The organism is Nostoc sp. 'Peltigera membranacea cyanobiont' 210A, from assembly GCF_002246015.1.
In the GTDB taxonomy this organism is placed as follows: Bacteria; Cyanobacteriota; Cyanobacteriia; order Cyanobacteriales; family Nostocaceae; genus Nostoc.
In genome coordinates this window covers 115344-346029 of record NZ_NOLJ01000005.1, presented here as the reverse complement: position 1 = coordinate 346029, position 230686 = coordinate 115344, and the positions used below count along the sequence as shown (strand labels likewise).

Here is a 230686-nt window from a genome sequence, read left to right as displayed (position 1 = left end):
CAGCGTTGGTGTCAATAATTATTTGATAGCTACCACTGGAACTGGCATTGAAGCTAAAATTGCCTCCCACCCCCACAGAAGTTTGATTCCCACTACCTCCATTACCCCCAGTAAATTTGAACGAAGTCGGTACTATCGGAATATTCGCTGCAATAGGAATACTCAAAGCATTGAGAGTTGCGGTGTCTGGCCGATTGAAGAAAACTAAGTGGGTAATGTCTGTTATAGTATCAGTAACATTCGGACTTTGTACTTTTACATTGCCATAAAAGTTAAGTGTGCTGTTTGCATCTGGCGGGGAATTGATAGAGTGATAAAGTGTAGAACCGTTACTGTCAATATATCCCCGGCTATTAGCAAAAAAGATAAACCCAAAAGGATCGACTCCATTCATATCAGTTTCGTAACGATACCCATCTTTAGTTTGAATATAAAGCTTAGAGCTGAGTCCTAAACCAGCAGGAGCGCCATTTTGCCCAGCATTTCCTCCCATATTCATAGCGATATAGTTGGTAAATACTCGTCCTTTTTTAACACCGTTACTATCTCGAACTGTAATATCCCAAGCAGCTACCCCTGAACGTTGAGTATTACCTGTAGGAAATGCTGCCGTTGCAGCTGTTGGCGGCGGATTGCTTGCACCAGATGTATCTGGAGAATGAAATTCAACTTCGTAAATACCTGTTTCTGTAGCGACGAAATCACAAGGGGTATAGCCACCACTATTAGGTAAAGGGCCAGCCGTTTCTTTGGCAACGCTGTTAATCCAACCATAACCAGTATTCAGAACATCACAAGAGCCATTTTGGGTACCAAAAGGACTGCGGTAAACAATATCTTGTGGGTTCGAGAAACTAGTATGCACGCTAGAGCCAAGATTAACTGTTTCTCCTTGTTGAACATAAACTTTGAGTATGGTTTTCCGAACAATACCTGCCAGTGCTAAATCTGACCACTCAACGTAGGGTCTATATCCACCATCAGAAACTAGCTCTCTGCTGCCTTCAGCCCAGCTAGGTTGGATACTAGTTCCGAAAATACATAAAAAAAAGCCCAGGCTACTTAGCCATAGTTTTTGACGACTAATTGTTAATGGCTTTTCCATAGTTTTTTTTACTGGGTTGTCCGCAGTCAGAGAAAATTTATCATTTTCATCAATATTTACTGTGGCGATCGCTCTGAATTTCTTAAATAAATATTTCATCATTTAGTTCCAATAAAAATACATAATATGTAAGTAATGATATTGAGTTTATAAATATACAAATACCAGAACGAAAATTGAAACGTTTTTGCACTAGATTACAAAGCGAATAATAAAATCGTTACGACAATAGTATTCCCATGAGGAAAGGTTAAATTCGTATATAGAGGTTGCAATGAACATCTCTACATCAAATAACCCTTTTATATTTCACGCCTTTGCATCCCCCTCATTGCAGCCTTGAGTTTACCCACCAAAGTTTTCATCGCCGATTCCTGTGGCTGGCGCGCTACAGGTTTTTGTTGTCCAAAGCCGTCAAACAATTCGTTGAGCTTAACCGTAAAGCCCAAATACGCGCCTCCCGCAGAACGTGTTCCTGAGAAATCTCGGTCATCAACTTTACCAAAGACATAACCAGCCGAAACGCGGAGGTTAGGTGTGAGGTAGTAGCCTGTTTCAACAACAAAGCCTGTCTCACTGTAGCTAGACTGACTAATTACACGAGCCTCACCCACCAAATCCCAGCTATATCCCAAACGATAGGTAGCGCGTACTTGGGCCAGATTTACTGTGCTAGTACCAGCTAAATCGTTAGCTAAATAAGAGGTGCTGTTACGCAAAGCATACTTACCGTAGAATTCCCATTGCCAATTAGGAGCGTAAATCGCTTCTAAAGCAAAGGTATGGTCTTGGGAACCCGTACCACTTCCTAACAGGATAGTCTCAGGAATCGTTGACGGATTTTGACGATATTCATAACGCAATAAAGCATTAAATTTATCGCTATTGGGGTCGCGGTAGGCTAAACCCAACTTGAGGTTAGCAGTATCTCCCAATCCTGAAAGCTTTTGATTGGAAGAACCAGCTTGTTGATAACGTACTAAAGCTGTGAGAGCCGGAGAAATTTTACCCGCAGCACCTGCGGTAATTACTGTATTACTACCACCAGAAGAAGAACGATGTTCATAACGGGCGCTAGCTTGAAACTGCGGATTATCACTGTATTCCAGCCCTATACTGTAGCTATCGCCACCATCAAACCCGATCGCAGATGCTGCTTGACCAAACGCGTAGGGTTGGGCATATTGTTGACCTGCCGCCGTGCGTCCAAAGAAGTTGCCAAATACGTGTTCGTAAGCAACGTTCAGCCGCAATCCCGAAGCAATAGTCCAACGGTTATTTATACCAATTGCACCTTGGGTAGTCATTTCGTTAGCACCACCCAAAATTGAGTAGCGACCGGTCAAGGTAGTATCCGAACCGAGTTTGTGTTCGCCGTTGACACTCAAGCTAGTGATGGAATTACCCGAATATTGACCACTACTGTAATACTGTTGGGCCAAACTAACGCTGACACCAGGAATTACCGCCCAATTCAACCCCAAAATGGTACGGTCTGGGTAAACAGTATCTTTTTGGGAAGATAAGCTGAGTTCATTTTGGGCTTGGAAGGTCAGGTTTTTAGCTAGAGGAACTGAAAAACGCGATCGCAATTGATCGGAATTACTACTCAAGCTACTGTCGGGGATACGGTCTTCCCGACGACGATGAATCCAATCCACATCCAGAGTAGCTTTACCCAAACGTTGTTGAATCCCAGCGGAAATCGTCGTCAGTGAATTATCAACTTTGCTCCCAGGTATCGCCTCATAACGCGGTGCAAATAGTTCTTCAAAGGTGTCTAGGGGTTGGGGAGCAATCCCAAAATTGTCTTCGTGGTCGTATTGCGCTCTGACGTTGGTAGTTGAGGTGAGTTTAGCTGTAACCTGCGCTCCATAACGGGTTTGTCCTGGGACAAAGCTGATAGTAGCATTATTGGCAAAACCCGTATCAGCAAAGCGATAATAGGCACGACCTTGAATCCCATTAGCAATCTTTCCTTCAGCTTCTAAACGGTAGGCATCACCTCTAACTTTTCCCACAACATCAGAATCATTAGCGGAATGGGCATATTCTGCGATTAACTTACCGTTGTCACCCAAAGCAATCAGCGCATCTGCGCCGTAGAGTTGAAAGTCGCGCACCCCGTGATTTTCTTGAACATAAGTTGCTCCTATCCAACTTTCTTGGTTGAGTTTGCGGGAAAGATTATATTGCAAACGACCAGCATAGATGCTCCCGTCAGAGTCTTCGCTGTCATATTGATAGCTAACAACAATCCGACGTACCAATACTTGTCCGGTTCGATCGATATCGGTGCGAAGAATCGGTTCGCGGAATAATAAAGTACCGCGATCGTAGTCGATTTCGTAGTCTGGGCCTCGGTTAAGTTGTTTGCGTTCTAATACAGTTCCAGGACGATTGAGTTCTTCTAACTCGATAAAGACATTTTCACTACCTGCTTGTAATAGTCTGCGAGAGAGGAAGTAATAACCACTAGTACCATCGGGAGCAATAGTATCCCGTTGAAATCCTTCTAAGTGGTCGCCATAGAAACCTGTAATTTGTAGGTTTCCTAAGTTGTAGTTAGCCTTAAAACCGTGGAGTTGACGGGTGATAGAAGTAAATTGCTGCGATCGCCGCGCAAATTCTTCTGTGTTATAGTCACCCCACATCGCATAATCAGGATCGGAGCCAGGGGTACGGGCTGAACGCTCAAAACGCAGAAATACACTGTCAATGGAAGGAGCAACTACATCAACTTTCGAGCTATCGCCGTAGACAGGATAGTTTTGCTCGCTGAATTGGTAAGTTCTAAACAGGCGATTATCGCAGTTGCAATCTTCATTGAGACTACGAGAACTGTTATATGCCCCTGTAAATAACCATTCCCCGATCGCACCAGTGGCAAATATCGCTGAATGGAAATCTAATTGGGTTCCGTTGTTTTTGTCAGGAGGGAGGAAATCACGGAAACTGCCGTAATAATTTGTACCTCTAGCGCCCAAACGTAAATCTATTACTCCAGTAACTAAACTCGGACGCAGTGCGGTTTCAAATTGTAGTTGGGTGAAGGCTTCTAAATCATTTGCGATCGCGCGAATTGTGACAGTTTCAGCCTTCAGTTGCGATCGCAATGTAGCTGTAAATTGCCCCGCTTTCGCCTCCACTTGAAATCCTGGTTCATCAGGTTTGAAGTCTTTCCCGACCAATTCCCCAGCAGTGGGTATGAGGGTGACAACAGCATCACGATTCGAGCGATTGCCACTTGCATCGATGAGTTGACCCAGGATTGTCGCGGTAGAACGTCCATCCGCCGGGATACGAGACTCAACTGTTTCTACAGTTAATTGCTGCGGCGCTCCCCGGACTGCAACTTGCACTGTTACAGGGGGTTCTGTTCCTCCAAGAACCTGTGCAGAGATGGTGTTTGCACCTTCTTTTAACGAGACACCATACCATGTCTGCGTTACCAAGTTGGTGGTAGCATCAGTTTCTGTCCGTCCCACTAAAGAAGGGTCTACCAACGCGCCATTTACCCGCAATTCCACTTGACTACCAGCGGGAAACTGCACAATCACCGTGCTAGCTTGTACATCTACAACACTGTCAGCCGTTGGAGTCAGGATTTTAATTGCTGTAGAGATAGGGACAGTGGGGGACACGGGAAGATTTTCATTTACCCCTTGTCCCTTTGTCCCCGCGTCGTCTACTCCTGCAATTTTGCGTAATCCTCTAGGCAAACCGACAGAAGTGGCTGGCTGAAATGGTTGTATTTCTGTTGGAGAAGCATGAAACAGGGTTTCAGTATCTTTGCGTTCGTCGTTCTTATCCTTTATTCCTGCTATTTTGTGTGAACCTCTGGGCAAATCAACAGAAGTTTCTGGTTGAAGCGGTTGTATTTCCGTTTCACTTAGCTGGACATCTGGAATTTCAGGAGCCGATGCTGAAGAAGTTGAGGCAAATTCGAGAGGTGGAGAATTCAAACCCTCTCCCATTCTAGGGGAGAGGTTTTCCAGATTCGGTGAAAAGTCAGGATCTTCGGCACTCTTTTCTGCTTGCGAATGGGAATCAGGGAAAAGGAGGTTTTCACTAGTGATTTCTGCTTTGACAATTGCAGGGTACAAAACAAGGCTGAGAGCTACTACTGGCATCGCCCCCATCAATCTCAGGTTAAATGTAGTTATACAGTGCAGTCTGGTTTTCATTTCTTGACTGGCTCCTGAAATGTGGGGGTGACAGCGAAGTTCATACGTACTAAGCCACCAGGCTCTAAATGCACCAAGCGAGATTGGCTATTTCGTTCGCGGAATTTTTCGTTATGAGCTAGGGCATAACCAGCTACACTGCTAAGGTCTAGTACACCTGTGTGGTATCCAGGTAAGGCATTAGCTAGAGAGAACAAACCATTAGGATCTGTAGTGATGCGGTTTCCATCCTCCAGAAAAATCACCGCATTGGGTACTCCAGGCTCACCACGCTGTTGTTCGCCGTCAAAGTTTTTATCAACAAACACCCGACCGATAATCGTGCCACAGTCAGAAACGATTCCTGGACGAATTTTCAATTGGTGCGTTGCTGGGCCATCCTTAGTACTAAAACGGTTATCAGTTCGTTGAGCATTAACGATCGCAGTGTTACGACCAGTACCACGCAGTGCATCAGCTGTTAGTTGAGCAGCGTAGGCAATATTCAAGACTTTCTCTGGGGAAATTGTTACGTCTGTGCGGAATGTGACTGTGTTACCATTTCGTTCTGAAGCGATCGCGACTAGTTGACCGTCCAACTCTCCCTGCACAGATTTCGGTAAAAACTGGAATCCTAAAGGTAGGTTGTCGGTGACAAATATATTACTCAAACCAGCATCAGCGAGATTTTTTACCGACAGGCGGTAGATTACCGTATCCCCAGGTTCAGCAGTAGCGCGATCGCCTGTTTTGATAATCTGTAACTGATTGGCTTGACACAAATTTGTGGTGAATTCAAAGGCTAATAAATCCAGTCCCACTGTTTCTGCATTGGGAACTAAAACAACTGTTTGCTCTAGTCTGGTTTCACCTGTAAGACTGATTGGTTGACCATCTAGAGAACTAGCGACATATCGCACAACACCATTACCTTGTGTGCCATTGTTAGCAAGGATTTCAATCTTGACCCGCCGCTGTTTATAGATAGAATTTGGTGGTGGATTAACTACAAAAATGTAGGTTCTACCTGGATCGGTTTGACCCTTATTCGGATCGAGTAGGAAATTGTAGACACCCGCAGGGTTATTCGTAACGAAGTAGGGATTACTATTCTCAGTATTCGGCGATTTACCACCAGGAACGTTGTTATTAGGGATATCTGGTAACTCTGTTCGAGTCAAAGCAACCAAGCTGCCCAATTCTATCCCCGTTGGATCGCTAGAGTTCGGTTCGTATACCCCAACTGAAAAACCTGTATAGTCAGGTAAGATTGTCCCAGCGCAACCTAAAATCCGTCCTAATGGATCGAGTAAGGGGATAGGACTAACATTGATTTGCTCAGAACTTCCTTGATATTGATAATTGCTAGCAGAATCTGTATAAGTATAAGTAGCTTGATTTATTAATGGCAAAGACGCAACCAGATTGTTAGTCTGTTGCGCGATCGCTGGCATAGATATACTAGTATGCAAAAAACTTCCCAGAAGAACAGTCGCTGTTAACCGTCGCCACCAGCTACCGCTAGAAGTAATTTGTTTTTGGTTTTGAGGATGGCTCATGTACCATACCTCCTCTGAAATGTCAAGCTTATTGTTAATAAAAGCACTTCTTTATTTGGGGAAATCCAGTTAAGCCAAAACTCTTTTAAAATCTCGTTTCCAGTGGAATCTGAAAATATTCTTGATTGCGGCTCTTTTTCGAGTTAGCAAGGCGGCGTGTCTTTGCGTCTTAATCAGCGGACTTGGGTTTGATAAGTTGCCTTGACTGTTGTCTTCGCTGCAAGTGATGGAATCTGCAAACGGATATGAGTGTAAGCCGTGGCTGGGGCTGCTTTTGTTTCCACTTTGCCGCCAGGAAGAGTAACTTTAACAGTGGGATTTTCGACGAAGCTACGCCCACCATCAATGCTGTAAATAACTTTGGCATTTTTGGCGACATTGGTAGAATTCAGCACGTAGACCATTCCTTTGGGAATAGGTTGATTAAAAGTCAAATTCTTCACTGGGCGATCGCTCTGATTTTCGCCACTCAAGGTATATCGCAATACATCTCCTGGTCGCACCACAACTTGACCTTTTAAAGGTTCCCATTTCTGGCTTTGCTTACCCTGTTGATCCTTTGCCACCACTTGCTTTTCTGCTTCTAAACGCAATTGAATTTGCCCTTGAGTTTTGATATTCTGAGCAACAGCACTTTCTAAATGCCATACATTTGCGATTCCCGGAATTTGACCGACAAATGGAACTGTAGCAATGAGAGCGAATGCTCCTAAACCTGCAAGAGAAACACGCTTCATATAAATAACCTCAAAAAACTTCCAGAATGTGAATTGTTGACTTATCTTTCCCAGCTTTTGCTAAGAAAAAGTCACTCTCCTATTTGCTTGCTGTTTGGGGTTGGGGATAAAATCAAATGCTTCGCAGACTCTTCTGTACTAGAGTCTGCAAACTTCAAAGTCCCCAATCCCAACGAATTAGTTCACCTTGCGCTGGAAGGTAAATGTTCTTTGGATGCCCGGTGCGATCATGCCAGTGACAGTATCCACATACTTAGCAACATCAGTGTTTGCCGTAGTTCCAGTCTGGTCGATGCCAGAGTTAGTAGCTGGATTACCACTAAAGAATTGAATGGTTGCAGTCCCGGAATCCTTAGCTGAACCAACAATGTTGCTAGTATCAATTTGACCGCTGGCATCGTTGTCTAATGCCCAGTTATTGGGGCTTTGCGTACCATCTTCAGTAATCACAACTTTGTTAGCATTCAAAATCACATTACCGGTTCCAGATTGAGGATCGGAAATATTTGTGTATTGAATTTGGTACTCAATAATGTTTCCTGGTGCAGGCTTCTTCGGATCAATACTGAATGTGCCATCATTCCCCTGGACTACAGGCCCAGTTCCTTGTAAAACTCGCGACACTTTCAGCAGTTTCAGGAAGCCAGTGTAAACGCGATCGATAGTAATGTTGGATGAATCAAAGGTATTATCGTTGCCAGTATCCTTAATTCCATCACCGTTAGTATCTGTCGTGTAATTGTCAATCGAAGCAGTGATCGGTACTGGGAAGCCTCTATTAATATCAGTAGATAACTGCGTACCTGGAGGTAAATCAACTTCTACACCATAGTTGACACTTGCACCAGGAGCAACGTTGGGAATTGTAATTGCTGTACCAGCTATTGCAAACGCCCCATTATTGTAGGTATAAACAGCAGACTGACTGCCGTAGGTAATAGTCACCTTCGTACCATTTGGTAAATCTCCTGGAATTGCTGGTGGCGTTGGCCCTATCTTCAAAACACCTGAGTCAGTACCACTATTTTTAATAGTATTGGTGAAGCCAACGGATTGGGGGTCAAGTGTACTACCAGGTGCAGTACCAGGAGGTACGAGAGAAGATTTGTTAGTGAAATCATCGTTGGTCAGACCTGATGGGCCAGTAGCATCTGGGGCATTTTGCGGCCCGTTGAGTAACGCTGAAGCAACAGGCGCTTGCACCGTGAAGACGTTCGCCTCACCACCTGTACCAGTACCACTGTTGTTATTACCTGTGTCAGTTCCAGTTTCTGGAGTTGCTGGAGTGCTAATATAGCCATCATCAACGTTACCGGGCGGTAGAGTATCGGGAATACCATCACCATTGGTATCTGTACCCGTAGGAGGTGTCATACTACCTGGGGAACCGTCATAGTTGCTGGGATTTTGGTCGCCAGATTCGTCGTATACTGGGAGATTGCTGCTGGGTGTTTGACCAAACAATTGAGCGATATTAGCGACGGTTAAGGGTGAAGATGCAGTTGATTCAACGGCTAGCTGAATCGAGAAGCCATTTACCGTTGTACCAGGAGCGATGGAAGTAATAGTCGCTGGATTATTGATAAAACCAACGCGAGTAACTGAGGCCAAGGCTGGTGCTGTCGTAGTCCAACTAGCTGTATTAGCATTAGTTGTAACTGGATTAGTGGTGTAGACAGTTTGCCAACCAGGAGGTGCAGTTGGTGCTACTGCTAAATCTGTACCCGCAGGAATTGCATCAGAAACCAAGATATAAGTGCCAGCAACACCATTAACATTGATGCTTGTACCCGTCAAAGCTGATGGTGTAATTCCCTGTCCTGTGGGATCGTTGGACTCAACTCGCAAACTCAAATCGTAGGTCAATTTATCATCTGTAATCGCAGTTGTGCCAGCATTGTTATAGCCACTGCGAATCTTCAAAATGGTGGCTAAAGCATAGGTCTTCACCGTTAAACCAACCTTAATTTGCTCGGTGGCGCTAGCTTCCCGTGTACCATTAACTGGTGTGCCAGATACCTCACCAGCACTACCATCGGGGTTATCTACGGTGAATACGTCACCACCATCAGGACTCCGCAGTTGGTTTTGAGCATCACCAGGAGTATTACCAAGAGTAACGGTAATGACATCATTGGTTTGAGCGCCAGCTTGTACAGTTACTGGCACACGTACTAACACAGTACCGTTAACCGGAACAGAGGGTGTGTCTACGCCACCTTGGGGGACGTTTATCCAAGTTTGACCACCATCAGTGCTATATTGCAGGTTATTAACTGTACCACCATTTGGTAATGTACCAGAAACTGTACCCGGCCCAGTTGTTGTCGCTTGGTTGGGAATGTGGAATTTGGTGGGGTCATTACCTACGTTGGTCAAGCTGTAGGTGTAGATTAGTAAGTCGCCAACTGCAACATTACCGCCATTGTTATCTGTGACTCCAGACCCTGTGACGGTGATTCCAGCAACCTCTGCTACGGTGACAACGACAGTGTTAGAAGTGGCATTTATAGTTGTCCCTGGACTGTTAGGATCTTCGTAGGTTGCTGTTGCAGTGTTACTGATAGATGTACCCGCAGTCGTTCCGTCAGCTAATACGGGTGCGAGAAATTGGAAAAAGCTACCAGTTAATAATGATGTTGCTACTAGAAATTGGTAAAGCTTACGTTGCTTATTTACAGATTGATTTCGATTTCCCATAGAAGTATTTTGTTTGCTGAACTTGTATCTCAGATTTTGAGACAGGATAAAGTTCGGCAATTCCTTTTAAGGAATTACCGATTTATGGCTGCCCAAAACGTTGAAGTTTTGGGAATGCATATTTAAGGAGTTAAGTTATTGACACTCCTTGGAAATTATATTGAGACTGAGACAATAACCAGAAATAACTTGTCTAGTTGTTTTACGCTTACCCTTGAGAATCAAAGCTGGCAATCGCAAATATGTGTAATTTATTACTGTATTTTGCTTAGTTATAGATGTAAATAGTAATGTAGCTTTTAAAGCAAAAAAAATCTTCCGTATAAATAAGTAACTTCTATAGCTGTGAATGAGTGCATCAAAGCTGGAAAATTAACTTTATTTTGGCAACACATATAGCAATTTTAGTGATTTAATAAGATGCTCAAAAGACTAAAACTTATATAATTAAATGTTTTTGAGTCTTTGTTGTCAGAAATATATACTGCTCTATAGAGTCATTTAGATCAAAAAAATTGAAAGTTAACTAAGCGATCTAGATCGCTTAAATAGGATAGCAATTTAAATAAATGCAATTTTATCATAAAAAAATGTGATTTAATCATAATTGTTTTCAGTGTTAATGCTGAATAATGGAAGCTATTTTATTTTTTCATAACATTAAATATATGCGTGTAAATACTAAAAACAGAGATTACTAGTATTAAACTTTTACAAGAATCATTCCTCTCAATACCAAACATACCCGACATTTTTAGTCGGGTATGTTTGACTGGTATTTTTGCTCGTGTTAGTATCAGGCGACAAGTGACAGACAAACAGGGAAAGCTAGTTTATGACTCAGGCAATCAAAACCCAAACCCAAACCCAAACCAGCACTGCCTACTTTCAAGCCTTGAAGTGTAAGGAATGTGGTGCGGAATATGAACTCAAAGCCAGTAATGTTTGTGAGTTATGTTTTGGCCCGTTAGAAGTTAAATATGACTACAACGCCCTACGTTTGACTGTCACTCGTGAAACAATTCAAGCTGGGCCCAATTCAATTTGGCGCTACCGCCCCTTTTTGCCTGTCGCAACTGACAATGTAATAGATGTGGGAACTGGTATGACTCCCCTAGTTCGTTCCCACCGTCTTGCTCGTCGCTTGGGTCTAAATAAGCTTTATATAAAAAATGATGCTGTGAATATGCCCACCCTGAGCTTTAAGGATCGGGTGGTGTCAGTCGCTCTATCCAGGGCGCGGGAGTTAGGTTTCACTACTGTTTCTTGCGCTAGCACTGGTAATTTGGCAAATTCTACAGCTGCGATCGCAGCTCATGCCGGTTTAGACTGCTGTGTGTTCATCCCCGCAGATTTAGAAGCCGGTAAAATTCTCGGTAGCTTGATTTACAGTCCCACCCTCATGGCCGTCAAGGGCAACTACGATCAAGTGAATCGTCTCTGTTCGGAAGTTGCTAATACACACGGCTGGGGTTTTGTCAATATTAATCTGCGTCCTTATTACTCTGAAGGTTCTAAGACGCTAGGTTTTGAAGTCGCAGAACAACTAGGCTGGGAACTACCCGATCATGTTGTTGCTCCTTTAGCATCTGGTTCGCTCTTTACAAAAATTTATAAAGGGTTCCAAGAATTTATCGAAGTTGGTTTAGTAGAAAACAAGAGCGTCCGTTTCAGTGGCGCTCAAGCTGAAGGTTGTTCGCCCATTGCCCAAGCTTTCAAAGAAGGACGCGACTTTATTAAGCCAGTGAAACCGAATACAATTGCGAAATCGCTAGCGATCGGCAATCCAGCAGACGGTATTTATGCTGTAGAGCTAGCTCAGAAGACTGGTGGTAACATTGAATCAGTCAATGATGCCGAAATTATTGATGGCATCAAGTTGCTGGCAGAAACCGAAGGCATCTTCACAGAAACGGCTGGTGGTACAACCGTGGCCGTGCTGAAAAAACTGGTAGAAGCTGGCAAAATCGATCCAGATGAAACTACCGTGATTTACATCACAGGCAATGGTTTGAAAACCCAAGAAGCAATCCAAGGCTACGTTGGTGAACCCTTGACTATTGATGCGAAACTCGATAGTTTTGAACGTGCGCTAGAGCGATCGCGTACTCTGGATCGCTTGGAATGGCAACAAGTCCTCGTTTAGTTAGGAGTTATGAGTTATGAGTTTTTTATTCATGACTCCTAACTCTTAAATTGTACTCCTCACTTTTAACTCTTCACTTTGTACTTCTATGGCTGTAACAGTTTTAGTTCCTACAACTCTTCAGAATTTGACTAATAATCAAGCTAGTCTAGAATCCAACGGTAGCACCATTGCTGAATTGTTGGACTCCTTAGAACAAAGCTTTCCTGGTATTAAATCTCGGTTGTGCGATGAAGAAGGCAAGCTACGTCGATTTGTAAATTTTTACGTCGATAGTGAAGATATCCGTTATTTAGATGGTATTAACACAGCCTTAAAAGATGGCGATGAAGTCAGTATTGTTCCTGCTGTTGCTGGTGGTTAATCTTGAAAATATCTACCTAGATTTAGCAAATGAATACATTTAGGCTTGCCGCGAATGGCAGGCTTATTTTTATTGGTTTCAAATTCAGTATTGGTATGCCCTCACCTTCAAAATCATTACCAAGGAGATATGTGTTGGTAAGCTAATCAGCATTAAAGTTGCATAATCAGGGCGGGCAAGATGCCCACCCCACAAGACATTGAGAAAATTTTAATCAAATCCAAGAGTTGAACCACATTCGCAACTTGTAACCATCAGGAGAGAGGGGTAAACCCAAATAAATGGGCATCCAGAAAATAAAAGCAGCCAGAATAATAAAAGTAATGGTGACACCTAGCGCCCGGAGTTGTTGATAATAACTGCAAAGACACCGATCGACAAACCAAGCGATCGCTAAAAATACAAACACCACTGCACACATATAGTGGTAGATAAAAACGCACCTTGTCACCTTCACCCAAGGTAACAAATTAGCAGCATAGTTTATAACTAAATACAAAGCAATCCAAGTATCAACACTAAGAGTTGCAGGTATAGAAAAACGCTTTTCTTTCAGCAAAGGAATTACCGCTTGTGATACCAGCATCCCTACTAAAAACAACATAGCAGCGACACCAAACCACCACAAAAATGGATTGCCCATTGCATGAACATCATAAATAACTTGTCCAGCACCAGCAGGTAAAGGCGGGCCCATCACAGGTAACGGTTCAGTGATACTTTCAGCCGTTTGATAATAATATGCCATTGGTCGAGTCATCAAAGGCCATTTATACCAAGCAGCACAGTAAGGATGTACGTTAGGACTATTACCACCTAGATGTAAATGAAACTTCAAAATTTGCTGATGTACTGCAATAAATCCATAAGTTTTATCTAGTTGAAGGTGAGGAATCCAGATGATGCTATAGATAAAAGCTGGGATAATTCCTAGATAAAACAGCATCTGAAAAATATTTAGCTGAGTTAAATTTTGTAGTGGTGTCTGAGATGAGGGGGATAAGGGAGATGATGGAGAATAAGTAGAAACTCCTGCCTCCTGACTCCTGCCTCCTACCTCCTGCCTCCTGACTCCTGCCTCCTGACTCCTGCCTCCTGCCTCCTGCTCTAATGAGGGGGATCTAAAAAAGAGTTTGGAGTTAGGAAAAGAATGTATCAAATGAATTACCCAAGCTGCTATCCAAATGAGATAAGCACCTGATAGGAACCATAAACCATTCCACTTAGTACCGACTGAGGCACCAAAACCAATGCCAGCAAAAACTAACCAAAAAGAACGTCGCTGATTTTGGTTATCTAATGCCAATAATAAAAACCAGTGCCCTAATAAACCAAAAATGACGATATAAATATTACTTAGAGCATATCGAGACTCAACTAAAAAAATACCATCACAAGCTGTAAATAATCCTGCAAGTATTGCAAAGGTACGACGATAACTTAACTGATAAGCGATCGCAGCCACAACTACAGGAATAAATGAGCCGATGAGGGCATTGAACCAACGATAAGTCCAAGGCGATCGCAATGAACCTGTTAGCCCATTCACCGTATCGTGCCAAAAAGGAATGTGACTGCCAATCCAAATGCCGATGCCAATCATATATTGACTTAGCGGCGGATGAGCATTAAAAAATGGCGTATGCGTAAGATAATTATTACCAAATTTGGCAAAGTAAACTTCATCAAATACCAGAGTGTTGAATCGCTCCAATCCCCAAAACCGTAAGGCAAGTGAGAGAATAAATACGCTCACCATCCCAATTCGGAACCACTTTTTATTCATTAGTCATTTGTCATTGGTCATTATGCGATCGCAAATTCTGAATTTTCTCTCACTTCCTCAGACCAAAATCCCAATACAATCCGATCCTTCAGCACACCAGCCCTAACTAGTTCCATTGCAATCCCCTCTTCAGTACCATCACGTTGAATCCAAATTTTGTTATCAATGATATCAATGTGAATCAGACAGCCATGAACGCGGCGTGTTGCAGTCACAGAAAGTTCAGGCACTGGTTCTCGGCCAAGAATCATCACCAAATATCGATCCTGTTCTTTATCAAAAATAGTTTCATGCTGAATATTACCGTAAGAGTAAGGAATTTTTGTGTGTTCAGTAAGAATGTTGCAAATTATCTGTCTGTATTGTTCCAGAGTATCCACCGGACTATAACCTCCCGCTTTGGATTGAAAACGATGAGAGGAATTTTGTAATCTTCCAATATTAAGTTTACCAAGCGGTTCTTCCTCAAAAATGTCAGTAAAAATATCCTCATGAACAGCAATATACAAAACCCTATCTGGATAATTGCGGGACATTATAGCAAGGTAAGTAAAGTACTGACCAATTGCCTGTTCGAGGTCTGCCACTTCTGAGTCACCACCGAAGGTCTTGATTTCAACAGCAATTTTCTGCGTTCCTTTTTCTGCTATGAGTAACTTTTCAGCTGCCAAATCCACATAAAGATCCTTTTTTCCCCACTTTAAATGAAAGGGATCATCAGTAACAGTCCAGCCATCTTTAATTAGGGCATTCTTCAAGTTCTCGTGGTAACGGTCTTTAGCTGGCATAAATTACTCGAATTACGTTAGCGTAGCGGTAGCGAGTCCGCGAGCGTCATTACGAATTACTACCCTCGACTTTTGCCACTTCTAGCATTGTCTTTAAAACCGAATCTGGATTTAGACTAATCGAGTCAATTCCTTGTTCCACCAAAAACTGGGCAAATTCTGGATAGTCGCTGGGTGCTTGCCCACAAATGCCGATTTTGCGATCGCATTTTTTCGCTGTTTCTATGACCATTTTTACCATTCGCTTAACAGCTGGACTGCGTTCATCAAATAATCGCGCTACTAATGCTGAATCTCTGTCTATCCCTAGTGTCAATTGAGTTAAATCATTAGAACCAATAGAGAAGCCATCAAATACCTCAGCAAATTCCTCAGCCAGAATCACATTACTGGGCAACTCACACATCACATAAACCTGCAAGCCGTTAACACCTTGCTTTAAACCATTTTTTGCCATCTCTGCTAAAACCAAACGCCCCTCGTCAGGAGTGCGACAAAAAGGAATCATTGGGATCACATTTGTCAAACCCATTTCTTCCCGTACCCGTTTGATGGCATGACATTCTAAGGCAAAAGCTTCTCTGTAGCCTTCATCGTAGTAACGCGCCGCCCCTCGCCAACCCAGCATTGGGTTTTCTTCATGGGGTTCAAACTGTCGTCCACCTAATAAATTGGCATATTCATTACTTTTGAAATCAGATGTTCGGACAATCACTGGTTTGGGATAAAATGCTGCTGCAATTCTACCAATGCCTTGAGCTAATTTATCGACAAAATATTGGGGTTTATCTTCATACAGTGAAGTAATTTCAGCAATTTTAGCTTTGACAAATTCATCTTTTAACGAGTCATAGTGAATCAACGCCATTGGATGAATTTGAATTTGGTTAGCAATGATAAATTCTGTCCGTGCTAAACCTACGCCATCGTTGGGAATTGCTGATAAACTCAATGCTTCTTGGGGATTACCCACATTCATTAAAATTTTAGTGCGGGTGCGGGGTAAGTTTTCTAAAGGGACTTCTTTAACTTCAAAAGGTAATAAGCCTGGATAAACTTTTCCTTCTTCCCCTTCAGCGCAAGAAATTGTTACCTCTTGACCAGGTTTCAAGATTTCCGTAGCATTGCCGCATCCCACGATCGCAGGTACACCCAATTCTCGCGCAATAATTGCTGCATGGCAATTACATACAATCACTGGTGTATATTTACTGGTGAATACAACATAGTTATGATGTTCGGCAACTGTAATATTGAACACATCATCATGAGTTTTTTCACCAACTGCAACCACCCGATGCATCCGAATATCGCCTGCAAGTAGGCGATTGAATTTGCCAATTTTATGTAGTTGTTTGTCAGAAATCAGGAAATTATTATCTCTTCTGAGTTTTATCTGTCCTGTGGCATTTTGATCAAATAGTTGTTTGGTAGCAAAGAAGCGTGTTTGTATTACTCTATCGCTAACTTTCCCTTTAACCCTGTTGGTAAATTGCAATATTTCTGCTAATTTTTCAACCAACTGGACATTATGTATTCCTCGATTTTTGGTCACTTGAGGAACAGTCCCTATTTTTAAACAAGCCACAATTATAGCTTGTAATAGCAGTTCTTCTGACGCATATATATGAATGCGATTATTAAAGTAACAACCATCTCCATCAATCACACCTGCCAGAAAATTATAAGCAAATTCCACAGAGTTATTGAGCAACATACTCACAATATTTTGCTCTTTCTCATGCAAATCGTAGGCTATTTTTTTCGAGTAGAGTCTATAAGCTGTTGCTTGACCTACTACTAATTGACCTCTTATTGAGCCAGAAGATGCTTTTTTGAGATGAGCAACAAATGGTTTATCGTAAACTGTATTCATGCATTCCTGCATAGCTATTATAAATTGCTGCTTCGGCAAAGTATCCTTTTGGATAAACTGTACCTCTCCATGAGTACGGCTTCTATAAATAGAACCATCTGTGAGTATACCCCCTAATAAATAAGCCATCTTGATATTCTCTTTTTCGGGTACACCCAACTGCGGAATATTCTCTGCTACTATCACCATTTCTTGGGCTGCAAGCATATCTTGAATTTCAGTTTTTAGATATTCGCCACCTCTGATATTAATCATTTTGTGATCTGGTGTTAAGCGTAAGTAGTTGTCAGTAACTCTACCTGTTTGAGAGACACTTACGTTAATCATTTTTGATTGTCTTTTCATGGAATCAAGAATTGGTTGCCACTCTATTTTGTTTGTCTGGGTATTTAATGATAGAGTTAGCAAACCTTCATAACCTTGCTCATAAATCTGATGCAAGGTCATAAACCCTTTATTGGTTAATATTTTGGTTTCACCATCAAAGCATGTTCTACCCCCAGAATTGGTGACGATTGCACTGGCGCGTTTCATAATTGGTTCCCAATCGGGATCGGTTCTCTCTGTCACCAAGACTTCCCCGACTTGGAACTGTTCTAGTTTCTGAACATCTAAAATTAGGCGTGCTTTTCCCTGACTAATTGCTTCTCCAATTGCACTTCCCGTAACCAGGGGGATTGGGGATTGGGAATCAGGGAGTGAGGAGTGGGAATTTTCCCCATTCCCGATTCCCCATTCCCGATTCCCCAATACCAACCGATAACTCCGCAACACATTTCCCGTCTTCTGCGACTGGACGGTTTCGGGGCGCGCTTGCACAATAAAAAGTTGGTTAGTAATCCCATCTTTTGCCCACTCGATATCCATTGGAGTGAAAATGCCGTGGACTTGGGAATAATGGTCTTCAATTAAACACGCCCAACTTGCTAGTTGTAAAATCTCTTCATCACTCAGAGCGAATTTACCTCTTTCACTGGGCGAAACCAAAACATTTTTCGTAAATTTTGAGCCGTCATCATAAATCATTTTCAGTTCTTTGCTGCCCAATTTTTTATCGATAATTGGGCGGAAACCAGTTTTTAATGTTGGTTTAAAAACATAATATTCATCAGGATTTACAGACCCTTGGACAACGTTTTCACCTAAACCGTAGGCGGCTGTAATTAGTGCCGCATCCTTAAAACCTGTTTCTGTATCAATAGAGAACATCACCCCAGAGGTTGCTAAGTCAGAACGCACCATTTTTTGCACACCTACAGCCAAAGCAATGCTAAAGTGGTCAAATCCCTTGGCGTGGCGATAAGAAATAGCACGATCGGTAAATAGAGACGCAAAGCATTTATGACAAGCTGCTAAAACTCCTTCGACACCGACAACGTTGAGGTAAGTTTCCTGCTGTCCAGCAAAACTAGCATCGGGAAGGTCTTCAGCAGTGGCGCTGGAACGGACTGCCACATCTGTGTCTGCATGGTACTGTTCACAGAGACTATGGTATGCTGTGGCGATCGCCTCGCGCAATTCTACAGGAAATGGTGTGTGGATTAATAGCGATCGCGCTTTTTTGCCGCGTTCTCGTAAATTTTTGACATCTTCAACATCCAAGTCAGCAAAGAGTTTGCGTAGCTTTGCTTCTAACCCCGCTGATTGAATGAAATGACGATAAGCGTAAGCAGTAGTGGCGAATCCTGTGGGAACGTTAATACCTTTGGGTGTTAGCTGTTGAATCATTTCCCCCAGCGAGGCATTTTTACCACCAACTACTGGGATATCAGCAATCCCAATTTCATCAAACCAGAGAATGAGCGATCGCTCTTGGGCAGCTAGAGACAAAGTGCTTTTTGATACTGTATTCATAGATATTACCTTTTTAGTTTATACTCAACTTGTAAGTGGATAACTGCTACTATATTTATTTTTCCCATATTAAACTTGAGATTTTTGGTTCTGTCGCGTAGTTTGATATTTGGCGATGAAATACAAAACTATAAGCAATAAAAATTAACAATTATTCAGTTTAATAACTCGATCAAAATACTGGATGTAATACATTATGGCGCAGCTAGAACGACTCCTGAAAATGGCAGAAGATGAACTAACTGAATACAGCACTGATGCCCGCAAAATAGAAAAACTACGCCGTAAAATAGGTTTAACAGTATCGGTAACAGAACAGCAGCAAGTGAAAGAGGCATTACTTGCTAAGATGAAATCTAATATAATTACCCAAGTTGTGGAAGAACAAAGACAAGCATTAGCCTTACCATTTTGGGGAATTGCTGGATTGGGTTTGCTACTAGGAATTTCTTTAAATCAACCCATAGGCTTGTTAGCGTCTGTAGTTGGAACTGTATTAGCTTATAGAGTTCAAAAATGGGGTTGGAAATTGCAGGCAAATCGTTTATTGTTACAAACATTAGAAGATATTGAAACGCGTATTAATCAACCCACTAAGTAACAATAAAGATATATTTTATAAATAAATTATTTATGTATAGGACTCCTATTTGATTTTTGAAAAAACTCCGTACATCTGGAGAGTAGCGAAATCAAAGGTAGTGTGTCGGATAAACCACTCAAACATCCACTTTAAATGAGAGAATGAAGGAACCAAAGCACAAAAACGTCGAACCCATGTTTTAGCCTGCAACCAAATATCCTCAATAGGATTTTGTACTGGGCAATTGGGAGCTTTAGCGTTCGCAATGTATTTTCCATTGTTCAGATGACAACCCAAGATTTACCTCGTCCAAAAAACCTCGAACTTCTTTAGAACGGTGGTAACTAGCGCCATCCCAAAAAATTAGTAATTGCTGATCGGGAGAGTCAGCTAGCAGATATTGTAGGTAATCAATAGTATTTTTTGAATTTCCCGCATCATAAGCTTTGAGAACTAATTTTCCTTGCAGATAGTCAATTGCCCCATAGTATGTCTGCTTATCTCGTTCATTAACAACTGGGACTGATATTTCTTGGTCACTTTTTCCCCATACGTAACCATCTTATTTCTCCCCACATTAAATGGCATTCATCAATTAGCAGTACTCTCAACTTTCCTGTTTCGATTTCCACGCTTGTGATGTGCCAGCAATGTCTCAATCTCTTTTTTTTTGCTGCAACAGCATTCTCGTCGGCTTTGGGATTCAGCTTTGTGGTTTTCTTCCAACTGATGTCAGCGGCATCAAATAAGTCGTAGTAACTTTGTTTTGAATCATAAACTACGTCGTACTCAAAAGCTAATTTGTACTCCAGTTCACCCAGTTCCCAGCAGTTCTTGGTTTGCAGCCAACTCAACACTTCTTCTCGCTGTTCAGCACTCAGGTAGCTTTTTCTCACGAGTGTAGTTCAAGCACAGTCCATTAATTCCATCCTGCTCATAGGCTTGTTTCCAGCCTGTTATCGAGCCTAAAGACACATCTAGAATAGCTTGGATTTCTTCGTACAAGTAATCTTGGTAAATCAATTTAACTGCCAAAGCTTTTCTTGCTTCACGGGCATCACGACAAGCTGCTATGAAATCTTGTAACTCAGCGATGGCTACGCCCGCCGCAGGCATCGCAGTTGCCACTCCTCCAGGTAGTATTGCCGATTGTAGATGCTGGTTTATCATTGTCTGCTCTTACACTTGTCAACTCATCCGTATTATCTCGTAGTCTTTTTCAAAAATCAAATAGGATTCCTATATACGTTATATAATACTGTACTCAGTAAGTAATTAATCACTTAATTTACATCTCGTAAGCACTTAACAATTCCTTTGGGATCACCATAGCAAAAAAATGTGCAAGATGTTGGGGAAAGGTTAAAGGGGAAGGGGAAAAGGTTTTTTCTTTGCCTTTTCCCCCGCCCCTTATCTCCAGAGGGGCCCCACCTTCCCCTTTTCCCCTTAACCGACAAGTATTGGTGGTGTTCCGCCACCTTGCAGAAGCTGGTAATTCGGCGAGTCAAAGTTATTGGCTCTCGAATTATTTAGTAAATCCTCTAGTTTTAGTATCTTGTGCAGCTAGAATAGCGAATTTGCCCAAAACTTTTTTGAACACTCTCCCTCAAAAGAGAAGAAGCTAGTTCTTCAACAGATACTTATTTTAAAGCAGCAGCTTTAATTCAAGAATCTTGAATTTCTTGACTGATGTAAATATTAGTACCAATAATTGTTAACTCTTTCTATTTTTTTACACGATCTCAAAGATCGTCAGCAAAAATTTTAGTTATCTAAATATTGGTTTTCTTCTCTCTAATCAACTAACAAGATCGGCGATCGCTTCTGAAGCAGGGACTACAGCTTCAGGTTGATAGCGGATGCCAGCTTGCTTGAAGCGATGTAAAGCTTCACCCAAGCGATCGCAGTCTGCAATCAAACTGATCCTGACATAACCCTCACCTGCAACCCCAAAGGCATTACCTGGAGTAACCACAACACCTGTTTGTTGCAACACGTTCAGGGCAAAATCTGTGGAACCAACACCCACGGGACACTTCACCCAAAGATACATCGTCGCCTTGGTTTTGGGGATATCCCAACCCAACTCTCCTAACCCATGAATGAGGAAATCGCGGCGGGTACGGTAGCGTTGTTGTACCTCGTGCAAATACACATCTGGCAGTTGTAAAGCTGTTTCGGCTGCTGTTTGTAATGCTGCAAAAATGCCGTAGTCCAAGTTAGTTTTCAGCGTCCGCAAACCTTGAATTACATGGCGGTTCCCCACGACAAAGCCGACGCGCCAACCAGCCATATTGTAGGTTTTAGATAAGGTGTGAAATTCCACACCAATATCCTTCGCACCGGGAATTTCTAACAAGCTAGTGGGTTGATAACCATCAAAAGCTAACTCGGCGTAACACAAATCATGCACCAGCAAAATTTCATATTTGCGGGCGAAGGCGACGATTTCTTCAAAAAATTCGCGGGGGGCGGTGGCGGCGGTAGGATTGCTGGGATAGTTGAAATAGAGCATTTTAGCTTGTCTAGCAACCTCGTCAGGAATGGCAGCTAAATCAATTAACCAGTCATTTTCGGGTTTAAGAATCAAACTGTGGATTTTCCCACCAGCGATCGCCGGGCCGCGGAAATGTGCCGGATAAGCCGGGGAAGGAACCAGAACTAAATCGCCAGGGTTAACGTAGGCGAGTGCTAAATGGGTTAATCCTTCTTTAGAACCCAGCAGTGGTAAGGCTTCGCTATCAGGATCGAGAACCACATCATAACGGCGACGATACCAGTTAGTGATAGCGCGGCGGAAACTAGCTGTGCCCTCAAAAGGAGGATAACCGTGATTGGCGGGATCTTTTAAAGCTGCGATCGCCGCTTCTACCACTGGTGCTGGCGTTGCACCATCGGGGTTTCCCATACCCAAGTCAATTAAATCTAACCCTTGTTCCCGTGCTTTAGCTTTCAGTTCATCTAAACGGGCAAATACATAAGGTGGTAGTTTTTGTATGCGTTCTGCTGGGACAATCCAATTTAAACTCATAAAACCTCGTCACTCATTCCCTTGGGCGAAACTCGATTTGCAGTATCTCTACTATCTATAGGTGCAGTGGTAGAAACCATTGCCGCCATCAACTGTTCTGGCGCGACTTTAAACGGTAGTCGATGGATATCAGAATTAGGAACTAGAGCCATTTCGGCAGCTGTTTGCAATTCGCCTAATGTAATATTGCCCAATCCCAAATCACTTAATTTTTGGGGTAGTCCAATTTCTGTGTAGAACTTTAACAACTGTTGCCGTGCCGATGCTGCTAGTTGATTGCCTTGTAGCATTTCTTCTAAACGCAGTTGCACCAAAATCCCAAAAGCAACTTTTTCGCCATGAATACTGCCATGTCCTGAAATATGAGTTAAGCCGTTATGCACGGCATGGGCAGCAACTGTGCGACACTGCGCTCCTCCAAGTCCCCCAACTACCCCAGCGAGTAAAACAGCGGCATCTACCACTTCTCGCCAAACCTCACTACCTGGTTCTTCGAGGGCGGCGGCTGACTTTTGCAACAAGATATCTCGCAAAACTCGTGCTTGTTGCACCGCAGCAATAATTAAAGTATCTTGCAAGTGTCCACTGCTAACTGAGGCTTCGTACCACTTAGCGATCGCATCACCAATTCCAGCTACTAAGGTACGTTGTGGTGCAGTTTTAATCAAGTCATAATCGAGTATCAATAAATCGGGACAACGAGATAGCCCCACATCATACAGAAAAGCCCCATCTTCCGAATAAACATTTGATAAGGCACTCCAAGCTGCACAAGTAGCGCCGGAAGTAGGAATTGTCACCACTGGTAAATGTAACTGCTGCGCGACTAATTTCGCTGTATCTAGGGCTTTGCCACCACCAACACCGATAATGACATCAGCTTTATGTTCTTTTGCCTTCTTCTGTAAAGATTTCAGGCTAGCTTCGCAGCAATCTGCACCATAAGAAGCTTGGACAGTATGTAACTGCTGCGCTTCTAAAACTGGTTGTAAATTTTGTTGGCTGATAGCGAGAGTAGACTTACCTGCCACAATTAAGGGACGACTTCCCAAACAGGCAATCTCTGCTGCGGCTGTTTGCAACACCCCAGAACCACGGATTACTTTTGCGGGGGAAACTGTGAGCGTAAATAATGAACTAGAAGTTTGAGTAGACAAAGAAGGTTGAGTAGAAAAATTATTGGGCATATAATCTCGTTTACCAAAACCTTGATATTTCTTAATAATATAGACTAGTGATCGAGGATACTTGTTGCCAAGCTGGTTTTTGGATGTCTCCAACCTTCCACCCAGCTCATCTGGATTTGAGCCAAGCAATTCAATAGACAAGTCCTGTTGCCGACTGATTGAGTAGTTTGACGACATTGCTTGAATCTATAAATACCCATTGACCTGAAATTCCGAACTATCAAAGTTTTGAATAACCGTATAATTAATTAACATTACCATTGTCAGATTCTCAAGAAAAGCAATCGAGAATTGATAATGTGTAGGCGATCGTGCTATTTCATGCAATCCTTAGCTACAGATATATATGTAAAGGTACGCAAATATATGCCCTTACAACCTCTTGATTTGCTGCAAAGAATTTTGAAAATGGCAACAGGGGCAATTTAGGACAACAACTGACAAATTACAACTGTCAGTACCCACTACCCCACGCTGATTAACTTTTTCCCACAGTATAACCACTAAAGTGTAAATATCTTAATCTAAAAATAACCATTAATGTATCAGTAAATACAAAATAAATTTTGTCATCCTGATAACAGGTAAATTATTTTTGGGCATTGGGCATTGGGCATTGGGCATTGAGCATTGAGCATTGAGCATTGAGCATTGGGCATTGAAAAGAGGCAGAAGTGCGGGGGGACAGAGGGGAAAACTCTTTTCCCTTGCTCCCTGCTCCCTGCTCCCTGCTCCCTGCTCCCTGCTCCCTGCCTCTTAAGCAGTAGGTTTAGGCAATTTTGCGAAATTGTCTGTGTAAATTTTGACTGCTACCGGGGAATTTTGATGAGAAACGAGCGATCGCTTGACCTCACCCAAGTAAACTGGGACAGAAATCCCTGTTTCCGGGTGAATAATAGTACGGGCGCGAACTGTCAAATTTCCGTCTTCCCGTGTACCTGAACGACCATAAGAAAAGAGATTGCTAGCTGCTTGACGTAAAGTTGCTTCTAATTGTGTGGGTGTAATTTTGGGTGATGTGGCAATCACTGCTTGTGTTGAACCATTGTCATAAACTAGAGTGTACCGAGCTGCTCCGGGAATCACAGTCCGACTCAAGGGGACTATTGAGAGTCCAAATAAACCAGCAGTCACCACCAGCATAAAGCCAGTCGTACCCACCAACCGAAAGCGGATGCCCCATTTGAGAATAAAAGCCAAAAATGTCAAGGCAGCAAATACCAATGTAGCTATACCTGACCATTGGGTGTACTGAAAAAAGTTAGCTGTTGTGAGCATAAGGTTGGTTATGGAGGCGTCTTTTTTTCGTTACCGACACACCCATTTTACCGAGAGCTTACACCATAAGAGTTATCGTAGTCTTTAATGCTCAATCAGAATATTGGGCGCGATCTGATCTTAGTCATATAAAGATTTTCCGCCTTCAACCCTCTGATTTACCATAGCTAAAACTGGTATTACTTTGCCAAATTCCTCAGTTATTCAGAACAGTATTGCCTCAGCATAAACGATATGGAAATTTTGAGATATCTGCAACTTAGTTTGAACACTATCAATAATTGCCGTCCAATCAGCATATTTGTTCCATTCAGAGCGAATCCTGATTTTAGTCGCTGCGTCGTAAATTCGATAAAAAAACACATTTTCTTTGCCAGGAATTGCAGCGATAATCATGGGCTTGGAAAAGTCCTGAACTAGTGGTGCAGCCAAAATAAAAATTTTAGCAAAGTTCGTTTCTATCCCAGTCCTAATAATATAAATTTAATCGGTTCTAACAACAATATCTAATTTAATATTATCCCTTTCTCTAAATTCTTTTGTATTTAACTTCAGTTAAGGCAAGAGACGCGATCAATTGCCGTCTCTATAATAATCAGTCTTTTGTCTTGACGGCGATTTATCGCGTCTTTAGTTATCTAAAATTTTCATCAACAAACCTTAACCAAACCGTATTGCAGTCAATCCTGTCTTTGAATCGTTTTTAACTGAATAAAAATAATAAATATACAAAAGGGCATCTACAAGAGATGCCCGTCATGCAGGAAAACCCCAAATGGGTGTCCCTACACCTTCCCAACAATCAGCAACAGTGACCAATTAGGTATTAGTCACACTCACAGACGTGAATATAACAATATTATTAACTTGAAACTCTCAATGTCCCCAGTGCATACACTGAAAAAACTAATAGCTAACTTTGATGAGATGCAAGCCTGTCTTTTTCGTGATAGCGATGTACTACTCCAGAAATGGCAGCCAAAATTAGCCATGAAACCGTATTCAAACGAAAATCAAAGAGGGTTACATCTACTGTATTCAATAAAATCCAGCCAACAAAGGATAGAAGATAACTGAAAAATATCAATTTGTCTCCTGTATTTATATATTTTGACTTTTGGAGTAGTTGGACACTTATAATCAAAATCCAAGCTAGTAAGCCACAAAATAAAAAAGTACTGGGAAAACCAGTTTCAGCAGATAACATTAAAAACAAGTTATGGGGATGACCCAAGGGAATCTGCATCTTTGCTTTGTAAAGGTTACTAAAACTGCGTAACCCCCAACCAGTCCAAGGATGTTGTTGAGCTAAAGACCAGGCAAACTCCCACTGAGTTTTTCGCATTAAAGCGACTGGTCTATCTGGATACATATCGTCATTTAACCTTGCCCAAAAGAAGGCGGGAACTACCCAGCGAAAAATGTGACCGACTGGTGAGGGAGCAAAAGCCGCTAAAAGAATACTAGAAACGATCGCAGCAACGCTACCTACAAGAATGCGCCAACCTTGGTAGAGTGCATAAGCTAAACAGGCAAAAATAGCGATCGCCCACCCATTACGCGAGTTGGTGAAAATCAAGGTAATAAAATTCGTAATCACTGCCACGGTTAGGAAGAGAAAGGGAACTGGAGAGTGGGGCGCAGTAAGTCTTTCCCCTGTGCTCCTCTGCCCCTCGGTAACAGAGCGTAGCCGTTGGCGCAGCCTCTCGTAGAGAAGTGCTGCCCCTCTGTCACTGAGCGTAGCTGTTGGCGCAGCCTCTCGTAGAGAAGTGCTGCCTCTTATGCTCAATCTCCAATACCCAATCCCTAATCGCCATTGTTCGATCCACAACCCTAGACTAAGGATGAAAACTATTACTAGATAAGCTGCGAAGGTGTTAGCGTGCAAGAAAAGTGAAGCAATACGACCTGGTGGGTTTCCGCCTGGTCTGATTGTCCAACTAAACACAACCCACACAAACTCGAACTTGAAACTCCAGTCTAAAAATAATTGTCCCAAGCCCATAATTGCTACTGGCATGGAACCAATTACTAAAGCCCAAGCCATTTGCCGCAATTGGGTAAATGTTTGAATCAGAGCGCTATGGGCAGCGAAAAGTAAAAAGAATGGTAATAAATTAAATAAGCCGAGGAAAGCTGCTGTTTTGTCTTGGGCAAAGCCAGCACTCACGATCAGTAATACACTCAACAGGGCAAATCCCCAGTTGAGGGGGCGGCGATTAATTTTGCGGGATTGTTTCAGCCAAGTTATTAATGAGACAAAACCTACAGTCACAGCCCCCACTAAAGGACTCAATGGGAAGATTAACAGTGCCCATAGAGAGTAGTTCCAAGAAGATTGCCAACGAGACTTGAAATAGTCAAAAACCTTGTTCAAGCTGGCTCCCAACATTCCTCACGGGTGAGGCGAATTTGAGCTAAGGCAAAGATAGTAGGGATGATTCGACCATAGTTAGTAGCGATCGCTCTCCAGCCTAAATCCGCAATAAACCAAGTCCACATCATCGGGCCAATCACAGCAAACATCGTGCGGGCTGCCCCATAACGAGCTGCACTCACTGTCATACCCCGTTGCGCCATTTGCATCGTTACATAACTTTGAAATTGCGTTGCAGCTGCTTCTGTGCCTGTAATCGCGGCTTGTTTGGCTACTTCATAAGTAGCAAAGTGGATGGCAAATTGACGGGCAATTTGCTGAAGCACAAGTGGCTGGAGAAGAGAAGTAACCGCTAGGGCACTACCGCCTTTGAAAAGTAACCCCAAGGGGTCACGTTGCAATAAAAGTGGTAAGGGTTGTTTTAATTCTGATTTGAGCAGTTGACGCTGCACCTGTACAGTCAATTTTTGCTTTTCTTGTTCAGGCAATTTTTTCCACACCTGTCCTAGCAGATGCAAAAATACTTCTGCTTCTAAATCAATAGTTGCCAGCTGATGAGAATAGGGAATTTTTAGATACTTACATACTTGAACTAACGCTTGTCGGTAAGTTACCTGCCCTGTACGTCCCCGTAATACTGTCATCCCATCTGCCGCCAAAAAACGAAAGCGTCCCTCTAGTGCATCTAACCAAGCTTTGCGGTCTTGGCTTTGAACTTCGATGGGTTCGGGTGTGTGTACATAGTCTAAGGGATTGAACTTACGACTAAATAGAATTGCCGTTAAATCTTGCAATTCTTCTTCGGTCGCTAACTCTAGCGCCGCCCTCATTTCATCCAATTTCCCTTCCTCCCTTCCGTGCAGCTTTATGTACCTTATTCTACTATTAGCTTTCAGCAGTCATTAGTAGTAATTTTGTCCTTTGATAATAACCAATAACTAATGACCAATAATTAAATAGGGACTATTGACTCATGACTGATATTGCAGTGATTGGTGCCGGAATTGCCGGTTTAGTCTGTGCCCAGCAGTTAAGTCAAGCTGGATATTCGGTGGTAGTGGTGGAAAAGTCGCGTGGTTTGGGAGGAAGACTAGCTACACGCCGCTTGTACGGAACTTTGGCGGATCATGGGGCTTGTTACCTGAAGCCAAAGGGTGAATTATTAGAACGTTTTGTGGAGATATTGCGCGATCGCCATATCCTAGAAGTTTGGACAGATGAGGTTTCCGAACTTACAACAGGTGTTCCTTTATCTGAACCAAAAAACCGCAGTCCGCGTTATGTTGCACCTGCGGGAATGAGTGCGATCGCTAAATCCCTCGCCCCAGGTTTAGAAATATTACTGAATCACCGTGTTATAGCTATTGCCCCAACTCCTGAAAATAGCTGGCGTTTGACTCTCGAATCTAGTAACGAAGAATTAACTGCAAAAGCTATAGTCGTCGCTATTCCTGCACCCCAAGCGGTGATGCTGTTAGAACCTTTGGGTGAGAGTGTATTGGATGCAGCCTTTCTTGATAACTTGCGTTCTGTAGAATTTTATCCTTCGATTAGTGCGATCGCTGGATATCCTTCTACATCTCAACCCCTCCCTCAGTGGAAAGCCCTAACTTTTGTGGATGATGCTGATTTAGCATGGATTGGTTTGGACAGTAGCAAGCGTCCTAACCCTAAACAACCACATTTTGTGGTGCAAAGTAGCGCTAATTTTGCCCAACGTCATTTAGAATCCCAGGATTTACAACCTGCTGGACAGTATATGTTGCAACGAGCAGCTGAATCTCTGTCCCTTCCTTGGCTAAATACTCCCGAATGGATGCAAGTACATCGTTGGCGTTATGCCTTTCCTAGCCGTTCTTGGCACGAAGCTTTTTTGTCTGCCGGAACTCCCTTACCTTTAGTTTGCTGTGGTGATTGGTGTGGAGGCAATCTTGTCGAAGGTGCGATCCTTTCTGGATTAGCTGCGGCTGATGAAATTAATAATCAGTTGCGTCATCTCCCTTTCGATAATGTGAACTTTTTAAACGTTTTTGCCTGATCATTTCATCTGTCGCTAGACTGATTCTGCACTATAGTGAGTCGCTATTTTTCTGACTGACTAAATCAAAGTGCAACAAATAAGTTTTTTAGATGAAATAGCAAATTTTGCTGCGAACCTAAAAAGTGATGCCAATTACCCAAAAAGATTAACTTTATGAAAAACTTGTTCCTAATTCAGGTTGTTCTATTGCTGTTAATCTTGATCCCCTAGCCTTGATGCTGCGTTTTACGTAGATTTCTGGCTTTTTAGCAGAAATTTGAAATAATTAGGATTATAAATATAAAATGTCGGTAAATTACCAGCTTATTGGACGCTGTTTTAATAAGTCATGCTGTAAGACAGTATAAACTTTAACAAAAATAAGCAAAGCCAAATGTCTGAGATTGTACCAAGATAAGAGGCTAGTTTTGGGGTTGATTGCATCTGTAAGTTGAATTGTTTTTAACTGATTGTCATCACGACATTGCCATCTAAAAAAGTTATTCTCTCCAACAAGCATTGAATTGATTAAAAAAGGAGTTTAAAAACCATGAAAATGGTAGTCAATTTAACACAACAATCAATAGTGGGAGAAATTGAAAGTGTTTTGAATACATATCCATCCCATCCATATCAACAAGCCTTTGCGATTCCTGATTTACGCCAAGAGCTAATTACTTTCGTCCTCAATCGCATTCCCTCCTTTTACAGCATCATGTCTGATGAACAGATTCCAGCGGAGGCTAAACAAGGAAGCTTGGCTTATTACAAATTGCCTCGTAAACCCTTAGAGCAGCAACTAAATTTACAAAATTTGATTCATCAAGGCATTTGTCTAATCGTTCAAGAAAAGTCAGATTGGATTAGCCATCGTGTTTGTGAAACAGTTCAACCAGCTTGTGAACCCTCTCACTGGTTTGGTTAATAGTTCTAACTAGATTTGGCTCTCTGCTGAGATATCATAACGCCCGCAGTGAATTTTGAATTTTTGAGCTAATCTCACAGCCTTTAGTCGTGGGATTAGCTCAATATTTTTTTAAGTAGATTCCTCTTGAGGTGTAAAATTTGACAATTACTAAGTTCAAAGGATATTCCCAGGATATGAGAAAAATAACTGCTCTAATGCTAAGTATTTCCGTGATCGGGGTAGGGGCATTAACACCCAAAGTCACTAATGCCCAATTGTTTTACCCACCAGCAAGCGATCGCCATTCATTAATGGTAATCGGTCAAGGGGTTGTGAGAGTGCCAGCAGATACAGCGGATATTGAGTTGGTATTCAGTAGTGGAAGTAGCAATAATGAGTTACAAACGCAACCATCATCTCTACCAGAAACCCGCCGCCTATCCTCACCCTCCGGGTTCGGCAGTCCCTCTTTGTTGGAACAACAAGACCGGGCTGCCTCACCAACTCTACTTTTTAATTACAAAACAGCAGCAGAACCTTTACCAAACAAAAAATCCCTAACTAAAGCAACTCTTCAGCCTGTAGTGGATAGCTTAGTTGCTAAAGGCATTAGGGCTGATAAAATTCAAGTGCAAATTAACCCTAATTCCAGTGAAAATAACGCCAAGATATTGGTGAGACTAGAAAAACCAACACGCGATCGCGTCCAGGAAATTGTTGCTACAGCGAACAAGTCCACGAGCCAGATTGAAAACCTTTCTGTCAAGAGTGTGGGTGTTGAGTACGCAGTAAATGACTGTCAGGCTTTGCAGAGTTCAGTTTATCAATCAGCGATGAAAGATGCTCAAAGCCGCGCCCAGGCTTTAGCAACTGCGATGGAAGTTAAACTGAGTACTCCTTCTGTCGCCGAGCCATTTTACACATTATTTTATCCCTCATGTAGTTCTAAAACTGGAGTTCCTTTACCGTCGTTTGCTAGTTTTTTATTATCACCAGCTTATAATCCAGATGCCCCAGCAGAAGTTGAAATGAAAAAGGATATTTTTGTGACGTATACAACGAAATAAACATTTATATTTACTGCGATCGCACTTTGATTTAGTCCAAATTGGGAGTGCGATCACTTAACTATTTTCTTCTAAGTCTAATCAATAAGGATAGGTGCGATCGCGATTCTTATTTACTTCATATTTTGCAAATTTATTTATATAAATTATCAGATTTATTTCTTGAGAACACTCAGTATTTACTTAGATAAAATTCTAGTATTTCAAACTTTCTACTTAAAGATTTGGTTTTAACTTTATCGAAAAAATTTACGGTTTTTACTACTGACAAATAAATAATACATTTAATAAAATGTGCCTAAAGATTTAAAACTATATAGTTATATCTGGAGATCAATCATGGCACAAGGAGATCACATATACTGTAGTATTTATAATAATAGTAAATCTCCCTATCATCATGGAATTGATTGTGGTAATGACACTGTTATTCATTATAAAAATAATTATAAACACGGGAAGGATGGAATAATTCTCTGGGTTCCCATGAATGAGTTTGCTAAAAATAGAAAAATTTATATTAAGAAATATGATAAATCCGATCCTCCACTAGTTGTCTTCATGAGAGCAAAACGAAGATTAGGAGAGAAAAACTACAATATTTTTTATAATAACTGTGAGCATTTTGCACATTATTGTAAGACAGGTAAACCAATTAGTCCTCAAGTGGATAAGGCTAAAGAAATCATAGGAGATAATGGTGTTGCTGTCGTTGATGGTTTGTCTAAGAACCTAATAAATGTGATTAAATCGGCGGAATCAAGTAAAAATTATATACATAAAAGTATAGAGTATACATTAAATTTTTGGAGAGATAAAGACGATGATGACAATGATAATAGTTTTTTAAACTTGCTTTAAAAACAGGGCATACTTTTGTTATTTATGCTCTCACTCGGATCAAAATCAGCAAGCCAGATAACCCTATTTATAACTAAAAGAGCTAATAATCAATCAAGTCTCCTGTCTATAACTCCTGCCATTCTCTATCTTGCTCGTAATGTAATAACATTAACTCAGACTGTGCTGCCAATATGCATCGCCGTTCTTCTAATGACAATTTCATAAACTCCCAACGGCTGATACTCTTAGTTTGTAGAAGTGTTTCTGAAGCTTGTAGCTGTGGTATGTCTCTCTGAGGAGTAGAATTTGAGATTTCCATACTTTCTCAGTAATTTTTATAAAAATTCCTAATTTATATTTATTTTACTGCACAGCTATAATATACGTGTTCATAATCAAAATCAAATATTCACTTGAATCTAGACTAGAATCTAGACTAGATTGCTGATTTCAAACTTCAGTAATGAAAAAACTCCAGAAATGTTTGTGGCAAATCTGGAGTCAGGAAAGATACGCATTTACCTATACCAAATTTTCACCCTGAGAGAATACTACGTCATCAGGGTATACACTCAAATGTAGATAAAAGTGTTTGAAGATTCTTGTTTACATTCCTTCTCTGTGAAAAGTAACGCAAAACAGCCCCAGATAATCTGAGGCTGTTTTGCGAGAGTTGTTTGGTAGGAAGGGTACATCAATAAGTGATGCCCGTGTTAAATATAGATAATTCAGTATGCATCCTTATTCAGCCATGTTTTGCCATATCAGGATGATTGGAAAAATTTTTATGGCTTTATTCCAAAAAGAAACTCCAGATGCACTTAAGGCATTCTGGAGCAGTAACAGGTTTCTAACATCAATCAATTGTTACATGTGCGATCGCCCGATGTCGTTAGGGTATATACTCAAATGTGTTTTATGTCTACTCATCCGCAAATAGACCAGCAAATTACCTTCCTTTCTACCTATAACCTCAATGTATCTACAGAATTCTACGAACAAAAGCTAGGCTTGGAGTTATGGCTTGACCAAGTAACCTGTCGAATTTATACTGTTAGTGGTTCTGGATACTTAGGATTGTGTCAAGCAAGCGAAAAATCAACTCCTCCAATCGGCAAATACTCAAGTGTCATTTTTACCCTCGTAACACAGCAGGTAGATGAATGGTTTGAATATCTCAAAGAACGTGGCGTCGAATTTGAAAAGCCACCTACACTAAATCAAAAGTACAACATTTACCATTGCTTTTTCCGCGATCCTGATGGTTATTTGATTGAAATTCAACGTTTTGAGACTAACGACAATAAAAAAGACATAACCAAATAAGTTATGTCTAGACATTTAATTTACAGGGCAGGATTTTTACAAGCTAGAACTTTTTGATTTACTGGGGTACATGATACCGATTAATGCTGTATGAACATTATCGATAGGAATATACCTTTTCTTTCATAGATTTATCAGGATAAAATTCGGAATTTATGCTGCCACTGGAAAATATTTACATCTCTTTACAATTGTCGTTTAGTTGTAGCCAGCCCTAGCATTGCTTTTGACTTTTATATAATATTTGCTTCAGTTCTAATAATAAGTATTTAACACGGACTTTAAATTGTATAACAGAAACTAGAATAAAATACATAGTCGCAAGTATATTATGTTCTTAACAAGAATAGTTTTTCAAGTATCTCTTTGCTAATTATGCTACTTTTATAATGCTTATTGTTAAGCTAAAAAATACTGAATATATCGGTTCAATAAATATTTTATTAGGGTGAATACATCATGAACGAAAAAATCAAATGGTTCCGCACAGCATTACAACCTAAAGGTTCAGTAATAAAAGCAATTTTCAAACATGTTTTATGGTGTGGAGCTTTTGGATTTTTAATTTCTCTGCTTCACCATTTTGAAAAACCTGTATCCCAGCCAATTTTAGTAAATGTGATTCCTAGTATTGTTTTAGGTTTGTTACTTGTTTTTCGTACAAATACTGCTTATGAGCGATTTTGGGAAGGGAGAAAATGCTGGGGTTCTATAGTAAATAACGTCCGAAATTTAGCAAGGCAAATTTGGGTATCAGTTGATGAAATTTCACCAGATGATAAAGACAATAAAATTACAGCATTAAACTTATTGGTAGCGTTTGCTGTAACAACTAAACTACATTTGCGAGGAGAAGCTGTCAATAGCGAGTTAAAAGACTTAATGCCATCTACTAAGTACATAAAACTGAAGATTATGAATAATCCTCCTATAGAGGTTGCCTTTTGGATAGGAGATTATTTACAGCAACAGTACGATCGTAATTGTCTGAATAGCTACCAGCTAACATCTCTGCAAGAATTATTGAATAGTCTTGTGGATAATTTAGGTGCTTGCGAACGTATTTTAAAAACGCCTATGCCGCTTGCTTATGCTATTCATTTGAAGCAATTACTGATACTATATTGCTTTTTGCTACCATTTCAAATAGTAGACAGTCTCGGTTGGTGGACAGGTTTAGTTTCTGCTTTGGTTGGGTTCACTTTGTTTGGCATTGAAGCGATTGGCTTAGAGATAGAAAACCCCTTTGGTTATGATGTTAATGATTTACCATTAGATGCAATTTGTGAAACAATGAAGCGTAATATTGACGATTTAATTACTTTGACTCCCAATGCGCGATCGCATCAGCAAGATAGTATAACCAATTGAAAAAAGCTGAGAATAATAAAAATAAACCCCAGTGGCGATCGACTCGGTTTATGCATGATATAGATTTCACAAAAATGCTGTATATGTACCCATGATTGCTGATAAACCACATCTAAAAAAGAGGTGCGATCGCTAAGTCTGGTTTGGCGAACGATGAACCTATCCTAATATCTTTTCACAACCGCCGAATCGCAATTTCCAAACCTTCACATACACGAGTCAGAAAATCTAAATCCAAAGTAGCGATCGCATCACTAGCTTTGTGATAATGTGGATTTCGCAAGAATGCCGTATCTGTCACCATCATTGCCGGATAACCCAAATCCCAAAATGGAGCATGATCGCTAAGTCTGGTTTGGGGAACTATTAAACCTCGATTCGGCACGGGTAGCCATTGACTAGATACGCCAGCTTTGCGAATATTACGGCTCATCCCAATTAAGTCAGGCAATGTCCGCAAGTTGCCAATTAAAGCAATAAAATCACCTGTATCTGGGTAGAAGCGTTCCAGAGGAGGGGGGTAACTTTGGGAACCAGGCGTAGAATCCTTATAGCCCAGCATCTCTAAGGAGATCATTAAGCGTAGCTGTTGCTTTTGTTGATGTAACAGGGCTGCATAATCAGCACTACCCAGTAAGCCGTATTCTTCCATATCGAAAGCAACCAGCCTTAAGGGATATCTGACAGCTTGGGCAGCAAACTTTCTCGCCAATTCCAGCAAGACTGCCACACCTGTAGCATTATCATCAGCCGCAACTGTTCCCGGAACGCCATCATAATGAGCGCCAATTAAAATCGGCAGTAAATCCTTTTTTTGCCCTCTAGCTTGGGATGGTAAATTTAATATCAGGTTATTGCAAGTTTTACCTCTGACTTCAAAGGTGTGGATTTCCACACTCCCCCATTGGGAAAATTCCTGGCGGATGTATTCTTGGACAAAAAAGTGCCCAGCCGTTGCCATGTAAGGATCGCGTTCTCGCGCGATCGCACTCAGGGAAGTCTGTAATCGCTCTGTTAAATTCAAATCTTTTAAGTACTAGCAATAATATGAGAATTTTCAGGCACTCAAAAAAGCAGAGCAAGCGTTATTAAGGTTAACTTACCAATTTGCAGATAACTTAAACAGAAGTAGGCGGATATCAAGAATTGAGGCTGCTTGGGCACACCAACCGTCTCAATGCTATCCTAGTCTTGCAACTATCTCCTCTAGCTGCACTTCTTAGCTTACTGCCTTAATGATGAGTATTATACATTGAGGTGTTTTTATCTTGTAGCACAAAGCTAGAGGTAGTTCCGCCCAATCATAATAAATATATAAGACACTTTAGGAGAAAAGTAACGCATGGGCAAGGTAGTCGGCATCGACTTGGGTACAACCAACTCAGTAGTCGCCGTTATGGAGGGTGGCAAGCCGGTGGTGATTGCCAATGCAGAAGGAATGCGAACAACCCCCTCCGTAGTTGGCTTCAGCAAAGAAGGTGAAAGGGTGGTTGGGCAAATGGCACGGCGACAAACCGTCCTCAATCCCCAAAATACCTTTTTTGCAGTTAAACGTTTCATTGGGCGGAAGTATGGCGAACTTAATGCAGATTCTAAGCGTGTGCCCTACACCATCCGCAAAGACGAAGTAGGCAATATTAAAATTGCCTGTCCTCGTATGAATAAAGATTTCGCCCCAGAAGAAATTTCGGCAATGGTGCTGAAGAAATTGGCAGACGATGCTAGTCGCTATTTGGGTGAACCAGTCACCGGGGCAGTGATTACAGTACCCGCCTATTTTAACGATTCTCAACGGCAGGCAACCCGTGATGCCGGCAGAATTGCTGGTTTAGAGGTGTTGCGGATTCTTAATGAACCGACGGCGGCATCTTTGGCTTATGGATTAGATCGAGGTGACACGGAAACTATCTTAGTCTTTGACTTGGGTGGTGGTACTTTTGACGTATCGATTTTAGAAGTAGGCGATGGGATATTTGAAGTCAAAGCTACCAGTGGAGATACGCAACTTGGTGGGAATGACTTTGACAAAATAATAGTAGATTGGTTAGCAGAGCAATTTCTGGAAACAGAAGAGGTAGACTTAAGACGCGATCGCCAAGCTTTGCAACGTCTCATGGAAGCCGCGGAAAAAGCCAAAATTGAGCTTTCTGCTGTCAGTGTCACCGACATTAACTTACCCTTCATCACCGCCACTGAAGATGGCCCCAAACATCTAGAAACTCGTTTAACTCGTTCCCAATTTGAAGGTTTGTGTGGTGATTTGGTGGGGCGCTTGCGGACACCAGTGAAACGCGCCCTCAAAGATGCCGGACTTTCACCTAGAGACATTGAAGAAGTTGTGTTAGTTGGCGGTTCTACACGAATGCCAATGGTAAAGCAGCTTGTGCGGGACTTAATTGGCACAGAACCAAACGAGAACGTTAATCCCGATGAAGTCGTGGGCGTGGGCGCAGCAATTCAAGCAGGTATTCTCGCCGGCGAACTCAAAGATGTGCTGCTTTTGGATGTTACACCCCTTTCTATGGGATTGGAAACCATCGGTGGTGTGATGAAAAAACTCATTCCTCGCAACACGACAATTCCAGTACGCCGTTCTGACATTTTTTCCACGTCTGAAAATAACCAAAATACTGTGGAAATTCACGTAGTTCAGGGCGAACGGGAAATGGCAGCAAACAACAAGTCTTTAGGACGGTTCAAGCTCTATGGCATCCCACCAGCGCCACGAGGAATTCCTCAAGTTCAGGTGTCATTTGATATCGATGCTAATGGTATTTTACAAGTAACAGCCCTAGATAGAACCACTGGGCGAGAGCAGAGTATCACCATTCAAGGCGCTTCCACCTTGAACGAGTCGGAAGTGAATCGGATGATTCAAGACGCTCAAAAATACGCTGATGTCGATCGCGAACGTAAAGAAAGAATAGAAAAGCGGACTCGTTCTGAGGCGTTGATTTTCCAAGCAGAACGACAACTGAGAGAAGTCGCGCTGGAATTTGGTATGCAGTTTGCCCGCAGCCGCCGCCAAAGAATTGATAATATTTGCCGACAACTAAAAGAAAGTCTTCAGGAAAATAGCGATCGCGGTATCGATCAAGCCTACGCCGACTTGCAAGATGCTCTCTATGAGCTAAATCGGGAAGTCCGCCAGACTTATGCTGAAGATGAAGATGACGACTTGTTTGGGACTATCCGTGACATCTTTACTGGCGGTGATAAAGAACGAGAACGCGAATCTCCCAGAGATACATATCGAGAACGCGACTCATACAGTAAAGACTATGGCAAAGATTACGGTAGAGACTATGACAGAGATTATAGCCGCGATAATCGTTCTTCCTCTTATGAAAGCCGTCCTCCACGCAAATCCCGCCCCAGCTACCAAGATAACTGGGATGATGAAGAAGACAATGATTGGTTGTAAGTAGAAGGCAGGAGGCAGGAGGCAGGAGGCAGAAGGTAAAAGCTGCTCAGGGAAATGATTTCACTGGTTGGCATTTTATGTTTAATTTATGTCTACCTGATTAGTACTTCTGATAAGAGTTAAGAGTAGAAAAAATTAAATCTTTCAACTTTTAACTCCTAACTCTTAATTAATCCAAAATCTAAAATCTAAATTTAAATAACTGAACTATGCAAAATTTGCCGAACTTTCGCGATTACTACGAGATTTTAGGAGTATCTAAAGATGCCTCTGGTGAGGAAATTAAAAAGGTTTATCGGCGGTTAGCAAGGCAATATCATCCCGATCTTAATCCGGGTAACAAAGAATCTGAGGAAAAATTTAAGGATATTGGCGAGGCTTATGAAGTTCTTTCCGATCCAGCCAAGCGAGCGCAGTACGACCAGTTTAGCCGCTACTGGAAGCAAAAAGGTTTTGCAGGTAACAAACAGACGCCAAAGGCTAAAACTTGGCAGAGTAGCGCAAGCGATCGCAACGGGAATCAGGATGTAGATCCCAGCCAATTCTCCGACTTTGAAAGCTTTATTAATCAAGTTATTGGTGTCAAAAATAAGAGTGCGGCAAATAACTCTAGTAATGGCAATGATAGCGATCCGTTTCGTTCCCCCAGAACAAAAGTTGCCTACACAGTTAACACTCCACCTCGCACAACCCGTCGAGATATAGAAGCCAGATTAACGCTTCCACTAGAAAAAGCTTATCAAGGTGGTAATGAACGGATTCGTTTGGAAGATGGGCGATCGCTAGAAGTTAATATGCCCCCAGGTATGGTAACAGGTCAAACCATCCGTTTGCGGAACCAAGGTGTTGGTGGTGGCGATCTATACTTAAAAATTACCGTTGAACCTCATCGATTATTTAAGCTAGAAGGTTTAAATATCGTCTGCCAAGTACCTGTTACTCCCAGCGAGGCAGTTTTAGGAGGACAGGTAGAAGCACCTACTCTTGATGGCCCTGTGAAAATGACTACCCCTCCCGGCGTTAGGTCTGGTCAAAAATTTCGACTAGGTAATAAAGGTTATCCTAACGATGACGGTAAACGTGGCGATCAATTAGTAGAAATTCAAATAGTTACACCGAAAAATATTAGTCAAGAAGAACGGGAACTTTATGAAAAGTTACGGCAAATTGAAACCTTTAAACCCCGCGCTGATTTAATACGTTAGGAAGGAGGTTGTGTATCTATATTTAATACCTTTATTTCCCCTGCATTCATTTAAACTTTGGAAATTTAAACTTCACTGATACCAATTCTGTATGAAGATGCACATAATCAGTCCCCCCTTCACAAGGGGGGACGCGTAGCCGGGGGGTAAATATATGCAGCTTCACAAAGAAACGCTATGAGGTACTCTGATCAGATACTAATATGTCGCCATCTCTCCGCACTTCTGTAAAATCAACGTAAGCAGGATCTCCTGCGGGTAAGGGGCGAAATTGGTCAAAAGCATTGTATATCCGCTTTAAAAAGGCAAAATCCTGGGTCATAAATCTAAATTTCTCAGGTTAGCGCCATATTATCGCAAACTTACAGAGATAGGGAGAAAATTAAATTGTCAGGTATGTTATTGCTCAGAGTAGGGCACAGAGAATAGCAACTTAATTCTTTTGCCCCATACCCTATGCCCAATTACTGATATCCCTTCCAAGGAGTGACTTCGAGCTTGCCGTTAGGCTTGAATATCACTTGGAAGTGAGCTAGAGGTTCTTTGTCATTGGGAGCAGCTACATTAGAACCATAGATGGCGTTAAACATCTTAGGAAGAGGTGTTTCTCGGAAATAATCAAAGGCGACTTGATTAAGTGGTTCATAGTCAGCAATTACACCATCTTTGTTGACTGCTACCCGATATTTCAAATCTCGCGTAAAGGTGGGAGTGCCACTCCAGGTTTCACGAACTGTATTATAAAGCTTTTTATTTAAACCTTTAGTGATATTAGAGTCAGTAATTTTTGCACCGACTACTTGTGGTGTCTTAGCATATCCTCGCCAAGGGCTAACTTGCAGCACACCATTTGTAGTAAACACTATTCGGAATTGGGCTATCGGTTCATTAGAAATGGGGGCGCGATTAGCAGGATTGTAAAGTAGGTTAGGTAGAGGAGTTTGCCCGACTCCTTGATTGGCCTCTTTATTCACCGCTTTATAACCAACGATCGCTCCATCCGCAGCTATACCCAAACGATAGATCAAATCCTGTTGCAATCCTGAACGCTTAGTCCAAGCTGGATGAACTTGATTATACACTTGACGATTCAATGCACGCAGCTGGGATGGATCGGTAATTTCTGGAACTGTATTTAAAAGTGCTTCTAAATCTTTAACAACTGGCTTTTCATTAGCTGTGGGTGGTGTCATCGGTGTTGCAGCCTCGATGGGTGTTGCAGCCGCTGATGCTGGAGGGTTAAGGCTCTTTGTTGTAGAGTTAGTTTGCTCATCTGGCTTAGGCTGCGGTGGACGAATTTGGGGAGGTGGAATCAGGTTAAATGCGATCGCTGCTACTGCTAAACTTGATACTCCTACAGCCGCAGGAACAGCTTGCCTAATTACAGCCTGACTAGCACCGCCATAGCGTCTAGTAACTGGTTGTAGTTCTAGGGATAATTCCGGTAAAGTCTGGGTATCAGCAAAAAACTGATCCACTGCTTCTACTAAATCAAACAACTGTACCGTATTCAAATCTATTTCAATAGGCGGACGTTTAGAATTATTAGAGTGATCGAACCCCTCTGGAGCATTCTCTGAATGTATGATTAACCTGTGGCGGTTGCCGTCAATTTTTTGAAACTCTACTAGCTCCGATTCCTGGTTGTGTGCTTGCGGATTGGGTACAGTACTCAGAAATTCTTGGGCGTAACCACTAACAGCCCTTACCAAACTTTCAAAAAATTCTCGCCCTCCGGTTAGGGGTTGATTGTAACCAGATAAATAGCATTCTGCATTTACCAATATTGATAATTCTGGGCGCATTTCTTGGAACTGTGCAGCCCTAGTGACATCACTTAACCCTTCTAAAAGAAGAGTACAATTAGGTAGACTGTACTTACGTTGAATATTCATTCCACTTCACCGTCAAAAAGACTAATCCAGAACCGCTGCATTCCAGCAGTACCAGTACAAAATAGTAATTGTCCTAACAAATTTATTGCTAGCGCATCTAATTTTTCATCAGAAGTTAATGCTAGTACACCAGAACGTCGAGCATTCATCCGGCTTTTAAAATGCGCTCTAAACCGCTCTAGGTAATTAGATAGCCGCAAATTCTGTTCTAATGGAATCTGTTTTTCTTCCATTTGTTGGCATATCATTAATAACTGGCGGATGACAACAGTTAAACGCCGTGCTATATAGCAAGCAATGACCACCAAAGCTTTTGCTTCCATAATAGTTAAGGGACGGCGCATGTGCGCTCTTCGTAGCGGGTTAGAGCTACGCATCCGCCATAAATTCACCCTGTCTTTAACAATTCCTTTCAGATCCAACTCTTGAGCAAAAGCCAGGATTGCTTCCGAACCACCAAGTTCTAAAGCTTCAATTGCCAGTAAAATCAGGTCAATTTGCAGCCTGGTTCTGCGAGGACAGGTTTTGGAAGCGATCGCAGGATCTGGTAAAGTGTCCAGAATCATCGGCAGCGAGTCTTGGGTTGGACTGTTGAACGGCGTTAAACTTGCTGAAACATTCATTCTATAAATACCTTGTGCGGTTCCAACAGACTAGATAAAACAAATTTAAGATCGGTAGCCAAGACTTGAGCCTTAAACTTGTGACAGTAGCATGACTACCTGATATATACATTACTTAACTCTTTCTACTCAAAGTTTTCCCTATATTGAAATCAAAATTTTAAAACATCACTAAATTCACCTCATTTATTAGTGAAATACCTTTTCTAGCTTGGTTTAGATTCTAATTATCGTCAATGAAGAGCGAAGCTTTAGCCTTTATCCCCACTTGACCCCCAGCGTATGACATTATAGTGTACGATTTTTCAGGTATCTGAAATTGGGCATTGAGCATTAGGCATTGGGCATTGCTTATTAATTTTTCTACCTCATTCCCCATGCCCCATTCCCCATTCCCTACTCCTTTATTCCCCATTTTATGGATTTAAAGTCTCTCGTTCGTGACATTCCAGATTTCCCGAAACCCGGAATTTTATTTCGGGATATTACTACGTTACTGCGCGATCCAGAGGGACTGCGCTATACTATTGACTTTTTAACACAAAAATGCCATGAAGCTGAAATAACAGCTGATTATGTCATTGGTATGGAGTCGAGGGGATTTATTTTTGGTGCACCTCTGGCTTATAAATTAGGAGCTGGTTTTATTCCCATCCGCAAAAAAGGAAAGTTACCAGCAGCCGTTCACTCAATTGAATATGAATTAGAGTATGGTACAGATTGCCTAGAAGTGCATCAAGACGCTTTACACCAAGGTAGCCGAGTTTTGATTGTGGACGATTTGATTGCCACAGGTGGAACTGCGAGTGCCACAGCAAAGTTGGTGCAGAAGATTGGCTGCGAACTAGTAGGGTTTGGGTTTATTATCGAGCTACGGGATTTACAAGGGCGTACACATTTACCGGACGTGCCGATTATCTCTTTAATTGAATATTAGTCATAGGTCATTAGTCATTAGTCATTAATCATTGGTCAATAGAAAAACAACTGGCAAATGACGAAAGACAAAGGACAAATGACATAGACGCGCCAGCGGCTACTCTTCGAGAACGCCAAAGGCGAACCCGCAGGGTAGGACAAATGACAAAGGACAAAATATAAATGACATCTACGAAAATTTCCTTGGAGACAGGTCGGGATTGGCTAATCGGGCTAGTCACGAGCGAAACTTTTGTTTATGTGGCAAAGCGGCTATTGCAGGCACTGCTAACTTTGTTGTTGGCGTCAGCGTTGTCGTTTTTCATCATTCAACTCGCTCCCGGTGATTATGTAGATACGCTACGGCAAAATCCGAAGATATCCCCAGAAAGAATTGAGGAAATCAAACGGCAGTTTGGTCTAGATAAGTCTTGGCCAGAGCAGTTTGGTCGGTGGCTATGGCGAATCTTGACCAAAGGGGATTTTGGCACGAGTTTTATTTATCAACGTTCAGTAGCATCGCTATTGTGGGAACGAGTCCCAGCGACTCTGTTATTAGCGATCGCATCTTTAATTGTCACATGGGCGATCGCCATCCCTTTAGGGATCTTTGCCGCTGTTAAACAAAATAAGCCAGCAGACCGGATTTTACAAGTGATTAGTTACGCAGGACAAGGCTTTCCCAGTTTCATCACTGCCTTAGCGCTGCTGGTTTTAGCCCAAATCACCTCGCCGGTGTTCCCAGTGGGTAGCATGACTAGCATCAATCACTCAGAACTGTCGTGGTTTGGCAGAATCTTAGATATCGGCTGGCACATGATTTTACCAACGATCGCACTCTCAATTACTAGTTTTGCTGGTTTGCAACGCATCACTCGCGGCGAATTATTAGATGTCCTGCGTCAAGACTACATCCAAACCGCTCGTGCCAAAGGTTTACCAGAAAACCGCGTCATCTACGTTCATGCACTCCGCAACGCTATAAATCCCTTAATTACCTTATTGGGTTTTGAATTAGCTGGTTTATTAAATGGTGCCTTCATCGCCGAATTTTTCTTCAACTGGCCCGGTTTAGGAAGGTTGGCTTTACAAGCTTTACAAGCTCAAGATTTATATTTATTAATGGCAAGCTTGATAATGGGCGCAGTACTGCTGATTGTTGGCAATTTAATCGCCGACTTGATGCTTAAAGCAGCCGATCCACGCATTCGCCTAGAAAATCTCAATTAGCAGCAATTTTAAATTCAAAAAATCAAAACTGATTGGGCGTTTTCCAGAGTCCTGCCAACTATCAAACAACAAGTAGGTAAATATCTAGGATGTGGATGTCGTTGAAGTAAAGTCTTCCCGATTCCTCATACCGTCTTGAATTTGGCTACTCTCACTGTCAAGCTATTTCTGCACACTGCAAAATTGTGAATTGCTCTTCAGCTGGCTATTTTACCAAGATTCAGACTTAGTTTTTGCACTAGTTATCTTTGAGAGTTTTTCTAAGCGGGCGGCGGGAATCGAACCCGCATTAATAGCTTGGAAGGCTATAGTTTTACCACTAAACTACGCCCGCAAATTTCCAACCCTATAAACTTAACACGGTTTCTGTAAAAATTCAAGCATTCAGTTGGAATTTGCGGGTTGCATTTTGATCCTGACATACAAATTGCTCAAGTCTGGTTTTGTGCCATCGTTATTGTGGGCAGCAAGAAAGTTTTCTGTTTTGAAAACTTCGCTTAGGGCTTGCTCGTATGTACTTTTTTCACTTTGCAGTTTTGCTGGTTCTATTTCTAGAACTACAGCCTGTTGAAAGTTGCCATTCTGGTCAATTATCAAGCTAGCCAAGAGTTGTGCTGGCTCAAGTTCCGAATTCTGGACAAGAAAGCTTGGGTCTAGTTGTTTTGTGTTGCTTCCCCTGTATAAAGCGATAACATCGGGTAAAGCATCTTGTCGGAATCCTTTTGATTGTATCAAGCTAATCACTTCATCTCTAGATAAGGGAGCTACTATTGCTACCGATGCTCCTCGAGTAGAAGTTGCTGGAGTTTCCCTAGTGGAAGTTGCTGGAGTTTCCCTAGTGGAAGTTGCTGGAGTTTCCCTAGTGGAAGTTGCTGGAGTTTCCCTAGTGGAAGTTGCTGGAGTTTCCCTAGTGGAAGTCGCTGGAGTTTCTCCAGTCGAAGTTGCTGGAGTTTCTCTATTTTCAGGTTCTGAAACTGGTCGATTTGATGGAATACCTGTTGGTAGTTGCGTTCCCTTTCCCAGTTTAATTTCTTGACGACGCTTCCAAGGTAAATTACCGACTGGAACTGTAGGTGTCGGTGTGACTTTAGGTGTCGGTGTGGCTTTAGCTATAGGCTTCGGTGTGACTTTAGGTGTAGGTGTAGGTGTCGGTGTGGCTTTAGCTATAGGTTTCGGTATTGGCGTGGGGACTATCTGCTGTCTAAAAGGTTCGCTATTAGGTTGAGAGGCGTAAATTCGGCTCTTTTTCTGGAGATTCTCAGGAGAATTTATTGCGCCAAAATCTTCATTTCTAGGCGTAGTTCGTGCTGTCTGTGATGAACGTGCTGGTACAGACTTTTGAGTAGACGATAGTGGCTTTGACGAAACTATTTTGGCTGTTGATTTTGTTTTAGGAGCAATTTCTATCAATTCGATAGGAACAGCAGATTGATTTTGCTGGGGGAACCACAGACTAAATGCATTAGATGAGCGCATCAGCCAGAACACCAGGAAGTGCAGAGAGACTGAACTGACAACGACAAAAATCCACAAACCTGGTGGATCGGTGTGTCGTCTCCAGACCTTGGCTGGAATTGGAGTTTTGTCTGCAACCGATGGTGTCATATTATATAAACTGGATATGATTATGCACTTTTACTCATTGGTAATGCTTTAAAATACCAGTCTAAATTTTAGCGATTAACCATTACCTCTGGTGAAACAGCGAAAGTCAAAACTGTTTCATCTACCCCTTTAAGTTCTAGTGGACTACCTTTAGTAATTTCTCCTTCCTGCAAATAATCTGCTACGGCAGCAGAAACCAGGATCGTACCGGGAAGAGCGGCAGCTTGCAACCTTGCAGCAATATTTACACTTGGGCCAATAGCAGTATAATCGGCACGTTCAGCGCTACCAAACATCCCCACAACAGCAGTACCTTGGTGAATACCGCACCGAAACTGTACGCTAGTAAGTCTGTCGCCATCAAATACGCCTTGATCTCGCCAGCGCTGGTTCAAGTCAGCCAATGAGCGGTGCATTGCTCTTGCTGTATTAATGGCACGACGCACTTGTTCATTGGGTGTTAGTTCTTCCGGCGCTCCATATAAAGCTAAGATAGCATCTCCCATAAATTTATCTACAGTGCCGCCATTGCCAAATACAACCTTGGTCATGGCTTCTAAATATTCATTTAGCAACTCTGCGACTCGTCGGGATCTGAGAGTATTTGATAGTTGTGTAAAACCCACAATGTCACTAAATAAAACTGTAATTAAGCGTGGTTCTGGGCGCAAATCTAACGTTAAATCTCCGGTTGCGGCTTTTTGCACCAATACAGCCGGTAAAAAGCGCTTTAGCACCGATTCTGTTAGATAAGTGTTTAATTCGACAATTCGCCGTTCATTTTCTTTCAATGCTAAAAGATTCCGAACTTCTGCCAAAAGTTCCCGATCGTTGAATGGTTTTGCTAAATAAGCGTCTGCGCCATGTTCTGTACCTTCAATGCGGGTTTCTTCATCTACTTTCGCTGTCAGCAGAATGATTGGTGTTCCTTTCAATTTTTCTTCATTGCGGATCATCTGAATCATCTCAAGTCCGCTCACTAACGGCATCATTAAGTCAGTCACAATCAAGCTGGGTAGAATTTCCTTCGCTTTACTGTGCCCTTCATGACCGTTACGAGCTGTCTGTACATGATAGCCATTACGGCGGAAAATTTCAGATACATAGGTTCGCAAATCGGGGTTGTCATCTACAACTAAAATTGAGTGCTGAGTCTTATGTGCTGAGTCTTGAGTATCAACACTGGGGGAGAGGTTTATTGTAATATCTTCAATATTGTCTGTTGTTGACTCTACTAGTTCTAAATCAGCTAATTCTACGCTAGCGCGGCTTGTATTTAATTCGGTAGGTGTTTCTAGTACTTGCTGTGCAGGTAAATGAGCATTTCCAGTCACCAGCCATAAACTAAAAGTAGTACCTTCACCATAAACTGATTCCACGGTAACTTGACCACCATGTAATTCTACTAATTCTTTAACTAAAGCTAAACCCAAACCACTGCCTTCATAGGAGCGGTTTGCTGAACCTTCAGCTTGGCGAAAGCGCTCAAATAGGTGGGGAATTTGTTCTTTAACAATACCAATGCCAGTATCTTGCACTTGTAATATGCAGCGATCGCGCTCAGATTTTAGTCTGACACCGATCGTGCCACCTTCAGGAGTAAACTTCATGGCATTTGACAAGAGGTTATAAACCACCTTGTCAAATTTTTCCATGTCTAAGTACACCGTCGAACACTCATCTAGCTGGGTGACGAGATGCAGTCTCTTTTTCTCGCAGTAGGGACGAAAAGATTCCACTATTTGGCTGACAAATTCGACTAAATCGCAGGGATGGAAGCTAGGCTGCATTCTCCCCGCATTCAGGCGTTGTAAATCCAGGAGTTGATTTACCAGTCGCAGCAGGCGGCGGGAGTTACGCAGGGCGATCGCACATTGGGAGTAAGATAATCCCTCACCAGCCGCCACCGCCGACTCTAAAGGCCCTTGAATCAAGGTAATCGGTGTGCGAAACTCATGGGAAATATTTTGGAAAAATTCAGTTTTTTGTTTGTCTAATTCCAGTAAACGTTCAGCTTGTTGGCGAGTTTTTTGATACAAGTGTGACTGCTGGACAGCGATCGCGGCTTGCGCTGCTACTGCTTTCGCCAAATCGATATCAGATGGCAACCACTGACGTACTTTTTTACCTTCATGCAAAGTAATACTACCAATACATTTCCCATCGGCTAATAATGGCACAAACATTAGCGATCGCGCTGGCATTTTTAAAGGCAAATCAAAACCCCGCACATCCGAGGGAGAATGGCTCACATTACCAATAACCACAGGTTCATGTGTCCGTAGCATTTGTTGGAGGATGGGATTTTCCTGAATCGATGCTTGAGAATAGGGTAATCTCTGGTTTGGTAGGTGATGCTTGCTACTTGAATTATTGTCTGGGGCTGGCGCTCTTAAATTTTCTAGATGTTGAAAACTGTCATACAAGGCCACACACTCAACAAACTCATCTTCCTCAGTCCACAAAGACAAGACGCAGCCATCAACTTGTAAAGCTTGTCCCAATTGTTGGGTAATTGCCGCAAAAATATCTTGAGGATCTAAGCTAGAGCGAATTGCGCTAGTAATCGTATTAATCAAGCTCTCCCGCTTGGCAAGAGCACGTACTTGTTCGTAAGCATAAGCTTGAGACAAAGCTAAAGCTGCCTGATCCGCTACCATCAAAACTAACTGCACCTCATCATCGCCCCAGAAGCGAGGAACAGAACACTGGTGCAGCGCTAGCACCGCCATCAGTTCTTGTTGGCAGATCAATGGCACAACTAAACTAGAACAAATGTTAGCAGCAGCAAAAGCTTGCCCACGCTCACGCAGTTCGGGAGTGTTACCGTGAATGCGCTCATCATCGATCGCATCGTGAATTACCTGAACTTCGCGGGTTTCCCACACTGTCTGAGCCAAAAGAGGCAGAGGAGTTGCAGAGGATATAGCGGGCAGAGAGGAAAGACTTACTGCTACTTCCGCTCCGATCTCCTGCACCTCTGCTTCTTCAGAAAGAGGCTTCTGATAGATAAACCCTTTATCCGCCAACTGCTCATCTTGGAAGGGACGTAGCAGACAAACATCCACCTCCAACATGTGACCCACTGTGTCTACAATTGCTTGCAAAATTTGTCTGTAGTCTAAAGCACTGCGAATCGTATTGGTAACGGTATTCAGCAGCGATTCTTGACGGAGTGTGCGGGTAAGTTCGCGGGTTCTAGCTTTGAGGACATTGTGGGTATCCAAAGCTTGGCGTACCACCGCTTTTAGTTCCTCCGCTTCCCACGGTTTAGTGACATATTTAAATACCTTACCAGCGTTAATTGCTTCCACCAAGTCTTCGACATCGGTGTAGCCAGTTAAAATAATCCGGATAATATCTGGATATTGAGTTGCTGTTAGGCTCAAAAATTCTGTACCGCTCATCATCGGCATCCGCTGATCAGAGATGATCACCGCGATCTCTCCCTCTTGAGCCAGCAGATCGAGGGCCGCAGGGCCAGAGGTTGCCCTTAGCACCTTATAATCACGATAGAAAGTGCGGTAAAGCAAGTCAAGGTTGTCTGGTTCATCATCGACAACCAAAATTTTAGGCTTACTGTTTGCTTGGGATTTCATGCACCGCTTTCCTGCTGCAACGGCAGTCGGATAAAGAATAATCTGATCAGGTAAGTATTTTTCTGAGTCAGGTAAGAGCAGAGCATTTCGACCAATAGGGCTGTTTGGCTACATGACTGCTGAGTGTAGGAGCGTTTGCTCACAGAAATTCGTCTCAATTGCTTGTGCCGATTACCGTTTGCGTTGGTGCAGTGTAATTGCTTTCATTGTCAGTTTTAGTGTTACAGAGTCGACGCTTACTTGCCAAATCTTTTTTCACCTCCTGTGAGCAATGTCTGATAATACATACAGCGCTCATAGCCAGCTGAAAAATCCAGATAAAGCTGCATACTAAGTTTTCCCTCCACAGCTGTTGTAATAACACTTGCAGGTAAATTTTATTTATGGTAGTCATGGTAGAGTCAGTGAAATTAAAACAATAAGATTTAAAGCCAAAGTATACTATTAGACAAATACCTCTTTCTAATTTAGCAATCAGAACTATCATTAAGACAAGTGGTAGTGGTTGAGGAGTTAGAGATTAGGGATTAGGGAACCTTACAGATTCTTGTCGCAGTACCTGTACAGCCTATTTAGATGACTTAGTAGCAAAGTAGTATCAGTGTAGCGGTAACTGCAAAAAACAAGTTCAGTAGTGTAACCAAGGGTGGTTTAAAACCAGAGTTTGCCAATAGTGTACTTACTTAACAATTTTGGAGATGCTGCTTACAGACAAGTTATGCTATTCCTCTGCCCACTCGCTCAAAGCTCTATCACTTTACAGATGTTTTTGTGGCAATCAGTTTCATATTCTGCCTACCCAAAACAAGGGATGCAATGAATATACTGAATTTAAGGTTATAGATTTATGAAGTTGTAACTCCTAATACTCTTTCAAAAATACAGGTTATAAAACTCCAAATTAAAGTGTAAAAATTTGTTTAATCTACAAGCAAAAGCGAATTAGCAATATTGGTTCAGTTAAATCTCCTGGGCAACTCTATAAAGTTCTGATTTAGTTTTAATCTTGTTTTAGGATATTTGAGAAAATTTTTGTTGAATAAAATCAATACTAAACTAGCCTTGAAATATCGGTTTTTTCATCCATACCACCAACAGCCAATCGATCCAGCTTCCTGCCAATTCCAAATTCGTACAGCTACACCTGCTGATTTGATTGGTGTTGCCCAAATTATTACTGAAAGCTTTCACTCCCACAAGGGTATATGGGGATGGGCTTTTCCGTTGCTACGTCTGGGTATTTACGAAGACTTAAGGCATCGAATGGCATCACCTGCGCCCCGTCATCTTTGCTTAGTTGCCCTTGAAGCTACTACTGGTGAGGCTAATAACTTAGTAGGAAGTGTGGAAATGGGTGTACGCTACAGTAGTGATTCATGGAGCCAAGTTGGTGTAGGTTTTCCTTACTTATCTAATTTAGCGGTTCACCCAAAATACCGTAGACATGGTGTGGCTTCAGGATTACTTACTAGCTGTGAAAAAGTCTCTCGCGAGTGGGGATTTCAAGACTTATATCTTCATGTTTTAGAAAATAACCATCAAGCACGACAGCTTTATTTCAAGCTGGGATATCGAGTGCATAAGGTCGAATCTAATTGGAATACATTTCTTCTAAGACGCTCAAGCCAGATGTTATTGCACAAGCACCTGAGTGCTGATTCCATTATCTGAGTTTTGTTTTGGCAATTGTCAAGTTTTGTATTCTGTTCCAATTAATTCGATAAAATCTGTAATTCATAGCGGCAATCAAACACAAACTAAGCTAAACCACCTCTACCTTGAGAACCATAGTTATTTTGACTTAGAGAAAGCTCAAAACTCAAGCCAGGATTAAATAATATACTCTTATTAAGAACTCTAGGTTTTCAAATGAACGGGGTTTAATTAGAAATTTAGCCAATATTAGCTAAATATCCATATAAATCCGCTTTGATTTCGATGACTGACTTGGTTTAGCAGGCAAGAGCTAACGATAAAGAAGGCTCTTTGAGTTATACCGAGTTTTTTCACGCAATCAAATAAGAGTCCTAGAAATTAAAACTAAAACATATTTGTTAATTTACTCGCTTCGTAAATAGTTTTTGATAATTTTTTCTCAAAAGAATATTTGATTTAAACTTTTTACAAAAAATCTCCTCGTCCCTATAAACAAATTATCTTTTTAGTAAATATTTTTAATATTAAAAAATGTTAAATTTAGCTTTTGGGATTTATGGTTAGCAAATTTTTGAAAGCATTCAATATAGATGAAAATGGACTATAATGGGAAGATAGGTTAAATCGCGTTCAAAAAAATCATTACTTCCTCATAAGAACTTTGTAATTAATATATTCATCTTTATAAAAACTTTAAGAAAACACTCGTATAGTTTACAGACAAATCTAGTTATATCTCATAAAATATAATCACTCAATTACTAAAACAACGCCTATATATTGCTATTTTTAGTTGGATTGACCAGAAAGGTCTTGATAATAAAAGAATTCAAAAACTTGATTTGACATAACAGCTAGTTCCGTTTTGAAGTGCATACTACAACAACATTCATTAAAAGTTTAAAAAACATGGATAGCGAACAGCATCGACGCTATCAGACCTCTATGGTATCAACTTATTACCCTGAAACTACTTTCCTTGACTCTGTTGTCATGTCAGACGGAACTGAGCAATCACAAAGCTCGGATATCCTTACACGTTTGCACAGTGGAGAAGTTTTCATCGTCAATAGTCGTAGGCGAAATGGATTAATACTCTTTAAACGCTACCATGCAGAGTTTGCTGGGCCTGGGGCTGCTGTGGGTGGGGATTACGATTGTGATTGCCAAAAGGCACTGCCCATAGGTAATCTTTCTTTATTAACTCCTGAATCTAATGAAGAACGCCAGAAAGCCTACTTGATTAGGCGACAGTGGATTCGATTGATCAAACAAATTACAGAAAATCCACTGCCTGGGCAGCGAGTCCAGAAGATTCTCGATCAATTTGAACAATACTTTCCACCAGAAATAGTGGCTCTTTTACCGGATGTTGCCTTTGCTCTTTTAGTAGGTGTGCTGCCACAAACAGTAGGAGTAGTACGCCGTTTGGGCAGTGAGGTAAATAGCAGGTTTAATTATTGAGTAAATTGCTAAGATGACAAATTTGCCAAAGCAGCTTTTACTCGATTAACGGTGCGGGCGTTTTCTTCTATCGTTCCGACAGTAATTCGTAATCCTCCACTAATGTGCCGTACAAGAGTGCCGAGTGTTCTAAGTTTCTGGTGGAAAGTTTTTAAAGCAGCTTCTTGTGAATTAAAAGCATTTGGTTTAAGACGTAGGTAAATAAAGTTGGCAGCACTTGGAGTAATTTGTAGTTCTGGTTGCTGGGATAAAAATTCGATGAGTTTGGCTCGTTCACTCAGGGTTTGGGGAATTGATTTCAGCAAGAGTGTACGATTTTGTAAACCAACTAAGGCAGCTGCTAGGGAAAAGCTGGGGAGATTGTAGGGTAAGCGAACTTTTTCTAAAATGGCGATCGCTTCGGGATGAGCAATGCAATAACCAATACGGAGAGATGCCAATCGGAAAGCTTTAGAAAAAGTGCGTAATATCACCCAATTAGGATGCTGTGCTAATTCACCTACTAGGGTAGTTTGGCTGAATTCAAAGTAAGCTTCATCAATTACTACCAAGATATGCTGTGGCAAACTTCTTAACCATGTCAACTCTGCCGCAGTTAAGCTGTTAGCAGTCGGTGAATTGGGATGTACTACGAAAACTACTCGAATGGGGGGATTTTGAGTTTGTTCGATCGCAGACTGTGCAGCGCTAATGTCAATTTCAAAATTTGTTTCATTTCTCCCCACCGCCACTACAGGAATGCCCAAAGTTTGCGCCAAAATCCCGTACATCGAGAAAGTAGGATTGGAAACCAGAATTGAGCCTTCTCCTCCTAGACAGGTGGCGATTAATAAAGAGCGGATTAGTTCATCTGAACCATTACCAACAGAAATATTGGCAGCAGTAAATAAGGATGATGAGAGGGCGGCTGACTGATTAACGTACTGTGCGATCGCATCCTTAAGTGTTTCATGTCCGCCATCAGGATAACGATTTGTTTCAATTACTTGCTGATAAGTCCACGCCAGCTTCTCTTTTAACTCAGGTGGTAAATCGTAAGGGCTTTCATTTGTATCTAGCCGATCGAACTGTGTGGCGACAGAATCGGCTGTATCGCTGCTAGGATGAGGTTTATAGGCGGTGAATTGGGCTAAATCTGACCGGATGAAGGGAAGCATAGTTTTAGTCATTAGTCATTAGTCATTGGTCATTAGTCATTGGTCATTAGTAACTAACAAAGGACAAATGACTCAGAATATTCGTTATGTGTGAGTTTAATATTTTACAGCTTTAAGGTAATTGGCAAAAGAGGTGAATTGCCTGCCAAATTTCTTCCATAACATTACCCAAGGCGTGATCGCTGTCGAGCTCGATTACCTGCACCCAAGGACGAAAACGCGCAAAGTCACGACTAGCTTCGATAGGAATGACTTCATCCTTTTTGCCGTGCAAAATTAGCGTGGATATAGGACGTTGCAAAAGTTTTTCTTGGTATTGGGCAGCATCTATGACGAAATCGTAACTTAAAGGAATTAATCGCTCTTCCCCGTAGTGGTAGACCATGATAGATTTTTCTTGCTGCCAACGCTGTACTTCTTCATCTCCTAGCTTAGGCAACCAATGGGATAAAAATCCAAAAGCTGGTGCTAGCAAAACTAAGCGTTGCACTTGTAAATTTTGCTGTCCCAAGTGGGCGGCAGTTAAACCACCCAAACTTGAGCCAATCAGCGTTACTGGTGTAGAATCATTGTTTAATTCTGCGGCAACTTGAGCGATCTGACGAGTGATTGTCAACTGGGAAAAATCGCCTGCATTGAGATCGGGAATTTTCAGCTTTGTGTGAATTTGGGTAAAGCGATCGCTTATATCCTGCGCTTTGGCAGATTTAGGGCTAGAAGCAAATCCGTGAAGATATATGTAGTCCAAAGTTGTCAATAGTTAGGAGTTAAAAATTATTGAGTGTTGATAAATAAAGATTTATCAATTATTGTGGCTCACTTATAATTCATAACTCACAACTGCTCACTCCTAAGTTTTATTAGCGCATTGTGACAAATTCCTCTGCGGCTGAGGGATGGACACCCACAGTAGCATCAAAGTCTTTTTTGGTTGCGCCCATCTTGACTGCGATCGCTACACCTTGGATAATCTCAGCGGCACTTTCACCTACCATGTGAGCGCCTAGAACTTTGTCGGTGTTGCCATCAACCACCAACTTCATCATTGTCTTCTCTTGCTTACCAGTCAAACTGTGGTACATGGGGCGGAAGCGAGTGCGAAAAATTTTGACGGCATCACCAAGTTTTTCCCGTGCTTCGGCTTCTGTCCAGCCGACTGTTGCGGCTTCTGGGCTAGAAAATATGGCTGTGGGCACAGTTTCGTGACTGAATTCGCGGCGATTATTCCCAAATTCGCTATCGGCAAAGGCGCGACCTTCGCCAATGGCCACGGGAGTTAAATTGATTCGGTCGGTGACATCGCCAACAGCAAAAATATTCGGTTGACTAGTTTGACTATATTCATTGACTGCGATCGCACTTGTGGTAGGGTATCCAGGCCCTTCGATAGAACTAGCCACAATATCAACCCCAGCGTTTTCTAAACCTAATCCATCTACATTGGGGGTTCGACCGGTCGCTACTAAAAACGCGTCGGCAATTAGTGGTTCTTGGTCATCCCCTGATAAAGTCAGTTTCAACCCTTCTGGGACACGTTCAATTGCTTTCACCACATTATTCTTAATCAAGCGAATTCCGTGGTTCGTCATACCCTCTTCAATTTCTATACGGACATCTTCATCAAAACCATTTAAAATCTTTTCACCTCTGGTAATTTGTGTCACTTTAGAACCCAAACCGCGCATAATACAAGCAAATTCCGTGCCGATATAACCAGCGCCAATAATGACGATGTGTTTTGGTTGTTCTTTTAGATGAAAGATTTCGTTAGAGGTAATGCCATGTTCCATCCCTGGTAAATCTGGCTTTACAGGACGCCCACCAACAGCAATTAAAATTTTGTCTGCTGTAATTTTACGTCCATCAACTTCTACAGTGTGGGGATCTACCAATGTGGCGCGACCAGAAATTAGTGCCACTCCAGCTTTTTCTAAGAAGTTGATATGTAGCTGCGACAGCCGCCGAACTTCCTTATCTATAGATGTAATGAAATATTCCCAGTCAAATTCAGCATTACCTATTTTCCAGCCATAGCCTGAAGCGTCACTGAACAGTTCGGGAAAGTGAGAGCCATAGACCATGAGTTTTTTGGGAACGCAACCGCGAATCACACAAGTGCCACCAACTAAATCATATTCAGCGATCGCCACTTTTGCGCCGTAGCTAGCCGCTCGTTTGGAAGCCGCCAAACCTCCAGAACCCGCACCAATTACAAACAGGTCGTAATCAAAAGTCATAAGTTTATGTTCTCTTTAGCAACAAGTGAGTTCCTGGGAACTTACACACAGAAAGTGATTGAACTATATAAGGATATCCGGTGAACGCTGTGTAAGTCCTGTCCTTGATTTAATCTAGCGTTAGCAGATGCTATCTGGTCGTAGGGAATATCACTTTTTGCTTTGGCGGCTTGTAAAGGCAGTAGTTAACAGTTGTATAGTTCTGCCCCTAGTCGAGCATAAGTCTGTGCTATCGCATTGGAGCAGCTAAATTCCACAGGACTTACGTAAAATTATGATAAAACGTACTGCCTTCGACGTTCGCAGAGCATTTTTTACCCCCATTAGCAATTTTTATGTACTTGGAGAGTCAGTTGGGGTTACAGGTGTTGGATCTGTTGGGGTTACGGGTGTTGGGTCAGTTGGGGTTACGGGTGTTGGATCTGTTGAGGTTACAGGTGTGACAGATCCAACACCCGTAACGCCGATAGATCCAACGCCCGTAACACCAACACCTGTAACCTCGACAGATCCAACACCCGTAACGCCGATAGATCCAACGCCCGTAACACCAACACCTGTAACCTCGACAGATCCAACACCCGTAACGCCGATAGATCCAACGCCCGTAACACCAACACCTGTAACCTCAACAGATCCAGACGGGTTTTGGATCTGTTGAGGTTACGGGTTTTGGATCTGTTGAGGTTACGGGTTTTGGATCTGTTGAGGTTACGGGTTTTGGATCTGTTGAGGTTACGGGTTTTGGATCTGTTGAGGTTACGGGTGTTGGATCTGTTGAGGTTACGGGTGTTGGATCTGTTGGGCTATTAGGACGAGTTAGCTGCATTTCCTCGCCTTTTATTGGTGGCTGTGCTTCCAAAGCCGCAGCAGTTTCAGCTTGAACACTGGTGATTGCAGGATCGTTTGTAGGCACAGGACTCTGCCTGTTCAAATCAAGTTCCCGAACCATCTGGCTCGTTTCATAAAAATTTCTGAGATCAAAATCATATAACCTCTGAAATTCGCCTTTAACTATAATCACCATTTGCCCTGCTTCCAACACCTGAGTTTGAGAAGCTTTCTTGTTAGAAACTTCAATACCGCTATTTGTCAGCGCACCTACAATCGTAGTGTCTGTTTGTTGGTCGTAGCGTACAAATAATGCTGAACCACGAATTGCTGCTGCTGCATTTGGTGTTTGTATACGTGTTTGCCCCTTTCCTGGTGGGATGAGCAACAACACAGTCCCGTTTGTCAGTTTAAAGTCACGAGTCTTCGGCAAAAATTGAAATAACGCCTGTTCTCCAACTCGTGCCAAAGAGCCATCATTAAAACGCAAATCTGCTAGAGAAGCTCGGCCAGTTGACAGCCCGTCCCCAGGAGTCATTGCATCTAATTTGCGTGCAGCACGTTTCTTCAATTTATCTTTGGGTATTAGTTGTACGATGTTGCGGAGGTTCTGAATCTCTGCTCGCGTTAGAGGAGTTATAGCACTTACCCGATTTGGCAAAGGCAGTACTATCAGTCCCCATAAACCAATCACCAATAATGGAAACGATTTATAAAACATAGTTTGAGAAATTTTGAGCTTCAACTAATATCATAAAAATTAAATTTTAAGCTAATGCTAATTGTTGTAAGGGGTTTTTTAGGTAAATTAGTTTAAATTTTAATTTAGATTTAATGCATAAAATAATAATAAATAAAACAAATGGCTAATATTTGATTGTTTGAAAAAACTCAGCATACATCTATTACTTTTTTTCGTGTCCACATATTCCTTATCTATGCAAGCAAGTTCATCAATAAAATTGGATTCCTATATGTATTTAATTGATTTAAGTTTTCCTTCAGAAAATGAAATTGTATGCAATAAAGTCTGTGGGAGATTGAAAAGTTAGTATTTGATAGAAAAAATTAAACGAGAAGTACCTTACATATAATCCTTTATAATCACTTCAGGCAGAGGATCATTAATTATGGGGGACAATAACTTGCTAAGATTTGTTGTGAAATTACCCACTGGCTGTATTTCACTAAAATTTAAGCAGGAATTTTATCGGAGCATCTCAGTTTTACAAAAAAAATCTGGGCAAAATCCGAAAAGAAGCAATTTTAGTTTGTAGTTTCAGTATATACCTACAAAGCTAAAATAGATGCAATCAACTGTATCTTTGTAGTCGGAACTTCCGATACAGCTTGTGGGTCTACATTTGCCAAACGCAATCAATGCGATCTAACCAGATGCGACTCAAGAACTGGAAAAATTTGTTTTTTTGTATTTTGTTAACGTCCAGTGGTGGAAACTGGTGTTGCATTAGAGTAGATGCGGCAGAATCTACAATTACAGATGTTTTGCATACTAGTAATTTAGCAACTACACAGCTAACTCATGAGCAGTTATGTCATAAGTTGCAGCAAAAAGCAATTAATTCTTTGTGCAAGCTGTCGAGTGAGTCACATACTTTAGACTCTCGAATGCCGTTAAATCTGGCACAGCAAACACCAGAAACGACTCAAATCCCAGATCAAACCGAAGAACCTATAGATACTCAAAAGCAAAATGACCCGCCACAGCTAGAATCGCAGCCAAATAATTTGCCCATATCTCCTTCAGACTCAAAGGAGCAACTATTAAATTTACCTGAGACAGAGTATTCTCAAAGGCGAGAGAGGTTGATAGAGCTGCTACGATCGCCAAAACAACCGTTTGAATCTGATAGCGATCGCGAATTGGGGTTGCGGGTGCGGTTACGACCCCTAGAACAACAGCTACCACCACCCACAGAACAACCCGTACCTCAGTTTAAACCTATTGGCTATCTACAAGGACGTGTCGGCTACTTCCAGACGAGTAACATATTTTCCTCAAATGATAGTCCCATAGAAGATGGTTTAATTATTTCTGGACTGACACTAGCCTCTACATATTTCCCTTTGGGATCTAAGACTTTTGTAAATGGCTCAATTGATGGCAATCTGATTCGTTATATAAATCAGTCAGAATATCATTACAATCAGGTGAGATTCAATCTCGGTATTTACCAGCAGCTATCCCAACGAATGTTTGGAGAAATCAGTTGGAGCAATCAACATTTATTTTATGCCAACAACAGTGATCGCTTCGATAGCTTCAAAGCAGGCGATCGCTTTTTAAATGAAAATTCCCTACAACTGTCTTTGGGACGCCGAGATCCCTTAACTTCAAGATTAACCCTAAATAGCTACTACGAATTAAGTGTAAATTTTGCCGATCCCCAAAGTCGTAATCGGATAATCAATTCCTTTTGGGTGTCTCTGAACTACTACTTACAAAAGCCTCTCCAAGTTGGTATTGACTACCAAATGAATTTATCAGACTTTACACAGCGCGATCGAGAAGACGAATTTTATCGGATATTCGGACACTTAAATTACCGAATATCCGATACCATTTATATGAATGTCCAGGCTGGAGTAAGTTTAGGTAGTTCAACCGCCGAAAACATTGATTTTGATGGTTGGTTCTTCAGTATTAATTATGGTTTGCAATTAGGTAAGTTTTGAAATTTGTCCTTTGTCATTAGTCATTTGTCCTTTGTGATTTATCCTTTATTAAAAACTAATGACCAATACTTCTCTACGAGAGGCTGCGCCAACGGCTTCTCTTCGAGACGCTACGCGTAGCTTGCTTCCCCAGAGGGGTATGCTCAGTACAAGTGACCAATGACTAATGACTATAAATAGGAAATCCAATCACTCCAGCTACCAGCATAAAGTTTACCCTTGCTAATACCAGCTAATTCTAAAGAAAGTAAATTTACACAAGCAGTAACCCCAGAACCGCAATATACGAATATTTCTTCAGGTGTTTCTAGCTTTTCCCACCGACGGCGTTGTTCTTCTGGAGGGAGTAAGTAGCCGGAAGAGTCTGTAACTTCTTGCCAGGGATAGTTGACTGCACCGGGAATATGTCCGGCAATTCGATCGATTGGCTCTCGTTCGCCTCGGTAGCGATCGCTCTCTCTTGAATCTACCAATACTACCTCGTGGCTATCTTTCCGGCTTTTCACCGCTGTAATATCTACCACCTTTTCTGTTTGTACTTGAGAGACAAACGTACCCATTCGGGGGGAAGGAATAACATCTGTAACAGAATACCCAGCTTTTTGCCATCCAGCCAAGCCGCCATCCAATACTGCTATTTGCTCATGTCCTAGATAGCGCAACAGCCACCATAAACGAGCTGCAAAGGCAAAGCGCGAATCATCATAAGCTACAACTAAACTTTTTTGATAATTTACCCCAATCGCTGCCAATTTGTTAGCTATATCATTAGGGTTAGGTAAAGGATGTCTCCCGCCATGCTTACCCACTGGACTGGAAAGATCCTGATTCAAATCTAAGTAATACGACCCATCTATATGACTTTTTTGATACTGTTGTTGTCCTAGTTGTGGATCGGCTAAAGAAAAGCGACAATCCACAATAACGACTTGCGGATCTTCTAGATGTTCAAACAGCCAAGCTGGCGAAACAACAAATTGGGGACTTGTACTGAGCGAAGCCGAAGTATTGGGCATTAGTCATTATTTAGTTTTTTTATAAGATGTCAGACTTAGAGAATTTTACACCTAAGTTAACAGCAGATGGTTCTTTCACCTTTGTCTCTCAAGAGTTTGGTGAATCCTTTCACAGCCATTATGGAGCTACGCAGGAAAGTTTTTGCAAGTTTGTTGAACCTACTCAACTGGCTACAGCAGCGCAAAAACCGGTCTTGCGACTATTGGATGTTTGTTATGGTCTAGGATATAACACAGCTGCTGCTTTGCAAACAATTTGGGCAGTGAATCCTAGTTGTTGTGTTGAAGTAATCGGTTTAGAACTGAATCCAGCAGTGCCACAAGCGGCGATCGCTCATCAATTATTCGACAATTGGAACTGTAACTATATTGAAATTTTGAAAAAGCTAGCTTTTGAGCATCAAGTACAAACACCTTGCCTGAAAGCGAAGCTACTAATTGGCGATGCTAGAACTACGATCGCGCTAGTACGTCAGTCGGGTTTCTGGGCAGATGCAATTTTCCTCGATCCCTTTTCACCACCACAGTGTCCTCAATTATGGACTGTTGAATTTATTAAACATCTGTCATTGTGTTTACATCCAGATGGTTTATTAGCCACCTATTCTTGTGCTGCTGCTGTACGTATAGCACTTTTGTCTGCTGGCTTGGTTATATATTCTACCCCACCCGTAGGAAGGCGATCGCCTGGTACCGTGGCAACACATTCTCAAAATGCTGAGTCTAAAGACCATTTCCCAATCACTACCCTCTCAGAAGTTGAAAAAGAACACTTGCTAACTCGTGCTGCTATTCCCTATCGCGATCCTCAATTGAGCGATCCAACTGAAGTCATAGTCAGGCGGCGACAACAAGAGCAACAAACCTCTTGTCTAGAACCTGCCTCTCATTGGCGAAAAAGGTGGCTATTGGAAACACAAGGCAGGGATTCTATGGGAACTACTTTGTAGTTTGATTACAATATCATACAATATGCTACGCCTATGGACTGCAAGCCTAATTCAACGAGTTTTTACAAGCCAAATAGCTTATCTATATGTTAGTATTCAATATTACATTCTCTTTAACAGTACTGGAGTATTCCTATAACTGAGTAAAAACATTTATATCTAAATGATTACTATAAAGACTTTAAACTCAAAATCCGATATCTCGATATAAAGCACACAATCATAACGCTTTCTGACGCCACAAGGCGAAAAAATCTCCGTAAAAAACCTGATTTAACATTTGTGAGAATTTATCATACTGGAATTAGAAGCAAAAAATTTGACAACAAGATACACCTTGTTCGTAACATAAAAGATACATGCTGCGAAAAATACCGATCGGCAGCCTGACATCATGCATAATCCATATCGAAACTCTGACTCAGATACAGTCGAATCTTAAATTTTTTTTTAAATCTGACACTGTTAACTAACTTGTGCAAAAACTTGGAGTGCCTTTGTGATTCAATGGAAATCCAACTATACAGGCTTTACAGAAAAAATTGTTAATGGGTCAAACCCCATTAGCACAGTGAAGAGTATGGGTTCAAATCATGCCGTGGAATCGCAAAATGCGGAAGGTTATTCTTTAGGCTTATCTCAAGAAGACCTTATGCTTGAAGATAGGCAAGCAATGTCTTCTTGGATAAAAACTGATGTTAATTGTGATGATGATTCATTGGTCTCTAGAACACTACAAGCCAAAGGTTCTAAAGTGAATGGGTTTGATTTAGATCCGCCGAAGGTTTTAGTTGTTGACGATCATGCCGCCAGTCGGATGACTGCTGTTGCCCTCTTGGGGATGGAAGGATACGAAGTGATTGAGGCGGACAGTGGTTCTATTGTTGTGGGATTGGTAACTCAAAAACAACCAGATTTGATTTTGCTGGATGTCATGATGCCAGGAATGGATGGATTTGAAGTGTGCCAATTGCTTAAACAGGATGAGCAGACTAGGCTAATCCCAGTAATTTTTATTACAGCATTAAATGACAGGCGATCGCGCATTCGGGGAATTGAAGTTGGGGCAGATGATTTTCTCACTAAACCCTTCGATCGGGTGGAACTAGCGGCGCGTGTAAAGTCCTTGGTGCGGCAGAAGCGTCTAAACGAAGATTTAGACCATGCCGAACAAGTACTGTTTTCCATTGCCATGTCTATTGAAAGTCGCGATCCCAATACGGGCAACCATTGCGAACGTCTAGTAAAACGGGGACAAGTTTTTGGTGAATACCTCAACCTCTCCCGCTATCAAATTCGAGATTTGATGTGGGGTGGTTATCTCCACGATATCGGTAAGGTGGGTATTCCCGATGCAGTCCTGCTAAAAAAAGGCAAACTCACCCCCGAAGATTGGCAAATTATGCAGCAGCACGTTTTGATTGGAGAAAAAATCTGCCAACCACTACGGAGTATGCGCGGTGTAATTCCGATTATTCGTCATCACCACGAACGTTGGGATGGCTCAGGCTACCCCGATGGACTCAAGGGGGATGATATTCCTTACCTAGCGCAAGTATTTCAGTTAATTGATATTTACGATGCCCTAACCAGTGAACGACCTTACAAAAGAGCTTTCACTTCAGCAGAAGCACTTTTAGTGATGCAAGAAGAAACTGATTCCGGTTGGCGTAACCCCAAATTAATGCAGCAGTTTGCAGAGTTTATTCGCTCTTGTCAGGAACAAGGGAGGAGTAGGGAATAGGGAGTAATGATTTGTAGCTGCTATGAAGAGTGCTGAGTTCCGAGTTCCTCGGCTTAGAGTTAAAAGACCGCCCACGAACGCGAGTGCGTCTCGCAGAGAGGGGCGGGGCTTTTACCATAGTGCGAAAGTACTGAGTACTCAACTTCAAAACTCAGCACGGGCTAAACCCTAGCTATCTGCTAACAGCACTCAGTACTGAGTATGGTAAAGAACGCTAATTAGTATGATGATAATCTTTGCTTTTTAGGAGTGAAATTATACCGACTCCTGAATTATGACTCCTTTAATATTTTCAGTCTTCTATAATTAGCTGGTATGATTTGAGCCGAGATTTTAAAGTACCAACAGCATTAATCACAATTTCACTGATAGCTGATAGCTAATTATGGTAGTTGTAGCAATTCTAGCGGCGGGACGCGGCACACGGATGAAATCACGCTTACCCAAGGTTTTACATTCTTTGGGTGGGCGATCGCTAGTAGAGAGAGTTCTCGAAAGTGTAGAACCACTTTCGCCCTCACGGCGAATCGTGATTGTGGGATATCAATCCGAGGAAGTGCAAGCCGCCATGCATTCAATTCCCAGTTTGGAGTTTGTCGAACAGACTGTGCAATTGGGGACAGGTCATGCTATCCAGCAATTACTTCCTCACTTGGAAAATTATACTGGAGATTTGCTGGTACTTAACGGTGATTTACCGTTAATACGCAGCGAAACTCTTAAGCAGATGTTACAAACTCACGTCCGAAATCAAAATTCTGCCACTATTCTCACCTCGCACCTACCTGACCCTACAGGCTACGGGCGCGTTTTTTGTAACGATGAAAATATTGTGCAGCAAATGGTCGAACACAAGGATTGTACGGCTGTTCAAAGACAAAATCAGCGGATTAACGCTGGAGTTTACTGCTTTCGCTGGCCAGATTTGGCAAAGGTGCTTCCCCACCTCCAGGCAAACAACGCCCAAAAAGAATACTATCTTACCGATGCCGTGACTCAGGTAGGACAAGTAATGGCAGTGGATGTGGAAGATTACCAAGAAATTCTCGGCATCAATGATCGCCTGCAACTGGCAACAGCATCCGAAATTTTGCAAAAACGAGTCAAGGAAAAATGGATGCTGGCGGGTGTCACCCTCATCGACCCCACAAGCATCACCATTGATGAAACAGTGGAATTGCAGCCGGATGTAATTATTGAACCCCAAACTCACCTACGAGGAAATACGGTAATCCAAACAGGAAGTCGCATTGGACCAGGGAGTTTAATTGAAAATAGTCAGTTAAGTGAAAATGTCACAGTGCAATATTCAGTAGTCATAAATAGCACCGTGCAGGCGGGAAGCCGAATTGGCCCTTATACTCATTTGCGCGGTCAGGTACAGGTGGGTGCTGGTTGCCGTGTGGGGAATTTTGTGGAATTGAAAAATACGCAATTAGGCGATCGCACCAATGCAGCACATTTGTCATATATAGGTGATACTGTTGTCGGCAATCAGGTGAATATTGGTGCTGGTACAATTACTGCCAACTATGACGGCGTGAAGAAACATCGCATCAAAATAGGCAATCGGACAAAAACTGGTGCCAATAGCGTTTTAGTGGCTCCACTCACCTTGGGAGATGATGTCTATATAGCAGCTGGTTCTACAGTCACAGAAGATGTGCCGGATGATTCTCTGGTGATTGCTCGTAGTCGTCAGGTGGTGAAACCAGCTTGGCGGAGGAAAAATGTTGAAAATGAAACCACAGATCAACATAAATAATTCATCGGTGTTAATCGCGGTTGATCTGTGGTTTTAGACTATAAACCACGATTTTTGCTAGATGTCTAATCTAGCTAGATTAGTAGTATAGCCAAAATCTCAACATATAACATACATGGAAGAACTGCTAGAACTTAGGCAATTTCTAGAACAAGGCAAAATCCATGAGGCGCTGCTGTTGGTGGATGAGTTAGAAGAAATGAGCCTCAGTGACAAAATCAATAAAATTGATAGTTATGGTGTGATTCTGCTCATCCATTTAATTAAACAAAAGGCCGAAAAACGTTCTACTCGCTCTTGGGATGTTTCGATAGAAAATACAGTACGGGAAATCAACAAAATAAACAAGCGCCGCAAATCCGGTGGTTTTTACTTGAATCAAGCAGAATTAATCGATATTCTGGAACAAGGATATCAAGTGGCACTGAAAAGAGCGGCGCTAGAAGCTTTTGAAGGGCGTTATGAAGCCCAAGAATTGGCCGCAATAGTTGACCAGCAAGAAACTTTAGCCGAAGCCCTGAAACTGATTCAACAATAGCCGATCAGTTCGTTGCCAGTCCATTCCAAAGTATCACCAATTTTTTCGCCATCGTGGTAGGCGGCGAGTAAGATTTCGCTAGTTTTTCCCCAAGCGATCGCTCCACTAGCATCTAAGGCGATCGCTCCCAAATCGCGTTTGTTCTCGTGGGCTTCCCCAAAGGAACGCTGCATCGCCTCCTTCAGTGACATCCCATCAGTGACACGCACTACAATCCGTGCAGCTAAACACTCATCGATGATATCTTCACCAATGCCAGTACAGCTAACACCAGCATTACTAGTCGCATAATTACCTGCTGGCATCGCCGAATCACTTACCCTGCCAATCCGCTCAAATCCCTTACCACCAGTAGAAGTGCCAGCAGCTAGCTTACCAGATGCATCTAAAGCTACTACACCGATGGTACCGCGTCCGGCATTGCTAGTTTCTAGCAGTTCGGGTTCTGCTACCACGCCAGCCATTGTGCTTTTAAAATTATCCTGGCGCTCTTGTATCCACTCTTGTAACCGCAAATCAGTTAAAGCGTTATAGCTGGGAATTTGCATTTCCCGCGCCAACTCAGCCGAACCGAAATCTGATAGCACTCGGTCTGGCGAGCTTTGTAAAAATTGCGCTAAATCAATCGGATTTTTCACCCGCGAGATATTAATCACACCACTAAACCGCCCTGACGCACCATCCATCAGGGAAGCACTCATACGAATTTGTCCATCAGATTGCAATACTGAACCAGTACCAGCATTAAAACGGGGGTTGTCTTCGAGCATTAGGCAACCCTGCACCACTGCCTCAGAGGCAGTTGCTCCTGACAATAGCAGAGAATAAACTTCTTCTATTACTGTATGGAGCGATCGGCGCACCGCCTCTAATCCGCCTTTACCGTGGAGAGAACTACCAGCCCCGCCATGAATAATTAATTTAGGTTGCACCTGTAACTCCATTAATCTCTTGCGCTATTTGCGTCTGTATTGCGGTTGGTTTCATTTTGAGCTTCAGAACGGCGACGACGACAACGTTCTGAGCAATATTTCACATCGTCCCAACAATCTTGCCACTTTTTACGCCATGTGAAAGGACGTTGACATACCGGACAGATTTTTGTAGGTAGGTCAGATTTAGAACGAACACGTCCCATATAAATACTGTGTATATGAGAATTTGATTTCTGAGGGAGATGGAAGATAATTATAACCAGTTTGCTAAGAAGGCAGGATAAATTCGACGAACAAATATATTGTCAATCTATCCTTAGACCTATTTGCAATATTTTTCTAAAAAGAGAGAAGCTTTGAATCTTACTATCCTTCTCTTTTAGGGACTTGCAAAAAATAAATTATCCCAAATTATTTCTAGATTTATAGGGGCGCAAGGACTTGCATTGGTTTCAAATTAAGGTTAAAGCCAGTCTAGAAAAAGCTTTTAGGAGATTATCTCGCTCTCTGTCGGAGGCTGGGAATGCCTAATGGGAGGCATTCCCAGCCTCTGGCTAGAAACAAGATTTTAAAGGAGTTTTAGCTTAAGTTGACTGATACCAATGAAGGCTATGAAACACCTCTAACCCGTCAGGGGTGTTTCATTTCCTAAAAGGTGCTGATTTACAAGCGTTTCAAGCAAAAAGATCGGGTGAATAAAAAATCTGATTGCACAAGAAAATGGTGATGCCTCCGGCAAGGCTTCTCTACGTTCGCGTAGCGTGTCGCAGACAGAGGCTACGCCAACGCCAACGCACTGAATTTGACTCTTTAAGATAGTAATTTTTCGATTACTATCTTCACCAAATTTATTGCCTATGCTGTTGGCAATATTCCTAATAGATCAAATTAAATAGCCCTGGAAGTTAGGGAATGTATAAGTGCCTAAAGCCATAGTGAAACACTTTTCAAACAATCTCTAAATATTAGAAAGTGTCAGTAACCTGATAATACACATCAAGATACTTTTCAAACAATCTTTAAATATTAAAAAGTGTCAATAACTTGATAGTAAACAGCAAGACACTTTTCAAGCAATATCTAAATATCAGAAAGTGTCAGTAACTTGATAATAGAATGTTTTTTCCTTTTGGAAAGAAAATTTACGTAAAACTACTATTCATCGAATTCTAATAGTGCTATTCTTTGTATGCTGCTAAAAAACAAGTTGTAGTGGCACGACAAGAAACAAGTTTACCTTACTAACTCTTAGGAAAGAAAATCATGATTATCAACGATCTTTCTCATGTAGAAACCGTTCTTGAAACCGAAAATGTTCAAGGTGGAACAGCTTTTGCAGATGCTGAAGCAATTGCAAAATCTCGTGGTAAAAACATCGCTATCACCAGCATTTTTACTAAGACTGTTGCTGTCTCCGGCAAATACAGCTTCTCTCTTAGTGCCGGTGCGTCTAGTTCTACTGCCGCCTAAATATGCCTTAGTCCTACAGTGGACTACAGTGCATTTTAGATAGAAAAATTGCTGAAAGTTCTCAAAAACTTTCAGCAATACATTTGTTTTTCAAAGAGAGCTTTTTTATGGAACGATTAAGAATTTCCGATCTCAGTTTTTGTGAAGATGAAGTTTCCGATCTTAGTCAAGTACAAGGGGGAGTCGCATCTGCTTACGCACGTGGTTATACTATTGCTAAAAGTAGCAGTTATAAAGTAGACAAAGACAAGGGCACTATTACAGCTAATTTTGATGCTGCTATTGCTGTCGCTGTTGCTGCCGCTATTACTGATGGTGATAAGGTTATTGCATCTGTCAATACATCGGCAACAGTTTCATAAAGCTGGCATAACCAAATTGTAGGAAGCTTTTATGGACATAGCTCATAAAAGTTTGTTAGGAATATTTCTATACCTCTATCTTGTACCACATATAGTAGTATAAGACAGTAGGTAAAAGTGACACTTCGGCGTTGCTGAATGACTATGCTTGTTTTTGAGTTCAAAGCTTATGAAAAGTCAGCCCAGATAACAGCAGTAGATAATGCAATTCTGACTGTAAAATTAATTCAAAATAGCTGTATTTGGCTATGGATGAATATTAAAAATACAGCTAAAAAAGATTTGCATGAATTATGGAATTGATTGTGCTATATTTGCAGCTAACTTTCCTTTTGCTAATGAATTTAACTCAATGGCAACACTTACCAGTTGAGAACAAGCATAGTCTTCTATCTCTTGGTTTTATGACAACTGTAAAAGGGGTACTTCGAGTTTAAAACGAGATCCACAGTTCCAAAAAGATTCTCGCCCTGTTGATTACAAAAAATTAGGGCAGAAACTTGTGGATGATCGAAAATCTATAACTTTTAACAACAAAAAAGCATTGGGCGATTAAATTAAGAAAGCGTCAATGACCTATACTATCGGCTAGAACACACGTTTGTAAGTGTGGCCGTGTAATGGGTAGGGACGAAAACGCAGAAATAAAATGCGATTCATTTAGTCGAAACCAAATAATCGGGGGATTACTCGCCTTTACAGGGTAATCCATGAGGATTGAGTTCGCATTTTAATCCCTTCTAGATGACAACTTCATTTTTATCGCTATTTATTTGCATTTCTTTAATGCTTGTCTATCAGGGTGCAAAATCACAAAATTATCTGCATACCTAATGACTTGGGGTTTCTATAAATGCCATTTCCCAGACCTGAATTTCTCTTAGTGCAAACATACTAAACAGACCTTAAATCTTATTAACCAATAACGCAGCCGAAGAAGCTCTTTTACGTTTGCGTATCGAGACAGCACCAAACATAGTGCAACTAAACAGCGAACCTAGAATTGTTGAGGGTTCTGGGATAGTATAGACACTCACCTGATTACTTTTAGATTCTATTAAGGTTAAACGAGTTAACTTATCGAAAGTACGGGAATATTTACCCTTAAAGCTAGTCAAAGCATATTCTTGTGTTCCGCCAAAATATTGATTAGAAGTCTTTGAATCAAAAGTTATGCTACTACTCGGTTCAAATACAAAAGCATCATTGTTGCCTATAGTTGATAAATTTCCAGAAATCTTGAAAGAGTCCAAAACCTCACCACTATCACTGTCCAATAACTTATATAAGAACTCTCCACGAGCATTTGCACGTTCAGTCAGTGCATCATCAATGGATGTTTTAAGGTTAAATAAACCACTGAAATCAAAAGAAAACTCTTTGTCTACTATAAAATCATAACCGATAATCGCAGCGAAGCTTTCCGCCGACCCTGTATAGCCATCACCCTGACCTTGAGCTTGGCTGAAGGACAAATTGGAGGCAGAGTTGTTTGCATAGATATTAAACTCAGCCTCAGCCTTAGCATCAGCAGTTACTTGACCACCTGTGCTAATTGCTGTGGTCTTATTATCAGTGAAAGTCCTAACAACATCTACAGGGCTGCTACTAAAGTTGTTGATGTTGAATTGTGACTCAGAAGATGCAAAGGTAGCAGCTTGGCTCGGTAAGGTTGTCAATATTGAAGTAGCGATCGCTGGAGTAACCAATGCCAAAAAACGCTTTACAACTTTAGTGTATTTTTTCATACAATTTTTTATTTTTCTTTTACGATGTCAAGATTGCAAATTTGTCATGCTTGTTTACTGCCTTACTAATGAGTAAGAACAAAGTATAGGCAAGCAGGATGGTCACCTTGGGAACTTTTCAAGCCAGGTTTGTCTTATGTAGAAGAAATCTTCTATTTAAGGACGAATTTTTATTTACCAGTTTTACACCTTTGCATAAGTAATAACCGTATAAGTAATTTAGTTATTAAATCTGGGGTGCAGTCAATTGGTTACATATTCATACTAGTCGTGCATCCACTAGTTTCTTGTAAAGCTAGAGTAAAAAAGAGCGTTTTTTAATTGGAATTTACGTAAGGATTCCGTAGGGAGAAGTTCACAAATTCAGTAGGGAGGAGTTCACATAAGTGATGTTGGTGCCAGAGCATCCTTTGATGAGTAAGCAATTCACTGTAAAATCAAGCAACGATCGCCTGTACCAATTATCGAAGTCAGGATTGGTATCAATGCGGTTTGCTTAAGGTGCATAATCTAAAGATTCTCCTTAGTCCCCCTTAAAAAGCTACGGTGTACACGCACTTGATAAGACTTTCCTCATTGCAAGTCCGAAACTGGGAATGCATTTATTGAGTCTCTGACTCAATATCTGACTGGAGTCACAAGACCTTCATTGGTGTCAACTTAAGCCCCAGCGAATGGAATTCGCGGCTACACAAACATAGACGCTTTGCGGCTTCCCGCAGGGTAGTCCGCCTGCGCGGACTAAAAAAATTGAGTGTTTGAAACCCACGGAGGTGGGTAAAGCCTCGTGTAGATCGGTTTCTAACCGCCCATTTAACGTTAAGTTGACACCTAAGACCTTGCGCCCCTACGTACCCTGCGGGACGCTTACGCGAACGCGGAGTATCCCGCAGGGATGGAATATTTTTTTAACTGGAAGTTCTTTAGGATCTGGGGTTAGGTCTATATTCAATTTCCAGAGAAGTAAAAAAGGTGATTGAATGCCTAATTCAGAGGGTTATAGTCTGAGAGCAGATGATCTAAAAGCTTACGTTCGTAAGGATTTAAAGATGAGGCTGTTCCGAATTCCTGTAATTTATGGTAAATAAAATCACCTTCAAATGTTTCGATACGTTCTTCTAACTCTCCATAGAGTTCCTGAAGGGTAAACTCAGTTGCTAAAGCTAAGGCAATTTGTTCTCTATCTTTACCAATTGACCGACTCTTAAATTGATAATCGCCTTGAGAATGCTGTGATAGTAGCCCAAGAGCGATCGCTAAAATCACCGTCTGATAAGCTAGTTTTAATTCTCTACCAGAACCAATTTCTTCTGGGATTAAATCAGGAATGTTTTCGTCTTCATCGATTTGTTCGCTCTGAGTTCGTTCATAGCAGTCTCGATAATACTCAATTTGACTGAGAAAATAAGCCGGAAAGCCCAACGAACGAGTCAAAATACACAACCGTTGCTCATCTTCAGCTACTAAGGCGGTTAAACTACGACTAAATCGGCTGTAAAACGCAAAAATTTGTTCTTTATCTTTTGCTCCCAGCCAGAGGGTAATCTCCCGTTGAGAAGTTGGGTTTAAGTTAGTGTCAATATCTTGAATTCGCAGCAACAAATTAGCGCTATCATAAAGTTGATTCAAACGCAAATTAGCTATATTGGCGGCAATTAAATCTGATTGCTTTAATACTTCGCCAATAGACAAATTACCCAATTGCTCGAACTGGTGACGAGCAAAGGGCATAAGTTGATTCTGAAATTCTTCAGCAGAGATTTTCCACGACTGAGAACGGCTCACCTGTTCCTGAGTAAACTTTTCAGTTGGTAATGTCGAAAGAAAACTTTGGTAATAAGCATCAATATCCGCATCAGTTAGAACTGTGAGGCGAATTTCGGAGAACTTCGTGGTAGCTCGATCGCGTTGAACAACCAAATTATTGTATATCTCAGAGAAATCAGACAGAGTTTGACGTAAGGTTTCAGTTCTTTGTTTAGCTGTTTTAATCAAATAATTTAACGCCTCGACACGGAGATTTTGGGCGTATAAATCGTACTCTAACTTTAATTGTTCGTTATAGCTGCGACGCAATTCTACGGCGGTTGCTTTAATAGTGCTTTCTAGGCGTTTAATTTGTTTCTGAACCTTCTGAATGCGATCGCGAATATTAGTGCTGTACTTGAGCCAAACTATACCTAAGTAAGTTAAAATTGTTACCGCAGTCCAAAGCAGATAACTAACTAAGTTAGCCCAAAACTTCTGCAATAATAGCCATAGTGTTGATTGACTGAAAATTCCGGTCAGAACCAGCAAGGCGAATAAAGCACCAGTAACCAAGATTGGATACACAATTAGATACTGTGAGCGAAAACGATTTTCTTCTGTTAGTAGTTCATCTAAGTTATCTGTAGCTGTTTCAAGTTGATTTTCAATGGACGTTAAGTGGTTCTGAGCGACAACGATCGCAGCTTCAGCTTGTTCACGAGCGCGAGCGATCGCCATAAAACGGATTTGTCGAGCTTGTTCGATTTCGGCATTTAATGCTTGACGATAGTCAGAAACTGCTGTTTCTAGCTCTTTCTGAGTTGTTTGTAGTTCTTGCTGTTGTTCTTCAGATTTTCTTTCAGTTAAAGCATCTTGTAATTGTTGCTGCCGCAATTTTAAAGATAGAACTTGATTGAGCAGCTTTTGAGTGTCTTCTCGATCGATTGTTACCTGCAATCTTGAGTCGAGAAATGCTTCAGCCGTTCGCAGTTCTGTAACCAGATTCTGGGATTGATCGCCAATGGCATCCGTTTGCAGTTCCAAATACAAAAAGGTCAATATGTTTAATAGCCTAACTCCTTCATTTAAGCCTCTAGGTGTAGCATCAACATAGCGATTGATACTGCGATCTAGGAAGCTGGTTAGGTTTACTTGTAATTGTTTACAACACTTTTCTAACGTGCGCTTATAAGAAAGTAGCTCTTTATTTTCAAATTGCCGATAAGCACGTTGCAATTCCATCCCATATTCCCGCGCCATTCCTGCCTGAATATCAATACGCGGATTAAAATCTTGCCAAACTGGTTTGCCGTTGTCTCGTTCTAATTGCAGAAAAGCATTACTGAAATCTTCGCTGAGGACAAATCCTTTGGCATCTAACAGGCATTTGCGGCTTGCTTCGGGAGTGAATTCTGCCTTCGGTAAAAACTGCTCCATGATAATATCGGCAGCAAAGGCAGCACTCAAACGGTTAATAGTTGTTTCTCCTGCGAAAAACAATTCTCCATAACCAAATGAACTATAGGCGGGTATTTTCCCCCGCACTTTTTGTGCGCCAAGCAATAAGCCGTTGGTTTCCGGTTCCACGGTGAGAAAACCTGCCAAAGCATCAGCATAGCTAGGCAAATTATCGCTCAGTCCCCCAATTCGCTCATCCATCAGCCAGCAGTTATCAAAAGGCGGTACTTTTTGGGCACCTGTAATTACAACGCCATTGATCATTTTGTAATCTAACTCTTTCAGGAAGGCGTAAGCAGCACCGTAATCAGCAGTTGTGGCTTGGGTAAATAACCCTGGCAATAACAATAAAGCTTCTAAGCTGTAAGGAATATCTGTAAAGTATTTAGAAAATAGCCAACGAATCAAGCGTACTATGTCAAAAACTACTCCCCTAGCAAATTGATTGCTGGCTGATAGCATGAGATATACTCGATGGCTGCTGCTGATTTCTACTCCTTGACGTTTCGCTGCGATCGCTTCTTTTGATTGACTAGCTGTTTTCAATAATTCAATCAGTGCAGTTTGCAGTTCGCCTGTCGCGTCGCTGAACTGGGTACGAATTTTGGAGACATAAGCTTGTTTACTATGAGTTTGAGCCAGATCAAAACTCGTGTCAGCAAACTGATCTAACTCGCCATTAAAGCCAAACGTTTGACCATCCCAAGTTAAGTTATAAGTTTGGATTAAACAGGTTTGATCGGCTGGAAATTTTTGCAGTTGCCGTTTAATGGCTGTACAAAAAGCGGCACTGTGAGGATCGAGTGCAAGTAAAATAGTTGGTTTTGGCATGGGGACACTCTGAGAGTGCAAACTATAGGGCTAAATAATCACATCTAAATCTTCCAGGTAAGCTTCAATTTCCTGGATTTCCATTTCTACCTGTTCTTGAATCTGGGCATCAACCTTGCCTCCCTTTAAAACCTGATTGAGGTGATTGATGTAGTTTTGCAAAGTAGATTTGGCTTTGTCTTGGTCTTCGTGGGTAATTCGCTCAACTTTGTCAGAAATTTCCTTAACTAGAGGCAAGTTACTTTTGAAAGCTTTAAATGCTGATTTGCGATCGCCTCCCAATGGCAAAACTCCGCCCTCTAATCTTTTCGCTTGTTCTGTAGAAACAAAATATTTTTTACTCTGATTGACAACCAATTTATAAGGATCGGGTGCTAGCGCTAATGCAAACCAACGCAACGCCCCACCGTCATCTTCTGGAGGAATTAAATTAGCTAAGTTTGTCCAATTGCGATGTAAGTGTTTGAAGACTTTATTCGGATCTAGGTAAGCTGACTCCAGTTCCCTCATTCCGTTGAATGCAAATAAGGGAACACCGACTTCCACCCGAAACAGCATCACTTTATGGGGTTCGCCTGTCGGTACGAAAGAAGGATTATTATTTCCTTTAGGCAAGCGATTAGAAAGAGGTGGATCGCTAAAAATTGTGTTGTTGCTCTCTACTCCGTAGTAATAAAATTCTGTGATTAAGTGCTGCTGTTGAATGGGAATTTCCGAGACTTCATACTGCCAGAGAGGAACTGCAAGTTTGCCAAGTTGTTGCAAATCTTGCCCCGCATCTTCGGGATTGCTATCTGCTAAAACCTGCTCAACAGTCATGCTGGTGAGAGGATAGTAAGCTTCATTTACAAATTTCAGAATTTCGTTCTTGACATCTTCAGCTTTTTTCTCACACCAATTGGTTAAAGTTTGAGACTGTTCTCGATGCCAACGGATAAAATCTTCGCCAGCAACTTTGGGACGTTTCGATTGCAGATTGATCCGCTGAATGGTGTGAATAAAAGGATTATCGTTACTTCCTTGACGATTGACCTCGTGATAACTCTGTTCTATATCTCGATAAACTTTATCTAAGTTGCTGTGTAGACGCTGACACTTTTCCTGGATTTGCTCTACCTTTGCCCGCAGTACACCATAGAGTTCAGCCGCTTTATCACACCGTTTCCAATGTAAATAAGTCTTCCACTTTTGGTCAGCCCGTTCTTTATATCTCTGACAAGCTGCTTGGATCGTGTTTTTATTTGGGAACCAAGTTTCTGCAACTTCTTTAATCTTTTCTTCTTGTGGTTCTAATTTCAAAGCATTGAAACTGGATTGCGCCTCTTGCGACTTATGCTGCACACTTTGCTGTAATTCGTCTAATTTTTGGGAAAGTTTGGTCAAAAATTCCAAAACATAAGCTAGCCCATTGGGACGATTAAGACTGCGTTCCCAGAAAGTTGCGATCGCAGCAGATGCAGTTTGCTCTAAGCGATAAAAACTCAATCCCAGTTCTTGAGCCGTCCGTTGTTCAAATTGATCTAACTGCCGTTTGTAGAGTTCTTTGATTGTCGGCAAAGCTGTGCGATCCTGACGGATTTCGCCAATTCTAAATTCGGGTTTCATTTGCCCGCCGCGATCGCTTTCAGTCAACGCATTCAGGAGAGTAGTAGCTTCTGCTAACTTGCAATCTTCTAAAAACCGGGTAATGTCGCTTTCTAAATCAAGTGTTGGGGTAGATGCCATCAACTCATTTTTTAGCAAGCTTTGAGCATCCTCTAATTTCATCCGCTCGTATTGCTGTACCGGTAGAGTTAGGGTAGCAAAGCCAAAACTACAATAATTGATATTGCGCCCTCGAACTTTTTCACCAGTTGCCAGATAAGCCCGAATGTTATCAGCAACGTTAGCAGCGTCTAAACCGATTTGAGAACCAATCTGGATGTATAAGCCATCTGCAACTAAATTTTGTAAATCGTCTGGACGACCGACTACAGTTCCATTTTTGTTAACCCCGTCAATTAAAAATACAGCATCAAAGGGAGGGCGATCGGCTTTGATTTTTTTAATGCCATAATCAATCTCAATGCTATTAGATGGTGACAATCCCCAAAAATGTTCGATTTCTTTGAGAGCGCCATAGGCATTAGACTTCACCAAGTGAGTTTGGGGAATATTGGCAAACACTCTGGGTAAAACAAATACCCCCGTAATATTAGAAAAATTATTAAGATGTTCTCGTGTTAAAAAAGCCGTATCTAAAAATGTGCCACTGCCCGTCCCACCAGCCAAACTGCCAACAATAAAAACTTCGACACCATCCCGACTGGAAACTTGAAAGTTCTCTGAAAATGCTTGTTTACTAGTGCGAATTTCACGGACAGTATTGATTGCTTGAGCAATTAAAGCATCAATATCGCCTACTTTCGCAAATAAGGCGAGCCGTCCCCGTGCCCGAATCTGTCCGGCACCACTGATCAAGCTGGTTGCTGGAATGTCCCTAGGCCACCATTCAGCGATGTGGTCGTTACGTGTTAGCGGTAGGGGATTTGCGACAGAAATTGCATAAAGTTCATTAGGTTCTAAGACAACCTTAGTTCCATCAGGTGATTTTTCTCGTTCTTGGATATTTTCAGTAGTATCAATAGAAATAAAACGAATAACTTCTGGAACTGAACCGTAAATATCTATAAATCGCTTTTTAAGTTTGAGTACGACTTCATAACCCGTTCCTCCTAGCCCGATAACAACGGTAGGACGAAAAACAACCGTGGGACGCACAACCGTGGGACTTAACATTCACTTTCCTGTGATATTATTCAAAAGTTTGTCTGCCCACTGCTTGTCTCAGAGGGTCTTTGGTGTTCAATCCAGTTAAATTGCAACTTAACGTTGCCAATCTCGATGATGTCCTCGTTGAAGAGTTCATCTGTATTTATCTTTTTAGTATTGACAAAAATTACACCTTTCAAACAACGTACATCTATATTCTTTTTGCCTAACCGCCAAACTGTGACTAACTCGGCATCAGAATTTGTCGCAGCGATAGCTGGTATCAAATCACTCAGGTATACTCTACCCTTGTGTAGGTTAGTGAGACTAATCTCTTCGTCTTCCGATGATTGTGGCAGTGGTTCTAGCACTACCAACGCTCCTTCTAAGCGTTTACGGTTGCGGAAATCTTCGACTAATTCCAAGGGAGTTTTGCGTTGAATCAAACAAACTACTATCAGGGCAATTAACAACACTAAAAGCAGTAAGAGCAACCAAATAACTATTTTTCGCCACAGTGGCATCAAAATATACAGATGAACTTCCGCACTGACAGGAGTAGCAATTGAGTTATCTGGGGTTAGAACTAAGGTGAAGGTGCGTTCGCCTGCAAAACTGCTATCAGTAATCTGCAACTGCACAGGAATTTTAGTTTCTCCTGGTTGTAAGGATATGGCTGCTGAAGGTTCTGCTATAGAAACGTCTTTGAAATTGCCTTGCAGTTGTAAGCTAGCTGTTCCAGATATATTGCTGCGAATTACAAAAGTTTGGGTTTCAGTGGTTTTTCCTGCTTCTATTGAGCCAAAATCTATCTTTGTCGGTTGTATTTGTAGTTGTGACTGAATGGTTACAGGTAGGTCAATTTTAATTGGTGCGATCGCTTGATCTGCACTTGTCAACACCAAGCGCAAGCTACTAGCGCCTCCCTTTGCCTCCGGTGGTATCTGTAAACGCACAGGAATGGCTGTTGCTTGATTAGCAGCTAAGTTGATGGTGCGATCGGGTGAAATTAAGCGAATACCACTTTGCTGAGGGTCTTCCAGTTGCAAACTTACCTTAGCATTGACATTACTAATACCATTAATATTGAGCGGTTCAGTAGTTGCTCCCGGTGATACTGGCGGTAAGTTGGCAGTGGGTAAATTAACATCAAGTTTGGGTTTAATTAACGCTGGTCGAATATTTTGAGCCAGTTGGTTTAGCTGAACTCCTCCAGGATCTCGCAATACCTGCCCCTTGCCACAAAGCGCTGGATTGCTAGCAAAGTCATTCAGTTGCTTTTCGTGTTCTTTTAATCCTAAAGATACAAAAAATATGTAGGGTTTGCATTGTTGCTCGCGTAGAAATTGGGTATTGCCAGGAATAGAAACAGGATTAGGAATACCACGCACATCTTCTAATCCGTCCGTCAAAAATACGATACTAACAGTACGACCAAGAGCATCAGCACGTTTATTTAACAGAGCAGAATGTTCTAAAGCCTTTTGTACAGCCTTCCCTGTATGAGTACGCACACCCTCAGCTTGAAGTGAGCTAATTATTTGCTTGAGTTTACCTCTGTCTGGATTACTGTTAATAGTAATATCATTGGCGTTTAGGGTGACATCTTTATCAAAACTATAAATAGTAACTGTGTCGCCTAATCTCGCCGTGTTAACAAATTCAGTAATAGAATTTTTTACTGGTTTAAAAATGTTTTTGGTTCCACCTACACCACGCATAGAAGCAGAAGTATCTACTACTAAAATCCAGTCAATTCCCCCTTTCGGAGTAGTCTGAGCAGATGCACTATAGAAGTTAGGGATTGATATTAGAGCCAAAGCAATAATACTTCGGATTGAAGAAAATTTCAACCAATGCTTGAAGAATCTAAAGCTCATTGATAGATTCCTCCAAACATATAATTTTTATATTGGTCTTTATCAAAACCGTAGCTTAAGAGTCGATATTTAATTTTATTGATGCTTTTAAACATATTATCGTAGTATCCACACATTCTTCCTAGCGGTAAACTCAGATTCAATAAATTGACAGTTATAATTTGATGCACTGATTTCATATTATTAGCTCATAAAGGTAAGCTCGTCCTGATATTTTCACCCATACATATAATTAAGTACAATATGTAATTTAAAAAAACAAATCTTACTTTAAATTTTCACAAAAATTATTAGATAAAATGGCGAAAACAAACTAACATTTTGATATTTCAAAAACACGAAAGCAAAGGAAAATGCTAATTATTTCCTTCGTCAAATTTGTAAATAGAGTTTATAGAAAATTTAGATAAATTTTGGCTGTTTAATTATTTTTTAATGGTTAAAAAATAGATAGCATTGATCAGCATTTTATCAAGTTATATGTTAACTATTATTATAATAAATGTCACGTTTTTTTGTAAATATCCAATTTATAAAAAGCTAGAATTTGAGTCATTTATGGAGTCAGTAAATATATACAAAATAGTTGAGATAATTGCCAAGACAATTTTATATTTACGTTTAATTATCCTTGACAGTTACAAAGATAAATTGTTAATGCTTGTAGTTATAGCAGCTGCCGTATAAGTCAATACAGTTCAGAATGAGCAACAAAACCCTGATGTAGAGACGTGATTTATTGCGTCTTGAAAAACCAATTATCTACACCAATCACCCTTAGCTCAAGCTCATTGCCATATAAGTAAGCTACCAAAAAATAATTAGCCACAGTTATGTTAACCTTCACTGTGGGAAAATGAAGCGCATCTGCGTTTAAATTTCAGCCCTTAATTTGCCGTGATTTCAGGCAAAGCTGCACTAAGAATCATGAATAGCTAACGGCAACAACAAGCGACTGACTACCCGATTATCTGGTAACTGATAGAAATTCAACTCTCCTCCTAGTTCTTGCATGAGGTTTTGACAGATCACCAGATGTAAAGCTGGTGGTTGGTCGAGCTTGGAAGGAGCAAGCACATCTTTAGGTGTATTATCATGTAGTTCCGTGAGTAGCTGTGGTTCGATCGCACCGTTATATGTGATCGATAATTCTAGGGATGTCTGATGTTCAGCCGCTCCAGTCGTAGAAGAAGAATATTTTATATCTGAGGGTTTTGACGCATCTAAACGGCGACACCAAATATCAATTCTGCTACCGGTTTGAGAACGGTTACAGGCAGTAACCAATAATTCATGGATAACTAATTCAATTTTGACAATATCACCAGCGATCGCCATTGCAGATTGAGCGCTAGAGGGAGGAACGCCTCTAACTAATGAAGAATTCTTGGGCGCTTCTTGCTCGTCAATTGGTTGTCCCAGTCCATGCACCCCAATCCACAGCTTTTGTTGTTTAAGTAAATTGTCGATGCGTTCGAGCGATCGCTTCAGTAAACTGGCTATGGGCATAGTTTCCCAACTAATATGTAGCTGCCAGTGTTCGAGTTTTAGCATTCCACTCATAGAGGTGGCTGTATGGTCTAACTGCCGCAGCAATAGCTGGTAGCGCATCTGAGTCAGTTCATTCGCAGGAATGCCCAGATCGTGTATTTGTTTCAGGGAATGGGCCGTTATTCTTTGAATTTCCTCTAGACGACGATGTTTGTACCAGTTGAGTTGTCGTAATTCTTCGGTTGTGGATTCTAAAAGTCGGGTAATTTGCTTTTCACGACGCCACCAGGCTAATTGAGAAATCAGAGTTGCTGTTGCACTGAGGTTTTGTTCTGACCAGCGACGCTCTTGATAGTCTACAAGCAACACGACACCAGTGGTTTCATAATCAGCAGTTGTACGTAATGCCATTACCAAAATTTGACTTTTGTCTGGAACATTCAACCATTTCCTGGTTTCTGGAGGTAAATTATCCACCTTCAAAGTCAGATAATTCTCCGTAACAAGTGCCCACTGAATTAAGGCTTCAGCCTGGATATAAATAGATACATCAGAAAAAATCCCAAATTGGCTATTGTCAATCACTCCAGGAATAATTTCTGCCCGACTTTCACCAGGTGCCCAGGATAGCATTAGCGCTAGGGGACAACCCAAAATTGAGGCTATTTGTTCGAGGGCTGTAGATTCTAAATGCTTTTTTTCGACCTCAATGCTGTTTTGGGATTGTGTCAGGATGCGTAAGCATTGCTCAAATGCCTGGGAAGTTTTTTGCTGTTGGGTGGTGCGGTTATGTAATTGCCACTGACGAACAATTACACCAATCTGTTGACTGACAGCCCACAGCAATTCTTTTTCCAAGGTTGTCCAAGAACGATGGGTGTCATGAGTAATCACCAAAAGCGCTGCTGGGATATGCTCATGAGTGCATTTACAAACAAGTAGCGATCGCACATTATTCTCTAATAACAAGGGTCGCCAGTTAAAAAAGCGTAAATCTTCATCTAAGTTCTCAATTTCCACCGCTTGAGTTGAACCTTGCAAAAGCTGCCCATCTAATTCTTTGAGGGTCTGAAGGGTAAATGTCAACGGCCGACGATTTTGGGGCTGACTTTGGTAAGTAAATTGATAATTCTTCTGCTCAGGGTCATACTGCAACAGCAAAAAGCGGGTAGCACCTAATCGAGCTAAAACTCTTTTAGCACAACTATGTAAAGTTGTTTGAAGGTCATGTTCGCTATAGATACCTTGAGCAACTTGGCTAGTGAGTTGGGCATCCTCTTGAATCTGTTTGATAGTGCTTTCCATGCTTTCGGTCGGTACAACCAGAGAAATTAAACCAGCAACACCCTGAACGAAATTTTTGTCTGTGTCTGTCCAGATGCGAGGTTCATTGCTTTCCACCGCCAGAAAACCGACTAAGTTCTTTTGCCAGATAATCGGAGCTGCTAGGAGCGATCGCACGTTCAAACGTTGCAGCAATTTAGCCGTAAAATGGCTTTTTAAAGAACTGCGGGCATCACCAATGGAGACTATTTGGTTAACTGCCAAAGCATAATAAAAATCGCTCAAGTCTTGTACAGTCATTCCTGCTGCTTGCTGACTGCTAGAATTGCGATCCATTTTGACCAGCTGATTGCTCATTCGACACCAAAAGTAGCGCCCTTCGCGCTCAAACCAGTAAACATTTGTCCGGCTGGGGGAGACAAATTTATGAGTTGCTTGCACCGCTGCTTCAAGTCTTTGATTCAGGTTGCTGAGGGTGCGTAAATTTTCTAGCAATTCTAATAATGGTTCGTCAGTGCGCCTGGTTTGCTTTTGCTGCTTATGCATTTCATTTTGATAAAGCACTGCCCCCAGTTCACCTAAAACCATCATCAAACGTGCTTTTGTTTCTCCTGTCAGCAGGTAGCCCCAGCGTTCTGAACCCAGTAATACCAAGCCCAAGCAACGGTCTTTGTAGCGAATCGGTAAAATAATCGTTCCTTGGATGTGGAATTTTTCGGCAACTTTTCGCCATTCGGCGGCACGGATTTCAGTTTGCAAATCAGCTACGCCCAAAGGATGCTGTTCAATTACTACTTGCTCTAATAAATCCCCAGGACTGAGAACAACCCTTTGGCGTAAAAAGCTCATGTCGCGATCGGGTGTGATGCCCCCTTTTCCAAATAATATGTGATTCAGGCGATCGTAAAGAGCAATCCAAATCAGTTTGTAGTCAAACTCTTCTTTGAGATAAGAAATAGTTGTTTCAATCAGAACGTCAACATCTTCTTCTTCTCTGAGGCTCTGGAGGACGCGCCCCAAAGAGAGGATCTGCTGTTCGGCGGCTATAGGTTTTTGTGGCTGCCCCATCTGATTTATTGGTTAACATAACTTGTAATATATAAGATGCCCAGAAAAGCACCCTGAGTAATATTGCCACAAGTGTTTAATGTTGAACCTGGACAGGTTAATAGGACATTAAGCTAATCGTCATTCAAATTGCATTCCGCATCTTTGCGTCTTTCTAGCGATTTGAACTATACAACTTAAAATCGCTACCTCCTGAATGTTTAACTCAAATTAAACAACTTTTGCATGAAGTATCTTTTATGTCCCAGTGGGTAATTTTCTTGAAAACCAAATACAGTGTAGCCTTGAGATTCATAAAATTCCTTAGCTTGAAAGTCTAATGTCTCAAGATGAACCCCTACACAGTTTTGCTTTTGACCTTCTTTTTCAGCAATTTTAAGGATATTGCTTCCAATTCCTTTGCCGCGTAAGTCTTTTTGAACAACTAGAACTCTGATATAAAGCCAATCACAACCGATTTCACCCAGAATTCCACCAACAATTAAGCCTGATTCATCTCGTGCAAAAACTGCTGTGGGTTGCCACTCTGACAACGGAAAAAAATGTTGATTGAACTGGCGAATCATTTGGATGACAGTCATCCGATCCTGCTGAGTTACTTCCTGTTCTACTTGAACTGTAATCATCCTGATTTTGCTTCTGGGTAAGGTTTTGAGCCTACTCGTACATAATTTCAGAGTGAATTCTGACTTCTGATTTTTGAGTTATTCTTTATAAAAGCTAATGGATATTTATAAATTTGCAATTAGTCCGCTTTTGTTCAATGTGGTAAAAACAGACCCGGAGTGGTTACATCAGCAGACGATTCGCAGTTTTAATTGGCTATCGCAAACGCCTTCTAGTTGGGTAAACCAACGCTTAAAGAAGTCTTTATGCCTGTACGATTCACGTTTAGAACAAAATTTGTTTGGGCTAAACTTTCCAAATCCGGTAGGGTTAGCGGCTGGCTTCGACAAGGATGGAGTCGCTGCTGGTATTTGGTCTAACCTGGGTTTTGGCTTTGCAGAACTAGGAACTGTAACTTTTCAGGCACAGCCCGGAAATCCGCCTCCCCGTTTGTTTCGCCTCCCATTGGATAAAGCTGCTCTCAATCGGATGGGCTTTAATAACAGTGGTGCAGCAGTAATGGCGGCACGTTTGTCACAAGAAAAGCATGAGTTAACCCGATCGATACCCATAGGAATAAATTTGGGAAAATCTAAGATAACTCCCCTAGAAGCAGCCGCACAGGATTATCTCGATAGTTTTCGTTTACTCAAGGATTTGGGAGACTATTTTGTTGTTAATGTCTCTTCTCCCAATACACCAGGGTTACGATCGCTCCAAGATGCTTCTATGCTCAGTGCCATCTTAGATTTATTACAACAAGAAAATATTGCACATAAACCAATTTTTGTCAAGATAGCGCCCGATTTAGATTGGGTTGCGATCGCTGACATTATTTCTTTAGCTAAAACCTACCAACTGGCGGGAATTATTGCCACTAACACTACCATCAGCCGTGATGGACTAAAAACCCAGGTGATTGACCAAACTGGCAAATCACCCCAGGAAGAAGCCGGCGGAATTAGTGGTAAACCATTGCGCGATCGCTCCACTGAGGTAATTCGTTTTATTTGGCAGCAAACCCAAGGACAAATGCCAATTATTGGCGTTGGTGGCATCTTTACTTCTGAAGATGCTTGGGAAAAAATTACTGCTGGTGCTAGCTTGATCCAGGTTTATACAGGCTGGATTTACGAAGGCCCAATGATGGTACGCCGAATTCTAGCTGGTTTACTTTCCAAGCTAGAACAAAGCGGATTAAATTCCATCAATGAAGCTGTGGGTTTAGAATTCAAAAATTAACGAAGGCAGGAGGCAGAAGTAAGATTGCCCGTATTCTAGAACTGCTGCGACCAGAGGGAGCAAGGGTTTAAGACAACAGCACTGAACTCTAGTTCAGGGCTGCCAAATCATTCTCGGTCGAATAAAGGGATGATTTTCCCCTCCCGCCTCCTGCCTCCTGCCTCCTGCCTCCTTCAACCTTCTTCCTCCACTGGGAAAAACTCTTTAGTTTTTTCCGAGTATGACCAGGCAATATTATCAGGGTCTTTGCTGCGACTCCACTCAGGAAACTCTGGATCGTTTCGCCGTTTATAAACCGTGCTGGAATAGACATTTAGCCGTTTCGCAAGTTCAGATTGAATCAGAGAGCCAAAAATTAACTGTTTTTCCAGCGATAGTTTAGCTTCCTCATGTGTTTGCTGTGGGAGTGATTCAGTTTCTAGTTCTTCCTCCTGTGGGGTTGGTGGTGCTAAGAGCGATCGCGCTGTTTTAGTAACTGGTTGAGCCGGAAGTTCTTTAACAGGCTCACTACTATCAAGAATATTGCCGAGAATGCTAGCAGTTATAAAGTAATAAGACTGCCCTGCATCTTCAGAGTTGACTATACTGGCACCAAATTCCGAGGCTTTACTATCCAAGTAGCGTTTTGCCGTTGTTCCAGGAAAATTGCCCTTGATTGCCAAGTCCATTGGCGTCAGTCTGCCCTGATTTTCGCGAACCAATTGATGAAAAATTGGGTTAACTCGCACAGTCCACTGTTGCCATTGATATTCCTGCCAAAGCTTGAAGGCAATTACCAGCACAATTACCGCCAGTAAAATTCTCCAAGTGGCAACTAGGAAAATAATCAAAAACGAGATGGGCAAAAGTAGAACGAGAAAAGCCTTACCGTTACCTTCTATGGGTTTCTCACTCATGCCGATTTTTGCCAAGTGAATTTTAGTAAATAATATTATCTATCTTGGCAAAAATTGTGTCACTTTTTTGTATCTTTTGGCAAAGTTGCGGCAAATTTGCCGGCAAAATCTTTACTCAGTAGGTGTTATAGGTTTATCACCCTTCTGCTCATATAAGATTGGTCTGCGATGCCTACGGCGGTAAACTACGCGCAAAAGTTTTTGACCAGAGAAAATAAGGGGGTTGAGATGTATGGCGATCGTAATACATCTCAGATAATATCCCTCGAAATTCTAAGCGACCGTTTACTTGTAATCCTCAGACTTTTTTTCAAAGCAATAATTCTAAATTTGCTTGCCAGACCCTTGACAACAGATAATACATATACTACATTTGTAATACAAGTCAACTTTCATGAGGGAGTTAGCTTTCACCAGTAGCGAATAGCTCAAATGGCAGAGCGCCCACCTTGCCCGGAAGGGCCGACGAATCGAGGGTTATCGCATATAACAAAAACACCCTCGAGCAAACTTCTGGAGGTGTAGGTAAAAATCCTACTTCGTTACAGCAAATTTAATGCTGAGTTTTGAATTTATATGTGGTGGGTAGCTCAGTGGATAGAGCGCCTAAATATCCTTATTCACACCTTGCCTGAAAAGGCCGACGAATTGAGGGTTATCGCCTGCCAAGCGGGAGGTCGCGGGTTCAATTCCCGCTCCACTACACCAAATCAGTGCTGAATTTTGAATTTTCATGTGGCGGGTAGCTCAGTTTGGTAGAGCGCTAAACATCCTTGTTCACACCTTGCCTGCAAAGGCCGACGAATTAGGGTTATCGATTAGGGTTCGAGAGGTCGCGGGTTCAAATCCCGCTCCGCTACACCAAATAATTTTGGATTAAATTTAAAATCCAAAATCGTTCGACTGAGCGTAGCCGAAGTCCAAAATCCAAAATTTCCATGTGGCAGGTAGCTCAGTTTGGTAGAGCGCCGAAAAACATCCTTATTCACACCTTGCCTGAAAAGGCCGACGAATTAGGGTTATCGCCTGTTAAGCCGGAAGTCGCGGGTTCAAATCCTGCTCTGCCACCTTTCATTTTTGCCCGCAAGGGCCGGGAGATGAAGTCATGAATTACAACTTCTTCACTAACAAGAAGACTACAACACCACAAAATCAACCTATCCCCGGTCGGGAAGCCGAAATGGTTCAGGGACGTTCCGGCGGCTGGATGTTTGATGCTGGCATTTGGAAAATGCTGCGCCGTTGTTTGTTGGTTGGCACAGCAAAAAGCACTTACTACGCTGGTAAACAGGAATTAACTGAAGATTTTGTGACAGTTGTCAGACAAGCTGTTACCGAAAATCCCAGCCGTGCGGCAGAAGAAATTTTGTATGCTAGCGATGGACGCGCCATCAATAACAGTTCGCCTATCTTGGCTTTAGTGCTGCTATCGATGGGTGAAGCACCGGAAGCAAAACAGGCGTTTGGTGAAATCTTCCCGCAAATTGTCCGCACTGGTAGCCACTTCTACGAATGGTTGAACTATACCAAATCTCTGCGGGGATTTGGCAAAGTAGTACGAGAAGCTGGTAAAACTTGGCTCTCAAGGGAAGATGTCAAGGGTTTAGCTTATCAACTGTTGAAATATCAACAGCGTCAAGGCTTCTCGAATCGGGATGCATTGCGGTTGTTTCATGTCAAACCGCCTACAGAAAATCACCGTCAACTATTTGAGTGGGTAGTTAGAGGCTGGGAAGAATTGCCAGCAGATATCCCCTCAGAAGCGTTGGCGCAGATTTGGTGGTATGAGTGGCTGAAGCGGAATCCTACCCAAACCCATGAAGCTATTTCCCAAGGACGCTTAACCCACGAAATGGCTGCACCTGTGGGCAAAATGGACAAGCTTGCTTGGCAGCTGCTATTTCAAGAAATGCCAATAGGTGCAATGCTGCGTAACTTGGGTTCTTTAACTGAACTAGGTGTGTTACGAGCTGATGAAAACGCTAATTTGCTGCAAGTGGAAGCAGTTCTTAACAACAAGGAACATCTGCGTAAAGGTCGCATCCATCCAATTGATGTTTTGAAAGCACTCAAAACCTATCAATCTGGTGGAACATTAGGACGCAGTAAGAAAACTTGGAATCCAGTTCCTCGAATTGTGGACATTTTAGAAAAAGCGGTTGAACTGTCTTTTGATGTTGTGCAACCCACAGGTAAAGTGTTCATGCACGCCGTAGATGTTTCTGGTTCTATGGGTAGCATGGTTGCAGATATGGGACTAACTTGTTGTGAAATTGCCACCACAATGGCACTGGTGACAGCAAAAGCAGAGAAAAACTACATAATTCGCGGCTTTGCTACCGAATTCCGTGAATTAGGTATCACTGCTAAAGATAGTTTTAGTTCTGCGGTTCGCAAAGCTAGCAACCAAAACTTCGGCGGAACGGATGCATCTGTGGCTTACGACTGGATGATTAAGAATAAGTTCAAAGCAGATGTAGTCTGTTTCTGGACTGACTCGGAAAGCTGGTCTGGAAATAAGCATCCAAGTCAAGCGTTGAAGGAGTACCGCAAAAAGGTAAATCCCAACGTCAAGGCGGTGTATGTCACCTTGACACCTTACCAAATTACTTTGGTAGATCCTGAAGATTCGCTGTCTTGGGATTTGGCAGGGTTCGACCCAGGTACGCCTCGGATCATCCAGATGCTAGCTACGGGTGAATTGTAGATATTGCTGAAGGGTAAAGGATGAAAAACTTTATCCTTCATGCTTCATGGCGGGTTATCCTTGTTCGCAACTTGCCTTTCGGGGACGAAGAATTTAGGGTTATCGGTTACGTCTCCACCATTGTGGGGATTAGCGGGTTCAATCCCCGCACCCGCCTTTGTTTGATTTTTACCTTACGTAAGGGCACAAAGAAGAAGGCGATTTAATTTTTGAATGGTCGTTTTTCTATTTCAGCGATGGGTAAGAGTAGGGTGTCTTCGATGTGCGATCGCATTTTTCAAACTTGTCAGTTAAAAATCTGCTAATTAAGTCAAAAATGTTGCTATGAATGTAGTGTAATATTCTTCATTTGTTTTTAGACTATGAATTGCTTGTTTTACCTCATCAATTTGTTGCTCAAATGACAGCTTATCAAATATTTGTACTGCTTTTTCTAAGTTTACTTTGATTTGATCAAAAGCTTCTTTACTTTCGTTAATTTTTGTAATTTGATGTATAAATATTCCCGTATAATCCTGACATTCAGCTAACGAGCGAAGTAAATTAATCATTAATTTATCCTCTTTAACTCTCGTCGCTATCAGCAAAGCTGTTTGAAAAAAACATTGACTTACTTTCAAACTTCTTTGGTAATACTCAAATTCCTTGCTACTTGCTACAAAATTTCCTTCTCTGTCATCGATTATTGCTAATACTTGTGTACTTAATGCAAATTGATAAAGTACTATACCTAAGTTACTATAACAATCAACATATTCAAAAACCATATTTCTGATAGTTTTCAAGAAAGGATTATCTAATACTTTTGGGTCTTTTCTTAACTCTTCAAAAGAATCTGACCCATAAAATTCCATAGCATGATAAACAACTTCTAAAGCCATTATTTCCTGTTTAGTAAGTTCTTGTTTTACTGCTGTTTCTGCACTTTCTATATTTAGATACATTTGTTCTTGAGCATCATTGACTTTCGTACAATTAATTTTTGGGATAATTGTTTGACAGTTATTAGATATTAATGTAGATAAAAATATTCCGGCTTCAGCGTGACATTGTTTCCAATCATTTGTTAATTTAAGTCTTTCTATCGCTTCTTGGCGGATAACCTCATATAAATAGTATCCTTCACTGCTAAACTTCACTAAAGCCCTGTTTTTTAAATCCCTGATAAATCGTCCTTTATTTCGCTCATCCCAAAGTAAGCAAAAAACTCCTTTTTCAGATATTACAGAAATATATTGATAACGGTAACACCCTAATCTACATAAAAGTTTATAGGCTTGGGCATTATCTCGTTTAAGTTTATCAAACTGACGTTTAACAAGATTTTCTAACTTTGCATTTATTAATAAATCATTTTTGTATTTCTGCCAATATGCATTTAAATCACCTTTGAATTCCTCACCTTTAATATCAGCACAAATAAGAGACATAGCCTCAGCATTTCCACCATAGGCTTGGTTAATCTCACTAATAGCATCTATATCTATATTGATATTATTAATTTTAAAAAAATCTTTCCATGCATCTACTTTCAAACCTTCCAAGTGATAAGATTTAATATCCTCTGATTTTAATCTATCATCATGCAGTGGCTCACGGCTTGTAATAAATGTAATTGATTTTACACTAGTATCAGCTAACGATTTTAATAGTTCTACATAGTCGATTTGATGTGATTCTATGAATTGACCATTTATAAGCGATGATTCTAAGTTATTAATTAAAAAGCCAATTTTTTGAGTATGAAGCTCACTTTTAAGTTGCTCCAGCATCGTTGGAAAACTTAGTTCCAACATTTTTAAACCTTGGCGCTCAAACCATTTTTTAGCTAACTTAGTTTTGCCTACACCACCCTCTGCCTGTATTAAGATAACTTTTGCACCTTTGTTAACAAGGTTGTTGAGGTGTGCGATCGCATCCTCACGCCCAACAAAATTAGGATTTTCAGATGTCGTGCCTTGAAACTGCTCTGTTTCAGGTTGAGTGTCTTGAGATAAATCGGCTACTTCTTGCCAATCCAGATCCAACTTAAAGCAAATTTCCTTGAAAACTTGATGTTTAACAGGTTTTCCTGCCAGGAAGTTTCCAATTGGCTGACGAGTCCTTAAATCCACCTCGCTTGCAAATTCATTTTGCGTTAAACCAGTGCGTTCAAAAGCTCTTTTTACCTTTTCTAACTTTTCTGGAGATACTCGCAGAGATTTCATTGCCATAGTCTAACCACACAGCCTGTGTCTACTTGAACCACTGAAATTGAAAATCCTACCTAACTAATACCCAAAATCACGCATTTCAAGAACTTTACCCCTACTCAATCTTATACACCAACCCTCGAAGCTAGTTGATGTAGTCATTCACAACACTTATGAAATCTACCTACATCAACGGACGATGCTACTATCAAGGTAATAATGGCGTTCTTCTTCCTGCTGTCACCACAGTTTTAAAAGCGACACAGCCACCAAAGTCTCTAGCCGCCCTTTCCCATTGGCGTAATAAAGTTGGCGATGCAGAGGCAAATCGAATTGCTGCTAACAGCCGTCACCGAGGAAATGCCTTGCACCAGTTGCTTAAAGAACACCTGCAAGGTTACTCGCCCAAACCTGACAACAGCCTGATTCAGCCTTACTGGGATAGTGTTCAATCTGTGCTAAACCAACTTAGCGATGTTCAACTGGTTGAGCAACTTGTGCCTAACTATCAGGAACTTTACGCCGGGAAAGTTGATTTAGTTGCACGTTACCAAGGTGTTCCGCATTTAATTGAATGGACTACAGCCGAGGAACCAAAACTGAGAATTGATAAGCTTTATGACAAGCCTTTACAACTAGCTGCTTATGGTGGTGCGATAAATCGGTATTATAGCGATCGCCTCTTTAACTGCAAAATTAACCATGCTCTCATTGTCGTAGCCTTGCCAGGTGAAGAAGCAGAGATTTTTGAATTTGATCGTGCAAGGCTAATTCATGTCTGGCATCAATGGCTTAATCGGCTGAATTTTTTCTTCAGTGCAGTTGCTGCGTAGAAGTGCGATCGCCTACGCTCGGACGGAAGCGATCGCAATTTTTTACAAGCACAACGCAAAAATTTGATTGCTCATCAATTATGCAACTCCCGAATGATTAATTAAACAATTGCCCCAAGAAATTTATAATTGGTTTCCAAAAGATACCAGTTAACACATAAGGAGCATATTGCAAGATAGATAAGCTAGGCTTGAGTGAAGGCTTCATCGGTAAATTTTCTAACAAAAAAGGTACTATACAGGTGAGTCCATAGGCAGTTGCTAAAGCAGTAGTGAATTTAGGAGTCTGACCTGGTATAGGACTATAATAAATACCCAATAGGATGCAACAAATCATCAAAAATTGCTCCCATAAAAACCATGATTGCGGCGACAAAAAATAAATTAACCTCGGAAAGCTTTTATCAATTTTTTGTCGCATTCCCAGCAATACTGCCCAAGTCGCTGCCCCAACAATGCCATCATTCTTCAATCCATAAACTCTTTGAAAGCGTTTCACTGCTCTTTCTGTTGCACTGTCAAAATAGCTCGTAGGTTCTTTTTTCAAAAAGCCTTCATCATAAAGGATAGTTTGCAGTTCCTTAACCGCCTTCCTTAATTCTGGGGACTTAATTTTTTGACTCCGAGAAAGTTTTGGGTACAAAAGGCAAGCCCATGTCAGTGGGCCAACCACTCCATCTGCTAAAAGATTATTTCTTTTTTGAAATTCTTGTACTGCCTCGTCTGTCTCTAAGTCAAATTTACCAGTAATCTCTGCAAGTAAACCTTGAGTTTTTAATCGCTCTTGCAATTCGTTGATTGATTCTTGTACAGACTTTGGTGTAAACTCACGGTAAAGTGTCGGAAGTTTATTAAAGACACAGACTTGTTTTTCTTCAGGAAAATAAAGTCGAGCTTGTTTTAGACCAACCAAGATACTTACAGTTTGAATTAGTTTATTCATTCAGTACTCCTTTGTTGTCAGAAGTGAAAACGATAATTCAGCCAGAGTTTTTCGTTGGTTGTCAGGATAGATGTTCCATTTGGATGCAGCCTGTTACCAACAATGATGAACTTAGTAATTAGCCTACTAAATTGACCCTAAATAGCGTAATTAATAATGTTAAAAATTTGTTATTGAAAAATTATTAATACAACATGGTAAAAGTTTTGTTAGTTAAAATGTTGCTAACCAACATTTAACAACAAAACTAATAGGGTGATATTTATGTCAGATCAGTCAGAGCGTGGGAATCTGTCTAAAGCTTGGTATCAAAAGGTTTTACAGGATTGGGATATAGATCGTTTACTGACTGACTTGGAGTCTAAAATTCAAGAGCGATACAGGCAAAATTCTAAAAAAGACCTGTTACTTGGGTTGCTATGTGGGTATAGCTTGACAAAGATAAGTCAGGACTTGTACAGAGATAACGCTGGTGTAAGAGTGGTATTGAGCAATATCTATCGAGATATTGAAACTTTGACAGGAGAACCCGATAACAGCGTCAGATCAAGCAACCTTATTTACATTCTTGAGATGTATGGATATCGCAGAGGTGTTGCTGCATCTAGTACCGAAAGCGCCTCTATTCCCCACAATCTGCCATCACCAACCTACACAGAATTTATTGGGCGCGAGGCAGATATGAAAAAGCTACTGGAAAGGCTTTTGCCGATACATGGCGCTCACATGATTACAGTACATGGCATTGGTGGTGTAGGGAAAACGGCGCTGGTGTTAGCAGCTGCTTACTTGTGTTTAGAAGCTAGTAACGAAAATAGTTCTGATGCACCTAAATTTGATGCAATTATTTTCACTTCAGCTAAACAACAAGAACTGATTCCCGATATGATTTTGCAAAGGCAGCAGGGACAGCGTAACCTGCGCGAGATTTTTCGGGTGATTGCCAATGCCTTAAACGACTCTACAATTATTCAATCTCCTCCCAATGACCAATTTGAGCGTGTACGCCAATGTCTTTCTAAACAGCGAACGCTTCTGATTGTGGACAATATGGAAACTATAGAGGACAGGGATGAGGTTATAGAATTTCTATACAATTTACCCATTTGTGTCAAAGTAGTAATTACTACCCGCGAACGAATTGCCCTGCTGCCAATCAGTCTGCGAAACTTGCCCCTGAATGATGGTTTGCAGTTGATTCAGCAACAAGCTGAAGAAAAAGGTATAACTATCCAGGATAAAGACTCTAGCTTGCTCTACGATCGCACTGGGGGAATCCCTCTCGCTATTGTCTACGCACTTGGTCAAGTTTCTAGTGGCTACCCTTTGAACTTTGTATTGGAGCAGTTAGCCTCCGCTAAAGGCGATGTGGCTCGTTTTTGCTTTGATCAATCTGTGCAAGGTACAAAGGGACAGCCACCACACAAGTTACTCATGTCACTGGCGATTTTTCCTGACGCTCCTATTCAAGCTGCTGTAGCTGAAGTTGCTGGGCTGACATCCGATCCTGATTCTGTCAGTAATGGCTTGGTACGTTTGCAGCAACTCTCGTTAGTGAATTTGAACCCAGAGACTAAGCGATATGAGATGCTCTCTCTGACTCGTGAGTATGCCTTAGCACAATTAGCTGCTTACCCAGATTTTGAGAGGGAAGCACGGATGCGTTGGGTGAAATGGTATCTAGATTTTGCTTACAGTTACGGCGGAGAAGATTGGGAAAAATGGATACATTACAACAGGTTAAAGGAAGAGGAAGGAAATCTACGGGCAGTACTTTATTGGTGTAAAAACCAAGACCATTATGCAGAAGTTAGGGATTTGTGGTTGCTGTTGAACCACTACGCCAATCTCTATGCTTATTGGGACGATCGCCTTGATTGGTTGCAATGGCTGATAGAACAATCAGAACGACGTGGTGAATGGTCATCTTTAGTAAAATTTATGATCCGCAAAACCTGGCTGCTAATTCGGGACTGTTCACCCCAAAGTCTCACGCAAGCAGACGAAATATTGCAGCGAGCATGGGTTTTACGCGACCATGCAGATTCATGGGTTCAAGCTGACTTAGCCGAAAATATGGCTAGACTGCGAATCAGACAGAATAATTATACAGATGCACGCCACTGGCTAATGGTAGAAGAAAAATTAGTGATTGAGGCAAATCTAGACGAGCGACAGCACATCCGCTATTTTATTCCTGTTCTTTATCATCGGGCTGAAATCTTTTATTCAGAAGGTGAATATTTTTTAACAAAGAAGCTATTTCAAGATGTAATGAAAAGTGCAGAAAAAATTAATTGGCATCGGGTGATTAATTCTGCTCAAAATTGGCTTGCTGACATTGCCATTGAACAAGGCGATCGCGATGAAGCTCAAAAGCTATTAATTAAAGGCTTAACTGTCGCCGAAAGTAGCAATAATAAACGGCGTTTAGCTCGTTATCAACGTTCTCTAGCCCGTTGGGAGAGAAGGTGGGGAAGTGTCCAGAAAGCTTGCCAATTGTCAACTCAGGCTATTAATAGTTTTGAGCGTTTGGGAATGACAAGGGATGCAGAGGAGATGCAAACTTTACTTGATTGCCCATAATTATCTGCAAACAACGCATTTCCGGTTAGAGAGACGCGATAAATCGCCGTCTCTACAATGGGCTACATTTTACCGTCAGCGATCGCACTTCTAAATCTTACAAAATAAACAAGATACGTTGTTTGTCAACACAATGTAATATAGCTTAGTAAGAATTGCGCGATCGCTGTTCCTTTTATATCTAAATATTGTCCCTGCATTCCTTCTCAAGGATTTTCTGAGGATGATTCTGAGTAAGATTTTGTGGGAATGCCTAAATCGTCTAAAGTATTCATTAATAAGTCATCTTGTGGAATATAGTCTCTGTGTTGGGAATTTACCAAATCGTCAACAGCTTTAAGAGCTTCAAGATCCTTAAGAGCTTCTGATGCAGACTGATATCGCTCTTTGAAGTCATCCAGCACCATTTTACTGAGAATCTTAGCTAGGGAGTGACTTACCTGAGTGCGTAGTTTACCGCCGTAGGCATCACTCCATTTGATTTCCCCATCAGCATCTCTATCTAGCTCACGGGGTGCTACACCAGTCAAGGCTTTAATCCCAACCATGCCAACTGCATAGATATCACTACTGTACTGTGGACGCCCAAAACATTGTTCGCTTGGTGCGTAACCCTGAGTACCAATACCAATGGTGAAAGGGGTTGACTCTTGACGATCTAGCTGTTTGATGCCGACTTCCTTAACGGCTCCAAAGTCAATCAACACCAGTTTTCCGTCTGAGTGTCGCCGGATGATATTACTGGGTTTAATATCCCGATGAATCACGTGGTTTTCATGGACAAATGTTAATGTTTGCAATAAGTCCCTGATAATTTTGATCGCTGCAATTTCTCCAATTGCTCTACCTGCTGGAAGTTCTTGATTTAAAGGATGACCAATTATCTGTTCTTGGACTAAATAAAATTCTTCATCTTCTTCAAAATAAGCCAAAAGTTGAGGAATTTGAGCGTGCCTTCCCAATTTTTCTAGTGTTTGTGCCTCTGAGTGAAATAAACGTCTGGCAAGTTGCAATCCTTCTGGTTTGGTGTTGGCTGGTTTTAGTTGTTTAACAACACATCGCGGATTACCAGGACGTTGGGTATCTTCGGCAATATAGGTTTCACTAAATCCACCGGAACCGAGAACTTTGACAATTTTGTAGCGTCTAGCCAAAACTTTTCCTGATAAGGCTAAATCTCGTTGCTGAATTAGGTGTTGGAAGTCATCTTGTTGGCTGATAATCTCTTGGACAACGGGTGAAGTTTTATACTTCTGAAAAATGTCTACTAATTGGCGTTTTCTGATGCTTTCTCTGATGACTGAGGTTGCCAAATAGCAAATTCCGGTCATGGCGATCGCGATCGTTGGTACGCTAGTGGGAAAAATTAACTGACCATAGACAAATAACCCATAACTAATTCCTCCCCAAGCGCCAGACAGGGCGAGGCTATAGAAAAATCTATGGATGCTACGCTTGCGTCTGCTAATCATCAAGGCTGAACTGCCAACTAGCATTAGTACAAACAAACCCTGCAATGGTGGACTCTTAATTCCTGGGGCGATCGCTTTCCCTAACATCAAAGTTGCGATCGCATTGGCGTGAATTTCTACGCCCGACATCGGTTCAGTGCTATTACTACCAGCGACTGGATAATAATCATTATGTAACTGATCTGTTGCACCAATCAGCACGATCTTGTCTTTGAATACCTTTCCTTGCTGCAAATAGGTATTCCAGTTTTCCGGGTCGAGTACGTGCCAAAAAGGTTTTTGCTCAAATGTACCCGCAGGCCCCCAAAAATAAATGCGATCGCCCTTTGTCCGGGGATAATTTACTTGTGCTGCCTTCAGGGCTGCTTCATCAAAAGAGAGTCGCTTTTTGCTAAATAGATTATCTTCACCTAATAATTTGGGAAACTCACTCGCTAATCGATGAACTTTTCCATCTACTTCTAAAGGAAAATTAACTGAACCAATGGATACTGACCCTGTACGAAACATTTGTTGTGGGTCTGTCAGTTGCGTAAAAGACCCTTGGTGCGTCTGGGAATTTTCATAGACGGCTGCTAAGGTAACTTTATTGCCATATTTTTGCAATACTGCCTGAAATTGGCGATCGTCTGCAACTCCATAGCTGCTTGCCGTATCAAAAACTACATCTAATGCTACAGCACGGGCACCTGCTTCGATTAATTTTGCGATTACCTGGGAGTATGCGGCCCGTTTAAAAGGATAAGATTTCAGTGTTTCTAAGTAGGCATACTGTTTTGGATCTGTTTTATAGTACTGTTCGGGAACCGATATTGACTGATCGTCTATTGCTAAAATTACAATGTCTTCTGGAGGCACAATCGGCCCGCGCAGTTGAAAAAAGCCAGAAAGCACCTGATTTTCCATCAATTGAACCAATTCCCCACCAGAAGCGCTCAATAGTGCGCCCCCAATTGCCCAAGTACCTGCCAGTAGATGACCTAAGCGAACCATCCACCGGGAGTGGCGAGCAGATGCTGTTGAAGTCACTTTTGTTGGTTTACTTGACAGTCTATTGGCAGTAGAGACATAGTTTTTAGTTAAGGTAGACGTAGGTTCTTCTGCCATATCGTGTTACTGATTGATTTTAGTCCAACACTTTTATTTATTCAGACCGCGTTTTAGTGTAAGCACATTGAAATAAGACTTAAATGATAATCTTATACATTTGTAAAGTATCTTCTATTCATCAACAAACTTTTATTGGCAGAGCCAGCCCCCAATAAATTTTTACTCAACCACTACTTAATTTATTCTTTTTCTGTTGAATGAGTTACAAGTAGTGATTGTCTCATAGATCGGAGCCGGATATACTCTACCTGTGAATTTGGTTGTGGCAAGATTTTACCATTACCTAACCAACAACTACGTTACTAACTGGGTGCTATACCAGAAGCAGTCCCAAGGCTGTCTTCTGTCTCTGGTGCAATGTTGGTAATCTCCAGAAAGCGTGTTCTCATACTGACAGCTTTACCGAAAGATAGGCATTCATTTATATCTTACCTTAAGCAGATGTTATACCTCTTTAGGAGTAAACTTTAGTGTTATGCAGCGATGAATGCTGTTACTGGGTCAATTTTATGGGTAGATTTTGATCGCCGAGTGGCTCTTGCAGTGCTGGAGGTGAATCAGGTTAACACCCAGGATCTCAACTCCAATATTGCAGGCGTTTTTATGTCTTGAAAGAGGTAGGATAAAAGCTATAGATAAAGAACTACGTTATAGATATTAGCAAACAAGGCATTTGAAAATTGCTATAATCTATTGTTCCATCTAAATTCATATATATTATTAGGTGTAAATTTGTATGGGTTCTCCAATGAATCGTCTATCTATTTTTGTAGATGGAAACAATATGTTCTATGCTCAACAAAAAAATGGCTGGTTTTTTGACCCGCGGCGAGTCTTAGAATACTTCAAACACGAGCAATCAGAAACAACATTAATTAATGCCTTCTGGTACACTGGCTTAAAAGATCCACAAGACCAGCGAGGTTTCAGAGATGCTCTAATTAGTCTAGGATATACAGTACGAACTAAGATTCTGAAAGAATATTATGATGATACGTCAGGTCGTTACTCGCAAAAAGCGAATTTAGATATTGAAATTGTTGTAGATATGTTTAATACAGTAGACCAGTATGACCGAGTAGTATTATTCAGTGGTGATGGAGATTTTGAAAGAGCAATCGAACTATTACGCTCAAAAAATACACATATTACGGTAGTATCAACGGAAGGAATGATTGCTAGAGAACTACGCAATGCTACTGATAGATATATAGATTTAAATGATATCAGAGATCAAATAGAAAAAACTGAAGGTTAGTAGCTTTAACAATTATTTACAAAAATAAGAGTAAAACAAAAACTAGGGTTGAAGATATATTAAGCCTCAAGTAAACACTAAACACCAAACGGCAAATGACAAACAAAACAGATCGAATCATTATTTTTGATACAACATTGCGAGATGGAGAGCAGTGTCCGGGAGCGACTTTGAATATAGACGAAAAGCTAGTTATTGCCAAACAATTAGCGCGTCTAGGTGTAGATGTAATTGAGGCAGGCTTTGCCTTTGCCAGTCCCGGAGATTTTGAAGCAGTCAAGAAGATTGCTCAAATTGTCGGGACAGAAAATGGCCCGGTAGTTTGTAGTTTGGCAAGAGCCATTAAAGCAGACATTGAAGCGGCTGCGGAAGCATTAAAACCAGCAGTTAATGCCAGAATTCACACATTCATTTCGACTTCTGATATTCATTTAGAGTATCAATTGCGAAAGTCACGGGCAGAAGTATTAGCGATCGCCGAAGAAATGGTAGCCTATGCCAAGTCCTTCATGACAGATGTCGAATTTTCACCGATGGATGCGGCTCGTACCGATCCAGAATTTCTGTACCAAGTTTTAGAGCGTGCGATCGCAGCTGGTGCAACAACAGTTAACATTCCCGATACTGTAGGTTACACAACCCCTAGCGAATTTGGGGCAATGATTAAGGGCATTATCGAAAATGTCCCCAACATCGACCAAGCGATTATTTCCGTTCACGGCCACAATGATTTAGGCTTGGCAGTTGCTAACTTCTTAGAAGCCGTGAAAAATGGCGCACGGCAACTAGAATGTACCATCAATGGCATTGGCGAACGAGCTGGCAATGCATCACTAGAAGAATTGGTAATGGCGTTGCACGTGCGGCGGCAATATTTTAACCCTTATCTCGGCAGACCAGCAGATTCTCAAGAATCCCTGACAAATATCGACACCCGACAAATTTACAAAACCTCACGCTTAGTTTCTAATTTGACGGGAATGTTAGTACAACCAAATAAAGCGATCGTGGGGGCGAATGCCTTTGCCCATGAGTCTGGGATTCACCAAGATGGCGTCCTGAAAAACAAACTCACTTACGAAATTATGGATGCCCAATTGATTGGCTTAACTGACAATCAAATAGTTTTGGGCAAACATTCAGGTAGAAATGCTTTCCGCACGCGGTTGAAAGAATTGGGCTTTGAACTGTCGGATACTGAGTTAAATAAAGCCTTCGTTAGATTTAAAGAAGTAGCAGATAAAAAGAAAGAAATTTCTGATTGGGATTTGGAAGCGATCGTTAACGATGAAATCCAACAAGCACCCGATTTGTTCCGGGTAGAGTTAGTGCAAGTTTCCTGTGGTAGCAACGCCCGTCCTACTGCTACAGTTACTCTGCGTACCCCAGACGGCGAAGAATTAACCGATGCTGCGATCGGTACTGGGCCAGTGGATGCAGTTTACAAAGCCATCAACCGTGTGGTGAATGTACCCAACCAGTTGATTGAGTTTTCTGTGCAGTCAGTAACAGGCGGTATTGATGCCATTGGAGAAGTGACGATTCGTTTACGTTATGAATCTAAAGTGTTTTCTGGTCATGCAGCGAACACAGATATCATCGTGGCATCCGCACAAGCTTATGTAAATGCGTTGAATAGGTTGTATGCATCTTTGCAAACTCAACAAAAGCCAGAGGAAGTAACTGCACAGAAAGTCTAAGATCGGAATCTGTGAAACTGCCAGTTTTTAGCTGATGCTAACAAACTCCTCTCCAACTTTGGGGAGGAGTTATTTGTGAGTTCCAAAAAATCGTTGGAAATTATGCTGACAGAAAAACATATAATTATCAGAGAAGCTACTACCAAAGAAGATTCACTGATTGCAAAACACTCTTACCAAATGTGGCTAGATATTGGTGTTGATGAGAGTAATATTCTTCTGGAGTGGCAGAATATTACCCTCCAATTTATAGAAGAAGCGCGTCGAGATTTGTTTTACAAGGCTTTTGTTGCAGAGATTGATAATACAGTTGTAGGTTCTGTAAGTTGTCAACTGTTTGCAGGCTTATACCCGAATATTTTCAAAGATGAATACCGCAAGTTTGGATATATTTGGGGCGTTTATGTTGAACAGTCTTACCGCAGACAAGGAATTGCCAAATCCTTAACTAATAGAGCAATTGAATATTTAAAAGCGATCGGTTGCACGCGGGTGGTTCTTAACGCCTCGCCATTGGGTAAACCATCAATTAAAGCTTGCAACTGTCCTCTGATAGCTTCTAAAAGCGGCGACTTACCTTCCGTTACCCGAAATTCTTCTTCTAAAAGCACAGGTAACATCAAATGTGTGCAGAGTTGTTGGTCTTCAGTCTCAGCCATTGCCCATCCAGCGATTCGACACGCTAAACTGGTTTTACCTACACCCCCTTCACCACCAATTACTAGGCAGCTACGTTGTTTCTCGAAAGTTGAGCGCAAATTCTCATTCATCAGTTGGGGAACTGTTGTACCATCCAGAACAACGGGAATGGGAATGTAACAGGCGCGACTGCTAACTGTATCCTTTTTGGGAAATTGTTCGCGGGCTGCTTTGATATATTTAGTTACCCACGCATCTAATACTCTGGGATGGTAATGAAACCAGCCAACAAATAGCACATATCGCAGAGGTACATTGACGCTGATAAATGGGAGAGAAAAATCTGTATAGGGTTTGAGGGCGTTATTAATTTTCAACAACCATAAAGGGGCTATCCGCAAGAGAATTAACCACACGGAAGGTAATAAGATCAGGTAAGCGGCAATTCCCAAGAGTAATTTATGCCCAAATAGCCATTCTAGAACTCTATCAAAGAGGCGAGTTTCTTTTTCTGCTTTCAGGGCATTGAGAGGGCGACGTATCAGCCTAGTGTCCGTCTCTGTGAATTTATCTTTGTGTTCTTGGATAGTTGTCAATACCTGCTCAAAGTCTGAGATGACTTTCTGCAACTTTGAACTAGGTAAAGCATTTGCTTTGTCCTGAAAGCCTGCTGCTATTCCTCCTAAACCTTTGATAGCACCTAAACGCACGTAAAACTGGTTATCATTCAACAGGGCAATTAAATTCGGGACAGCCGATACTGCTTCTGTACCCATTGCACCCAGAGCGTAGGCAGAATTGTAACGTACAGTGGGGTTCTTATCTTTTAAGGCAGCAGTTAATACTGGGACAGCTACTTTCGCTTCTACACCAATTTTCCTGAGTGCAGAAGGAACATAAATGCGAACGAATTGCTCCTTGTCTTGTAACGCCGCCATCAACGATGGAACTGCTGCTTTGGCTGCTGTACCAATATTTCCTAAAGCTAAGGTGGCGTACAGGCGGACTTGTCCATCTTCATCCTGCAATGCGGCACTTAAGGCAGAAACGGCTGGTGCTGCTTCTGCACCCAAATCTCCTAAAACCGAAGCGGCGTGCCAGCGAAGATTAATATCCTGATTTTTCAAAGCTTGAATCAGAGACGGCACTGCTGGGGAACCGATATTAACTAATGCATCTGCTGCAAGGCTTCTGATGTGGGCATCGTTATCTATTAGCTTCTCAATCAGGGGAGCAATTTTGCTGTCAGTAGTGATTTGCGCCCAACTATTGCTTGTGCATAGTAGGAACAGTGTCAGGCATAAGACAACTACCTTGAGCGCACTAAGTAATACTTGTCTGGTATGCTTTGTCATTGAATCGGATTGAATCACCCGATGAACAACTCCAGTCAGAGAAACTATACCTAAGATTGTAATCTAACTGTCAATGTGGGTTAGCGATGTCTACGACGGGCTACGCCTACGCACTGGTTTGCTCCCGCTTTGCTCAAGCTTGATTAGCATTAGGATTTAAACGCATCATAATTTTCTCTGGTTCTGTCAAATTTTTAAACCCATAACAGCGATAAAGTCCATGAGCATCTTTTGTGCCTAACAACCACCTTGACGAAACACCTTGGTACGAGGAAGGTAAATATCGATGGTTATGGGTAGCAATTACAAAATACAATTGCGGTTTACCACATCGGTAGTCATCGCCAGTAAAGGTTGTTACGCCTGAATGCTTACGGCATTTATGGGATGGTTAGTTACCAATCAATAATTGCTTTTGATGTAGCAATGTTGTTAGAATCTAGATAAGAATATTAATTCTATAAACTAAAAAATATGTACATCCAAATTAAACCAGAACTAGAGCAATTTATTCAGGCACAGCTTGCAAGTGGTAGATTTACTAATGCAGATGATGTCATCAATGAAGCCTTTAAACTGTTACAAGAAAGAGAGCAGCGATTTGAAGAATTACGGCAAAAAATTGCTGTAGGAACTGAACAAATTGCTAAGGGACAAGTAACTGACGGCGAAGTTGTATTTGCCAGATTACAAGAAAAAATTCGTCTAATTGCTGAGGAGTCCTCTGAATGAGTAATTATTCATTTTCAGATGTAGCAATTCGAGATTTAGATGAAATTTGTGAATATATTGCTCGGAGTAGCCCAAAAGCAGCTAGTAAGCTTTTTGATGACATTCGCTCCAAATGTAAATTAGTAGCGAGTTTCCCCAATATGGGAAAAAGTTATGGAAGGCTTGTACCAAATCTGCGCGGTTTTGTTGTGGATGATTACATTATATTTTACTATCCAAGAGAAGACGGAATTAGTATTACTCGTGTTGCCAGTGGTTATCGAGATTTAGAATCTTTGTTCGTAGATTAATAATTAAACTGTAACTATGTTTTTGGTCTAGTACTTATCGCTCTATTCAGGGGCATAAAACTAACTTAGTACAATACAAATACGATACAGCTATATATAAACCAAGTATATATAGTATTTCAAAATGCTTCAATTATGGAATTACCATGAAAATTCACATATTAAGTGATTTGCATCTTGAATTTCAACCCTTTAATATTCCTGATATGAATACTGATATTGTTGTCTTAGCTGGAGATATTGATTTAAGAGAAAGAGGAATTAAATGGGCAATTCAAAACATTCCCAATAAACCAGTGATATATGTATTAGGTAATCATGAATACTATGGAAGTGCTTATCCAAGGCTTGTTGAGAAGCTGAAAGATTATTCATTAGGAACTAATGTTCATGTTCTAGAGAATGATTTAGTTACTATTGAGGGTATAAATTTTTTAGGTTGTACCTTATGGACTGATTTTAAACTGTTTGGTGAGCCACGTATGGCAGGTGTAGAAGCTAGTCAAGTCATGAACGATTACAAGAAAATTAGATTAAGTCCTCAATACTCAAAGTTAAGAACTATTGACACAGCGCTAATTTGTAAAAAATCAGTTAATTGGTTAAAAAATACATTATCTGGCTTGTCTGGTAAAACTATAATTATCAGTCATCACGCTCCTAGTGTAAAGTCTATACCTTTTCAATATAAAGAAGATATTTTAAGTGCTGCTTATGCTTCAAATCTTGATACTTTAGTTGAGGAGTCTGGAGCATTATTATGGATTCATGGCCACATTCACAATCAATTAGATTATCAAATCGGTTTGACTCGCGTTATTTGTAATCCGCGTGGTTATCCAGATGAGCCAAATAATTGCTTTAATCCAGGATTATCAGTAGAAATTTAATATATAAGGAGGAACCCGCTTTCTACCTCAATACAGTTCAGTTAAAATGATGAAATTACTGAACCATTAGCTGGATAACAGAGGCTATATTCAGCATTCAAGGATATGGGTGCAATATAGTTACTGATTATGAATCAGCCTACAACAAAATCTTGGCAAGAAGTCCTCGCTGCTTTTAAAAAAATCTGGGGTTATGAAGATTTCCGCCCACCACAGGGAGAAATTGTCAGCAGTTTATTGTCACAGAAAGATGCGCTGATTATTATGCCTACAGGTGGCGGGAAGTCGATTTGTTTTCAACTTCCCGCACTGCTACAAACAGGATTAACCTTGGTAGTTTCGCCCTTGGTGGCGTTGATGGAAAACCAAGTTCAGGAACTACTACAAAGCAAGCAAAAAGCAGCACTTTTACATAGTGAATTATCTTCATTTCAACGCCGTGCAACGCTGCAAGCTTTAGAACGCCAACAGCTAAGATTACTTTATTTATCGCCCGAAACTTTGCTCAGTGTCCCAGTGTGGGAAAGATTATGTCACCCGCAATTAAAAATTAATGGTTTGATTTTAGATGAAGCTCATTGTTTAGTGCAGTGGGGTGATACTTTTCGCCCAGCTTATCGCAGATTAGGGGCGGTGCGTCCGGCGTTGCTCAAATCAAAACCACCAGGAACAAAAATTAGTATCGCCGCTTTTACTGCTACTGCTGACCCCTCAGCCCAAAAAATTATTCAAACAGTTTTACAATTACAGCAACCAGAGATTTTCCGCTTGAATCCTTACCGTCCGAATTTGCATCCCAGCGTTCGCATCGCTTGGACACCACGGGGTAGGAAACAACAATTATTAAAGTTTATTCAAAATAGACCGCAACAATCGGGATTAGTTTATGTTCGCACTCGGAGAGATAGCGAAGATTTAGCTGAATGGTTAGCAGAGATGGGTTATGCTACAGCTAGTTATCATGCGGGATTGGGTGCAACAGAACGCCGTGCAGTGGAAGCAAGCTGGTTAAGTGGCAAAATACCATTTGTGGTTTGTACCTGTGCGTTTGGTATGGGGATAAATAAAAGTGATGTGCGCTGGGTAGCACATTTTCACGCACCACATCTGCTATCTGAATATGTGCAAGAAATTGGCCGCGCTGGGAGGGATGGGAAACCAGCCGAAGCGTTGACATTGGTAAGTGAACCTACGGGGTGGTTAGATTCAGGGGATAAGCAAAGACAGGAGTTTTTTCAAGAACAAATGCGATCGCAACAACAAATAGCGCAGCAACTTGTGAAAAAATTACCAAAACAGGGAGAAGTGAACGCAGTAACTCGACAATTTCCTGAAGGTGCTACGGCTCTAGCTTTACTCCACAGCAGTGGTCAGTTAAACTGGCTTGATCCTTTCCATTACACCATTGGGCAAAAAGCCGGAAATCAGCCACCGACACAATTACACGCTGCTAAACAAATGCATCAATATCTGACTACAAAGCAGTGTCGTTGGCAATTTTTGTTAAATGCCTTTGGTTTTGACAAAGAAGCAGCTAACTTGCGTTGCGGACATTGCGACAATTGCCGCTAAAGTGAGATTGCTTGCGATCGCAAAGACTGAGATTGCCACGCTTCACTTCGTTCCGCTCGCAATGACCTTTTATATTTAATTACGTCTACTTACTTATCAATTAGCAAAATTTCTTCTTCCCCAGATTCTATATTTTGCACGAAGTTAAAGACAATGCGACAATCATAGTCCACTGAAGACGCCCAAGCTCCAGACAGTTTGCCTTTAAGTTTATGAGTCTGCAACAATGGATCAAATGGATCGGCAGTTAGTAGTGCTAACCGCTCTGCAATCCGCTCTTGTAATTCTGGCTGTCGTCGTACCAATCGATTAAATGCTCGTTTAAACGATGATGCCAGAACTACAGTTCTCACTTGCGTAACTCATCCATTATTTGAGTAACAGTTCCACGGAACACTTTACCCGTCTGGTATTCTACTTGTGCTTGAGCGATATTAGCAGCAATTTCAGAACGCCGCCGTTCTGCCAACCGATGACTTATCAGATCAATTAATGTTTCTTGTTCATCTACTGATAAGTTTTCGATACTTTCTAGAACTTGATCTAACCTGGAAATTGAGGCCATTGTTTATTGTTACCTTGCTTGCAGTACATAACTATTACATAAGTCCTAAAATTGCTGCAAAAACCGCAAATCGCTAGCATATAACCGACGAATATCATCGATTTGGTGTAACACCATTGCAAAGCGTTCTACACCAAAACCAGCAGCAAACCCAGTATAAACTTCTGGATCATAACCCACAGACTTAAGTACATTTGGATCGACCATACCGCAGCCCATCACCTCCAGCCAGCGACCATTCCACTGCAAATCCACTTCAGCCGAAGGTTCAGTAAACGGGAAATAACTGGCGCGGAAGCGAATAGGTAAATCGCCAAATATTGCTTGTAAAAATACTTTAATTGTGCCCTTGAGGTCTGTAAAAGTTAGTCCCTCATCAATGGCTAAAAGTTCTATTTGATGGAAAACTGCTGAGTGAGTCGCGTCTACATTATCTCGCCGATAAACTCGCCCTGGAGCCACGACCCGAATCGGTGGTTCTTCTCTTTCCATGTAACGAATTTGTACTGACGAGGTATGAGTGCGTAAAAGATTCCCATCTGGCAGGTAAAAAGTATCCTGCATATCACGGGCGGGGTGGTCAGGTGGGGTGTTGAGAGCCTCGAAATTATAATAATCAGTTTCCATCTCTGGCCCTTCAGCCACGGTGTAGCCCATACCGACAAAGATATCCAGTGCCCGATCGATAATGCCGTTGAGGGGATGAATGCGACCTTGGGGGCTGTAAATTCCTGGCATAGTTACATCCAGAGTTTCCGCCTCTAGCTGGAGATGAATTTGCGCGGCTTCGAGGGCGACGCGTTGCTGGTCTAGACTAGTTTGCAGGGATTCTTTGACTGTATTGGCGATCGCTCCAATTTTTGGTCGTTCCTCTGCGCTCATCTGCCCCATACTTCGCAACAGTGCCCCCAGTTCCCCTTTTTTACCCAGATAGTTAACTCTGAGTTCTTCCAGACGTTCTAAGGTGTCGGCGGCTGCGATCGCTTTTTCTCCTTCTTGCCGCAGTGCTAAAAGTTGAGCTTCTAAATTGCTAGTCATTAGTTATTAGTCATTGGTCATTAGTCATTAGTCTATATTCAAAAGCTGTGAACTGGTCGATAAATAAACTTATAGTCATACCATTAACATCAGCTAAAGGTGAGGTTGAAACCAAACCTCTGTTTATCAGTTATAGACAATTGGGCTAGTACAGCGGGCGTGTAAATCCAGCTAACATCTCACTTAACCAGACTTGAGGATTGAGCAACTTGTCTTAAAGGTAGGCAAAATTCCGCCACACTATCTAGCGAGTATAAATATTTTTTTGCTGCTTGTGACCTCAGACATTGACAAATCGCTAATAACAAATAACTAATAACTAATGACCAATGACTAACTAATACAACTCTTGGAGAGGCTGCGCCAACGGCTTCTCTACGAGACGCTACGCGTAGCTTGCTTCCCCGGAGGGGTACGCTCAGTACAAGTGACCAATGACCAATGACTAATGACCATGAAATTACTAATTAGCAACGATGATGGCATTTCTGCCCTAGGGATTCGTACCCTAGCCAACTACTTGGCAGAGGCTGGCCATGATGTGAGTGTAGTTTGCCCAGATCGAGAGCGATCGGCAACTGGACACGGGTTAACTTTACACCAACCCATTCGCGCCGAAATTGTTGAAGGGATTTTTCATCCTGCTATCAAAGCTTGGGCTTGCGATGGTACACCTTCAGATTGCGTCAAATTGGCGCTGTGGGCTTTGCTAGATACTCCCCCGGATTTGGTTCTCTCTGGCATTAATCAAGGTGCGAATTTGGGAACTGAAATCTTGTATTCCGGTACTGTTTCTGCGGCAATGGAAGGTCTAATTGAAGGCATTCCCAGTGTGGCGCTGAGTCTGATGAGTCACACATCTAAAGACTTTCAAGCTGCTGCTAAGTTTGCCACAGTTCTCGTAGACCAGTTAGCCCAAAAACCCCTGCCAGATTTAATGTTGCTCAACGTCAATATTCCTGCGGTCAAATGGGAAGAAATTGCCGGAGTTGCTCTCACCCGTCAAGGCCTACGGCATTACATTGATGTGTTTGATAAACGAGTCGATCCTCGTGGAAAAACGTACTACTGGTTAACCGGAGAGGTAATTGAGGATGTAGAACCCCCAACCGGATCAAATCTGCCTCAAAATGTACCGTTAGATGTGCATGTTGTACGTAAAAACTACATCAGTATAACTCCGTTACAATACAATCTTACTTACGCAACTGGATTAGAGAAATTATCGGAGTGGGAATTCAATTTCCCTGGAATCATTTGATTTATCAAGACAAAAAGGTGGTTATTCAAATGCATCAGAGAAAAATGTAGGCTATAACGTAGGGGCACTCTTGAAATAACCGATACACATTCACCCCAAAACCGGGGAAATTCTCACTGACGTATTTCATTCACATTTACACAATCAGCCAGAAACAGGATATGCTGTTTTACCAAGAAATCCTCCCTCTAGCAAAATCGGAGAGACAGCATAAACTTAGACAAAATAAGTAACAATTCTTTCATTTATCGCCCGCTCAGTCCAGCAAGCAACACCCATGTCTAGGATAGAGAATCAATTTACCGTACAATTTTGGGGCGTTCGCGGCAGCATCCCCAGCCCAGGGCCAAACACTGTTCGTTACGGCGGTAATACCCCTTGCATATCAATGCAAGCGGGCGATAAACGCTTAGTTTTCGATGCTGGCACGGGACTACATGTTTTGGGGCAATCTCTGTTGCGCCAAATGCCGTTAGAAGCTCACATATTTTTTACCCACTCTCACTGGGATCACATGCAAGGTTTTCCCTTCTTTACGCCAGGGTTTGTAAAGGGGAACGACTTTCATATTTACGGCGCGATCGCACCTGATGGTTCTACCATAGAACAGCGCCTCAACGATCAAATGTTGCACCCGAACTTTCCCGTACCCTTGCAAATTATGCAAGCCAATTTAAATTTTTACGATGTTCGGCCGGGGCAACCAATCCATATCGATGACCTGATCGTAGAAACAGCACCTTTAAACCATCCAGGTGAAGCTGTCGGATACCGCGTCAACTGGCATGGTGGTGCAGCTACTTACATAACTGATACCGAACATTTTCCCGATCGACTCGATGACAATGTGTTGTGGCTAGCTCGTAATGCCGACATCTTAATTTACGATTCTACCTACACAGACGAGGAATACCACTCGCCAAAATCCCCGAAAATTGGCTGGGGACATTCTACCTGGCAAGAAGCGGTAAAAGTGGCACAAGCTGCTAACGTCAAAACTCTGGTGATCTACCACCACGACCCCGCGCACGATGACGACTTTTTGGATCGTGTCGGCAAAGAAGCCGCTGAAAAATTTCCTGGTGCTATTATGGCACGGGAAGGATTGGTACTTCAGGTTCCGACCTCAGTTGTCTTATCAGAATCTTTTCCTGTTAGCAAGTTGTCTTCCTAAAGATTGCGATCGGAGGAATTGGAGATTTTAGATTAGATTGGTGATCAGAGGCTTTCAGCGCTCCTGAAGGCGGTTTACCATAGGGTAGCTTCCTGCTGAGAGCTAAAATAAACCTAAAATCTCAGAATCCACGTGCTAAATTTGTCTAAAAATGGGTGTTCTGTGCGGGTTGCTTTTTCTAGCGTTGGGCTACTAACGCCGACTGCTGTTGCCCTTGGCAAGTTTGATGGCGTTCATCTTGGTCATCAAAGGGTAATTCAACCAGTCTTGCACACTGGTCACTTGTCAGGAGCTAGTAGTCCGCACTCAAAGGGAAATCAACTGACAAATCAAGAATATACCTATTCAACAGTTGTTACCTTTGACCCCCATCCACAAGAGTTCTTTACAGGGCAACCCCGGACTTTGTTAACGCCACTGGATGAAAAAGTCCAACAATTGCGATCGCTTGGGGTAGAACAATTAGTACTACTACCTTTTGACAAAGAATTGTCTGCGTTGACCCCCGAAGAATTTGTCGAAAAAATTCTCGTGCAACAACTGCGATGCCAACGAATTAGCATCGGGCAGGATTTTTGTTTTGGTGAAAAGCGCAGTGGTACTGCTCAAGATTTGCAATTACTCGCCGCCAAGCACAATATCCCTGTTACCATCGTTCCCTTACAAACTTATACAGGTGACTCGCCCACCCAAACTAATTGCGTCAGTACTACTCCGACTCCAGATGCCCGCATTAGCACTTCATTGATCCGTCAAACCCTTGAGCAGGGAGATATCGAAAACGCAAATCTATTACTAGGACGCCCCTACACCCTCCTTGGTGATGTCGTTCAAGGTCAACAATTGGGCAGAACAATTGGCTTTCCCACCGCCAACCTCCAATTACCAAAAGAAAAGTTTTTGCCTTGCCAAGGAGTCTACGCTGTCCGTGTTTTCACTCTCAATGAAACAACAGATACCGCTCCTAGTGAGAACTTGGGCGTCATGAATATCGGTAATCGTCCAACTGTAAACGGTACTTATTCATCTGCGGAAGTACATTTATTCGATTGGTCTGGTGATTTGTATGGCAAAAAACTGGTTGTGCAGCTAGTTAAATTTTTACGCCCTGAACAAAAATTTCCTTCTCTCGAAGCCCTGAAAACACAAATTCAACTTGACTGCGTTATTGCTAGAGAAGTTTTGAGTGCTTAGTGGGAACAATAGATAGGGCATTGGAAGAGGCAGAGGTGCAAAGGGGCAGAGCGGCAGAGGGGAAAAACTTACTGCAACTTCTCCTCTGCTCCCCTGCCCCCCTGCTCCCCTGCTCCCCCACTCCCTATTCCCCACAACGCATGAGAGAAAAAATCGACGCTTTAACACAAAATCTAGCTCTTACCATCGTTGGCAAAGCTGAGGCAATACGTTTAGTGCTAGTAGCATTGCTAGGTGGTGGTCATGCTCTCCTAGAAGATGTCCCTGGTGTTGGTAAAACCTTGCTTGCTAAATCCTTAGCTCGTTCACTGGATGGCAAGTTTCAACGGTTACAATGTACCCCCGATTTATTGCCAACTGACATTACTGGCACCAACATCTGGAACCCAAAAAGCGGCGAATTTACTTTTCTTCCTGGGCCAGTCTTTACCAATATTCTCTTAGCTGACGAAATTAATCGCGCTACACCCCGCACTCAGTCAGCTTTATTAGAAGTTATGGAAGAACATCAGGTAACAGTCGATGGTGTCTCTCGTGCAGTTCCCCAACCCTTCTTTGTAATTGCCACTCAAAACCCTATCGAGTATCAAGGTACTTTTCCCCTGCCGGAAGCGCAAATGGATCGGTTTATGTTGTCGCTGAGTTTGGGCTATCCTTCTGAGGCAGAAGAACTCCTGATGCTGCAAAATCTGCAAAATGGTGTCAAAGTTGCTGATTTACAGCCTTGTATTACCTTGGAAGAAGTACAGAAATTGCGTTACCTCTGCTCTCAAGTAAAAGTGGCAACTTCCTTGCAACAGTACATCCTCGAATTGGTACGGGCAACACGTCAAGATGAGGAAATCGCCCTTGGTGTTAGTCCGCGTGGCACATTAGCATTACAACGGGCTGCCCAAGCGCTAGCTTTTCTATTAGGGCGTGATTATACCATTCCCGATGATGTGAAATTTCTTGTCCCTCACGTTCTTTGCCATCGCCTTATCCCTAGAGGAGGACGCAATGCAAGAACTGTTGTTGAGCGATTATTGCGATCGGTTTCTATTCCTTAAGGTAACGTGAATTCGATGAACTCAAAAACCGCTATCCGAGGTGGTGGTAACTGCATTTCTTGCTGAGGAAAATATTTTTTTACGCTTTTACTCCCGTTCTTTCTGCGTCAGTTTGCACATTGCGTATCAATTCATCCAAACTATCAGGGAAATTTCCTCGCACCACCATTTTAGTAAATACCTCATAATATTCAGACTTGACTGAACTTAAGTTTCCTGAACCTGCCGGAATTTGGGCGTGTTAGGATCTCTTACAAAATCAGGTAGACAATAAATGAAAGCGATCGAAGTTACCGGCAGGATTGATTCTCAAGGAAATCTAGTTCTAGATGAGCCGATTCAGGGAAACACTTATCCTCATCAGGTTCGGGTGATTGTGTTAGTTCCAGAACAAGCAGAAACAGAAGAGGTTGACCCTGATGATACACCTGTTGAGGAGATTAAAGCTAGCTTGAGGAGAGCCTTACAGCAAGCAAAAACAGGGCAGCGCTTACCACTATCTCAAATGTGGGAGGGAATTGATGCCGAATGAACAGCCATCGGTATTAATCGATTTAACTCCTGAATATAAACAAAACTTGCGTGACCTTTCAAAAAGATTTCGCAATATTCGCTCTGATGTTCAACCGATTATTGAGCAATTACAACAAGGGAGTTTTGTCGGCGTTCGCATTGCGGGCATTGGTGAGGAATATGTTGTTTATAAGGTGAGAGTTCGTAACAGTAGTATCCAAAAAGGTAAGAGTGCTGGATACCGATTGATTTATCAAGTTGAGTCACCTACAAGTATTTTGCTACTAACGATTTATTCCCAATCTGACCGAGAAGATATTGGTGCAAATGAAATCCGAGATATTGTGGCTGATTTTTCTAGTGAGTCAGGTTAAAACTACTAGAACATTTTTCCTTGCCTAGTTAGTGATGCCCTGAATAGATATTTATATTACTGTTATCGATATGAAAAATGTGTTGCTTGACAAAACTACTTACACAAAATTTGAAACACTGCCAATACTGCGTAAGTCTTATGATTAGCACAAGCGCCACTTTTAAATATTTGGGAATGTGAGGAATGTCAATTTTTGTTAAGCGCAAAATCCGCGATGCCTACGGCGGGCTACGCCAACGCCAAGCACTACAGCCAAGCGCCGAACGTGAATTCAAACGCCAATTTTTCGGTTTACTTCTGGTAATTATAACGTGGAGTTTAGCTATGGGCTGGCTTCTAGCCTTGGCAACTAACGCCCAAAGTGCGACTCCTCCTGCTGAAATTGGCACTGTTGACGTAGTACCTGCACAATACCAACTGGGGCAAGAACTGTATTTAGAAAGCTGCTCTAGATGTCACATTGCCATACCACCAGCCGTTTTACCTACCCAAACTTGGAAAAATCTCCTGCAAGACTCGCAGCACTACGGCGCACAACTCCAGCCTTTAGTCGATCCGCAACGCATCTTGGTGTGGAAATATCTTTCGACTTTCTCCCGCGTGCAGCTAGACGATGAAGAAACGCCATATCGCGTCAATAACTCGCGTTATTTCAAAGCTTTGCATCCAGGAATTGAGTTACCACGTCCCGTCCAAGTTGGCAGCTGTGTCAGTTGTCATCCCAGTGCTAATGATTACAATTTCCGCCGCCTGACAGCGGAGTGGAAGTGAGGAGTGAGGAGTTAGAAGTAGAGGAGTTGAAAAATTCATAACTCCTAACTCTATTCCCCCACACCCTCTCTGGCCCCATCTGGGGGCAAAATGATACTATGAAGAAAGAGTAAATATAAGATAAGAGTTAAAACCAATCAGTTTATTAAATGATTGGCTAGTTTTTATCCTGTTTTTGAGGTAATTCTCATTTCACACCCATCCACGACCAAGACGTTTGGACTGGGTTAAATGTTTATAATCAATGCCAACCCTTTAATTCCCATCCCCCTTGATTCAGTTCTATAACCTGCCATGCTAAAACTTTTGTTGGGCGACCCCAACGCTCGTAAGCTTAAAAAATACCAACCTTCTGTTACTGAAATTAACCTTTTAGAGGAAGAAATTAAGGTTCTTTCCGATGATGAGTTAAAAGGTAAAACCGTCGAATTTAAACAACGGCTCGCTAAAGGCGAAACCCTAGATGACATATTGCCAGAAGCTTACGCCGTTGTCCGGGAAGCAGCACGGCGAGTATTAGGCTTGCGGCACTTTGATGTCCAACTCCTTGGCGGTATCATTTTGCACGTGGGGCAAATTGCCGAGATGAAAACTGGTGAAGGTAAAACACTAGTTGCCACCTTGCCAAGTTACTTAAATGCCCTTACTGGTAAAGGTGTACACGTCATCACCGTAAACGATTACCTAGCTCGTCGGGACGCTGAATGGATGGGACAGGTGCATCGCTTCTTGGGGCTGAGTGTGGGGCTAATTCAGTCAAGCATGACTCCTAGTGAACGCCAGAAAAACTACGACTGCGATATCACTTATGTTACCAACAGCGAGGTCGGCTTCGACTATCTGCGGGATAACATGGCGACATCAATGGCAGATGTGGTGCAACGCCCGTTTAATTATTGCGTAATTGACGAGGTGGACTCGATTTTAGTTGATGAGGCGCGGACACCACTGATTATTTCTGGGCAGGTAGAAAGACCTACAGAAAAATATCTGCAAGCCGCTGAAATAGCATTCACACTCAAAAAAGACGAACATTACGATGTAGATGAAAAAGCTCGCAACGTGCTATTGACAGATGAAGGGTTTGCGGAATCAGAAAATCTTTTAGGAGTCACAGATTTATTTGACCCAGAAGATCCTTGGGCGCACTTCGTTTTCAATGCAATTAAAGCCAAGGAACTTTTCCTTAAGGATGTAAATTACATCGTCCGCAATGGTGAAGTAGTAATTGTGGATGAATTTACTGGTCGGGTACTAGCCGGACGGCGTTGGAGTGATGGATTACACCAAGCGATTGAAGCGAAAGAACACGTAGAGATTCAGCCAGAAACTCAAACTCTAGCGACAATTACTTACCAAAATATGTTCTTGCTGTATCCAAAACTCGGTGGAATGACAGGAACGGCAAAAACCGAAGAACCAGAATTTGAAAAAATTTATAAACTCGAAGTTGCGGTAATTCCCACCAACCGCGATCGCAGACGGGAAGATTTGTCTGATATGGTCTTTAAGACAGAAGCAGGCAAATGGGGGGCGATCGCTAGAGAATGTGCCGAAATGCACGAACTCGGTAGACCTGTATTAGTAGGAACCACTAGTGTAGAAAAATCTGAACTTCTGAGTAGGCTGCTGAAGGAATTGGCGATTCCTCACGAATTACTTAACGCCCGTCCTGAAAACGTCGAACGTGAGGCGGAAATCGTCGCTCAGGCAGGGCGTAAAGGTGCTGTCACTATTGCTACCAACATGGCTGGTAGAGGTACAGACATCATCCTGGGTGGTAACTCCGAATATATGGCGCGTCTGAAACTGCGGGAATACTTTATGCCCCGGATCGTCATGCCAGAAGATGAAGATGCCTTTGGCGTGCAAAGAGCAGCCGGGTTGCCTACAGGACATGGTAGTGGTCAAGGCTTTGTCCCTGGTAAGAAAGTCAAAACTTGGCGGGCTTCGCCAGAAATTTTTCCGACTCAGTTGACAAAAGAAACAGAAAAACTACTCAAAGATGCAGTAGAAATAGCAGTGCGTGAGTATGGCGATCGCAGTTTACCGGAATTGGAAGCAGAAGACAAGGTAGCTGTGGCGGCAGAAAAAGCTCCCATCGATGACCCTGTGATTCTGAAATTGCGGGAAGCTTACAACCGCGTCAAGCAAGAATATGAACAATTTACTACCCGCGAACATGATGAAGTAGTGGGAATTGGCGGTTTGCACGTAATTGGTACAGAACGCCACGAATCACGGCGGATTGATAACCAGTTGCGCGGACGTGCAGGAAGACAAGGCGACCCTGGAACCACGAGATTCTTCCTCAGTTTAGAGGATAACCTACTGCGGATTTTTGGTGGCGATCGCGTTGCTGGGTTAATGAATGCCTTCCAAGTGGAAGAAGATATGCCCATCGAATCTGGGATGCTTACCCGCAGTTTGGAAGGCGCACAGAAAAAAGTTGAAACCTACTACTACGACATTCGGAAGCAGGTGTTTGAGTATGACGAGGTGATGAATAATCAACGTCGTGCTATTTATGCTGAACGCCGCCGAGTTTTAGAAGGTCAAGACTTGAAAGAACAGGTGATTAAATACGCTGAAAAAACGATGGATGACATCGTTGACTACTACATCAACATAGACTTACCCTCGGAAGAGTGGGAGTTAGAAAAGTTGGTTGAGAAAGTTAAAGAATTTGTCTATTTGCTAGCGGATTTACAAGCGAATCAATTAGAAGATATCACAGTCAGCGAAATTAAAGCCTTCCTCCACGAACAGGTACGAATTGCTTACGACCTCAAAGAAGCGCAGATTGACCAAGTTCAACCCGGACTGATGCGCCAAGCTGAACGCTTCTTTATCTTGCAACGCATTGATACCCTGTGGCGGGAACACCTGCAACAAATGGATGCCTTGCGTGAATCGGTGGGATTGCGTGGTTATGGGCAAAAAGACCCGTTGATTGAATATAAGAGCGAGGGTTACGAACTCTTCCTGGATATGATGGTAAATATTCGTCGAGATGTCGTGTACTCGTTGTTCATGTTCCAGCCTCAGCCTCAGCAGATGGTGCAAGCTTCGTCTGAGATGGTGTAGTAGGGGATATATCACGCAGAGACGCAGAGGTGCAGAGAGTGCTTTTGCGTCTTTGTGCTTTAAGGCATCTCTCAAAAATATTTTGTTTTCAGGAGTTTGCTGAAATGGGTAAGCTGATACTGCCAAATCTTCAAGGTAAGCAAATGGGGCAAGTAATAGTTACCCTCACTGTCACGAATCGAATTGATCGAGTTTTGGCTCAACGACGCTTTATTTCTTCGGAGGAAGTTCGCTCTTATACTCTGGATGATGTTTTAGTTGATACGGGCGCAACTTTGCTGTGTTTACCTGCTAGCATTATTAGTCAACTAGGTTTAGTCCAAGGTGGAGAAGCCCAGGTAGAAACTGCTGCTGGAGTTAAGCAGGGGCGAATTTTCCGAGATGTTGAACTTAGTATTGCAGAGCGTCAAGGAACCTTTGATTGTCTGGAACTCACAGAAGTACCTTATGCCCTTTTAGGTGTAACAACAATGGAAGTTTTAGGGTTAGAACCAGACTTTAAAAATCGGAAGTTGCGGATTTTGCCGATGAATTCTGAGCAAATTTATCTGAGTGTATTGTAAACAGTCTAGGTTTATGCTGAAAGCAGGTACTCGCTTTTTCAGTAAAGTTAATTTCATTTGATAAGAAGAATATGAATTTATGCTATTTGTGTGGCAGGGAAATGTTTGATGAAAAAGTTTATCTTAAAGATAAAGATAAATTTAGTGAAGAACCTGCTTTAAAACATAAGGAACATATTATTCAAAATGCCTTAATAGGTAGGCTAAAACCCAATAATATACTTTGTAAAGCTTGTGGTAATAAATTAAATGATACAATCGATATAAATTTTGTAAATATATTCGCATCAATTACAGAAATATTACAAAAAAAGAATGTTCAGAAAGAGAGAAAAAATAACAGCCCAGAATTAAAAGGTCATTTTCTTAATAAAGAAACACAAGAAAAAATTAATATTATTATAAAAGACTTGAAAGCAAGTCCAGTCAAGCCATACTACAAAGTTGACTATGAAAATAAAATAATCAAGATTTATGCTAATGAATCTATAGCAAAAAATTATAAAAATAAAGTTGTTAGTGAAGTTAAAAATCAAATAAATGATATCCAATTATACGAAATAAAGTACATAACAGATATATCATCAGAAAATGGGTCGCTTTTTTTGTATTTTACGGAAGGTATTGATAATTGCAATGAAAAATTATGTTTAGGTTTGAATAAGATAGCTACAGGGTTTGCGTATCATCACGGAGTTAGAAGAACAGATTTAGTCAGGAGTCTTGACATAACACAAGACAATGAAAAAATAATTTATTCCAAGAATGTAATTCCATTCTTTCCCATAGGGTGTTTCGATATATTTCTAGAGTTAAATCGACCTGAACTAGAAAGTTATTATCCTACCCATACTCTGATTCTATTTACACAGAAATATACCAATGATAAAAAATTACTTTACTGCTATATAGACCTTTTTAGTACATTTCAGTTCTATGTCTTACTAAATGAGAACTATGAAGGTGATGATATACATAAAGAATATTACCAAACTGTACTTGGTCAGGAATTACCTGAAATAGAAATTAGGAAAATAAGGCCAAAGTTTTTAAATGTTATCATTGAAAATTTTAAAATAGACAGAAGTAAATACAAAGGTAGCTCAACTAATGATTTGTATGATTTTGTAGAAGAAGAATATAAAAAAATTCAGTTAAAATCCCAAATAAACATTGATGATATATTGGTAAATATTGCAAATGATTTAATGATTTGTTATTCAGTTTCTCAAGTAAGTAAATTATCCAGTTTGCCTAATTTTCCCCTAAAAGATGTAATTAATAGTTTTAGAAATTTTAAAAGCTTACATCTTCAATGTTTTTTATCAGAAATTAAGCATTACTTAGATAAAAATAACTATATATTTAGAAGATATTTTTATGATGATGATGGTAATGATGAAGTAGAAATTTTATCTACACCAGACGAAATAATTGCATCTTATAAAAAGAATGAGCTACCAATTAAAGCATACGGTTATAGGAAATTTCAGCAACTACAAAGTTTTGCTAATTCAACACCCAAAGAAGATATTTTGCACACTCTATACCAAAAGAAGCTTTACAGCCAGCCAATCATTGAAGTGAGTGAAAAACATTTTGAGCAAGTTGATATTATTGATACTAATGAATGCTTCTGAAAAGGGAGATAGTAAGTTTTTCTCTATCATTAACTAGGCAACCAGAGACAAGCTAGTACAGCGCGGCGGAAATAAACAGACCATATTGGTGGGAGAATAAATAATCAGGATAAAAGCCGTTTGGTAGGGACAGATGGAGGAATCAAGGTGTGGCTAGATTAGCTCCTAAAATATTAAATTTAAGTGATGAAGAGCGTGAGCAACTGCAAAAGTTGATAAACAGGCACAACACGCCGCAACAGATAGCAATACGAGCCAAAATAATTCTCATGGCATCTGAGGGTCAAAACCATCGACAAATAGCCCGAAATTTAGATATTAATAGGCAGATGGCTCGTTTATGGCGAAACCGATGGTTAGAAACCGAGGGTCAAGAATTATCGGTTTTTCAAAAATTACAAGATCAAGAGCGTGTTGGCACACCAGTAAAATTTAGTATGGAACAAGTAATCGAATTATTTGCATTGGCCTGTTCTCCACCTGAAGATTACGGACGGTCAATAAGTCATTGGACAGCGAGAGAACTAGCGAACGAAATTATGAAACAAGGTATTATTGAAAGCATATCTGTTCGCCATATTGGAAGATTGCTTGAAGAAGCAGAACTTAAACCCCACCAGAGTCGCTACTGGTTAACCCCCCCCTGTGGACGAAGAATTTGATGCCAAAGTGGAAGATATAACTGGTTTATATATCAGCGCCATTGAGCGTCATATAAAGGGGGAGCGCACAATATCCATTGATGAAATGACAGGTATTCAAGCCACTGAACGGTTAGAAAAGGATTTGCCAATGCGACCAGGCAAAGTCGAAAGAAGAGAATTTGAGTACATCCGTCACGGTACACAAAGCTTAATTGCCAGTTTCGATGTTGCTACTGGTCAAATTGTCCAGCCGACTTGTTCAGATACAAGAACAGAAGTTGATTTTACCCTTCATGTTCGCCGAACAATTGAAACTGACCCAGATGCCAAAAAATGGCATCTGATTATGGATTGTCTGAACACTCATCAGTCTGAATCCCTGGTTCGTTTAGTTGCACAAATGGAAGGTTTGGATATTGATCTGGGTATTAAGGGAGAAAGTGGCATCCTCAAATCAATGAAATCCCGCATGACTTTTTTGCGTGACCCAGCACACCGAATTGTGTTGCATTACACTCCTAAACATTCTTCATGGCTCAATCAAATTGAGATTTGGTTCAGTATTTTGGTTCGCAAGTTACTCAGAAGAGCCAGTTTCGTCAGTCAGGATGATTTGAAAAATCGAATCCTCAAGTTTATCGACTACTTTAACCAAACAATGGCTAAACCTTTTAAGTGGACATATAAGGGCAAAGTTTTGGCTATTTAATGGTCTGCTTATTTCCGCCGCGCTGTACTAGCCTATAAAGTAGCTGATATAATATGAATAGCAGTCAATATGAATATATGGAACCAGCTTTAATTGAGTTGTTAAAACAGAAAGTTCTACCTTTATTAAAAATAAAAAATGAATATTCAAGAAGCTTTTAATTCTGCCGCAGGAGATTACGATAACTTACGTCGAGTTTTAATTCCCTGTTTTGATGACTTTTACAAAACAGCCGTTGAAATCATCCCAGGCGATGTCTACGACGGGCTATGCCTACGCACTGCACCGCTGAAGGTTCTAGATTTGGGGGCTGGTACTGGACTTTACTCAGGCATGGTTCAGTCCATATTCCCTAATGCAGAGTTCACTTTGCTAGACTTAGCCCCTGAGATGTTAGAAAAAGCTAAGGTGAGATTTAGCAAAATGGGTAAATCTCCCAAAATCTTAATTGGTGACTACATTGAGACTGATTTAGGTGATTCATATAATCTGATAATCTCTGCTTTATCAATTCATCATCTGTCAGATGTTGAGAAAGAACTTCTTTATCAACGGATTTATGATGTTCTCAATCCTGGAGGGATATTTATCAACGCCGATCAAGTTCTCGGCAAAACGGCTAATTTAGAACAACTTTACCGTCAACACTGGTTAGATTCTGTCCGCGCCAAGAATATCTCAGAACAGGATCTCAAAGCTGCACAAAAACGCATGGAATACGATCGCATGGCAACCCTTGATATTCAACTTAGGTGGCTAGAAGCAGCTGGCTTCCAAAATGTGGATTGCTGGTACAAAAATTTTAGCTTTGCTGTTTTTGGTGGTTATCGACCAACTATTTAACTGCTATTTTTGCGATCGAGATTCCAGGCAGAGGAGAATAGATTATTTGCCAGAACAGTAACTATTAATTTCATTGACTATTGAACTTTCTTCGCTACTACTCTTTTGCAGAGATACCAAAAAGCCCTTTGCTGCTGGTAGATTCTTTTTATCTATGGCTGTTGCTGCATTATTCAATTCCTTGCTAATGTTCTGATAGAGTGTGAGAAAACGTCCTTGAAAACCTTGCAGTTTCTCATCCTTAACTTCTAGTGCTTTCATGTCTTTAGCAAGTGAGTCTATTTTACCAGCAAGTTCAGTTAAAGCTTTAGAACCTTTTGCTGGATTAGAATTTTTACTGAATTCCTGACCTAGAGTAGATGCCTGATTGGCAACCTTTATGACTTTGTTACATTGAGCAACTTTACTTTCGCCACAACCTGCAAATAATAAAGCGATCGCAGTAGTAACTGAAAGTATAAAACTTTGCTTGAATACGCATTGCATAGGTTCTATGATCTCCAACTATGTTTCGTGAAAGTTGGACAGTAGAAATGGATGGTTAGAGAAAATACTTTTTCTAAAAAGAATCTTTATTTCTGTTTTTAACTTTCTTTCTGCCCTGTTACTTTATACTTCATTTTTTCGATAACGTGTATGTAATTACACGCAAATAACCCAATTTTAAATTAGATAGTCGTGTCGTCCTTTACTCTACCAATTTTGGAATTAATCTCAGTGTGGCAGTCGTATTTTCTGTAACATTCTTTAATTCCCATAACATCTGGTGGTATTCAGTTTTGCGCCAAGGTTCAACCATATCGTTGTAGTGGCTATGGAAAGCATGTCCTGATTGTCCAGGGGTGTGAATTGCTACTGAGTTATCCAAATTTCCCAAATCTACAATCATCCGCAGAGAAGGAATATCAGTCACTTCAAAGGATTTATTTGCTCTCCAGCGGTTAGCATTTACTGTTTCGCCGTTACCAGATGTAGCAAATGCACCACGATTAAATAAAGCTTCAATCGGTGCAACCCCAGATTTACCCAAGGTGGCATTCCGAAAAGTAATGGTATGCAGCTTGCCCCAATTCCAGTTGTTCGGGTTTTTGCTTTGAATTCCTTCTAATTCATCCACGGCTTTTATAAAAGACTGCCGCAGGATTTGGTCGCGGTTCTCAATTTTCGGGGTGTTGCGGTTGTCCCACCAAGCACTATTGGGCTGTTTGACCAGATTTGCGATCACAGCATACCAGCGATCGCCTCCATCAGGAAAGTACTTTTCAGGCAACTGATCGTGAAACGTATCTGCTAGCAAGTGTTTCCAGAATACTTCAAACAGAGCAGCGGCAGGCGATGTCATTTCCAACTGCAAATTCCAACCTTGCAGTAGTTTTTGGGCTGCTTGTAAGCGGGGAGTATCAACAGCGATAGATTGTAGCAGTGGCACTAATGTTTGTGCATTTAAATTGCGATTATCACCCTGTATTTGCTGTACATCTTTCAGGGAAATTGGCTGCGTTTGTTGTAAAATCATTTCAACAATCCGCTTTGCTCGGTAGCCATAAACCCAGTCTGCGGTAATTAGGTAAGGATATTCACGCATAACTAAATTATTGGCAGTAGCAATATAACCTTGGGATGGATTAAAATTTTTGGGCAATTTCTCAAAGTCAATATAGCCTTGCCACTCATATTCATCCGTCCAACCAGGAATGGGATAACGCCCATCTCCCTGAGCGCGGATGGGGAATTTACCAGGCATTTGGTAGCCAATATTGCCATCAATGTCAGCGTAGACCAAGTTTTGAGCGGGGACATCATAATTGCTGGCAGCACTGCGGAATTCCTGCCAGTTTTGGGCGCGATTGATTTGGGGAATGGCATACCCTAATTTAGAAGGTGCTAGGGCTGTCCAGCGTAGGGCTACGGCGTAATTTTGCGGTAATTCTAGTGACTTACTTGGCTTGAAATCCTTTAGATTGGGCGAAACATCAGAGAGAATCGGCCCATGTCGGGTATAGCGTACCGTTTGCACAATCGTCTGACTTCCCGCTACTTGAATCGTCTCTGGCACGAGCTGCATATCAACCCATTTGCCATTTACTTCATACTGATTAGGGTTTTTTGGGTTGATTTTCTCGATGTATAAATCCATCACATCAGATTGTACATTGGTAACACCCCAGGCAATGCGATCGCTATGACCGATAATTACCCCAATCATTCCCGCAAAGGAAAAGCCAGAAACATTGTAGGGACATTCTGCACTCTTCGGTGTGCAGTGCAAACCAACCTCGTACCATATAGAGGGAATTTGCACACCTAAGTGGGGGTCATTCGCCAAGATAGGTTTACCTGTCGTGGTTCGCTGACCAGATATCACCCAGTTATTTGAGCCAATACCTATTCCCGTAGGCCCAATGAGTTTTTCTAAAGCTATCATCGGCTTAGTAATTGACTCTAAAGCAGGTAATATATCTGGAGAATTGAGAAGTACTTCAACATTCTTGTTCCTCCCTTTCCCTGCTCCCTCTCCTTGCTGCAACTCAGGTAAAATAACTGGCAAGTCTTGAGGGTATGGTGGAAAAAGCTCCTCTACTTGAGTATGAGTAAGGGTTTTGAGCAAAATAGCGCGTTCAATTTCGCTCTCGAAATTTCTGCCCAAGTCGTAAGCCATTACCTTACCCCAAGTCAGAGAATGCAAGATTTGCCAAGGTTCTGGCTTATACCCAGGATTGAGGAATTTTAGCACAGCATATTCTAAACTCAGGGCGCTACCTTGATGCTCTGCCAAATAAGCATTGACACCATCAGCGTAAGCTTCCAAATATGCCTTCATCTCTGCATTAATTTCCTGAATTTCTTGCTGTGCCACCCTTGCCCAACCCATTGTCCGCAGATATTTATCAGTGTCAACTTGAGAAGAACCAAACATTTCTGAGAGTCGCCCAGAACCAATGTGTCGCCAAAAGTCCATTTGCCAAAAGCGGTCTTGGGCGTGGATATAACCTTGCGCCATAAATAAATCGTGGGAGTTGGCAGCATAAATATGGGGAACTCCCCATTTATCACGCTGGACAATTACTTCGGCTTTCAGTTCAGGTAGTTGAATTGTGCCACTCTCTTGCGGAAAGGATTGGCGCACAGTGTAGGTGGAAAATCCCACTAACAATAGCCCTAGCACTAACAGGAAAATCAGAGTAATTTTGAGTCTTTTACGTAACCAACCTTTCCTGGAGTTTTTCATTTGAGCTTCTTGTGGCATTGTTTAGTGAAATCAGGCAATACTACAAGGTATTAAATCAGAATCTTTAGAAAAGTGCGATCTGCTCATTTAAAATACACCTGAGTACACAGTTAAAATTTTGTTGTACTAGCTGCCAGTAGAACAATAGTATCGCTCTCCTATTTTCCAAAGCTGAAGCGCAATCATCAGAAAGATAATCCCTGCGATTGGCGAGACATAACAAAACCACAAGGGCACAAAAAAAGCATCTTCTTTTTCAAGTACTGCAAGCAAAGGAAAATAGCTGACGCAAGCAAGTGGTATCAAGAAAGTAAAGAATCGCTGAAACCACTTGCTATAAATTGCAAGAGGGTACTGAGCCGTTTCGACTCCTCCATAAGTGAGGATATTCATAATTTCGAGAGATTCAATAGTCCAGAAGGTGATGGTTGCTTGCATAATGACAATGCCAACAAAGAGCGCAACCCCACCAAAAAATGAAGTACCCAAAAGCCATAAAGTTTTAAAAGTTAAAGGGATGTGGAGAGATGAAAGTGACCACCACATAACAACAGTTCCTTGAAAAAATCTTCCGATTCGTTTCAAAGTAAATTCTTTACCTAAAAGTTGAAGTGCTGTGGTGCGTGGACGAACAAGTAAACGGTCGAAGTCTCCACTTTTAATTATTATTGTAAATGAGTCAAAGCCTTTTCCAAGCGCATCAGCACAGGCGAAAGAAATATTAATTATTCCATAAAATAGAGCAACTTCATTTAAAGTCCACGCACCAATACTATTAAAACGACTAAAAAGTGCCCAGACTCCAAAAAATTCAACAGCAGTTACTAAAAACTGCCCTATGGCTTGCAGCCAGAAAGAAACTTTGTACTGCATTTGCGACTTGAAAGATACAGAAATATATCGAAGGTAAAGCAAAAAATCATTCATAATCGCTTTGTAATTTTTATATAAAATAAATTACCTAACCTATCTTCCTGCTAAAAAAATTACGAATTACGTTAGCGTAGCGGTAGCGAGTCCGCGAGCGTCATTACGAATTATTTACCTATCCTCCTTGAATTACAAGCTTTTTTATGCCATATCTCACAAGAATACGCCCAAGGATAATAATGACAACTATCCAGAAAGTTTGATGCAGCAATATATTAAACAGAGCGTTTGGTTGAAGATTACCAGTGAAAAGACGAAAAGGTTTGTCGATTAGTCCTGAGAAAGGAAGTACATTCAAAAAAGGCTTGCTCCACTCAGGGAAAAGTGGCAACGGAACAATCATGCCAGAGAATATACTAACAAGAGTAGGTAGAATACTATTAATCCCCTCGCCCGAAATTGTCCACATCATTGATACAGTCAGAAGCATAGTTAATGCAGACGAAAGTAAAATTGCGCCAATAAAAGAGATAAAAAAGGCAACAAAAGAAGCAAACGAGGGTGGAAAAGAAAGCGACCATTCATCAAGTCCTAAAAGGGGAAAAAGAAAAATTGTGACACTCAGAAGCGGAATGCTACGAAGTATCAAGGGCGTTGTACGAAGTGCCAAAGCGCGAGTAAACCAAAAATTATAAAGGTCTGTGGGTCGGAGAAGATCGTATCCGACAGCACCAGTTCGGATGAGTTCTTGAATATCTCTATCACCTCCCCAAGGGACAATCGCCATTAGAAACGCCTGTCCCAGCCATATATATCCTACAGTTTCTGGAAAAGTGATCGGTTGAGCAGAGGTTGTATGAGTAAAGAATGCCTGTAAAACCATTACTTTCACTAACCCCCAGAAAAGCTGAGTTCCAACGCCAGCCAAAGCAGCAGCACGGTATTGCAACAGCAGTGTAAATCTAGCAACAAATAGTGACCAATATGCTTTCATGGGATAATTCCGGCTGAAATTGCATAAAGTTCAGCAACTATCTCTTCAATGGGTGGATTTTCTACAAAAAGATCCTCTACTTCATGTTGTGAGGTAACTTGGCTAATCAAAGATGCAGCAGAAAGCTTTGTGGGATCGAAGGCGAGAGTTACGGTGCGACCTTCTTTAGAGATAATACTGACTCCTTCTTCTTCAAAGAAGAAATCATCGTTTGCTAGGTCGATTCTTAAGTATCGGCGCGAGGAAACTTGAGAACGCAGGGCTGCTAAAGTTCCATCACAAAGGATTTCACCTCCACCTATAATAATTATGCGATCGCACAATGCCTCGATATCATCCATATCATGGGTAGTCAGGATGGTGGTTACTTGATGAGTTTTATTCAGCGCTTTGATAAATTTTCTGACTGCAAGCTTGGAAACTGCATCAAGCCCGATGGTGGGTTCATCAAGAAAAAGAATTTCCGGTCTGTGAAGCATTGCGGCTGCAAAGTCACATCGCATCCTTTGACCAAGGCTTAACTGCCTCACCGGAGTCGAGAGAAAGCTGGCAAGACCAAGCAAATCAATCATTTCTTCGCGTGTCTGGCGATACTCCGATTGGGGAACGCGATAAATATCGCGCAGCAAATCGAAAGACTCAATCACTGGCAAATCCCACCAGAGTTGTGTTCTTTGACCAAACACTACACCGATGCGATTAACGTGCTTAATTCGATCTTTCCAAGGAGTTCGTCCGCCAATTAGGCATTTTCCACTGGAAGGTACGAGAATACCGCTCAAAATTTTAATCGTGGTTGATTTACCGGCTCCATTTGGGCCAATGTATCCTACAAGTTCTCCCCGTTCCAGGGAAAACGAAACTCCTTTGAGGGCATAAACTTCTTTAGTTTTTCGCTGCACAAGTCCTCGTATTGAACCGAAAAGCCCAGAGGAACGTTCAGACACAAAGAAAGTCTTCCTGAGATTTTCGACCAGAATGTGAGACATATTTGGTTAGTCTGTTATTGCGAAGAAAGGCAGGGGGCAGTGTTTCGACTACGCTCAACAACCAAGCAAAAGGCAATAAAATGGGCTTGGCTGGATTAAGAATTGTGTTGGTAGAACCAGCTGGGCCGATAAATATCGGCGCGATCGCTAGAGTAATGAAAAATTTCGAGATATATCATTTAATAATAAGTAAATTGCCAATGCAATCCCCATGCCAAGAATCATTCTAGAAGTATCAGAGGAATTATCTCAACAACTAGCACAAGTAGGCGATCGCTTACCTGAACTACTTGCATTGAGTCTCCAACAACCAGCTGTACCAGCACAAGTTTACCGATATATCCTAGATTTTTTGGCTAGCAACCCCACTCCTGAACAAATTGCTGAATTTAAACCTACTCCCGAAATGCAAGAACGGTTGCGTACCTTGTTAACACGCAGTAACGCAGGTGAACTTACACCCACGGAGTTGAAAGAACTAGATGAGTATGAACGTATTGAACACTTAGTTGTGATGATTAAAGCAGGTAACTTATCTTATTTGACCAGCTGACTGTGAGTGCAACCTATATTCCGGTTGTTCTTCGCCGACTGGTAGAAGAACGCGCAAACTACAGATGTGAATATTGCCAATTACCCGCAGGAGTTGCTTTTTTTGCCCATGAGATTGATCATGTTATTGCTCAAAAGCACGGTGGCGCAACAAATGCTGATAATTTAGCCCTCACCTGCTGGCGATGTAATCGTCATAAAGGCACTGACTTAGGATCTTTCGATCCAGAAACAGGGGCTTTTAGTTTTCTCTTTAACCCACGCACCCAGAAATGGGCTGAACACTTCACATTTTCAGAATTGAATCTAGTGGGATTAACGCCTATGGGACGTACAACGATTAGATTACTACAAATAAATAGTGACGAACGACTAGCTGAACGGCAAAGATTGCGCTGAACTGTTTAGACCTGACGCAGGCATTCACTTACACAGCTAAAATGATTTCAGGGAAACTCTTCAGCAGAACCACAACGCTGAAAATTAGCCTGTAAGTACTGGTACGATCGCAGGAGGCAAAAAATGGGCTTGGCTGGATTAAGAATTGTGTTGGTAGAACCAGCTGGGCCGATAAATATTGGCGCGATCGCCAGGGTAATGAAAAATTTCGGTCTATATAATTTAGTATTAGTGAACCCCCAATGCGATCCGCTTTCGACGGAAGCTTTGATGATGGCTGTTCACGCTCAGGAAATTATAGAATCTGCGGTAATAGTCGCAACCTTACCAGAAGCATTGCATGGATGTGTACGGGCGATCGCTACTACTGGTCGCGTTCGTAGTTTAGAAACACCTTTAGAAAATCCTCGCACTGCACTACCCTGGTTACTGGAGGAACCAGAAAAACCCACAGCCCTGATTTTTGGCAGAGAAGACCGGGGATTAAGCAATGAAGAATTAAATTATGCACAGCGGTTTGTTGGCATTCCCACAAGTCAAGATTATGTCGCCCTAAATTTGGCTACTGCTGTAGCAATTTGTTGTTATGAATTGTCACAATGTGCCCAAAAACTTGACATTCAAAGCTTACCTCAAATTGAACTCGCACCCTTGGATGTTGTGGAAGGATACTACCAGCAATTAGAATCAGTATTACTGAAAATTGGTTATATATATCCCCATACGGCAGCTAGTCGTATGGGAAAATTTCGCCAATTGTATAATCGCGCTCACTTGAAAACTGGGGAGGTGGCCATGCTGCGAGGAATTTTGCAGCAGGTAGAATGGGCCCTGAAAAACCAGAGGGATAGTGAAAACTTGTAATTATTCGTTTAATATATACGCAATCATCCCCCCAAAATAATTAATATGGCTTAAACTAAACACAAAAATGCTACTTAGTGGCAAAGTGGAATTTGAGTATTAATATTGCTTAAAGATTAAGTTTGGGGTCAAGAGTCGGCAAGAAAACAGTCAAGTCGGTCACAAGGAGTAACGGTGTCAGAATCAAGTGGCGAACTAACAGCTTTCTCGCGGCGTCAACCCTTAAATCGTCGCCAGCAGCCACAAAAAGTTCAAAAAGTGGTCAAAAAGAGAGTTAAAGTTAACAGTCAGCAGCAAATTACAAATGGACAAGAAGGGGTACTAACACGCCCAAAAAATCAAATTAGTCCTCCCCCAATCCCTGGCGCTACACGTAGGGTAAAATCGGGGTTAGTTATGCCAACGGCAGTAAAATCAATACCTAGTGTAAAGGGAAAAATTCCTCCCTTTCGACCAGGTGCTGTGATGGTTAAAACAGTGCGGATGGAAAAGCCAAAAACAGGCAGACGCTCATCGCGAAAAACCCAGTTAAAGCCAATGGCCAAAACCGTATTGTATGTTTTGCGGTTATTGATTGTGGGTGTTGGGATGGGTGCAATTGTGGGCACGGTGTTGTCAGTATTAGATCCAGCCAATCGCATCAGCACAAATTCGGCGTCGCAATCTAATAATAATGTTAGTAATGTGGCGCGATCGCAGCCACAACCTACGCAAACTCCCCCAGCCGCAGCTTCGAGTCTATACCTATCTCAGGAAATTTCCTCTTTGAAAAATGCCGTGCAAAATTTGGCGGCTACCAACCCAAATCTCACACCTGGAATTTTCTTAGTAGATTTAGATACTGGTAATTATGTAGATATCAATGCCTCTACCAGTTTTCCGGCGGCTAGCACGATTAAAGTACCGATTTTGATTGCCTTTTTTCAGGATGTGGACGCGGGGAAGATTCGCCTAGATGATATGCTGACCATGCAACAGGATATGGTAGCCGGCGGTTCGGGAGATTTGCAATACAAACCACCGGGAACTCAGTACGCCGCTTTGGAAGTAGTCACTAAAATGATTACAATCAGCGATAACACAGCGACAAATATGCTGATTGCCCGACTGGGAGGAATGGACGCTTTAAACCAGCGTTTCCGTAGTTGGGGATTGACAACCACAACAATTCGTAATCAACTCCCAGATTTGCAAGGGACAAACACTACTAGCCCCAAAGAACTAGGGAATTTGATGGCAATTGTAAGTCAAGGAAATTTAGTCAGTATGCCATCACGCGATCTCATGCTTGATATCTTGCGTCGCACCCAAAGAGACACTCTGCTGCCATCAGGTTTGGGGACAGGTGCAAGATCATACCACAAAACGGGTGATATCGGCACAATGTTGGCAGATACAGGTTTAATTGTTGTTCCAACTGGCAAGCGCTACATAGCCTCTGTAATGGTACAACGTCCCGCAAACGACCCCCGCGCCGAAAAATTGATTAGCTCAATTTCTCGTGCAGCCTACCAAGAGTTTAGCCAAAATCCTGTCACACCCAACGCCACTACAAACACTGTACCCGCAAATGGTTATCAGCCCCAGGTTGCGAATCCTGCTTTACCTAACGGTACAACAGGCACTACGCCCATGAGCATTTATCAGCCTCCTGTTGTCGCTCCTGTACCTAATGGGATAGGAAGTACAGTACCCACAAACGGTTATCAATCTCCAGTTATGAATCCCCAGTATTATCCTCAAAGATAATTTGTAATTCGTAATACTCCCCAAATATGGGACTTCCAAATAAAAAAATATCCCATCGCTTTTAGGGCAGGGGAGCAGGGAGCAGGGAGCAGGGGGAGGAAAAGTCGTTGTGATTCCAAAAATTGGATAATTTATTTTTTGGAGTTCCCTATGTAAAACTATTAAGATTTGATGATTTGATTAGGGTCTCAATTAGCATTCAAATCTTAAGAGTTCCCAATTCCTAATTTTTAGCACCAAATGCAATTTCTTTTGAATATTTATAGTTAATTAAATTGTTCTAACAATGTCTCAACACTAGCATTGCTATCCAAAAAAGAAAATAAATGCCAGTAGCGCAGTTTTCCTTCTTTATCTAATACAAACTGTGCTGGTAAAGGCGCTCCTAGTGCTTGTCCTGCTTGATATGTACGAAATACTCGACAACTAGGATCGCTCAATAGTGGCATTTTTAAGCCTAAATCTTTGACAACTATTTGACTCTGCCTTTCATCGGTACTAGTAATCATTAAAACTTCTATACCGCGATTTTTAAATTGTTCGTACTTTTCATTCAAAGCTTTGATGTGAGGAAAACAAAAAGGGCAATATTGCTTTTCGGTAAAAATGCGAGTCAAGGCCAGTAACACTGGTTGTTTGCCTTTATAATCAGACAATCTTACTAAAGTTCCGTTGGTAATATCTGGCAATTGAAAGTCTGGTGTTCCCACTCCCAATCTGAGTTGATTGCTAGCTGGAACTGGTAAAAAATTACGGAAAAATCTCTCATTTAATAAGCCACTAAAGTCAGTTGAAGTCAACATATTTTTAACCTTGATTATTTAAATAGTATTTTATAAAAAACCACAGATATTTACGGAGGTTGACATTGTTTAATGTGTATCTCTGTTTATCTGTGGTTCTCATTGATTTTGCTTTCAACTCCAAAAGGCTGGATTAGAGTTTTTTAGCTAGCGAAATTTAGACAGCAGAGAAGTAGACTTTAGACTTCACTGGGTCAGGATTCATAGTCTTGTCACCAGGTTGCCAACCAGCTGGGCAAACTTCGTCAGGGTGAGACTGAACATACTGAATTGCTTGTAATGTCCGCAGGGTTTCATCAACGCTACGACCAAAAGCTAGATTGTTAATGGTGGCGTGCTGTATGATACCATCTTTATCGATGATGAACAGACCACGCAAGGCAATGCCTGCTGCTGGGTCAAGAACGTTGTAATCGGCGCTGATCTCTTTCTTGATGTCGGAGACTAGAGGATAATTCAGGTCGCCGACGCCACCAGACTTACGATCTGTTTGAATCCAAGCGAGGTGAGAAAATTCACTGTCAACGGAAGCCCCAAGGACTTCGGTATTGATTTTCTTGAATTCTTCGTAGCGATCGCTAAATGCTGTGATTTCAGTAGGACAAACAAAGGTAAAGTCTAGTGGGTAGAAAAACAGAACGACATACTTACCGCGATAATCGGAAAGTTTGATTGTCTTAAATTCCTGATCTACCACAGCCGTTGCTGCAAAATCGGGAGCTTGTTGACCAACGCGGAGGCTTCCTTCGGTTCCGTAAGTAAGGGACATTAACCTAATTCTCCTTTATCGGTTTAGTAGCGTTAGAATTTGGGTCAAATAAAATTTACCCATCCACGCTCTCACAGTTTAATTACGATCTGTTACGACTATATCATACTCATAACGATTTTGAGTAGCAAATGCCTGATTTAGATACAAGAGAATGGTTGCTTACCAACGGCTTAGGAAGTTTTGCCAGCGGTACAATTTCTGATGTCCGCACGCGCACCTATCATGGTTGGCTGTTTGCCGCCACAAACCCACCTTCTGGAAGGACTCTGCTGTTTTCGCACCTAGAAGCTAGCTTAGAAATATTAGGGCGCGTTGTGGCACTGGGGACAAATGTTTGGGGTAACGGTCAGATTGAGCGAACTGGCTACGAACAGCTACGCCGTTTTGATATTAACCCAGTTCCTAAATGGACTTGGGGTCAAGATAACTGGCAATTAACCAGACAATTGGTAATGCCCTATGGTTTGGTGGGGACTGGGGACTGGGGATTGGGGATTGGGGACAAAGGGCGGGAGAGCAAAGGAGCAGGGGAGCAGGGGAGCAGCACTTCTCTACGAGAGGCTGCGCCAACGGCTACGCTCAGTGACCGAGGAGAAGTTGCAGAAAGTTTTTCCCCTCTGCCCCTCTGCCCCTCGGTAACAGAGCGACTTGCCTTGAGCGAAGTCGAAAGGAGCCGAAGTCCTGCCCCTCTGCCTCTGATGCCCAATGCCCAATTTTGCCATCGAATTTTAATCCAGTATCGCTACGAGGGAACTGAAACAGCGATTTTACGGTTGCGACTGTTGATAGCAGAACGTGACTTTCACCACCAGCAGACTGCTAGTCAAGAATTACAGTTTTCACAATTGCTAGGGGAACAGCAAGTCTGTCTGCAAGCAATCAATTCTGGGCGCTTCGGCATACCTTGGCACTTGCGCTGGACACAAGGAAATTATCAACCAGATGCAGTTTGGTATTGGGATTATAGATTGTCTGAGGAGACAAAACGGGGATTAGGCGACAAAGAAGACCTCCACAGTCCTGGTTACTTGATAGTCACACTTCAACCAGGAGACACGGTGACTTTAGAAGCACGAGTCGGTTTTCCTGACTCAGTGCCAAGTGTTCTCACCATCAAAACCTTCGCAGAAGCTGTGGAGGCAGAGCAAGAAAGGCTCTCACAGATTTTTGGATGGAGAGACTCAGGTATAGGGGCAGGGGAGCAAGGGAGAAGTTGCAGTAAGTTTTTCCCTTCTGCCCCTCTGCCCCTTGGCCCCTCTGCCTCTTATGTTCAATTCCCAATCTGGCAACAACTACTTAAAGCAAGCGATCAGTTTATCGTCTATCGAGCCTCAATTGCAGGCCCTACGGTCATTGCTGGTTATCATTGGTTTAATGACTGGGGACGCGATACATTAATCGCTTTACCGGGGTTGGCACTCGTTCCACAGCGCTTTGACGTAGCAAAAGGAGTATTGCGAACTTTTGGGCATTATTGTCGCCACGGTTTAATTGCGAATGCATTTCCCGATCTCAATGGCGAACCAATTTATAACAGCATTGATGTGGCATTGTGGTGGATTGAAACTTTAGGACTTTATTTAGAAGCTAGTCAAGACTGGGATTTTTTGGCAGAGCAATTCCCTGTAGTACAGCAAATTTATAAAGCATTTGTCGGTGGTACACATTTCAATATCCAGGTTGATGCTACCGATGGGCTAGTTAGTTGGGATGCTCGTGGTGTAGCTCTCACCTGGATGGATGTCGTAATTGGGGCACACCCCGTTACACCCCGTTACGGGAAGCCGGTGGAAATCAATGCGCTGTGGTATTCTGCCTTATGTTGGCTGAGTCAGTGGGCAGAGCGCTTGAGCCAAATGGAGTATGGCTCACCAGTGCGTCTCACTAAGCAAGCACAGCGTTATGCTAACCAAGCACAACACGTGAAAATCTCACTGCAAAAATTCTGGAATCCTCAGCTAGGTTATCTGTACGATACTATTGAGCCGGACGATCGCCGGAATTTTCAAATTCGTCCGAATGCCATTTTGGCGCTGTCCCTACACCATTGTGGGTTTCCCGAACAGCAAGGGTGTCAGATATTAGATTTGGCAACTACCAGCTTGCTCACACCTTATGGTCTTCGCAGTCTCGATCCAGGAGATCCCGAATATAAAGGGAAATATGAGGGTAATCAACAGCAACGCGATCGCGCTTATCACCAAGGCACTGTTTGGACTTGGCTAATTGGGCCATATATTCGGGCTTGGCAACGTTTTTATCCACAACAATCGCTGCCTTTTGATTGGCAACCCTTGCTAGATCACTTTTTCTTTGAGGCTTGTCTTGGTTCTATTTCTGAGATTTTTGATGGCGATTCACCTCACACACCCAGAGGAGCGATCGCTCAAGCTTGGTCAGTTGCCGAAGTAATCCGCCACATTAAATAGTTGTAGGCATACAGATGGTCTGGAATAATTATTCTTGATTAATATCTGTTCACAAATTAATGTTGCTAGTTGGAACCTAGAAAAACCTTACTATACAAGCTTTTTATTAATTGATCTGATTATCCAAAAGTGATTAGATATTTTCGATTATTTCACAAATTGAGGCCGCAAAACCAAAGATGTTTATTTTATTCTGTGAGAAAATATGTGATGATAAAACTTCATGAATAAGATGTAGTATTATTTATAGCAGCAATGTATTTCAGGCTTAATTTAGATACTCTACAGGATGGATCATTGACAGCGCAATTACTATTTATAAAGCTGATTTTACATTTACTTATTATAAAACACATCATATCTTAATGCTAAATAAGCCTAAAGAAGTATAGATATAAATTGAGAAATCAATTAATAAAATAAAGTTCACGTAGGAATAATTGTAAATAAAGTGACTCAACCTAATAACAAGACTAACCTTCAAGAGGAAACAGATTTAGGGACTTTCATTGCTCAGGCTACGACTACAGATAAATGGCAAGTATTGTCGTACAAAGCTCCAATCCTACCTATACATGCCGCTCTACTTCGTACTGGTAAGATACTCTTTTTCTGTGGCTCAGGTAACGATCCCAATCGGTTAAATACTCCCTATGACAGTGTGGTATGGGATGTCAAAAAGGGAACCTTTTCCCAGCAAGCGCCTCCATTGGATAGTAACAATCAACCTATGGATCTTTTTTGCGCTGGTCACTCCTTCCGCCCTGATGGTCAGTTACTAGTTGCAGGTGGAACTTTGCGCTATGACCCATTTTATGGTTCACCCTATGCTCTGATGTTCGATCCCATTGCTGAAAAATGGGTCAAGATCCTATCAATGAATAATGGCCGCTGGTATCCTACTGTGTTAACACTAGGCAGTGGTCGAGTCTTAGCAGTGTCTGGGCCGGATAAAGATGGCAAGCTCAATAGACAACCAGAAATTTATTCTGCTTTCTTTCCAAATGGTTGGAAAGCTTTTCCAACAACTAGTGCTTTACCGGCATACGGGCATTTGTTTCTACTAAGTAGTGGAAAGATTTTTTATTCAGGTGCCCAGATGGGTGGTACTGGAGTGACACCAAGGATATTAACCCTGCCAGAGACATTTACACAATCCATTACAGAAACAGTGGTGACAGGGCTGCAAGACATAGCTTTTGGCGATCAAGCTGCCAGTCTCCTTTTACCACCTGCACAAGATCAAAAGGTGATGATTCTCGGTGGGGGTAGTGGTAAGACAGCAACAAAGAGGGTAAATATTGTCGATTTAAAAACTAGTAATCCAACTTACGTAGCAGCAAAGCCTTTAAACTATGCTCGGATGCATCACAGCGCAGTTTTATTGCCCGATCGCACAGTGTTTGTTTGCAATGGTAGCAAAATGAATGAAGACACAACACAATCAATGCTGCCAGCAGAAATCTACAATCCAGCTACAAATACCTGGACAGTAGTAGCGAAACAAACTGTCCCCCGCGTATATCACTCGGTGGCCTTACTGCTACCAGATGGTAGGGTCGTCACAGCTGGGGGGAACCCTCAACGGAGGGTCAATGAACTGCGATTAGAAATCTACAGTCCTGCGTATATGTCGCGATCGCGTCCAGTTATTCAGAGCGCTCCTCAAACAGTGACCTACGGGCAGCAATTTACGATTCAGACACCCCAAGCTGCGAATATTAAGTGGGTTAGTTTTATTAGACCAATGGCAACTACCCATTCTTGCGATACAGAACAAAGGTTAGTGGATGCACCCATTATTTCTAGAAACGCTACTTCTCTTAAGGTCACGGTCATAAACAATCGAAACATCGCACCCCCAGGCTGGTACATGCTTTTCATTAGTAACAACAATGGAACACCCTCAGTAGCAACCTGGACGCAAATATATTAGAGGATGTTTGAAAAGGGTTTGCTTGAGCCTCAAGTGCTACTCAGGAGCGCGATCTTAAATCCCAAAACTCCGATTCTATCGTAGCAGTTTCTCGGTAGCCAGGGTAGTGAAACACACGCTTGAGGACTTTTCAAACAACCTCTTAGCCTTATCTGTTTATGTTCGCACTGCTACCTAATAAAAGTCATTAATTTTAGGAAGGAAAATATGAATTACAAGGTATCACGTCGACGGTTTGGACAGTTGGCACTTGCTGGAACTGTAGTATCTGGACTTAGTTATCTAACCAAGAAAGCCTTGGCAGAAACACCAAGTTTAAATATTGTAGGTATAGGTTCTAGCCCGATCATTAATACTGACCAAACGGTTATTACAGAGGTAAACACCACTGAATTAGTAGAGAACACTGCCCTAACCAGTGTAAGCACAGATATTAAGCCTGTAGGACTAGTTTTGCAATCCTTAATGACAGGAAAGGCTCAGGTACTTACGGATAAAAGTACACCTCTATTAGAACCTAATGAGATATTGAGTGGTTTTACCTCTTTAAGCAATGGCACACTTGTTGTAGCCATTACTCCGGTTGCGATTAGTCGGAGACAGCCGACACCTAGTCGCATTACATTTTTGGGTACGCCTGTAAAAACTTTGATAGTCTCAGGACTTAAACCAAATCAACAGCTTGGCAGCTTGCTAGGTACTAATGATGGGCGACTCATTGGTCTAGTAGGAAAGAAGAACGGTACACCACCGATCAGATTGGTAGATATTAATCTTCAAACAGGAGAGATAAGTTCTATTAGTAAGGTTAAATTCCTGGAGGATGAGCGGGTCAGCAATCTCGCTGAGTGCCCAGATGGAATACTTTATACCTCTATAGTTGGTGCGTATGGTGAGACAACTCTGGTGCAGCTAGATCCAAATCAAAAAAAGCCCATCAGACTAGGACAATTGAAAGTTAATGGTCAAGCATGGAATAATGGCTTACAAAGCTTAGTTTGCTCTACAACAGGTCAACTCCTCGCCTTTGGAGCGATGAGATATGAGACACCTAATGCTGTGTTTATTGTTGATAAGAACAGTGGAAATATGACTCGGCTACAAGACTTTGATACTGCTCAGATTACGCGTACTCGTGCTTAGAAGGAATTGATCTGATATCTCTAGCAAAAAAAAACTGCCTAGCCCTCATCTTTGCTTGAGGGCTTTTTATTGGCATTGATTGGTGCAGCTTATTATTAAGAATATTTTTGACTGATTTTTTAATGAGTTAACCTTGGAAATTCTGATTAATACAGAACAGCAATAACTCAAACAAATTTATAATAATTTTGAGAGATAGCTTATATCGGGAAAGGTTGCCGAAGTTCAAAACTTGCTCATTAGATTCTTCTTTGGAGTACAGCGATCGCCTTTTCGATAGCTAAGAACCTAATGAGAGAGCGTGTTAGCATAGCTAACCGGAGGTATCCTTAATAGTTAATTACGACGGAAATTTCTCTTGCGTTGTTTGTGTCTAGCGACTTCTTTGCGCTTGTGTTTTTCCAAAGGCGTTTCAAAGTGACGATTCTTTCTCATGTCTGGAAAAATGCCTGCTTTGGAAACTTCCCTCTTAAATCGGCGTAAGGCTGACTCAATTCCTTCATTTTCGCCCACAAATACTTGGGTCATTTATCATCTCCTATTTAATTGGTACTGGGCAATTTAAGCCATCCAGTAGACCGGAGCGCAAAAAGGGCAGATAATGATTCTGCCCTTTAGACGTTAAAACTTAATTTTTGATTTTAAAGCTTAGTAGCGGGATCTATTGTATCCACCACCACCACCACCGCCGCGGCGATCGCCACCACCACCAAAAGAACCACCTCTATCTTCTTTTGGTTTAGCCTTATTGACTTTGAGGTCGCGTCCCATCCACTCAGCTCCATCAAGAGCGTCAATGGCAGCTGTTTCTTCAGCTTCTGTGCCCATCTCTACAAAGGCAAAGCCGCGTGGACGTCCTGTTTCACGGTCAGTAGGTAACTGAACCCGCTTTACAGTACCGTGTTCGGCAAACACAGAATTGAGGTCATCTTGTGTGACCTCGTAGGATAGATTACCTACATAAATTGACATGCATTATCTCCAAAATCATAGGTGTGTAGAGATTTAGATTTCGGAGGCAAGCTTGTTAAGACCAAAAGGGAAAAGCCTGTCAATACTAAAAACAAAGAATGTAACCGAATTTTATTCTCACTTGATTATCTTAGCACATCATTGAGTTCTTACCCACCGTAACTCAAGATTGAGGATTGGAGATTGGGCACAAAAGGCAGAATTGCAAAGGGGCACAGAGGAAAAACTTACTGCAACTTCTCCTCTGTTTTTGCACTCACTCATACCAATTTGAAAAATGATTGCGACAGATGGATTCACACTAACCCAGAGGCACCAAGGCAATTCCCAATCCAAAATCTAAAATCGTTCGACTGAGCGTAGCGTTCCGCAGGAAAGTCCAAAATCTAAAATCTAAAATGGTATCATCTCCCCCAGTACAGAGTCTCCTCGTAATATTGATTAGCAGAAATTACCCAAATAATTGCAAAATAAATGCAGTTCGTCATTGTTACTAATTGAAAATGCCGACTACACTTGCTGACGCACAAAATTTACTTTCTGACCTGATCGCTCGCTACTCAGGGCGTGTAGATTATCTGATGATTCGCCTTGAAGAAGCAGAAGGGACTGATATCTTGTTGCGTGGCGACAAGGTAGAAACCCTCAGTGAAGGCATCTCCATTGGTGGTCATATTCGCGCTTGTTATAAAGGCGGATGGGGGTTGAGCTGCTTTAACCAGCTGGCAACAATCAAAGATCGCATAGAAGAAGCGATCGCAGCTGCGCGGATGGTTGGTGATGAAGAAACTTTACTTGCACCCATTGACCCGGTGCAAGCAGTATGCATTCTACCCCTAAAAGGTACTGACCCCCGAAACATCCCACTCTCGCAGAAAAAACAATTGTGCGATCGCTATGCCCAATTGCTCAAAAGCGTAGATCGCCGAATTACCACTACCTCGGTGCGTTACGGTGACAGTGCCCAAAAAGTCATCATTGCTACCTCAGAAGGTACTTTGATCGAGCAATCTTGGGTGGATATGGAAATGCGCTTTGCCGCCACCGCCAGAAATGGCGAAACCGTACAAACTGGACGGGAAACTACTGGCTCTCGCAAAGCTTACGAAGATTTAACTAGTTTGGATGAACAGGTAAAAGGTGCAGCTCAAAGAGCGCTCGCCGCTTTATCTCTACCACCAGTCAAAGGCAATACTTACACTGTAGTCATTGACCCAATTCTCACAGGTTTATTCGTCCACGAAGCCTTCGGACATCTTTCTGAGGCTGATATGGCTTACGAAAACCCCGATCTGTTAGAAGTTATGACCATCGGACGGCGGTTTGGCCCAGAAGAACTGCAAATTTTTGATGGTGCAGCTCCAGAGGGACATCGCGGTAGCTATTTTTACGACGATGAAGGCACACCTGCCACTACTACTCAGCTAATTAAAGATGGAGTTTTAGTGGGACGTTTACATTCTCGTGAAACTGCTGGCAAATTGGAGGAAGCGCCTACGGGTAACGCCCGTTGTCTTAACTATCACTTTACTCCCATTGTGCGGATGACAAATACCTGGATTGAACGGGGTAAAACACCAGTTGCAGACTTATTCACCGATATCAAAGAAGGAGTTTATGCCCGTAATTGGTTGGGTGGGATGACAAATGGGGAAATGTTCACCTTTAGTGCTGGGGAAGCGTGGATGATTAGGAACGGCAAAATTGCTGAACCTGTCCGGGATGTAACGCTTTCGGGAAATGTATTCCAAACTTTAGCGGATATTGAGGCACTTGGTGATGATTTTTACTGGGATGAATCTGGCGGTTGTGGTAAGGGAGGGCAAAATGGCTTGTCAGTGGGTTGTGGTGGCCCTAGCCTCCGAATTCGAGATGTAGTGGTTGGCGGGGAAACATGAACTATCCGCTTCAGTCGTAAGAATCGTAGTCTGCAAAAGAATAGGAATTGGTTTTGCCATAACCTCTGCCAGACAAACAACACAATTGAGTATAGCGATCACTTTGCACTAATGCTTAACGTGAGTTTCCAACGGAGGCTCACGTTAATCCTTAAATTTTTAAGGTGAGCAACATCCCTCGCAAGTCTGAAATTAACTCATAACTCTAGGTAGTAGCGCTAGTAGTTAAAAATAGCTATTCTAGACAAAGTTGATTTAATATCCACTCTAGTTTGATTCATCACACTAATCCTCTGTGGCGCGTGCTGGGGATTTACTGTTAGTCTGGATAGTCCAAAATTATTCATAATTGATTGCTTGCAGACTCGCTACTACTGCCCTAACGTAATTCGTAATTAAAGACTATTTCAGACTCTTATTTAAACACCCAAACTGAAACAAAGCCACGTATATATATAAAGGGCAATTACACACAAAAATTACGAATTACGAATTACGAATTACGAATTAGTTAAACGTTCCTTAGCACAGCGACAGATATGAAAGCAGATCAACTCCTGAAAAACTATGCCGCAGGTGTCAGAGACTTTACTGGTATCAACTTGAGCGAGGCCAACTTAAGGGAAGCCAATCTCAGTGGCGTAATTTTAGATCGAGCAATTTTAGATGGAGCTAATCTGAGTCACGCTAATTTAGCCCACGCCAGTTTGATTGAAGCAGACTTAAATGGGGCAGATTTGAGCAATGCGGATCTCAGTAGTAGCAACTTAAGCGGAGCAATTTTGGATGGAGCTATCTTGGATGGAGCAGATTTGGATGGAGCTAATTTGAGTCATGCTGATTTGACGGTTGCTAAATTGATTCAAACTAATTTGAGTGAGGCGGATTTGCAGGAAGCAAACTTGATAGCGGCGAATCTAGATGGAGCGGATTTAAGTGGTGCAGACTTAACGGTAGCCGACTTATCCCAGGCAAATCTCACCCAAGCAGATTTGAGCCAAACAAATTTGAGCGGAGCAAATTTGTCTGGAGCCAATATAGAAGGAACTATTTTGGATGAAAATGTTTAATCTCATTTTCTTACAGAGCAAGGGTTCTGGGTTGCTGACTCAATATATTAACCAAAACAGTACCTCGGAACACCAAGATTAAAACTCGAAACTTGAGCTTCATTTTATGTTTGGTTGATTACTTAATTAAACCCGGATAATCTCACACGCCAGATGCTCTACTTGGGGAGAGGCTATTGTAGGGGCGCAAGGACTTGCATTGGTGTCAACTTAAGCCGAAAACTATATTGGACAGGCGTTTTGCAAATCTCTCACGCCCTCATCCCCTAACCCCTTCTCCCTTGGGAGAAGGGGAATTGAATGTCTAGCTCCCCTCTCACTGATGGGAGAGGGGCTGGGGTGAGGGCAAAACGTTGTCACCAAGCGGGTTTAGCGTTAAGTTGACACGTATGCAAGACCTTGCGCCCCTACAAATATACAAATAATTTGGGATAATTTATTTTTTGCAAGTCCCTAACAATGCCGTTGAGATGAGAACTTGGAATGTTGCACAAGAGTCTATAACTTTTGTGTACACACGATCTGCTTCTCAAAAAAAGTCAACACACGATCTGCTTGCCAGAAAAAGTCAGATGGATATATTTTCTATAGACAAGGATACTACTGTGAAAAAGTTTGCTACAAGTAGTGTTATTTACGATTGTCATAATTAAAACAATTGACTCTCAACTATCAATGGTGAACTCTACCCTCGTCGTCACACTCTATGTCAACCCTATGACAGGGAATGATACCAATACTGGTTCACGGTTGAGTCCTTTTAAAAGCCTCACCCGTGCTTTAAAAGTAACCAAAATCCCGACGATAATTCATCTGGAGTCGGGGACTTACAACGCTGCTAGTGGTGAGGTGTTTCCACTAATCGTCCCTGGAGGAGCGACAGTGATGGGTAATGAAGTTAACAAAGGTGCAGGTATTGTAATTTCTGGGAGTGGCGAGTTTCAAAGTCCCAGTTTTGGTATACAAAATATTACGCTACTCTTGGTAGATAATGCCAGTCTTTTAGGTGTAACTGTCACCAATCCCTCAACCAAAGGCACTGGTATCTGGATTGAATCGGCTGCACCTACTTTAAGTAACAATACTCTGAGCAATTGTGGGCGGGAAGGTGTGTTTACCACTGGTACTGCCAAACCCACAATTTTAGATAACGTATTTGTGCAAAATACTGCTAGCGGGTTAGTAATGGCAGGTTATAGCCAGGGAGAGGTACGGCGGAATGTATTTCAAAGAAACCCTTTAGGCATAGCAATTAGTGACTTTGCTGCGCCAACGATCGCCAATAATAAATTATCAGAAAATCGCACCGCGATCGCACTTTCTCGCAATGCCCAACCTGTGCTACGTCAAAATCTCATTGCTAAAAATACTCAAGGTGGTTTATTAGTCAATGGCAATGCAGTCGCCGATTTAGGTAATACCGAAGATCCAGGTGATAATATTTTTCGCGATCATATTGAATTTGATTTATATAATGCCACTACACAAAAGCTAGTTTCCGTAGGTAATCAATTAAATCCGTCTCTAGTCAAGGGTTTGGTAGAATTACTCCCAACTAATCGAGTAACGGTTAACACCAGTCCCTCTGATACCTCGACAGAATTCCCACCTCAAAAACCCCCCTTGTCCCCTTGTCCCNGTAATCTCCTTTGAGAAAGCGCTAGAATTCCAGCCTAATTCTCCCAAAATTTGGGATAAACATGGTTATACATTGGGCAGAACCATTTATTCAAGCATTAGCGAGGATGGATTTAACTCATGCGTTTGCCAATGGTAGCTACCAGCCAGATAAACCCATGACTCGCGCCCAGTATGCAGCTTTGGTGGCGATCGCTTTTAACCCATTTCCCAAAATCCCGGCACCTGATTTTACGGATGTACCCAAGGATTTTTGGGCTTATAGCCCTATCCAAATCGCGGCTAGCGGTGGCTTTGTTGGCGGATTTAGCGATCGCACTTTCCGCCCCGATCAAAGTGTGCAACGGCTACAGGTGATTGTCTCCTTAGTAAACGGACTGGGACTACCAGCTGTCGATCGCGATGTTTTAGAAGTATATAGCGATCGTCATACCATTCCCGACTACGCCCGAACAGCTGTTGCCACTGCTACACAACGGGGAATCGTTGTCAACTATCCAGATCCGAAAGTGCTTGCACCTTTACGTTTGGCAACACGTGCCGAAGTTGCAGCGATGGTTTATCAGGCATTAGTCGCCATTGGGCAAACATCTGCGATTAAATCAGTCTATGTGGGGTTGCATTCTAGAAGTTGACAAGTAGAATAAGGAACACTGCCTATCGGCTTGGCAACTCTTGGAAAAATAAACCATGTAGTTAAAAGCACGCTAGGCTAATATGCGATGGGTGACAAATCTAAGACCTATTGCCTAAAGCTAATAGCCCCATGTTAACAACACTTCCAGACACCTCTGCCAACTTGGCGATCGCTTTATTAATTAACTATAGTTTCGATCTCAGTGGGTATAGTGCCAATGAGCTAGTTGAGCGTTGGCAAACGCAATACCCCCTTAATTGGCTACACCTGGCAGTGATTGAGGCACTATATCAAGGTCGTTATAAAGCGGTTTCCGTGCAGCAAATTTTAGTATTTTGGCAGCGCCGGGATCAGGCTACATATCATTTCAACATGGAATTTGAACGGATGATTTGTAGCAAATTTCCCCAAAGCTTAACGTCATCGGCTGCACCAGTTCTACCGCCAGCCAAGAAAAAACCCACTCTAGAGCAAGTGACGAGTCCTCAATTACCACCAGCTAGGATTCGCAATGGCTATCAACACAGCAATACTGCGACTCTCCAACTGAAAAGTTATGAACCAAAGACATCTTTGACTGAAGAAGATGGAAAGCAGGAAGATAGAGATAATAAAACTGTCTTGAAGTCTCCGCTTTCTGGGAAATTTACCTCTTCGGCAACCCTTGAGCGATTATCTGCTGTCAGCCAGAGGCAAACTTCACAAGAAAGTCCAGCGCCTTCCCCATCACCAAACCATCATCAACGACAGCCAAAACTGCTCCCACCTGCTCCTATTCATGCCCCAATCGGGCAATTTACCCCCGAAACAAGCGATCGCTCTGATTCTTTTACATCTAAACTCAAAGCCATGTCTGGGGAGCATACTTCGACTACGCTCAGTAACCGGGAGAGCAGGGAGCAGGGAGCAGGGAGCAGGGGGAGAATAACGAATGACGAATGATGAATGACGAATGACATTTTATTGTGCAACTAACAGCTGAAAGCGCTCATCGTCGGCAATATCATCAAAATCTAGGTCAGTTGCTGCGTCTTCTTTATACCTGGGATTAAGTTCAATTGCTTGTTGTAGAGTTAACAGAGATCGGTCAACTTGTCTTTGCAGTGCGTAACAGGCTGCTTTGTTGTAATAGGCACTTGCATAATCTGGCTTAATTTCTAAGGCTTTGTTAAAACTAGCGATCGCTTCATCATCGCGTCCCAATCTTACCAATGTATAACCATGTTTATCCCAAATTTTGGGAGAATTAGGCTGGAATTCTAGCGCTTTCTCAAAGGAGATTACTGCCTCTTCGTATTGTTCTAATGTTACTAGAGAAAGACCGCGATTTAACCAGGCAACGGCATCGTCAGGTTTGATTTGTGTAGCTTTGTCAAATGAGCCAAAGGCTTGCTGATGTTGTTGTAAATTTCCAAAAGCAACGCCGCGATCGCACCAAGCTTGATGATAATCTGGCTGAATCGCAATCGCTTGATCATAGGATGCGATCGCATCTTGGTAGCGTTTCAATCTTCCCAGAGTCAGACCACGTTTTAACCAACTCACAGGTTCATCCGGTTGGATTTTCACTGCTTGGTTGTAAGCTGCGATCGCATCTTCATAGTGCCTTTGAGAAAACAGATCGTCTCCCTGTTTTACATACTCATCAGCAGTGAATTCCGGTTGTTGTGGCTGTTCCTGTATTTCTTGCTCAACTTCAAAATTCACCACTTCTAGAATCGATTCTGGCGTAATTTCAGTTAGTTCTTGAAGAATCAGATCCTTTCTTTCTTGGGCATCCAATTGTAACTCAGAGAGTTGAGAGACAAACTCAGTTTCTAATCTTTCTAATTTCTCTAAAATGAGAATCTTTTGTTGTTGAGCATTCCATTGTAATTCTGAAAATTGCGAAGTAAACTCAGAGCCAGATTTTTCTAAATTCTCAATAATTAGCTCTTTGGATTTTTGAGCATCGACTTGTAATTCCGATAATTGAAATTTAAATTCTGACTGCAATGCTTCTAAACTCGCAAGAATTTTATTTTTTTGTTCTTGAGCATCTATCTGTAATTCCGATAATTGAGATTTAAGTTCCTGCTCAAATATACCTAAACTATCAACAGCAATTTCTTTTTGCTTTTGAGCATCAACGTGTAATTCGGATAATTTTTCTACAAATTCTGACTGTAATTTTGTTAAAATTTCAAAAGTTATATCTTTTTGCTGTTGAGCATGAGACTGCCATCCAGAAAGTTGAGATGTGAACTCAGACTTTGATATTTCTAAATCAGCAACGGTTAGTTCTTGCTGTTGTTGCACACCTAACTTTAACTTAGACAGTTCTTCTGCCATAACAGATGCTAATTTTCCTAAATTATCCAGTGCTATATCTTTTTGTTGTTGAGCATCAAACTCTAACTTAGATAGCCCCGAAGCAAATTTTGACTCTAAATTTTCTATATTTTCTTGAGATTTTTTTAGTTCAGCTTCTAATCTATTTAATACCTGTGCTTTAGCTAAATCTAGATCGGATATTAGAATAGAGACATTTGCTTGTTCATTTTTAATTTTTTGTTGTAAAGCAGTCGTTTCCTGTTCTAATTCAGAATTTATTTTTTTCGCATCTTGAATAACATTTTCAGCTTCTTGTTTAACAGTGATTAGCTGATTTTGTAATTTTTCCATTCCCTGGACTTGTTGCATTGCCCTATCAACAATTTCTCGGATTATCACCCGTCGCAACAGCCATAACAAAGCAATGACTGCGACTGGAAAGAGACTTAGTATAACTAGCCAAATATCGAGTAATATAGTTGTGCGGCTAAAAGTGCTTTTAAAATCAGATTGGACTTGCTGTTGAATTCGTTTTTCTGCTCGTAGTCGTGCTAACTCTTCTCGTTCTGAATTCGATAATACCGGAGTCGGAGTTAGTGCTGGGTTGGGTAATGGTGCAGATTGTCCACTGGCAATTCCAATGGATAACAATAAGGGTAAAAATACAGTAGTGCTTTTTATAATTAAAGCGAAAACAGCTTGATTTTTGCTCTGCATAACAACCATCTGAGTCTGTTGGTCAGTTTTTGAAGCGACGCGCCTCTCTCCAATCTATAACAGAATTAAGTGGTTAAATGTTGTAGAGGCAGTGTAAAATTCTGAGCAATCCTTAACTAATCCGTTTCCTCGTCCTGAGTGTACGTACAACTTTAGTCAGAGAGTGCAGTCAAGTTTGTGACACTTGTTGGTGAGGTACTACTATAATATTACTACGTTGCGATTACTGCTAAAGATGGTGAAAGTCAAGCAGTAAAAATAATAATTTATCAGCCAGTGGAAGACAAAATGCGAAAGCATCGAAGCTTTCTTAGACCATCCACCGAACAAGGTTCAGACTTTGTTTTTATAGATAACAGGGCGGTGAAACTGAAAGTTCTACCTGTATGGGAAGTGTCATGTGTGGTTACTTCGCATTAACATTAGATTATCTACAATCAGTAGATTACTTGTCCTCAAATTAACTTAACAAAGGCGGTAGAAAATGGGTCGCATAAATCCTTACACACTGCAATTGCAGATTACCCGAATGTTTGAGCAAGGGCAATCATTATTTGCCACAACCAAGGTACAGGAATGGTTGAAAGAACGTAAACATAATCCAGAAGATTATGACATTCTTTTCCATAAAAAACCTGCACCTCCTGGTTCCAAAGAAGTAATAGTTGTGGAAATTGAATTACGCCGCAAAGATGGACAACCTGTAGATCCGTGGTTGCAGGAACAAGCAAATCTCCATGCCTGATTTTCGCAACTATAGCAGTCCTAAATTAGATGTGAAAACTTCTTTTTCTCTTCTTGGCATTTCGCAGAAAAAGCGGTTTGTTCATTTTCACAACTTAGATAGGATTGCTATGTGTGAGGGCTACGCCTACGCCCCAACTCAAAACATAACCGACTGTAAATATTGAAATAAGTTTACAAAAAATTTATATATATCTGACAATCTTAAAGATTTAACAAAGATCATCTTTTGTTGGTTATTTCTTAACCTATCTAAATTGGTTAAAAGTTTATTTAAGTGAAATTACAGAATTATTCATTTTTTAGCTTCGGAGCATTTTCTGATGAAATTAGCTAAAGATATTAGCGTTGCGGCTTTTGCTGTTGCGATCGCGGTTGCTGCTGGTGTTAAACCGACGCAAGCTGCCTTAGTGAATTATGATTTCACCGTAAATGCGACATCTGGCGATCGCCCCGGTCAGTATTTCGGCTCTTTTCGGTATGATGACTCGACTTTAACTGCGATCGGTGAGGAAACTCTAGGCGTTAGCAATGGATTATCTATTGTATTTGACTACTTAGGGACTCAGTATACAGAGGCAAGTGATTTTGATTATCCATCATCTCCTGTAGTCAGCTTTACAAATGGCAACCTGTCAGGACTGAGCTATTTAGTGGAAGATCGGTTTTTGATTGGTAACGGTCTAGGTAATCCAAATACAGGAGGAACAAAATTTTATAGCATTCTCAGTGCTGACTTATTGTCTACAACAGAGGTGGGTGCGGTCACTTACTCTAAAAGTACATCCGTACCAGAACCGATGACTCTTGGCGGTATAGCGATCGCTAGTGCTATGGCGTTGGGGATGAAACGCAAGAAAAAACTATCTACAGTAACAAATTAATAGTTCTACTTTGAAAATTAATATAGAGACGTTAGATAATAACGTCTCTACACACATAGTTATACCAATTTGAAAAAACAATGCGACAAATAGACCATTTGTAGAGACGCGATTCATCGCGTCTTTACTTAAGGATGTGTTGCAATCAATTAATTGAATTGGTATTAGGTAAAACTACCAGTAGGATTCTTACGTCTAATGGCAATTACAGATGGTTTGGGAACACTTCTAGGTTGACCCTTACCACCGTCAGCAGTTGAGATGTTGCTTGGCCAACTACTACCACGAGGGACAGTCCGAGCCTGATTGAATGTAACACCATTTAAATCCAGTAATTCAATCTCACGACTCAAAATCGTACCATCATTAATTGGGCTATCTTCGCCGGGATGCTGTACCGAAATAATCAGCGTATCTCCCACAAAAGTTGGCCCGGTCATCTCACAACGCACTGGTCCATGAGCAAAAGGTATTACCTCTCCGGCATTCTTACCAGTAGTAGGAATATAGAATAGCCAGTTATTACCGAAAACTCCTGTGAAGTTAGAAACATTACCACTGGCTGTGTGGTCGATGGTAGTTACTGTCCCGGCGGCACCGACATTAAAACCATTATGAGTGGTGGTAGACATATCTGTTACCCCCCAAATATTTGCCTTATTGTCGAACACTAAATTATCTACATTGGCAAAACCAGCACCAGAAATCGATCCGGCTTCGCCACCCTGAGCAAATCTTTGCCAACGGAAGGTTAGACCAGTACCATCGGCACTATCTTCAATAATTTTGTACAATCCCCCGGATTGCTGAGTTGCGTTGACATCTGTACTCAACTTGGCAACCTGGAAAATGCGCGAATCTGGATAACCGTCGCTTCCTGGCGCACCATCAGTATAGGCAATGAAAACTTCTTTGGTGTTTGGATGCACTTCTATATCTTCTGGACGTGCAGTGGGAGTTCCGCCAGCCAAATTCGCTGCTAAGAAAGCATCGCTGAGAATAGCACCTTGGGAAGTGTAGAAGTCAGATAGCTTCTTACCTTGATAAGCAGGTAGTCTCTCTGCTTCATTGGTGCGATCGACTGCGAGGGAACCACCATCTGTAGTTTGACCTGCAATCCCATTGCGTTTTGGTAGGGGTAAAAGACCATTTCTTTGAGCCGAACCCAAAGCAGCAAACTCCACAGAAGAAATTACCGATGGTGAAATGGGATTGGTGGGACTGTTTAAACGTAACGGTATCCATTGACCCGTACCGTTTGGATTGTAGCGGGCGACATACAATGTACCACTTTCCCACAAACTGCTGTTGGCTTTACTGGTTGGTGAAGAAATAACACCCGCACTGACAAATTTCCAGGTGTGTCCGCCACGTCTGTCATCACCCATATAGGCGATTAATGGCTTCCCAGCTTCAGCACGGATGGCAACGTTTTCATGGCGGTAACGACCCAGTGAAGTATGTTTGCGAGGACGGAAATTTGGATTAACGGGGTCAATTTCGACAATCCAACCGTATTTTTCACCAACTAAACCGAAGGTCTTACCAGTAGTACCATCGATGTAACCTGTTTGAGTACCATTAGGGTTGACTGATTCTGTGACACCAACAAAAGCTCCTACACTTCCTTGAAAGTTCTCTTCAGCACTTAAAATAGTTCCCCAAGGAGTTGTACCGCCAGAACAGTTATAGCCAGTGCCAATAATTTTGTTACCCAATCCATCGGAGGAGAGGTTAAATACTTGGGTTGCGGCTGGGCCAGTTGCGATCAGATAGTTTTGATCGCCTTTTTGGTAGCTGCGACTTCCCCAAGAAGTGACATTTTTATATTCATCACTCCTTTGGCTATTAATTCCCAACCCAGAAAGACCATGAAGGCGGCGATTTCTCGCATCACCTTTAACCACAGCATAACGGTTACTGGAATTACGTCGGGAGATGCAGACGATTGATCCGCCTAAGTTATATAGTGCTTCGCCGTCAAATTCAATACCTCTGGTGGCAGGTAAAGCCCAGCCAATTACTGATTCAAAGGTGGTAGGCAATCCTTTAACATCAGCAGGAGCTTCTGGTGCTAGATCGGAAAATGGAAAACTCACATATTCGTGATTGACCCACAAATAGCCGACATCGTTAGTTCTGCCCAGAGGAATGAAACCTGTATAATCGTTGTTGTAACCGAAATATTCATCTTTGTTAGGAAAGACGCGATCGCCCCAGCTGATAATTACATAACGTTCGTACTCTGGTGGCACTATCACATCATCAACTACGTTGTAGCTATTTAACTTCGCATTTGCAGATACATTGATTACCTGTCCCTGACCGATTCCCGTTGGCAAGAAACTTTTCTGCTGTTTATAAACGGGTAAGGAATGGGGTAAGCGCACTGGTGTAAAGCTCAGTCGCTTGTTTGTTGCTCCTGCAATACTAGAAACACCATCTAGAATTGTGTCTCCCAAGACAGCCGCACCAGCACTGCCAGCAAAAAATACTAAAATTTGTCTGCGACTTAATTTAGACATTAAACTCTCCTCTGTTGTGACACTAAAAATTTCATAAAGGCAAATCTTGATTACTGACAAAAAAAGCCATAAATTATTTACGTCAAATGCCGCAGATTTTGAATGGTAATTAACCTGTTATTAACAAAATCTTTTTGCTATTTAGGTTACATAACCAGACAAAAATTTTCACTTTTTCATATAATTTAATTACCAAAAATTAACCCAAGGTTATATCTTGATTAATGGAGATTTATTCTAAAATTAACTAAAAGCTTTGTTGTCTATAAAATTTCACAAGAATAAGTCGCGTTGCGTCTCTAAGAGATACAACGCGTAGCTCTTTCGTTCAAAATTTAACTTTGAATTCTGTCTTGTTAAATAAACTTACTGCGAGAATTTTTTGGGCGGATACCAATTACAGATGGTCGGGGAACACCTGTAGCTTGCTCCTTACCACCATCAGTTTTTGAGATATTACTCGGCCAACTACTGCCACGAGGTAAACTCCGAGTTTGATTGAATGTAGTACCATTCAAATCTAGTAATTCAATGTTGCGACTCAGCATTGTGCCATCGTTAATTGGACAATCTTCACCAGGATGCTGTACTGAAATAATCAGTGTATTTCCGACAAAAGTTGGCCCGGTCATTTCGCAACGCACTGGCCCATGAGCAAATGGTATTACCTGTCCGGCATTTGCACCACTGGTAGAGATAAAAAATAGCCAGTTATTACCGAAAACTCCAGTAAAATCAGAAACATTACCACTAACGGTATGATCGATTTTGGTTTGCTTACCTTCAGCACCTACATCAAAACCGTTGTGAGTGTCGGTAGACATATCCGTGACACCCCAAATATTTCCCTGATTGTCAAAAACTAGATTATCAACGTTGGCAAAACCAGCGCCATTAACTGACCCAGCTTCGCCACCTTGGGCAAATCTCTGCCACCGGAAGGTTAAACCTGTGGCATCGGCACTATCTTCAATAATTTTGTACAGTCCTCCTGATTGCTGAGTCGCATTGGCATCTGTACTTAACTTGGCAACTTGAAAAATCCGCGAATCAGGATAGCCATCATTTCCCGGCGCACCATCTGTATAGGCAATGAACACTTCTTTGGTAGTTGGATGCACTTCTATATCTTCGGGACGCGCTGTGGGAGTTCCCCCGACTAAGTTTGCAGCTAAAAAGGCGTCACTCAGAACAGCACCTTGGCTAGAGTAGAAGTCAGAAAGTTTCTTATTTTGATAATCAGGTAGTGCTTTTGCTACCATAGCAATTTATCCCGTCGAACTCACGTAAAGGTTTTTAGAAAAACTTAATGTATCTAACTTGACATATAAACTTTTTCTACAGTAGCTTGTGATTAATCCAAGTATATCTTATGACAATTAGACAAAAGTTATGATGCGTAACATCCTCCGTAATTCTTTGATTGCTTCCGCTGTAGCTGTTGTTGGTGCTACTGCTTTTGTTGGTAAGGCAAATGCTCAATCAGTTGATGTAGACTTTACTGGTAGCGTGCCTAGCACTTGTACCATCACCAAACTGGCAGACGGTGTTTTAGGTCCTACTAATAATGCATCTACATTAGACTTATCCAAAAATCTGAAATGTTTACTATACAATGCTTTTAGCGATTTTAATGGCTTGCGATCGCTTGCGCTTGGTGGACGCAAGAATAAGGCTTTAGGGGAATTAATCGAGCTAATTTATCAGTTAGCAAGGAAAAGATAGAAAGAGTGAAAATTTATTTTTTCCCGATAAACTCAATTATTAACAGATAAAAACCATGAGCAATTAAGTCGCAATCTGACAAGTCCACATACTGCCATTATTACCCGATTATAGCGATGACGAGATAAACGAAATTTCTCACTCGCTACTCGAAATATTTTCACTCGACATATCATGTGTTCAACACCAATTCTCCGTGAAGATAATTGTTTATTCTGTTCTTTTTGCAGTTGTGAAATCTCTGATTTTTTGGGTTTTTTATGTGGTGTAGTAATTGCATTATCTCCGATATAAGCTTTGTCACCAATAAACTTTTGTTCAACATTGAATTTATGCCGTGTTTCTCGAAATAAACCTATATCGCTTGTTTTACCTAATTTACCAACATATACATCAACAATATCTTCTCCCTTTGGCAGCACAATAAACTGATTTTTTAGAGTGTGCATTTTTTTCTTACCAGAATAATATTGTTTCTGGTTTTGGTAGTCCATAGGTCTTTCTATGGCTTGCTCTGCGCTATCTACAATTAATTCGTATTCACCAAGTATTTTACGTAAATTTTGATATTTTTTGCTATCTTTTTCTACTTCTTCTATTTGAGAGGCTGGTAAAACTTCTCTTAAAATTTCTACCCAATAATTAAATGTATCATTAGCTTTTGTTTTGGAGATGTCAAAGAGTAAACCTAATATTTCAAAAATTGGTTTTTGTCTAAGATAAATTAGGCATAAGCAGATCCCTTCTTTTGAAGATATCTCCGGTTTTCGTCCACCCCCAGGGGCAATAATACGAGTTTTATTCCTTTCGATTTCTGCACGTTTTTCTAAATGGCATTTTTCCGCTAAACTTACTAATGCTAAAAATTGCTCATAATCAATACCGATTAATCGCTTTGCTTCTTGCGGATGTGATTCAATTCTTGCCAGAGGACTTGTCATTATTCAATATACATATTTCTTAATTCTTGGTTGATTATCCCACAAAGCTTATATTAAGGATAGGTCTATTAGCTACAACAGATATAGAAAACGGTACAGGTACAGTAGGCTCTGTAAGTATTAACTGTGGAGGTACTGGTCAAGTTGGTATTAGTGCTACTTCCTATACTGCTCCTGTTGGCGCAGGTATTACCGATACTGCGACAGCTTTGCTCGATGCTGGAACATTCATTGCACAGCGCAATACCAGTACATCAGGCAATTACGGCAATGGTGTTACAACTACTAATGTAGCTTTTAATGCCACAGCCAAAACATACAGTGTTGTAGCTGCTCTTCGTAACAATTCTGCTCCTTTGCCAGTTGGTGCTTACACTCTCAAAGCTACTGTAAATGTCACAGCACAATAGACATCTCCGGTAAATCATGTAGGTTGGGTTAAGCGACAGCGAAACCTAACAAAGTTCCGAAAATGTTAGGTTTCCTTCGGTCAACCCAACCTACTTAGACTGAAAAATAATGTAGAGACGTTCCATGTAACATCTCTACAAGGCTATGAAACGTCATATATATAGTAAATTTTTAATTTTTAGGAAACAAAAAGAATGTGGAAATATAAATCTGCTATTTTGCAAATTATTACTGGGGTAACTGTAGGTTTATTAGCATACCCCCAACTGGCACAAGCACAATTGCAGGTTGGTCCAATGGTAATTGAAAAAAAGACAGAACAAGGACAAGCAAGAGGAATAATTGAAATCAAGAATCTTGGTAATGATGTTTTTCGAGGCAGAATTAATGTTGTTCCCTTCACTTATAATCAAGATGGTTTTGAAGAACTAAAATCTAGTCCTCAAGATTTAACTCCATTTTTAACCATTTCTCCCCGTGAGTTTGTGGTTCAACCAGGACAAACCCGGCAAATTCGATTATTTGCAGTTTTTTTGCCAAGTATGCCAGAAGGTGAATATCGAGCCGCAGTTTTTACAGAAGATTTAAAAGAAATTGAATCAACACAAAAGCAATCAAGTATTGGAATAGAAGCACGTGTTGGAGTTTCTTTGTATGTGCGTCATGGTAAAGTTACTCCTAATTTAACTATCGAAAATAGCAGTTATGATGTTAAGAATAAAAGAATTATTTTATTGGTAAAAAATAGCGGTAATGCAACCGGCTTTCCCGAAGGAACTTGGACTCTCTCCAATGGGCAAGGTAAAATAGCTAATGATAGATTTACAGCTTATACTGTCATTGCTCAAGGTAAACGTAATATTGTCATCAATGTTCCCCAAGAAAAAACTCCTTTAGCACCAGGAGATTATCAACTTCAGGGGGAATTAATTCTGGATCAAAATAAGCTACCTTTTAATCTCAAACTTAATGTTCCTGTAGAAAATGCCGCTGTTAAAAAATAGCCTCTTTCTGGAGCTATTTGTTTAGATATTTCCATGATTTTTACTGATGTTCCTGTTATTAATCAGCCTACAATTGTACTTGCTGATGTTTCTCAATTGCCACCAGTTGAACAAAATCCCAAATTCAAGATTTTTGCTGTTGGTATTAATGTAGGAGAACGTCGAAATGTCATAGATTCTGCCTTGGTGCGGGGTTTAGAAGATGGCAGTCAAGCGATTGATTTTGATAATTGGTTAATGCCCTTTAACGATGTTATTAAAGCCTTAAAATTCACCGTTAAAACCTTAGATGATGGACAATTAGAATTGCGTAATGTCGGTTTAGTCACGCGAATTAACCCCAAAAATTTAACAACAGATTCCCAATTAGGATTAGTTTTATCTATTGCAGATATTAAAAAACTGTTCGGAATTTCCGCAGAATTTGATATTGCCCAATATGCCATTAATTTTAAACCACCGTGGAATAATATATCTTCCCAAAATCAAATTAGACAAACAGAATTACCTGTAATATTAGATGGACTTCCGAAAATTAAGCCTTCTCCTTTCACTTTTTCTAGTATTGGACAACAAATTAATATTACAGGATCATCAACACAATCCTCAAATAATATTAATACACAAGGTACTCTTTCGGCGGTAGGAACGATATTTGATGGTAGTTGGTTTCTGCAAACAAATCAATCTGATTTTACCGATAGTCGCACCTGGAAATTATCGGAAATTCAATATTTGCGTCAAACTAAATATAATGATTTAGTAATAGGAAAACAACCTACATTTTGGCAAAGTCAAGGAAATGGAGATTATTTCGGCTTGACTACAGTTAAACGCTTTGGATTTAATTCCGAAAAACAATTTAGTGGAGGATTTAATCCATCTCAAAGCTTACAAGGAGGGGGAGTTCAGCGGAGTATTTTAGGTAAAGCAGAACCGGGAACATTAGTACGTTTAACTCAGGGTTTTCAAGACAATGTAATTGCAGAAATATTAGTTAATTCATCTGGTATTTATCGGTTTGAAAATTTACCAATTACAACATCTATCGGTGGTAATTATCGAGTTTTATTATATCCTCAAGGACAACTTACTGCTCAACCAAAGATTGAAGAAGCTAGGTTTTTAAATTTACCAGGACAATTAACTAAAGGTACATCAGCATTGATTTTTTCTGCTGGTACAAATAGAGAATATACTAATAATAATTTTCTAGGTAATTTTAACAATTTTAAAATAGGAATTGGCTATCGTTTAGGAGTTACAGAAGATTTAACTTTAGGCACAGGGTTGATTTATGATCAGTCTTTTTTACAATTAGCAGAATTATTTTATCAACCTGCTAAGATACCTATACAAATGAGAGTATCTTCTTTATTTGGTCAAAAAAATAAAGCTTTTGATTATAATGCCAATATTAATTATCAGCCATCTTCTAGTTTAAATATTAATTTAAATAGTGATATGTTATCACAAAGATTTCAAGTAAATTCAACAATTTTTCCGGGATTAAATATTAGTTTTAGTGGTGACAATCAAAAGGATAGCATTGCTGGAGGTTTTAGTTATTCTCAAAGTAGTCGTAATTTTTATAGTTTTATTAGTGCAGATATAGATACTAAAAATAACTGGCGTTGGAATTTAAATTCTAGTTGGCATAATTTACAATTATCTCATCTTGCTAATGAAATCAGTAGCACTTCTGAACTCAGATATAATTTTTCTGGATTTGGTTCTAATAATGGACATTCTTTAACAGTGGGTTATGATACAAACAATTCTAATAATCATCAAGATGAACTATTAAAATTTGGTTGGAACTATAAATCTAAAACACAAACCTATGATTATCGTTATCTGTGGCAATTTAACTTAGGTTATGGCATTGGTTCTAGAGGTAGCGGTATAATTATATCAGCTTCGACAGGAATCATTCCTGGATTAAGATTCAGTGGGATATATGAAGACATATCTTTATTATCTGATAATTCTCGGTTTCGGATTGAAATATCTCCTAGTATAAATCTCGCACCATATTTAGGTTTAGGAGATTCTCAATTTGATAATTTGCGAAGTCAAGGGGGAATTTTTATTCAGCCATTTTTAGATATTAATAATAATGGCAAATTAGATAAAAACGAAAAAATTTATACTCAATATTTAGACCTTTTATTAAAATTAAATAATCAGCAAATTAGGGCATTTAGTAATTCTTTACCTGATATTCATGGGAATGGTATTTTTCTCAAAGTTCCACCGGGTGATTATCGGCTTGATTTAGATCCTGCGGGATATCCTCTGAATAATAAACCTGTTAATGATGCTTATGCTATTCATGTAGTAGCAGGTGGTTATACTCCCGTTATTATTCCTTTTATTCAGTCTTATACTGTAGCTGGTAAAGTGACAAATCAAAAAGGTGAAGCTGTTGTTGGTGCGAGGGTAGAAGCAATTAATAGTAAAACTGGCAAAGTTTTCTTTTCTATTACCAATGGTGCAGGTATTTTCTATATAGAAGAACTACCACAAGGTCATTATGATTTTAAAATTTATGGAAAACCAGCGCAACCTTCCACACTAGAAATTACCCCTAATTCTCAATCATTAATTGAGATGAATTTACAATTAAATCCTGATACTCAAATAGATAAAAAATAAGATGATCTTATTTTGTATTCACACCCCTTTTGTTATATTATTTTCATGAGGCCATAGGTCGAAAAAGAAGAAGGAGTGCAGGGAGCAGAGGGAGAACTTTCCCATCCGCTCCCTGCCCAAACGAAAGCATCTCACTTTTTCGCATCGCTCCCTGCTTTTGCTTCGTTAGTGCGATCGCATTTAAATGTACCACCATCTTTGGTTTCACCTGCAACCCCATTACGTCTCGGTAATGGTAAAAGACCTTCTTTTTGTACCTTCTGCAACGCAGCAAATTCTACAGAAGATAGAACTGTCGGTGTAATTGGATTGGTAGCAGTAGTTAAAAGTAACGGTATCCATTTACCTGTACCGTCTGGATTGTAACGGGCAACATATAAAGTTCCGTTTTCCCATAAACTACTGTTAGTTTTACTGGTGGGTGAAGAAATAGTGTTTGCACTGACAAATTTCCAAGTGTGTCCCCCCCGTCTGTCATCACCCAAGTAAGCAACCAATTTTTTGCCTTTTTCAATACGCAGGGCAACATTTTCATGGCGAAAACGACCCAAGGAAGTGTGTTTGCGGGGGCGGAATTTCGGATTTTTGGGGTCAATTTATACAATCCAGCCGTATTTTTCGCCAACTAAACCAAAAGTCTTGCCGATAGTTTTGTCTGTATAATCTGTCTGAGTACCATTAGCTTTGACTCCTTCTGTAAAGCTATTTTGGAAGTTCTCTTCCGCAGATAAAATCGTTCCCCAAGGAGTTTTACCACCAGAACAGTTGAAGGCAGTACCAATAATTTTGTTGCCCAACTCATCAGAGGAGAGATTAAAAACTTGGCTTGCAGCTGGGCCAGTTCCGATTAAATAATTTTTGTCACCTTTTTGATGATTGCGACTTCCCCAAGCTGTGATACTTTTGTAGTCATCATTGCGTTGGCTATTGATTCCTAACCCAGATAGACCATGAAGGCGGCGATTTTTGGCATCTTTGACTACAGCAAAACGTTTACTTGTATTTTGGCGAGAGATGCGGACGATTGAACCGCCTTGATTATATAAAAATTCACCTTCAACTTCAATATTTCTGCTGGAGGGTAAAGCCCAACCAATTACCTTTTCAAATGCGTCGGGCAGTCCTTTCAGGTCAGATGAATCTTCTACTACTAAACTAGAAAATGGAAAACTAACGTATTCATGATTCACCCATAAATACCCGACATCATTAGTTTTACCAAGGGGAATAAACCCAGTGAAATCGTTGTTGTAGCCGAAATAATCATCTTTGTTAGGAAAGACGCGATCGCCCCAACTGACAATTACATAACGTTCGTACTCTGGCGGCACTACCACATCATCAATAACGTTGTAACTACTTAACTTAATATCCGCAGATACATTAACTACTTCTCCCCGATCAATTCCTGTTGGCAAGAAATTTTTCTGTTGTTGATAAATTGCTAGGGGATGTGGTAGGCGTACAGGTGTAAAGCTGATACTGGGCATTTTTGCATCTGCCCCACTAGCAAAACCATTTAGAAGTTTGTCTCCCAAAATAACAGCACCAGCACTGCCAGCAAAAAATATTAAAAGTTCTCTCCGACTTAATTTAGACATCAAACTTTCCTCTGTGTGACAGAAAAAATTAGTAGAAATAAACTCTAATTTCTGAAAATTTACTGTATTTGAAATACCTAATAAGTTTTTAATAAAGGGATGTTTATTTTATTACTTACTCTATTTGACAATGATTAAGCTGAGGTTATAAGTTAATTAACTAAAAATTATCACCTCTTACTATTTCCTTAGCCAAATCAAGTAAGGAACAGTGTCAGCGCCCCATCTGTCCTATCCTGGAGATGGATAAATCAATACTGTTGTGGGTGAGACTGTGTTTTTCAGCGTTGTGATACCGACTTATAATCGCCAACCGATTTTAGAAAAGTGCCTCCGCGCCTTGGAGTTGCAGGAGTTAAGTCAGCCAAGTTCAGTTACTGGTTACGAGATTGTCTTGGTAGATGATGGTTCTACTGATGGCACGTTGGAGTGGTTAGCAGCACACAAAGAAGAGTTTCCCCATGTGCGCTGGTTTCAGCAAGATCATGCTGGCCCAGCTGCGGCTCGGAATTTGGGGGTAGAGAAGGCGCAGGGAGACACAATTATCTTTATTGATAGTGATTTAGTAGTGCTGAAGAATTTTCTGCAAGCTCATGCTGACGCACTAGTGCAGGGTCAAGAGAAATTGGGGAGCGATCGCTTTTTCACTTACGGTGCAGTTATTAATACTTGCAATTTCAACAATCCAACGGCTGAACCCTACAAAGTCACTGATTTTTCAGCAGCTTTTTTTGCTACGGGAAATGTAGCAATTTCCAAACATTGGTTAGATAAAGCGGGACTTTTTGACACTAGTTTTCAACTCTATGGCTGGGAAGATTTAGAGTTAGGCGTGCGGCTGAAAAAACTAGGTTTAACACTAATTAAATGTCCAGAAGCCGTAGGATATCACTGGCATCCAGCATTTAACTTAGAGCAAATTCCCCGATTGATTGACCAAGAAATTCAACGCGGACGTATGGGAGTTTTGTTTTATCAAAAGCATCCCACATGGGAAGTGCGAATGATGATCCAAATGACTTGGCTGCATCGCTTACTTTGGGGGATTTTGTCACTCAATGGTGCGTTAAATGAACGGACAATGGCTCCGTTATTGCAATGGCTAATTAATTTAGGTAAACCGCAATTAGCTTTAGAGATTGCCCGAATTTTCCTCAATTGGTATAACGTGAAGGGTGTCTATGAAGCGTATGCTAAAATGCAGCAACCATCGTGATTGAAAATAGAGAATAGGTGATAGGGAACAGGGAATCAGACAAAACGCATCTTATTTCTTTTATCTATTATTCCTATTCATTATTTCTTTGATTGCCTTAGAAGTTATAAGGGTAATGAAGCTATAAATACAACCTAAAATGAAACCAAATATTATTGGCCCAGTTTCGTAAGTTTCACTGTTACAAAATTGTTGAGGTTTTAGACAATTCAAAAAAGCATCAAGTATCGCTCCAACAGGAAAACATATTCCTCCTAATAAAATTGCAAGCCACTTGAAATTTATAAAATTAACAAGAAGTATAGGAGTAATAAAAATTATAAATAAAAATATAATGTCTAATAATGGTTCTACAGCAAGAAGATAATTAATAAAATTTGTAATCTTCATTTTTTAATTCTTTTATTTTTTATCCGCTGATAGATATTAATATATATTTTCTATAAAAAGCAGACCCAGGGCCAACGCATCTTAATATTGATGAGCCTGAATCAGAGTGAAATATATCAAAAACCTAATCAAATAGGGCTTTGAGGCAATTGAATCTAGGATTTATGGTAATGAGAATCATTATAGAGTGTGAATTAGAGGCAGCCGACGGCTGCCTCTAATTCACACTCGTCAATATTTAGATGTGTTTGCCCTGGACAGGGAATAGAGAAAGTATTTCTTGAAACATAAGACTATTTATCGGGATTTAATAAGTACCCGCATAGATAATATTCACCAAGATATATTATGTCAAAATCGCTCCACCCATTAACCGCTCATACCGATACTTCAACTCTTCTTTCATCAAATACCAACGCTCTAAAGTAACATCCATTTCTATTATTTTCTCCGCAGCTTGCCGCGCTAAAAGTAAAACTTCCTCATCGTCAACCAAACTCGCTAAGGTAAAATCTGGTACTCCAGATTGACGAGTTCCCAGTACTTGTCCTGGCCCACGAAAACGCATATCCATCTCGGAAATAAAAAAACCATCCTGAGATTGCTCCAACACTTTCAATCGTTGTTGAGCATCAGGACTTCTGGAACTACTCATCAACAAACAGTAAGATTGAGCCGCGCCACGACCAACACGCCCCCGCAGTTGGTGCAGTTGCGATAAACCAAATCGCTCCGCATTTTCAATGAGCATTACTGTAGCGTTAGGTACGTCTACACCAACCTCAACAACGGTAGTAGAAACCAAAACCTGCGTTTGGTTATCACGGAATTTGGTAATAGATTCGTCCTTTTCGGCTGAACTCATACGACCGTGTAGCAGCCCGACTTGAAAATCGGGAAAAATACTTTCTTGTAACTTTTGATGCTCGTCAACAGCCGATCGCAAATCTAATTTTTCTGATTCTTCCACTAATGGCAAAACCACATAAACTTGTCTACCTTGGACAATTTCTCTGCGGATGAGATCATAAGCATGGTTGCGTTGCTGACCTGACAATACCGTTGTCTGAATCTTTTGCCGTCCCGGTGGTAACTCATCAATTTGACTCACATCCAAATCCCCGTGTATCGTCAGTGCTAAGGTTCGGGGAATCGGGGTAGCAGTCATAGTTAACACATGAGGTTGATTGCCTTTTTGCTGCAAACGTGCCCGTTGTTCTACCCCAAAGCGATGCTGTTCATCTATGACTACTAACCCTAGTTGTTGGAAGTTTACAGGGTCTTGAATCAACGCATGAGTTCCCACTAACAGAGGTAATTCACCAGTTCCTAACTGAGAGTGTATTTGTCTTCGTTTAGCCGCTTTAGTCGAACCTGTAAGTAATTCCACTGGTAAATGCAAGAGGTTAAACCAACCAACTAACTTGCGATAATGTTGTTCTGCCAAAACTTCTGTAGGAGCCATCAGCGCCGCTTGGTAGCCAGATTGAATTGCTGCAAGGATAGCCAGCACAGCAACAACTGTTTTACCAGAACCGACATCACCTTGCACCAAACGATTCATTGGCACAGATTTTTGCAAGTCGTTGAGAATATCGTTGAGAACTCGTTGCTGTGCGCCAGTGAGTTGAAAAGGAAGTATTTCGTGGAATTTCTCTACAAGTTGACCGCGTGGGACAAGAATGGCGCTGGTTTGAATCGCTCTTGCTTGCTGTTGACGTTGGAGTAACCCAAGTTGTAAGTAGAAAAATTCATCAAAGACTAGGCGACGACGGGCAACTTGCAGAGCGGCGCTATCGCTGGGAAAATGAATATTAGCGATCGCATCTTTTAATTCCATCAAACCATACTTCTGCCGCAAACCACTTGGCAAAGGGTCTTTCAGGTTAGCCGCAGCAGGCAAAGCAGCAATCACCGCCTGTCGCACTGTATTCGCCACCACGCCTTCAGTTAGTCCATAAATTGGTACTACCCGCCCAATATTTAGCGATTCAATCGTATCTCCTGGATTTGCCAAAACCTCTAGTTCTGGATTATCCAGTGTCAAGCCGTATTTACTTTCTTTCACCAACCCACACGCCGCCAGAATACTACCTACTGCATAACGGCGTTTTAAACTTTCTTGCCAAGCGCGACTGCTAAAGCGCGTACCTGCATAAAAACGGCCAATTTTGATTTGACCGCTGTTATCTTTTACTACCAATTCTAAAATTGATAATTTCTGATTTTTAGGGCTAGAAAAGCAGTTGCAACGCTTTACTGTAGCCACTATTGTCACCGTCTCACCCGCCTGTAACTCGCGGATATTCACCTGACGCGCATAATCAATATGGTCACGAGGATAGTAGAAAAGCAAGTCACGAACGGTATGTAAACCAAGCCGTGCCAAATTATCAGCTTTTTTAAAACCTATTTCAGGTAAATCACTGAGTTTTTGCTCAATTTTCGGTGCAAGTCTCCGACTCACTTCAGTAACAATTGGAGATTTTGGACTTCGGCTACGCTCAGTCGAACGATTTTGAGTTTTCGATTGATAAATTCTCCCTTGCTCCTCTGCTCCTCGGTCACTGAGCGTAGCCGAAGTGCTGCTCCCCTGCTCCTCTTGCTGTAATTGGGAAAGATACCTACGAGTCTCTGCGACTAAATGCTGCCTTTCTTCCTGTGCTAGATGTGGATAACTAGCAAATTGCACCGCTAATCCTTGCCAACGGCGGCGTTCAGTATGGGGTAGGCCTGTTGGGAATTTGCCCAAAGTTAGGCTCAGAAATTCACTGAAACGGTATTCTCTGCCCATCAAGTCTGTAAAGCCACGTTCAGCTTCTATTGCCAAGGCTTTGTGCAATCGTATCCAATCTGGTTTTTCATTAGTCATTGGTCATTGGTCATTGGTCATTAGTCATTGGTGAGCCAGTGCGGTCTTCTCCCAAAGGGAGAGGCTAGCGCCAAGGGGGTTTCCCCCATGAGCAACTGGCGTTAGCGCAGCGTTAGCGAGGCACGAGCGTCACCCGAAGGGTCATTGGTCATTGGTCATTTGACTCTGGACAAATGACTAATCCTCAAACCAACTAGCGCGCCATGCAGCTTCTGCTTCAGCGATCGCCTTTTCTTTATATCTCTTTTTATACTCTCTTCCTAGTTTATTTAGCTGAACTAAAATACTGCGGATTCGCTTGCGCTCTGAGGAAAGGGTCACATCAGCAAATTCAATTTCTCCTAGCCGCAGGTTAATAGCCATGATTTGAGTCAGTCCAGAATTTTCTGACTGTTGCTCATTTTCAATTTCAATTACTAAGTTTAATAAATTGGGTGGCCCTGGCATGACCTCAGCAGATGCTTCTGATGCTGCCGCAGCTGCTGCTAAAATCGGTTCTGGTAATTTTTTCGGTAATACTCCAGCTTTTTGTAATAAAAGATTAGCATCATGCGAAAGTTTTTTCAGTATCTCTTGCGCGACTTCTTCTAATTTCTGTTGCCATTTTGCCAGTTCTATAGGATCGGAGGTGTTGGCAGTGAGATATTGAGAATTAGAAGTGTTCAGAAATAGTGAAGATGAAGAGGGTGTTACTTCCTCATCAATCTCATCCACCTCATCCACTTCATCAATCTCATCAACCTCATCCACCTCATCTTCCGCTGATTCTTCACTTGTAAGATAAATCAGCAATTGTTCAGCAGCCAGTTGACCCAACTTGCGGATGGCTTGTTGCAGTTGTTGGCGCTGATTCAATGACAAATGCAAAAAGTTTTCGGGATACCCTTGGGTACAGAGATGGTAACTCGCGAGAATCAACTGTTTGCGTACAGCTAGCCCCAAGGTATTTAGATAACTAGCATAAGCGCTTTGTAATTCGATTGCGATCGCCCGGATCGCTTCTTGGAGTGCTGCAATATCCTGCTCAATTCGCTCGATTGCTCTTGCCATGTTTTTTCGCTCTTGCCCATCTGAACCATTACATAGTACAAATGTACAAATTTATTTTAGGATAACTTTCCAGAGAATTTTAGATTTTAAATTAAATGCGATATTTCACATCTTTTACTAAATAAAAGACAGGCCAAGCAAATAACCTGACCTGTTTTTTAAAGAGTCATTAGTGATTCGTCAATTGTCCTTGGTAAAGACTAATGATTAATGACCAATGACCAATGACTAATATTACTTAGTGCCCATTTGCGCAGCGACTTCATCAGCAAAGCTCATTTCTTGCTTTTCAATGCCTTCGCCCAGTATATAACGGACAAAGCGAGCCACTTGAATCTCTTCGCCTAATTGTGCCTTCACTTGCTTGATCAAGTCTTCCACGGAAATACTCTGATCGCGAATGTAAGGCTGATCGAGCAAAGTCAATTCTTTCAGGCGTTTTTCAATCCGTCCCTGAACAATCTTTTCTTTGATGTTTTCAGGCTTGTTCGCCAAATCATCCTTGCCCATTTCAATGTCTTTTTCCTTTTGGGCAATTTCGGCGGGGATTTGGTCTACGCTCACATACTCCACATTAGGACAAGCCGCGACTTGCATTGCAGTGTTCCGTGCCAAGGTTTGGAACTCTGGATTAGTAGCCACTGACTCAGTTTGGGAACCTAGTTCTACCAATACACCAACTCGACCGCCAGTGTGAATGTAGCTGTCTACTACGCCTTGTGTGCCTTCTGCTATTGCAAAATTAACAAAGCGGCGCACTTGGATGTTTTCACCAAGGGTAGCAATGGTTTGCTTGATGGATTCTTCTACAGTCGCACTTTCATTCTCAATATAGGGTTGAGCCAACAAAGACTCAACACTATCAGCTGTCGCTGCTTGCTTTGCTAGATTCTTAACTAAAGCTTTAAAAGCCTCGTTACGAGCAACAAAGTCGGTTTGGCAGTTGACTTCTATAAGTACACCCACTCGACCTTCGGGCTGAATGTAAGTGTCTACTAGACCTTCTGCCGCAATGCGATCGCTTTTTGCCCCCGCCTTAGAGATGCCCTTTTTCCGTAGCCAGTCTGCGGCTTCTTCTACGTTGCCTTCAGTCTCTATCAGCGCCTTTTTGCAGTCCATCATGCCAGCACCAGTTTTTTGGCGTAGCTCTTGGACGAGTTTTGCAGATATTTCCGCCATTTTGCCTCAATTCCTAACTTGACCTCGAGTTGTAATCACTCACCTAATTTAGTACTGAGTACTGAGTTTTGTTAGCGTTAGCGGGGCTTTAGCCCGTGCTGAGTTTTGAGTGTTCAGTTATCAATTTTATTCTTCATTGACAAATCACAACTTACAACTTCAAAAATTAAGACTCAGCACTATTCAATTTGCTGAGTCTTTCTATCTTACTCAGGACTTAGCACTCTTCACGGGCTAAACGCCCCGCTTCCGCTAACAGCACTATTGTTCTGTTTCCTCTTCGGGAATTACGGCATCAGTATATTCGGTTTCTTCATAGTCATCGTCATACTCACTACCGTCGTAATCTTCGTAATCATCTTCAGCATCCAGCTGACCGTGACGACCTTCATAAATGGCATCTGCCAATTTTCCAACTATCAGCTTAATTGACCTGATAGCATCGTCGTTTGCTGGGATGGGGATATCTACTACATCGGGGTCACAGTTTGTATCCAACATGGACACAATGGGAATACTCAGCTTTTGGCATTCTTGAACTGCGTTATATTCCCGACGTTGGTCTACAATTACCACGATATCGGGCACTTTCCGCATTGTTTTAATGCCGCCCAAGTATTTCTGAAGCTTCGTCATTTCCCGACGTAGCATTGATGCTTCTTTTTTCGGTAATAAATCTAGTGCGCCAGTTTCTTCACGGCGTTCTAAATCTTTCAGACGGTCAACCCGTGTTTTGATGGTTGCCCAGTTGGTCAACATTCCGCCCAACCAGCGTTGGTTAATGTAGTGGGAACCACAACGGCTAGCTTCTTGGGCAATAATTCCAGCTGCTTGACGCTTGGTGCCGACGAAAAGAAATTTCTTCCCTTGTTCTGCGTGCGATCGCATGTAATTGTAAGCATTATCCATCAACTGGGCAGTTTGCACCAAGTCGATGATATGCACACCATTGCGGGAAGTATAAATGTAGGGAGACATTTTTGGGTTCCAACGCCGGGTCTGATGCCCAAAGTGAACCCCTGACTCCATCATTTGAGCCAATGAAACTACTGGCATATAATTTTCAACTCCGATTCGGGTTAAACCTCCATCCAAGTGTATTTCCCAATCGGGAAACACCCGAATTCTTAGATGTGCGAGATTAGTTAACTCTACTAGGTTAACATAGACTGCTAACCCAATAGGGAGAGTTGTAGATTGATTATGTAGATTGAGGGCGAGAAAATAGGGCTACCCACTCAACAATCGGGCAACGCTATGCTTTTAGTGATGAAAATGTTGCTATTCTAACATCTCATCTACTCGCGGTCTTCTTGATCCCTGGGTTTGGGTTTTTGTCGCCGTTGTTCAATCTGATCGTCGATAGTTTCTCTCATTTTGCGATCGGCAGCGTCCATCGCAGAATACTTAAAGCGGTTGATTATGCCACTGAACAAGTTGCCAAAGAATCTTTCAATTTCTTGCATAATTTTATACCTCAGTATTTAAAGGTAAATTCTTGATTCTACATTGATCTTGGACTTTCTAATGGAAGTGGGAAATGAAACGCTAATCTGTACTTGAAGTATCTGTTAGTCTATTAGCGTATTTAAGTACTTAAAGGACTAGCGGTTTATTTATCCTTTAAACAGTTTTGCTTGAAAATGACTGTATAAAACAATATTCTCAATCAAATCAGTATTGTTGAGACTTATTAGATTGAAACGCTTTGGACGTTTATATATTGTATTCTGTCTAAGGTAATAAATGTGGCAAGGACACAGGTAACAAATTGTTTCCTTGGCCAATTCTTGGGCAGGGGTCTGTATGTTACTCAATAGTATCGGGGTCTACATTGAGCGATCGCAACCTTGCCTTTAACTGTTCTATCTGCAATTCTGCCTGTTCAGCTCGTTGGCGTTCCTGTTCAGCGCGTTGGCGTTCCTGTTGAGCTCGTTGGCGTTCCTGTTCTACTAGTTCTTCTGCTTGCTGTCTTGCTAAAACTTCCTGTCGTAAAGCCTGTACCAGTTCACCAGGGATCAGTAATTTTTCCCCTGTATCCTCTTGATAAAACCCAATTAGCCTTCCCTCAACCACCAAGCGTAGTTGTAACGGTTCACTACGTCCATCTTGTATCGGTTCGTAGATTTCTCCCCGCAGGCGATAGCCACGTAGCTGTTGTTCCACCCACTCGCCTTTAGGGTCAAATAGCCAGTATTCCTTGACGCCTAGCTGCTCATAAAGGGTCTTTTTGAAGATTTCGTCTTGTCCCTTAGTACCAAAGGATGTCATTTCAAAAATAACTGTCGGTACTTGACCCTCTTCCCAGATTTTATAGTTGTCTCGACCGCCAGGTGCAACATCAAAAATCACCATCACATCTGGGGCTACCCGCAATTTGGGAAAGCCCTGTGCATAGTAAAGAAATTGATTTGCCAATACTGTTGCCTGACGATTTGCCAGATACTGTTTCAGGACTTCTAAGGTAGTTAGTAAAGCATAAAGGTGGTCGTAGGTTTCTGCCACTGGTTGACCATCAGCACTAGGGTAGAATATTTCTGATTCGACATTAACAGGTACAGTAGCCGTCATGGTTATAAAATCAGTCCTACGAGATTATTGTAGAACAACTCTACTTCTGCCTAACTGGGGATGTGCAAGCTTTTTAAAATATAACTAGATAACTCACAAAAACCTTCCCCTTCGGCAGCAGTAGTAATGTAAGCAGGCTGATATTTCAATTGATTCACATATTCCAGCACGTTAGCCACGCCTACAGAAACAGGAAAATAACGCCGATCAAATAAACTTTCATCATTGGGACTATCGCCAACAGTGACAATTTCTTCTGATGAGTACTGGGGCAAATACTCACGCAATACCTGCAACAATCCCACAGCTTTATCTTGTCCTTGGAGTTTAATGTGACACTGCACGTTGCTATAGGTAAATCCCCAACCCATTTGTTGACAGAGATTATCTAGGGTTTGTAGTTCGTCTTCACGCAAACCAGCTACATCAAAAGTCCAGTCGGTGACGCGAAAGCGATTATCAGCAGATTCTTGGATTTGGGGAAATTTAGTTTGTAAATTCTCAAAAGTCGTAGCCAAGTGCTGGCGATGTTGAACTAAATCGGGAATGGGTGTTAAAACTACTGGTTTCTGATTTCCAGGTGGAAAGTATAAACCGCCATTTTCTGCCATCGCACCTGCTACTGGCATCAAACTACTCAATCCACTTACCCACCCAGCCGAACGTCCGGTGACAATTAGCACTTTAATGTCAGCTGTGGCTAAATCCTCTAAAGCTTGTAGCAGTGCTGGAGTAAATTTTCCTCGTCTAGTCAGGGTGCCATCCATATCTGTGGCTATCAGACGAATCTTGCTAAAGCTTGTAGATGAAACCTCAGATAGGGGAGCGAGGCTCAAATCTCTGGACATATACGATTTGTAAAAGGCTGTAAAAAATATTTATCATACAGCAAGATGACCTTGAAGATTTGGGCATCCTAAACATCAGGAGTCAAGTTTTTCAGTTTCCCACCATGTCCACTTCAATGTTTCTTGCCCAATCCTCCGGGAAAAAGACTACTAAAAAGGCATCCCAGGAAGTGCCAGCAAGTAATCCTCAAATACCACCATTACTGTTGGTAACTTCTGGAGGACTGGCTTTAGTGGTGATTGCTTTGATTGTGTATATTAAACTCCAGAAAGATAAGCTGGAGAAAAAACTTAAGTTTGAACAATTCCGCGCGCGAGAACTAGAGAAAAAGTTTAAGCTAGCGCTGGAAACAATTCGCAAAATGGAAACTAATCCCGATTTGGTGAACTCACGGGACTTTAACCTGGATTATCTGCGAATGCGGATGTCAGAGGAGGTGTTTCATTTTGCAATTCTTAATCAAATAAAGATTCAGATCAAAGAAAAAATTTCTCAAGCCCTGCGTCCAAATCAAGCCCAACAAGGATCGGTTGGAATTGCTAATAGTGCTGGACGGCAAGTAGATGAAATTTTTGATGTCGAGTATGAGACTGGTAGTCCAGGAAATTCTGCTAAACGGGTGCTGTTTCGGATTCAAATCAAGTTAATGAAGTTACCGACGCAAGCAACTTCTGCGACTATTAGTCAAATTATTGATTGTATAGAAACTTACCTAAGCCCTATAGAAGACGAAGATAGTTGGCAACCAATAATTCAAGGTCGGATTGCTACCATGCATTGGGATCAAAAGGCTAAACCTACGCCTTTACTAGTGCTAGAACAATCGAATGAAGGCGTGAATGTAACTTTCCGTACTAGTCGCCAACCAAATACTCCAACTCCACCAAAGCCATCTGGAATTAAAAAATCAGGCTCGGCTAGACAATAAATTATGGTTGTCATTAGTCATTGGTCATTGGTCACTTGTACTGAGTTTCGACTGCGCTCAACTACCGCGTAGTCGTACCCCTTGCCTACGGCACGCTGCGCGAACGGGGAAGCAAGCTACGCGCAGCGTCTTGTAGAGAAGTGCAGCCTCTCCAAGAGTTGTATTGGTCATTCACAAAGGACAAATGACTAATGACTAAAAATCATGACTGAATAACTGTATTGGGGGAATTACGGGTTAAAAGACCATCTTCCATTTCGACAATGCGATCGGCTATGTCTAAAATGCGGTTGTCGTGTGTCACCAATAAGATAGTAGTTCCCTGATTTTTGGCTAGACTCTGCATTATTTCTACAACATCGCGTCCTGATTGTTTGTCTAATGCGGCTGTTGGTTCGTCTGCTAGTACCAAGGGGGGACGGTTCACTAAGGCGCGGGCGATCGCAATTCTTTGTTTTTGTCCACCAGAAAGATTGTCTGGGTAGTAATCAACTCGTTCTTCTAGACCAACAGACCCTAGCATGGCTTTTGATTTAGCCATTGCTTCTGCTTGAGAAATATTATCGTTCAATTCCACTGCCATTTGCACATTTTGCTTGGCTGTCAAGAACCCTAGCAAATTGTGAGCTTGGAAAATATAACCAATGTTGCGTCGCATCTGCACTAATTTGTTTTGACTGACGCCAATAAGTTCTTCACCTAAAAATTTTAAACTTCCCTCTTGTACAGACCGCAAACCGCCAATTAAGCTCAGTAATGTTGTTTTACCTGAACCTGATGGGCCGGTCATAATCACAATCTCACCTGGATAAATGTCTAGGTTGATGTCAAATAATATCTGTTTTCTCAGTGAGCCTTTGCCATAGAAGTGATTGAGATTTTTAATGGCGATTACAGGTTCTTTTTCTATCATATTTTTGTTAGTTATAAATTAGTAGTTCCAAAAATTAACTGTATTGACTGTCAGAAATTAAATTTGCTTAGTTACGATCATAAATCAAATTTATTGTTAATATCTTTTAATTAATACAATATTAATTAAAAGATATCTGCTGGATCGGCAGAGCGTAATTTCCTAACTGCGATCGCACCAGAAATGATGCACATTAGCATAGTCAAAATCAATACCATTGTCGCTCGTTCAAAACTCATAAAGACTGGTAAGAGTGTTGCATTTCTGGCACTGTCATACATAAATAAGGCAAAAACTATTCCAGGAAAATAGCCTAAAACTGCTAATAATAAAGCTTCTTGAAGAATGACCGTCAATAAATAGTTTTGTGTGTAACCTATCGCCTTGAGAGTAGCGTACTCAGCCAAGTGGTCTGCAACTTCTGTATAAAGAATTTGATAAACAATCACAGTACCCACAATGAAACCCATGACAGTCCCTAATGTGAAAATAAAGCCAATAGCTGTACTATTTGCCCAGTAACTCCGCTCAAAATCAATAAATTCTTGTTTAGTTAAAACATTTACTTCATTAGGTAAATACTTTCGTAATTGTTGGGCAACAACATTAGCATCTGCTCCCGGCTTTAATCTAATTAGCCCAATATCAATTAATCCTTTTTGACGATTATTGAATATTCGGAAAAAGTTGATATCGCTCGTAATTAAATTACCATCTGCACCAAATGATGCACCTAATGTAAAGAGTCCTCCTACTTTAATTCGCCGCCTTCGTACTTCTGCCGTTACAGGCTTACCTTGGTCATAATTAGCAGCGATCGGCCCATACTCTACTCTAGAAGAACGGTCAAATAGAACTACATCAGGTAGTTTAAGTTTATCTAAATTTTCCTGAACTCCAGGTAAGTTAACTAGGTTAGTTTCTGGGTTCATTCCAAAAATTAGGATACTCCGAGGACGCCCGGTTACAGGATTTTTCCAGATTGTAAAGTCCAAATAGATCGGATGTACTGATTGAACTGCGGGTAATTCTAAAGCTTTATATAATCGTCGTTGCGAAAAGCTTCTCATCGCCAATATAGCGTTAGATTGACTATTAATTAAAACAATATCGCCTTGCAAGCTGTTATGGAATCGAACGTTACTATAATACAGAGCATCCCGAAAGCCGAGTTGCATAAACATTAAAATATCAGCAAAAGCAATTCCTGCTAAAGCCACAGCTAGGCGAGTTTTTTCCCTTGTCAGTTGTAGCCACGATAGAGGTATTTTTTGATTCATTTTATAGGCGTCTCAACAAGAGTAGCAATTTTAGATTTTCAACCCATTATGGTGACACCCGTACCGGATTGATAGAATGTTTAAAATTGATTAAACAGACCATTCAAGAATATTTTTAATCCAAAATATCAAATTATGGATTAAGATTACTGCTCACCGACAACTTAATTAATTATTAATATCGACAATAACTTTGGCGTAAGTTAAACCAGAAACTTTCAGGCTATCTTCTGGAGACAGAGCAATTTTAACTTCTACAACTCTGGCATCCACATCTGCGGCTGGATCTGTATTCAGCACATCTTTTTTACCAATTTTTCTGCCAATATCAGTGACAGTTCCCTTTAATTCGCCGCTAAATGCGCCGTTATCACTGGTGATAGTAGCATTTTGACCAAGACGCACTTTCCCAATGCTGTCTTCAGCGACTTCAGCAATTACAAACATTTGGTTAGTTTGGCCAATTTCAGCAATGCCATTTGCGCCGATCGCTTCACCCGATTTGGTGTAAACTTTTAAAATCTCTCCAGCGATTGGTGCTTGAACGTAGCTTAACCTTAGTTCTGCTTCCGCTTTTCTAACATTTGCGATCGCATTACTAACTTGAGCTTGCGCTACTTGCACATCGGTAGGACTAACATCTAAAATTCGGCTTAGTTTGGCCTTTTCTTCATCGATTTGTCTTTGCAAAGTTGCCACATTTTTATCGCGGTTAACTTTAGCTTCGATTAACTGCTGTTGCAAAGTTGCTGAATTTTGTATTTGGTTGGCTCTAGCCTCAGCAAGTTGCTGTCGCAAGGTTGCCAATGTCTGCTTTAGGGTAGCTTGGCTTTCAGCCACCTGCTGATTAGCAGTTATTGCACTCAAGCGTCTTCTATCCCGCTCTTGCTGAGAAATAGCACCTTCTTTGTATAAATAATCATAGCGTCCGGCATCGACTTGAGCATTGCGCTGTTCGGCTTGAATACGTGTAACCGTTGCTCTGAGAGCATCTCTTTGCCCACTAAGTTCAGCTTCTAGGCGATTCACGGTTGCTTGTTGGACAAGTTTATCACCACTTAACTGAGCTGCAACCCGCGCGATCGTTGCTTGCCCTGCATTCCTTTCGCCAATTAACTGCGCTTGTAGGCGAGCGATAACTGCTCTTTGAGCTTGAATATCTCTGGGAGAGCCAGCCCTGACTTGCGCTAAATTCGCACTGGCTTCTTGGACTTTCGCTTTTGCCTCTTGTAGTCCAGCTACTTGGGTATCGCGGTTGTCCAAAATTGCCACAATTTGACCCTGCTTTACCCGTTCACCCTCTCTCACCAGAAGTTGCTGAATTCGTGACGATGGCGCTAATCCTGATGATGGGGCGGATAATTTAACAACTTCGCCTCGCGGTTCCAAACGCCCTACAGCACTAATGCTATTGGTAGATGGCATTACTGGTACGGATGTAGATAGTTTTCTTAACTGCTCGATTTTGGCCGTACCTAGTATCCCAGCGGCGATTACTACTGGCACGGCTACAGCGATACCCCACCAAATCTTAGGTTGTTCATGATTTAGTGTCTGTTCACTTGGTTTCGGCTTTTCAGTCACCCTTGACATAGTATGTTGCCCATTTACCTGAATTGTGCTGATGGAAATAAAAATAAAAAGGTTTTTAATCAACAGCCAGCTGTTAGGACAAACAACAGTGGTTTCAAGCTGGGTATGGCTTAAAAATCCATTGTGTGATGAACGTTCAACACTATGGCTTTACAAAATGGTGTTTTCTATAGCGATTCCTCGTACCCTACGGTTACTCCTTAGGAGAACTCGTAGAGTAGCCGCTACGCGTTTATGTATGCAATACACTTTGACCTCTCTCCAAACGTCTCTCCTAAAAGGAGAGAGGCTTTGAGGCTTACTTGCTCCCCTTGCAGCAATAAAAGTTTTTCTGCTTCCCTCTCCTAACAGGAGAGGGTTAGGTTGAGGTAGGGAAGAGGGGGGTTATATCACAATACAGTTCAGATAAGCCCAAAACACTTGTAGAGACGGCGATTTATCGCGTCTCAAAAACCCAAAATTTTTGCCAGTAGCCCTTAACTGAACCGTATTGGGTTATATCATGTCCGCTTGATTACTTACTAAACCCCAAGAACCCCACCCCGCCAAAGCTACGCTTCGTCTCCCCTCCCCGCCTGCGGGGAGGGGTGCAATGATTGTGGAAATCATAACTAATTACCCGGACTTGATATTAGGTCTGTATTGAAACTGAGAAACGCTATAGTAGCTGGCTATTCAATAACTCTGAGTATTATTGAGACATGAGTGCAATGGGAGTTAGCAGAATTCACAAGCAGTATGAATCTAGATATAGAGACGCGATATATTGCGTCTCTATAAAAAATTCTAAATTGGTATGATGCGGTACTTTACTGCTACATTCACTACAGCTATAGTTAGTCACAAAATTGAAAAGAAACATCAAAAATAGACTGTTGCCTTTGTTGGACACAATCTTGCTAAAAAAGTTAGTCTTCCTTAAGTCAATCAACGATTAACTAACTAAAAAATGTCTGTTCACCCTGAGCGAAGTCGAAGGGTCAATTTAAACATTCCTAACATCAGAGTTTCCTTAACTTTCTGGTCAATGAGTTAGCTGTCTCTAGTTGTTTGCACCTACCAAGACAACAAACCATTTTGTGATATTCGCTTCAAAGACCTTACTATTCTCCCTGTTCTGTTTTGGAACTCCATAAAACTCTCGTTGAATGAATTCTACATTTATCCATTAGCTGAAAACGTAGCAGAGCCTACAGATGGGGGAGATGAGGCAGATGGAGGGGATGATTAAGTTGGGAGGTCGAATAAAACTGTGGTCATGTAATTTTCTGCCCAAGCTGGCCCAAAGGCTTTTTCTAGAACGCGGCGGGTTTTATCATTTTGCTGCTGTTTGGTGCAGTAGTTTTGCTGTCCGGCGAGATTTTGGGTGACTTGTTCAACTGAAACAGGATGTGAGGCGATCGCTTGGATGCAATGAATATCTAAAAATTCTCGCACCCGCGAGAGAAACATTGTTTCTTCTTCTGGGGAACTGGGGCGCACAAAGATGCAAAAATCTGAAAAAATATTTCCCCATTCTGGTAATTCACGGGGTTGGGAAAAGTTAAGCACTGTTAGCTGTGTCAGCGCAGAAGTATAAGATTCTGGTAAGGTGCGTTCTACTTGGATAGGAGAAAGGTCTGCGATCGCTGCACTAATTTGACCTCTACCCCCAACTAAATCACAACCAAACATCGGCAGGTTGTATTCTGGACGGGGAAACATGACGCAGTGCAAAATATCCAGCATATTTCCGATTTTTGCCAGTTCCAAGTGCATTTTCCGAAACTGGGGCGTTTGATAGCAACGGTTTTCAATCGTCAGTTTTTCGCCTTCTAGTCTACCTTCTACATACCCCAACTCATTAGGCAAATGGTAAGGGGATAAATCCAGGTGCTGATGCCAAGCTGCCTCAATACAATCAGCTAGCTGACGAATTAGGGGATGTTGTTGCTCACGCAGCGAGGGCATAGAAGTAAATGACATATTCTAGTTGGGAATGCGATCTAATGGCCAGTCTACAACCTGTCGTGCCATACCTGTTGTGGTCTGCAATATAAGCAAACACTTACACCCAGCCAACGTAAATTTATAAGACAGATACTTTTCACAATGATTATTTATTTTGTAGTCTAGGTTACAGAAATAATTTTAGATTAGCCCATTTGTGAAGGTTAATAGAAAGCTATGAAACTAGATTCTCATAGACCGGATTTTGCTGTGCAAGCAAGAACGTACAATCTGGAAGGCTTACAGAGGTTCAGAGCTTCTACTTGGGTAAACCTTTTGCAACTTCCCAGCCCCTTTAGTTTTGACGAAGCACTTTTATTGTGTCCGGTTTCAGCAGATGAGTGGCTAGCCTGGATTCCAGATCATGGCGAAGCAATACTCAATATCAGGCAATTTAGTTATTAGTCATTTGTCATTTGTCATTGGTTAATAACTTTAAACAAATGACTATTGCTGCCAGAAATCAGTGACATCGTATCCCAATTCCTCTAGCATGTGCCGCAGCAGGGGTAAACTGAGTCCAATTACATTGCTGTGACAGCCTTCAATTTTTTCCACGAAGAAACTACCAAAACCCTCAATGGCAAAGGCACCAGCACACTTGAGTGGTTCACCAGTGGCAACATAAGCTTTAATTGCCTTTTCGCTCATTTCAGCAAAGTAAACTCTTGTAACTTGAGACTTGACTAAAGTACGGTTTTGGTTATGGTCAATTAAGGCGTGACCTGTGTACAAGTCGCCAAAGTTACCTTGCATTATCTGCCAACGAGCGATCGCTTCAGAGAAGTCTGCTGGTTTGCCGTAAATTTCACCATTGATGGACAAAACTGAATCACAACCCATAATCAAAGCTGATTCAAACTGTGGGGCTACAGTTTGTGCCTTGTAGTCGGCAAGAGTTTTGACCAATTCTGCTGGTTCACTTAGTTCAATTTGCGACTCATCAAAGTCACTTGCTCGAACTATCGGTTCAATACCAACAGTTTGCAACAAGCGGCGTCGGGCTGGGGAAGCTGAAGCAAGTACAAAAGGTGGAATTTTCATGATCTGACTAACTTGGTAATTGGGGATGGGGTACTGGGCACTTGTACTGAGCGACTTGCCTTGACTTGTGCCGAGCGTACCCCTCCGGGGAAGCAAGCTACGCGTAGCGTCTTGTAGAGAAGCCGAGGTAGCGAAGTCGAAAGGAGCCGAAGTATTGGGCATTGCTTATTTCCCTTGTTCCCCTTTTCCCTCAGTCTTTTTTTAATTTTTAATTTTTAATTTTTAATTGATGTCTCCCTATTCCCCAATTAATAGACAGAAAAAGAATTAACAACCTCATCAATCATCCGTTTAACTTTCTGCCAGCGTTTTTCAGGAATTGAGGCGTTGAAGGTAAAAACTTTACCACGACTCACAGCAACGCTGGCGATGTTGTGTCGTTGCTGTTGATTGGGGAGTTTTACCTCATACTCTAAAAGGTAGTAGATTTTACCGTCTACTTCTCGCTGTGCGGCATTGACTAATTCCGCCGAACGACCAGAGTCAGGAGGTGCAAGAGCCGCTTTTCCTAATTTGTATCCTACCTCTGTTGGGGTTCCCAATTCTGACAAAGTTTTGCCTTCTGGAACTGGGCTAATCACAACCGAAACATTTTCAGACACCTCAATCAAATCGTGGAAAACCACATCTGGCCCATCGGCAACTTTAACTGGCAGCCAGCCGTTAGGATATAAAAACTGATAGCCATCACTAGTGTCTACAAAGCTTTTGAGTCCAGCCGCAGCCGCTACATCCGAATTACTCAGACTGAAGCTTAACACCAATAGCAAAATTAATACAATTCGTTTCAACATTTCTACAGATTCCTTTGGGCTGGAGACAACACTAGGCTTGCATCATTTCTCGTCTTTATTGTCCCACCAAGCGGGACGCTTCGGATAATGCATTAGATCGTGAAGCTTCAATTCCCAAATGTCGGCAAATACTTCCTGAACTACTTAGGTTCACGTCTAATGGTAATCTTGCAACCGAACCTGATATTACTTCTTGTAGTATTATTCCTCTCTTAAAAAACGTAGAGGCACACAGAGAATAACTCCGCGTCCCTTTGCGTAAACCTCTGCGTCCCTCTGCGTTTCAAAAAAAATTTAGTAAATAGGAGAGGCAGATAATTCTACCTCTCCTATGGGGATAAACTAAATTACTTAAAGCTAGCTAGCTTTAGTATCTGTTAGCTTTGTTGGGTTTGTGAACAAGAAAGCTGAGAATTTGGCACTGCTTGATGTTGTCAAAACCTACAACACGGATATAGCTGGTGTTGAATTGAGAACGGCATCCTTGGACTTCGCTCAAAACTTCTTGAGTGGATTTAGCACCGAACAAAGGCAGCTTCCACATTGTCCAATATAATTCTGTTGGCTCAGAAGTTTCGTTGAACTCGATCGCTGGAATGTAACCTTGATTCAAAATGTACTGGATCTGCTTGGCAATTTGAGCGTCAGTCAGGGGTGGCAGATAAGAAAGGGTTTCGTAACGACGCTCTTTTGGTAAAGTTTGCATAGCTTTTGATAATGGGTTGCGATTTTTACTACTAGGTTGACCGAACTAATTGGATAAGTTATCCAAATTCTGATCTGAAGTTGCTTGCTGTTCTGGTTGCAGACTGGGGTTAGATGTGTCTACTACTTGTGTGATGCGTTCTAAATGCTGGCGACGCTGTTCCATATTGGCTTGCTGAATGCCAGTGCGAACCATTTCCGGTAAAAATTCTGCAATTTCTTCCGCAATGTGTTCTCTGACAGTCATGATTCGCAAAGCCAAATCTGGTTTTTCTCGCAACAATTGCTCAATGAATGACTCACCATTTTGAATTTTGCCAGACGAAAAGTTATGCAACCAAAGTTCTAATGGCGGATTAGTTTCGCCTAGCTGTGCCAATACTGTCCTTAGAGCCTGATAAGTCAGATAGCTTTGGAGAGTTTTGGCTGTGTCCTTCGCAATTTGCTTAAGATTCATGCTTGACCCCAGCCCTGAAGAGTTATGAGTTATGAGTTATGAGTTATGAATTAATGCAAATCCTAACTCTTGTACAGACGCGATTCATCGCGTCTCTACTTCTAACTCTTAACTCTTAACTGTTAACCCAGATCAGACGGTATCCATTGCTTCAAACTCGAACTTGATTTCTTTCCACAGTTCGCAAGCAACAGCCAGTTCAGGAGACCACTTGGCAGCTTCGCGGATGATATCGTTACCTTCACGAGCCAAGTTACGGCCTTCGTTACGAGCTTGAACAACAGCTTCTAAGGCGACGCGGTTAGCGGTTGCACCAGGAGCGTTACCCCAAGGGTGTCCTAAAGTACCACCACCGAATTGTAGTACGGAGTCATCACCAAAGATTTCTACCAGTGCGGGCATGTGCCATACATGGATACCACCAGAAGCAACTGCCATTACACCAGGTAGAGAAGCCCAGTCTTGAGTAAAGTAGATACCACGAGACTTGTCTTGCTCAATGTAGTTTTCACGCAACAGATCAACGAAGCCCATTGTGATGCCGCGCTCACCTTCCAACTTACCAACTACTGTACCAGTGTGGATGTGGTCGCCACCAGATAAACGTAGGGCTTTAGCTAATACACGGAAGTGGATACCGTGGTTCTTTTGACGGTCAATTACAGCGTGCATCGCACGGTGAATGTGCAGCAAGATACCGTTGTCGCGGCACCAACGAGACAATGTGGTGTTGGCGGTGAAACCTGCGGTGAGGTAGTCATGCATGATGATGGGCATTTTGAGTTCTTTTGCGTACTCAGCCCGCTTCAGCATTTCTTCACAGGTAGGAGCGGTAACGTTTAGGTAGTGACCTTTAATTTCACCGGTTTCTGCTTGAGCTTTATTGATAGCTTCAGCTACGAACAAGAAGCGATCGCGCCATCTTTGGAATGGTGCGGAGTTGATGTTTTCGTCGTCTTTGGTGAAGTCCAAACCACCGCGTAAGCACTCGTATACAGCACGTCCGTAGTTCTTAGCGGAAAGACCCAATTTGGGCTTAATGGTACAACCCAGTAAAGGACGACCGTATTTGTTTAACTTGTCGCGCTCAACTTGGATACCGTGAGGAGGCCCTTGGAAGGTCTTGATGTAAGCTACTGGGAAACGGATGTCTTCTAGACGCAGTGCCCGCAGAGCTTTGAAACCAAATACGTTACCAACAATTGAGGTCAATACGTTGGTTACAGAACCTTCTTCAAACAAGTCCAAAGGATAGGCAACGTAACAAATGTACTGGTTGTCTTCGCCGGGAACTGGTTCGATGTCATAGCAACGACCTTTGTAGCGATCGAGGTCGGTGAGCAAATCTGTCCACACAGTTGTCCAAGTACCTGTGGAAGATTCAGCCGCAACAGCCGCACCTGCTTCTTCGGGAGGAACACCAGGCTGAGGTGTCATACGGAACGCAGCTAGAAGATCGGTATCTTTTGGTGTGTAATCCGGTGTGTAATAAGTTAGTCTGTAATCTTGAACCCCGGCTTTATACCCAGATTTGCTCTGAGTCTTCGTTTGAGCGTAAGACATATTTTATCCTTCCCTGAAATCACTCTTTTTAATTATCAAATCACGTTTCGTGCAACTTCCCCTCACCCCGCCCCTGCCCCCTTGACCGAGGGGAAGATCGGGAAAACATTTTGTTAAGAGTTGCCTTTGGCAGAGATTAGCAGTTTTTTTGCGGCGGACACTTTGGTAGCGGTGGTAGCCCTCCTCACCAGTGTTTTCCCCTTCTAGGGGTACACGACCTAGCGCTTCTACTGTTTCCTCTTGCTAAAAATCAAAATTCTTTTTTACCTCTTCTTCGCACCCAACTAAACCTTCTCAATTTCACCAAAACTTCCGCCTTTTTTGGGCAGCATTTAGATAATTCCCCCATAAATCAGGGTATTCAGGGGATTGGGCTGGCTGGCACACATTCCCGCCTTTACACTCCTTATATCTTTCCCTTTGATGGAAAAGATACCAGAAAAGAATTTACTTGACAGAGATTTAGCAGAGTGGTGAGCAAAAGATAAAAGAATTGCACACCACGTAATTTGTAACTTGTTTCACAATATATCAAGAATTCGATAAGTTATTCTTTGAAAGTTTTTAACTTATCTATTTAATTTTGTTATTACATAAAGATTTAAACTTTTTGTTACAAAAGCTTTACAAAATGTCATTAATGGGATCTGGGGACTGGGGACTAGGGATTGGGGACTAGGAAATAAATATTTAGAAACGTGGATTAAATAAGGAGAGGGATTGAGGGTGAGGGAAACCAGGGACATAAATTGTATGTTATTTAATTTTTATTCATTAGGAATACTTTTTTATTACCCAATCCCCAGTCCCCAGTCTCCAGTCCCCAATCCCCATCCCCAATGTTTGAAAAATCTCAGCTAGGGGAACACTGAAATTAACCCAAAGCCAGTTTAGGTAAATGCTATGGGTACTGTCTCCAAAGGAAATGTCACCGTGGTATTGTTTTACAAGCGTACTAGTTTATTAATTACTTCTATCTTGCTGGGGTTGATAGCTTTGCCAAATATGGGATGGGCGCAAAAAACCCCTAAGATTAATTCATCTGATGTAACCCCCGCTTACCCACTTTCCCCACCGCCACCGCGAGTAGAACCTTTGCCCGATGAGCGGGGAGTTGAAGAAAATTCGCCAAAAACTGATTATCGTGTTGGTAACTTACTGGGAGATGTTACAGGTAATCTTTGGGTAGGTTCTTGGCGGGGACTATCGCGGATTGATCCTAAAACCGGCAAGATTATTTCTCGTGTTAGCTTACCGAATGTTGCCATTGGTGCTTTAGCCCAAGACAAAGTAGGACGTTTGTGGGTAGGAAGTTATGAAGGACTAGTGCGAGTTGACCCCCGCACTAACGAAATCACCGCACAAAATTTATTTTTGCCTTCTAAACGCGTTTTGTCACTGTTACTTGACAAACGGGGTTATTTATGGACTGGAACCGATAGCGGTTTAGCTCTAATTAGTCCCGACCAAGGCTTGATTATGACAACATTAAAAAATCTGCCTGGTGTCAGCGCTAACGCCCTGACTTTAGATGCTGAAGGTCAATTGTGGGTTGGTACTCTAGATGGATTGGTACGGGTAAATACTGCTAGTGCTGCGATTATGAAGCGAATAGCCGATTTACCAGGGACGACTGTACAAGCTTTAGCTATTAGTCCAGAAGGGTTAATTTGGGCAGGAATGCCGAATAATTTGCTAGTTATTAACCCAAAAACTGGTGCAGTGTTGCGGTCTGTAACCCGCTTGCGTGGGCGTGATGTAACGGCGATACGTTTTGCTAAAGATGGTAGTGTCTGGGTCGGGACTAATAATGGTTTGTTACGATTAGATCCAAATACAGGAGCTGTATTAGACGGAGAAGTTGCTGGACTTCCTTCTAGTCGGGTTCTTACCATTGCACCTGATATCGGCAATAAATTATGGATTGGCACTAGTGAAGGTCTAGCTTGGTTAATGCCCAAAACCGACAGTGCAAAACCCCATATTGCTTTCAGTCGCGCTGTTAAGTAGGGATTAGGGGACAGGTTACAGGGTAAAGGGGACTGAATTCTTTCTAATAGCCCATCACCTATTACTTATCCCCTACCCCCCATCACCTATCCCCTATCCCCTAATTCAAAATGGCAATCACTACCCAGCAATTAATTCAATGGAAACAACAGGGACGTTCAATTGTCGCGTTGACCGCCTGGGATTATGCGATCGCTCAACTCCTCGATGCAGCTGGTGTAGACTTAATCCTTGTGGGTGACTCGATGGCAGTAGTTTTAGGGTATGAAACAACACTGCCAATTACTTTGGATGAAATCATCTATCACGCCAAATCTGTGCGCCGTGGAGTTAAACGGGCATTAATAGTTGTAGATTTACCATTTTTGACGTATCAAGAAAGTCTCCAACAAGCGATGCACTCAGCTGGGCGAGTACTAAAGGAAACGGGCGCTCAAGCGGTAAAGTTAGAAGGTGGCTATCCAGCGATCGCTGAAACTGTGACTCGTTTAGTAGAAGCCGGAATTCCGGTTATGGGTCATGTCGGTTTGACACCACAATCAATACATCAACTGGGTTTGCGACAACAAGGTAAGACGCAAGAAGCCAGTGAGAGGATTTTACAAGAAGCGATCGCTCTCGAACAAGCGGGTGTATTTTCTCTAGTTTTAGAGCATATACCCGCAGATTTGGCAATGCAGATTTCACAAAAATTGAGTATTCCCACAATTGGTATCGGTGCGGGAATTCACTGCGATGGACAAGTTTTAGTTACTTCAGATGTCCTTGGACTTGCCCAAAAGCATCCACCATTCGCCAAAGTTTATACAAATTTGCGCGAGACGATTACCAAAGCCGTGCAAGATTATGCTGTGGAAGTGCGAGAGCGGAAGTTTCCTGAGAAAAGTTAAAGAAATAAGCTGCAATCGAGAACATAAAAAACCCCGACTTGATAGCCGAGGTAGATGGGAGAAGTCCAAATGTCGATGGGATATTTTAAAACCGAAGTCTGTTTTTCTTAGTTAACACCCAACGCAACCAAAACTATATAGGTAATAGACAAGGTGCAATTTTAGCTATGCGGCTTACTTTTGGGCTTTACTAAGCTATGTAAATAAATATAACAATAATATTACAAATGGTCAACTAGACTTGACAAACAAAGGCTGATATATTTTATAAGGACTACTTATCAAGGCAGTACGATCCGCAAATAAAACGGGTTACTGAGTAAGATAGTGGGATGAAAACGAGAACCGATCTTTTGGGAAGTAGAAAAACTAAGCGATTAGCTGCACAATTCAGGGTAGGTGGCAATACAGTTCAGTTAAGCATTTCTCCCTTCTCTTTCTTCTCTTCCTTTGCGTACTTGGCGTCCTTAGCGGTTCGTTAAAAAAATTGACTTTGACAAAAAGTTAAGCCTTAACTGAACCGTATTGGGGTAGGTGGAATTAAGCCAAAAATTTGAGAAGCTAGCTACTAGATCGCGAAAGTCTTTACAATTCCCTTGTTGACTCAAAAAGTATTTCTCGACCTATGACGAATCAAGCTCCTATCCCGGTTATTGTCAACGGTGCTGCTGGCAAAATGGGCCGTGAAGTGATTAAGGCGGTGGCGCAAGCACCTGACTTAAACCTAGTGGGTGCAATTGACCACAGTTTGGAACATCAAGATAAAGATGCTGGGGAGTTGGCGGGTTTAAGCGAACCTTTGGAAGTGCCGATTACCAATCAATTAGAACCGATGTTGGGGTATGTGGCTGGCGACAGACAGTCTCCTCCAGGAGTGATTGTAGACTTTACCCATCCCGATTCAGTTTATGACAATATTCGCAGTGCGATCGCTTACGGTATTCGTCCTGTAGTCGGCACCACTGGGTTAAGTCCAGAACAAATTCAAGACTTGGCAGATTTTGCCGACAAAGCTAGTACAGGTTGTCTAATTATTCCTAATTTTTCCATTGGCATGGTACTGTTGCAACAAGCCGCGATCGCAGCCTCAAAATATTTTGACCATGTGGAAATTATCGAACTGCATCACAACCAAAAAGCTGATGCTCCCAGTGGTACTGCCATTCAAACGGCGCAGTTATTAGGAGAATTGGGTAAAACTTTTAACCCTGCTCTTGTAGAAGAAACGGAAAAATTAGCAGGGGCGAGGGGCAGTATCGCAGATGAAGGGATTAGAATTCATAGCGTCCGCTTGCCGGGATTGATTGCCCATCAGGAAGTGATTTTTGGCGCAGCAGGACAGATTTATACTTTACGACATGATACGAGCGATCGCGCTTGTTATATGCCAGGAGTGCTACTAGCGATTCGCAAAGTCTTAGCGCTAAAGTCGTTAGTATATGGATTAGAAAAGATACTTTAAACACACTCTCAGCACTCATGTTAGTACCACTGACTCGCCAGAAATTTGAACAAGTTGTCCCCCTAATTGCCACTGGTTTGCAGTATAAGTACTACTGGGGGAAGTTCTCAAATTTTTTGCAACGGCTGTTAATTTCTGTAGTTGCAGTAGTTGTTATTTTAATTGCAACAGTTGTTTTCAAGCTTGAGTTTGCTTCAATAGTATTTGTGCTAGGGGTAATTAGCGCTTTTTTTTGGCTGTGGTATCCAGTGTTTCAAGCAAGTATGCGGAATTTACAATGCCGCCGTTATAAATACGGTGGCTTTTTCCGTGGTCGAGTCCTAGATTGGTGGATTACAGACCAGTTGATGGGTAAAACCGAAACAGTCAACAACAAAGGCGAATTGGTGATTATAGAAAACCGAGAAAAACAGATAAATTTAGAGATAGGTGATGATACAGGATTTAGCATTGAGTTTGTAGCACCATTGCGTCCTGCCCACAAAGTTATTACTCGCGGTCAAATTGCAGAAATGGTAGTGATGTCAAATCGCCCAGATTTGAGCAGTATTGATGAATTCAGCGATATATACTTTCCCAATCGTAACCTGTGGATTAGCGATTATCCTTATCTGCGGCGGGATTTCTTTAACGAAGTCGGTCGCCGTTTGCGTGAAGACCAACAACAAAAACCGCGTCGGCGGCGTCGTAAAGTAGAGGATTGAAGAGGTAATTAGTATAGGCCAATACAGTTCAGAATGAGCAACAAAACCTAGATGTAGAGACGCGATTTATCGCATCTTGAAAGACCAATCATCTACACCAATAACCCTTAACCCAAGCGTATTGCAGTATAGACTTTTCTTTCAGAAGCGTACAAGAGAGACATAAACTCACACCCTGCATTTACGTATGGTGTGAGTCGTTTAGTAATTGTATCATGTCCGCTAGATTACTTATTAAACCTGAAGAACCCCACCCCGCCAAAGCTATGCTTTGTCTCCCCTCACCGCCTGTGGGGAGGGGCTGGGGGTGGGGTGCAATGACTATAGGAAATCATAACTAATTATACGGACATGATATTACGAGCCGTATATCGCAAATATTTCAGCAGTTTGCTCTTAACTGCAAAACTTCTCGATGCTCGTCCAGGAGGTTCAAACTTTCGGATTCCGGCTAATCTCTCCAACCCTGAATTTCCTACCTTATTGCTAACGAGAGCATCCCACTTGGATGAGTTTTCCTTGCAAACGATAAGTCACTGTCCCACAGGCAAAACCTGCCGACTTAGGTTCTACATAAGGTCGTGTTGGCGGATTTTGTTTATCTAACCGCGATTTCCAATCGCCGGATATTTTTTCTAGAGTAGGATACTTGCTTAAAAATTGTGAGCCTGCAACAATATCGTGAGACCCTTTAACATTTATTTTAGAACTATTAATGTAGATATTATAATCATAAATAACGTTTTTATTTTTAGTCTTATTATTAATGTTTTTTCCAGGAAAAGCATAAAGAATGTTCCTAAGAATTCTGACATCAGATGATGTATGAGCAAATATTTGCCCGCCATTAAGTTCTGGACTCTGGTTATTTAAAACAGCTGTGTTATTTACAATATCAACATGCTCGCTTAAAAATGCATGAATACCCGATCCACCATTATTAAATGCAAGATTATTTTTAACTAAAGTGTATCCTTTATATGCACCCAGTTTTGGGTTTTCATCATTTCTTGTACTATCGATAATAATACCATTACCATCAGTGATCTTTCCAACTGCAATCCAAGGGATATACATACGATTGTTGTAGGTTTTGTTGTTAGTAACAAACATCTTGTATCCCCGCTTGTTGTCAGAATTCCAACTGCTCAATATCGAAATGCCACTGCAACCATAAACGCTATACCAAGCATTATCGAACACTTCGTTATTATCTATTGTCACATAGTCCGATTGAATAGCGGAAATGCCTGCTCCTCCACACCCATGCACCTTGTTGTTGACAATACGTATATGGTGAGTACGACCATCTTTTCGCCCATCTGCATTAATGCAGTTTCCATTCGTTAGCGGGTTTAGTTTGTTAGTTTTCTGACTCATCGCATAATCAAGAGTTATGTTGGCATTGTTTCCTATCACCTCCAACCCATTTATCTCAATATATGACGCTCCCTTGTGAATGAAAATTCCCTGCCATCCATTGTGTTGAATTTTCGGTTGATGTCCAGGATATGCTTTAAACTTAATCCATGCATTTGCTGTTCCAGAGCGAGTAATAGATACTACATCCCCACTTGGTTTTGCATTCCTGTAGACTCCGTTCATAATCAATACTGTATCGCCGGGGTTAGTCAGATTTGCTGCCTTTTGAATTGTTCTAAAGGCGGATGAAGTAGAGACTCCGCTATTTGTGTCATTTCCAGCACCACTAACATAGTATGTTTTTGGAGTTGCCCTAATGCTGATTAGCTCACGGCTAGATAGGAGCATTTCCTTGTGAGTAGATACCTGATGAACATTTTTAACTAAAGATACTTTTATTGCTTCTCCATCAGCTAAAAGACTTAATACCACAGGAATTGCAAGATATGCGCTTAAACTGAAACCTTGAATTACCACAAGAAAAGGCTCCTTGAACGGCACGACTTAACAAAAATATCAGGATATTCAATGATTGATGAATACTCTTTTGGATACAAAATACAATAGAGCCGACTTTCCTAGCTCCCCCGATTTCCATCTTGTCCATAGGCTTGCCAAGCTAAGTCTACCAACCCATCAACGATCGCAGCTGCTACAACTGCATTACCTTTGCGGCTGTCAATTATAATGTGAGGCACTAGAGACTCTTGTAAACGCTCCTTAGCTTCATCAACATTTACAAATCCGACTGGAGTTGCGATTATTAAAGCAGGTCTAATTTCCTCAACTTCAATTAAATCCACCAGTGCAGTCAGTGCCGTTTGCGCTTGACCCACCACAAAAATGCCCTCTGGATAACGCTTTGCTAAGGTTTCTATTCCCCATGCTGCGCGAGTTTTTTCTTTTTGAGGGCGTGTGAGAGCTTCCATGCTGCAATACACTGGATTCGCAAAAGTGTTTTGAATGTCGTAGGCAATACCTACTTGTACCATCGGGACATCTACCACAATTGTGGTACGTGCGGCTAGCGCTGCTGCTCCAGCTTGCAAGGCACGCTCAGAAAAGCGAATCAAAGACTTATACTCAAAGTCAGCCGTGGCGTAGATTACCCGACGCACAATCTCATACTCTGCGGGTGAAAAGACATGATCGCCAATTTCACTATCAATGATTGCTAAACTTTGAGCATCAGTTACGTGCCATTCCATTTTTGTTGAGCTTCTCAAATATTAGCTTTCAGCTTATCAGCTTCAGAGAGTTAAGAGTTAGGAGTTAGGAGTTATAAGTTAATTAAACTACTCACTCCTAACTCCTCACTCATAACTCATTACTAGAAGAAGACCGACTGAAAATAGGAGATAGATAGGCAACCAAGACGCCAATGAGAAACCCAGAGATATTGCGAACCAAAGGCAACCAGTCGCTTGTACGTGTCACCACTGGCCCAATGCCGAAGGCAATAAACAATATTCCCCACAAAGGTGAGAAAATTAAAGCCCATTGCCAAGCAAAAACTTGTCCTTTATCGCGGGGTTGAGCTGCAAATCCACAAATCACCCCACCAATAATTGAGCTAATCAAGGTGAGAATCCATTGCTCTCGTGGTAGTCCGGGGACAACATTGCAACCCCCTTTGATTAAACAGCCTTTAACCGATTCTAAGGCTTGCAGAATGGCTTGGTCTTCGCCTTCTTCTCGGACAAAGTACAAATTACCGAAGCGGGTTTGCAGTTCTATCCAAAAAGTCCGGGGTAAAAGTTCATAAACAGCATCACCGACGCTAAAACTGAGGATGTTACCGCCACGAGAATCAGCAACGAGTAGAATGCTTTTGTCATCCAAACCCCAATATTTGATCACCGCGCGACCTGGGGTGCGGTCATATTGGGTCAATACTCGCAGTTTCCAGCCCGTATCAGCTTCAAACTGCTCTAAATCTTTGACAAGCTTTTCTTCTTGCAGCACAGGCAGAGATTTAGCTAAATCTACAACTGGGGTAAAGGTGTCAGGAAGTAACTCAGGATTGTCATAAGCCAGTGCTGGGGGAGAATGCATCACCCAAATTGACCCAGCCAGGAAAAATACTGCAATAGATACTAGAATTCGTCGCCAAAAACAAGATTGCATGGACGTTTTTATACAAATATTAACGGTAAAAGCGAACAAGTTGTTTTAAAAGAGTACTAGAAAAATGATAGTTCTTTACACTTGTTTACTTTACTCTAATCTAGGGGATCAAAGCAAAAGCTTTTTGGGGAGTGTGGAAAACTTTTAAAGCAAAACGCGGATTTTGTCAACTAGTTAAAATACTCAAAACATCCTTCATTAAAATGATGATCGTGTCTGGGGAGAGGGGAGGAGGCTAGAGACACTAGAATCATCCACCCTCTTTTTAATTATTATCGTCAAAGTTTTTAACAACTCAAAATTGACTAAGCCATAGCGGAGTTCCCCATACAATAAAAAGGGAATGATTAGAGGTGAGAGATGACTAACAAAGAATTATTAATCCAAGAAATAGAAACTTTACCGCCGGAGTTGCTAACAGAAGCACTCGATTTGATCCGTTCTATTAAGGTTAAATATACACAAAATGAGTTAGAACCAGATACGCTTAAACTTATTCCTTTAAGGGATTCTACAGAAACTTCTACTGATAAAGAGCAACTTACATACCGTCCTGCTTCTGGACGCTCCATCCTTCGACACGCTGGCACTTGGGAAGGTGACGACTTTGAAGAATGCCTTCAAGCAGTATATGCTACTCGTGGTCAAGCTAAATTTGATGACGAAAACCTATTTGAATAATGTATTTACTTGATACAAATCATTGTAGTGCCATTATTTTAGGCGATCCCAATATTGTCCGTCGCGTGAACGAAGTTGGAGAAAATAACATTGCTACTTGCGTAATTGTCCAGGGTGAAATGACATTCATGATGGAAAAATCCCAACGCAAGGAAAATAATCTGGTTCGCTTGACAGAATTTTTAAAAGATATTCGTACATACCACATAACAGAAGAAACAGCAACAATTTACGGTCAAATTAAAGCAGCTTTATTCAATAAATTTGCACCCAAAGATAAAAATAAGCGGCGAAAAACTAAAATTGTTGATTTAGGTTTTGATGAAAATGACATTTGGATAGCTGCTATTGCACTCCAAAATAATTTAACTATCGTTTCCAGTGATAGTGACTTTTTGCGAATTCAACAGGTGAGAAGCTTTTCGCTGTCATCTTGGGTTTGATTTATAGCATAGAGTAATAGCTGCATAATCACCTTTACAGTACCCATCGTTCAGCTGTAGTTAAAATACAGCTATCTCCAATTAAAATATATGGTGCAAAGGCTGTGTTCTCATTCCAGTCATTAACAAGAGAATAAAAAGTAATTTCATGATTAGATTTGGGGAACAATCTTTGTATTATTGTCTCAAAGAAAATTTCAAAATCAGGCTCATTCCTAAACCTAGAATTTATGAACTTCTCAAATTTATCTTGACTAAAATATTCTGCTCGACGATAAATGTCTAATTCACTTCAATAGTGTGTATCCAGTATATTTCCCACCTCTGGATATAAATATTTGCCAAAGTCACACAAATTGACAACATCACGAGTGCGAATGTAACCTTTATCAAAACTGCGATCTCCGCTAGGTTTGGCAAATACAAATAAATCCCCTATTGAACTGTCCCAAGATTTATATTGGCTATTAAAGCTATCTACAAATTTGCAAACAACTTCGTATGTACTTGGTTCATGACAGAAATTTGGGAACAAGCACATTTCTCCTAAAAAGACGGCTTCATTAAAATATGCTTCACCTATTTTCCCAAATTGCCGAATACAATGCCAAAGTTTATCCATAAACAAAAAAAATCGCTTTTTTTTAAGCTAATGAAATAGTACGTTTTGACACCGCAACAAGGAAGATTAGCAATGCCGTATGTCCTTTTTTTAATCAATCTTCATCATCAAAATTGTTTTCCCAGCTAGCGGCGTCGCTGTAACCGTCATTAACGCGGTATACTTCTGCTTTGCTCTGACGATTTTCTTGCTTTAGCACTTCTCGTTCTCGCAACGTTAGTGGTGGTTTTTCATTGCTTGGGGTGCGATCGCTCGTCCGCCTTACGGGTTTTTGGCGCGTGAAGTTTTTCCAAGCAGCTTTCGCGCCAATCAAGATGCTGCGCGTACCTAGTTGCAGATTTTGAGCCTGAATTCTTGCAGTATCAAGACTTTGGTCAACTTGCTTCACGACTTGACTAGCACTTTTTACACCTTCACTGACATCATCAGTTAAGTCAGTGATTTCTAAGCCAGTCACGCGGATAGCTTCTAAAGTGGGTGGTAACTCACGTGAGAGAGTATCAAATAGCTTTTCTGCACTGCGAGCCGCGCGTGCTAACTCCTGCAAAGCCGGTATTGCCGCCACTAAAACCGCAGTCAAGCTTGTGGCGACTAAAAGTAAAGAAAGTCCCAACCAAAACAGGGGTTCAATCACGGTTATGTCATTTATGAGCGTTCTAATTGCTGGGGAAGCGAATCTGAGTCTTCAACAGATGTTTGTCGCTTCAAGACTTGGCTTTCTTGCTGGCTGGCATCTACACCTGCTGCGATCGCTTCCCGTAATCTATCTAAAGTCTCATCCCAGTTTCGCAGTGCGCTAGCAGAGAGACGATCTGCCTGAATTTGCACACTCATTGATAAGTCTTCTGCCAATTCTGGGATAGCATTGGCGGATTTTTTCAAAATTTTACGCGTTTCGCGCCCTGTGCGTGGAGCCACGAGTAAACCGGTTAAAGCACCGATAGTAGCTCCCAGCATCAAACCGCTAATAAATACTCCAGAACGGTTATTAGACATCTTATTGTTTCTCCCCTTACACCCATTTTAGGTGGGTTTTCTCCCCTTGTAAGACTCAACTGATTTTATTCAGTTAATCTATGGTGACAAAATATCAGCCAGAAAAGTTGCTTTTACTGATTAATACTAAAAGCATTAATTACTTATAATTCAAAACTCCCCCTATCTCCCAAAGTTTTGATACCTCTGGTGGGGTCGCTTTATCTTATGTCTTGGGTAGTTTCGTACCCTTCTACTGAGGGAGACGCTCTTAATAATAAAGCTTTGAGGGTATGGAAAGGGGAAGCTAGCGCTAGAAGCCAATGCATCCTATGGGATCTTACTACGAACCTATCCCACTAATAATATTTTGTGAATCCAGATGTGGATAGTAGCAAGGTCAATAGAATGCGTCAAAATAAACCTTTCGACGCTCCCATCTCACGACGAGACGACGGTATTTGCGTTGAAGCTATAGTTATACAAATATTTACATACATAAAATATATAAAAAATATCTGGTGTATTTGGGTACAATTACTAAATTGTTACTCATTTATATTAGTAAATGCATTGGTATAAATAAAAATAATTATCAAAACTGTAAGCAGTGGGTAAACTAACTACTGATGATTATCCCAAAAGTTTGCATACATTGTGTTTCTACAGACTACAAATCTCAGATTTTAGTTTTTGTCTCAATTCAATATAAAATCTAAAACTTAAAATCCAAAATCAACATGGCAGACCTAACTCCTAATTCTAGTTTTAGTTTGACACTGCGCTTGCAGATTCCCAATCGTGTAGGGATGTTGGCGTCAGTAACACATGCGATCGCAACTACTGGCGGTAATCTTGGTCAAATTGATTTAATCGAGCAAACCCGCAAAGAGTCCACCCGCGATATTACTGTGGATGCTGCTAGTACTGAACACGCTGAAACGATTGTGCAAGCAGTCAAAGCATTGCCAGACATCAAGTTACTCAGTGTTTACGATCGCACCTTTAATTTGCATCGCGGTGGCAAAATCAGCATTACCAGTAGAATTCCCCTGAAGAGTGTTTCCGATTTGGCTATGGCTTACACACCTGGAGTTGGTCGAATTTGTACTGCGATCGCTCAAGACCCAGAGGAAGTTTACAACTTAACCATCAAACAAAACACCGTTGCCATTGTTACCGATGGTAGTGCCGTTTTGGGTTTGGGAAATCTCGGCCCAGCCGCCGCCCTACCAGTCATGGAAGGCAAAGCAATGCTATTCAAGGAATTTGCGGGGCTGGATGCTTTTCCCATTTGTCTCGCCACCCAAGATACAGAAGAAATTATCCAGGCAGTTAAGAATATTGCTCCAGTATTTGGAGGCGTGAATTTAGAAGATATCGCTGCACCTCGCTGCTTTGAAATTGAAAGAAGATTGCGCGAAGAGTTAGATATCCCCGTTTTTCACGATGACCAGCATGGTACAGCAATTGTCACCTTGGCAGCGTTATTTAATTCCCTGAAACTGGTACATAAATCCTTAGCAGAAATCAAGATTGTGATTAACGGTGCTGGGGCGGCAGGAGTAGCGATCGCTCGGTTACTCCGTAAAGCTGGGGCAGAACAAATCTGGATGTGCGACTCTAAAGGGATTATCTCTACCAATCGCACCGATTTGACAGAGGAAAAACTTGAATTTGCTGTGAAAGGTCAGGGTACATTGGCGGGTGCAATGCAAGGGGCAGATGTGTTTATTGGTGTCAGCGCACCAGGAGTTTTGACACCAGAAATGGTGCAATCGATGGCGAAAGATCCAATTATCTTTGCAATGGCAAATCCGATTCCAGAGATTCAGCCAGAATTAATCAGTAAAGATGTTGCTATCATTGCTACCGGTCGCAGTGATTACCCAAATCAAATCAATAATGTCCTCGCTTTTCCTGGGGTATTCCGTGGTGCTTTAGATTGTCGGGCACAGACAATTACCATCAAAATGTACCTAGAAGCCGCAAGTGCGATCGCTTCTTTAGTTAAGCCTTCAGACTTGGATCGGGAACATATTATTCCTTCAGTCTTTGATGAGCGCGTTGTCACTGCTGTTTCTGCTGCTGTGCAACGCGCCGCGCGTGAAGAAGGTATCGCGCGGAATTAATTAAAAGAGAATTCAGAATACAGAATTCTGAATGCTTTTCGATTGGGGATTTAGACCAGTCACCCTTCAATTCTGAATTCTGGCTCCTGACTCCTGAATTCTTTTTTGTTAAGGGACTTCCAAATAAAAAAATATCCAATTAACTCCTGTGGGGTGGGCGTCTCGCCCGCCCAGTCGATATGGCGGGCAAGATCCCCACCCCACAATATTGGATAATTTATTTCTTGGAGTTCCCTAATTCAAATAATCACTATTATGGGATGGGCGTATCGCTCCTCCCTGAGCTTTTAGGCTGCAATCAATTTGCGCTATGAACTGATGTTAAACAGATGAAAATTGATGCATGATTGGTGATTAGATGAGTTGGGGCTACCAATTTAGGAGCAAAATAACACATCTAAAACACCATCATGTCAACTGTTTGCAATGAAGTATCAAGTTGGAGACAAGTTTTTACAAGAACTGCCACTGATTTTAGGGGGGCCAATCCTCAAACATACTGAGCCAGAGTTTGTGACAGTATGGGTGGCACTAAAACAGTCTTGTCAGATAGAACTTAAGGTTTATGACACAACAAATGATGGTGAAGTAATAGGAAATTGCTTATTGGAGGGAGAACGCTCTACCTTTGCTCTGGGTAAGTATCTTCATGTAGTTGCGATCGCGGCTCGGTCTACAATTGGACATCGCCTAACTGGAGGTCGCATCTATGCATACGACCTCCAGTTTACTGTTGCTGACCAAACCACAGAAACTCTGCAACAAGCATTATGTTCAAACTCCTCTCCTACAGTTAGCATCAGCTACTTCGATCATCAAAAACCAACCTTTGCTCTACCGCCAAACCGTCTTCAAGATTTGCAAATTGTCCATGCTTCCTGCCGTAAACCTCATGGTCATGGGTTTGATGCATTACCAATTCTCGATAGTATGATTCAGGCGTCAGCAAATCAACCCCAGCACCGACCTCACCAACTGTTTCTCACCGGAGATCAAATTTATGGAGATGATGTAGCAGATCCGTCGTTATGGGTTGCCACTACTCTTGGTGATGTCCTCTTGGGTTGGGAAGAACAACTTCCGGTGAATGGAGTGTACTGTACTCCCCAGCAGCTACCCCCTGGAGAACGGGCTGATGCTGCGACAAATCAAGCTGGTTTGACCGCAGGATTACATAATAAAGCTGAGAAAGTCAACAGTCATCTTTTCAGCCTGGGTGAATATTACGCTACTTATTTACTAGCTTGGTCGCCAGTGTGCTGGCCAACTGCATTTCCCAAAGGACAACAAGTAACACGCGATCACCATGCTATCAAAGACTGGAATCGCGCAGTCAAGCATTTGCGACAATTCATCTATACCCTTTGGAAAGTGCGCCGCGCCCTTGCCAATATCCCCATGCACAGCATCTTTGATGACCATGATGTTAGTGATGACTGGAATTTGAACCAAGCTTGGTGTTTGCGAGTGCTGGGGCGGCCATTAGGGCGAAGAATAGTCCAAAATGCATTGTTAGCCTATACGGTATTTCAAGGATGGGGTAATACACCAGGGCAATTTGCAGAAGGAAAAGCAGGTGAAAAGCTGTTGGCGGCTGCACAAGCTTGGTCAGCTTCTCAAGGAACAGATGAAAAGGCTGATGAAGCGATCGCTCGTTATGTAGGAATGCCAGCCAACGATCCCCACACAGGTTTACCTGTTTTAGTCCGAGACGGTTCAGTATTTATTCTGGATCGAGATCCTGAAGCGCTGACTTGGCACTACATAGTCCGCAGCGATTGCCATGAAGTAATTGTGCTGGATACACGTACATGGCGAGGTTATCCAGCCGATCAAAAACCAATTGCTCCACCAATGTTATTGTGTCCCAAAGCCTTTGAGCAACAACTACTTTTACCTTTACAACAAATAGATGAACAAACTCAGATTAAAACTACATTTGTGATTGCACCCACAAATGTATTTGGATTACAAGTGATTGATTGGATTCATCATTGGCACTTAAACCAGGAGAAAGTTTTTTCAACCGATGTTGGAGATGCCTGGAACATTAATGTTGAAGCATTGGCGAAATTCCTAACTACTTTGTTTGAGGAACGTCAACAAGTCGTGATTCTATCTGGGGATATTCACTACAGTTCTGTTGCTCACTTATCTTATGCACGCACCCATTCCAAATTACAATCTGTCTTGGTACAGTTAACCGCTAGTGCATTGAAGAATGAAGAGATTTTAACGCGGCTGATTCATACAAGATTGAAAGATTGGCTCCTCCCAGAACAGGTACGACATTGGATAGGCTGGAGCAACCCACCCAATATGGTAGAAATTTCCGAGAAACAATTACACCATAATCGTCACCTGCTGAATAACCCTGACTGGCATTGTGTGCTGGAGTGGATACCTCGAAACAGTGCTCAGACTTCTGACTACACAACAGATATATTATCGTTGATAGCTCCTTGGAAACGAGCCGAAAATGCCAAATGGAAATGGTTACAACCCCTGATTTTTTGGAAATCTCGTTGGTTTCAGGAGGGACGAGAGGTAGTTGGATTGAATAATTTAGCTCTGGTTCACTTTGAGTTAGCAGATGAGCGTAGTTCTTGCAAAGTTATTCAAGATTTGTACTGGTTTTCTTGTTGGTATCCAACCCAAATTGTTTACAGCCGTTTTAAGAGCCAGTTAACGCCCAATCAGTCATTGTTAAGATGACCAGCTTTGCTCTGTGAATGAAAATTTTTGTTGTATATCTGGGCACTCTAGATGAAAGAAACTTACTGGAGAGTGATTTCTATGTCTACGACCCCAATTAGTGCAACATTGGCACAAACAGACAGAGATGCTGTGTTGCAAGCGATGTCTACGACAAGCCGCTTCGCGTCTACGCCACCATTAAAGAAAAGCTACCATTTTTGGTTGATTTGAGTGCCGGCGATCGCAAGACTTTACCCAAGATGGGAGATAAGAGTCGGGCGTTTGTGAGTAAAGCATTAGAGGTGGCGGCGCAGAATCCAGAGTTTTTACCGCGATCGTTTGACTTAGAAGAGATGCGGAAGGACGTGCAATTATTTGAAGCGTTGTATCCGGTGTTGTTGTCGTTGACGCAGTTACAAGAGTTACATCTCTTGCAGTCGGTAGTGAAGCTTATGCAGCCGCGTTACAGGTGTATAACTACGCTAAAGCCAGTGGACAGGGCGCGGGTTTAGATGCAGTAGTTGTGGAAATGGGACAACGATTTGCTCGTAAACCTGGAAAATCCAAGTCTCAAAAAGCAGCGTTGTAGAAAATAGTTCACTATTTGCACTTAAAATGTGCAACGTTGAAGCTCAAAATTTGGATGTTGGAGTTAAAAGCACAACATTTCGAGTTCTGAGCTTCTTTTTTTGAGTTCAAAGGTGCAATGTTCCAGCAAAAAAGTGCAACTTCCGAGTTCAAAAGCTCAACGTTCGAGCAAAAAGGTGCAACTTCCGAGTTCAGAAGCTCAATGTTCAAGCAAAAAGGTGCAACTTCCGAGTTCAAAAGCTCAACGTTCGAGCAAAAAAGTGCAACTTCCGAGTTCAAAGGCTCAACGTTCGAGTAAAAAGGTGCAACTTCCGAGTTCAGAGGTTGAAAGTTGAGATTTTGAGAGCGATCGCACAAGCATAATATACCAAAAGCTCGTTTCTGATAGAGCAACATTAAGGATTGGGTGCGGTTAACATAGTAAAAATATTCTCAGCCTGTTGTAAGTAAAAATGCCAAGTCAGCTTTACACATGGAAGCGCTTCTGGTGTCCCCGATCAGGTCACATCGATCTACGTGATGGTGGATATTTAGTCAATCCAGATTCAGAGTGGGGACATTTTTACAAATCTGATTCAGTTGCTTTTGAAACTATATCTGAGATGCCCTGTTTGGTGCTGCTAGGTGAAGCTGGTATGGGTAAGACTACAGCAACCGAACAAGCATATTATCAAGTTTCTGACAAGTTTAGTAGCTCAGAAAATGTTTGTTTGTGGTTCAGACTTGGTGATTATGATTCAGACAAGCAGCTATGTGATGCAATTTTCCGCGATGAAACATTGCAAACTTGGCGCAAAGGAACAAATAAACTACATCTTTTTCTGGATAGCCTAGATGAGGGATTACTTTCTATCAAAATACTTGTCAGAATTCTTAAACGTGAAATAGAACAGCTACCTTGCGATCGCCTGTATTTTCGGATTACTTGTAGGACGGCTGATTGGAAGGATAGCTTAGAGCAGAAGCTAAAAGACAAGTGGGGAGAAGCTAATGTTGCGGTATATGAGCTAGCTCCTCTATGTCGAGTAGATGTAATTGAAGCAGCAAATAGGCGTAACATCAACTCTGGTGATTTTTTACAGGAAGTCTTTAATAAAAATGCTATTCCACTTGCTATCAAGCCAATCACATTAAAATTACTTCTGGGTACTTATCAAAATAAACGATTCTCTTCCTCTCAAAAGGATTTATACGAAGAAGGTTGTTTACAACTATGTGAAGAGGTGAACTCAGATCGCTGCGATTCTGGCTTTACTGGGAATTTAGATGCAAAACACCGATTAGTTATAGCAAGTCGAATTGCAGCTTTACTTCTATTTTCTAATCGCTCTGCCATCTGGATAAGTCCAGAATATGGGGATATGCCCAATTCTGATATTGCTATTCGGGATATTTCCATAGGTAAAGAAAGTATTAATCAGCAAGAGTTTCCACTTGATGAAAACTGCATTAAAGAGGTTTTGTCTGTCACTGAACTATTTTCTTCGCGCGGCTCGCATCGAATTGGTTTTGCTCATCAGACCTATGCTGAGTTTCTTGCTGCACGATACTTAGTTCACAACGAAACACCTTTAGAGCAAGTAATGAAATTAATTGCTTCCTCTGAAGATTCTGAATTTAGGTTAATTCCCCAGCTTCATGAAACTGCTGCTTGGCTAGCTGGTATGCTTCCTGAAGTTTTTAGGGAAGTAATGAAAACAGATCCCGATGTACTACTCCTAAGTGATGTAGCTACTGCTAGTGAAACTGATAAGGCCGCTCTAGTTGAATCGCTTCTAAGATTACACAATGAAGAAAAATTAACGTACCAATATCATACTTGGCTATACCAAAATCTAAATCATCCTAAATTAGCCGAGCAGGTTCAACCTTATATTTCTGATTCAACAAAGAGTATAAATGCAAGGAACGTAGCTATTGATATTGCAGAAGCCTGTAATGTAAAAGCCGTACAGGAATATCTTGCCGATGTTGCTCTTGATCATCAGCAACATTCTTGGGTTCGCATCAATGCAGCAGTGGCTGTATGCAATCTTGGTGATGAAAAAACCAAAGCAAGATTAAAACCTTTAGCAGTTGCTAAAATCCAAAATGATGAAGAGGAACAGCTAAAAGGGTGTGGACTCCGAGCAGTTTGGCCAGGCAACATCACAGCAGAAGAGGTTTTTAGTACTTTAATGCAGCCAGTATCCAAATCCAGTGGTGGGAGATATCAGGACTTTATAGCAAAAGAGCTTGGACAACATCTTCAAATATCTGATTTACCAGTAGCTCTAAGATGGCTAGAAAAACAATTTAATAAGCATGGACGAGATTTACATTATAGTTTTGAGCATTTATCAGATGCAATTATGTTGAAAGCCTGGGAGCATCTGAATCAACCAGAAGTAATGCAGGCATTTGCTAAGGTTGCTTTATTGCGGCTGAATAATCATGATGCAATTGTATCTGATGATTCATATCAAACAATCAATTTTAGCCATGTTTTAAGAGATGAGTTTCACAAACGTTATCAAATTATAGAGTCGATAATCTCTATCGTTTTACAATCTAATCAGGATTATATAGACTTTGCTAACTATATTAGAGAAATAATTTATGAAGAGGATTTTTCCTGGTTAATTCAAAAACTTAAAATATCAGAGACTGAACATAAACAACGAAATTGGGCAAAATTGATACTTTGGAATTTTAAACTTTTCCAATTTGATCATGTAGATGTAGTGCTAGAATTAAGCCAAACTAACTCAGTATTAAGAGAAGAATTTGCTTATTATGTTGAAACGGTTGAGTTAGACTCGCTAATAGCACAGGAGGAAAAAGAAATTTATTTGGCAGAACAGGCTAGGCGCAACCGAAAGAAAAATAAAATTATTTTAGAACCTTCAGCAAAGGAAAGAGTGCTTGATGTTTTGAGTCAGATTGATGCTTCTCAGCCTAATATTTGGTGTTCTTTATGTTGTGAGTTAACTCTTAAAGTTGATAGTACTCATTATGGAAATACATTTGAGTCAAGTCTGAAAAATCTTCCTGGTTGGATTGAAGCAGAAGAATCAACTAAAAAAAGGATTATTCAAGCTGCAAATTTCTATCTAGCTCATGCTAATCCAGACAATCTAGATTGGCTGGGTACAAATAATTATCCCTACTCTGTATTAGCAGGTTATCAAGCATTACTTTTATTAATACAAGAAGCACCAGAATATATACTCAGTCTATCCACTAAAGAATGGCAAAAATGGACACCAATAATTCTTGCACATCCTAACTGGGATCGAGATGAAGACAACAAGAAGCATCGCCAAGAATTGATTAAAAAAGCTTATCATAATGCTCCTGATGAATTTATCAAAATACTAATATTTTTGATTGATAAAGACAATGAACAACATGGTTCTATTCACATAAATAATCTAGTAAGTCATTGTTGGGATGAGCGTCTATTAAGAGTATTAATGGATAAAGTAAAGCATGAGACACTCACAGCTACAAGTATGGGTGATTTACTGAGAGATTTATTAATCAATAAAGTAAATCAAGCTCAAGATTTTGCAGAATATCTCGTTTCTTCACTTCCTCCTAAAAGCTCTGAGGAAAGAGCTAAAGCAATTGTTGCAGCTCAGATGTTGATACTTTATGCAGAAGATGCTGGATGGTCAGTTGTTTGGTCTGCGATTCAGAAAGATTCTGCATTTGGGCGAGAAGTTATGCAGTCTGTATCATATTCCATTAAGTATCAAGGACGTACTGAACAGAAACTGAAGGAAGACTGCATTGCTGATTTGTACATTTTTCTCACAAAACAGTATCCTGATCCAGAAGAAAAACAAAAAGAAAGTTCTCAAAAGGAAGAACTCACGAGTATTGAGGATTATGAAGTAAGACCTGAAGATCGTGTTAGAACTTGGAGAGACTATATCCCACAACGCCTACAAGAACGTGGTACTCCTCAAGCCTGTGAAGCACTTCGCAAGATTATTCTTGAGTTTCCAGAATTGAAAGACAAATTGCAATGGAGATTGCTAGAGGCTGAGGCTTTAATTCGTCGCCAAACTTGGCAACCACTTCAACCAGAAGAAATTCTCCAAATTGTAAGCAAAAAAGAGGTATCCCCTATGAAAACAATACTAGTTCTGGCAGCAAATCCTAAAAATTCAACCCAGTTGCGTCTGGATGAGGAGATACGAGAAATTGGTGAGGGTTTACGTCGATCTAGGAAGCGTGAACTATTTAAACTTGAGCAGAGATTGGCTGTTCGGACTAGTGATTTGCGTCGAGCTTTATTAGATACTGAACCACAAATAGTCCATTTCTGTGGACATGGCTCTGGTAGTCAAGGATTGGTAATAGAAGATGAGAACGGGAAATCGAAGCTTTTGAGTACAGAGGCTCTAGCAAATACATTTGAACTGTGTGCTGAACACGTCGAATGTGTTCTCCTTAATGCTTGCTATTCTGAGGTGCAAGCAGAGGTAATCGTAGAACATATTGAATATGTTATTGGGATGAATGATGCAATTGGAGATACTGCCGCAATTAATTTTGCTACGGGATTTTATGATGCTCTTGGAGCAGGAAAGTCTATTGAAACAGCTTATAAATGGGGTTGTAATGCAATTCAGTCAGAAAACATACCTGAGCATCTCAAACCAAAACTTAAAAAGAAACAATAACTTGATATCTTTATTTTACTAAAAGGAAAATTTTCCCTCTCAGCACCATCATTCAACTTCAAAACCTCAACTTTCAACCTCAGAACTCGAAAGTTACACTTCAGAACACGAAGTTCCGACTTTAGAACGGCAATATTCAAGCAAAAAGCTCGAAACTTCCCCTTCAGAACAGCATCGTTGAGCCTCTGAACTCGACATTTTGACTTCAAAACCTCAAACTTCCCCTTCAGAACTCGAATCTTTGAGTGCAAATGTCAAAGGAGCGAGTAAAAAGGCTGACAATTTGAGTTACAAGAGATATAGCTTATTGGCATAAGGGTTAGACAATGAGTGAAACTCAAACCCAGTTACCGACAGATACATGGATTCATGCTTCTTGGGACGAGTATGTAGAAGCGATCACTAACTTGCTCAACCAGAAGGCAAAAAGTTACTACTATAAGGGGCACATGAGGCTGGAGATGGCACCAGTTAGTTTTGATCGTGGTCAAGGCCATGTAGTAATTATTTTTGCAGTGACTCTATTTGCAGCACTTAAAAACATTGCAGCCCCAGGTTTAGACACAACCACCTTTCGTAAAACTGGTGTTCGGGATTGTCAGCCCGATGTAGCGTATTATCTCAGAGAACGCGCCCAAACTATCCCAGCAGGTACAGGAATCGTCAACCTCGATCGCTATCCCGCACCGGATTTAGTTATTGAGATTGCGAAAACATCTCTGCTGGATGACTTGGGGACAAAGCGATCGCTCTATGAAGAATTGGGTATTGCTGAATACTGGGTAGTGGATGTGACAAATGCTCAAATCATTGCTTATGCGATCGCAGATCAAGGCAGTAAACGTATTCAAGAATCACAGGTATTGCCTGGATTGATAATTGCAATTTTAGAAGAAGCCTTACGCCGAAGTCGTGAAATAAGTCAGTCTGAAGTTTGCGCTTGGTTACTAAGCCAGTTTCAGCAAAATGAGGATTGAACTTTGGCAGTTTGGAGCATTGTTAATTACTCACAGCTTCCATCAGATTTACGATTGGATTCCGAGTATTATCAGCCTGAGTATCTATTTCAGGAGAAGAAAATCTCAAATCTTCATCCAAGATACTTACAAAATTTAGCAATTTTTAGATATGCGACTATTCCGAGAAAAAGAATGGTTATTTAGCCTACTGGTAATATCTCTATTTCTATGGCTGATATTTTTGGGAAACTCCCCTTTGCGAGATTGGGATGAAGGTACTGTGGCACAGGTTGCCCGTGAAATTTGGCGTGCCCCATTTGGTTCAATGCATTGGCTTTACCCCACCTTGGGAGGAGAACCCTATCATAATAAGCCACCCCTGATGCACTTGTTAATTGCTTGGACTTACTCGATCGCAGGCGTGAATGAGTGGACAACACGTCTACCGGGTGCAGTGTTAACTGCCTTGGGAGTGCCTTTGCTTTACTTGGTGGGATGTTTGCTTTTTAACCAAAGTTTACCAGCTCTGTTTAGCGCTTTAGTTTACCTGACAATGTTGCCTGTGCTGCGTCACGGAAGGCTAGCAATGCTAGATGGTACAACTATTACCTTTTTCTTGCTGCTGTTATTTTGTTTGCTAAAAGCACGTCAGAATCGTCGGTATGCTCTAGGTGTGGGATTTTACCTAGGGTTAATCACTCTCACGAAAGGGATGATAGTTTTACCGCTAGGAGCGATCGCTTGTTTATTCCTGATTGCAGATCGGCAGTTTGCTTTGTTAACAAGCCCCTATTTATTAGTGGGAATGTTTTTAGGATATGCACCTGCGATCGCTTGGTTTGTTGCTCAATGGCAACATTACGGCGAAACTTTCTTCCAAGTGAACTTTCAAACACAAACCTTTGATCGCCTTACACAACCTGTTGAAGGTCATAGTGGGCCACCTTGGTACTATTTAATTGAGTTAATTAAGTATAGTTTTCCCTGGCTATTATTTTTACCAGGAGGTTTTTATCTAGCTTGGAAAAAACGTCATACTTCCTGGGGTAGTTTAATTATTATTGGCACAATTATTTACTTAGTAACTATCTCTTTAATGAAAACCAAGCTCCCGTGGTATGTTATGCCTGTATATCCATTTTTAGCTTTGGCAATTGGTGCTAAACTTAGCGAAATTTGGCAGTACGATCATTTTAAGGTGCGAAGTTTGACAATATTTCTAGCTATTATTGCTATTGCTGGTTTAGGAGGTTGTGTTTACTTTATTCTTGCAAAGAAAGAGCCTACTTTAATAGTCATGAGCATTGTTTTGGCAATAAGCATGAGTGCAGTAGTCTGGTTAATTAGACAACGCGATCGTAACTTTATTCCAGTGTTATTTTCTGGAATGTACTTAGTTTTAGCACTGTTAATGAGTTCGCAATCATGGATCTGGGAATTAAACGAAGCTTTTCCAGTTAAACCAGTAGCAGAATTAATTCGGGCAAATGTTTCAACAGGAACACAAATTTATACTTCTTTTGCTTATGAGCGTCCCAGTTTAAACTTTTACTGTGATTGCAAGGTAACTACTGCACCTGTGCCAACTTTACAACAAATGTTATCTAATAAATCTTATTTACTGTTAGACAATGGGGCTTTGCAGCAAATTAATTTAACTGGTAGTAAAATTATCGGATCGGCTAAAGGATTTACACTGATTTCACCATAAGTTAAATATGTAAGATTTTTAACTATTTTCATCTTAATTAACTTATCTTTGTCATAAATTGTATCAGTCCAGTTGGCTATGTCCAAATACTACATCATATTTTAAATTGCTGTGGTACAAAAGTACCCTACCCGCGCTGATATAAATTTCATCAAAGTTTTGTAGTTTGGGCATATTGCCCAAACTACTTATACAAGTTAAATGTGTAACAGCTGATCTTTGGGGAGCATCTCACTTTTGTAAAAACACGTTTACCCTAGCGAATTCCATGAGACTGTTGGCGAATTAAAAGAGGGTGAAACCAAACATCCCATAAAAATGGCAAAGGGATTATGATGAAGCAGAGGTAAAAAGAGCAGCAAAACGAGAGACACGGGTCTTGCCAATAGGAACATTAGACCACCAAGCCCACATCCGGGAGAGATTAATGGCGGCAGCAGTGGCGATATGTTGAAGATGGGTTTTGGCAAGACCAATGTAACGAGTGCGGCGCAATTGATATGCACGAGTTCCAAGAGATAGGGAGCTTTCAACACCAGCACGTTTAGAATAAAGTTGTTTAAACTGTTGGGTGTTTTGTCTAGCTCTAGCGGAGGTAAGAGCCTCATAAAGAGGTTGAGGCTTGAGGGTAAGAACACGGGACAACTTCGGTGAGTGAGTACATTGAGAGCGGACGGGACAAGCAGCACAATCACTCTTGTGAAAACGTACTTGAATCACAGGATTGTTATAGTTATCCGTGCGGAAATGCCAAGATTGGCTGGTGCAACCTTGTGGGCAAATAGCACGGCGATTGTGCCAATCGATAGTAAAACTTGAAGCGTCAAAACCAAGTTGGGCTTGGGCTTGCCAACTGGAATCAGGAGGTACTCTGCCAACGATGTCAATTCCTAACTCAGTCTGACTCGTTAACAAGTGTTGGGCATCAACATAACCAGTATCAACGATGTGTTCATTTGGCAAGAGGTTTTTATCAGCCAAAGCTTGATGAATAATCTGAGTCATCTCCACATCGCCAGTGGTTGCAGGCGTGGTTTCAACATTGGTAATTAGATGCGGTGCATCGTCATCACAAGTTTCTGTCAGATGCAGGGTATAACCCGTCCAATTCATTTCTCTTTTTGTGCGGTTACGCGCTTCAATATCATACGGAGACTGGATGAGCTGTTTGTTAGGTGGTAAGTTGTCGGCTTCTCGCCAATAGACTTGCCCCTGTTGTAGTTCATATTGCTGTATCCACACACAGCGTAAAGTTTCTACCGCTTTGAGATGCCGTAACCATTCTGGGTTTGATGGGTCATACAAGGCTGCCAATAAATGATGACCATCACAGCCAATGGTCAATGCCAAGCTTTGTTGTTCTGTTTTTGACTTTGGTAAGCGGTATTGTTCAAATCTGGTTGCATAACGCGAATACCAATCTTCATTGACTATTCTTAATAACCATTCATCAGCAACCGTTGCTAACTGATTTAAGGCATGGCGTAAGGTTTCTCCAACACACTCTAGGCGGTTTAGTTGCCGGATTCCTGCTAGTACATGAGTTGAGTCGGTTCTGGCTTTTCCCCTAGCTTTGAGCCAACCTTTGTTTTGAAAATGTACCAGCATCAGATTTAACAATTCCCTTTCTCGCCCGCAAGCAATTAATCGACTGCGAAATTCACTTAATACTGAGTAATCAAAACCGCTATCAGTAATTTCTAGTCCCAATGCGTATTTCCAATCAATCCTGCTCCTGACTGCATCTGCTGCTTGTCTGTCTGTTAACCCTTCGCCAAATTGCATCACACTTACCAATGCCAATTGTCCTGGCGATATGCCGCTTTGTCCACAGTCTGCCCGAAACAGTGTTAGAAAGTCATTATCAAGGTACAACACCCCCAATTCATCCCGCATTTTCATATACACGTTTCCTTTGGGAAAGCATTTTCGTGCTACTTGCGCTGTCGTTTCTGGAATCGATGACCAGTCTCGCGGATGAAGAGTCATATTTGATTATTTATGCCACTTTTGTCACACAATCATTTTGATCACTGTTTACTGCCTTGTTTTATGAGGGGTAAGACCCCTCACTTGTTCGCCAACAGTCTCATGGAATTCGCGGCTATACAGACAAAACCCACCTCCGTGGGTTTCAAATCCTTTGAGTCCGCGTAGGCAGACTTCTCTGCGAGACGCACTCGCGTTCGTTTGTGTAGCCGCGATTTCTAATCGCCTGGTATATTTGCTTGAAGAATCGATTGACTAGATTGGGCTAGATAGATACCCGCTAAAACTACGGCAAAAGTAGCCCAGTCAAACAAACCTACTTGTTCTGAAAAAATGAACCAAGCAAAAATGGAAGCTAGAACTGGTTCTAGAAGAAGTGTGACGGCGACAACGCCTGAAGATATTCTACTGAGGCTATAAGCTAAAAGTCCCTGACCCAGCACTTGACAGAAAAGAGCTTGGAAAATGATGAAAAACCAACCCGTCCAGGAATAGGGAAATAGTCTATTTTCGAGAAATGGTAGCACTGGTAGTAGAAACATTGTTGTCACTCCACAGCGCCACAGCATGATAGTTGCAGTACTAAATCTGGTTCGGAGTCTTTCTATCAGCAGCATACACGCAGCCATGAAAACCGCAGTTAGCAATGCTAAGGCATCACCTAGTATTTGATCGCTTGCAAATTGCACCTTATTGAGTTCAAACGCGATCGCTCCTCCCAAAGCAATGATCAGACCAATTACGAATCTGTTGTCGAAACGCCGACCGAATAACAGATATCCAGCCAAAGCAACAAATAAGGAGTTCAAATTAGATAGTAAAGCCACGTTGGCAACACTAGTTTGACTCAGCGACCAAGCCCACAATAAAAGGTAGGTTCCAGCAGAGGTTCCCATTGCCAACAATAGCCACACTTCTTGACTTGTAAAAGGCTTCTTTTCTATGGATTGGTTATCAAGCAAGGCAGGAGTAATATTAACCGACGCTTGCGGACTCGCTAACGCTGTGCTATCTGCCTTCTGCCCCCTGCCTCCTTCAATAGATTGTTGATAGCGGAAAGCCTCAAGTCCATTCCACAAACCAAAGACAACTGTCGCAATCCAACTGCGATGAAAGACTACAGCATTTGCACCAATTTCTTGTTGACACAATTTGGTCAGAGATGGTGCTAAAGATATGGGAATTAGAGCAAACAATAATGAGACAGTTCCTAATAAAGCTGGTGTTTCAGAGAATTGTTGCTTTAGTAATGACAGTTTGATCGTCATACTTTTAACGAAAGTGTTAACTATATTTTTGACTGATTCTTGGAACGGGTAATTAACAGCAGCTTGGCTAGATACGGCTAAGTATAAACCCATTAAAACTACAGCGAAACCTACCCAATTCGAGAAAGTTAATTTTTCTGAAAAGATTACCAGAGCGAAAATGCCGCTAAATACTGGCTCTAAGAGATGCACCAAGGAGACAACCACAGAGGAAAACCTAGCAAGGCTATAGGTCAAAAGCCCATGACCTAAAACTTGGCAAATCAGCGCCAGGGAAATTACCCAAAGCCATCCACTGACTGTAGAGGGAAAAAGCTGATCTTGAGTAAACAAAAGTATGGGGAAGATAGCTAGAGCCGCGATCGCACAGATCCACAACTGAATTGTCGCCGGAGAAAATTTGGTTCGTAATTTTTCTACGATCAGCAGGTATGCACTCAAGAAAATCGCCGAAACAATCGCAGCTAACCCTCCTTCAACTTCGTCTGTGGCAATTTGCAACTCCTCAAATTCAATGGCGATCGCTCCCCCAAGGGCGATGACCATGCCAATCAGGAATTGCTTCTCAAAACCCTTACGAAATAACAGCCACACTCCTAAACTAGTAAATAAGCTATTCCACATTTAAGTTGCAATAGTAATATTACCCTTATTCTTAATTTTTCTTCCCCATTTAATAATTAATTCTCCTTGATTTAACAGCTTATCAAGTAAATTTTTTAGTTCATCGACTGATTTAAATAACCTGTGGGCTACATATTCTTTAGCTGAATGCCATACCAATTCTACTAAATTCATATCTGGGCTATATGCCGGCAGAAAATATAGTTGAATGTTTGGCAACTCTTTCTCAATTGCCTCTATAATTACTTTCTTTTTATGGTAACTAGCGTTATCCAGAATAATTAAAATTACTGGGCCATTCTCGGAAAAATTAGATTCTAGATTTCCTGCTAAAACCCATTCTTTTTTCACAAATTCATTTAATTTTTTTAACTGCGCATAAAAAATTTCACCATTCCCTTTCTCAATGAAATAACACATTCTCTTGCTGTCGTGATATCTTACTCCTCCCATTATATTTACACGCCCGCGACTCCTCTGACCTGTTACTTTTTTACTCGAACCTTTTTTGCTCCAATTTTTACGTCTAATTACCCTGAGACTAAAACCACTCTCATCCCAAAACCAGACTTGTAACCTTTCAGGGCAAGACTTTGAAGCTTCTAGATATCCAAGCAGTTTTTCTTTAAAGACCTCTCTTTTTATCGGATCTTGCTTATCCTCTAGACTGTATTTTGCCCAAAGGTAAGCATACTTTTTTTGCTTTAATATTCTCCTGACTTGTTCTCCGCTTAACTTAATATCAGTTCTTTTGTCTAAATATGTAGCTAATCTTGCTGTTGTCCATCGTCCAAATTCATAGCCTAATTCACTTGGTTCTTTGTCAATAACTTCCATTAATAATTCAATATATTCATTTGTTGCTTTCTGGTAATTTCCTTTTCTCCTGCCATCTTTTAGACTTTCTAAATTGTCTGGATCACCATGAACACACCAATATGCTACACTTCTACATGAACAGCCTAAAAATTCACTTATCTCCTGATAAGTTTTTCCATCATTCATCAGAAGTAACATCAATATTCTCTGTATAAATTGAGAGCGATCGCTATCTTTTAAAGCTTTTTGTAAATTGTCTTTTTGAGATTGAGCTAGAAACCCTTTAGCAGGCATGATAACGCTATAGACACGGATATATCTATTTTACCATTTATGCAATTTAAATGTGGAACAGCTTATAGGGGCAAGATTATGTAAGACACTAGAGATCGCAACGCTAGTTTGAGTCAGCGACCAAGCCAAGAAGACTAAAGTAGCAGCCCAAAAAATACCAGCACCAAGCAATAGCCACAGATCCTGACTAGTGTAAAGCTGCTGTTGTACAGGTTTTTCTAAGGAAAGTCGCTGACGAATCGCCTTGTATCCATTCCAGAGCAAGAAGATCGCACTACCAAGCCAAAGGCGATTAAATACAGTGGCATTGGGACTGAGTTCAGTTTCGCTCAATCTTACGAAAATAGAGCCAAAAGATATAGCACCGACACCTACAAATAATGAAGCAAAAGCTATCTTCGTTTGATTGGATAGATTCATTAGGAAATTTAAATTCAACTTCTTACCAAGAAAGAACCAAATACAAATATATGGATCAAACCTTCTAACCAACCCAGTGCTCTTGGGCAAATCCTACAGCTATTTTGGCTAGTAGTGTCACAAAAGCGCCCAATATTAAATATCCTTGACGAGGATGGTGAGATAGCAGCACACCAATTGCTATATTCAAAGGCACAATACCGTAGGCGAGACGGCTCAAGGAAATAGTGCCTCCAGAAGCTAGCAGCAAACCAATACCACAAAAGCCATAAATAACTGTGACTGGGGTAAGTTGCGTGTGTAAGCGCCACAACATATAGCCACCACCTAAGACCATGAACAAGTTGAGGAAGTTATTGATCCACTGTTCGCTTGCCAGAATCAACAAAAATAAGACTAAAGCGTAAAACCCATAAAATAATTTTACAGAACTAAAACGTTGACGGAAATGCCATAAAAGATAGCCACTGGCAACAATCACGCCAAATAACAAGAGATACCAGGGGTCTTGAATCGCACCAGAGGAGTTCTGAACCCAGCCAAATTGCCAATTTTTACTGCCAACGGCAATTTGCATGAACATATTTAACCAACCCTGCCAATCAAACCCTAGAGTTGGTCGCCATCCCCGCTGTGCTTCGATAAAAGCTAAAGGGTCGCCAAAATAAATCGCACAATACAAACTGAATAGAAGTATGCCAATAGCAGTAGTAAAACCAGCTATATAGGCAATGGGTGGTCGGCGTTCTTTCCAGGCTGCGATCGCCAATGCTGGAATTAGTGCCATACCTGTAGGACGTGTTGCTGTCGCCATCGCTCCCCAAAAAGCAGTCCAGCCATACTGCTTTTGATCGAACGCCCGCAAAGTCGCCGTACTCAAAAACAAATACAGCCCCTCTGTGTAAATCACTCCCGTAAACATCGAAGCTGGATACAAAGAAAGCACAGCAGTTACCCAGTGCGCTGTATTCATGCCATGATGCTCTTTGACCCAAAAGTACAAACAGTAAAGCGCTGCAAAAAATGCCAAGTTGTTGACTAAAGTGCCTGCCAATTCAAACGGTAAGCCCAACTTCATCAAAAACCAGATGCTTAAGGGAAATAGGGGGAAGAAGGCTAGATTATGTTGCTTGCCGTCATTCACAAATTCATAACCAGAAGTTGCGATCGCACGATAATGTATACTATCCCAGGCATCAAAAACCCCCCAGCTAAAACGAGGCAAAAATTCCTCTGTTGCTAACGGTAGCTTTGGCGCAACCAGCAACATAGCTGTCCAGATGAATATTCGACTGGCAAGCCATATTGCTGCTGGAAACAGGAAATCATTTTTCCATAAAACTTTTTTTATAACTATCTGAACTTTGGCCATAAGGTTGAGTGCTTCAACAAACTCCTTTGTGCATCCTTTTACCTATGGCTGTAACACAGCAATTTTTGAGTAATATTTTGCATATTAAATCCTCCACCAACACAATCAACAAACTGGACAGATTAAAAACTACTTAAAAGTATTCACTATCTAGTTACTTTTGCCAATTTTCTCGAAATTTATCTTTAAAATATACTATTTATAAATACAATTTTTGTCTAGCTGTATGAAAATTGGACTGCTTTAGGGCATATTTTAAAAGCTGATGAAATAGTTTATGATTTACGCATTCTACACAATTTATGTATATGCTAATACCTAGCACTGATACACTTATTACTCCTCAGTATCAATACGGTTCGGTTAAGCCCAAAAAATGAAAATGTGTAGGTTGGGTTGAGGAACGAAACCCAACATATTATGGGGTTTATCGGGTTTCACCATCTTCAACCCAACCAACAAATATTCTTAACTGAACCGTACTTGCCTAAACTATAGAAAGGGCTTCTAGCTCTTTTTGCATATATTCCCTAAGCTCATATTCTTTAATTTGTAAACTCCAATCACGAATTATATTCCCTTTCTTTTATATTCTTAGAAAATTGGGATGCTAGCGTGCTTAAACCTAATTTTTTAAGTAAGAAATATTTATATGTTTCCCAGGTAGACACACGAAATGTACTTTTGAATAACCATGCATCGTTATCAACTGTAAAGGGGGTTCCAACCTTAGCTACAAGAAACGAAGAAGTATTATCTGAATTTGATATTAATTCTTCCCAATTAGCTGGCTGTTTTTTTCCCCAATTAAAAATTTCCTCTAAACTCACGATTTCTAAAAGTTCCTTTCTAATTAAACATGCTGAATTTCCAAAATATTGAGTGGGATGAGAAAAAACATCACTTGCAAAATAATCTTTACCTGGCCCCCACTGTCCCCCAGCACTTCTATCTACATGCATTAAATTGATTCCTAAAATATTTTTATCTTCATTAAGAATAGTAATACCATGTTCCAAGATATTAATCCAGTCTTGATGTGTTCCCACTATTTGAATATCGTCATCCAGATGTAAAATATAATCAGATTTACAAAGATTCAGACTAATAAGAATTCCAAAATTACTATGAGGGGGATGGCTCCTAGTATTATATCTTACACAATCAAAACGATTCATTTGATTAGATGATTCAAGTAGCTTTATTCCATTTAAATCAGGACTACTATCATCTAGAAATATTTTTTCAGCAAACGGAAGCTCTAGTAATTCAGCCCAGCTTTGTATAGCAAGACAAACAATCAATGTACGGTAATCGCGTGATGACTTAATATATGAGCATGTAGAAAATGATGTTTTTTTCCACAAATCATTGCTGCCGAAAAGATATAAATTTCCTGAAGGCTTTGCTCTTTATGGAGGTTCAGCATTTTGGTGCTTAACAGGAGAATCCATAAAATGGATAAATGATTTTGTTAAGCAAAACCCTAAGTTTGTTAATCGTTTTAATTACACTTATTGTCCAGATGAATTGTTTTACCAGATCCTAATTGTAAATTCACCTTTTAAAGATAAAATTATTAACACTCACTTGACATATTTAGAGTGGTCTAACGTTAATGCCCTTCACCCCAAAATTTTAGAGAAAAATGACTTTGATAAAATTAGAGAATCAGAAAAATTCTTTGCCAGGAAGTTTGATATGACTATAGACTCGGATATATTAGATATGATTGATGAAATGATATTGAGTAAATCTTAACTTGCAAATAAATTTTTAATTTTGGTCGTAGAGAATAAATAATAAATGTTTTCGACTATTGAACTTTGGATAAAAAAGAGTGATTTGCGTAAAATATCCGCGAACCAAACATAATTTAAAGAAGCTATCCCACTAATCATTTTTGTGTTATGAAGCTTAATTTTGTTAAAGAATGAAAACGAAAAATCAAGGTTTTCAAGCATATTTTACGAAGACAAGTAGGGATTTTTAAAATAGTGGGATAGATTCAAGAACACTCAGATGATTGCTCAACGTTGACGCTTGAACCAGCTGCCATTGTTCGGCGAGCGGACAGTCCACCAGTATCTGTGAGATTTTAAGATAAAGTGCCTTTTGTCAATCAGTTTAAATACTCAAAACATTGATAAGAAAAATGATAATCGCCACTTTGGAGGAGGATAGAGAACAGGGGGATATTTTATTTCTTTGCGTCTCTCCTTTGCGTCAGTGTATCGATTATAGTGATTGCTGTGATTAAAGAGTCCCCAGCAATTTATAGTGAGAGTTGTCTGTAAATCCTTAAGCAATTGTGAAAGCGATTACTCTCGTTGGTTCTACTGGTTCTATTGGGACTCAGACTTTAGATATTGTCACTCAGTACCCAGATCAGTTTCGGATTGTGGGATTGGCAGCTGGGAGCAATGTAGAGATGTTGGCTGCTCAAATTCGGCAGTTTCGGCCAGAAATAGCAGCAATTTGCTCAGAAGATAAATTACCAGCGCTCAAAGAAGCAATCATTGACCTCGATCCCCAACCGATTCTACTGGCAGGTGAGGCCGGAGTGATAGAAGTCGCCCGTTACGGCGATTCCCAAACCGTTGTCACTGGTATTGTTGGTTGTGCTGGTTTGCTACCCACGATCGCAGCGATTGAAGCTGGTAAAGATATTGCCTTAGCAAACAAAGAAACCCTGATTGCTGGGGCCCCTGTGGTTCTACCCCTAGTCGAAAAACACGGTGTAAAATTACTCCCAGCCGATTCCGAACATTCTGCAATCTTTCAATGTCTCCAAGGTGTGCCAAAAGATGGCTTGCGGAAAATTTTGCTGACTGCATCTGGTGGAGCTTTTCGGGACTGGGATGTAGAAAAGTTAGCAGATGTAACCGTTGCTGATGCCCTGAAACATCCTAATTGGTCGATGGGGCGGAAAATCACGGTAGACTCTGCTACTTTGATGAATAAAGGACTGGAAGTAATTGAGGCTCACTTCCTGTTTGGCTTGGATTATGACAATATCGAAATTGTCATTCATCCCCAGAGCATTATTCACTCACTGATTGAACTGCAAGATACTTCAGTTTTAGCCCAACTCGGTTGGCCAGATATGCGCTTACCCTTGCTGTATGCTCTATCTTGGCCCGATCGCATCTACACCAACTGGGAACGACTAGATTTAGTCAAAGCTGGAAATTTAACCTTCCGCGAACCAGATCACCAGAAGTATCCTTGTATGCAGTTAGCTTATGCTGTGGGTAAAGCTGGTGGTTCGATGCCAGCGGTGTTGAATGCCGCAAATGAGCAAGCTGTAGCTTTATTTTTAGATGAAAAAATTCGGTTTTTAGATATTCCTCGGTGTATCGAATGGGTGTGCGATCGCCATCAAAATCATAACCGTGCTAATCCCTCTTTAGATGACATTTTGGCAGCAGATAAATGGGCAAGGCAAGAAGTTTTAACAGCGACTGAAAAGTTAGAAACTCAATCGCGGATAATTTCTCTGCGATAAAAACCTTCAGTTCACATTGGACTGAGGATTAGAAATTGATGCCTAGTCCCCAATCTCTAATCCCCAGCCTCTTATCCAATTAATATGGAAATTATTTCACTTGATGGCAAAGACATACTCACCGAACTATAAAAAGTAAACTAATTGAAGATAGCCGGTGGCTTCCGGATCAGCCATAATTTTTATGTATATCTATAAATTGATATTCAAAGAAAAATTTACAAAAACTTTGCAAAAAATCAGCATAGCACATAAATAATTGTTTCATTTTTAGGTAAGATATCCCCAGGCTAATTATCATAAAAAACCATTTTAGTGAATATTAAAAATTGGTTTTATCATTTTTTATACCAGTGATTATTACCACAAGAAAAGCTTACCCTTTCTGAATCGGCCCACTCTCAAACAAGGGCAATTATTAAGGAATTAATATATATGATTATTACGTTGATTATAGCTTGGATAGTCTTCATAATATTATGGAAGTTGCTGAAAGCAACCGTGAGTACTGCATTAACTCTTGCGGCAATCCTTGTTTTATTAAATATTAGTTTTGGCATTACTCCACAAGATATTTGGCATTATGTAACCCAGTTTGCTCAAAGTCTGTCGCAGATCCAAACTGGAAAGTAAAAATCTATACTTCACTTTTGCTAATGAAAGGTGAAGTATAAAATATGAAATGACAACCTTTCTTGGTCAATTGTTATTTAATGCTGAAATCTTGGCTAAAGCATCCTTAAAACTCGGCGGCAACTGACGCATAATCTTGCCTCTGTCGCGATCTAAAGCCACTAATGTCACCTTAGCCGTGACATATAATTGTTGTCCATCAGTTGAGACAATGGCATAATCCCAATTGATGCGGACACCTGTCACCTCAGCCATGCGCGTTTTTACCATCACTGCCATACCCAACTGAATTGAACGGTGATAGCGCACCGACAGTTCTACAACTGGTAAATCGCAGCCTATAGCAACTAAATCAGCAAATTCAATCCCTATAGATCGCAAGCATTCAATCCGCGCTTCTTCCATCCAAGCTATATAGGAACCGTGCCAGACAAGACCGGCATAGTCTGTGTGGTGGGGTTGCACTCTGACAGGATATTCAAACCAATTCTCAAACTCGTGACTGGATAGATTGTCAAGAGCACTGGTTGGTGGTAGTTTTGGTTGGCTAGGTTCTTCTTCTGACATCTTCAAATTTCTCACTACCTATAAATTTTCCAAATTATTGAATAGCATAAAAATTAATTGCGTTGCCGGACTTATTGATTTAATATTTACCTTCCGAGCATAGGGAGTGTTTTGTTATGCAGCCTAATCTCCGGTATGTGAGTGTTGTTACTTTATCTCTACTTAGCTTACTAGGTTTTGGGATGGTGTATCCAGACAATAACCAGGTAAACACAAATGCAAGGTTGAGGTACCAATCTGGAGAAAAAGCTCAAGCTTTACCCAAGAATAATCAACTCTCAGAAATTGCAAGGCTTAACGAAGAAGCTATCAAAGAATCTCGGCAAGGTCAATCGAAAGAAGCGTTGCAGAAATTACAGCAAGCATTAGCCATCAGCAGAGACCTTGGAGAGCGCTCTTGGGAAGCGGTAACATTCAACAATATTGGTAGAATCTACCAAAGTCAAAAAAAGTATTCTGAAGCACTTCAATCCTATCAGCAAGCTTTATTAATTAACAAAGAACTAGGGGATCTGGTTCGACTTGGCAAAACCTACAGTAACATCGGTTACTTATTCGATATCCAAAATCAACCAGAGTTAGCAATTTTTTTCTACAAGCATTGTTTGATTAATCGTGAGAAAGCTCGCTTGAATCCATCAGCACTGAGTGCGCCGCAACCAGAAGCTTACAGCATAACTGTTAGCCAGACATATCGTATTTTGGGTGAACGATTGCTGAAACAGGAACGTGTTGCTGAAGCACAAAGGACAATGGATTTACTCAAAGTTGAAGAACTAGAGGAATATCTCCAGAATGTGTCAGGTAATCAACGTACTGTCAAAGGTATTAATATAGCGGCAACAGAAAAACCAATCAAACAAAAGTTGGATCAAAGTGTGGATAATGCTGTTGTGCTGGGTAAAGAACTGACAACACTACGGAAAATTTCTCCCAAAGAGCGATCGCCCGAACAGAAACAACGTATCGAGCAACTAGTCTTAAATCAACAGCAACTTTTAGATGGATTTAACCAATTTATCAATAGTCCTTCAGTGAAAGCACAGGTAGAGCAAATTAGCCGTACAGCTAGGCGGCAAAATTTGGATTTGGAGAGTCTCAACGAACTTCGAGATAATTTGGCGCGATTACCGCAAAAATCGGCATTACTCTACCCACTGATTTTAAAAGATAGTTTGGAATTGGTATTGGTAACTCCTGAATCCCCACCAATTCATCGCACCGTTGCTGTAAAGCGCGAAAACCTCTATCAAACAATTGATGCTTTCCGCCAAGCTTTAATCAATCCCAGTCGAAATATCAAAGCACCTGCACGCCAATTATATGACTGGCTAATTAAACCGATAGAGAAAGACTTGAAGCTATCAGGTACGCAAACTCTGATTTACGCTCCAGACGATCGATTACGCTACATTCCTTTAACTGCTTTATATGATGGCAAACAATGGCTAGTGCAGCGCTTTAATGTGAATCACATTACATCTGCTAGTCTGACTAACTTAAACACCCCAAAACAATCTACTTTGCGGGTTTTAGCGGGTGCTTTTACTAAAGGTAATTATCAAATCAAAATTGGTAATCGACAGGTTGCTTTTGCTGGCTTACCCTTTGCAACGCAGGAGGTGGAAAGTCTAGCAGCTGCGGTTCCTGAAACTACGAAGCTTTTAGACGATGCCTTTACCCCTAGAGTCGCTGTACCCCAAATGGATGATTATACAATTGTCCATTTAGCGACTCATGCAGCCTTTGTGGTGGGTAAACCAGAAGATTCGTTTATTTTATTCGGGAATGGCGATCGCGTTAATTTTAGAAATGTCGCCACTTGGTCACTCCCAAATGTAGATTTGGTAGTGTTGAGCGCCTGTGAGACCGGCTTGGGAGGCAAGTTAGGTAACGGTAAGGAAATTTTGGGCTTTGGCTATCAGATGCAACAAACCGGCGCTAGAGCCGCGATCGCCTCTTTGTGGTCTGTAGATGATGGTGGTACGCAAGCACTCATGAGTGCTTTTTATGGTATTCTCTCTACTGAGAAGCTGACCAAAACTGAAGCTTTACGCCAAGCTCAAGTCTCATTAATTACTGGAAACTGGAAGGAAATAAGTCATAATGCACCCGTAGCAGCAGTTAATGACTTTAGTCATCCGTACTATTGGGCACCCTTTATTTTAATTGGCAATGGACTTTAGATATTAGCGCAGTGTCTCGTAGATGAAGTTATCGCGTTTTGATGAAATTATGGCAAAAGAGGAGCGCTCAACTAACTAACCTCTGACTTTGCTGTGTTTTAACACCTTCTAGCTAGAGGCTGAAAATCAAGATCGTGAGGGTTTGGCAGATACAAAAAAATATGCGATGGGCCAGCCATAGCTAATCACTTAATGGTAATGGAGAAATAGGTAAGAGCGATCGCTAACTAAACCACTATTACTGATTAACAGTTACCGATAATCAATTTCTAATTTGCTATCGATCTCTGAAACCTTAATACTTCTTGGCAAGAGTTTTAGAGCCTGTATCACTTTGCATAGATTGCTTGACAAGATCAGCCAGTTCATCTAACTGGCTAATTGCCTCCGCACCCTCTAACTTCATTAATTCGCGGTCATCCCGCATTTCCGTCCAAGTAATGCCGTAATCGGACACTAAAAATCGAATCAGATGGTTATCACCCAAGCTAACCATAAACGATGCACTATTCATTTGGTCGCCACAGGTATAGCAGGATGCAGGATACCCACGCCGCTCTAATACAATTGCCAAGGCTTGCAGGTTCATTACTAAGTCTTGGACGAATTGTCGATGTTGATGTGCTAGTCTCAGAAACACTTTTGTCCTCCAGACACCACAGTAATTTGAGTTTCTTTTATATTTTCTTTAGATTTTCTCACCCATTGGTATTGTAAACTATTCATTACAATTACCAGACAGATGATATTGAGTCGTTAATTGACTACCTTGTTTAGGGTAGTGGATCGGGGTTTTGAGAGCCGTATCAAACTATTCAGTTTGCAAATTCAAAATTTCGGACAGAATTGCTAAATTTAACTATATCTTTATACACTTCTGTCAGAGTAGATTCCTACAGTAAGCGATCCGCTTTAAGAGTAACTTAAATTTAGCACTAGTCAACTACAGAAAAGCTACATATTTGGTTTATATTGGCTATGTGCAGTCAAATATGCTGTTATTAAATGCCCTAATGTAGTTTTGCATCGTTATAGTGTCTCTTGCTTAAATTTTTAATCTGTTCTTTTTCTAACGTAGATTTTGGTATAGACAAATGATTAGTTATACCAAATTCTTTCCTCCTATATATGTAAAGTTAATAAGATGGCAGTGCAAATTATAGATTAAGTAGTTACGATAGAATAAACGCAACACTTTATACAAAGCCAGCGTAATTAGTAGAGAAGTTTGAGTGTAGAATCCACAATGGGAAAACTTAATACTGACGATACCTAAATTCAGCAGAACAATGTTGCCATTTAGGCAATATTTCCAGGTATTTTCGGATCATTTTTAAAAAGTTATACGAACCAAAGTACGATAATTGATAAGAATTATTATCTTAGTTTGGTTTTGCCAAATTTAATGTATATATAATATATTTCAATTATCTATCCAAAGAGAGTAATTATTTTTTATCGAACAGAATTCAGGAGTCAGGAGTCTGAATGGGCTAAACGCCCCGCTACCGCTAACAGCAATGTTTTCTGTATGACTGGCGGATAGCGCCGGCGGCAAGCGAGTACTCGTACTCTTACATCAGAAGCAAGCTACGCTTTTAGCGTCTCATAGAGAGCGTCTGAATAACCGGAGTTTTTGCACCCCCACCAAATCGTATATTTGGTGGTGCAACAATTCAGTGGCGGGTCTGAATCCCCCACTGATAGCGCCGGCGGCAAGCGAGTCTTCTCCCTTGGCGCTAGCCTCTCCCTTTGGGAGAAGCTAGCGCCAAGGGCGAACGAGCGTCAAGATTTCTGAATTCTGGATTCTGCATTCTTCTTCAATAATTCGTAATTAGTCATAACGCTCTATACGAGAGGCTGCGACTAGTTTGCTTTCCATAGGGGTACGCAAACTCGCTACCCTTACGCTAACGTAATTCGTAATGATTGGCGAAACAGTGGCGCGTAATTGTCTTTCTTAGTGGTCTTGAATTAGTTGGAGTCTAGATATCCAACTAATTCAATTATGAATTAAGAATTAATAGACTACTTGCCACCAACCGAAAGCTGGGCCGATAAAACGGATTGTTGCCCATCCTACAACCATAAGACCAATGCCTATCCAAGCACCACGAGTAGTCCAAGCGACAAATTGTTCGCCTTGAGTTTTTGTGATTGGAACCCAAGACAAGATCCGAGTCTCTTGACCGTATGTTTCCCCTAGTGTGGTTTTGGTTGAGTCGATGTAAGGTATTATCCTTCGCACCTCTCAGTTAGAACCGGACGTGAGACTTTCACCTCATCCGGCTCCCGATATTCTTATGGTTTTTATCCCCTTTGCTCATGTGGATGTAATTATGACAGGACTCGTGGATAGCAATTAGATTGTTTCTTTTCCAGTTGCTGTGATTCCCGTCAATGTGGTGGAGGTGTACTCGTTCAACGCTAGTACATTTCATGCCACAGTGACCACACGTATGGTTTTGTTTCTTAAGGGTGGTGGATGTTGCTCCGTCATACAGCTTACTATTGCGTTCGCTCCAGTATGCCATATCTCCATCGTAGGGTGATTTATTTCCCCTAACGTTGATGTGTTTGCCTTCGGAGTAAGGAACCGATGGGAACGCTTTGTCTATCAATTTCTTGGTAGAGTAACGGTCAAGTTTTGTTTCCTTGTTAAATACCAAAAAGGCTCTGTAACTGGTGTGCCAAAGTGAATACTTTGCTCCATCCATCTTGCAGAACTTGTGGTAGTTTCTCCATCCCCTCACTATTGGTGCTAGCTTTTCAGCTTTGACCTTAGAACCATAATTTGAGCAGTTAACGATGGCTTTTACCTTCTGACGGAACTTTTTGAAATTCTCCACAGAGGGAGTGCATCTAAATTTCCCGTTACTTTGCACTTTGAAGTGCCAGCCAAGGAAGTCAAATCCATCTGTCGCAGCGGTAATATGTGTCTTTTTCTCGTTAAGCTTCATTCCTTTTTCAGCTAGAAATTGGTCTATCTTTTCAAGTATTTCGTTTGCATCGTCTTCGGGTCGGAGTATTATCACCATATCGTCCGCGTATCGGATTGATGGTTCGGTAATATCCTTCTCTGAGGTGTTGATTGTGACTCTTTGACCACGGTTTACATGGTATTGATAGATACTTTCGATACCATTCAGAACGATGTTGGCTAAAAGTGGACTCACCACCCCACCTTGGGGTGTACCTTGTTCTGGAAATTCTGGGTTTATTCCTGCTTTAAGGCAACGGAATATACCTGATTTGATGCCTTTTGGGGCTATAAGGTTTTCCATGATTGTGGTGTGGCTTATCCTATCGAAGCATTTTTCAATATCGAGTTTTATCACTCTTTTATTGATTCCATTTGCATTGGAACATAGGGTTAAAAACAGACTTTTCTGGGCATCATGTGCCGAACGTCCCGGTCTAAACCCGTAGCTTTTGGCATGGAATGTTGCTTCGTGTGCAGGTTCTAAGGCATATTTCGCTAGGCATTGCCATACTCTATCCGCCATAGTCGGAATCTTCAGCATCCGGGTACTTCCGTCCTTTTTTGGGATAGGAACACTTCGTAGCTTCTGGTGAATCCAGTTGTTACTGGACTTTTTCAACAGATCATTTAACGCAAACCGTTCTTCAAAATTGAGGGACTTTTTGCCGTCGATTCCTGCCGTCTTCTTTCCTGCGTTTAGCTGTGTTACTTGACGAATCGCCAAAAATCTAGCTGCAAGGGATTTCAAAATAAGCTTCTGAAGTGACACAGCTTTCCGCTTGTCTCCTGCTCGAATAGCTTTGAACACTCGACATTGTAGGCGGAATAAATCCTTCCGAAATTTCTTCCAGGGCAGATTCTTCCAAGATTCACTAACCTCGCGGCTGTGCCTAATCATGCTCTAACTCCGCTCTTGTGTTTTCTGAATACCTTGCAGTAATTACACCGCATCCTACCCGAATCAAAGGGATTCCGTATCTCATCTTACCTACCTGGGATTCGACTGTCCCAAGACCCTTGATTCGTTTTTATTCGTTCCCTCAGAAGATTGATGAGCCACTTGCGTTGGAGCTTGTGGCGTTGTTCCGTTAGGTGTAGCCAATTTAACCATCAGAAACCCTAGATTCATGCTGATATTCGACGTAATTCAGCGGGTTTTTGCTCTGATGAAGTCGAGGGTTTTAAGTTATGCCTCGCTTGCAAATAGGTTACTTTTCTAGGCTCAGTTTCACCGTAGGAACTCCCTGTTAACGCCAGTGTCAATCCATAACGATTGTCTGATTGCGTCCTGTTCCCAGCTTCACTCTGCAAGAATTGAGCTTGCTCGGTGTGGGCAGATAAGGAGTCACGCTTGAATCTAGCGGGTAGGACTTTCACCTACATCTTTCTGAGAGTTCAACCCGCAAGGGTTGGTGAGGTTATGTACGGACTGGATACCGTGATTCACTCACAACGAATCGCACACGACGTTTTGCTTCACCCATAATCTGCAACTCAAATTCTACTTTGGTTCTAAATTTATTTTGCCAGGAATCATGGCTACAGAAAGGCGATGAATCGCATCACCTTCTATAAGCTGATAATAGTGCTTGCTTCTGGGCGATCGCGCTTTGGTTGACAAAATTTAAATTGGGCATTGGGGAGCCACTGCGGTGAGGCAGCCCCCGTCTTCTCCCAAGGGGAGACGCGAAGCGCGATGGCGGTTTCCGTCGTTAGCGCTAGCGGTAGCGAGGAACGAGCGTCTGGGGGACTGCCGAACCCGAAAGGTCTTGGGGTCTCCCCAAGTAGAGCAAGTGGCGTCACTGGTAACTGAACTTTAGGCAGAATTTTCCTCATTGGTATTGGAAAACAGGCTGGGATCGAGATAGTTAATGCGTGCTAGAGGACTTAAAGCTGCGAGAATTTGAGCGCCATAACTGCGGTTAACTACACGACTATCAAGTAAAGCCACAATCCCTTGACTTTCTCGTACTGGAGCGATCGCCCGTTGTAATTCATTTAAAGCTGCTGGCAACAAGTATAAACGGAACCAATCTTGATGCGATCGCTTATAAAGAGCTACCCTACCAGCTACCAGGGGATTTTCTAAAGATGGTAGGGGCAAAGTCGCAATGATTAACAGATGGGGTGCTGGCAAGACTCGTTGATGTTCTCGCCAAAATTCCCAACCGCTAATCAAAATACCATTTTCATCTAAACAAGTTTTTTCTACTTGCACCCGCGAACCAAACTCTGAAGCCAGAATTGTCGCCACTTGAGCCTTTAGTGGTACATCCCCCACCAAGACAACAGTTAATCCTGGCGCTGTCGCACTTAGACAAACCAGTGTGCGGACTTTGTGAATAAATGCTGCTTGAAATTCTGGTGTGTTAGGTAGGGGCAACTTATAAGGTACATACAGTTGAATTGCTTCCGCTTGACTCTCCGAAGAGAACTTCAGGCAAGTTAAATCGTCCAAACCCAAGCGCTGGTGAAAAAGGGGAGCCTCAGTTTCCGGTTCGATAGCGCTACCAATTAAAACTACTGGTTGTCGCTGCCAAATAGGCGAGAGTATTTCCCCTAATTCCATTGGGGCGTAGTGCAAAGAAAATAAACCTTGTCGATGGGCAATAGTCGCCCAGAAGAGAGGAGGAGGTGCAGGGGAGGCAGGGGGGGAAAGATTTTCATTAAGGGTTTGAAATTGTTGCCAGAAATTTTTCCACTTATCTGGGAGGTTTACTTGGTCTAAAGCCAAATACAGGTGACTCAAAATTTCTATTTCTGGCTGGGAAATTAGATAGCAATGATATGGATTAGCAGGATGCTGAAAAAGTTCGTGTGTTAGTTGTATCCGTGCTTCGCGAATTGTCTCAGCTTGGTTGGGACAAGCAAGCATAAGTTGATCCCAATCATCGGGTTGAATATCTTGGGTAAGTTGATGACGCACCCAGTCTTCGAGATCGTCTACCCCATCAATAATTGTGGGGATGCCTTGGGGAAAGCGTGAGCCACCAGCCAACTGTCCTTTTAACCAAGCTTCTGGGGAAGTTAAGAGTAGCCCTTGGAACTCAGCATCAGGCCAAGCATCACCTGTCCTAATCGATTTATTGGTTGGTAGCCATTGCTGTAGACGGGGAATTTCCACCCGCAGTAGAAGTTGCTGCACTGTTTCTTGAGCAACAATAATTACAGGGCCATGCCACATCAGGGCTGATGCTACGAAACTAGTACGATACCGCCCTTGATAGCCACAAACCGCCCCTACTTGAATTAGGGCGCTACGTCCCAGGCGCAAGGCGCGTGCTACCAACCGTGCCATCGTCAAATGATGGGGCCAGGAAGGGAACCCCGCTTGCGATCGCAAAAAGTTATGTAGTGACAAATGAACTTCTGCCTCAATCACACGCTTTCAATTCCATACAAAGTGATTTTTACTTCCAATTGCCCCATTTCTATTATCTTGTTATTTGTCATTTGTCCTTTGTCCTTTGCCATTGATCTAAAACTAATGACCAATACAACTCTTGGAGAGGCTGCACTTCTTTACGAGACGCTGCGCGTAGCTTGCTTCCACATTCGCGCAGCGTGCCGTAGGCAAGGGGTACGACTACGCTCTGTTACCACGCCAATGACTACGCGGTAGTTGAATCTCGACTTCGCTCGATTACCGCGCAGTCGAAACTCAGTACAAGTGACTAATGACTAATGACCACTGACCACTGACCACTGACCAATCACCCAATACCCTAAATTATGCCAACTTACACAGGAATTTCCAGCGAAGCCTTTAGGCATCCACTAGATCGCCAAGCCGAGCAAGCTTTACGAAATTTGCCAGGATTTGATTTAATCGCTCGTAAATTTGTGGAATTTATCTACGAACGCCCTCAATTAGTCTATCTAATGGGTAACAGCATCCAAGTCGGGCCGCGTCAATATTCCACTATTTACCAGATGTTTCGGGAATGCGTCCGAGATTTGGACATTTACCCAGAACCAACACTGTTTGTCTCGCAAAATCCCCAAGCAAATAGCTATGCACTGGGGCAAGAGAATCCTTACATAGTCATAAATACAGGGATACTAGACTTACTAGACGAAGCCGAAATTAGGACGGTGCTAGCCCATGAACTGGGGCATATTAAATGTGGTCATACTATTTTAATTCAAATGGCGATGTGGGCGATGAGTGCTGCTTCTGCCTTGGGAGAATTGACCTTTGGCATCGGTAATATTGTCACACAAGGCTTGATTTACGCCTTTTTTGAGTGGCGGCGCAAAGCCGAGTTATCGTCAGATCGCGCTGCACTACTAGTGATGGATGACTTGAATCCCGTGATGTCAACGATGATGAAACTCTCTGGCGGTAGTAACAAATATGCCAATGAATGTAGTTTACAAGAGTTTATCAAGCAGTCAGAAAATTATCAGGCATTGGATGAGGATGGACTGAATCAAATATATAAGTTTTTAATCTACAATGGCGCTCAGGGTATGATGTTGAGTCATCCTTTCCCTGTTGAACGCTTGCATTACTTACGGTCGTGGGCAGTATCCGAAGAATATCAGCAAATTCGCCGAGGAAATTATCAGCGATCGCCTGCTTCCGGATCGGTAAATGTTGCAGCAGAATCTTCCGAAAATGAAACAGAAATTTTACGCCGTCAAATTGAAGAATTACAACGAGAAATCGACAGAATGAAAAGGTCTGAGTAGTTTTGAGTACTGAATAAAGATTAGTAGGGTGGAATGATCTCTACTAAATCGTTGGATTTAGATCCCCGATTTCTTGAAGAAGTCGGGGATCTGCGTTAACGTACATCTCTCTATGGGAAATTAAAATACTTAAGAGTTGAACCAGATAATTACTCCAGTTCCCAATACACAAATAATTCCCGCCAAGCCAGCCAGGGGTTTTTTATTTTTACCTGTGAACCAGTCAGAGACAATACCAGTGTAAGTAATTAGTTCTGCTGTATCTATGGTAGCGATCGCCCATACCCATCCTGCGTGCAATCCCCAAGCTAAACCCAAATTACCGCTAGAGGTAAAGCGTGCTAACACCAGCACCATTCCCATCAGCCATAATCCAGGAAGTTGGGGTGCAGTTTCGCGTTGCTCCCAAACTAGATGTAACAAGGCAAAAATCAAGCTAGAAATTGCTGCTGCTACCCAAACTGGGTAATCCTGCGCTAATTCTGTGAACAGGAAACCGCGAAAAACTAACTCTTCTATCCCACCGACTAACAACGCTATCAAGAAAATCGGTAGCAAGATGGGTAGTAGTAACTTGAAATTCGACTTTTCAAAAGAACACCAACCTAACCCGAATTGCCCACTAAATACAATAGCTAGACTCAGCACTCCCAAACCAAAACCTAGTGCTAAAAAACCAAGAGTTGAAAGATTGCCAACAAAGCCGTAATCTGAAAAAGATTTATTAGTCAACCAAGCAACTCCCCAGAGGATCGGGGGAGCTAATAGGTAAAGTGACACCAATAACGGCATTTTTTGCTCTGGCTGTAAAGGTTTAGGAGGTTGCCAATTAAGCAATATTGCTGATACTGTTGCTACTGGCAACCAGCAAACTATCCAGCAGACAAAAAATGCCGTCACTATAACTAGTGGCGGTGCATTTTCTATAAACGCCAGTAAGACGTTGACTGAAGACTCAAAGAAAGTTATCAAAATAAACAAAAAAAACACGATAGACTTCTTGCATTATAGATTTCTTGCTGATTAATCAAGACTCTACTAAATTTGGTGAATTCTGCAAGGGGTCTAATCGTATTTTTTACTTGGCTACCAATTTGCTGTCGGGGTAAGGACAGGTTATCATCAACTGAAACTTATCCTTACCATCAGCAAATTTACTCTTCGTCTTCCAAATCTTCGTCTGATTCGTCAGAATCTATATCTTGTGAGGTTAGTTTTTTATCGCTTTCACCTAGTTGAATTAGGTGAATATGTTTGTATCCCAGCCTAATTTCAAACTCATCTCCAGCCTTCAAGCCCATTGCTTTGGTATATGTAGCACCAATTACAATTTGACCATTTTGATGGACACTAACCCGATATGTCGGTTCACGACCACGACCATCTTTAGGTGCTTCTGGACTTAGAGGAATTCCTCTAGCAGATAGCAAAGCGTCATAAAAATCGGTGAGATTGACACGAACTTGATTATTCTTAGTAACAGTGTAATAGCCGCACTGTTTAGCTCTTTCTCGGCGTGGTAATGTGGAAAGTTCTTTTACTTTAGCAAGTAGTGCTTTTCCAGTTAATGGCGCGGTTGCAGTTTCAGTCATTATGCTCAAATTTTCCTTACTCTCTCCAAACTGATAAACTATGTAGTCTTATGCCAGCATTTAATTTTTTAGCATTTGCATAGAGCTACTGAAGACCCTAGTGTAACGGGTGAATTCCTGCCGATAGGAGCCAAAAGCACTTCTATATATGGTTGTCCACAACCAACGAGAGGCCATAGTTGCCACAGACATTAATTTTGGCGATCTTACGGCACTTTTAACCATTATTCGCCATCAGAAAGAAAACTATTTTCTCCTTTGGCGCTACTGTAGCGGTGTAACTTTCAGCCACCTTTACAAATGGGGTTAGGTTCTACTGCAAATAAGTCGTAGACCCAAAAAATTGCAGGTTTTTCACTTTTAGTGCTTGCCTTTCTTGGCAATGAGCAAGTAGAGTTTTCTCCACTCGTCCTCTCAAGCTTAGGACAGCATAGTATTTCAATAGAGTCCTACGGGCATACACCCTTTTGTCCTACCAGTAGAGACGTGAATTTTCTTGTCTCTACATTACGAATCAACAAAGCAGTAGTAACCGCGCTGATACGGCTATTGATTCTGGTTTTGCTACTTCGTAATTTTATATTAAATACTAGCATGGACTAATAATAGCAAAATAGTTGTTTAATTTTGAATTAAAGTTGCTGGTAAATTTTTATTTAAATTCCTGGACTAAAAGAAGAAAAAAGCAGTGACGATTTTCTTAACCCTTTATTGCAAGCGTGAGCATTGCTATCTGGCTTTTATAAAAATTTATATAATTGAGACGAGCAGTTTTGACCAATGAGTTCAATCCCATATTTTCTTGATTGAGAGCAAGCCAAAAAGCGAAAAGTCTCTCACCTCCGGGTTTCGCGGTGCTCTAACTTTTCTTTGAAAGTGGTGGGGATTTTTCTTCGGTTTATTATCTTCAGGTCAAAAGCAGTCAGAGGATTTTGCACGTCTGTCTATGGGAAGAACAAATCTCTTAACATCTGCCTAGTGCTTGATTGCCACTACTATATATTAAACATGGGCTTTCATACATCTATATAATCAAAAAATCCTGCCTTCGCTACCAATTGACGAAATTTTACTGTCAGGACTGCTTGACTCAAGTTGACATCAAGAGATGTTGCTAACTTCACATACATTTCATTTGGATACGATCGCTAGGTCAAAGATCAACTTAAGTTACTTTTTAAGCAAACCCTCTTTCCTTTACATTCCTAAACAGGGAAATTTAATGCAAAGCTGCAATTACATTTTTGGCGTTTAACTCAGAATTTGACGAAAATCTTGCCTACAACGCTACTACAAGTAAAATTTGAATGGTTATCCTTAAACTAGAATCAGTCGCTCTTGAATCGTCAGCCTATTAACACCAGGGTTTGAATTCGGGGCAAAAAAGTGTAACTCACTTTTCGCAACTACCTGCTTTGACTCATGATTGTTGAGGCTGGTGAAGTAATTTTAAAATTTTGGTTAGTAGTTATGGAAGTTATTTTTAAGGTCATTCGACAGCAACAAAATTCCTCCCCTGTTGTGCAAACCTACCTTGTGGAAGCCGAACCAGGTAATACAATCTTGGATTGCCTCAATCAAATTAAGTGGGAGCAAGATGGAACTTTGGCATTTCGCAAAAATTGCCGCAATACTATTTGTGGTAGCTGTGCTATGCGAATTAATGGGCGTTCGGCTTTAGCTTGTAAAGAAAATGTTGGGAGTGAACTTGCCAGATTACAACAAATACCATCATCCCAAAGTAAAGTAAATGCTATTGCTGAAATCACGATCGCGCCTCTCGGCAATATGCCCGTGATTAAAGATTTAGTTGTAGATATGAGCAGCTTTTGGAATAATCTAGAGGCAGTTGCCCCTTATGTGAGTACGGCAGCACGACAAGTACCAGAAAGAGAGTTTTTGCAAACACCACAAGAGCGATCGCGCCTCGATCAAACTGGTAACTGTATTATGTGCGGTGCTTGTTACTCTGAATGCAACGCTCGTGAAGTTAATCCAGACTTTGTAGGTCCCCATGCCCTTGCCAAAGCTTACCGAATGGTAGCAGACTCCCGCGATAGCGATACCGAAAATCGTTTAGCAAGCTACAACGAAGGTACTAAAGGCGTATGGGGTTGCACCCGTTGTTTGTACTGCGATTCAGTTTGTCCAATGGAAGTTGCACCATTAGAACAAATCACCAAAGTTAAACAAGAAATTCTCACCCAGAAACAAGCCAGCGATAGTCGCTCAATTCGTCACCGGAAAGTATTGGTAGATTTAGTTAAAGAAGGTGGTTGGATTGATGAACGTCAATTTGGTGTACAAGTAGTCGGTAATTATTTTCGGGATTTAAAAGGATTACTCAGTCTTGCACCCCTCGGTTTGCGGATGATCCTCCGAGGTAAGTTTCCCCTATCATTTGAAGCTTCTGAGGGGACGGAACAAGTGCGATCGCTCATTGAATCTGTGCAACAAGTAGAAAACAAAAGTTAGAAGTGAGGAGTTAGGAGTGAGGAATTTTAACTCCTAACTCCTAACTCCTAACTATTAACTCCTAACTTTAGTTCAACGCGGTTCTTGAGGTATATTCAACGGTCGTCCAAAACGGTCATATACTAAAACATCCCACTGACCATTATTACTAGACTCAAAAGCGATTCTGCTACCATCAGCGCTAATTGTAGGGTTACGGACTT

At 41.4% G+C, this 230686-nt stretch carries 180 protein-coding genes, 4 tRNA genes and 6 pseudogenes (2 of these 190 only partly in view); 93 read left to right on the top strand and 97 right to left on the bottom strand.

Annotation, left to right across the window (positions count from 1 at the left end):
- The 5 genes from CDG76_RS17625 to CDG76_RS17605 all read right to left on the bottom strand — a co-directional run.
- A protein-coding gene (locus CDG76_RS17625) for an isopeptide-forming domain-containing fimbrial protein (protein ID WP_223265266.1) crosses the window boundary here: on the bottom strand, positions 1-1207 show its 5' portion. It extends 1673 nt beyond the left edge of the window; only the first 1207 of its 2880 coding nucleotides appear in the window; its start codon is at positions 1205-1207; its stop codon lies off the left edge, out of view.
- A gap of 200 nt (positions 1208-1407) precedes the next feature.
- Positions 1408-5292, bottom strand: coding sequence for an Ig-like domain-containing protein (locus CDG76_RS17620; protein WP_094350258.1), 3885 nt, complete (start codon positions 5290-5292; stop codon positions 1408-1410).
- Positions 5289-6830 (bottom strand): DUF11 domain-containing protein, encoded by a 1542-nt coding sequence (locus CDG76_RS17615; protein ID WP_094350257.1) that lies wholly within the window; start codon positions 6828-6830, stop codon positions 5289-5291. The genes CDG76_RS17620 and CDG76_RS17615 overlap by 4 nt, the downstream gene beginning before the upstream one ends.
- Positions 6831-7003: 173 nt before the next feature.
- Positions 7004-7567, bottom strand: a complete 564-nt coding sequence (locus CDG76_RS17610; protein ID WP_094350256.1) for a DUF11 domain-containing protein — start codon at positions 7565-7567, stop codon at positions 7004-7006.
- A 177-nt stretch (positions 7568-7744) separates the two neighbouring features.
- On the bottom strand, positions 7745-10267 hold the full coding sequence (locus tag CDG76_RS17605) for a beta strand repeat-containing protein (protein WP_094350255.1): 2523 nt from the start codon (positions 10265-10267) through the stop codon (positions 7745-7747).
- An 835-nt stretch (positions 10268-11102) separates the two neighbouring features.
- Here CDG76_RS17605 and thrC point away from each other — a divergent pair.
- Complete coding sequence (gene thrC / locus CDG76_RS17600; RefSeq protein ID WP_094350254.1) at positions 11103-12413, top strand: threonine synthase; 1311 nt, start codon at positions 11103-11105, stop codon at positions 12411-12413.
- 88 nt (positions 12414-12501) lie between these two features.
- A complete protein-coding gene (locus CDG76_RS17595) occupies positions 12502-12777 on the top strand; it encodes a ubiquitin-like small modifier protein 1 (RefSeq protein ID WP_094342283.1) in 276 nt (91 codons plus the stop codon).
- Positions 12778-12991: 214 nt separating this feature from the next.
- Here CDG76_RS17595 and CDG76_RS17590 read toward each other — a convergent pair whose 3' ends face one another.
- Genes CDG76_RS17590 through ppsA form a run of 3 tightly spaced genes read right to left on the bottom strand, consistent with a single transcriptional unit; the run spans position 12992 to position 19081 of the window.
- On the bottom strand, positions 12992-14563 hold the full coding sequence (locus tag CDG76_RS17590; protein WP_094350253.1) for a dolichyl-phosphate-mannose--protein mannosyltransferase: 1572 nt from the start codon (positions 14561-14563) through the stop codon (positions 12992-12994).
- A gap of 20 nt (positions 14564-14583) precedes the next feature.
- The gene (locus CDG76_RS39405) at positions 14584-15351 is read right to left on the bottom strand and encodes an element excision factor XisH family protein (RefSeq protein ID WP_317616125.1); all 768 of its coding nucleotides are present in this window, start codon (positions 15349-15351) and stop codon (positions 14584-14586) included.
- A gap of 49 nt (positions 15352-15400) precedes the next feature.
- A complete protein-coding gene (ppsA, locus tag CDG76_RS17575) occupies positions 15401-19081 on the bottom strand; it encodes a phosphoenolpyruvate synthase (RefSeq protein ID WP_094350251.1) in 3681 nt (1226 codons plus the stop codon).
- A 196-nt stretch (positions 19082-19277) separates the two neighbouring features.
- Here ppsA and CDG76_RS17570 point away from each other — a divergent pair, with 196 nt between their 5' ends.
- Positions 19278-19682 (top strand): hypothetical protein, encoded by a 405-nt coding sequence (locus CDG76_RS17570; protein ID WP_094350250.1) that lies wholly within the window; start codon positions 19278-19280, stop codon positions 19680-19682.
- Between the two features lie 45 nt (positions 19683-19727).
- Here CDG76_RS17570 and CDG76_RS17565 read toward each other — a convergent pair.
- The 7 genes and pseudogenes from CDG76_RS17565 to CDG76_RS17535 all read right to left on the bottom strand — a co-directional run bounded on the left by CDG76_RS17565 (position 19728) and on the right by CDG76_RS17535 (position 28376).
- A pseudogene (locus CDG76_RS17565) lies at positions 19728-20834 on the bottom strand (IS630 family transposase).
- Positions 20835-21462: 628 nt separating this feature from the next.
- A complete protein-coding gene (locus tag CDG76_RS17560) occupies positions 21463-22695 on the bottom strand; it encodes an aspartate aminotransferase (RefSeq protein ID WP_094350249.1) in 1233 nt (410 codons plus the stop codon).
- Positions 22692-23882, bottom strand: a complete 1191-nt coding sequence (locus CDG76_RS17555; RefSeq protein WP_094350524.1) for an iron-containing alcohol dehydrogenase family protein — start codon at positions 23880-23882, stop codon at positions 22692-22694. Before CDG76_RS17555 ends, CDG76_RS17560 begins: the two co-directional genes overlap by 4 nt.
- Before the next feature lie 756 nt (positions 23883-24638).
- Positions 24639-25160: a Ycf51 family protein gene (locus tag CDG76_RS17550; RefSeq protein ID WP_094350248.1), complete on the bottom strand. Its 522-nt coding sequence runs from the start codon at positions 25158-25160 to the stop codon at positions 24639-24641.
- Between the two features lie 204 nt (positions 25161-25364).
- The gene (locus CDG76_RS37390; protein WP_190240880.1) at positions 25365-25556 is read right to left on the bottom strand and encodes a hypothetical protein; all 192 of its coding nucleotides are present in this window, start codon (positions 25554-25556) and stop codon (positions 25365-25367) included.
- 517 nt (positions 25557-26073) lie between these two features.
- Positions 26074-27552, bottom strand: coding sequence for an O-antigen ligase family protein (locus CDG76_RS17540; RefSeq protein ID WP_094350247.1), 1479 nt, complete (start codon positions 27550-27552; stop codon positions 26074-26076).
- Complete coding sequence (locus CDG76_RS17535) at positions 27534-28376, bottom strand: YaaW family protein (RefSeq protein WP_094350246.1); 843 nt, start codon at positions 28374-28376, stop codon at positions 27534-27536. The genes CDG76_RS17540 and CDG76_RS17535 overlap by 19 nt, the downstream gene beginning before the upstream one ends.
- 134 nt (positions 28377-28510) lie before the next feature.
- On the opposite strand from CDG76_RS17535, the gene CDG76_RS17530 reads away from it, so the two are divergent.
- From CDG76_RS17530 to CDG76_RS17510, 4 genes are all read left to right on the top strand, one after another.
- Positions 28511-29575, top strand: a complete 1065-nt coding sequence (locus CDG76_RS17530; RefSeq protein WP_094350245.1) for an NAD(P)/FAD-dependent oxidoreductase — start codon at positions 28511-28513, stop codon at positions 29573-29575.
- A 532-nt stretch (positions 29576-30107) separates the two neighbouring features.
- Complete coding sequence (locus tag CDG76_RS17520) at positions 30108-30482, top strand: hypothetical protein (RefSeq protein WP_094350243.1); 375 nt, start codon at positions 30108-30110, stop codon at positions 30480-30482.
- Positions 30483-30658: 176 nt separating this feature from the next.
- Positions 30659-31531: an SIMPL domain-containing protein gene (locus tag CDG76_RS17515; protein WP_094350242.1), complete on the top strand. Its 873-nt coding sequence runs from the start codon at positions 30659-30661 to the stop codon at positions 31529-31531.
- A gap of 339 nt (positions 31532-31870) precedes the next feature.
- Positions 31871-32392 (top strand): lecithin retinol acyltransferase family protein, encoded by a 522-nt coding sequence (locus CDG76_RS17510; protein ID WP_094350241.1) that lies wholly within the window; start codon positions 31871-31873, stop codon positions 32390-32392.
- Between the two features lie 106 nt (positions 32393-32498).
- Here the strand turns inward: CDG76_RS17510 and CDG76_RS17505 are convergent, their stop codons facing one another.
- Positions 32499-32693: a hypothetical protein gene (locus tag CDG76_RS17505; RefSeq protein WP_094350240.1), complete on the bottom strand. Its 195-nt coding sequence runs from the start codon at positions 32691-32693 to the stop codon at positions 32499-32501.
- A 599-nt stretch (positions 32694-33292) separates the two neighbouring features.
- On the opposite strand from CDG76_RS17505, the gene CDG76_RS17500 reads away from it, so the two are divergent.
- Both CDG76_RS17500 and CDG76_RS17495 read left to right on the top strand, forming a co-directional pair.
- Positions 33293-33700, top strand: a complete 408-nt coding sequence (locus CDG76_RS17500) for a VOC family protein (RefSeq protein WP_094350239.1) — start codon at positions 33293-33295, stop codon at positions 33698-33700.
- Positions 33701-34159: 459 nt separating this feature from the next.
- Positions 34160-35071: a bestrophin family protein gene (locus CDG76_RS17495; protein WP_442946378.1), complete on the top strand. Its 912-nt coding sequence runs from the start codon at positions 34160-34162 to the stop codon at positions 35069-35071.
- Positions 35072-35246: 175 nt separating this feature from the next.
- Here the strand turns inward: CDG76_RS17495 and CDG76_RS17490 are convergent, their stop codons facing one another.
- On the bottom strand, positions 35247-36095 hold the full coding sequence (locus tag CDG76_RS17490) for a M28 family peptidase (protein ID WP_094350237.1): 849 nt from the start codon (positions 36093-36095) through the stop codon (positions 35247-35249).
- Positions 36096-36413: 318 nt separating this feature from the next.
- Here CDG76_RS17490 and dnaK point away from each other — a divergent pair, with 318 nt between their 5' ends.
- Together dnaK and CDG76_RS17480 are read left to right on the top strand one after the other, a co-directional pair.
- Entirely contained in the window at positions 36414-38495 is a 2082-nt protein-coding gene (gene dnaK / locus CDG76_RS17485) for a molecular chaperone DnaK (RefSeq protein ID WP_094350236.1), read from the top strand.
- Between the two features lie 209 nt (positions 38496-38704).
- Entirely contained in the window at positions 38705-39700 is a 996-nt protein-coding gene (locus CDG76_RS17480; protein WP_094350235.1) for a DnaJ C-terminal domain-containing protein, read from the top strand.
- A 175-nt stretch (positions 39701-39875) separates the two neighbouring features.
- On the opposite strand, the gene CDG76_RS37385 is transcribed toward CDG76_RS17480, so the two are convergent.
- The 3 genes from CDG76_RS37385 to CDG76_RS17470 form a co-directional block, all read right to left on the bottom strand.
- Entirely contained in the window at positions 39876-40022 is a 147-nt protein-coding gene (locus CDG76_RS37385) for a hypothetical protein (RefSeq protein ID WP_190240904.1), read from the bottom strand.
- A gap of 142 nt (positions 40023-40164) precedes the next feature.
- Entirely contained in the window at positions 40165-41595 is a 1431-nt protein-coding gene (locus CDG76_RS17475; protein WP_094350234.1) for a DUF4335 domain-containing protein, read from the bottom strand.
- On the bottom strand, positions 41592-42218 hold the full coding sequence (locus CDG76_RS17470; RefSeq protein WP_094350233.1) for a DUF3038 domain-containing protein: 627 nt from the start codon (positions 42216-42218) through the stop codon (positions 41592-41594). Before CDG76_RS17470 ends, CDG76_RS17475 begins: the two co-directional genes overlap by 4 nt.
- Before the next feature lie 418 nt (positions 42219-42636).
- Between CDG76_RS17470 and CDG76_RS17460 the strand changes: the two genes are divergently transcribed.
- Together CDG76_RS17460 and CDG76_RS17455 are read left to right on the top strand one after the other, a co-directional pair.
- Positions 42637-43155 carry an adenine phosphoribosyltransferase gene (locus tag CDG76_RS17460; protein WP_094350231.1) on the top strand — a complete coding sequence of 173 codons (519 nt, stop codon included), beginning with the start codon at positions 42637-42639 and terminating at the stop codon, positions 43153-43155.
- Between the two features lie 164 nt (positions 43156-43319).
- The gene (locus tag CDG76_RS17455; RefSeq protein ID WP_094350230.1) at positions 43320-44366 is read left to right on the top strand and encodes an ABC transporter permease; all 1047 of its coding nucleotides are present in this window, start codon (positions 43320-43322) and stop codon (positions 44364-44366) included.
- A gap of 263 nt (positions 44367-44629) precedes the next feature.
- Here the strand turns inward: CDG76_RS17455 and CDG76_RS17450 are convergent.
- From CDG76_RS17450 to CDG76_RS17435, 3 genes are all read right to left on the bottom strand, one after another.
- Positions 44630-44700 (bottom strand) — tRNA-Gly (locus CDG76_RS17450).
- Between the two features lie 50 nt (positions 44701-44750).
- Positions 44751-45971, bottom strand: coding sequence for a hypothetical protein (locus CDG76_RS36255; protein ID WP_143854109.1), 1221 nt, complete (start codon positions 45969-45971; stop codon positions 44751-44753).
- Positions 45972-46039: 68 nt separating this feature from the next.
- Positions 46040-49570, bottom strand: a complete 3531-nt coding sequence (locus CDG76_RS17435; protein WP_094350227.1) for a response regulator — start codon at positions 49568-49570, stop codon at positions 46040-46042.
- Positions 49571-50602: 1032 nt separating this feature from the next.
- Here CDG76_RS17435 and CDG76_RS17425 point away from each other — a divergent pair.
- Both CDG76_RS17425 and CDG76_RS17420 read left to right on the top strand, forming a co-directional pair.
- Positions 50603-51241, top strand: coding sequence for a GNAT family N-acetyltransferase (locus CDG76_RS17425; RefSeq protein ID WP_334900201.1), 639 nt, complete (start codon positions 50603-50605; stop codon positions 51239-51241).
- An 894-nt stretch (positions 51242-52135) separates the two neighbouring features.
- The gene (locus tag CDG76_RS17420) at positions 52136-52690 is read left to right on the top strand and encodes a hypothetical protein (protein ID WP_094350226.1); all 555 of its coding nucleotides are present in this window, start codon (positions 52136-52138) and stop codon (positions 52688-52690) included.
- An 8-nt stretch (positions 52691-52698) separates the two neighbouring features.
- On the opposite strand, the gene CDG76_RS17415 is transcribed toward CDG76_RS17420, so the two are convergent.
- The 3 genes from CDG76_RS17415 to gor all read right to left on the bottom strand — a co-directional run bounded on the left by CDG76_RS17415 (position 52699) and on the right by gor (position 56084).
- Positions 52699-53847 (bottom strand): histidinol-phosphate transaminase, encoded by a 1149-nt coding sequence (locus CDG76_RS17415; protein ID WP_190240901.1) that lies wholly within the window; start codon positions 53845-53847, stop codon positions 52699-52701.
- Positions 53848-53959: 112 nt separating this feature from the next.
- Positions 53960-54595 (bottom strand): YqiA/YcfP family alpha/beta fold hydrolase, encoded by a 636-nt coding sequence (locus CDG76_RS17410; RefSeq protein WP_094350521.1) that lies wholly within the window; start codon positions 54593-54595, stop codon positions 53960-53962.
- A 112-nt stretch (positions 54596-54707) separates the two neighbouring features.
- Complete coding sequence (gor, locus tag CDG76_RS17405) at positions 54708-56084, bottom strand: glutathione-disulfide reductase (RefSeq protein ID WP_094350224.1); 1377 nt, start codon at positions 56082-56084, stop codon at positions 54708-54710.
- A 274-nt stretch (positions 56085-56358) separates the two neighbouring features.
- Between gor and CDG76_RS37380 the strand changes: the two genes are divergently transcribed.
- Positions 56359-56745 carry a hypothetical protein gene (locus CDG76_RS37380; RefSeq protein ID WP_190240879.1) on the top strand — a complete coding sequence of 129 codons (387 nt, stop codon included), beginning with the start codon at positions 56359-56361 and terminating at the stop codon, positions 56743-56745.
- Here the strand turns inward: CDG76_RS37380 and CDG76_RS17395 are convergent.
- Complete coding sequence (locus tag CDG76_RS17395) at positions 56713-57636, bottom strand: FecR domain-containing protein (protein WP_094350223.1); 924 nt, start codon at positions 57634-57636, stop codon at positions 56713-56715. The two genes, CDG76_RS37380 and CDG76_RS17395, sit on opposite strands and share 33 nt — an antisense overlap.
- A 659-nt stretch (positions 57637-58295) precedes the next feature.
- Here CDG76_RS17395 and CDG76_RS17390 point away from each other — a divergent pair.
- A complete protein-coding gene (locus CDG76_RS17390) occupies positions 58296-59612 on the top strand; it encodes a hypothetical protein (protein WP_442946377.1) in 1317 nt (438 codons plus the stop codon).
- Positions 59613-59782: 170 nt separating this feature from the next.
- Here the strand turns inward: CDG76_RS17390 and CDG76_RS17385 are convergent, their stop codons facing one another.
- Positions 59783-60628, bottom strand: a complete 846-nt coding sequence (locus tag CDG76_RS17385) for a sulfurtransferase (protein WP_094350222.1) — start codon at positions 60626-60628, stop codon at positions 59783-59785.
- Positions 60629-60654: 26 nt separating this feature from the next.
- Between CDG76_RS17385 and CDG76_RS17380 the strand changes: the two genes are divergently transcribed.
- The 4 genes from CDG76_RS17380 (at position 60655) to CDG76_RS17365 (ending at position 65625) form a co-directional block, all read left to right on the top strand.
- A complete protein-coding gene (locus tag CDG76_RS17380) occupies positions 60655-61578 on the top strand; it encodes a tRNA (5-methylaminomethyl-2-thiouridine)(34)-methyltransferase MnmD (protein ID WP_094350221.1) in 924 nt (307 codons plus the stop codon).
- A gap of 499 nt (positions 61579-62077) precedes the next feature.
- Positions 62078-63322 carry a response regulator gene (locus CDG76_RS17375; RefSeq protein ID WP_094350220.1) on the top strand — a complete coding sequence of 415 codons (1245 nt, stop codon included), beginning with the start codon at positions 62078-62080 and terminating at the stop codon, positions 63320-63322.
- 385 nt (positions 63323-63707) lie between these two features.
- Positions 63708-65087, top strand: a complete 1380-nt coding sequence (glmU, locus tag CDG76_RS17370; RefSeq protein ID WP_094350219.1) for a bifunctional UDP-N-acetylglucosamine diphosphorylase/glucosamine-1-phosphate N-acetyltransferase GlmU — start codon at positions 63708-63710, stop codon at positions 65085-65087.
- Between the two features lie 115 nt (positions 65088-65202).
- Positions 65203-65625: a DUF29 family protein gene (locus tag CDG76_RS17365; RefSeq protein ID WP_094350218.1), complete on the top strand. Its 423-nt coding sequence runs from the start codon at positions 65203-65205 to the stop codon at positions 65623-65625.
- Here CDG76_RS17365 and CDG76_RS17360 read toward each other — a convergent pair.
- A complete protein-coding gene (locus CDG76_RS17360) occupies positions 65616-66569 on the bottom strand; it encodes an isoaspartyl peptidase/L-asparaginase (RefSeq protein ID WP_094350217.1) in 954 nt (317 codons plus the stop codon). The two genes, CDG76_RS17365 and CDG76_RS17360, sit on opposite strands and share 10 nt — an antisense overlap.
- Positions 66569-66763 carry a DUF2256 domain-containing protein gene (locus tag CDG76_RS17355; RefSeq protein WP_094350216.1) on the bottom strand — a complete coding sequence of 65 codons (195 nt, stop codon included), beginning with the start codon at positions 66761-66763 and terminating at the stop codon, positions 66569-66571. Before CDG76_RS17355 ends, CDG76_RS17360 begins: the two co-directional genes overlap by 1 nt.
- Before the next feature lie 1060 nt (positions 66764-67823).
- On the opposite strand from CDG76_RS17355, the gene CDG76_RS17350 reads away from it, so the two are divergent.
- The 3 genes from CDG76_RS17350 (at position 67824) to CDG76_RS37375 (ending at position 68695) form a co-directional block, all read left to right on the top strand.
- Entirely contained in the window at positions 67824-68030 is a 207-nt protein-coding gene (locus tag CDG76_RS17350) for a hypothetical protein (protein WP_094350215.1), read from the top strand.
- A 107-nt stretch (positions 68031-68137) separates the two neighbouring features.
- Positions 68138-68392, top strand: coding sequence for a hypothetical protein (locus tag CDG76_RS17345; protein WP_094350214.1), 255 nt, complete (start codon positions 68138-68140; stop codon positions 68390-68392).
- 138 nt (positions 68393-68530) lie between these two features.
- Positions 68531-68695, top strand: coding sequence for a hypothetical protein (locus CDG76_RS37375; protein WP_190240878.1), 165 nt, complete (start codon positions 68531-68533; stop codon positions 68693-68695).
- A gap of 602 nt (positions 68696-69297) precedes the next feature.
- Here the strand turns inward: CDG76_RS37375 and CDG76_RS17340 are convergent.
- From CDG76_RS17340 to CDG76_RS17305, 6 genes are all read right to left on the bottom strand, one after another.
- Positions 69298-70140, bottom strand: coding sequence for a PEP-CTERM sorting domain-containing protein (locus tag CDG76_RS17340; RefSeq protein WP_094350213.1), 843 nt, complete (start codon positions 70138-70140; stop codon positions 69298-69300).
- A 984-nt stretch (positions 70141-71124) separates the two neighbouring features.
- Complete coding sequence (locus CDG76_RS17335) at positions 71125-74178, bottom strand: hypothetical protein (protein ID WP_094350212.1); 3054 nt, start codon at positions 74176-74178, stop codon at positions 71125-71127.
- A gap of 30 nt (positions 74179-74208) precedes the next feature.
- Positions 74209-76956 (bottom strand): tubulin-like doman-containing protein, encoded by a 2748-nt coding sequence (locus CDG76_RS17330; RefSeq protein ID WP_094350211.1) that lies wholly within the window; start codon positions 76954-76956, stop codon positions 74209-74211.
- Between the two features lie 20 nt (positions 76957-76976).
- Positions 76977-78809: a vWA domain-containing protein gene (locus CDG76_RS17325; protein ID WP_094350210.1), complete on the bottom strand. Its 1833-nt coding sequence runs from the start codon at positions 78807-78809 to the stop codon at positions 76977-76979.
- 918 nt (positions 78810-79727) lie between these two features.
- Positions 79728-82652, bottom strand: coding sequence for a sensor histidine kinase (locus CDG76_RS17310; protein ID WP_094350207.1), 2925 nt, complete (start codon positions 82650-82652; stop codon positions 79728-79730).
- Positions 82653-82852: 200 nt separating this feature from the next.
- Entirely contained in the window at positions 82853-83278 is a 426-nt protein-coding gene (locus CDG76_RS17305; protein ID WP_094350206.1) for a GNAT family N-acetyltransferase, read from the bottom strand.
- 97 nt (positions 83279-83375) lie between these two features.
- On the opposite strand from CDG76_RS17305, the gene CDG76_RS17300 reads away from it, so the two are divergent.
- Positions 83376-84500, top strand: a complete 1125-nt coding sequence (locus tag CDG76_RS17300) for a quinone-dependent dihydroorotate dehydrogenase (RefSeq protein WP_094350205.1) — start codon at positions 83376-83378, stop codon at positions 84498-84500.
- 173 nt (positions 84501-84673) lie between these two features.
- Here CDG76_RS17300 and CDG76_RS17295 read toward each other — a convergent pair whose 3' ends face one another.
- Positions 84674-85396 carry a hypothetical protein gene (locus tag CDG76_RS17295; protein ID WP_094350204.1) on the bottom strand — a complete coding sequence of 241 codons (723 nt, stop codon included), beginning with the start codon at positions 85394-85396 and terminating at the stop codon, positions 84674-84676.
- 578 nt (positions 85397-85974) lie between these two features.
- Between CDG76_RS17295 and CDG76_RS36875 the strand changes: the two genes are divergently transcribed.
- From CDG76_RS36875 to CDG76_RS17285, 4 genes are all read left to right on the top strand, one after another.
- Positions 85975-86104 (top strand) — tRNA-OTHER (locus CDG76_RS36875).
- A gap of 27 nt (positions 86105-86131) precedes the next feature.
- Positions 86132-86260 (top strand) — tRNA-OTHER (locus CDG76_RS36870).
- 77 nt (positions 86261-86337) lie between these two features.
- A tRNA-OTHER gene (locus CDG76_RS36865) sits at positions 86338-86464 on the top strand.
- Positions 86465-86501: 37 nt separating this feature from the next.
- Positions 86502-88103, top strand: coding sequence for a TROVE domain-containing protein (locus CDG76_RS17285; RefSeq protein WP_094350202.1), 1602 nt, complete (start codon positions 86502-86504; stop codon positions 88101-88103).
- A 305-nt stretch (positions 88104-88408) separates the two neighbouring features.
- Here the strand turns inward: CDG76_RS17285 and CDG76_RS17280 are convergent, their stop codons facing one another.
- On the bottom strand, positions 88409-90316 hold the full coding sequence (locus CDG76_RS17280; protein WP_094350201.1) for an ATP-binding protein: 1908 nt from the start codon (positions 90314-90316) through the stop codon (positions 88409-88411).
- A 152-nt stretch (positions 90317-90468) separates the two neighbouring features.
- Here CDG76_RS17280 and CDG76_RS17275 point away from each other — a divergent pair, with 152 nt between their 5' ends.
- On the top strand, positions 90469-91128 hold the full coding sequence (locus tag CDG76_RS17275) for a hypothetical protein (protein WP_094350200.1): 660 nt from the start codon (positions 90469-90471) through the stop codon (positions 91126-91128).
- A gap of 97 nt (positions 91129-91225) precedes the next feature.
- Here CDG76_RS17275 and CDG76_RS17270 read toward each other — a convergent pair whose 3' ends face one another.
- Positions 91226-92071: a peptidoglycan-binding domain-containing protein gene (locus tag CDG76_RS17270; RefSeq protein WP_094350199.1), complete on the bottom strand. Its 846-nt coding sequence runs from the start codon at positions 92069-92071 to the stop codon at positions 91226-91228.
- A 264-nt stretch (positions 92072-92335) separates the two neighbouring features.
- Here CDG76_RS17270 and CDG76_RS17265 point away from each other — a divergent pair, with 264 nt between their 5' ends.
- Positions 92336-94657 carry a tetratricopeptide repeat protein gene (locus CDG76_RS17265; RefSeq protein ID WP_094350198.1) on the top strand — a complete coding sequence of 774 codons (2322 nt, stop codon included), beginning with the start codon at positions 92336-92338 and terminating at the stop codon, positions 94655-94657.
- Between the two features lie 206 nt (positions 94658-94863).
- Here CDG76_RS17265 and CDG76_RS17260 read toward each other — a convergent pair whose 3' ends face one another.
- Complete coding sequence (locus CDG76_RS17260; RefSeq protein ID WP_094350197.1) at positions 94864-97236, bottom strand: CHASE2 domain-containing serine/threonine-protein kinase; 2373 nt, start codon at positions 97234-97236, stop codon at positions 94864-94866.
- 486 nt (positions 97237-97722) lie between these two features.
- Here CDG76_RS17260 and CDG76_RS39110 point away from each other — a divergent pair, with 486 nt between their 5' ends.
- The 4 genes and pseudogenes from CDG76_RS39110 to CDG76_RS36250 all read left to right on the top strand — a co-directional run.
- Positions 97723-97851: a hypothetical protein gene (locus CDG76_RS39110; protein ID WP_262984335.1), complete on the top strand. Its 129-nt coding sequence runs from the start codon at positions 97723-97725 to the stop codon at positions 97849-97851.
- Between the two features lie 124 nt (positions 97852-97975).
- Positions 97976-98497, top strand: a complete 522-nt coding sequence (locus CDG76_RS17255; RefSeq protein WP_041565194.1) for a LabA-like NYN domain-containing protein — start codon at positions 97976-97978, stop codon at positions 98495-98497.
- A 95-nt stretch (positions 98498-98592) separates the two neighbouring features.
- Positions 98593-100197, top strand: a complete 1605-nt coding sequence (locus CDG76_RS17250; RefSeq protein WP_094350196.1) for a 2-isopropylmalate synthase — start codon at positions 98593-98595, stop codon at positions 100195-100197.
- A gap of 102 nt (positions 100198-100299) precedes the next feature.
- Positions 100300-100668: pseudogene (locus CDG76_RS36250) on the top strand (GNAT family N-acetyltransferase); the annotation flags it as partial.
- Here the strand turns inward: CDG76_RS36250 and CDG76_RS17240 are convergent.
- Positions 100614-102191, bottom strand: a complete 1578-nt coding sequence (locus CDG76_RS17240; RefSeq protein ID WP_094350195.1) for a HEAT repeat domain-containing protein — start codon at positions 102189-102191, stop codon at positions 100614-100616. The pseudogene CDG76_RS36250 and the gene CDG76_RS17240 overlap by 55 nt on opposite strands.
- Positions 102192-102324: 133 nt before the next feature.
- Positions 102325-102507: a hypothetical protein gene (locus tag CDG76_RS38370; RefSeq protein WP_223265264.1), complete on the bottom strand. Its 183-nt coding sequence runs from the start codon at positions 102505-102507 to the stop codon at positions 102325-102327.
- Positions 102508-102665: 158 nt separating this feature from the next.
- Here CDG76_RS38370 and CDG76_RS17230 point away from each other — a divergent pair, with 158 nt between their 5' ends.
- The 4 genes from CDG76_RS17230 to CDG76_RS17215 all read left to right on the top strand — a co-directional run bounded on the left by CDG76_RS17230 (position 102666) and on the right by CDG76_RS17215 (position 105675).
- Positions 102666-102923 carry a type II toxin-antitoxin system ParD family antitoxin gene (locus CDG76_RS17230; protein ID WP_094350194.1) on the top strand — a complete coding sequence of 86 codons (258 nt, stop codon included), beginning with the start codon at positions 102666-102668 and terminating at the stop codon, positions 102921-102923.
- Positions 102920-103213: a type II toxin-antitoxin system RelE/ParE family toxin gene (locus CDG76_RS17225; RefSeq protein WP_094350193.1), complete on the top strand. Its 294-nt coding sequence runs from the start codon at positions 102920-102922 to the stop codon at positions 103211-103213. Before CDG76_RS17230 ends, CDG76_RS17225 begins: the two co-directional genes overlap by 4 nt.
- Positions 103214-103359: 146 nt before the next feature.
- Complete coding sequence (locus CDG76_RS17220; RefSeq protein WP_094350192.1) at positions 103360-104103, top strand: metallophosphoesterase; 744 nt, start codon at positions 103360-103362, stop codon at positions 104101-104103.
- Between the two features lie 129 nt (positions 104104-104232).
- Positions 104233-105675: a RecQ family ATP-dependent DNA helicase gene (locus tag CDG76_RS17215; RefSeq protein WP_094350191.1), complete on the top strand. Its 1443-nt coding sequence runs from the start codon at positions 104233-104235 to the stop codon at positions 105673-105675.
- A gap of 89 nt (positions 105676-105764) precedes the next feature.
- Here the strand turns inward: CDG76_RS17215 and CDG76_RS17210 are convergent, their stop codons facing one another.
- Genes CDG76_RS17210 through pheS form a run of 3 tightly spaced genes read right to left on the bottom strand, consistent with a single transcriptional unit; the run spans position 105765 to position 107278 of the window.
- Positions 105765-106028: a type II toxin-antitoxin system RelE/ParE family toxin gene (locus tag CDG76_RS17210; RefSeq protein ID WP_094350190.1), complete on the bottom strand. Its 264-nt coding sequence runs from the start codon at positions 106026-106028 to the stop codon at positions 105765-105767.
- Positions 106025-106240, bottom strand: coding sequence for a hypothetical protein (locus CDG76_RS17205; protein ID WP_094350189.1), 216 nt, complete (start codon positions 106238-106240; stop codon positions 106025-106027). The genes CDG76_RS17210 and CDG76_RS17205 overlap by 4 nt, the downstream gene beginning before the upstream one ends.
- 45 nt (positions 106241-106285) lie before the next feature.
- On the bottom strand, positions 106286-107278 hold the full coding sequence (gene pheS / locus CDG76_RS17200; protein WP_094350188.1) for a phenylalanine--tRNA ligase subunit alpha: 993 nt from the start codon (positions 107276-107278) through the stop codon (positions 106286-106288).
- Positions 107279-107732: 454 nt separating this feature from the next.
- On the opposite strand from pheS, the gene surE reads away from it, so the two are divergent.
- The 13 genes from surE (at position 107733) to CDG76_RS17135 (ending at position 121102) form a co-directional block, all read left to right on the top strand.
- Positions 107733-108539: a 5'/3'-nucleotidase SurE gene (surE, locus tag CDG76_RS17195; protein ID WP_094350187.1), complete on the top strand. Its 807-nt coding sequence runs from the start codon at positions 107733-107735 to the stop codon at positions 108537-108539.
- A gap of 277 nt (positions 108540-108816) precedes the next feature.
- The gene (locus tag CDG76_RS17190) at positions 108817-109713 is read left to right on the top strand and encodes an MBL fold metallo-hydrolase (protein WP_094350186.1); all 897 of its coding nucleotides are present in this window, start codon (positions 108817-108819) and stop codon (positions 109711-109713) included.
- A 132-nt stretch (positions 109714-109845) separates the two neighbouring features.
- Complete coding sequence (locus CDG76_RS17185; RefSeq protein ID WP_094350185.1) at positions 109846-110907, top strand: bifunctional riboflavin kinase/FAD synthetase; 1062 nt, start codon at positions 109846-109848, stop codon at positions 110905-110907.
- A 140-nt stretch (positions 110908-111047) separates the two neighbouring features.
- The gene (locus CDG76_RS17180) at positions 111048-111956 is read left to right on the top strand and encodes an AAA family ATPase (protein WP_094350518.1); all 909 of its coding nucleotides are present in this window, start codon (positions 111048-111050) and stop codon (positions 111954-111956) included.
- Between the two features lie 274 nt (positions 111957-112230).
- Positions 112231-112488 carry a type II toxin-antitoxin system RelN family antitoxin gene (locus CDG76_RS17175; protein ID WP_094350184.1) on the top strand — a complete coding sequence of 86 codons (258 nt, stop codon included), beginning with the start codon at positions 112231-112233 and terminating at the stop codon, positions 112486-112488.
- Positions 112478-112843, top strand: a complete 366-nt coding sequence (locus tag CDG76_RS17170; protein WP_094350183.1) for a type II toxin-antitoxin system RelE/ParE family toxin — start codon at positions 112478-112480, stop codon at positions 112841-112843. Before CDG76_RS17175 ends, CDG76_RS17170 begins: the two co-directional genes overlap by 11 nt.
- A gap of 185 nt (positions 112844-113028) precedes the next feature.
- Complete coding sequence (locus tag CDG76_RS17165) at positions 113029-113616, top strand: cytochrome C (RefSeq protein ID WP_190240877.1); 588 nt, start codon at positions 113029-113031, stop codon at positions 113614-113616.
- Between the two features lie 294 nt (positions 113617-113910).
- Entirely contained in the window at positions 113911-116703 is a 2793-nt protein-coding gene (gene secA, locus CDG76_RS17160) for a preprotein translocase subunit SecA (protein WP_094350182.1), read from the top strand.
- 104 nt (positions 116704-116807) lie between these two features.
- Entirely contained in the window at positions 116808-117266 is a 459-nt protein-coding gene (locus tag CDG76_RS17155) for an aspartyl protease family protein (protein WP_094350181.1), read from the top strand.
- Positions 117267-117337: 71 nt separating this feature from the next.
- Positions 117338-118906 (top strand): HNH endonuclease, encoded by a 1569-nt coding sequence (locus tag CDG76_RS17150; RefSeq protein WP_094350180.1) that lies wholly within the window; start codon positions 117338-117340, stop codon positions 118904-118906.
- Positions 118907-119055: 149 nt separating this feature from the next.
- Positions 119056-119568, top strand: coding sequence for a helix-turn-helix domain-containing protein (locus tag CDG76_RS17145; protein ID WP_094350179.1), 513 nt, complete (start codon positions 119056-119058; stop codon positions 119566-119568).
- Positions 119552-120259 (top strand): transposase, encoded by a 708-nt coding sequence (locus CDG76_RS17140; protein WP_223265263.1) that lies wholly within the window; start codon positions 119552-119554, stop codon positions 120257-120259. Before CDG76_RS17145 ends, CDG76_RS17140 begins: the two co-directional genes overlap by 17 nt.
- A gap of 138 nt (positions 120260-120397) precedes the next feature.
- The gene (locus CDG76_RS17135; RefSeq protein WP_094350178.1) at positions 120398-121102 is read left to right on the top strand and encodes a class I SAM-dependent methyltransferase; all 705 of its coding nucleotides are present in this window, start codon (positions 120398-120400) and stop codon (positions 121100-121102) included.
- 42 nt (positions 121103-121144) lie between these two features.
- On the opposite strand, the gene CDG76_RS17130 is transcribed toward CDG76_RS17135, so the two are convergent.
- From CDG76_RS17130 to CDG76_RS17110, 5 genes are all read right to left on the bottom strand, one after another.
- Positions 121145-121588, bottom strand: a complete 444-nt coding sequence (locus CDG76_RS17130; protein WP_094350177.1) for a hypothetical protein — start codon at positions 121586-121588, stop codon at positions 121145-121147.
- A 202-nt stretch (positions 121589-121790) separates the two neighbouring features.
- Positions 121791-124331, bottom strand: coding sequence for a penicillin acylase family protein (locus tag CDG76_RS17125; protein ID WP_094350515.1), 2541 nt, complete (start codon positions 124329-124331; stop codon positions 121791-121793).
- A gap of 126 nt (positions 124332-124457) precedes the next feature.
- On the bottom strand, positions 124458-125204 hold the full coding sequence (locus tag CDG76_RS17120; protein ID WP_223265262.1) for an ABC transporter permease: 747 nt from the start codon (positions 125202-125204) through the stop codon (positions 124458-124460).
- 172 nt (positions 125205-125376) lie between these two features.
- Positions 125377-126195 carry an ABC transporter permease gene (locus CDG76_RS17115; protein ID WP_094350175.1) on the bottom strand — a complete coding sequence of 273 codons (819 nt, stop codon included), beginning with the start codon at positions 126193-126195 and terminating at the stop codon, positions 125377-125379.
- Positions 126192-127184 carry an ABC transporter ATP-binding protein gene (locus CDG76_RS17110; protein WP_094350174.1) on the bottom strand — a complete coding sequence of 331 codons (993 nt, stop codon included), beginning with the start codon at positions 127182-127184 and terminating at the stop codon, positions 126192-126194. Before CDG76_RS17110 ends, CDG76_RS17115 begins: the two co-directional genes overlap by 4 nt.
- A gap of 80 nt (positions 127185-127264) precedes the next feature.
- Between CDG76_RS17110 and CDG76_RS36240 the strand changes: the two are divergent.
- The 5 genes and pseudogenes from CDG76_RS36240 to CDG76_RS17085 all read left to right on the top strand — a co-directional run.
- Positions 127265-127394 (top strand): annotated as a pseudogene (locus tag CDG76_RS36240) (TrmH family RNA methyltransferase); the annotation flags it as partial.
- 1 nt (position 127395) lies between these two features.
- Positions 127396-127737 carry a hypothetical protein gene (locus tag CDG76_RS17100; RefSeq protein ID WP_094350173.1) on the top strand — a complete coding sequence of 114 codons (342 nt, stop codon included), beginning with the start codon at positions 127396-127398 and terminating at the stop codon, positions 127735-127737.
- Between the two features lie 2 nt (positions 127738-127739).
- Positions 127740-128135: an HNH endonuclease gene (locus CDG76_RS17095; RefSeq protein WP_094350172.1), complete on the top strand. Its 396-nt coding sequence runs from the start codon at positions 127740-127742 to the stop codon at positions 128133-128135.
- A gap of 123 nt (positions 128136-128258) precedes the next feature.
- Complete coding sequence (locus CDG76_RS17090) at positions 128259-128999, top strand: RNA methyltransferase (protein WP_094350171.1); 741 nt, start codon at positions 128259-128261, stop codon at positions 128997-128999.
- Positions 129000-129173: 174 nt separating this feature from the next.
- Positions 129174-130748: a serine hydrolase gene (locus CDG76_RS17085; protein ID WP_094350170.1), complete on the top strand. Its 1575-nt coding sequence runs from the start codon at positions 129174-129176 to the stop codon at positions 130746-130748.
- A 266-nt stretch (positions 130749-131014) separates the two neighbouring features.
- On the opposite strand, the gene CDG76_RS17080 is transcribed toward CDG76_RS17085, so the two are convergent.
- Complete coding sequence (locus CDG76_RS17080; RefSeq protein ID WP_094350169.1) at positions 131015-131551, bottom strand: peroxiredoxin family protein; 537 nt, start codon at positions 131549-131551, stop codon at positions 131015-131017.
- A gap of 157 nt (positions 131552-131708) precedes the next feature.
- On the bottom strand, positions 131709-132320 hold the full coding sequence (locus CDG76_RS17075; protein WP_094350168.1) for a peroxiredoxin: 612 nt from the start codon (positions 132318-132320) through the stop codon (positions 131709-131711).
- 131 nt (positions 132321-132451) lie between these two features.
- On the opposite strand from CDG76_RS17075, the gene CDG76_RS17070 reads away from it, so the two are divergent.
- The 3 genes from CDG76_RS17070 to CDG76_RS17060 all read left to right on the top strand — a co-directional run bounded on the left by CDG76_RS17070 (position 132452) and on the right by CDG76_RS17060 (position 137831).
- A complete protein-coding gene (locus CDG76_RS17070; RefSeq protein WP_094350167.1) occupies positions 132452-134752 on the top strand; it encodes an amylo-alpha-1,6-glucosidase in 2301 nt (766 codons plus the stop codon).
- Positions 134753-135203: 451 nt separating this feature from the next.
- The gene (locus CDG76_RS17065) at positions 135204-136688 is read left to right on the top strand and encodes a galactose oxidase-like domain-containing protein (protein WP_094350166.1); all 1485 of its coding nucleotides are present in this window, start codon (positions 135204-135206) and stop codon (positions 136686-136688) included.
- Positions 136689-136895: 207 nt separating this feature from the next.
- Positions 136896-137831 (top strand): hypothetical protein, encoded by a 936-nt coding sequence (locus tag CDG76_RS17060; RefSeq protein ID WP_094350165.1) that lies wholly within the window; start codon positions 136896-136898, stop codon positions 137829-137831.
- 336 nt (positions 137832-138167) lie between these two features.
- Here the strand turns inward: CDG76_RS17060 and rpsU are convergent, their stop codons facing one another.
- Together rpsU and CDG76_RS17050 are read right to left on the bottom strand one after the other, a co-directional pair.
- Positions 138168-138359, bottom strand: coding sequence for a 30S ribosomal protein S21 (gene rpsU, locus CDG76_RS17055; RefSeq protein ID WP_069073774.1), 192 nt, complete (start codon positions 138357-138359; stop codon positions 138168-138170).
- A 120-nt stretch (positions 138360-138479) separates the two neighbouring features.
- Positions 138480-138803, bottom strand: coding sequence for an RNA recognition motif domain-containing protein (locus tag CDG76_RS17050; protein ID WP_094350164.1), 324 nt, complete (start codon positions 138801-138803; stop codon positions 138480-138482).
- A 503-nt stretch (positions 138804-139306) separates the two neighbouring features.
- Here CDG76_RS17050 and CDG76_RS17045 point away from each other — a divergent pair.
- From CDG76_RS17045 to CDG76_RS17025, 5 genes are all read left to right on the top strand, one after another.
- Entirely contained in the window at positions 139307-140701 is a 1395-nt protein-coding gene (locus CDG76_RS17045) for a TldD/PmbA family protein (RefSeq protein ID WP_094350163.1), read from the top strand.
- 539 nt (positions 140702-141240) lie between these two features.
- Complete coding sequence (locus tag CDG76_RS17040) at positions 141241-141771, top strand: pentapeptide repeat-containing protein (protein WP_094350162.1); 531 nt, start codon at positions 141241-141243, stop codon at positions 141769-141771.
- A gap of 675 nt (positions 141772-142446) precedes the next feature.
- Positions 142447-143424 carry a DUF1565 domain-containing protein gene (locus CDG76_RS39640; RefSeq protein WP_094350514.1) on the top strand — a complete coding sequence of 326 codons (978 nt, stop codon included), beginning with the start codon at positions 142447-142449 and terminating at the stop codon, positions 143422-143424.
- 47 nt (positions 143425-143471) lie between these two features.
- The gene (locus CDG76_RS39635; protein WP_094350161.1) at positions 143472-144044 is read left to right on the top strand and encodes an S-layer homology domain-containing protein; all 573 of its coding nucleotides are present in this window, start codon (positions 143472-143474) and stop codon (positions 144042-144044) included.
- A gap of 131 nt (positions 144045-144175) precedes the next feature.
- On the top strand, positions 144176-144988 hold the full coding sequence (locus CDG76_RS17025; protein WP_223265261.1) for a hypothetical protein: 813 nt from the start codon (positions 144176-144178) through the stop codon (positions 144986-144988).
- Positions 144989-145006: 18 nt separating this feature from the next.
- Here CDG76_RS17025 and CDG76_RS17020 read toward each other — a convergent pair whose 3' ends face one another.
- Positions 145007-147076 (bottom strand): tetratricopeptide repeat protein, encoded by a 2070-nt coding sequence (locus CDG76_RS17020; protein WP_094350160.1) that lies wholly within the window; start codon positions 147074-147076, stop codon positions 145007-145009.
- Between the two features lie 484 nt (positions 147077-147560).
- Between CDG76_RS17020 and CDG76_RS17015 the strand changes: the two genes are divergently transcribed.
- On the top strand, positions 147561-147821 hold the full coding sequence (locus CDG76_RS17015) for a hypothetical protein (protein WP_094350159.1): 261 nt from the start codon (positions 147561-147563) through the stop codon (positions 147819-147821).
- Positions 147822-148143: 322 nt separating this feature from the next.
- A complete protein-coding gene (locus tag CDG76_RS17010) occupies positions 148144-148704 on the top strand; it encodes a PEP-CTERM sorting domain-containing protein (protein WP_094350158.1) in 561 nt (186 codons plus the stop codon).
- A 164-nt stretch (positions 148705-148868) separates the two neighbouring features.
- Here CDG76_RS17010 and CDG76_RS17005 read toward each other — a convergent pair whose 3' ends face one another.
- Positions 148869-151229 (bottom strand): PhoX family protein, encoded by a 2361-nt coding sequence (locus tag CDG76_RS17005; protein WP_094350157.1) that lies wholly within the window; start codon positions 151227-151229, stop codon positions 148869-148871.
- A 356-nt stretch (positions 151230-151585) separates the two neighbouring features.
- Positions 151586-152485: pseudogene (locus CDG76_RS17000) on the bottom strand (PhoX family protein); the annotation flags it as partial.
- A gap of 136 nt (positions 152486-152621) precedes the next feature.
- On the opposite strand from CDG76_RS17000, the gene CDG76_RS16995 reads away from it, so the two are divergent.
- Positions 152622-152954 (top strand): hypothetical protein, encoded by a 333-nt coding sequence (locus CDG76_RS16995; protein ID WP_143854108.1) that lies wholly within the window; start codon positions 152622-152624, stop codon positions 152952-152954.
- Positions 152955-152986: 32 nt separating this feature from the next.
- On the opposite strand, the gene CDG76_RS16990 is transcribed toward CDG76_RS16995, so the two are convergent.
- Positions 152987-153895, bottom strand: a complete 909-nt coding sequence (locus tag CDG76_RS16990) for a transposase family protein (RefSeq protein WP_094348222.1) — start codon at positions 153893-153895, stop codon at positions 152987-152989.
- Between the two features lie 26 nt (positions 153896-153921).
- On the opposite strand from CDG76_RS16990, the gene CDG76_RS16985 reads away from it, so the two are divergent.
- From CDG76_RS16985 to CDG76_RS16975, 3 genes are all read left to right on the top strand, one after another.
- The gene (locus CDG76_RS16985) at positions 153922-154305 is read left to right on the top strand and encodes a hypothetical protein (protein ID WP_094350155.1); all 384 of its coding nucleotides are present in this window, start codon (positions 153922-153924) and stop codon (positions 154303-154305) included.
- Positions 154306-154500: 195 nt separating this feature from the next.
- Entirely contained in the window at positions 154501-155310 is an 810-nt protein-coding gene (locus CDG76_RS16980; protein ID WP_094350154.1) for a hypothetical protein, read from the top strand.
- Positions 155311-155343: 33 nt separating this feature from the next.
- Positions 155344-157968 (top strand): carboxypeptidase-like regulatory domain-containing protein, encoded by a 2625-nt coding sequence (locus CDG76_RS16975; RefSeq protein ID WP_094350153.1) that lies wholly within the window; start codon positions 155344-155346, stop codon positions 157966-157968.
- Between the two features lie 152 nt (positions 157969-158120).
- On the opposite strand, the pseudogene CDG76_RS16970 reads toward CDG76_RS16975, so the two are convergent.
- Positions 158121-159569, bottom strand: a pseudogene (locus CDG76_RS16970) (PhoX family protein); the annotation flags it as partial.
- 250 nt (positions 159570-159819) lie between these two features.
- Here CDG76_RS16970 and CDG76_RS16965 point away from each other — a divergent pair.
- Positions 159820-160785, top strand: a complete 966-nt coding sequence (locus CDG76_RS16965) for a glycosyltransferase family 2 protein (RefSeq protein WP_094350152.1) — start codon at positions 159820-159822, stop codon at positions 160783-160785.
- A 60-nt stretch (positions 160786-160845) separates the two neighbouring features.
- Here the strand turns inward: CDG76_RS16965 and CDG76_RS16960 are convergent, their stop codons facing one another.
- The 8 genes from CDG76_RS16960 to CDG76_RS16930 form a co-directional block, all read right to left on the bottom strand.
- Positions 160846-161175, bottom strand: a complete 330-nt coding sequence (locus CDG76_RS16960; RefSeq protein ID WP_094350151.1) for a hypothetical protein — start codon at positions 161173-161175, stop codon at positions 160846-160848.
- A gap of 346 nt (positions 161176-161521) precedes the next feature.
- Positions 161522-164047, bottom strand: a complete 2526-nt coding sequence (recG, locus tag CDG76_RS16955; protein WP_094350150.1) for an ATP-dependent DNA helicase RecG — start codon at positions 164045-164047, stop codon at positions 161522-161524.
- A 177-nt stretch (positions 164048-164224) separates the two neighbouring features.
- On the bottom strand, positions 164225-165097 hold the full coding sequence (locus CDG76_RS16950; RefSeq protein ID WP_094350149.1) for a hypothetical protein: 873 nt from the start codon (positions 165095-165097) through the stop codon (positions 164225-164227).
- A gap of 234 nt (positions 165098-165331) precedes the next feature.
- Positions 165332-166276 carry a translation elongation factor Ts gene (gene tsf / locus CDG76_RS16945; RefSeq protein WP_094350148.1) on the bottom strand — a complete coding sequence of 315 codons (945 nt, stop codon included), beginning with the start codon at positions 166274-166276 and terminating at the stop codon, positions 165332-165334.
- 261 nt (positions 166277-166537) lie between these two features.
- Positions 166538-167332, bottom strand: coding sequence for a 30S ribosomal protein S2 (gene rpsB, locus CDG76_RS16940; protein WP_094350513.1), 795 nt, complete (start codon positions 167330-167332; stop codon positions 166538-166540).
- A 242-nt stretch (positions 167333-167574) separates the two neighbouring features.
- Positions 167575-167742 (bottom strand): hypothetical protein, encoded by a 168-nt coding sequence (locus CDG76_RS37370; protein WP_190240876.1) that lies wholly within the window; start codon positions 167740-167742, stop codon positions 167575-167577.
- 343 nt (positions 167743-168085) lie between these two features.
- Positions 168086-168847, bottom strand: a complete 762-nt coding sequence (locus tag CDG76_RS16935) for a Uma2 family endonuclease (RefSeq protein ID WP_094350147.1) — start codon at positions 168845-168847, stop codon at positions 168086-168088.
- 50 nt (positions 168848-168897) lie between these two features.
- Complete coding sequence (locus CDG76_RS16930; RefSeq protein ID WP_094350146.1) at positions 168898-169695, bottom strand: HAD-IIB family hydrolase; 798 nt, start codon at positions 169693-169695, stop codon at positions 168898-168900.
- 104 nt (positions 169696-169799) lie between these two features.
- On the opposite strand from CDG76_RS16930, the gene CDG76_RS16925 reads away from it, so the two are divergent.
- Complete coding sequence (locus CDG76_RS16925; RefSeq protein WP_190240875.1) at positions 169800-170624, top strand: hypothetical protein; 825 nt, start codon at positions 169800-169802, stop codon at positions 170622-170624.
- A gap of 202 nt (positions 170625-170826) precedes the next feature.
- Here CDG76_RS16925 and CDG76_RS16920 read toward each other — a convergent pair whose 3' ends face one another.
- From CDG76_RS16920 to CDG76_RS16905, 4 genes are all read right to left on the bottom strand, one after another.
- Entirely contained in the window at positions 170827-171537 is a 711-nt protein-coding gene (locus CDG76_RS16920) for a DevA family ABC transporter ATP-binding protein (protein ID WP_190240874.1), read from the bottom strand.
- Between the two features lie 125 nt (positions 171538-171662).
- Complete coding sequence (gene devC / locus CDG76_RS16915) at positions 171663-172817, bottom strand: ABC transporter permease DevC (protein ID WP_094350144.1); 1155 nt, start codon at positions 172815-172817, stop codon at positions 171663-171665.
- Positions 172818-172985: 168 nt separating this feature from the next.
- On the bottom strand, positions 172986-174410 hold the full coding sequence (locus tag CDG76_RS16910) for an HlyD family efflux transporter periplasmic adaptor subunit (RefSeq protein ID WP_094350143.1): 1425 nt from the start codon (positions 174408-174410) through the stop codon (positions 172986-172988).
- A gap of 1227 nt (positions 174411-175637) precedes the next feature.
- A complete protein-coding gene (locus CDG76_RS16905) occupies positions 175638-176375 on the bottom strand; it encodes a phycocyanobilin:ferredoxin oxidoreductase (protein WP_094350142.1) in 738 nt (245 codons plus the stop codon).
- Between the two features lie 201 nt (positions 176376-176576).
- On the opposite strand from CDG76_RS16905, the gene CDG76_RS16900 reads away from it, so the two are divergent.
- Positions 176577-176804, top strand: coding sequence for a hypothetical protein (locus CDG76_RS16900; RefSeq protein WP_094350141.1), 228 nt, complete (start codon positions 176577-176579; stop codon positions 176802-176804).
- Between the two features lie 42 nt (positions 176805-176846).
- Here the strand turns inward: CDG76_RS16900 and CDG76_RS16895 are convergent, their stop codons facing one another.
- The 5 genes from CDG76_RS16895 to CDG76_RS16875 form a co-directional block, all read right to left on the bottom strand.
- Complete coding sequence (locus CDG76_RS16895; RefSeq protein ID WP_094350511.1) at positions 176847-177443, bottom strand: Maf family protein; 597 nt, start codon at positions 177441-177443, stop codon at positions 176847-176849.
- A 248-nt stretch (positions 177444-177691) separates the two neighbouring features.
- Positions 177692-178237, bottom strand: coding sequence for a photosystem II reaction center PsbP (psbP, locus tag CDG76_RS16890; protein ID WP_094350140.1), 546 nt, complete (start codon positions 178235-178237; stop codon positions 177692-177694).
- A 367-nt stretch (positions 178238-178604) separates the two neighbouring features.
- Positions 178605-178943 carry a ribulose bisphosphate carboxylase small subunit gene (locus tag CDG76_RS16885; protein WP_094327886.1) on the bottom strand — a complete coding sequence of 113 codons (339 nt, stop codon included), beginning with the start codon at positions 178941-178943 and terminating at the stop codon, positions 178605-178607.
- 45 nt (positions 178944-178988) lie between these two features.
- Positions 178989-179399 carry a RuBisCO chaperone RbcX gene (rcbX, locus tag CDG76_RS16880; protein WP_094350139.1) on the bottom strand — a complete coding sequence of 137 codons (411 nt, stop codon included), beginning with the start codon at positions 179397-179399 and terminating at the stop codon, positions 178989-178991.
- A 132-nt stretch (positions 179400-179531) separates the two neighbouring features.
- Positions 179532-180962 (bottom strand): form I ribulose bisphosphate carboxylase large subunit, encoded by a 1431-nt coding sequence (locus CDG76_RS16875; protein ID WP_094350138.1) that lies wholly within the window; start codon positions 180960-180962, stop codon positions 179532-179534.
- Between the two features lie 903 nt (positions 180963-181865).
- Between CDG76_RS16875 and CDG76_RS16870 the strand changes: the two genes are divergently transcribed.
- The 4 genes from CDG76_RS16870 to CDG76_RS16855 all read left to right on the top strand — a co-directional run bounded on the left by CDG76_RS16870 (position 181866) and on the right by CDG76_RS16855 (position 186028).
- A complete protein-coding gene (locus tag CDG76_RS16870) occupies positions 181866-182972 on the top strand; it encodes a ligand-binding sensor domain-containing protein (RefSeq protein ID WP_094350137.1) in 1107 nt (368 codons plus the stop codon).
- 110 nt (positions 182973-183082) lie between these two features.
- Positions 183083-183862, top strand: a complete 780-nt coding sequence (gene panB, locus CDG76_RS16865) for a 3-methyl-2-oxobutanoate hydroxymethyltransferase (RefSeq protein WP_094350136.1) — start codon at positions 183083-183085, stop codon at positions 183860-183862.
- Between the two features lie 625 nt (positions 183863-184487).
- A complete protein-coding gene (gene dapB / locus CDG76_RS16860) occupies positions 184488-185324 on the top strand; it encodes a 4-hydroxy-tetrahydrodipicolinate reductase (RefSeq protein ID WP_094350135.1) in 837 nt (278 codons plus the stop codon).
- A gap of 17 nt (positions 185325-185341) precedes the next feature.
- Positions 185342-186028 carry a phosphate ABC transporter permease gene (locus CDG76_RS16855; RefSeq protein ID WP_094350134.1) on the top strand — a complete coding sequence of 229 codons (687 nt, stop codon included), beginning with the start codon at positions 185342-185344 and terminating at the stop codon, positions 186026-186028.
- A gap of 486 nt (positions 186029-186514) precedes the next feature.
- Here the strand turns inward: CDG76_RS16855 and CDG76_RS16850 are convergent, their stop codons facing one another.
- From CDG76_RS16850 to CDG76_RS16840, 3 genes are all read right to left on the bottom strand, one after another.
- Positions 186515-187927: a right-handed parallel beta-helix repeat-containing protein gene (locus CDG76_RS16850; protein ID WP_094350133.1), complete on the bottom strand. Its 1413-nt coding sequence runs from the start codon at positions 187925-187927 to the stop codon at positions 186515-186517.
- Between the two features lie 101 nt (positions 187928-188028).
- Positions 188029-188658: a precorrin-8X methylmutase gene (locus tag CDG76_RS16845; RefSeq protein ID WP_094350132.1), complete on the bottom strand. Its 630-nt coding sequence runs from the start codon at positions 188656-188658 to the stop codon at positions 188029-188031.
- Between the two features lie 109 nt (positions 188659-188767).
- Positions 188768-189577, bottom strand: a complete 810-nt coding sequence (locus tag CDG76_RS16840) for a TPM domain-containing protein (RefSeq protein ID WP_094350131.1) — start codon at positions 189575-189577, stop codon at positions 188768-188770.
- 360 nt (positions 189578-189937) lie between these two features.
- Here CDG76_RS16840 and CDG76_RS16835 point away from each other — a divergent pair, with 360 nt between their 5' ends.
- Together CDG76_RS16835 and CDG76_RS16830 are read left to right on the top strand one after the other, a co-directional pair.
- Entirely contained in the window at positions 189938-190258 is a 321-nt protein-coding gene (locus tag CDG76_RS16835) for a DUF2281 domain-containing protein (protein WP_094350130.1), read from the top strand.
- Positions 190258-190701: a PIN domain-containing protein gene (locus CDG76_RS16830; protein WP_094350129.1), complete on the top strand. Its 444-nt coding sequence runs from the start codon at positions 190258-190260 to the stop codon at positions 190699-190701. Before CDG76_RS16835 ends, CDG76_RS16830 begins: the two co-directional genes overlap by 1 nt.
- 292 nt (positions 190702-190993) lie before the next feature.
- On the opposite strand, the gene CDG76_RS16825 is transcribed toward CDG76_RS16830, so the two are convergent.
- From CDG76_RS16825 to CDG76_RS16815, 3 genes are all read right to left on the bottom strand, one after another.
- Positions 190994-191323 (bottom strand): hypothetical protein, encoded by a 330-nt coding sequence (locus tag CDG76_RS16825; protein ID WP_094350128.1) that lies wholly within the window; start codon positions 191321-191323, stop codon positions 190994-190996.
- Positions 191324-191417: 94 nt separating this feature from the next.
- A complete protein-coding gene (locus CDG76_RS16820; RefSeq protein WP_094350127.1) occupies positions 191418-191957 on the bottom strand; it encodes a hypothetical protein in 540 nt (179 codons plus the stop codon).
- A gap of 11 nt (positions 191958-191968) precedes the next feature.
- Positions 191969-192319, bottom strand: a complete 351-nt coding sequence (locus CDG76_RS16815) for a YtxH domain-containing protein (protein WP_094350126.1) — start codon at positions 192317-192319, stop codon at positions 191969-191971.
- Between the two features lie 719 nt (positions 192320-193038).
- Between CDG76_RS16815 and CDG76_RS16810 the strand changes: the two genes are divergently transcribed.
- The 6 genes and pseudogenes from CDG76_RS16810 to CDG76_RS16780 all read left to right on the top strand — a co-directional run bounded on the left by CDG76_RS16810 (position 193039) and on the right by CDG76_RS16780 (position 205058).
- Positions 193039-194430, top strand: coding sequence for a malic enzyme-like NAD(P)-binding protein (locus CDG76_RS16810; protein WP_094350125.1), 1392 nt, complete (start codon positions 193039-193041; stop codon positions 194428-194430).
- A 426-nt stretch (positions 194431-194856) separates the two neighbouring features.
- Positions 194857-197145, top strand: a complete 2289-nt coding sequence (locus tag CDG76_RS16805; RefSeq protein ID WP_094350124.1) for a PhoD-like phosphatase — start codon at positions 194857-194859, stop codon at positions 197143-197145.
- 81 nt (positions 197146-197226) lie between these two features.
- A pseudogene (locus tag CDG76_RS16800) lies at positions 197227-197716 on the top strand (hypothetical protein).
- A gap of 634 nt (positions 197717-198350) precedes the next feature.
- Positions 198351-202388, top strand: a complete 4038-nt coding sequence (locus CDG76_RS38360; RefSeq protein WP_223265260.1) for a CHAT domain-containing protein — start codon at positions 198351-198353, stop codon at positions 202386-202388.
- 326 nt (positions 202389-202714) lie between these two features.
- Positions 202715-203365, top strand: a complete 651-nt coding sequence (locus tag CDG76_RS16785; protein ID WP_094350122.1) for a Uma2 family endonuclease — start codon at positions 202715-202717, stop codon at positions 203363-203365.
- 151 nt (positions 203366-203516) lie between these two features.
- Positions 203517-205058: an ArnT family glycosyltransferase gene (locus CDG76_RS16780; RefSeq protein WP_094350121.1), complete on the top strand. Its 1542-nt coding sequence runs from the start codon at positions 203517-203519 to the stop codon at positions 205056-205058.
- A gap of 330 nt (positions 205059-205388) precedes the next feature.
- Here CDG76_RS16780 and CDG76_RS16775 read toward each other — a convergent pair whose 3' ends face one another.
- The 6 genes from CDG76_RS16775 to CDG76_RS16745 form a co-directional block, all read right to left on the bottom strand.
- Complete coding sequence (locus tag CDG76_RS16775) at positions 205389-207047, bottom strand: IS1182 family transposase (RefSeq protein WP_094348113.1); 1659 nt, start codon at positions 207045-207047, stop codon at positions 205389-205391.
- Positions 207048-207265: 218 nt separating this feature from the next.
- Complete coding sequence (locus tag CDG76_RS38355) at positions 207266-208939, bottom strand: DMT family transporter (RefSeq protein ID WP_223265259.1); 1674 nt, start codon at positions 208937-208939, stop codon at positions 207266-207268.
- Positions 208940-210052 (bottom strand): IS630 family transposase, encoded by a 1113-nt coding sequence (locus CDG76_RS16760; protein ID WP_094347467.1) that lies wholly within the window; start codon positions 210050-210052, stop codon positions 208940-208942.
- 30 nt (positions 210053-210082) lie between these two features.
- Positions 210083-210472 carry a hypothetical protein gene (locus CDG76_RS16755; protein ID WP_190240873.1) on the bottom strand — a complete coding sequence of 130 codons (390 nt, stop codon included), beginning with the start codon at positions 210470-210472 and terminating at the stop codon, positions 210083-210085.
- Between the two features lie 64 nt (positions 210473-210536).
- Complete coding sequence (locus tag CDG76_RS16750; protein ID WP_094350120.1) at positions 210537-211844, bottom strand: mannosyltransferase family protein; 1308 nt, start codon at positions 211842-211844, stop codon at positions 210537-210539.
- Positions 211845-212407: 563 nt separating this feature from the next.
- Positions 212408-213211, bottom strand: coding sequence for a hypothetical protein (locus CDG76_RS16745; RefSeq protein ID WP_143854107.1), 804 nt, complete (start codon positions 213209-213211; stop codon positions 212408-212410).
- Positions 213212-213215: 4 nt separating this feature from the next.
- Between CDG76_RS16745 and CDG76_RS16740 the strand changes: the two genes are divergently transcribed.
- From CDG76_RS16740 to CDG76_RS16730, 3 genes are all read left to right on the top strand, one after another.
- On the top strand, positions 213216-213605 hold the full coding sequence (locus CDG76_RS16740) for a beta-1,6-N-acetylglucosaminyltransferase (RefSeq protein ID WP_190240872.1): 390 nt from the start codon (positions 213216-213218) through the stop codon (positions 213603-213605).
- Positions 213606-214155: 550 nt separating this feature from the next.
- Complete coding sequence (dxr, locus tag CDG76_RS16735) at positions 214156-215352, top strand: 1-deoxy-D-xylulose-5-phosphate reductoisomerase (protein WP_094350117.1); 1197 nt, start codon at positions 214156-214158, stop codon at positions 215350-215352.
- A 435-nt stretch (positions 215353-215787) separates the two neighbouring features.
- Positions 215788-215985, top strand: coding sequence for a hypothetical protein (locus tag CDG76_RS16730; RefSeq protein ID WP_094350116.1), 198 nt, complete (start codon positions 215788-215790; stop codon positions 215983-215985).
- A 66-nt stretch (positions 215986-216051) separates the two neighbouring features.
- Here the strand turns inward: CDG76_RS16730 and CDG76_RS16725 are convergent, their stop codons facing one another.
- Positions 216052-216552 carry an acyl-CoA thioesterase gene (locus CDG76_RS16725; RefSeq protein ID WP_094350115.1) on the bottom strand — a complete coding sequence of 167 codons (501 nt, stop codon included), beginning with the start codon at positions 216550-216552 and terminating at the stop codon, positions 216052-216054.
- Positions 216553-216668: 116 nt separating this feature from the next.
- On the opposite strand from CDG76_RS16725, the gene CDG76_RS16720 reads away from it, so the two are divergent.
- Positions 216669-218738, top strand: a complete 2070-nt coding sequence (locus tag CDG76_RS16720) for a CHAT domain-containing protein (protein WP_094350114.1) — start codon at positions 216669-216671, stop codon at positions 218736-218738.
- A gap of 295 nt (positions 218739-219033) precedes the next feature.
- Here CDG76_RS16720 and CDG76_RS16715 read toward each other — a convergent pair whose 3' ends face one another.
- The 5 genes from CDG76_RS16715 to CDG76_RS16690 all read right to left on the bottom strand — a co-directional run bounded on the left by CDG76_RS16715 (position 219034) and on the right by CDG76_RS16690 (position 225103).
- Positions 219034-219378, bottom strand: coding sequence for a DUF1815 family protein (locus CDG76_RS16715; RefSeq protein WP_094350113.1), 345 nt, complete (start codon positions 219376-219378; stop codon positions 219034-219036).
- Between the two features lie 1380 nt (positions 219379-220758).
- Complete coding sequence (locus CDG76_RS16710) at positions 220759-220986, bottom strand: DUF2839 domain-containing protein (RefSeq protein ID WP_223265258.1); 228 nt, start codon at positions 220984-220986, stop codon at positions 220759-220761.
- 28 nt (positions 220987-221014) lie between these two features.
- Positions 221015-222619, bottom strand: a complete 1605-nt coding sequence (locus tag CDG76_RS16705) for a group II intron reverse transcriptase/maturase (protein ID WP_094350112.1) — start codon at positions 222617-222619, stop codon at positions 221015-221017.
- 671 nt (positions 222620-223290) lie between these two features.
- Complete coding sequence (locus CDG76_RS16695) at positions 223291-223557, bottom strand: hypothetical protein (protein ID WP_094350110.1); 267 nt, start codon at positions 223555-223557, stop codon at positions 223291-223293.
- On the bottom strand, positions 223538-225103 hold the full coding sequence (locus tag CDG76_RS16690) for a helicase C-terminal domain-containing protein (protein ID WP_094350109.1): 1566 nt from the start codon (positions 225101-225103) through the stop codon (positions 223538-223540). Before CDG76_RS16690 ends, CDG76_RS16695 begins: the two co-directional genes overlap by 20 nt.
- A 350-nt stretch (positions 225104-225453) precedes the next feature.
- Between CDG76_RS16690 and CDG76_RS16685 the strand changes: the two genes are divergently transcribed.
- Complete coding sequence (locus CDG76_RS16685; RefSeq protein WP_094350108.1) at positions 225454-226416, top strand: M48 family metallopeptidase; 963 nt, start codon at positions 225454-225456, stop codon at positions 226414-226416.
- A 129-nt stretch (positions 226417-226545) separates the two neighbouring features.
- Here the strand turns inward: CDG76_RS16685 and CDG76_RS16680 are convergent, their stop codons facing one another.
- Positions 226546-227406, bottom strand: a complete 861-nt coding sequence (locus tag CDG76_RS16680) for a CPBP family intramembrane glutamic endopeptidase (protein ID WP_094350107.1) — start codon at positions 227404-227406, stop codon at positions 226546-226548.
- A gap of 164 nt (positions 227407-227570) precedes the next feature.
- Positions 227571-228008, bottom strand: coding sequence for an AbrB family transcriptional regulator (locus CDG76_RS16675; RefSeq protein ID WP_094350106.1), 438 nt, complete (start codon positions 228006-228008; stop codon positions 227571-227573).
- A 148-nt stretch (positions 228009-228156) separates the two neighbouring features.
- On the opposite strand from CDG76_RS16675, the gene CDG76_RS37365 reads away from it, so the two are divergent.
- Both CDG76_RS37365 and CDG76_RS16670 read left to right on the top strand, forming a co-directional pair.
- Positions 228157-228318 (top strand): hypothetical protein, encoded by a 162-nt coding sequence (locus CDG76_RS37365; protein WP_180277700.1) that lies wholly within the window; start codon positions 228157-228159, stop codon positions 228316-228318.
- 1160 nt (positions 228319-229478) lie between these two features.
- Entirely contained in the window at positions 229479-230483 is a 1005-nt protein-coding gene (locus tag CDG76_RS16670) for a succinate dehydrogenase/fumarate reductase iron-sulfur subunit (protein WP_190240899.1), read from the top strand.
- A 72-nt stretch (positions 230484-230555) separates the two neighbouring features.
- Here CDG76_RS16670 and CDG76_RS16665 read toward each other — a convergent pair whose 3' ends face one another.
- Positions 230556-230686, bottom strand: the final stretch of a protein-coding gene (locus CDG76_RS16665; RefSeq protein WP_094350104.1) for a TolB family protein. Its footprint extends 394 nt past the window's final position; 131 of the gene's 525 nt are visible here — the last part of the coding sequence; its start codon lies beyond the right edge, outside the window; its stop codon occupies positions 230556-230558.

What these genes read in the sequence shown, in the direction of transcription:
- CDG76_RS17620 (WP_094350258.1), bottom strand. Translation starts at nt 5,292, where the DNA reads ATGAAAACCAGACTGCACTGTATAACTACATTTAACCTGAGATTGATG.
- CDG76_RS17615 (WP_094350257.1), bottom strand. Translation starts at nt 6,830, where the DNA reads ATGAGCCATCCTCAAAACCAAAAACAAATTACTTCTAGCGGTAGCTGG.
- CDG76_RS17610 (WP_094350256.1), bottom strand. Translation starts at nt 7,567, where the DNA reads ATGAAGCGTGTTTCTCTTGCAGGTTTAGGAGCATTCGCTCTCATTGCT.
- CDG76_RS17605 (WP_094350255.1), bottom strand. Translation starts at nt 10,267, where the DNA reads ATGGGAAATCGAAATCAATCTGTAAATAAGCAACGTAAGCTTTACCAA.
- thrC (WP_094350254.1), top strand. Translation starts at nt 11,103, where the DNA reads ATGACTCAGGCAATCAAAACCCAAACCCAAACCCAAACCAGCACTGCC.
- CDG76_RS17595 (WP_094342283.1), top strand. Translation starts at nt 12,502, where the DNA reads ATGGCTGTAACAGTTTTAGTTCCTACAACTCTTCAGAATTTGACTAAT.
- CDG76_RS17590 (WP_094350253.1), bottom strand. Translation starts at nt 14,563, where the DNA reads ATGAATAAAAAGTGGTTCCGAATTGGGATGGTGAGCGTATTTATTCTC.
- CDG76_RS39405 (WP_317616125.1), bottom strand. Translation starts at nt 15,351, where the DNA reads ATGCCAGCTAAAGACCGTTACCACGAGAACTTGAAGAATGCCCTAATT.
- ppsA (WP_094350251.1), bottom strand. Translation starts at nt 19,081, where the DNA reads ATGAATACAGTATCAAAAAGCACTTTGTCTCTAGCTGCCCAAGAGCGA.
- CDG76_RS17570 (WP_094350250.1), top strand. Translation starts at nt 19,278, where the DNA reads ATGGCGCAGCTAGAACGACTCCTGAAAATGGCAGAAGATGAACTAACT.
- CDG76_RS17560 (WP_094350249.1), bottom strand. Translation starts at nt 22,695, where the DNA reads ATGAGTTTAAATTGGATTGTCCCAGCAGAACGCATACAAAAACTACCA.
- CDG76_RS17555 (WP_094350524.1), bottom strand. Translation starts at nt 23,882, where the DNA reads ATGCCCAATAATTTTTCTACTCAACCTTCTTTGTCTACTCAAACTTCT.
- CDG76_RS17550 (WP_094350248.1), bottom strand. Translation starts at nt 25,160, where the DNA reads ATGCTCACAACAGCTAACTTTTTTCAGTACACCCAATGGTCAGGTATA.
- CDG76_RS37390 (WP_190240880.1), bottom strand. Translation starts at nt 25,556, where the DNA reads ATGATTATCGCTGCAATTCCTGGCAAAGAAAATGTGTTTTTTTATCGA.
- CDG76_RS17540 (WP_094350247.1), bottom strand. Translation starts at nt 27,552, where the DNA reads ATGTTGGGAGCCAGCTTGAACAAGGTTTTTGACTATTTCAAGTCTCGT.
- CDG76_RS17530 (WP_094350245.1), top strand. Translation starts at nt 28,511, where the DNA reads ATGACTGATATTGCAGTGATTGGTGCCGGAATTGCCGGTTTAGTCTGT.
- CDG76_RS17520 (WP_094350243.1), top strand. Translation starts at nt 30,108, where the DNA reads ATGAAAATGGTAGTCAATTTAACACAACAATCAATAGTGGGAGAAATT.
- CDG76_RS17515 (WP_094350242.1), top strand. Translation starts at nt 30,659, where the DNA reads ATGAGAAAAATAACTGCTCTAATGCTAAGTATTTCCGTGATCGGGGTA.
- CDG76_RS17510 (WP_094350241.1), top strand. Translation starts at nt 31,871, where the DNA reads ATGGCACAAGGAGATCACATATACTGTAGTATTTATAATAATAGTAAA.
- CDG76_RS17505 (WP_094350240.1), bottom strand. Translation starts at nt 32,693, where the DNA reads ATGGAAATCTCAAATTCTACTCCTCAGAGAGACATACCACAGCTACAA.
- CDG76_RS17500 (WP_094350239.1), top strand. Translation starts at nt 33,293, where the DNA reads ATGTCTACTCATCCGCAAATAGACCAGCAAATTACCTTCCTTTCTACC.
- CDG76_RS17495 (WP_442946378.1), top strand. Translation starts at nt 34,160, where the DNA reads ATGAACGAAAAAATCAAATGGTTCCGCACAGCATTACAACCTAAAGGT.
- dnaK (WP_094350236.1), top strand. Translation starts at nt 36,414, where the DNA reads ATGGGCAAGGTAGTCGGCATCGACTTGGGTACAACCAACTCAGTAGTC.
- CDG76_RS17480 (WP_094350235.1), top strand. Translation starts at nt 38,705, where the DNA reads ATGCAAAATTTGCCGAACTTTCGCGATTACTACGAGATTTTAGGAGTA.
- CDG76_RS37385 (WP_190240904.1), bottom strand. Translation starts at nt 40,022, where the DNA reads ATGACCCAGGATTTTGCCTTTTTAAAGCGGATATACAATGCTTTTGAC.
- CDG76_RS17475 (WP_094350234.1), bottom strand. Translation starts at nt 41,595, where the DNA reads ATGAATATTCAACGTAAGTACAGTCTACCTAATTGTACTCTTCTTTTA.
- CDG76_RS17470 (WP_094350233.1), bottom strand. Translation starts at nt 42,218, where the DNA reads ATGAATGTTTCAGCAAGTTTAACGCCGTTCAACAGTCCAACCCAAGAC.
- CDG76_RS17460 (WP_094350231.1), top strand. Translation starts at nt 42,637, where the DNA reads ATGGATTTAAAGTCTCTCGTTCGTGACATTCCAGATTTCCCGAAACCC.
- CDG76_RS17455 (WP_094350230.1), top strand. Translation starts at nt 43,320, where the DNA reads ATGACATCTACGAAAATTTCCTTGGAGACAGGTCGGGATTGGCTAATC.
- CDG76_RS36255 (WP_143854109.1), bottom strand. Translation starts at nt 45,971, where the DNA reads ATGACACCATCGGTTGCAGACAAAACTCCAATTCCAGCCAAGGTCTGG.
- CDG76_RS17435 (WP_094350227.1), bottom strand. Translation starts at nt 49,570, where the DNA reads ATGAAATCCCAAGCAAACAGTAAGCCTAAAATTTTGGTTGTCGATGAT.
- CDG76_RS17420 (WP_094350226.1), top strand. Translation starts at nt 52,136, where the DNA reads ATGGATAGCGAACAGCATCGACGCTATCAGACCTCTATGGTATCAACT.
- CDG76_RS17415 (WP_190240901.1), bottom strand. Translation starts at nt 53,847, where the DNA reads ATGCTTCCCTTCATCCGGTCAGATTTAGCCCAATTCACCGCCTATAAA.
- gor (WP_094350224.1), bottom strand. Translation starts at nt 56,084, where the DNA reads ATGACTTTTGATTACGACCTGTTTGTAATTGGTGCGGGTTCTGGAGGT.
- CDG76_RS37380 (WP_190240879.1), top strand. Translation starts at nt 56,359, where the DNA reads ATGATAAAACGTACTGCCTTCGACGTTCGCAGAGCATTTTTTACCCCC.
- CDG76_RS17395 (WP_094350223.1), bottom strand. Translation starts at nt 57,636, where the DNA reads ATGTTTTATAAATCGTTTCCATTATTGGTGATTGGTTTATGGGGACTG.
- CDG76_RS17390 (WP_442946377.1), top strand. Translation starts at nt 58,296, where the DNA reads ATGCGATCTAACCAGATGCGACTCAAGAACTGGAAAAATTTGTTTTTT.
- CDG76_RS17385 (WP_094350222.1), bottom strand. Translation starts at nt 60,628, where the DNA reads ATGCCCAATACTTCGGCTTCGCTCAGTACAAGTCCCCAATTTGTTGTT.
- CDG76_RS17380 (WP_094350221.1), top strand. Translation starts at nt 60,655, where the DNA reads ATGTCAGACTTAGAGAATTTTACACCTAAGTTAACAGCAGATGGTTCT.
- glmU (WP_094350219.1), top strand. Translation starts at nt 63,708, where the DNA reads ATGGTAGTTGTAGCAATTCTAGCGGCGGGACGCGGCACACGGATGAAA.
- CDG76_RS17365 (WP_094350218.1), top strand. Translation starts at nt 65,203, where the DNA reads ATGGAAGAACTGCTAGAACTTAGGCAATTTCTAGAACAAGGCAAAATC.
- CDG76_RS17360 (WP_094350217.1), bottom strand. Translation starts at nt 66,569, where the DNA reads ATGGAGTTACAGGTGCAACCTAAATTAATTATTCATGGCGGGGCTGGT.
- CDG76_RS17355 (WP_094350216.1), bottom strand. Translation starts at nt 66,763, where the DNA reads ATGGGACGTGTTCGTTCTAAATCTGACCTACCTACAAAAATCTGTCCG.
- CDG76_RS17350 (WP_094350215.1), top strand. Translation starts at nt 67,824, where the DNA reads ATGATTATCAACGATCTTTCTCATGTAGAAACCGTTCTTGAAACCGAA.
- CDG76_RS17345 (WP_094350214.1), top strand. Translation starts at nt 68,138, where the DNA reads ATGGAACGATTAAGAATTTCCGATCTCAGTTTTTGTGAAGATGAAGTT.
- CDG76_RS37375 (WP_190240878.1), top strand. Translation starts at nt 68,531, where the DNA reads ATGACTATGCTTGTTTTTGAGTTCAAAGCTTATGAAAAGTCAGCCCAG.
- CDG76_RS17340 (WP_094350213.1), bottom strand. Translation starts at nt 70,140, where the DNA reads ATGAAAAAATACACTAAAGTTGTAAAGCGTTTTTTGGCATTGGTTACT.
- CDG76_RS17335 (WP_094350212.1), bottom strand. Translation starts at nt 74,178, where the DNA reads ATGCCAAAACCAACTATTTTACTTGCACTCGATCCTCACAGTGCCGCT.
- CDG76_RS17330 (WP_094350211.1), bottom strand. Translation starts at nt 76,956, where the DNA reads ATGTTAAGTCCCACGGTTGTGCGTCCCACGGTTGTTTTTCGTCCTACC.
- CDG76_RS17325 (WP_094350210.1), bottom strand. Translation starts at nt 78,809, where the DNA reads ATGAGCTTTAGATTCTTCAAGCATTGGTTGAAATTTTCTTCAATCCGA.
- CDG76_RS17310 (WP_094350207.1), bottom strand. Translation starts at nt 82,652, where the DNA reads ATGGGGCAGCCACAAAAACCTATAGCCGCCGAACAGCAGATCCTCTCT.
- CDG76_RS17305 (WP_094350206.1), bottom strand. Translation starts at nt 83,278, where the DNA reads ATGATTACAGTTCAAGTAGAACAGGAAGTAACTCAGCAGGATCGGATG.
- CDG76_RS17300 (WP_094350205.1), top strand. Translation starts at nt 83,376, where the DNA reads ATGGATATTTATAAATTTGCAATTAGTCCGCTTTTGTTCAATGTGGTA.
- CDG76_RS17295 (WP_094350204.1), bottom strand. Translation starts at nt 85,396, where the DNA reads ATGAGTGAGAAACCCATAGAAGGTAACGGTAAGGCTTTTCTCGTTCTA.
- CDG76_RS17285 (WP_094350202.1), top strand. Translation starts at nt 86,502, where the DNA reads ATGAATTACAACTTCTTCACTAACAAGAAGACTACAACACCACAAAAT.
- CDG76_RS17280 (WP_094350201.1), bottom strand. Translation starts at nt 90,316, where the DNA reads ATGGCAATGAAATCTCTGCGAGTATCTCCAGAAAAGTTAGAAAAGGTA.
- CDG76_RS17275 (WP_094350200.1), top strand. Translation starts at nt 90,469, where the DNA reads ATGAAATCTACCTACATCAACGGACGATGCTACTATCAAGGTAATAAT.
- CDG76_RS17270 (WP_094350199.1), bottom strand. Translation starts at nt 92,071, where the DNA reads ATGAATAAACTAATTCAAACTGTAAGTATCTTGGTTGGTCTAAAACAA.
- CDG76_RS17265 (WP_094350198.1), top strand. Translation starts at nt 92,336, where the DNA reads ATGTCAGATCAGTCAGAGCGTGGGAATCTGTCTAAAGCTTGGTATCAA.
- CDG76_RS17260 (WP_094350197.1), bottom strand. Translation starts at nt 97,236, where the DNA reads ATGGCAGAAGAACCTACGTCTACCTTAACTAAAAACTATGTCTCTACT.
- CDG76_RS39110 (WP_262984335.1), top strand. Translation starts at nt 97,723, where the DNA reads ATGAATGCTGTTACTGGGTCAATTTTATGGGTAGATTTTGATCGCCGA.
- CDG76_RS17255 (WP_041565194.1), top strand. Translation starts at nt 97,976, where the DNA reads ATGGGTTCTCCAATGAATCGTCTATCTATTTTTGTAGATGGAAACAAT.
- CDG76_RS17250 (WP_094350196.1), top strand. Translation starts at nt 98,593, where the DNA reads ATGACAAACAAAACAGATCGAATCATTATTTTTGATACAACATTGCGA.
- CDG76_RS17240 (WP_094350195.1), bottom strand. Translation starts at nt 102,191, where the DNA reads ATGACAAAGCATACCAGACAAGTATTACTTAGTGCGCTCAAGGTAGTT.
- CDG76_RS17230 (WP_094350194.1), top strand. Translation starts at nt 102,666, where the DNA reads ATGTACATCCAAATTAAACCAGAACTAGAGCAATTTATTCAGGCACAG.
- CDG76_RS17225 (WP_094350193.1), top strand. Translation starts at nt 102,920, where the DNA reads ATGAGTAATTATTCATTTTCAGATGTAGCAATTCGAGATTTAGATGAA.
- CDG76_RS17220 (WP_094350192.1), top strand. Translation starts at nt 103,360, where the DNA reads ATGAAAATTCACATATTAAGTGATTTGCATCTTGAATTTCAACCCTTT.
- CDG76_RS17215 (WP_094350191.1), top strand. Translation starts at nt 104,233, where the DNA reads ATGAATCAGCCTACAACAAAATCTTGGCAAGAAGTCCTCGCTGCTTTT.
- CDG76_RS17205 (WP_094350189.1), bottom strand. Translation starts at nt 106,240, where the DNA reads ATGGCCTCAATTTCCAGGTTAGATCAAGTTCTAGAAAGTATCGAAAAC.
- pheS (WP_094350188.1), bottom strand. Translation starts at nt 107,278, where the DNA reads ATGACTAGCAATTTAGAAGCTCAACTTTTAGCACTGCGGCAAGAAGGA.
- surE (WP_094350187.1), top strand. Translation starts at nt 107,733, where the DNA reads ATGAAATTACTAATTAGCAACGATGATGGCATTTCTGCCCTAGGGATT.
- CDG76_RS17190 (WP_094350186.1), top strand. Translation starts at nt 108,817, where the DNA reads ATGTCTAGGATAGAGAATCAATTTACCGTACAATTTTGGGGCGTTCGC.
- CDG76_RS17180 (WP_094350518.1), top strand. Translation starts at nt 111,048, where the DNA reads ATGAGAGAAAAAATCGACGCTTTAACACAAAATCTAGCTCTTACCATC.
- CDG76_RS17175 (WP_094350184.1), top strand. Translation starts at nt 112,231, where the DNA reads ATGAAAGCGATCGAAGTTACCGGCAGGATTGATTCTCAAGGAAATCTA.
- CDG76_RS17170 (WP_094350183.1), top strand. Translation starts at nt 112,478, where the DNA reads ATGCCGAATGAACAGCCATCGGTATTAATCGATTTAACTCCTGAATAT.
- CDG76_RS17165 (WP_190240877.1), top strand. Translation starts at nt 113,029, where the DNA reads ATGTCAATTTTTGTTAAGCGCAAAATCCGCGATGCCTACGGCGGGCTA.
- secA (WP_094350182.1), top strand. Translation starts at nt 113,911, where the DNA reads ATGCTAAAACTTTTGTTGGGCGACCCCAACGCTCGTAAGCTTAAAAAA.
- CDG76_RS17155 (WP_094350181.1), top strand. Translation starts at nt 116,808, where the DNA reads ATGGGTAAGCTGATACTGCCAAATCTTCAAGGTAAGCAAATGGGGCAA.
- CDG76_RS17150 (WP_094350180.1), top strand. Translation starts at nt 117,338, where the DNA reads ATGAATTTATGCTATTTGTGTGGCAGGGAAATGTTTGATGAAAAAGTT.
- CDG76_RS17135 (WP_094350178.1), top strand. Translation starts at nt 120,398, where the DNA reads ATGAATATTCAAGAAGCTTTTAATTCTGCCGCAGGAGATTACGATAAC.
- CDG76_RS17130 (WP_094350177.1), bottom strand. Translation starts at nt 121,588, where the DNA reads ATGCAATGCGTATTCAAGCAAAGTTTTATACTTTCAGTTACTACTGCG.
- CDG76_RS17125 (WP_094350515.1), bottom strand. Translation starts at nt 124,331, where the DNA reads ATGAAAAACTCCAGGAAAGGTTGGTTACGTAAAAGACTCAAAATTACT.
- CDG76_RS17120 (WP_223265262.1), bottom strand. Translation starts at nt 125,204, where the DNA reads ATGCAGTACAAAGTTTCTTTCTGGCTGCAAGCCATAGGGCAGTTTTTA.
- CDG76_RS17115 (WP_094350175.1), bottom strand. Translation starts at nt 126,195, where the DNA reads ATGAAAGCATATTGGTCACTATTTGTTGCTAGATTTACACTGCTGTTG.
- CDG76_RS17110 (WP_094350174.1), bottom strand. Translation starts at nt 127,184, where the DNA reads ATGTCTCACATTCTGGTCGAAAATCTCAGGAAGACTTTCTTTGTGTCT.
- CDG76_RS17100 (WP_094350173.1), top strand. Translation starts at nt 127,396, where the DNA reads ATGCCAAGAATCATTCTAGAAGTATCAGAGGAATTATCTCAACAACTA.
- CDG76_RS17090 (WP_094350171.1), top strand. Translation starts at nt 128,259, where the DNA reads ATGGGCTTGGCTGGATTAAGAATTGTGTTGGTAGAACCAGCTGGGCCG.
- CDG76_RS17080 (WP_094350169.1), bottom strand. Translation starts at nt 131,551, where the DNA reads ATGTTGACTTCAACTGACTTTAGTGGCTTATTAAATGAGAGATTTTTC.
- CDG76_RS17075 (WP_094350168.1), bottom strand. Translation starts at nt 132,320, where the DNA reads ATGTCCCTTACTTACGGAACCGAAGGAAGCCTCCGCGTTGGTCAACAA.
- CDG76_RS17070 (WP_094350167.1), top strand. Translation starts at nt 132,452, where the DNA reads ATGCCTGATTTAGATACAAGAGAATGGTTGCTTACCAACGGCTTAGGA.
- CDG76_RS17060 (WP_094350165.1), top strand. Translation starts at nt 136,896, where the DNA reads ATGAATTACAAGGTATCACGTCGACGGTTTGGACAGTTGGCACTTGCT.
- rpsU (WP_069073774.1), bottom strand. Translation starts at nt 138,359, where the DNA reads ATGACCCAAGTATTTGTGGGCGAAAATGAAGGAATTGAGTCAGCCTTA.
- CDG76_RS17050 (WP_094350164.1), bottom strand. Translation starts at nt 138,803, where the DNA reads ATGTCAATTTATGTAGGTAATCTATCCTACGAGGTCACACAAGATGAC.
- CDG76_RS17045 (WP_094350163.1), top strand. Translation starts at nt 139,307, where the DNA reads ATGCCGACTACACTTGCTGACGCACAAAATTTACTTTCTGACCTGATC.
- CDG76_RS17040 (WP_094350162.1), top strand. Translation starts at nt 141,241, where the DNA reads ATGAAAGCAGATCAACTCCTGAAAAACTATGCCGCAGGTGTCAGAGAC.
- CDG76_RS39635 (WP_094350161.1), top strand. Translation starts at nt 143,472, where the DNA reads ATGGTTATACATTGGGCAGAACCATTTATTCAAGCATTAGCGAGGATG.
- CDG76_RS17025 (WP_223265261.1), top strand. Translation starts at nt 144,176, where the DNA reads ATGTTAACAACACTTCCAGACACCTCTGCCAACTTGGCGATCGCTTTA.
- CDG76_RS17020 (WP_094350160.1), bottom strand. Translation starts at nt 147,076, where the DNA reads ATGCAGAGCAAAAATCAAGCTGTTTTCGCTTTAATTATAAAAAGCACT.
- CDG76_RS17015 (WP_094350159.1), top strand. Translation starts at nt 147,561, where the DNA reads ATGGGTCGCATAAATCCTTACACACTGCAATTGCAGATTACCCGAATG.
- CDG76_RS17010 (WP_094350158.1), top strand. Translation starts at nt 148,144, where the DNA reads ATGAAATTAGCTAAAGATATTAGCGTTGCGGCTTTTGCTGTTGCGATC.
- CDG76_RS17005 (WP_094350157.1), bottom strand. Translation starts at nt 151,229, where the DNA reads ATGTCTAAATTAAGTCGCAGACAAATTTTAGTATTTTTTGCTGGCAGT.
- CDG76_RS16995 (WP_143854108.1), top strand. Translation starts at nt 152,622, where the DNA reads ATGATGCGTAACATCCTCCGTAATTCTTTGATTGCTTCCGCTGTAGCT.
- CDG76_RS16990 (WP_094348222.1), bottom strand. Translation starts at nt 153,895, where the DNA reads ATGACAAGTCCTCTGGCAAGAATTGAATCACATCCGCAAGAAGCAAAG.
- CDG76_RS16980 (WP_094350154.1), top strand. Translation starts at nt 154,501, where the DNA reads ATGTGGAAATATAAATCTGCTATTTTGCAAATTATTACTGGGGTAACT.
- CDG76_RS16975 (WP_094350153.1), top strand. Translation starts at nt 155,344, where the DNA reads ATGATTTTTACTGATGTTCCTGTTATTAATCAGCCTACAATTGTACTT.
- CDG76_RS16960 (WP_094350151.1), bottom strand. Translation starts at nt 161,175, where the DNA reads ATGAAGATTACAAATTTTATTAATTATCTTCTTGCTGTAGAACCATTA.
- recG (WP_094350150.1), bottom strand. Translation starts at nt 164,047, where the DNA reads ATGACTAATGAAAAACCAGATTGGATACGATTGCACAAAGCCTTGGCA.
- CDG76_RS16950 (WP_094350149.1), bottom strand. Translation starts at nt 165,097, where the DNA reads ATGGCAAGAGCAATCGAGCGAATTGAGCAGGATATTGCAGCACTCCAA.
- tsf (WP_094350148.1), bottom strand. Translation starts at nt 166,276, where the DNA reads ATGGCGGAAATATCTGCAAAACTCGTCCAAGAGCTACGCCAAAAAACT.
- rpsB (WP_094350513.1), bottom strand. Translation starts at nt 167,332, where the DNA reads ATGCCAGTAGTTTCATTGGCTCAAATGATGGAGTCAGGGGTTCACTTT.
- CDG76_RS37370 (WP_190240876.1), bottom strand. Translation starts at nt 167,742, where the DNA reads ATGCAAGAAATTGAAAGATTCTTTGGCAACTTGTTCAGTGGCATAATC.
- CDG76_RS16935 (WP_094350147.1), bottom strand. Translation starts at nt 168,847, where the DNA reads ATGACGGCTACTGTACCTGTTAATGTCGAATCAGAAATATTCTACCCT.
- CDG76_RS16930 (WP_094350146.1), bottom strand. Translation starts at nt 169,695, where the DNA reads ATGTCCAGAGATTTGAGCCTCGCTCCCCTATCTGAGGTTTCATCTACA.
- CDG76_RS16925 (WP_190240875.1), top strand. Translation starts at nt 169,800, where the DNA reads ATGTCCACTTCAATGTTTCTTGCCCAATCCTCCGGGAAAAAGACTACT.
- CDG76_RS16920 (WP_190240874.1), bottom strand. Translation starts at nt 171,537, where the DNA reads ATGATAGAAAAAGAACCTGTAATCGCCATTAAAAATCTCAATCACTTC.
- devC (WP_094350144.1), bottom strand. Translation starts at nt 172,817, where the DNA reads ATGAATCAAAAAATACCTCTATCGTGGCTACAACTGACAAGGGAAAAA.
- CDG76_RS16910 (WP_094350143.1), bottom strand. Translation starts at nt 174,410, where the DNA reads ATGTCAAGGGTGACTGAAAAGCCGAAACCAAGTGAACAGACACTAAAT.
- CDG76_RS16905 (WP_094350142.1), bottom strand. Translation starts at nt 176,375, where the DNA reads ATGTCATTTACTTCTATGCCCTCGCTGCGTGAGCAACAACATCCCCTA.
- CDG76_RS16900 (WP_094350141.1), top strand. Translation starts at nt 176,577, where the DNA reads ATGAAACTAGATTCTCATAGACCGGATTTTGCTGTGCAAGCAAGAACG.
- CDG76_RS16895 (WP_094350511.1), bottom strand. Translation starts at nt 177,443, where the DNA reads ATGAAAATTCCACCTTTTGTACTTGCTTCAGCTTCCCCAGCCCGACGC.
- psbP (WP_094350140.1), bottom strand. Translation starts at nt 178,237, where the DNA reads ATGTTGAAACGAATTGTATTAATTTTGCTATTGGTGTTAAGCTTCAGT.
- CDG76_RS16885 (WP_094327886.1), bottom strand. Translation starts at nt 178,943, where the DNA reads ATGCAAACTTTACCAAAAGAGCGTCGTTACGAAACCCTTTCTTATCTG.
- rcbX (WP_094350139.1), bottom strand. Translation starts at nt 179,399, where the DNA reads ATGAATCTTAAGCAAATTGCGAAGGACACAGCCAAAACTCTCCAAAGC.
- CDG76_RS16875 (WP_094350138.1), bottom strand. Translation starts at nt 180,962, where the DNA reads ATGTCTTACGCTCAAACGAAGACTCAGAGCAAATCTGGGTATAAAGCC.
- CDG76_RS16870 (WP_094350137.1), top strand. Translation starts at nt 181,866, where the DNA reads ATGGGTACTGTCTCCAAAGGAAATGTCACCGTGGTATTGTTTTACAAG.
- panB (WP_094350136.1), top strand. Translation starts at nt 183,083, where the DNA reads ATGGCAATCACTACCCAGCAATTAATTCAATGGAAACAACAGGGACGT.
- dapB (WP_094350135.1), top strand. Translation starts at nt 184,488, where the DNA reads ATGACGAATCAAGCTCCTATCCCGGTTATTGTCAACGGTGCTGCTGGC.
- CDG76_RS16855 (WP_094350134.1), top strand. Translation starts at nt 185,342, where the DNA reads ATGTTAGTACCACTGACTCGCCAGAAATTTGAACAAGTTGTCCCCCTA.
- CDG76_RS16845 (WP_094350132.1), bottom strand. Translation starts at nt 188,658, where the DNA reads ATGGAATGGCACGTAACTGATGCTCAAAGTTTAGCAATCATTGATAGT.
- CDG76_RS16840 (WP_094350131.1), bottom strand. Translation starts at nt 189,577, where the DNA reads ATGCAATCTTGTTTTTGGCGACGAATTCTAGTATCTATTGCAGTATTT.
- CDG76_RS16835 (WP_094350130.1), top strand. Translation starts at nt 189,938, where the DNA reads ATGACTAACAAAGAATTATTAATCCAAGAAATAGAAACTTTACCGCCG.
- CDG76_RS16830 (WP_094350129.1), top strand. Translation starts at nt 190,258, where the DNA reads ATGTATTTACTTGATACAAATCATTGTAGTGCCATTATTTTAGGCGAT.
- CDG76_RS16825 (WP_094350128.1), bottom strand. Translation starts at nt 191,323, where the DNA reads ATGGATAAACTTTGGCATTGTATTCGGCAATTTGGGAAAATAGGTGAA.
- CDG76_RS16815 (WP_094350126.1), bottom strand. Translation starts at nt 192,319, where the DNA reads ATGTCTAATAACCGTTCTGGAGTATTTATTAGCGGTTTGATGCTGGGA.
- CDG76_RS16810 (WP_094350125.1), top strand. Translation starts at nt 193,039, where the DNA reads ATGGCAGACCTAACTCCTAATTCTAGTTTTAGTTTGACACTGCGCTTG.
- CDG76_RS16805 (WP_094350124.1), top strand. Translation starts at nt 194,857, where the DNA reads ATGAAGTATCAAGTTGGAGACAAGTTTTTACAAGAACTGCCACTGATT.
- CDG76_RS38360 (WP_223265260.1), top strand. Translation starts at nt 198,351, where the DNA reads ATGGGTAAGACTACAGCAACCGAACAAGCATATTATCAAGTTTCTGAC.
- CDG76_RS16785 (WP_094350122.1), top strand. Translation starts at nt 202,715, where the DNA reads ATGAGTGAAACTCAAACCCAGTTACCGACAGATACATGGATTCATGCT.
- CDG76_RS16780 (WP_094350121.1), top strand. Translation starts at nt 203,517, where the DNA reads ATGCGACTATTCCGAGAAAAAGAATGGTTATTTAGCCTACTGGTAATA.
- CDG76_RS16775 (WP_094348113.1), bottom strand. Translation starts at nt 207,047, where the DNA reads ATGACTCTTCATCCGCGAGACTGGTCATCGATTCCAGAAACGACAGCG.
- CDG76_RS38355 (WP_223265259.1), bottom strand. Translation starts at nt 208,939, where the DNA reads ATGTGGAATAGCTTATTTACTAGTTTAGGAGTGTGGCTGTTATTTCGT.
- CDG76_RS16760 (WP_094347467.1), bottom strand. Translation starts at nt 210,052, where the DNA reads ATGCCTGCTAAAGGGTTTCTAGCTCAATCTCAAAAAGACAATTTACAA.
- CDG76_RS16755 (WP_190240873.1), bottom strand. Translation starts at nt 210,472, where the DNA reads ATGAATCTATCCAATCAAACGAAGATAGCTTTTGCTTCATTATTTGTA.
- CDG76_RS16750 (WP_094350120.1), bottom strand. Translation starts at nt 211,844, where the DNA reads ATGGCCAAAGTTCAGATAGTTATAAAAAAAGTTTTATGGAAAAATGAT.
- CDG76_RS16730 (WP_094350116.1), top strand. Translation starts at nt 215,788, where the DNA reads ATGATTATTACGTTGATTATAGCTTGGATAGTCTTCATAATATTATGG.
- CDG76_RS16725 (WP_094350115.1), bottom strand. Translation starts at nt 216,552, where the DNA reads ATGTCAGAAGAAGAACCTAGCCAACCAAAACTACCACCAACCAGTGCT.
- CDG76_RS16720 (WP_094350114.1), top strand. Translation starts at nt 216,669, where the DNA reads ATGCAGCCTAATCTCCGGTATGTGAGTGTTGTTACTTTATCTCTACTT.
- CDG76_RS16705 (WP_094350112.1), bottom strand. Translation starts at nt 222,619, where the DNA reads ATGATTAGGCACAGCCGCGAGGTTAGTGAATCTTGGAAGAATCTGCCC.
- CDG76_RS16695 (WP_094350110.1), bottom strand. Translation starts at nt 223,557, where the DNA reads ATGAGGAAAATTCTGCCTAAAGTTCAGTTACCAGTGACGCCACTTGCT.
- CDG76_RS16685 (WP_094350108.1), top strand. Translation starts at nt 225,454, where the DNA reads ATGCCAACTTACACAGGAATTTCCAGCGAAGCCTTTAGGCATCCACTA.
- CDG76_RS16675 (WP_094350106.1), bottom strand. Translation starts at nt 228,008, where the DNA reads ATGACTGAAACTGCAACCGCGCCATTAACTGGAAAAGCACTACTTGCT.
- CDG76_RS37365 (WP_180277700.1), top strand. Translation starts at nt 228,157, where the DNA reads ATGGTTGTCCACAACCAACGAGAGGCCATAGTTGCCACAGACATTAAT.
- CDG76_RS16670 (WP_190240899.1), top strand. Translation starts at nt 229,479, where the DNA reads ATGGAAGTTATTTTTAAGGTCATTCGACAGCAACAAAATTCCTCCCCT.